We start from the raw sequence: 227,966 nt of genomic DNA, 5'->3' as shown, positions 1-227,966 counted from the left end.
TCGCTCACGCCCCGACATTCCTGCAGATTTCGATACTCCTCGATATATCTCGATGCCAGGAGGTGCTTGTCATGACGGTCCAAGAGCTGCCCGGCGCAGCCGCCTACAGGCCCACGCCGCCCCCGGCCTGGAAGCCGCTCACCGACCCCGCGCCGCTGCTCCCGGACCCTGAGCCGTTCCGCGTGCTCGGAACGGACGCGGCGGCCGACGCCGAACCGGAGCTGCTGCTGCGGCTGTACGCCGAGCTGGTGCGCGGTCGTCGGTACAACGCGCAGGCCACGGCACTGACGAAGCAGGGCAGGCTCGCGGTGTATCCGTCGAGCACCGGCCAGGAGGCCTGCGAGATCGCCGCCGCGTTGGTGCTGGAGGAGCGTGACTGGCTCTTTCCCAGCTACCGCGACACCCTCGCCGCCGTGGCTCGGGGTCTGGACCCGGTCGACGCCCTGACCCTGCTGCGGGGCGACCGCCACACCGGGTACGACCCGCGTGAACACCGCATCGCCCCGTTGTGCACACCGTTGGCCACCCAGCTGCCGCACGCCGTGGGCCTGGCGCACGCGGCGCGTCTCAAGGGCGACGACGTAGTGGCGCTCGCCATGGTCGGTGACGGTGGGACGAGCGAGGGGGATTTCCACGAGGCGCTGAATTTCGCGGCCGTCTGGCAGGCCCCGGTCGTCTTCCTCGTGCAGAACAACGGCTTCGCGATCTCCGTGCCGCTGGCCAAGCAGACCGCGGCGCCGTCCCTCGCCCACAAGGCCGTGGGATACGGGATGCCGGGCCGCCTCGTCGACGGAAACGACGCCGCAGCGATGCACCAGGTGCTCGGCGAGGCGGTGGCGCGGGCCAGGCGAGGTGGGGGACCGACGCTGGTCGAGGCGGTCACGTACCGCATGGACGCCCATACGAACGCCGACGACGCGACCCGGTACCGCGGTGACGGCGAGGTGGAGGCATGGCGTGCCCACGACCCGATCCGGCTTCTGGAGCGGGAGCTGACAGAGCGCGGGCTGCTGGACGAGGAAGGCATCGCGACGGTGCGGGAGGCGGCGGACCTCATGGCCGAGGGGCTTCGTGAGCAGATGAACGCCGATCCGGTGCTGGACCCGATGGATCTGTTCACCCATGTCTACGAGGAGCAGACCGGGCAACTGCGTGAGCAGGCCGGGACGCTGCGCGGAGAACTGGACGCCGAGCACGGTCCGCAGGAGGAGAACGGCGTGGAGGAACGGCGATGAGCACCGCTGCGGCGACGGTCGGCACACGGGCCGGCAGGGCCAAGCCGGCCACGATGGCGCAGGCGCTCGGGCGGGCGTTGCGTGATTCGATGGCGCAGGACCCGACGGTTCACGTCCTCGGTGAGGACGTCGGCACACTGGGCGGGGTCTTCCGCGTCACCGACGGCCTCGCGAAGGAGTTCGGCGACGACCGCTGTACGGACACTCCTCTGGCAGAGGCGGGAATCCTCGGCGCGGCCGTCGGCATGGCGATGTACGGGCTGCGGCCCGTGGTGGAGATGCAGTTCGACGCCTTCGCGTATCCGGCGTTCGAGCAGCTCGTCAGCCATGTCGCCAAGATGCGGAACCGCACCCGGGGCGCCATGCCGATGCCGATCACGGTGCGGGTGCCTTACGGCGGCGGGATCGGCGGGGTCGAGCACCACAGCGATTCCTCCGAGGCGTACTACATGGCGACGCCTGGACTGCACGTCGTCATGCCGGCCACGGTCGACGACGCCTACGGGCTCCTGAGGGAGTCGATCGCATCCGACGACCCGGTGGTCTTCCTGGAACCCAAGCGGCTGTACTGGTCGAAGGCCGACTGGTCGCCGGACGCGCCGACCCCGGTCGAGCCCATAGGGCGGGCAGTGGTCCGGCGCCCCGGGCGGAGCGCGACGCTGATCACCTACGGTCCGTCCCTCCCGGTGTGCCTGGAGGCCGCGGAGGCGGCCACGGCCGAGGGCTGGGACCTCGAGGTGGTCGATCTGCGCTCCCTGGTGCCGTTCGACGACGAGACCGTCGCTGCCTCGGTCCGCCGGACGGGGCGCGCGGTGGTCGTGCATGAGTCCTCCGGCTTCGGCGGTCCGGGAGGCGAGATCGCCGCACGGGTGACCGAGCGGTGCTTCCACCATCTGGAGGCGCCGGTCCTGCGTGTCGCGGGGTTCGACATCCCTTATCCGCCGCCGATGCAGGAGCGGCACCATCTTCCGGGCGTGGACCGGGTCCTCGACGCGGTCGCCCGTCTTCAGTGGGAGGCCGAGGGCTGATGGCGCAGGTGCTCGAATTCAAGCTGCCTGATCTGGGCGAAGGGCTGACCGAGGCCGAGATCGTGCGCTGGCTGGTGGAGGTCGGCGATGTCGTTGTCGTCGACCAGCCGGTCGTCGAGGTCGAGACGGCCAAGGCCATGGTGGAGGTGCCCTGTCCGTACGGGGGCGTGGTGACGGCGCGGTTCGGCGCCGAGGGCGCTGAACTACCGGTCGGCGCACCGCTGCTGACGGTGGCGGTCGGCTCGAAGAAGTCGTCCGCGGGCCGCGCGGCCTCGGACGCGTCCGCCGCCTCGGACACACCCGCGGCGTCGGGCGCGGCCGCGGACAGCGGGACGTCCGGCAATGTGCTCGTCGGCTACGGCACGGGCGCACCTGCGGCGCGACGCCGTCGTATCAGGCCTGCCCCTGTGTCGTCCGCGAGCCGGTCGTCGGCGGCTGCCTCGGCTCCGGCCCTGTCCGAGGCTCCAATCTCGGCACCGGCGGCCGTGTCTGCTGTCCCTGCCTCCGTGCCGGCCTCGGTTCCGCCGCCGGTACCTGTTCCGGTCGAGGCTTCCGTCCTTGCCGCGGAACCGACGAAGCCGACGGGGCCTGTCGCGGTGATCTCTCCGCTGGTGCGGAAACTGGCGCGACAGCACGATCTCGACCTCCGGGAGATCGCCGGGACGGGGCGGGACGGGCTGATTCTGCGCAGTGACGTGGAATCCGCCATCCGGGCCTTGGACGCGATGCCCGCCGCCGGTCAGCCGCTGGCCCGACCGGCGCCGCCGAAGACTGCGGCCGAGCGGATCCCCCTGCGCGGGATACGGGGCGCGGTCGCCGAGAAGCTGGCGCGCAGTCGGCGCGAAATTCCGGACGCCACCTGCTGGGTCGACGCGGATGCCACCGAGCTGATGTCCGCGAGAGCAGCCATGAACGCCGCAGGAGGGTCTGCGGGCGGCCCGAAGGTGTCTGTGCTGGCGCTGCTGGCCCGCATCTGTACGGCCGCTCTGGCCCGGTTCCCCGAGCTGAACGCCACGGTGGATGCCGAGGCCCGGGAGATCGTGCGGCTGTCGGGCGCCCATCTGGGCTTCGCCGCCCAGACCGAGCGTGGTCTGGTGGTCCCGGTCATCAGGGATGCCCACACACGGAACGCCGAGTCGATCGGAGCGGAGATCGCCCGGCTGACCGAGGCTGCCCGTACGGGGAAGCTGACACCGGCACAGCTCACCGGCGGGACGTTCACTCTGAACAACTACGGGGTGTTCGGCGTGGACGGCTCGACACCGATCATCAACCATCCCGAGGCGGCCATGCTCGGTGTCGGCCGGATCGTGCCCAAGCCCTGGGTGCACGGCGGTGAGTTGGCCGTACGCCAGGTCGTTCAGCTCTCGCTCACCTTCGATCACCGGGTCTGCGACGGTGGTACGGCGGGAGGCTTCCTGCGGTACGTGGCCGACTGCGTGGAGCAGCCGTCACTGCTGCTGCGCACGCTGTAGCGACGGCCGTCCGTGGGCGGTGCCGCGTGCGGTGGTGCTGTGAGTTCGGTCCCTCCGGAGGCGAGTTCGGTCTCAGGAGGGACCGCCACCAGCGCATGGCCCGCATACTCGGGGCATGACCGCGTATGACGCCATCGTTCTTGCCGGAGGTGCCGCCAAGCGGCTCGGGGGTGCCGACAAGCCGGGGGTCCGCGTAGGCGGGCGTGCGCTGCTCGACCGGGTGCTCGCCGTTTGTGCCGACGCCGGATCCACCGTGGTGGTGGGCGGGCGCAGGCCGACCGTGCGTCCGGTCACCTGGACGCGTGAAGTGCCCGAGGGCGGAGGGCCATTGGCCGCGCTGGGTGCCGGGGTCCGACACACGACGGCGGAGTGCGTTCTGGTGCTCTCGGCGGATCTGCCGTTTCTGGAGGAGTCGACCGTCCGCTCACTGCTGGCCGCGGTGGAGCCAGGAGCCTGTGACGGAGCCGTGTGCATCGATCCCGACGGCCGTGACCAGCCGTTGGTCGCTGTCTATCGTGCGGAGCCGCTGCGCCGCGAGCTCGCCCTGGTCGCCACGGAGCACGGTGGTCTCGCCGGCCTCCCGCTGCGGTTGCTGACGGCTGAACTGGATGTGGCCAGGGTCGAGGCGGGCCCTCTCGCGTCTTTCGACTGCGACACCTGGGAAGACATTGCTGCCGCCAGAGCGCGGATCAGGGAGCATGGGGCCGTGCTGGACGAATGGATCACCGCAGTCAAGAACGAACTGGGCATCGAACTCGACGTCGACACCGGCGTCCTGCTCGATCTCGCCCGTGACGCCGCCCACGGCGTGGCCCGGCCCGCCGCACCGCTGACCACCTTCCTGGTGGGGTACGCGGCGGCTACGGCGAGCAGCGGGAAGGGCCCGGAGGCCGCTGCGGAAGCAGTGGCGGAGGCATCGCGCAAGGCCGTCGCCCTCGCGCTCCGGTGGGAGGAGGAAACGGCATCGGGCAACCGGCCCGAAACGCCATGACGGCACACGAGGACGAGGCTCGGCCGGTTCGAACCTCTCCACCGTGGTCCGCGGAGAGCCCTCGGCGTACGGAACACCCTCAGACCGAGCGAAGCCAGCAGGCGGACCGACCGCCACAGACGGGCCTGCCTCCTTACGCGGACCGCCCCCCGCTGACGGACCGACCCCGGCTGACGGACCCGCCCCCGCTGACGGACCCGCCCCCGGAAACGTGCCGGCCGTCGCAGATGGACCGATCCCCGCTGACCGACCCGCTGACCGACCGATCTCGGGAAACGTGCCGGCTGTCGCGGACTGACCGAGTGACCGGGGCCGAGTGGGCAGCCCGAGCGCCGCGGGCAGCTACGGACGAGGCGCGGTCGGCCACGGACGAGGCGCGGTCGGCCGAGGCCGAGCGGGCTGCCCGTGAACAGCTGGCAGCGGAGGAAGAGGAGCGGGCAGTCGAACAGGCCCTCGCTCTCGTCGCGCGGCAGCCGCAGGCCGATCACGCCCCGCACGCCTGGTCCGGCGCAACGGCTCCGCTGTCCGCGCCGGCTGGCCGGGCCCGGCCCACCAGCCCTCCCTCGGGTGCTTCGGCTCCGGGCGCTTCGCCCTCGGTCGCCTCGACCGCAGGCGCTTCGACCTCAGGTGTTCCCACCTCCGGGGCTCCTACTGCGGGTACTGCGGACCTGGATACCGAGCAGCCCGGCGCGCAGCAGTCGGGGCCTCCGCAGTCAGGTGTGCAGCAACCATGCCCCGAGCAGTCGGGCGTGGGGAAACCCGGCGCAGCGAACCCCGGCGCAGTCGACCCGGACCCGGAGAAAGCCGGCACAGCCGGTGCAGGCGCGGTGCACCCGAGGCGTTCTCCCTCGGGCGCACACGCCCCGGGCGCACACGCCCCGGACGCTTCGCCGTCGGGTGCACCGAGGCGCCGCGCGAGACCTGCGGGTGGTTCCGCGACCCCGTCGCACGTTCAGGGAGCCCGCACCACTCCATGGGCCGAGGCACGCGCTCTGGCCGAGCGTCTCGGCCGGGCCGCTCCCCTGGCTGCACATCGGCTCCCCCTGGACCGAGCTCTCGGGCATGTGCTGGCGGAGGCGGTCGTAGCGCTCACCGACCTGCCGTCGTTCGACACCTCGGCCATGGACGGCTGGGTCGTCGCCGGACCAGGACCGTGGGCCGTGCGGGAGGGTGCGGGACTGCTCGCGGGGCGTGGGGCCACGGCGTGCCTCACCGACGGTGAGGCGCTGAGAATCGCCACGGGTGCCCGCATCCCCGCCGAGGCCACCGCCGTGATCCGCAGCGAGCACGCACACGCCGACGAGGCCAAGGGGGTGCTGCACGCGACCCGTGAGGTCGTCCCGGGGCAGGACATCCGGCCACGGGGCCAGGAGTGCCGTTCCGGTGACGAGCTCCTGCCCGTCGGAACGGTGGTGACCCCACCCGTTCTGGGGTTGGCAGCCGCTGCGGGGTACGACGCCCTCGTCGCCGTACCCCGGCCCCGTGTGGACGTCTTCGTCCTCGGCGATGAGCTGCTCACCGCGGGGCTTCCGCGCGACGGCCTCATCCGGGACGCGCTCGGTCCCATGCTCGCCCCGTGGCTCCGTGCCCTGGGCGCGGAGGTCGCCGAGCCGTTGAGGCTCGGCGACGACGCCGAGGCGCTCCGCGAGGCAGTCAGCGCCTCCAACGCCGATCTGATCCTCACCACGGGCGGTACCGCGTCCGGCCCCGTGGATCATGTCCATCCGGTGCTCGCTCGGATCGGGGCCGAGCTGCTGGTCGACGGGGTGGACGTACGGCCCGGCCACCCGATGCTCCTCGCCCGGCTGCCCGAGGGTGGACCCTGCCTGGTCGGCCTACCGGGCAACCCCCTCGCCGCGGTGTCCGGACTGCTGACGCTCGCCGAACCCCTGCTACGCGGCATCGCGGGCCGGACCGCCCAGGAGCCGTACCGCGCGCCGGTGCACGAAGAGGTGCACGGGCACCCGCACGACACCCGGCTGGTCCCGGTGGTGCACTGCGACGACAGTGTTCTGCCCCTGCACTACAACGGCCCCGCCATGCTGAGGGGGGTCGCCGCCGCGGACGGGCTGGCAGTGGTGCCGCCCGGCGGGGTACGGTCCGGCACCGAGGTGGAGATCCTCGATCTACCTTGGGCCTCGGCGTCGCCGTGGACGGAAGGGTGTTTCACGTGAAACTTCCCGGCCACGATGCGATGGCCAGGCGCGCAGACGAACATGTCGTACCCACCCGGGTGCTCCTGCCTCGGCGTGTCGTCGACAGGCCGCTGCGTCAGGTGGCCAAGCGGCTGGCGATGGCTCTCACTGTGCTGGCCGCGACGGTCTTCATCGTCTGGGCCGACAGGGGCGGTTACCACGACAACGCGGACGGCAAGGTCGACTTCCTCGACGCCGTGTACTACGCGACGGTGACGCTGTCGACGACCGGTTACGGCGACATCGTGCCCTACAGCGATCCGGCCCGGCTGGTCAACGTCATCCTGGTGACGCCGCTGCGCGTGCTCTTCCTGATCATCCTGGTCGGCACCACTCTGGAGGTCCTTACGGAGCGGACCCGGGAGGATTTCCGGCTGAACCGTTGGAGAAGCAACTTGCGTGAACACACCGTTGTCGTCGGCTTCGGCACGAAGGGCCGCTCGGCAATCCAGACGCTCTGTGCGACCGGGCTGAAGAAGGACCAGATCGTCATCGTCGATCCGGCCGGCAAGGTGATCGAAGCGGCCAACGCGGAAGGTTTCGTGGGCGTACTGGGCGATGCGACGCGTAGCGACGTGCTGCTGAGGGCCGAGCTCCAGAAAGCCCGGCAGATCATCATCGCGACCCAGCGCGACGACACCGCCGTGCTGGTCGCGTTGACCGCGCGTCAGCTCAATCGGGGTGCGAAGATCGTCGCCGCTGTGCGCGAGGAGGAGAACGCGCCGCTGCTGAAGCAGTCCGGCGCCGACGCCGTGATCACCAGCGCGAGCGCGGCCGGCCGCCTGTTGGGCCTTTCCGTCCTCAGCCCGAGCGCGGGCACGGTGATGGAGGACCTCATCCAGCAGGGCAGCGGGCTCGACCTCGTCGAGCGGCCGGTGATAAAGGCCGAGGTGGGCAGGAACGTCCGGGAGACCGAGGACCTGGTGGTCAGTGTCCTGCGCGGCCACCGGTTGATCGGATACGACGATCCGGCGGCCAGCCCACTCCAGCTGACGGACAGGGTGATCACGATCGTGCGGGCCTCACCCCTGCACATTTCGCCGACGAATCACCCTCCGCAGTCCAACCAGCGGCCGTAGAGCGTATTCGTACGCCCCGCCTCCGCCGTTCCGTCGCCCCGCCGTGAGAGGGCTGGACGGATACGAGCCGGACACAGGACCCGCACCCGACGCCGACGGCTCGCGCTCTCGTCCCGGCCTCCTCACGGAGTAGCCTCGCGGCCATGTATGCGATCACGATCCCCGAACCAGGCGGTCCCGAAGCGCTCGTATGGGCCGAGGTCCCCGAACCTGTACCAGGCGAGGGTGAAGTCCTCGTCGAGGTCGTGTCCAGCGCGGTGAACCGGGCCGACGTCCTGCAGCGGCAGGGCTTCTACAACCCGCCGCCCGGCGCCTCCCCCTACCCGGGACTCGAGTGTGCGGGCCGAGTCCTCGCGCTCGGCCCCGGGGTGTCCGGGTGGTCCGTGGGCGACGAGGTGTGCGGTCTGCTGGCGGGCGGCGGCTATGCCGAGAAGGTTGCCGTGCCCGCCGGTCAGCTGCTGCCCGTTCCCGAAGGCGTGGATCTGGCGGAAGCCGCCGCGCTGCCCGAGGTGGCGGCGACGGTCTGGTCCAACGTCTTCATGGTGGCCCATCTGCGCCCCGGCGAGACCCTGCTTGTTCACGGCGGGTCCAGCGGGATCGGCACGATGGCCATCCAGCTCGCCAAGGCCATCGGTGCGCGCGTCGCGGTGACCGCCGGAGGGCCCGAGAAGCTGGTGCGCTGCCAGGAGCTCGGCGCCGAGATCCTCATCGACTACCGGGAGCAGGACTTCGTCGAGGAACTGCGCAAGGCTACGGACGGCGCCGGGGCGGATGTCATCCTCGACATCGTCGGAGCGAAGTACCTGGACCGGAACGTGCGTGCCCTGGCCGTGAACGGCCGCCTCGCGATCATCGGCCTCCAGGGCGGTGCCAAGGGCGAGCTCAATCTGGGCGCTCTGCTGAGCAAACGGGCCGCCGTCACAGCGACGTCCCTGCGCGCCCGCCCTCTCGCGGAGAAGGCCGCGATCATTGCCGCCGTACGCGAGCACGTGTGGCCGCTGATCGCCGCTGAGGTCGTCCGGCCGGTCGTGGACCGTACGCTGCCGATGCCTGACGCAGCCGAGGCCCACCGGCTCATGGAGTCCAGCAGCCACATCGGCAAGATCCTTCTGGCCGCGCCGAACGCCTGAGGTCGAGCACCGCAGACCGATGCCCGGGAACGGAAGGGCGAGCCGGCCCGGCAGCCCGAGGCCGAACACCCGCGCACGTGGCGCTCCAGCTGAAGACGGCCGACGTGGACGTGGAGGTGCAGGCGAAGACGGACACGTACCGGGGCCCGGCACACATCGTGTACGTCACGTGTGCCGGGCCCCCGGGGGCTTGAACGGTCGCAGCAGGGACCGGGACCTACAGGTACGGGGCCAACCGGTACGGGACCTACAGGTACGGGCCGGAGCGCGCCGGACCGTGCGGGTCCGGGACCGCTTCCTCGCCCTCGTGCCCGACGCCCGGAGGAAGGGCACGGCGCATCTGCTCCAGCTGCGCACGGGCAGCCATCTGCTGCGCGAACAGCGCCGTCTGAATACCGTGGAAGAGCCCCTCGAGCCAGCCGACCAGCTGGGCCTGCGCGATCCTCAGCTCGGCCTCGGAGGGTACGGACTCCTCGTTGAACGGCAACGAGAGGCGCTCCAGCTCTTCCACGAGCTCCGGCGCCAAGCCGTCCTCGAGCTCCTTCACCGAGCTCGAGTGGATCTCCTTCAGCCTGACCCGGCTCGCCTCGTCGAGAGGAGCAGCCCTGACCTCTTCCAGGAGCTGCTTGATCATGCTGCCGATGCGCATGACCTTCGCGGGCTGTTCGACCATCTCCGTCACCGGGACCTCGCGCGAATCGTCGTCACCGCCACCACCGCCGATGGCCATTCCGTCCTGCCCCACTACGAGGACCTGGGGGTGCTCCTGTGACCGTTCATTGCTCGGCATCTCCATGAGGCCATTGTCTCGCACACCCGCCTCACCACATGGTGGTGCCCCCGTGAAGGGATGATCACCCTCTCCCGGGCCACCGGGATGCCCCGGAGCGAGCCCTGCCGGTGGTCAGGTCGTACGGCGCATGCGGAACGAAAGGAACGCCAGACCCATCCCCACCAGCGCGATCCCACTGCCGAGCGACACGTCCCGCACCTGCCGCACGGTGGGCTCGTCAAGCGCCTGCCGCTGCGTGGCGCTCTCACCGGGATCGGGGAACGCGTCCGGCGGGGGCGTGAACGCGGGCACCTCGGCGGGGTCCGCGTCCGGCGGCATCTCGTCCGCCGCGGCCTCGGAGTCCGCGAGCTCCACGGGGGACAGCGACCGCCCCGGCCGCGCCCTGCCCTCACCGGCCTGCCTGCCGGCGAGCGGCTCCTCGGCGGAAGGGCTTTCGCCGGGGGAAACCTTGGGTGGAGAGAACGCCACGGACATCGTGGACGCAGTGGACGCAGTGGACGCAGTGGACGCAGTGGACGCAGTGGATGCGGTGGACGCGACAGGTGCCGCGAATGCCCGCTGGAGCGGTGCGGCGGGCTTCCCGCTCCCATCCGCCCAGGAAGTGGGCCCGAGCGCTGCCCCGGCCGCCATCACCAGACAGGCCACGCACCGTGACGACCGTGAGGCCAGGAGTCCTGGAGACATGAGATCAGCGTCACATGTGCCGATATGTCCGGCACTCGGAGCGCGACCAAAAGCCGGACTGAGCTGGCTGCCCCCGCCCAGTACTGTCTGCCCTGCTCAATACTGACTGCACCGGCCCAGTACTGCCTGCCGCCCGCTCGGTTCTGGCTGAGCGCGGACGGCTACCCGAGACCGGAACGTGCTGACTGAGGCCGGGCGCTGATCCGTTCCGCCCGGCTCCGGAGCACCGGTCGACCAGCCGAGTCCGACCAGGCGACTCCTGACAGGCGGCTCAGGCAGCCGAGGACGCCCAGGCCACTAGGCAGCCCGGGGCCGCTCACGCCGGGTCGCCGGTGGCGATCCGCAGCTCGAAGTGGGCGCCGCGCTCCGCCACCGCCGTGCCCGATGTCGGGAACTGGTCGACGACCTGGTCCTCGGCGTAGGTGTTGCCCTCCACCTTGACGACCTTGACCGTCCAGCCGGCCGCCGCCGCGCACGACTTCGCGGAGATGATGTCCTTGTACATGAAGTTCGGGGCCTGGACCTTCGCCGGGTCGTCGGTGTCCTCGTAGGCGTCGGTGCAGTCCTCCTCGTCCATCGTCCGGTTGCGCTCCGGCGGCTTGTGCTCGCCGGCCGCGGTGGACTCGCTGGAGCTGGGGTCGCCGCCCTTGCCGTTCCCCGAGTCGCCGTTCATGTTGATGAACGCGACCAGACCGCCGATCGCGACCAAGGCGACCACGATCGCGGCCACGACGACCGGCATGTTCCGCTTGGAGCCGCCACCGCCCGAGCCCGTCGAGGTCTGCGGAGACATCGCGTACGAAGGCTGCGTCTGGTGCCCCAGGTGTGCCGGAGTTCCGTACGGCTGGGCAGCCTGCGGATAGCCGTAGCCCGGCGTGGGAGCGGGGGTCGGCGGTCCGTAGGGGCCCGGCTGGTGCTGCTGCGGCTGGTACGGCGTCTGCAGGCCGTGCGGTGCCTGTGCGGTCTGGTCGACGGGCGGGAAGACCGCCGAACCGACGCCCGAGCCGCTGTTCGCCGGACCGCTGCCGCCGATGATCGCCGGAGCCCCCGCGGGGCCGCTCGCGCTGAGCACGCGGGTGATCTCGTCCTGCATGGCCGCGGCGCTGGGGAAGCGCTCGTTCGGGTTCTTTTTCAGCGCGCGGGCGACCAGCGCGTCCATCGCGGGGGTGATCGACCGGTTGATGCTCGACGGGGCGACCGGCTCCTCCTGTACGTGCGCGTACGCGATGGCGAGCGGCGAGTCCGCGTCGAACGGGATGCGCCCCGTGAGCAGCTGGAAGAGCATGATGCCGACCGAGTACAGGTCGGATCGCGCGTCGACGCCCCGGCCGAGCGCCTGCTCGGGGGAGAGGTACTGCGGGGTGCCGACGACCATGCCGGTCTGCGTCATCGAGGTGACGCCCGACTGCATGGCGCGCGCGATGCCGAAGTCCATGACCTTGACGACGCCGCGTTTGGTCATCATCACGTTGCCGGGCTTGATGTCGCGGTGGACCAGGCCCATCTCGTGGCTGGTCTCCAGGGCGGCCAGGACATCGGCCGTCACCTTGAGGGCCTTGCCGGCCGGCATCGCACCGTGCTCCCGGATGTCCGCCTGGAGCACGGAGCCCAGCGGCTGTCCCTCGACGTACTCCATGACGATGTACGGCATCAGCGCGCCGCCGAGCTCGTCCTCACCGGTGTCGAACACCGAGACGATGTTGGTGTGCTGCAGTTTGGCGACGGCCTGCGCCTCGCGCCGGAACCGCTCGCGGAAGGACTGCTCGCGGCCCAGCTCCGTGTGCAGCGTCTTGATGGCGACCTGGCGGTCGAGCGCGGAGTCGTACGCCAGGTAGACGGAGGCCATCCCGCCCTCGCCGAGCAGGTCGCGGAGCTGGTAGCGGCCGCCGGCCACGGAACCGCCCGCGTAGCGCCCCTGTGCGCCGTGTGCGCCGTCGTGGCTCATGACTTGCATCCCCCTCGGCGCCCGACGGACGCGTGATCCTTGTTACGGGCCAAGTCTGCCCGAGGGGTACGACACGTCAAGCCAGGTGCCCGTTCCGTGACCCTACGCACAAGAAGCGTCTCGGAAGCGTTACAGGAAGCGCATGCAATTTGCGTGAGCGGCTCGCGAGCCGATTGGATGGCCCGTCACTCTCGAACCGGTGCGTCGGACAGAGGCTGTAGCGTGACGTCGCAATGCACCAAGGCACTGTGAGAACCCGCGGACGTGCGGACAGATACGACGGCGAGGACTGATGGCACCCGAATCCGAAGCAAACGGCGGCGGAGTTTCGGATGGCACCGACTCCTGGGGTGTCGGGGGTGTGGTCGGAGACGGCCGTTACCGCATGACGCACCGGCTCGGCCGCGGCGGCATGGCCGAGGTCTACGCAGCGGAGGACGTCCGTCTGGGACGGACGGTCGCGGTGAAACTGCTCCGCTCCGATCTCGCCGAGGACCCGGTCTCCAAGGCCCGTTTCACGCGTGAGGCACAGTCGGTCGCGGGGCTCAACCACCACGCGATCGTCGCGGTGTACGACTCCGGCGAGGACGTCGTGGGCGGGTCGACCGTCCCGTACATCGTGATGGAGCTCGTCGAGGGCAACACGATCCGCGATCTGCTTCTGGAGGCCGAGGCGCCGCCGCCCGAACAGGCGCTGATCATCGTGTCCGGCGTGCTGGAGGCCCTGGCGTACTCGCATCAGCACGGCATCGTGCACCGTGACATCAAGCCGGCGAACGTGATCATCACCCACTCCGGCGCGGTCAAGGTGATGGACTTCGGCATCGCCCGTGCGCTGCACGGAGTCCAGTCGACGATGACCCAGACCGGCATGGTCATGGGCACGCCGCAGTACCTCTCCCCCGAGCAGGCGCTCGGCAAGGCGGTCGACCACCGCTCCGACCTGTACGCCACCGGTTGCCTGCTCTACGAACTGCTCGCCCTGCGGCCTCCGTTCACCGGTGAGACGCCGCTCTCCGTCGTGTACCAGCATGTCCAGGACATGCCGCTCCCACCCTCCGAGGCCCCCGGGGCGGCGGTCCCGCCGGAGCTGGACGGCCTCGTCATGCGGTCCCTGGCCAAGGACCCGGACGACAGGTTCCAGAGCGCCGAGGAGATGCGCGGCCTCGTCCAGTACAGCCTGCAGATGCTTCAGGTCCAGGGCGGGCACACCGGCACGTGGAACACCGGCCCGGTCAACACGCACGACGCCGGTCACACGGCGCCGATGAACATCGGCGGCGGTACGGCGGCGATGGGGCACCCCGTGCACGGGGACACCTCGAAGGGCCCGATCCTTCCGCCCATGAACCCCGACGACGGGGCCTACGCCGGCGGTCGTCACAACGGCGGCGGAGGCCGCGGCAAGATGTGGCTGTTCGTCCTGCTGGCGCTCATCGCCATCGGGGCGGGCGTCGCGTTCGCCGTGCAGGCGGCCAACGAGAACAGCGACACCAAGAAGCCCCCGGCGTCGCCCTCCCCCTCGGTCTCGCCTTCGGAGACGCCCTCGTCGGCGGACCCGACGGACGAGGAGACGGATGAGAGCGAGCAGCCGGACAACTCCACGGGTGGCCAGGGCTGGCCCACCAAGAAGCCGACATGGACCCCGTCCGACGATCCGACCGAGCCGACCAAGAAGCCGTCGGACACGCCCACCCCGACCGACCCGGGCACGACTGACGGCGGTACCACGACGGACGGCGGCACCGGCGACGACGGCGGCACCACCGACGCCGGCACCACCGACGGCAGCACCGGTGACGAGACGGGCGGCACGACGGACGGCGGGACCTCCGCCGGTACTCCCGCGGGGACCTCGGCGGGCGCCGCCGCGGGCACCACCACGGGCGCCACGGGCTGACCCGCGCGGAGAAGGAGGAGGCCCTCACCCAGTGAAGGCCTCGGAGAGGCGGGGCCTCACCCCGTGAAGGCCTCGCCCACCGCCTCGTACTCCCGCGTCCACCACACCGCCAGGGCCGACACCGCAGGGAACTGCGGGTCGGCCCTGCGGTCGTTGAGGCGGTAGCGCCAGCGCAGTATCCAGAAGTCGTTGAGCCGCTCCCACCACACGCGGTGTACCGCGGCGGCGAGTTCGGCTGCTCCCGCGCCCGCCGCGCACCGGTACGCGCGGGCGTACGCCCGCACCTTCTCCAGTGCCAGTTCCCCGTCCGGCCGGACGAAGAAGATCGCCGCGGCCCGCACGGCCTCCTCCGCGCGCGGCTGTACCCCGAGCCGGTCCCAGTCCACGATCGCGACGGGGTCGGCGCCCCGGTAGAGCAGGTTCAGTGGGTGGAAGTCCCCGTGCACCCACCCTCTGGCGGAACACCCGGGGGTGGGAGGGCGGCGGTGCGCGTGCTGTTCCAGCAGGGCCCGGCGCTCGACGAGGCGGTGCACGGCGAGTTCGTCGAACGCGTCCCTGGGGCCCATGCCCCGGGCGGCCGTCAGCAGTTCGTCGATCAGCGTGAACGTGTCGGCGGGCTCGGGGCTCTGCCCTCGTACCGGAGGCGGTGTGTCGTCCCCCATGACCTGCTCCAGCCCGGTGTGTACGGCGCCGAGCAGTGCCCCGAGCCGTCGTGACTGGGCGGACGTCAGCTGGGCGCCGTCCCGGTGGAGACCGTCCACCCAGTGGTGCAGGGCATAGCGCTGCCCGTCGATCACCGTGACCGTGTCACCGTGCGTGTCCGCGAGGGGAGGGGCGACCGGCACCCCGAGCGAGTGCAGCTGCTGGGTCGCCCGGTGCTGTCTGACGATCGTGGCGTGATCGCCGCTGGCGTCGTCGAGGTGGTGCTTGTCGAGGTGGTGCTTGAGAAAGTACGGCCCCCGGGTCGTGGACACGCGGTAACCGTGGTTGAGCAGCCCTTTGGTCAGGGGTTCGCAGCCGAGGGGTTCACCGGCACCCGGGTAGCGGCGCAGAACCTCGCCGACCGGAGGAACTGGCGGGAAGGTCACAGATGAGCGCAGCACTCGTCACATGTTAGGTGACACTGTGTGGCTGAATTTACGGACTTGCGGCGTAGCTCAGAGTGTGTATGTGCGCGAGCTGCGGATCGATCCGGATGTACACCGGATCGAAGCGTTCGCCGTTGACCTCGTACGGACCGGTGCCGAAGAGTTCGTGCCGGTCGAAGGGGGGATGCACGATCTCGGCGGGTCCGGTGAACTGCACCGACCAGAACTCCTTCGGGCCGGATTCCGTCCCACCGGCGTCCGCGGCGTTGACGTTGTCGGCCCCGTAGGCGACGACGCTCCCGTCGCAGGACTCGTGGAATCCGAGTCCCCTGTGCATCCGGAGGACGACGCGCCCCTCGATCACCAGATGCCTGGCCACCGCCAGGAACGGCAGGGCCCGCATGCTCAAGGCGAGCCTGCCGTGCCGGACGCCGGCGAGCAGCTCGACGGCGCGGAGCCTGCCGTGGACCGAACCGGGACCGGACGTGACGACGGAGCCGGGACCGGAAGAAGAACCGGGACTCGACGTGTAAGGCGTGTAACCGGAACCGGAACCGGAACCGGAACCGGAACCGGAACCGGAACCGGAACCGGAACCGGATCTGCTGGGTCGGCCGGCGTCGGCAGCCGCGTCGGCGACTGACCCGGTGTCGTAGGGGCGGGAGAAAGGCATGCGCTCCACTCTCCGCCACCCTGTAGGGGCGGGGTAAGGGTCCGCCGCCCCGACGGCCCGGGACCAAAGTCCCTGCCGCCCCCGAGCTCAGCGCTTCTCGGCCTGGAGCCTCGCCACGTAGGCCGCCGCCTGCGACCGCCGCTCCATCCCCAGCTTGGCGAGCAGGCTGGAGACGTAGTTCTTGATGGTCTTCTCGGCGAGGTGCAGCCGTTCGCCGATCACCCGGTTCGTCAGCCCCTCGCCGATCAGGTCGAGGATCTTGCGCTCCTGGTCGGTCAGGCCCGCGAGCCGGTCGTCGCCCTTGCCGTTCTTGCCCTCGCGCAGCCTTTCCAGCACTCGGGCGGTGGCGACCGGGTCCAGCAGGGACTTGCCGGCCGCCACGTCGCGTACGGCGCCGAGCAGCTCGTTGCCGCGGATGGCCTTCAGTACGTAGCCCGAGGCGCCCGCCATGATCGCGTCGAAGAGCGCCTCGTCGTCGGCGTAGGAGGTGAGCATCAGGCATTTGATGTTCTCGTCCGCCGAGCGGACCTCGCGGCAGACCTCGACCCCGCTGCCGTCGGGCAGCCGTACGTCCAGGACGGCGACGTCGGGGCTTGTCGCCGGGATCCGGGTGAGGGCGTCCGCCGCCGTGCCGGCCTCGCCGACGACCTCGATGTCCCCCTCGGCGGAAAGCAACTCGTGGACACCGCGCCGGACGACTTCGTGGTCGTCGAGCAGGAATACCGTGATTTTTCCTTCTTCGCGCACATTCGAAGTCTCACACACTCCTTTGTTGTCCGCCCTTCCCTGGCACTAGCGGGGCGGGATAACGTGCCGTTGTTCCGGCCGCCTGCCAGGCTGTTGCCAGTGCTGTGACCAGCAGGACTTCGCGATTTTTGCGATTTACTTGGAAATCCAAGCAAAATTGCAGGTCACAAGGTGTTTCGCAGTTGTGCGATGCACTGGGTAACGTGCTTATGACAGGACGCTCGCCGGGGCACCTGTCACGCCTGTTCCCGGCCAGCGGCACCCACCCCGTGCACGGGTCCGGACACAGGCGAGCCGCACTGGTTCCCGGCCATCCCGGGGGCCGGACCGACGGAGGAGCACGCACGTGACCGTGGAGAGCACTGCCGCGCGCAAACCGCGACGCAGCAGCAAGCGGACCAGCGCCGCGAAGACGCCACAGAGTTCCGAGCCCCAGCTCGTACAGCTGCTGACGCCCGAGGGCGAGCGCGTCGAGCACCCGGACTTCGAGATCGACCTGAGCCCGGACGAGCTCCGTGGCCTCTACCGGGACATGGTCCTGACCCGGCGCTTCGACGCCGAGGCCACCGCGCTGCAGCGTCAGGGCGAGCTGGGCCTGTGGGCCTCGCTGCTGGGCCAGGAGGCCGCGCAGATCGGCTCCGGCCGTGCCCTGCGCGACGACGACTACGTCTTCCCGACCTACCGGGAGCACGGTGTCGCCTGGTGCCGGGGCGTCGACCCGACCAATCTGCTCGGGATGTTCCGCGGCGTGAACCACGGCGGCTGGGACCCGAACACCAACAACTTCCACCTGTACACGATCGTCATCGGCTCGCAGACGCTGCACGCCACCGGCTATGCCATGGGCATCGCCAAGGACGGCGCGGACTCGGCCGTGGTCGCGTACTTCGGTGACGGCGCCTCCAGTCAGGGCGACGTCGCGGAGGCCTTCACCTTCTCCGCCGTCTACAACGCCCCCGTCGTGTTCTTCTGCCAGAACAACCAGTGGGCGATCTCCGAGCCGACCGAGAAGCAGACCCGGGTGCCGCTCTACCAGCGCGCGCAGGGCTTCGGCTTCCCCGGCGTCCGGGTCGACGGCAACGACGTCCTCGCGTGCCTGGCCGTCACCAGGTCGGCGCTGGAGCGTGCCCGCCGGGGCGAGGGGCCCACCCTCGTCGAGGCGTTCACGTACCGGATGGGTGCCCACACCACCTCCGACGACCCGACGAAGTACCGGGCGGACGAGGAGCGGGCGGCGTGGGAGGTCAAGGACCCGATCCTGCGGCTGCGTACGTACCTGGAGAAGCAGGACCTCGCCGACGCGGCGTTCTTCACCGCGCTGGAGGAGGAGAGCGAGTCCCTCGGCAAGCGGGTGCGCGAAGCGGTGCGGGGCATGCCCGACCCCGACCGCCTGGCGATCTTCGACCACGCCTACGCCGACGGCAACCCGCTCGTCGACGAGGAGCGCGCCCAGTTCGCCGCCTACCAGGCATCGTTCGCCGAGGAGGGCAACTAGCCATGGCCGCCCAGAAGATGTCCATCGCGAAGGCGCTCAACGAGTCGCTGCGCAAGGCTCTCGAGACCGACCCCAAGGTCCTGATCATGGGTGAGGACGTCGGCAAGCTCGGCGGGGTCTTCCGCATCACGGACGGCCTCCAGAAGGACTTCGGCGAGGACCGTGTCATCGACACCCCGCTCGCCGAGTCCGGCATCGTCGGTACGGCGATCGGCCTGGCCCTGCGCGGCTACCGCCCGGTCGTCGAGATCCAGTTCGACGGCTTCGTCTTTCCCGCGTACGACCAGATCGTCACGCAGCTCGCCAAGATGCACGCCCGTGCGCTCGGCAAGATCAAGATGCCGGTCGTCATCCGCATCCCGTACGGCGGCGGCATCGGTGCCGTCGAGCACCACAGCGAGTCGCCCGAGGCGCTGTTCGCGCACGTGGCGGGCCTGAAGGTCGTATCGCCGTCCAACGCGAGCGACGCCTACTGGATGATGCAGCAGGCCGTCCAGAGCGACGATCCGATCATCTTCTTCGAGCCGAAGCGGCGGTACTGGGACAAGGGCGAGCTCGACACCGAGTCCATCCCCCGCCCCCTCCACAAGGCCGTCGTGGCGCGTGAGGGTGCCGACCTCACGCTGGTCGCGTACGGCCCGATGGTGAAGGTCTGCCTGGAGGCGGCCGCCGCGGCGCAGGAGGAGGGCAAGTCCGTCGAGGTCCTGGACCTGCGGTCGATGTCCCCGATCGACTTCGACGCCGTGCAGGCCTCGGTCGAGAAGACCGGCAGGCTCGTCGTGGTCCACGAGGCGCCGGTGTTCTACGGCTCCGGAGCCGAGATCGCGGCCCGGATCTCCGAACGCTGCTTCTACCACCTCGAGGCACCGATTCTGAGGGTCGGCGGCTATCACGCCCCCTACCCCCCGGCCAGGCTCGAGGACGAGTACCTTCCGGGTCTCGACCGGGTGCTCGACGCCGTCGACCGCTCACTGGCGTTCTGAGGAGAGGGGTCGTGACGACGATGACTGAAACGTCTGCTCGTTTCCGCGAGTTCAAGATGCCTGACGTGGGTGAGGGACTGACCGAGGCGGAGATCCTCAAGTGGTTCGTCCAGCCCGGCGACACCGTCTCCGACGGTCAGGTCGTGTGCGAGGTCGAGACCGCGAAGGCCGCGGTCGAACTTCCGATCCCGTTCGACGGGGTGGTGCACGAGCTGCGCTTCCCCGAGGGCACGACCGTCGACGTCGGCCAGGTGATCATCGCGGTGGACGTGGAGCCCGGCAGCGGTGACGCCGCCCCGGCTGCCGCGGAGACCGTCCAGCAGCCCGTGGCGGAAGCCGAACCGGAAGCGCCCAAGGGCCGTCAGCCGGTGCTCGTCGGATACGGCGTGGCCGAGACCTCCACCAAGCGCCGCGCCCGCAAGGGCGTCGAGGTCCCGGGTCCGGCAGCCGCCGCGATCCAGGCCGAGATCAACGGCCACGGCCCGGTCGCCCCGGTCACCCGCCCGCTCGCCAAGCCGCCGGTGCGCAAGCTCGCGAAGGACCTGGGCATCGACCTCGCGACGGTCGTCCCGACCGGCGAGGGCGGCATCATCACCCGCGAGGACGTCCACGCGGCGGTCGCCCCGGCACCCGCCGAGGTCGCCTCCCCGGCCGTGGCGCCGGCTCCTGCCGCCCCGGTCGCCGTGGCCGCGGACGCGGCCGGCCGGGAGACCCGTGTCCCGGTCAAGGGCGTGCGCAAGGCCATCGCGCAGGCCATGGTCGGCAGCGCGTTCACCGCTCCGCACGTCACCGAGTTCGTCACCCTGGACGTGACGCGCACGATGAAGCTGGTCGCGGAGCTCAAGGAGGACAAGGAGATGGCGGGAGTGCGGGTCAACCCACTCCTGATCATCGCCAAGGCGCTCCTGGTCGCGATCAGGCGCAACCCGGAGGTCAACGCCGCCTGGGACGAGGCCAACCAGGAGATCGTGCGGAAGCACTACGTCAACCTGGGCATCGCGGCCGCCACCCCGCGCGGCCTGATCGTGCCGAACATCAAGGACGCGCACGACAAGACCCTGCCCGAGCTCGCCGGGGCACTGGGCGAACTGGTCACCACGGCACGTGAGGGCAAGACGCCCCCCGCGGCCATGGCGGGCGGGACCGTGACGATCACCAACGTCGGCGTCTTCGGTGTCGACACGGGTACGCCGATCCTGAATCCGGGCGAGTCCGCGATCCTCGCGGTCGGTGCGATCAAGCTCCAGCCGTGGGTCCACAAGGGCAAGGTGAAGCCCCGCCAGGTGACCACGCTGGCGTTGTCGTTCGACCACCGACTGGTCGACGGCGAGCTCGGTTCCAAGGTCCTCGCGGACGTCGCGGCGGTCCTGGAGCAGCCGAAGCGTCTGATCACCTGGGCCTGACCGGCCACGCGAAGGGGCCCGCCGCATCATGCGGCGGGCCCCTTCGCGCGTACGCGGCCCCGGCTACTTCTTGAAGCCGTAGTCCAGGAGCTTCTTCGCGTCGGCCGTCCGGGTGGTCGCGGACGTCGACGTGAGGACGGTCCCGATGACCGTCTTGCCGTTACGGGTCGCGGCGAACACCAGGCAGTACTTGGCGGTCGGGCCCGAACCGGTCTTGACACCGATCATGCCGGTGTAGCTGCCCAGCATGGCGTTGGTGTTGGACCACGACATGTAGCGGTAGCCACCGGACTTGGTCGTGACCTTCTGCTTCGTCGACTTCGTCTTCACGATCGCGCGGAACGTGGAGTTCTTCATCGCGGTGCTGGCGATCTTCGTGAGGTCGCGCGGCGTGGAGTAGTTCGAGCCGCCGCCGATGCCGTCGAACGAGTCGAAGTGGGTGTTCTTCAGACCCAGGCTCTTCGCCGAGGCGTTCATCTTGCCGATGAAGGACTTCACCCGGGCGGCGCGCGTGGTGCCGGAGCCGAACTTGTCGGCGAGCGCGTACGCGGCGTCGCAGCCCGACGGCAGCATCAGGCCGTACAGCAGCTGGCGGACCGTGACCTTGTCGCCGACGATCAGCCGGGCCGACGAGGCGGTGTTCGAGACGATGTAGTCGCTGTACGCCTTCTGGACCGTCACCTTGGAATCCAGGTTCAGGTTCTTCTGGGCCAGCACCACCTGGGCGGTCATGATCTTCGTCGTGGAACCGGTGGAGCGGCGGGTGTCCGCCGTCTTGCCGTAGAGCGTCTTGGCGGTGCTGTTGTTCATCACGAAGCCGCCCTTGGCGGTGATCGTGGGCGTCGGCGGCGTCGCCGCCTGGGCTGTTGAGGCGAACGCGCTCCCCGCGAGGACGGCCCCCGCGGTGAGAGCCACGGTGGCGGCAACGGTTGCGCGGTTTATGCCCTTAAGACCGATTTTCAAGTCAAACGCTCCAAATACACCTGAAATGCGGCTACATGAGGGTGCCGCTTGGTGGTGAGACTCGCGAGATGGCCGGATGGATGTGCTCCCGTACGGGTGACTTCGCCTCCGGCTGCACGAATTATACGAACCGCGGCCGGGGTTGGACCCTTGGCGGGGGTGTGGGGTGTGCGGCGACCGGGCCGCGGGGCGGTTCGCGGGGGTGTGCGGTGGCCGGTTCGCGGTGGGCGCCGGTCCGGATCGCGGACTCGCCCGCGGACGCACCCATCTTGTATCTATGCTGTGTCTATGCCTGCCGCCCCTCCTGTCCTCCCCGCCGCCCGCAGGGTGGATCCCAAGCCGCCGCCCGCCGCCGAACGCGTCTACACGCACATCAAGGAGGCGGTACTCGACCGCCGCTACGAGGGCGGCACCCTCCTCACCGAGGGCGACCTCGCCGACGTCGTGGGAGTCTCCCGGACCCCGGTCCGGTAGGCGCTGCTGCGGCTGGAGGTCGAAGGGCTGATCAAGCTCTACCCGAAGAAGGGCGCTCTCGTGCTCGCCGTCTCCGCGCAGGAGATCGCGGACGTGGTCGAGACCCGGCTCCTCGTGGAGGAGTTCGCGGCCCGCAAGGCCGTGCCCGCCTCGCCGCAGCTGATCGCCCGGCTCGAACAGCTCCTGGAGGAGCAACGGGAACTCGCGGAGGCGGGAGATCTGGCCGCCGTGTCGGTCAAGGACCGCTGCTTCCACGCCGAGATCGTGAAGAACGCGGGCAACGAGATCCTCTCGCGCCTCTACGACCAGCTCCGGGACCGGCAGCTGCGGATGGGTGTCGCCGTGATGGAGGCACACCCCGGCAGGATCGCCGCCAACATCACCGAGCACGGTCAGCTGCTGGACGCCATCAGGTCCGGAGACGCCGAAGGCGCCGCGCAGGTCGTACGCCGGCATGTCGGCCGGGTCAAGGTGCTGGTGCGGGGTGAGGACCGATGAGCTCGGCCGCCCCCACCCTGTCGCTGCCCGGAGATCCGCCGGGCGGCCGGCGCGCCGCCTGGATCTGGGGCATCGGCGTCGCCGTCTACTTCGTCGCCATCATCTTCCGCACCAGCCTGGGCGTCGCCGGGCTGGACGCCGCAGACCGCTTCGACGTCAACGCCTCGGCCCTCTCGACGTTCTCCATCCTCCAACTGCTGGTCTACGCGGGCATGCAGATACCTGTGGGCCTGATGGTCGACCGGTACGGCACCAAGAGGGTCCTCACCCTCGGGGTGGTGCTCTTCACCCTCGGACAGCTGGGCTTCGCCCTCTCCCCCTCGTACGGCATGGCGCTCGCCTCCCGCGCGCTGCTCGGCTGCGGCGACGCGATGACCTTCATCAGCGTGCTGAGGCTGGGGGCCCGGTGGTTCCCGGCCCGGCGCGGACCGCTGATCGGCCAGGTCGCCGCGCTCTTCGGCATGGCGGGCAACCTCGTGTCGACGCTCTTCATCGCCCGCGCGCTCCACGGCTACGGCTGGACGGCCACCTTCGTCGGCAGCTCCGCCGCGGGCGTGCTGGTGCTGGTGCTGCTGCTCGTCTTCCTGAAGGACCATCCCGAGGGCCACGAACCGCCGCCCGCCGAACACGCCGGCGCCGCGTACGTGCGGAAGCAGATCGCCGCCGCTTGGCGGGAGCCCGGCACCCGGCTCGGCATGTGGGTGCACTTCACCACGCAGTTCCCCGCCATGGTCTTCCTGCTGCTGTGGGGAATGCCGTTCCTCGTGGAGGCGCAGGGGCTGAGCAGGGGCACGGCAGGTGAACTGCTCACCCTGGTGGTGCTGTCCAACATGGTGGTGGGGATGGTCTACGGCCAGATCATCGCCCGGCACCACGCGGCGCGCGCCCCCCTGGCCCTCGGCACGGTCGCGATGACGGCGTCGCTCTGGGCGTCCACGATCTTCTACCCCGGTGACCACGCGCCGATGTGGCTGCTGGTCACCCTGTGCGTGGTGCTCGGCTTCTGCGGCCCGGCGTCGATGATCGGCTTCGACTTCGGCAGGCCCGCCAACCCGCCGGAGCGCCAGGGCACCGCGTCCGGGATCGTCAACATGGGCGGCTTCGTCGCCTCGATGACGACGCTCTTCGCGGTCGGTGTCCTGCTCGACGCGACGGGGGACGACTACCGCGTCGCCTTCGCCTCGGTCTTCGTCCTGGAGGCGCTGGGTGTGGCGCAGATCCTCCGGCTGTACGCCGGCGCCACGCACCGTGAGCGCGACCACCACGTCGTCAGCCGGGTGGAGGCCGTGCACGTCCCCGTGTGAACCGAAGCGGTGCGGCGGGTGCCCGCCGGCGGTGCGGGTGCCCGCGCGTGACCGCCCGTCGGCGCGCCCGTCCCGTCCATCGGCGGACGAGCGTGCCCGGGTCGCGGGACAGTCCTCAGGGGGTGACGGCGAAGTTCCGCAGGATCTCGGCGGCAAGGTCCTGATCCCCGTCGATCTTGATCCGGTCCTCGACGGTGTGCGCCCGCACCCGGCCGCAGGCCAGGCGGTAGTACGTCTCCCAGTCCATGGCCAGCGCCGCCGCGGGGCCGAGGGACGGTGCGCCGTCGACCGAGCCCCGGCCCTCGCCGTCGACCCGGACCGTGCGCAGGAACTCCAGCGGGCCGTGCACGTCGAAGACCACCGCCGAGTTGGGTGGCGCGCCCGCGTCCTTGGCGACCACCTTGGCCAGCCCGACCAGCAGGACGTCCCTGACGAGCAGGGCGCCGGGGGAGTCCAGGTTGCCGGGTCGGCCCAGCGTCGTACGCAGATCCTGCTCGTGCACCCAGACGTCGAAGGCCCGCATGCGCAGCGCCAGTTCCAGGGTCTGCTCGGTGCCGAGGGGAGCCCGCACCATCGTCTCGGGCGCGCGTGACTCGTTGCGGAGCTGGCGCATGCGCCGGATGAGCGTGTACTCCAGCTCCGAGGTCATCTCCGGCGCCGTGTGGTGGCGCCGTACGTCGACCTGCATCTCCATGTAGCGCTGGTTGTCGTTCTTCACGTGGTAGAGATCGCGTGGCAGCGTGTGGATCGGCCGGGGGTCGCCGAGCTGCTCGCACTCCATCCCGATGACGTGCGAGACGATGTCGCGCACCGACCAGCCCGGGCAGGGCGTACGACGGTTCCACTCCCCCTCGGCGAGCGGCTTGACCAGCTCGGATATCGACTCGACGGAGTGGGTCCAGGCGTCGGCATAGGTCTGGAGGATGGGATGGACGGTCACGGGACCCCTCGTGCGGTTCTGCGGTGCATGGGCTGGAGAGCAGGGAGTGTCGACGGGATGGCCGGCACCTACGGTGCTGTCTGCGGGCTGCGTGGGAGGTTCGCTCGCTAAGTTACGCTGCGAGCAGGCACCCCGGCAGTGCTTTCGTGTGACGATCGTAGGCCCGCGTTGACGGCTCCCATGCCAGGACGGTGGTAGTGTGCACGCCTCCCTCATCCAGATCGCAGTAAACCCGGATGAATCGTCCAATTCCCGTAGAGAGCGCGCGGCTTCACTGGTCGTGGCCCAGCGGGGCGCGGACCTGGTCGTCCTCCCCGAGCTCTGGCCCGTCGGCGCCTTCGCCTACACCGCGTTCGCCGACGAGGCCGAACCACTGCGGGGTCCCACGCACGACGTCATGGGTAAGGCGGCGGCAGAGGCCGGGGTCTGGCTGCACGCCGGTTCCATCGTGGAGCGCGCCGAGGACGGCACCCTGTACAACACCTCACTCGTGTTCTCGCCCGAGGGGGAATGGGTCGCCGCGTACCGCAAGATCCACCGCTTCGGCTTCGACAAGGGCGAGGCGGTGATGATGGGAGCAGGCGAGGAGCTCGTCACGGTCTCCCTGCCGGAGACCACTCTCGGCCTCGCCACCTGCTACGACCTGCGCTTCCCCGAGCAGTTCCGGGGGCTGGTCGACGCGGGCGCCGAGACCCTGGTCGTGGCGGCCGGCTGGCCGGAGCGCCGCCGCTCGCACTGGACACTGCTCGCTCAGGCCCGCGCGGTCGAGAACCAGGCGTACGTCCTGGCGGTCGGGTCCTCCGGTACCCACGCCGGGGTCGAGCAGGCCGGGCACAGCATCGTCGTCGACCCCTGGGGCGAGGTGCTCGCCGAGGCCGGGGCGGCCGAGGAGGTGCTCACCGTCGAGTTCGACCCGACGAGGACCGCTGCCACCCGCGAGCAGTTCCCGGCCCTCAAGGACCGGCGCCTGGGTCTCGCGCCTCCGCGCTGAGCGCCGTACGTCCCGCGCCTCCGCGCCGAATGTCACGCATCACGCGTGCCGCTCACGCGCTGCCGCGTGGAGGCCGTGTGCACGGGTGGCTCTGTTTCACGTGAAACAGAGCCTGCCCAGGCGTACCCGCTCAGTCCTCGTGGTCCTTGTCGGCGAGGACGATCACGCACACGGCGACCGCGATCAGCAACGGCACGTCCGCGTCTTCCCGCACGATGTCGACGCCATAGGTGTCACGGACGGTGAGCCAGCGCCGGGAGATCTGGGCGAGCAGCTCCCCGTCGTAGTCGATGGCGAACTCGCGGTCCAGGATCTTGCCGCTGACGTCCAGCTCCGTGCCGTCCACCAGGGTCACCCGGTAGTGGTTGCGCAGCAGCGACAGCCGCTTCCGCTTGACCTTGGCGAGCTCGTCGCCGTCCCGCTCGATGAGCATCGTGTCGCGCAGGCTGATCAGCTTCTGGCGGATCTCCACCAGCACCCGGCCGTTCGTGTCCTTCAGCTCGAAGGTGTCCCGGAGCCGCATGGCCTTGCCGTCGACGAGGAAGAGCTTCCGCCCGTCCGCGTCCTCGATCCAGTAGTCGTCGCCGACGCCGAACAGTCGCTCACGTACGAGAAGTCTCATGGATCACAGGTTCCCCGACGCTCCGCCGGAATGCGCGCAGGCCACGGTGCTGTTGACTGTTGTCATGACAGCACGTGCACGTGTCCGCGCCCCTGAACTGATCGGCAAGGGCGGCTGGCTGAACACAGGTGACCGGCAGTACACCCTTGCTGACCTGCGGGGACGCATCGTCATCCTGGATTTCTGGACCTTCTGCTGCGTGAACTGTCTGCACGTGCTCGATGAGCTGCGCGAGCTGGAGGAGAAGCACCGCGACACCGTGGTGATCATCGGAGTCCACTCGCCGAAGTTCGTCCACGAGGCCGAGCACCAGGCGGTCGCCGACGCCGTCGAGCGGTACGGGGTGCACCACCCGGTCCTCGACGACCCCGAGCTCGCCACCTGGAAGCAGTACGCCGTGCGGGCCTGGCCGACGCTCGTGGTGGTGGACCCCGAGGGCTACGTCGTGGCCCAGCACGCCGGCGAGGGGCACGCGCACGCCATCGGGAAGCTGGTCGAGGAGCTGGAGGCCGAGCACACCGGGAAGGGCACCCTGCGCCGCGGCGACGGGCCGTACGTGGCGCCCGAGCCGGTCGCCACGCACCTGCGCTTCCCCGGCAAGGCGCTCGCGCTGCCCGGCGGCGGCTTCCTGGTCTCCGACACCACCCGCCACCGCCTGGTCGAGCTCGAAGCGGACGGGGAGACCGTGCGCGGGCACTTCGGCAGCGGCGAGCGCGGGTTCGCGGACGGAGGCCGCGCCGATGCGCGGTTCAGCGAGCCGCAGGGCCTCGCCGTGCTGCCCGACGGCCGGATCGCCGTGGCGGACACGGTCAACCACGCGATCAGGGCTCTCGATCCCACGACGGGTGTGACCAGCACGCTCGCCGGGACCGGCCGCCAGTGGTGGCAGGGCTCCGCCACCAGCGGCCCGGCCACCGAGGTGGACCTGTCCTCGCCGTGGGACATCGCCTGGTTCGGCGACCGGCTGTGGATCGCCATGGCCGGAGTGCACCAGCTGTGGGTCTACGACCCCGCGCAGGGCACGGTCAGCGTCGCCGCGGGCACGACCAACGAGGGCCTCGTCGACGGGCCGGGCGCCGAGGCGTGGTTCGCGCAGCCGTCGGGTCTGGCCGCGGCCGGGGACCGGCTCTGGGTCGCCGACCCGGAGACCTCCGCCCTGCGCTACGTGGACCTGGACGGCGTCGTGCACACGGCCGTCGGCACCGGCCTCTTCGACTTCGGCCACCGTGACGGACCCGCCGGGCAGGCGCTCTTCCAGCACCCCCTGGGCGTCACCGCTCTCCCGGACGGCTCCGTCGCCGTCAGCGACACCTACAACCACGCGCTGCGCCGGTTCGATCCGGAGAGCGGCGAGGTCACCACACTCGCCACGGATCTGCGCGAGCCCAGTGACGCCGTGCTCGTCGACGGTGACCTGGTCGTCGTCGAGTCCGCACGGCACCGGCTGACCCGGCTGCGGCTGCCCGAGGAGGCCGTGCGGGTCGCGGACCGCGCCCACCGGACACGGCGGGCTGCCACCGAGGTGGCCGGCGGCCCGCTGCGGCTGGACGTGGTCTTCCAGGCCCCCGCCGGGCAGAAGCTGGACACCCGCTACGGGCCCTCGACCCGGCTGCTGGTCTCCTCGACCCCGCCGGAGCTGCTGGCCGAGGGTTCGGGGCCGGGGACGGATCTGAGCCGTGACCTGGTCCTGGCGCCCGGCTTCACCGAGGGCGTCCTGCACGTGTCCGCGATGGCGGCGTCCTGCGACGACGATCCGGCGAACGAGTACCCGGCCTGCCATGTGCACCAGCAGGACTGGGGTGTCCCGGTCAGCGTCACCGCCGAGGGGACCTCCAGGCTCCCGCTGGTGCTGGCGGGTATGGACGAGCCGGCCTGATGCGCCCGTGCCGGGATCCGGGACCCCGGACACACGTGTTCCCGGCCGCCCGGCGGGGTTGTTCCGGGCAGACGGGAACCGTTGCGAACGCCGTTACTGGTAGCGGCGCTCGTCCTCCGACACGACCGTGGCCGTGGGCGGCACCACCATGCGGCGGCGACGCGCGATGCTCACGTAGACGAAGACCCCGACGAGGCCGACGAGCATCATGATCCAGCCGACCAGGTCGACGTTCACGGTGTCCATCTCCCAGTCCGTGGCGAACGCCAGAATGGCCCCGGCACCGATCAGGAGTATGCATCCTCCGAGTCCCATGAATTCCGCCTCCTCGACGGCCCGGTGAATCCGGGCCGGTGTACGGGTCGCGTACCCGGCCAGACAACAACCATGTCCGCGAGGTTGGTTGAGCGGGAGTCAGCCCGCGAGGAATCCCGCGATCGCGGTGGCCAGGAGGTGGGGGTCGTCGGCGCCGCAGAGCTCGCGCGCGCTGTGCATCGACAGGATGGCCACCCCGATGTCGACGGTCTGGATGCCGTGCCGGGCCGCGGTGATCGGGCCGATCGTGGTGCCGCAGGGCATCGCGTTGTTGGAGACGAACGCCTGCCACGGCACGCCCGCCTTCTCGCAGGCCGCCGCGAACACGGCACGGCCGCTGCCGTCGGTCGCGTACCGCATGTTGACGTTGACCTTGAGGATCGGGCCGCCGTTGACCACCGGGTGGTGCGTCGGGTCGTGGCGCTCGGCGTAGTTGGGGTGCACGGCGTGGCCGGTGTCCGAGGAGAGGCAGACGGTGCCGGCGAAGGCCCTGGCGCGGTCCTCCAGCGAACCGCCCCGGGCGAACACGGAACGCTCCAGGACCGTGCCGAGCAGTGGCCCGTCGGCGCCGGTGTCGGACTGGGAACCGTTCTCCTCGTGGTCGAAGGCGGCCAGGACCGGGATGTACGGGATCTCCGCGTCGGGCTGCCCGGCGACGGCGGCCAGTGCGGCTGTCGCGGCGTGCACCGAGAGCAGGTTGTCCATCCGCGGCCCCGCGAGCAGCTCGCGGTCCCTGCCCAGGTAGGCCGGCGGCTCGACGGGGTGCGGCATGAGGTCCCAGCCGGTCACGTCCTCGGGGTCGACGCCCGCCTCCTCGGCGACGAAGCGGATGAGGTCGCCCTCCTCGACGTCACCGAGCCCCCAGATCGGCTGCATGTGCTTCTGGCGGTCCAGCTTGAGCCCGTCGGGGTTGGCGGAGCGGTCCAGGTGGACGGCCAGCTGGGGCACCCGCAGCAGCGGCCGGTCGATGTCGACCAGCCGGTGCGTGCCGTCGCGCAGCGAGAGCCGGCCGGCCAGACCGAGGTCCCGGTCGAGCCAGGTGTTCAGGAGCGTCCCGCCGTAGATCTCGACGGCGACCTGGCGCCAGCCGTACGCCCCGGTGTCCGGCAGTGGCTTCACGCGCAGGTTGGGGGAGTCGGTGTGAGCCCCCGCGATCCGGAACGGGGTGTGGGCACCGGCGCCCTCCGGGACGTACCAGGCGACGATCGCGCCGCCCCGCAGGACGTACTTGCCGCCCGTGGAACCGTCCCACGCGTCCGTCTCCTCGACCTGCCGGAAACCGGCCTTCTCCAGCCGCGCGGCAGCGGTCGCCACCGCGTGGTACGGGGAGGGGCTGGCCATGAGGAAGGCCATCAGGTCGTCGGTGTGCCCGCGGTCGAAGCGGAGGGGAGAGCTCATGTTCTTCACTTTAACGACGCCCGGCCGGGAGGGTTCACGGCGTCCGTCCGCCGCCTGCGGCCATCGTCCGGAAAGCGCCCCGGCCGCGGGCCCGGGCGCGGAGAACGGGTACGGCCCGCCCCCTGCGGGACGGGCCGTACCTGGTTCGGTGCGATGGGGCATGAGGCTAGAAAGCGGCCTCGTCCAGCTCCATCAGTGAGTTGTCGACGCCCTCGGCGAGCGCGCGCTCGGCGGAGACGCCCGGCAGGATGTTCGCCGCGAAGAACTTCGCCGCCGCGATCTTGCCCTGGTAGAAGGCGGCGTCCTTGGCGGAGGCGTTGCGCAGCTTCTCGGACGCCACGGCCGCGCCCTTGAGGAGCAGGTAGCCGACGACGACGTCGCCCGAGGCCATCAGGAGGCGGGTGGTGTTGAGGCCCACCTTGTAGATGTTCTTGACGTCCTCGCCGGTCGCGGTGAGGTCGGTGATCATCGTGCCGACGATCGCCTCCAGGTCCACGGCGGCCTTGGCGAGGTTGTCCAGCGAGCCGGACAGCTCCTCGTCGCCCTGGGCACCCGCGAGGAACTTCTTGATCTCCTCGGAGAGGGCGTTCAGCGAGGCGCCCTGGTCCCGGACGATCTTCCGGAAGAAGTAGTCCTGGCCCTGGATCGCCGTCGTGCCCTCGTACAGGGTGTCGATCTTGGCGTCACGGATGTACTGCTCGACCGGGTACTCCTGGAGGTAACCGGAGCCGCCGAAGGTCTGGAGCGACTGCGCGAGCTGCTCGTAGGACTTCTCGGAGCCGTAGCCCTTCACGATCGGGAGCAGCAGGTCGTTGAGGCCGTTGAGCGCCTTGGCGTCCTCGCCCGCGGCCTCCTTCACCTGGATCGCGTCCTGGACCGACGCGGTGTAGAGCACGAGGGAGCGCATGCCCTCCGCGTACGCCTTCTGCGTCATGAGGGAGCGGCGCACGTCGGGGTGGTGCGTGATGGTGACCTTGGGGGCCGCCTTGTCCATGAACTGCGACAGGTCGGTGCCCTGGACGCGCTCCTTGGCGTACTCCAGCGCGTTGAGGTAGCCCGTCGACAGCGCGGCGATGGCCTTCGTGCCGACCATCATGCGGGCGAACTCGATGATGCGGAACATCTGGCGGATGCCGTCGTGCTTGTCGCCGATCAGCCAGCCCTTGGCGGGGTGCTGGTCGCCGAAGGTCATCTCGCAGGTGTTGGACGCCTTGAGGCCCATCTTGTGCTCGACGTTCGTCGCGTACACGCCGTTGCGCTCACCGAGCTCGCCGGTGGTCCAGTCGAAGTGGAACTTCGGGACCAGGAAGAGCGAGAGGCCCTTGGTGCCGGGGCCGGCGCCCTCGGGGCGGGCCAGGACGTAGTGGAGGATGTTCTCGGACATGTCGTGCTCGCCCGAGGTGATGAAGCGCTTCACACCCTCGATGTGCCAGGAGCCGTCCTCCTGCTCGACGGCCTTGGTGCGGCCCGCGCCGACGTCCGAACCGGCGTCCGGCTCGGTCAGGACCATGGTCGAGCCCCACTGCTTCTCGACGGCGATCTCGGCGACCTTCTTCTGCGCCTCGTTGCCCTCGTCGAAGAGGATCCCGGCGAACGCGGGGCCGGAGGAGTACATCCAGACCGCCGGGTTGGCGCCGAGCAGGAGCTCCGCGTAACCCCAGATCAGGGAGCGCGGGGAGGTCGTGCCGCCGATCTCCTCGGGCAGGCCCAGGCGCCAGTACTCGGAGTCCATGAACGCCTGGTAGGACTTCTTGAAGGAGTCCGGGACGGGCGCGGTGTTCGTCGCGGGGTCGAAGACCGGCGGGTTGCGGTCGGCGTCGGCGTACGAGTCGGCCAGCTCGTTCTCCGCGAGGCGGGTGACCTCGTCCAGGATGCTCTTCGCGGTGTCGACGTCCATCTCCGCGAACGGGCCGGTGCCGTAGAGCTTGTCGCGCCCGAGGACCTCGAAGAGGTTGAACTCGATGTCGCGGAGATTCGACTTGTAGTGCCCCATGGGAAGGCTCCGTAATCAATAGCAGTGGCGCACAGCGCCCCGGGGAGGAGTGAGGATCGGGCGACGGACGGCCTGGCGTGTGGGTATATCACCTGACCCCTACGATGATGCTACCCGCCAGTAATAAGACGCAACCCCTCAAGGCACTTATGTGTCCGATTACTCTTTGCCGCATGTATGGCTACGACCCGAACCAGGGTGCACAGCAGCGGATGGGCGGCGGCTACGGCGAGCAGCCGTTGTACCCCGAGCCCTCGCCGCCCTCCCTGGCCGACGCGGTACGGGCCTTCACGACCGGTTCCCTGTCCGCGGAGGACTTCCAGCAGATCTTCGCGACGGCGAAGGTCTACTGCCCGCGCGGCGACAATCCCGGCTTCCTGGCCCTGCACAACACCCAGCAGCCGGTGATCCCCATGTTCACCACGCTGAAGGAGCTCCGGAGCTACGCGGGCAAGGAGTCCAAGTACTTCGTGATCACCGGGGCCGAGGTGATCGACCTGCTGCCGACGGGCTACGGCTTCGTCCTGGACATGGAGGGCGAGCACCGCATGGTCTTCGACGCCAAGGCGGTCGAGCAGATGGTGGACTTCGCGATGCGCCGAATGTACGGCTGAGGAGCGTCCGCCGCCCGAGGTGGCACGAGAGGGCCCGCACCGTGTTCCGGTGCGGGCCCTCGGTGCTGTCCGGGGGTGGCGGGCGGCCCGTTTCGGGGCGGCGGGAATGAATGCCGCCTTGCAGGATGTTCACCGTTCAACTAAATTGGGATCAGAAGACTCCCGGAGGTGGCTCCCATGCCCGCAGTGACCGTCGAAAACCCGCTGAGCCTGCCCAAGGTCGCGGTCCAGGCCGATGCCGTGGCCCGCCCCGTGCTCACCGTCACGACCGCCCCGAGCGGTTTCGAGGGAGAGGGGTTCCCGGTGCGGCGCGCCTTCGCCGGGATCAACTACCGGCACCTCGACCCGTTCATCATGATGGACCAGATGGGTGAGGTGGAGTACGCGGCCGGCGAGCCGAAGGGGACTCCCTGGCACCCGCACCGCGGCTTCGAGACCGTCACGTACATCATCGACGGGAGCTTCATCCACCAGGACAGCCACGGCGGCGGCGGTTCCATCGAGAACGGCGACACCCAGTGGATGACGGCCGGTTCCGGCCTCCTCCACATCGAGACGCCCCCGGAGGCGCTCGTCATGTCCGGCGGCCTCTTCCACGGCCTCCAGCTCTGGGTGAACCTGCCCAAGGCCGACAAGATGATGGCCCCGCGCTACCAGGACATCCGCGGTGGGCAGGTCCAGCTCCTCGCCTCCCCCGACGGCGGCGCGCTGCTGCGGGTCATCGCCGGTGAGCTCGACGGCCACGAGGGGCCGGGCATCACGCACACCCCGATCACCATGGTCCACGCGACGGTCCGGCCGGGTGCCGAGGTGACCCTGCCCTGGCGCGAGGACTTCAACGGCCTCGCCTACGTCCTCGCCGGACGCGGCAGCGTCGGCGCCGAGCGGCGCCCCGTCCACACCGGGCAGACCGCGGTGTTCGGCAGGGGGTCCTCCCTGACCGTCCGGGCCGACGAGGCGCAGGACGGCAACACGCCCGAACTCGAGGTCGTGCTGCTCGGCGGGCGCCCCATCCGTGAGCCGATGGCGCACTACGGGCCGTTCGTGATGAACACCCAGGACGAACTCAAGCAGGCCTTCGAGGACTTCCAGGCCGGCCGCCTCGGCACCGTGCCCTCCGTCCACGGCATGTGAACGACCCCGCACGAGGTACGGGTGACGGTCCGTCACCCGTACGCCCGTGCGGGAGGGACACCGCTCCCGCCCCGTGATCGGGTGGGAGGGTGTCTACCCGGAAGCCCCTCCTGCCCGACGCCGCGCGGCGGACGGCCGCCTGGTGCGGCGTCCTGCTCCTGGCCGCCGGTGTCGCGGCCGTGGCCATCTGGTTGTGCGTCGCCCTCAAGACCGCCGTCACCCCGGTGCTGCTGGCGCTGCTCGGCACGGCGCTGCTCGGGCCGGTCCACCGCTGGCTGAGCGCCCACAGGGTGAACAGGTCCGTGGCCGCCGGACTCACCTGCGCCGCGCTCGTCGCGGTGGTCGGCGGCGCCGGCTACATCGTCGTCACCGCACTCGTCGACAGCGGCGCCCAGATCGTGGACTCGCTCAAGGACGCCGCGCAGTGGGTCGTCGACCACTTCGACATCAAGGGCGTCACCAACGTCGACGACCTCGCCGACAACGCCAGGAACCTCGTCGAGAAGTTCGGCGCGAGCGCGGCGGGCGGACTGCTCAGCGGGATCAGCCTGATCGGCTCGCTGCTCGCCACCAGCGTCCTGGCGCTGCTGCTGACCTTCTTCTTCCTCCGCGACTCCGACCGTGCCGCGAGCCTCGCCCACAGTCTCGCCCCGCGCGGCACCGGCCACCTCGTCGAGGCCATGGGGCGCAGGGCCTTCGAGGCCGTCGAGGGGTTCATGCGCGGGACGACCTTCATCGCCCTGATCGACGCGCTGTGCATCACGGTGGGCTTGCTGATCCTGCGGGTGCCGGGTGCGGCCGGGCTCGGCGCGCTGGTGTTCGTCGGCGCCTACATCCCCTACCTGGGGGCGTTCATCTCGGGCGCCGTCGCGGTGCTCGTCGCGCTCGCCGACCGCGGGTTCGTCATCGCGCTCTGGACACTGGGGGTGGTGCTCGCCGTGCAGGTGCTGGAGGGCCATGTGCTCCAGCCCGTCATCCAGAGCCGGACGGTCCAGATGCACCCCGCCATGATCATGATCGCGCTGACCGCGGGCGCGAGCGTCGCGGGACTGCTCGGCATGCTGTTGGCGGTGCCGGTGTGCGCCGCGCTCTTCGGGGTGATCGGCGAGCTGCGCAAGGACTACGCGGTCGGCGACGGCAACCCGGCGCGTGGGGCCGCCGAGGGTTCATGAACCGGCGCCGCCGAGTTCCGCGGGCTCCGCCGACTCGTACAGCTCGAACCAGATCGACTTGCCCTCGCCCCGCGGGTCCACGCCCCAGGCGTCGGCGAGCATCTCCATCAGCATCAGCCCCCGGCCGCTGGACGCCATCTCGCCCGGCCGCCTGGTGTGCGGCAGCTCGTCGCTGGCGTCGGCGACCTCCACGCGCAGCCGCCGCCCGCCCGGCTCGCCCGTCACCTCCGCCACGAGCAGTGCGTCGCCGTCCGTGTGCATCAGCACGTTGGTGGACATCTCCGAGACCATGAGCTCGGCCGAGTCGACCTGCTCCGTGTCCGGCCAGTCGTGCAGGAGCTCGCGCAACTGCTGCCGCGCCGCGGCGACCCGCTCGGGCTCCGCCTGGGCGATCGTCATCGCCGAGCGCCGGCTGGGCGCCCTGCGCGTCCGGACGGCCTCCCTGCGCAGCACGAGGACCGCGATGTCGTCCTCGCGCCGGTCCACGAGCGGACCGGTCGTGTAGTGCGAGCCGGGTCCGTGCACGGCCTGGACCAGCGCGTCCGCCAGCTCCTCCAGGTCCTCGGTCTGCTTCTCCAGGACCGGGCGCAGCCTGCCCCATCCGGTGGCCATGTCGTGCCCGCCGGTCTCGATCAGCCCGTCCGTGCACAGCATGATCGTCTCGCCCGGCCCCAGGACCACCCGGGTCGTCGGGTAGTCGGCGTCCTTCTCGACGCCCAGGGGGAGCCCGCCCGCGGTCTGCCGGATCACCGCGGTGCCGTCGACGCCGACCACCACCGGGTCCGGGTGGCCGGCCCGTGCGATGTCCAGGGTGCCGGTCTCCGGGTCGGCCTCCGCGTACAGGCAGGTGGCGAAGCGTATGGCGTCGGGCTCGGCCTCGCCTTCGTCGGGGTCGTACGCGTCGGTCAGTCCGGACAGGAAGCGCGAGGCCCGGGAGAGCACGGCGTCGGGGCGGTGCCCCTCGGCGGCGTAGGCGCGCAGGGCGATCCGCAGCTGGCCCATCAACCCCGCCGCCCGCACGTCGTGCCCCTGGACGTCACCGATGACGAGCGCGATACGGCCGTTGGGGAGCGGGATCACGTCGTACCAGTCGCCGCCGACCTGGAGCCCCCCGCCCGTGGGGACGTAGCGCGCCGCCACGGTCAGGCCGGCCACGCCCGGCCCCAGGGACGGCATCATCGCTTTCTGGAGGCCCAGCGACAGCTCGCGCTCGGTCTCGGCGGCACCGGCGCGGGTCAGGGCCTGTGCGAGCATTTTGGCCACCGTCGTCAGCACGGAGCGCTCGTCCGGCGAGAAGGCGACACTGTGCCTGAACCCGGCCATCCAGGCCCCGGTGGTGCGCCCCGCCGCGATCAGTGGCAGGAAGGCCCAGGAGCGGCGGCCGAACTCACGCGCGAGGGGCCAGGTTGCGGGGAAGCGCTGCCGGTACTCCTCGGGGGACGCCAGGTAGATCGCCTGCCCGGTCCGCACGACCTCCGCGGCCGGGTAGTCGGTCCGCAGGGGCATGTCGGTGAACGGCTCCTCGTCGCCGACGTTGTGGCCGTGGTGCCCGATGACCGTCAGCCGGTCGCCGGACACCCCGAACACGGCGAGGCCGTCCGGCGAGAAGCCGGGCATGGAGAGCGAACCGGCGACCCGCAGCACCTCCTCGGTCGATCCCGCCTCGGCAAGCGCGCGGCCTGCGTCCAGCAGGAACGCCTCGCGCGAGCGCCGCCAGTCTCCGGTGAGCGGGGTGTGGGCCGCGCTGGTCCCGGGAGGCTCGGCGACCTCCTGAAGGATGCCCATCAGTACGTACGTGTGGCGGCCGGGGGAGTCGACCGTGATCGGCTTCGACCGGGTGCGCACCGTCCGCAGGACCGTCCCGTTCTCGTCCACGATCCGCATCCGGGCCTCGGCGACGGTGTCCTCGGCGATCGCGAAGCTCACCACGCCTTCGATCTCGCTCCAGTCGGCGGCGTGGAAGCGGGGGCGTACCTCCTCGTCCGGGCGCACCGCCGGCTCGGCGGGCATTCCGAGCAGCCGGGCCGCCTCGGCGTCGAGCGAGACCGTGCCCGAGGAGCTGTCCCAGCTCCACAGACCCGTTCCGATCGCGGCAAGGATCTCCTCGGTGCGCATTGCCCCACTTTATGAAGATGTTCCCCCCGGTCGCCACCGAGGGGCGTCCGCCCGGCAGCGGCCCGCGGATGTTCGTACGCGGGTCCGGGAGGAACGTGCGACGACGATGCCAATGAAGTGGTGCGCCTACGGGCGGTAGCCTGGGGTGTCAATCCACCCCCGACCGCGAAGACTGGATGAACGACGATGCATCGGTACAGGTCCCACACCTGCGGCGAGCTCCGCGCCTCTGACGTCGGCACCGACGTCCGGCTGAGCGGCTGGCTGCACAATCGCCGAGACCTGGGCGGCATCCTCTTCATCGATCTGCGCGACCACTACGGTCTGGTGCAGCTCGTCGCGCGTCCCGGCACCCCCGGCAACGACGCCCTGGCGAAGCTGACCAAGGAGACCGTCGTCCGGATCGACGGCAAGGTCTCCGCGCGCGGCGCCGACAACGTCAACCCGGAGCTCCCGACCGGCGAGATCGAGATCGAGGTCACCGAGGTCGAGGTGCTGGGCGAGGCCGGCCCGCTGCCCTTCACGATCAACACCGAGGACGGGGTCAACGAGGAGCGGCGCCTGGAGTACCGCTTCCTCGACCTGCGCCGTGAGCGCATGCACCGCAACATCCTGCTCCGTTCGGCCGTGATCGCGTCCATCCGCTCCAAGATGGTCGCCCTCGGCTTCAACGAGATGGCGACGCCGATCCTCACCGCGACCTCCCCCGAGGGCGCCCGTGACTTCGTGGTCCCGTCCCGGCTGAACCCGGGCAAGTTCTACGCCCTCCCCCAGGCGCCGCAGCAGTTCAAGCAGCTGCTGATGATCTCCGGCTTCGACCGGTACTTCCAGATCGCGCCGTGCTTCCGCGACGAGGACGCCCGCGCCGACCGTTCGCCGGGCGAGTTCTACCAGCTCGACGTCGAGATGTCGTTCGTCGAGCAGGAGGACGTCTTCCAGCCGATCGAGAAGCTGATGACCGAGCTCTTCGAGGAGTTCGGCAACGGCCGCCACGTCACCTCGCCCTTCCCGCGCATCCCGTTCCGCGAGTCGATGCTGAAGTACGGCAACGACAAGCCGGACCTCCGGGCCAAGCTGGAGCTCGTCGACATCTCCGACGTGTTCGCCGACTCCGGCTTCAAGGCCTTCGCCGGCAAGCACGTGCGCGCCCTGCCGGTGCCGGACACCGCGGGCCAGTCCCGGAAGTTCTTCGACGGCCTCGGTGAGTACGCCGTCGAGCACGGCGCCAAGGGCCTTGCCTGGGTGCGCGTCGGCGAGGACGGCACCCTGGCCGGTCCGATCGCCAAGTTCCTCACCGAGACGGACGTCAAGACCCTCACCGAGCGCCTCTCCCTCGCACCCGGGCACGCCGTGTTCTTCGGTGCGGGTGAGTTCGACGAGGTCTCCAAGATCATGTCGGCGGTCCGCGTCGAGGCCGCCAAGCGCGCCGGCCACTTCGAGGAGGGCGTCTTCCGGTTCTGCTGGGTCGTCGACTTCCCGATGTACGAGAAGGACGAGGAGACGGGCCGGATCGACTTCTCGCACAACCCCTTCTCGATGCCCCAGGGCGGCCTGGAGGACCTGGAGACGAAGGACCCGCTGGACATCCTCGCCTGGCAGTACGACATCGTCTGCAACGGCATCGAGCTGTCCTCCGGGGCCATCCGCAACCACGAGCCCGAGCTGATGATCAAGGCCTTCGAGATCGCCGGTTACGACCGCGAGACCGTCGAGCACGAGTTCGCGGGCATGCTCCGCGCCTTCCGCCTCGGCGCCCCGCCGCACGGTGGCATCGCCCCGGGTGTCGACCGCATCGTGATGCTGCTCGCCGACGAGCCGAACATCCGCGAGACGATCGCCTTCCCGCTCAACGGCAACGCCCAGGACCTGATGATGGGCGCCCCGACCGTGCTCGACGAGGCGCGGCTGCGCGAGCTGAACATCCAGCTCCGCAAGCCGGCCGCGTCGTCGAAGGAGAAGGCCGAGAAGGCCCCGGTCACGGACGCGGTGGCGCGGGACACCGGCGCGAAGTAGGCGTCAGCGGTTCCGCTTCGGTTCCACGTGAAACAGCCCCCCGGCCGCCGGCCGGGGGGCTGCTCTTCTCTTCCCGCGTACGGGTGAGGGTGGGGGGCTTCCCGGGGCCCGGGCACCCGGACCGGGTACACCCGCAGGGTCCCGGTTCGGGTTCGGCGCCTCGCGGCCCGGCGAGGACTGGCACCGAAGTGCCCGTCCGACCCGCCACCGAGCCGCCCCGCCTCCGAGGAGTCCCGCACCGTGTCCGTCACGCGTCGTCCGTACGTCCTGCTCGTCATCCTGTTCCTGCTCGTCATCGGCTGTTCGGCCGGTGCGGTGCGGACCACCCCGGAGCCCCGGGGCGCGGCCGGTCCCGAGGCCGTGCCCCTCGCCGTGGAGCCCGTCGTCCCGCCTGCGGAGATTCCGGGCCTCGGGCCGGAGACCCGGGCACGGTTCCCCGGCACGGCCCGGCAGGCGCTGGTCGTGACCGGGCTCGGGCCGGACTCCAACCGCTCCTCCGTCGTGCTCTACAGCCGCGACGACCCCGCACGCGGCTGGAGACCGCAGGCGGGCCCCTGGCCCGCACACAACGGCATGGAGGGGTGGACGGACCACCACCTCGCGAACGACCTCCGCTCGCCCGTCGGGGTCTTCGGTCTCACCGACGCCGGCGGCCGACTTCCCGACCCCGGCACCCTGCTCCCGTACGACGAGGAGCCCCGCTTCGCGGTGAGCGGCGAGGGCTTCCTGGGCGAGCCGCTGGAGGGGTCCTTCGACCACGTCGTCGCGATCAACTACAACCGCACCCCGGGCACGTCCCCCCTCGACCGTGACCGGCCCCTCGGTGAGGAGCGGGGCGGCGGCATCTGGGTCCACGTGGATCACGGCGGCCCCACCCAGGCCTGTGTCTCCCTCACCGAGGACCGGATGCGGGAGCTGCTGCTCACCCTGGACCCCGTGAAGGATCCGGTGATCGTCATGGGGGACGCGGCCTCGCTGGCCCGCTGAAGCGGAACGCGCGTCGCCGCCCGTGACGGCCGGCGTCGCCCGGGTCCGGCGGGGGCCGCGCTGGACAGGGAGCCGCGCCGAGACGCGTCACGCGCAGGAGCCCGGGACCCGATGTGAACGGGTCCCGGGCTCCTGCGCTGCGCACGGACCGCTCAGGCTGGCTTCTCCTCCAGGCGCGGGAACAGCACCGCGCCCTTGGTCACCGTCGCGCCCGCCGGCAGCTGTCCCCAGCGGCCCGCGTCCTGCACCCGCCGGCCGGCCAGGGCGCCCAGGGACGCCTCGGCGCCCAGGGAATCCCACAGCCGCTGCGAGGTGTCCGGCATGACGGAGTTCAGCAGGACCGCCACACCGCGCAGCGACTCGGCGGCCGTGTACAGGATGGTCGCGAGGCGTGCCTGGCCCTCGGGCGAGGTGTCCTTGGCGACCTTCCAGGGCTCCTGCTCGGTGATGTAGCCGTTGACCTGCTTCACGAAGTCGAAGATCGCCAGGATGCCGCCCTGGAAGTCCAGTTCGTCACCGATCCTGGCATCGGCCGTGGCGACGGCCTGGGCCAGCCCCTTCTGGACCGCCAGTTCCGCGTCACCTGCCGCCGCGGCCTCCGGAAGTGCGCCGCCGAAGTACTTGCCGACCATGGCCGCGACCCGCGAGGCGAGGTTGCCGTAGTCGTTGGCGAGCTCGGAGGTGTAGCGGGCGCTGAAGTCCTCCCAGGAGAACGAGCCGTCGCTGCCGTACGCGATGGCCCGCAGGAAGTACCAGCGGTACGCGTCCACACCGAAGTGCGAGGTCAGGTCCTGCGGCTTGATGCCGGTCAGGTTCGACTTGGACATCTTCTCGCCGCCGACCATCAGCCAGCCGTTGGCGACGACCTTGCCGGGCAGCGGCAGACCCTGGGCCATCAGCATGGCCGGCCAGATCACCGAGTGGAACCGGAGGATGTCCTTGCCGATCAGGTGCACGTCCGCCGGGAAGGTGGCGTCGAACTTCTCCTGGTTGGCGCCGTAGCCGACTGCCGTCGCGTAGTTGAGCAGCGCGTCGATCCACACGTAGATGACGTGCTTCGGGTCCCACGGCACCGGGACGCCCCAGTCGAAGGTGGACCGCGAGATCGACAGGTCCTGAAGGCCCTGCTTCACGAAGTTCACGATCTCGTTGCGGGCCGACTCGGGCTGGATGAAGTCCGGGTTGGCCGCGTAGAACTCCATGAGCTTCGGGCCGTACTCGCTCAGCTTGAAGAAGTAGTTCTCCTCCTTGAGGAGCTCCACCGGCTTCTTGTGGATCGGGCACAGCTTCGTGCCGTCCTCGGCCTCGATCAGGTCGCCGGGGAGCTTGTACTCCTCGCAGCCCACGCAGTACGGGCCTTCGTACCCGCCCTTGTAGATCTGATCCTTGTCGTACAGGTCCTGCACGAACTCCTGCACACGGTCCGTGTGCCGCTTCTCCGTCGTCCGGATGAAGTCGTCGTTCGCGATGTTCAGGTGCTCCCAGAGGGGCTTCCAGGCCTCCTCGACGAGCTTGTCGCACCAGGCCTGGGGGGTGACGTCGTTCGCCTCGGCCGTGCGCATGATCTTCTGACCGTGCTCGTCCGTGCCGGTGAGGTACCACACCTTCTCGCCGCGCTGGCGGTGCCAGCGGGTGAGCACGTCGCCTGCGACGGTCGTGTAGGCGTGGCCCAGGTGAGGAGCGTCGTTGACGTAGTAGATGGGGGTCGATACGTAGAAGTCCTTCACGCCGTCGCCCCCCTGCTTCTCGGATCCAGTGGCCGCCATGGCCGAAATCCTAACGGTCCGTGGGAGATCCACTCGCATCGATTACCCCGTCCCGGCGGAGGAGAGCTTTGCGAAACATGCTTTCCCGTACCAAAGACGCATCCTGGGAGGAGTGGGCACGCGTGCACGAGGCAGGGGACAACACGATGCGGGTACTGGTCGCCGAGGACGAGGAGATTCTCGCGGAGCTCGTCGCCACCGGACTGCGGCGGGCCGGGTTCGCCGTCGACACCGTGTACAGCGGGGACGCGGCGCTCGCCTACCTCGGACTCCACGACTACGACGTCGTCGTGCTGGACCGCGACCTGCCCCGGGTGCACGGCGACGACGTGGCGCGCAGGCTGGTGTCCACCGGCTCCCGCACCAGGATCCTGATGCTCACCGCGTCCGGGACGATGGAGGACCGGGTGGAGGGGCTCGACCTCGGCGCCGACGACTACGTCAGCAAGCCCTTCGAGTTCCCCGAGCTGGTGTCCCGGGTGCGCGCCCTGCGGCGGCGCAGCGCCAGGCCCGTACCGCCGCAGTTGGAGAGACACGGCATCCGGCTCGACAGCGCACGGCGGGCAGCGGTCCGGGACGGGCGGGACCTGGACCTGTCGCCCAAGGAGTTCACCGTGCTTCAGCTGCTGCTGGAGGCCGACGGGGGCACGGTCAGTGCCGAGGAACTGCTGGAGCGGGCCTGGGACGCCAACGCCGATCCCTTCACAGGAGCCGTCCGCGTCTGCATGAGCAAGCTGCGTGCCAAGCTGGGGGAGCCGGCGCTGATACGCACCGTGCAGGGCGTCGGGTACGCCCTGTGAGCCGGCTGCTGAGGCTGGTGCGGGCGACCGGCGCCTCCCCGGTGCGGCACTCGACGATCCGGATGCGGATCGCCCTCGTGTACGGCGGGGTCTTCCTGGTACTCGGTACGGCGCTGCTCGCCACCGTCAACCTGGCGTCGAGCGCCGGAACGGACTCGCAGGCGCGTGCCATCGCCACGTCGGCGGCGGTCGCCCAGCCCGGGTTCGCGGTCAACGGTCCGCTCCACACGCGCGGCCGCGTCGGGCCGCCCACGGTCTACGACGTCACGGACGACGTCAGCGACGCCGCGAGCCGGGAGCTCCTGTACTGGTCGGCCGCCGCGCTGCTGGTCATGACGGGGTGCGCGGTCGGGGTGGGGTGGTGGACGGCCGGCCGGGTGCTTCGGCCCGTCCACGCGATGACGGCGAAGGCACGCCGACTGTCCGAGCACACCCTGCACGAGCGCATCGCGTCCAGCGGTCCCGACGACGAGCTGAGGGAACTGGGCGAGACGCTGGACGCCCTGCTGGCCCGTCTGGAGAGGGCCTTCGACAGCCAGCGGCGGTTCATCGCCAACGCCTCGCACGAGCTGCGTACCCCGCTGGCGACCCAGCGGGCCGCGATCCAGGTGGGCCTCGACGATCCGTCCCCGGAGGACCTCGTACGCACCCGGCAGACGCTGCTGGACAACAACCGGCGCAGCGAGCGGCTCATCGAGGGCCTGCTGGTGCTGGCGCGCAGTGAGCGGGGTCTCGAGAGGAGCGAGCGGGCCGAGGTCGACTTCGGGGCGGTGGTGGAGGAGGAGGCCGCGCGGCCGACCGCGCCGGTGGAACGCGCGCGGTACCGCCCGGAGGTCACGGTCGCGGCGGAGTCCTGCGCCGTGCGGGGGAACAGGCAGCTGCTCGCGCAGCTGGTGGCGAATCTGCTGTCCAACGCCGTGCGCTACAACGTGCCCGGCGGCCGGGTGGACGTGTCGCTTTCGGCGGACGGGGTCCTGGTGGTCCGCAACACCGGCCCGGTGGTGGCCGAGGGCGACATCGCCGGGTTCTTCCAGCCCTTCCGGCGCGGTGAGGGGCGCGACCGGATGGGGCGGGGTTCGGGACTCGGGCTCTCGATCGTACGGTCGATCGCCCTGGCTCACGGCGGTACGGCCACGGCGGCACCCTGCCCGGGGGGCGGGCTCGCCGTGACCGTACGGCTGCCGGTGGATCAGTCCCCCGCGACGGCTCCGCGGGTGGCGGCCCAGGCGGGCAGCCCGGCGAGCAGCTCACGGTAGAGCGTCGCGTCGGGTACCGCGCGCGGTGCGGCGCCCGCGTTGAAGAATCCGGTGTGCGGGGCGTCCAGCCTGCGCAGGAAGTCGAAGGCCTTCGAGTCACCGCCGAATCCGACGAACTGGAAGAACAGCGGCAGCCGGGCGGCCTCCGCCAGTGCCTGCTTGGCAGCCTGCCTGGCGTCCGGTGCGCCGTCCGTCTGGAAGATCACCAGCGCCGGGCCGGTGGCCCCGGACTTCTCGTAGTGCGTGACGACCTCCTCGACGGCCCGGTGGTAGTTGGTGCGGCCGAGGCGGCCGAGGCCCGCGTTCAGCTCGTCGATCCGGCCCTCGTGGTCGGTGAGGCCGATGGCCGCGGTGCCGTCGATGTCGGTCGAGAAGAAGACGACGGGCACGGTGGCGCCCGGGTCCAGGTGCGCCGCGAGTGCCAGGGCGCGGTCACCGAGGTGCTGGGCGCTGCCGTCCTTGTAGAACGGCCGCATCGAACCGGACCGGTCGAGCACCAGGTACACGGTGGCCCGCAGACCGGTCAGCCCGTGCGCCTTGAGCGCGGCCTGAGCCGCCTTGTACGGGGTGACGAGCGCGGGAGCGGCGGTCTTGACCCGGGCGAGGGAGACGGCGGGCCTGCCGGTGGCGGCTGCCTTGGGGGCGAGTGCCGGGGCCGCGGCGACGACCGGTGAGACCGGGGCGACCGGGGTGTCGAGCGCGGGTGCGGCTTCCGCCACGGGTGCGGGGGCCACGACCGGTGCGGGCTCCGCCACGGGTGCGGGCGCCGCGACCGGTGCGGGCGTTGCGACGGCTGTGGCTTCCGCCACCGGAGCGGGCCCGGCCACCGGCGCCGCGGTCACCGGCTCGGGCGCGGGCTCGCCGACGGGCGCGGGCATGGATACGGCGACCGGCTCGGCCTTCCGCTCCTCGGGCGCGACCTCGGACGGCGCGACCTCGGACGGCGCGACCTCGGACGGCGCGGCGGGCGCCGCGGCCTCCGGTGCGATCACCGATGCGCTCTCGGACTGGGGCTCGGGCTCGGCGTCCAGGGCGGCCTCGGCGACCGGTCCGGCGTCGGCCTTCGTTCCCGCCGCGGCTTCCGGCTCTGCCTTCGAGGCGTCCTCGGCGGGCGCGGCCACCTCCGCGTCCGGTTCGGGTGCGGGGAGGGGAGCGACGGCAGGCGCCTCCTCCAGCTCCGGCTCGGGGTCCATGTCGATCGTGATCGGTGCCACGACCACCTGCACCGGCAGAGCCTCCTGCTCCGGGGCGGGGGCCTCCGAGGCCGGGGTCCCGGGGGCAGGAGTCTCTGTGACCGGGGCTTCCGGGGCGGTGGCCCCCGGGCTCGCGGAATCCGCGGCCGGGGTCTCCGACACCGCTGTCTCCGCGCCCGTGACCTGCTCGGCAGCCGTCCGCCCGGCGTCGTCCGGGTCCGTGGTCCGGTCGGCTTCCGGCGCTGACCCCTGTGCCGGGACCCGGGGGGCGGGCGCGGAGGCCGGCGTGGCGGACGCGTTGTCGAAGGCCGCCGCCACCAGGTCCGACGCCTGACCGTCGTCGTGCTCGGCCGCGGGAGCGGACGCGGGGGCCGGTACCGAGGCCTTCGCGGGCCCGGCAGCCGGAGTGGTGGACTCCGGCTCCGTCTCCGTGGGCCGGGTGCGCTCGGCCTGGGGCGGGACGGTGGCCGTGGTCGGCTCGTCCTGCTCCGGCCGGCCGAACACCTTGCGCAGCAAGCTCCGAATGCCCATGGGCGAGGCCTTTCGCATGAGGTGGGTGCGATGAATGTCCGTACTGCGGGAATTGATCCCTGGCCAGGGCGGATACGTAAGGTTAGCGGCCGGATCCGGCCGTTCGTCGACGCGGCCCGCCCCTGTGTCAACAGAGCGCCGGGCAAGTCGCGAGCCTGCTCCGAAAGGCTCTGGTGAGCAGGCCGGAAGCCCCCCGAAAGAGGCCTGGGCCGTGCGACGAGTTGACCCGTGAGCGAGGCCGAGAGCCCAGCGGTGTCCAGGACTTCACTCCCCGTTCACCGGCAGTCCGGCGTACGGCGCGGACGCGGACCTACCGTCACGGACGACACACAGACGGAGGGACGAAAACGTGCGCAACCTGCTGCCGCTCATCAGCTCGCACCCGGGCGGGCGCTCTGCGCTGACCTGCCGCTACCGCTGCGGTGACGCCTGCTTCCACGAGGTGCCGAACACCAGCGACAACGAGTACGCCGGCGATGTCATCGCCGGTGCCCTGTCACGCCGGTCGATGATGCGCGCCGCCGCCGTGGTGACCGTGGCCGCGGCGGCCGGGACAGCCGCAGTCGCCGGGCCCGCCGCCTCGCGGGCCGAGGCCGCCCCGCTCGCCGGCCGCCCCGGAGGCGGGCCGAAGCCCGCCGCCCAGGGCGCCCGGGGCCTGCGCTTCGCGGCCGTGGCGCCCAACAGGGACGACAAGGTCACCGTCCCCGAGGGGTACGGCCAGAACGTGGTGATCCGCTGGGGAGAACCGATCCTGCGCGGTGCCCCCGCCTTCGACCCGGACAGGCAGTCGGCGAAGGCGCAGGCGGGCCAGTTCGGTTACAACAACGACTTCCTCTCCCTGCTCCCGCTCCGGGGCGAGCGCGGCCGTCAAGTGCTGGTCGCCAACCACGAGTACACGGACGAGATCCTGATGTTCCGTGGATACGATCCGGCCAACCCGACCCGCGAGCAGGCCGAGATCGCGTGGGCCGCGCACGGACTCTCCGTGGTCGTCGTCCAGGAGGAGAACCGCACCGGCAGGCTCGCCCCGGTGAACAGGCACCCGCTGAACCGCCGCCTCACCGCGACCAGCGTGTTCCGGGTGACCGGGCCGGCCGCGGGCAGCCCGCTGCTGCGTACGTCGGCCGACCGCACCGGTCGCGAGGTGCTGGGCACGCTGAACAACTGCGCGGGCGGCACCACGCCGTGGGGCACCACGCTGCACGGCGAGGAGAACTTCAACCAGTACTTCGCCAACGGTTCCAGCGACACCGACAAGCGCTACGGAATCGGCACGGCCGCCACGGAGCGCAAGTGGGAGCGGTTCGACAAGCGCTTCGACCTCGCGCAGGAGCCCAACGAGGCGCACCGCTTCGGCTGGGTCGTCGAACTCGACCCCTACGACCCCGACTCCACGCCCCGCAAGCGGACCGCGCTCGGCCGGTTCAAGCACGAGGCGGCGCAGCCCCGGCTGACCGCCGACGGTCGTCCCGTGGTCTACATGGGCGACGACGAGCGGTTCGACTACTTCTACAAGTTCGTCTCCAGCAAGCGGATGAAGAAGGGGAACTCGCGGGCCGCCCGTGAGCACAACCTGACGCTGCTGGACGAGGGCACGCTGTACGTCGCCAGGCTGACGGGCGACTCGCCGGCCGCCGAGTTCGACGGCACGGGCAAGCTCCCGTCCGACGGCGAGTTCGACGGCAGCGGTGTCTGGATCCCGCTGGCCACGGGCAGCACCTCCCACGTCCCCGGCATGACGGCGGACGAGGTGTACGTCTTCACGCGTCTGGCCGGTGACAAGGTCGGTGCCACGAAGATGGACCGGCCGGAGGACGTCGAGCCCTCGCCGCGCACCGGCCGGGTCTACATCGCCCTCACCAACAACACCGACCGGGGCAAGGCGGGCAAGGCGGGTGCGGACGAGGCCAACCCGCGCAACGCGAACAAGCACGGTCAGATCCTGGAGCTCGCGGAGAACTGGGACGACCCCGCGGGCGACGGTTTCGCCTGGCGGCTCTTCCTCGTCGCGGGCGACCCCGAGGACCCGGCGACGTACTTCTCCGGATTCCCCAAGGAGAAGGTCAGCCCGATCTCCTGCCCGGACAACGTGGCCTTCGACGACCACGGCAACCTCTGGATCTCCACGGACGGCAACCAACTCGGTTCGCACGACGGGCTGTTCGGGGTCGCCACGCAGGGAGAGAGGCGGGGCGAGCTGAAGCAGTTCCTCACCGTGCCGACCGGGGCCGAGACCTGCGGCCCGCTGATCCAGGACCGCCGGGTCCTGGTCGCCGTCCAGCACCCGGGCGAGGTCGACGGGGCGTCCGTGGAGAAGCCGGCGAGCACCTGGCCGGACGGGCCGGGCCGCATCGTCCGGCCCTCGGTCGTCGCCGTCTGGCGCAGGGACGGGAGCGATATCGGCCTCTGAGGCGGGAGCCGCCGTCCGGCCTGTGTCCACGCGGTACGGGCCCGTGCGGGCCCGGCCCTTCGGGTGCGGCGCGGGCCTGGTGAGGCGCCTTCAGATCTCTTGATGGCAGCGGGAGTTGTGTTGCCGGTGCGGTCGGCCGGTGTCGCCCGATGACTGATCGGGTGTACCGGTCGGCCACCAGCGCACCCACGAAGGGGCCTCACCCCCGCCGCCCCACGGCGACCGCCGACCCCACCGGCCGGGGTGGCGCCCGACGATCCCGTACCCGGCCACGGGGGCATGCCGGACGACGGATTCGAGGGCGCGCCCGAGGACGGGCGGGACGACCCCGCGGTGCCGGCGGGCTCGTCCTCCCCCGGGCCGCGGCCCGGAGGCCGGGCTCGGAGGCCGGGCTCGGGCACACCGGGGCGCCTCACCGGATTAGAGTCGTGCCCATGGTTTCCGGTGAGGCGCCGCAGGCGGAGGGAAGCGTCCGGGTCGATGCCTGGATCTGGGCGGTCCGGCTGACGAAGACCCGGTCGCAGGCGGCTGCCGCCTGCCGGGCGGGGCACGTACGGGTGAACGGCGAGCGGGCGAAGCCCGCCCAGGCGCTGCGGGCGGGCGACGAGGTACGGCTGCGGCACGCGGGGCGGGACCGGATCGTCGTCGTGTCCAAGATCGTGAAGAAGCGGGTGGGGCCGCCGGTCGCGGCCGAGTGCTTCGTCGACAACAGCCCGCCCCCGCCGCCCCGCGAGGCCGTGATCCAGGTCCCGGTCCGCGACCGCGGCACGGGCCGCCCGACCAAGCGCGACCGCCGCGAGATGGACCGCCTCCAGGGGCGCGGCCCCGACCCGGCGGAGGACACCCGCCCCGGCAGGGCCTGACCGGAGGACGGGGGCGCGGGCGCAGGGCCGACGTCGGCCCGCCGACGGCCGCGTACGCGAGTCCCGTCGGCGGTGTCAGATCGCGAAGACGGTCTTCCCGCGCGCCCCGCCCGCGCGGTTCTGGACGAGCGCCTGCGGTGCCTTCTCCAGGGGGAGCTCCATGTCGACGGGTACCCGCAGCTCTCCGCGTGCCACCAGTGAGGCCAGTTCGTCGAGGAGCCCGGCCGTGGCGGCGAGCCGGAAGTCGGCCCAGGCGACGCCGGCCGGGGCGGCGACCCCACGGGTGGTGACGGCGACTCCCCCGTCCCGGAGCAGGGCGGTGTGACAGGCGAACGAGGCCGGGTCGGTGGAGACGAGGTCGACGACCGCGTCGACGCCGCCCGGGTACATCTCGCGCACGGCCGTCTCCAGCGCCTCGGGCCCGGTGGTCGTGTCGACGGCGGTGGCGGCGCCGAGCGCGCTCATCCGCCTCCGCTCGTCGCCGCGTACGGCGGCGACGACCCCGATGCCGCGAGCCGCCGCCAGCTGCGTCAGGAAGCTTCCGACACCACCCGCCGCCCCCACGACGAGCAGGCTGAGACCGCTGCGTACGGCCGTGCTCGACAGGATCTGCGCGGCGGTCGCCCCGGCCGACGGCAGCGCGGCCGCGGTGCTGAGCGGCATGTCACGCGGGACGAGGGCGATCGGGGAGTCCTGGTGGACGCACACGTACTCGCCGTACGCCCCGCAGCGTCCCACCGGCGGTGCCGTCACCCTTCCGAGGACCGGGTCGCCGACCCTGAAGCGGTTGTGGCCGCTGCCGATCATGTCCACCCGGCCCGCGAAGTCCGTTCCCAGGACCAGCGGGAACACGTGCGGGGCGACACCTTCCAGGGCGCCGTCGGCGGTCTGCCAGTCGCGCGGGTTGAGCGCCGCGTACTCGACCTTCACCCGTACCTCGCCGGCCTCGGGACCGGGCTTCGGCAGTTCGACGAGACAGGGCTCCGCACGGAACGCGCTGACAGCGATGGCTCGCATACGGCAGACCTCTCAGTCGTCCCCCTGCTCACGGACCCCACTCTGGCCCGGCCCACGCACCCGCGCACGTCGGTTGCGGCACCGGGCCGTGGCGCCGGGTCCCGGTTCCTGAGAGGGGCGCCGACGGCCGTCGCTGTCGTCGTGCGCCCGCCAGGCACCACGGGGCGGCCCTCAGACCCGGCGTGCCGCCACGATCCGTCCCACCGAGCCGCCGACCACCATGACCGCCCCCACCAGGAGCACGATCCACACCGTCGTGTCCAGGGAGGCGGTCAGCGCGTCGTAGACCGCCGCTGCCCCGGCCCGGTCGCTGCCCGGCACCTGGTCCAGCACGCGGGCGCGTCCCACGGCCACGGCGATGCGCAGCAGGATCGCGCCGAGCAGCAGTCCGCCCCCGGCCACGGCCGTGGTCGCCAGGGCCGCCCGCGCACCGCCCCGGACGAGCGTGAGGCCCAGCACCAGGACGAGCAGCACCACCGTCCCGACGGCGGGCCAGACGCTGCAGTACCGGAGCCACCGGAACGAGGACCGCAGCTCGTCGGCCCGGTCGCCGGACAGGACGGTGATCGAGGCCTCCTGGACGGGGATCCGGTCGGCGAAGGGCACCCCGTCATCGACCAGTTCCCTCTTGACCTCCTCGATCACCGGCGCGAGGTCGATGGTCACCGCCTGCCCGTCGTCCCCGTGCAGCGAGGCGGTCACGGCCTGGTGCGCCGTACGGTTCGCGCTGTCCCAGGCCCGTTGGAAGGCCTCGGTCGTGGTGAACGAGAGGGCGGTCTCGTGCAGGAAGTCCTCGACGGTGTCCTGGAGCGGTCCCACGTCGATGTTCTTCACCGCCTCCTCGGTGACGAGCGCCGCCACGGTGTTCCGCACGTCCGTGTCCGAGGCCAGGGGGGAGACGGCGGCGAGATACCGGTCGGTGTCGTCGAGCTCCAGGTCCACCCACGCGGAGAGCGCGCTCACCGGCACCAGCAGGGTGAGCAGGACGAGGAGTACGGCCGACAGCGCCGCCGAGAGGTAGGTCCGCACAGCCACCAGCCAATCCCCTGCGACGGCCGCGCGCCCCGGGCCGTGGACCATTCGAGTTGCCGGGCGGCCCCACCGGGTGTGCGCTGGAGGAACACAGCACGGGGGCGAGGGAAGGAGCCGTGCGCCATGGCCACACACGCGACGACGCCGACGCGCCGCCGACAGCACACCAGCACTCCGGCGCACGGGGGCCACACCCCGCTCGCCTGGGCGGTGCCGGTGGCGCTCGGCCTGATCGTCGGCTTCTGGGCCTTCTTCATCAAGCGGGACGGCGGGGCGACCACGGGCGGGCAGATTTGGCTGGGCGTCGTCTCCGGAGTCGCCTTCGCCGTGCTCTGCTACGCACTGGCGCTGGTCCGTCGGGCGCTGCCGCGCGAGCTGCGGGCCGCGTCGTACGGAGTGCTCGCCGGGGGTGCGGTGGGCTTCCTCGCCAGCCTGAACGGTAAGAGTGTCCTGTCGTCGAGCGTGCTCGGACTGGTGGTCGGCGCGGGCATGGCCCTCACCATGTTCTACGTCCACTACACGCACGAATGACCCGTGGCCCCCGTCCGCACGGCGGATTGCCGTGCGGACGGGGGCCACGAGGTCAGGGCACGGGCCGGTTCAGTCGCGGACGACGGTCACCGGGCAGGTGGCGTGCTGGGTGACGTGCAGGCTGACCGAGCCGAGCAGCGTCGCCTTGAAACCGCTGTACCCGCGTGCACCGACGACCAGCAGGTTCGCGCCCCTGGCACGCTCCAGCAGGGACTGGGCCGGGTTGCCGATCACGACGACCTTGTCGACGGCCGCCGCGCCCTCGGCGCCGAGGGCCTCCTCCAGCGCCTCGGTGAGCGCCACGGTCGCCACCGCCTGCGGGTCGAAGTCCTCCGGCAGGCCCGGCGTCATGGACGCCCAGCTGGTCGCGGGGTACTCCCAGCTGTTCACCGCCTCGACGGTGTCACCGGTCAGTTCGGCCTGGCGCACCGCCCAGCGCAGCGCCTTGATCGACGCGTCCGATCCGTCCACGCCCACGACGATCCTGCCCATCTCTGCCTCCAGCTGCTCGAACATCTCCGGCATTCGACTACGACTCCAGTCAAACCGACTTCCGGCGGTCGTGCAGGTCCCGGCGCCGCTGTCAGCCGGTCCGCAGCTCCGCGAGCTGCTGCTCGAACGGCACGAGCCCGTCCTCGCCGTCGTCGAGCGTGGGCGCGCGTGAGGCGCCCGCGACGGTGCGCCCGGTGACGGCGGAGGCCAGCTCGCCGCCGGCGCGCCGGATCCGGGCGGGCAGCCCCTCGGTGTACTCGTCGCCCTGAGAGCCCCAGTCCTCCGAGGCCGCGTAGACGGACGTCGGCAGGACCACGGCCCGCAGGTAGGCGAAGAGCGGGCGCATCGCGTGCTCCAGGACCAGCGAGTGCCGGGGCGTGCCCCCGGTCGCCGCGACGACGACGGGCTTTCCGGTCAGGGCGGTGTTGTCGATCAGGTCGAAGAAGGACTTGAACAGCCCGCTGTACGAGGCGGTGAAGACGGGCGTCACGGCGATCAGGCCGTCCGCCCCGGTCACCGCGTCGATCGCCTCCTTCAGGCGGGACGGCGGGAATCCGGTGACCAGGTGGTTGGCGATGTCGACGGCCAGATCGCGCAGTTCGACGACCTGGACCTCGACCCGGCGGTCCTGGCCGGCGGCCAGCCGCTCGCGAGTGGCCTCGGCGAGCCGGTCGGCGAGCAGCCGGGTGGACGACGGGCTGCTGAGCCCCGCCGCGACGGCGACGATCCTCAGGGGCGTGGTGGCGAACACGGTGTTCAGACCTCCTTCGACGCGGCTGCGGCACGGGCGGCGGCGACCGCCGGGTGGATCGGGGCGTCCGGCACTCCGGCCGGGCGCAGGCGGGCGAACTCCTTGCGCAGCACGGGCACGACCTCCTCGCCCAGGAGGTCGAGCTGCTCCAGGACCGTCTTCAGCGGCAGTCCCGCGTGGTCCATGAGGAAGAGCTGGCGCTGGTAGTCGCCGACGTCCTCGCGGAAGGACAGGGTCCGGTCGATGACCTCCTGCGGGGAGCCGACGGTCAGCGGGGTCTGCCGGGTGAAGTCCTCCAGCGAGGGCCCGTGGCCGTAGACCGGGGCGTTGTCGAAGTACGGCCGGAACTCCCGCACGGCGTCCTGCGAGTTCTTCCGCATGAACACCTGGCCGCCCAGGCCCACGACGGCCTGTTCGGCGGTGCCGTGCCCGTAGTGGGCGTACCGGCGCCGGTAGAGGTCGACCATCTTCCTGGTGTGCTCCATGGGCCAGAAGATGTTGTTGTGGAAGAAGCCGTCGCCGTAGTACGCGGCCTGCTCGGCGATCTCCGGGGAGCGGATGGAGCCGTGCCAGACGAACGGCGGGACGCCGTCCAGCGGGCGGGGGGTCGCGGTGAAGGACTGCAGCGGGGTGCGGAACTTCCCCTCCCAGTCGACGACGTCCTCGCGCCACAGCTTGTGCAGCAGCGCGTAGTTCTCGACGGCGAGCGGGATGCCCTGCCGGATGTCCTTGCCGAACCAGGGGTAGACCGGCCCGGTGTTGCCGCGGCCCATCATCAGGTCGACGCGGCCGTCGGCGAGGTGCTGGAGCGTGGCGTAGTCCTCGGCGATCTTCACCGGGTCGTTGGTGGTGATCAGGGTGGTCGAGGTGGAGAGGATCAGCTTCTCGGTGCGGGCGGCGATGTAGCCGAGCGTGGTCGTCGGCGAGGACGGGACGAACGGCGGGTTGTGGTGCTCGCCGGTCGCGAAGACGTCCAGGCCCACTTCCTCGGCCTTGAGCGCGATCGCGAGGGTCGCCTTGATCCGCTCGTTCTCGCTCGGTGTCCTGCCGGTCGTGGGGTCGGTGGTGACGTCCCCGACGGTGAAGATCCCGAACTGCATGGCGCCCGCCTCCAATGGGTGTTGAGCGAGAGTGGTTGAACGTTGAACTATGTGAACACACCCTACAACGGCACACCCCCCTTCTCTATTCCTCCCGCCCCGAGGTCCTGCGGGAACGTGCCGGGAGGCGGGGCACCGGTGTCCGGCGCCGGTACCCGCCAGGGCGTCGTACGCCGCCAGGGATCGCAGGACACCCCTTACACTCGCCCCATGACCTCCGTACCGTGCCGTGGCTGGTGGCGCTCCTCCTAGGAGCGGCCGCCTCCACCAGCACGGAACCAGGGCCGTTCGACACACGGACGGCCCTTCTCCATGCCCCACCGCTCCGCGACGGGCCGTCCTCCACGCGTACACCACCGCCGAGGAGAGCCCCGTGACCACCACCACCGACCTGCCTGTCGGCCCCGCCGCGCGCCGCAGCGCCGAGATCGAGCAGCGGCTCGCCCAGGACCCCGGAGCCTTCCGGGTCCTCACCGGGGACCGGCCCACCGGGGCCCTGCACCTCGGGCACTACTTCGGCACCCTCCACAACCGGGTGCGGCTCCAGGACCTCGGCGTGGAGGTCTTCGTCCTCATCGCCGACTACCAGGTCCTCACCGACCGGGATGTCGCCGAGCGGCTCACCGAGCACGTGGAGGGGCTGCTCCTCGACCACCTCGCGATCGGGATCGACCCCGCCCGCTCGACGGTCTTCAACCACAGCGCGGTCCCCGCACTCAACCAACTGCTGCTGCCCTTCCTCTCCCTCGTCTCCGTCGCCGAACTCGGCCGCAACCCCACCGTCAAGGAGGAGATCGCGCACTCCCGGCAGGCCGCCGTCACCGGGCTCATGTACACCTACCCGGTGCACCAGGCCGCCGACATCCTGTTCTGCAAGGGCAACCTCGTGCCGGTCGGCCAGGACCAGCTGCCGCACCTGGAGACCGCCCGTACGGTCGCCCGGCGTTTCAACGAGCGGTACGGCCGCGTCTTTCCGGAACCCGAGGCGCTGCTCTCCGCCGCGCCCCTGCTGCTCGGCACCGACGCCACCAAGATGAGCAAGAGCCGGGGCAACTCCATCACCCTGGGGGCGGACGCCGACGAGACCGCCCGCCTCGTCAGGGGCGCGACCACCGACGCCGAACGGCACATCACCTACGAGCCCGGGAGACGGCCCGGCGTCTCCAGCCTGGTGCTGCTGGCCGCGCTCTGTCTCGACCGCGACCCGCACGACGTCGCCGAAGAGATCGGGAACGGCGGCTCGGCCGCGCTCAAGCGGACCGTGACGGAGGCCGTCAACGCCCGCATGGCCCCGATCCGGGCCCGACGGGCCGAGTACGCCCGGGACATGGGTTACGTACGTGAGGTGCTCCGTGCCGGGAACGAGCGGGCGAACGCCGTGGCCGACGCGACCCTCCGGGAGGTGCGGGAGGCGATGGGTACGCCGATGCAGCCCCTGGGCGCCGGCCCGGTCGACGGCCGGGTGTGATCGGGGGCCGGGCACGCCCGACGGCGCTGCGGCCCCGGCTCAGCGGCGGATCGTCGAGCGCTGCCTGCGGAGCAGTTCGGCCAGGCCCCGCCGGGTCGCCGCGATCACCACCCGGTCCTCCGCCCGCAGGACGTAGCCCGGGTGCAGGTCCCAGACCAGGCCGGCCGGCCGGTCGGCGGCGGCCCCCGCGCCCGAGGGGGCGAGCGGGTCGTAGGGCGGCGTGGCGGCCAGGTCCGGGAGGCGGTCGGCCGGCGGGGTGGCGTCCAGGGCGAGGACCCGCCACGAGCCGGCCCGGAACGCCTGGTCGACGGTCCGGCCCTCCAGCTGGGGGTGCCCCGCCACCTCCAGGGCGGCGAACAGCATCACCTTGCGCTCGACGGGTACCGCCCCCAGGATCTGCCGCCCCATCATGGCCACCGCGAACGACGGCGCCGCCAGGTGGGACACCGAGCGGGAACGGGTCAGGGCGTGCGGGTGCGCGGTGCGCAGGGTGCGGTAGACGGCGGTCGCGAACTCGTCGTCGAACAGGCGCAGCGCGACCCGGAGGTTCGGCTTCACCGAGCGGGCGTACAGCGCGGCTTCGAGGTTCGTCGTGTCGACGCTGGTGAGGGCGAGAAGCGCGCGGGCCCGGCGGATCTTCGCGGCCTCCAGTACGCCCTCCTGGGTGACGTCGCCCAGGACGGTCGGTACGTGCAGGCTGCGGGCCAGCGGGATACCGCGCGCCTCCGGATCCTCCTCGACCACGACGACGGGGATGTCCAGCTCGCGCAGCCGCACCAGCACCCTGGTGCCGATCTTGCCGAGGCCCAGCAGGACCACATGGCCCGAAAGGCCGCGCGGCGGGCGGCGCAGCGAGGACGCGGTGCGCAACGAGCCGAACGCCTCCAGGACGGCGGCGACCAGCAGCGGCAGCAGCAGGAGTCCGGCCGTCCCGGACAGCAGCTGGATGACCTGGCGGGACGGCGGGTCGGTGTCCTCCACGGCGGGGTCACCCATCGCCAGCAGGTCGAGCATCGTCAGGTAGGCGGCGTGCAGCGGGCTGTCACCCGTGGTGATCACCGACGCGACGGCGAGGGCGACGACGGCCGCCGCGACGCCCAGCGCGGACCAGCGCAGCCGGCGCGAGAAGACCTGTCCGAGCGGGGCTCCCCTGCCTCCCATCCGGCTGGGCCCCCGGTCGGGTCCGGCCTGGCTGATGGCCTCCAGGACGATCGAGCCCCGGCCGGTCGCGGCGTTCACCGTCGCCCGGTCGGGCAGGAGCTGCGGCCCCTCGTCGCCGCTGCTGTCGGAGCCCTCGGCGCCCGCCGGGTCCTGGCTGGTGGAGGAGAGCAGCGCCAGCGTGCACAGCCCGGGGTCGGCGAGTTCGCCCTGCCGGGGCGGGGTGCGCTCGACCGCGCGCAGGAGCAGTCCCTCGGCCTGGATGACCTTGCTGCTGCCGGTCAGCGCGGTGGCGGCCAGGGCGGGGGCGGCCGTGTCGGCGTCGGACAGGACGGTGGTGGAGGCGTCCAGCGCGGCCGGGTCCAGGCCGGGCATGGAGACGGCCGCCGCCTGGTCGAGCAGGGTCTCCAGGTGCTGGCCGAGCTTGCGGTTGTACAGCCGGATGACGAGTCGCAGGCGGGGGTTGAGCCGACGGGCCGTCAGGGCGGCGCGGATGTTCCGCTCGTCGTCGTCGTAGACGAGCGCGAGCGCGGCCGCCCGGTCGGCGCCCGCCTCCTCCAGCGCCTCGTCCGATGGTTCGTACGCCTCGATGATGCGGACGGACTCGACCCCGGCGTTCGTGTCGCCGTCGGTGTTTCCGGCGCCCGCTCCGTTGCGGTTCATCGCCGCCGACATCCGGCCGAACAGCGCGCTCGCACGCGCGCGTTGGGTCAGCGGCAGCTCCGGGCGGCTGGTGTCCCGCCCTGGCGGTAGCAGGAGGGTGACCCGCTCCCCGTACACGTAGCGCAGCTCCACGGCGAGCCGACGGGCGAGGGCGTCGTCGCCGCAGACGACCATGTGGCCGTTGCTCGGGGGTCGTTGGGGCTGCTGAGGAAGTGGTGGCACGAAGCCCAGCATGCCTTGTTCCCTCCTGTTCAGTCGGGCGTGTCGGTGATCATCGCGTGACGGGGCGGTGGATCCGCGTCGGGATGTCGGGAACCGGCCGCCCGTCCGATGGCGGCCTCGACCGCCGCGAGCCGGTCCGCGAGCAGTCCCAGGGCGCCGACGGCCCGGGCCGCGGGATCACCGTCCGGGCCTCCGAGCGCCTGCGCGCGCACGTAGGCGGAGGCGATCGCCGCCCGGCGTTCCGCCTGCGCCGGGGTGAGCGTGCCCCGCAGGGCGGCCAGCTTCAGCAGGTTCGACTCGGCGTCATGGGTGAGCGTCCCGGCCTCGCCCGCGTAGTGGTCGTCGACGACGGCGGCGAGCTCGGCGTCGTTCATGACCGGCACGATCCGTTCCGCGATCCTGTTCATGTCGCGGTAGGAGCCCTGCAGCCGGAACGGCGGCTCGGTGCGCGTCGCGTCCGTCTGCGCCGCCGAGGCGATGTACGCCGCGTTCACCGCGAGGACGGTGTCCCTGGCGGTGAGCAGATGGCGCAGGACCGCGAGGATCCGGTCCAGTTCGGCGGAGCTGTACGGGTGCTCCAGTCGGTCCGCGCGGGCCGCCTGGTCCCCGCCGCCGCGCGGTTCGGACGCGAGGCGCACCAGTAGGTCGAGGTCGCCGCGGGAGCGGGACGCGAGCGGGGCAAGCACGGGATTGGCGGTCAGGGCGTTCTCGACGAAGCTCAGCGCGAAGACGTCGTCCCGGCCGCCCAGGACCTCGCCGAGGTTCCACACGTCGGCCCGGTTGGCGAGCATGTCCGGGATCCGGAAGCGCGCGCCGGACTCGGTGTACGGATTGCCTGCCATGACCACCGCGAACCGCTTGCCGCGCAGGTCGTAGCTGCGCGGCTGCCCGTCCACCACGCCTTCGACCCGCCGGGTGGCGTCGCAGAGCGGGATGAACTTCTGGAGGAACTCCGGCGAGGTGTGCTGGATGTCGTCCAGGTGGAGCAGGGTGTTGGCGCCCGATTCGAAGGCGAAGTTGATCTTCTCGACCTCCTGGCGCGCGGTCGCCCCGGGGGCCAGGTCGGGGTCGAGGGAGGTCACCTCGTGCCCGAGGTTCGGGCCGCTGACCTTGACCAGGACCATCCCGAGCCGTTCCGCGACGTACTCCATGAGGGTCGTCTTGCCGTAGCCCGGCGGTGACAACAGCAGCAGCAGCCCCTGTGAGTCGGTGCGCCGGTCCGCGTCGGCCGTGCCGATCTGCTTGGCCAGGCTGTCGCCGATGAGCGGGAGGTACACCTCGTCCAGCAGTCTGTTGCGGACGAAGGAAGGCACGGCGCGCGGCCTGTGGTCCTCCAGCCGCAGCCGGGAGCGTTCCGCCGAGACCAGGCTGGTGCGCAGCCGCTGGTACGCGCGGAATCCCGGCACCGTGTGCGTCCTGAAGCCGGCCGTGCGGGCGAGCAGTTCGTCCAGCCGGACCGTCAGCCGCCCCCTCTCCAGACGTGGATGGTCGCCCAGCAGACCCTCCACGGTCGCGGTGAGCGGCGCGTCGCACTCGTAGCGCTCCAGATCCGGGCACAGCTCCACGGCGACCGCCTCCACCAGGTCCCCGGCGTCCACGTCCGAGCCGCTCGAGGCGGCGTACGAGGCGAGCCAGCCCTCGACCAGCCGGTGCCGCGCGGTGAGGTCGCCGCAGAGGGCGGCGAGGTCGTCGTCGTACGCCGAACCGCCCACGGTCCGGCGGAACTTGTCCAGCAGTGTGCGGGCTCCGGCGCTCGTGGCGAAGCCCGGGGGACCGCCGGCCAACTCCTCGAAGAGGTACTCGGCGACGCCGTCCCCGGCCCCCATCGCCTCCGCCCACTCCGCCCGGAGCGTCGCGATGGCGGGGGCCGGTCCGAAGGTGTCGCGGGCGCGCGCGAGCGAACGGGCCTGCCGCGTCCAGGAGGCACGCAGGGCGTCGTCCGCGGTGTGCGCCCAGAACAGCTGGGCCGCCGCGCGGTCCGGGGAGGGGAAGCGCAGCAGGCCCGCCGCGGCGCGCAGCCGCAGCAGGGCGGTCAGGATCGTGAGGGCGTCCTCGTCGTGGACCCCGCGCTGGTGCCCCTCGTCGTACGCCGCCGCTGCCGCCTCCCGCACGAGCACGGCGAGGTCCCCCGCGGCCAGGGTGTCCGCGCCGTGCTCGTCCAGGAGCCGGGCGGCCAGGTGCTCGGCGCGGTAGACGTCCCGCGACTCCGAGGGCAGCCGCTGGTCCCAGTACGGGCGGGTCGCCGCGAACTCCGGGTCGGTGACCGGCGCCCGGTAGTCCGTGCCGGTGAGCGCGAAGGCGAGCCCGTCGCCGGAGGGCACCAGGGTCAGGTCGAAGGGCCGGCTGTTCACCGCGAAGCGGTGGCGGCCCAGCCGGATCACCGAGCCGCCGTCCGCGTACAGCTCGCCCCGGTCGCGCAGGGCGCGCGCCGCCTCCTGCCGTGCGGCCTTCAGCCGGCCCTCGAGCTCGTCGGCGCGCACCGGGTCGCCGAGTCCGCGCAGCTCGGCGGCGGTGCTGCGGACCCTGGCAACCATGGGGTCGGAGGCGAAGTACGTGTGGACGGCGTCCGGGTCCGACATCCCGGTCAGCCGCCGGGAGACGGTCTCCAGGACCCGGCCCGCCGACTCGGCGAGCCGCTCGGCGTGCCGGGCCCGGGCGTCCTGCAACGTCTGCTTCCGGCCCGAGAAGGCCTCGTGGACCTCGGTGCGGCGTTCGGCGAGAACGGCCAGGAAGTCGTCGTACTCCGCGAACCGGGACTCCAGGTTCTCCAGCCGGAGCAGCACCCCGGCCAGCTCCTCCTCGCAGGCCTCGGGAGTGCCGGCCGACGCGAGCGCCCCGGTGACGGTCTGCCCCAGCAGCGCGAACTCGGCGGCGAACTCGGCCCGCCCCTCCCGGGACATCAGCTCCTCGCGCCTCGTGCCGAGGACCGCGCGGGCGCGGTTGGTGCCGCCCAGTACCTCGGCGATCCGCTCCAGGACCGACGTGCGGACGGTGGCGTCGCCCATGTCCAGCCCGGCGACGACCTCCGTGACCGTGCCGAGCTCCTCCGTGATCGCGGTCAGCCGGTCCCCGGCCGCCGACGCGTCGGCGACGGTGTCCAGCGTGCCGGCCTCCGCGAGGATGTGGTCCAGGTCCGCGTGGTAGCCGGCGAACGCGTCGGGACGGGCGAGGAAGGCGACCGCCCGCTGGGCGGCCGACCCCAGATCCCGTTCGGTCTCCTCGCGGAGTGCGCCGATGCGCTCCGTGTCGGCGTACCGCATCGTGGCGAGCGTCGCCAGGCGGCCGTGTGCCCGCCTCAGTTCGGTGAGCCGGCCGACCCAGGCGGCGGCCGATCCCGGGGCCTCGCCCCGGATGCGGCGTACCAGGGCGGTGAGACCGGCGGCCGCCTCGTCGAGGGCCCCGGCGGCCTGCCTGGTCAGCTCCTGGACCGTGTCGAACTCGGCCACGATCCGCTGGGCGGTGTCCCGGAGCTCCTCCAACGGATCCGCCGGCGAGCCCAGTTCGGGGTCGGCGAGCCAGTGGTAGCGGTCCGCCGTCCGGGCGCAGTCGGTGACCAGCCGGCCGTACACGGCGGCGCTGGGGGCCGTGTCCCGGACAGCGTGCGCCAGGGCCAGGCAGTCGGAGATGCCGCGCACCAGGTCGGCATTGCCGGTCCGGGCCAGCGGGCCCGTTCCGGCGGGGCGGGACGCGGCATGGGTGTCGGAGAGGTACGGGGTCCGCCAGCGTTGCAGCGGGTGGACACGGCCGGGCCCGTCCGCACCGTCCCTGAGCAGGAACAGGGTGCCGTCGTCGAGGAGTGCGTGACCCCGGCCGAGCAGCGGGGCGGCGACCTCCTGGCGGATGAGGTTGTACGGGAGGAGCAGGGTGCGGCTCTCGTCCCGGGACCGGAAGACGTAGAGCACGTCCTCGCCGTCGGGGGAGCGGACCGTGCCCTCGAACACGGGGTCCGCGAGCTCCTCGGAGGTGTCGAAGGTCCTGGCGGTGCCGGTGGCGAGGAGGTACCCGCCCGGGAAGACGATCCCCTGGTCCTCGGGGAGCCGGTGGCAGGACGGGCCGATCGCGTCGAGGCGCCGCACGGTGGACAGCAGCCTGTTGAAGACCAGGTGGCGCCACGCCGTCTCCTTGTACGGGCGCACCCGCAGCAGGATCAGCGGCCCGGCCTCGGCGTACTCGACGGTGGCGTCGGCCAGGGACTGCAGCGGCTCGTCGACGGGCTCCTGGTGGATCACCTGGGGGGATCCGGTGGCGTCGGCCGCCTTCACGGTGAGGGCGCCGCCCAGGGTGTCGACGAGGACCGTGCCCAGCACCGCGATATGCGGATGGCGGCCGGGCACGTGGGAATCCCGTCCCGCGGGCGTCCAGTCGAAGTCGTGCGACGGAGGGAAGACGTGGTCGCGGTCGCCCCGGGCGTCCAGGAAGGCCCCGGGCGAGCCGTCCGGGCCCAGCGCCCACCGCAGGACCCGGATGTCCTCGGCGGTCTCGCCGGTGCGGAAGACGGCGAGCAGCCGCCCGTCGACGCGCCGCAGCCGGAGCAGCCTCGCGTCGCGGTAGTAGCGGTGCAGACCGGCGAACTCCCTCACGAACGCCGCGTCGTCGAGGAGCCCCGCGCCGGCCCCCCCGGTGCCGGGACCCGGCTCGCGGAGCTCTCCGGTGCCGTGACCCGGCTCGCGGAGGACGAGCACGTCACCCACCCCGGCGTCCCCGCGTGCCCCCGGCCCGCGTTCGAACCCGAACAGCAGCCGCCCGCCCACGGCCACGACATCGCGCGCCACCGCGGCGTGCTCCGTCCGCACCTGTTCGGTCGCCAGCAGTTCGAGCCCGGCCGACCCGAACTCCTCGGTCCGCCGCGCGTTGAGCGCCTCGGCCCGCCGCGCCAGCTCGTCCGCGTGCTCCCCGAGCCGCCGCCTGAGCACCTCGTAGGCGTCGGCGTCGGCATCGGTGAGGGTGATGTCGCGGTCCATGAGTGAGGCTCCCTACGAGATGACGTCCGACTGCCCGGGCCGCCGATCTGCGCCGGCGACCCCCTTCCGGCCGGGCGGCCCCGGCCGGTTGCGCGCGGCCCGGTGACCCGCCCGTCCGTGCGGTGGCCGGACGCGCCCCGGCCACCGCACGGACCGGCGGCTACCCCACGGCCGCCCCGTTGCTCGCGGCCGTGCCGGGCGAGGCGCCGGCCGACAGCGAGGACACCGTCATCCCCGCGAGACCCAGCTCCTCGGCCGCCGCGAGGAGCTGCCCGACCTGCCCGGAAGCCGCCCCGGACGACCCCATGAGCCGCATCAGCAGGGCCGACACCGTCAGGTCCCGCACATCGCCCGTGGACACCGGACCCAGCACCCGGGTCAGGTCGTCCGTGAAGGACCCCCTGCCGTCGAGCCACGGGCCCGCCAGCGCCTGTGCCGTCTTCGAGTTCTCCACGAACCCGTCCACGCTCCGTCCCATCGAGACCGACGAGACGAGCCGGTCGAGGAAGACCGAGTCGCCGCCGACGATGTCGATGTCCGCGTTCTCCAGCCCCGTCGCCAGCACGGTCGCCTGGGACTCCGCGATCTGCCGCCGCACGTCGAACTCCGCCAGCCGGATCTCCTTCTCCGCGGCCAGCCGCAGCCGGTACTCCTCGTGCCCGCGCGACGCCTCGTCCAGCGCGGCCATCGCCGCCGCCTTCTGTGTGAGCCCCTCCGCCTCGGCCTTCAGCTTCTCGCCGATCACCGCCGCGTCCGCCGTCGCCTGGGCCCGCGTGCCCTCGGCGACCGCCAGAGCCTTGACGCGCGCACCCTCCGCCTCGGCCCTGAGGCGTGCCTGGGTCGCCTGCGCCTCCGCGAGGCCCGCCTTCTCGGTGACCTCGGCCTCGGCGTCCCGGACCTGGACGTCGGCGAGTCCCGCCGCGGCGCTCTCCGCCTGGACGCCCTCCGCGAGCCGCAGCTTCGCCTGCGCGTCGAGGTCGGCCGTCTTCAGCCGGGCGTCCGCGAGCGTCAGCTGCTCCGCCGCCCGGTGGACGGCGGCGGCCTCCGCCGCCTCGGCCGCCTTGATGTCCTTGACCAGTTTCTCCTGCGCCTCGGCCTCGGCCGCGATGATCACGGACCTGCGCGTGCGCTCCGACTCCTCGACGGCCCGCAGGGTCAGGATCGACTCCTCCTGCTCGGCGACCGTACGGTCCACGGCGATCCGCTCCCGGATGACGTCGGCGACCTCCCGGCGCTCGGCCTCGACCTCCTTCGTCGCGGCGATGCGGTTCAGCTCGGTCTCGCGCTCACGCCCGATGACCTCCAGCAGCCGGTCCTTCTCGATGCGCTCGTTCTCCACCGCGATGACCCGCTCGCGGTTCTTCTGCGCGACCGCGACCTCGCGTGCCTGGTTCTCCCGCTGGATGCCCAGCTGCTCCTCGGTACGGATGAACGCGCCCTGCGAACCGAGCCGCTCCTCCTCCTGCACCCGGGCGGTGGCCGACTCCTCGCGGGCCCGCAGGGTCTCCACCTCGCGGCGCTGCTTGATCTCGGCCTCCGCCTGCCGGCGCTCCAGCTCCAGGATGGTCTCGCGGGCGTCGACGTCCTGCCGGGTGATCTCCTTCTGCTCGGTGCGCTGGAACTCGTTGGTCCGCACGTGCTCGATCGCCGTCAGTTCGGTGATCTTCCGGATGCCCTGCGCGTCCAGGATGTTGGCGCCGTCGAGCTGCGCCATCGGCGTCTGCTCCAGGAAGTCGATCGCGGCGTCGTCGAGGTGATAGCCGTTCAGGTCGGTCCCGATGACCCGGATGATCCGGTCCCGGAACTCCTCGCGCTTGGTGTACAGGTCGACGAAGTCGAGCTGCTTGCCCACGGTCTTGAGCGCCTCGGAGAACTTCGCGGCGAAGAACTCCTGGATGGCGACCTTGTCGCTGGCCCGCTCCGTCCCGATGGCCTGCGCGACCTTGATGACGTCCTCGACGGTCTTGTTGACCCGCACGAAGAACGTGATGTGGATGTCGGCCCGGATGTTGTCCTGGCAGATCAGGCCCTCGCGGCCGGTCCGCCGGATCTCGATGGTCTTCACCGAGATGTCCATGGTCTCGGCCTTGTGCAGCACCGGCATGACGACCGCGCCGGTGAAGGTGACGTCGACCTTCTTGGTCTTGGAGATGATCAGCGCCTTGCCCTGCTCGACCTTGCGGAAGAGGCGGGTGATGACGAGGACCAGGGCGATGGTGATGAGCAGGACAACGGCGATGAGCACGCCGATGCCCAGGGAGATGGCATCCATGTCAGTCCTTGGCGTCCGTGAGGCGTACGGAGATGAGGGCGCGTCCCGAGCGAGGGCACGCGGAACCACGGGCGCGGGGCCCGGTGGCGGGGGAAGGGGGTCAGCCGGCCTTGTGCGGCGCGTGCCGCGGGGCGAGTGCCGCGTCGTACGACGAGACCCAGAAGAACTCGCCGTCGGCGTCGTAGGCGTAGAGGAGCCCGGTGCTGCCGGAGGTGAGCACCTCGGCGGCTGCGGACGGCCGTACCGGCTGTCGCACCTGCACGACCGCGGTCGAACCGTCGGCCGCCGCGACCTCCGCCTGCCCGAAGTCGGAGCTGACGGAACCCGTGCGGACCGTGCAGACCTGACCCACGAAGTCCTCGCGTGACGGGGGAGGTTCCGCCGGGAAGTACCGGCGGAAGTGGCGTACGAGCAGGCGCACCACGCCCCAGGCGATCAGCAGCGCGCCCGCGAGTACGGCGGCGTGGAGCAGCGCCCGGGAGGTTCCGACAGCCCCTCCGCGCAGCACCAGGACCGAGCCGGCCAGGCCGGTGAACCAGGAGACGGCGACGAACAGCGACACCGACACGGAGACCGGCACCCCGCCGAAGCCGACCGCTTCCGCGTCGAGGTCGGTGTCGAAGGAGTCGTGTCCGGCCGCTCCGGCCAGCACCAGCAGCCAGAAGCAGACGACGACCACCAGAGCGGCGCCGAACAGGACGGCCGGGAAGGCGAGTGCTGCGGAAAGGAATTCGGTCATCGGGCCCACCCCCTGCGACGCTGTGCGTGCGTTACGGAACGGGTGGCGGGCGGACGGGGGCACCGACGCCGCGAGGCCGTTGAACGGCCTCGCGGCAACCGGATTCTCCCCCGTGATCCCCCGTTTTCTCCCCCGTGTGTTGCTGAACGGATCGTGTCATCCGGGGGCGCCGTGAGCACTGCCGGAATCCGGCAGCGTTCACGGAGTCGTCCTGCCGGGCACCGGAACCGGGCCGTGCGCGTTGGTGAGGTGAAGGTGCCGGTGACGTATGGAGGAGAGCGCAGTGGCGGAGCCCGACATCCCCGAGGAGTTCCTGGACGGCTACGCCCGGATCCTGTCCGAGGTCGCGGCCACCGGACGCCGCCTGACCCGCGACGAGTTGGAGGCCCGCCGCTCCCTGGGCAGGGAGGCGGCCGAGGCGGGGCACCAGCTCCGGGCCCTGGTGAACCTGTACCTCGCCGAGACCCGTACCGCCTGGCCGGTCGGCCGTTCCGGGGCCGGTGCGGCGGTGGTTACCGACGCGGTGCTGGCCGCGGTGGAGCAGGCGGTCGACGCCTTCGCCGAGGGCTTCGAGCGCGCGCAGCGGCTCACCGTGCGGCGTGAGGAGGCGGCGCGGCGGGAGTTCATCGACGACCTGCTGTACGGGCGCAGCGACCTGGGCCGGCTCGCCGAGCGGGCGACCCGGTTCGGGCTGCGGCTCTCGCGGGCCCACGCCGTGGCGGTGGCCGCGGGGCCCGAGGCGTACACCGAGTCCGACGCCGTGCCACGCAGTGTGGAGTCGGCCCTGCTCGCGCGCTTCAGCGGCCGGAAGATCCTGCTGACGACCAAGGACGGGCGCCTCGTCTGCATAGCCCCGGGCAGTCAGCCGGACGTCCTGAGGTACTTCGCGAAGCAGGCCCACGCGGCGACGGACGGCGGCCAGGTCGCGGTCGGCCGCCCGCACCGTGGTCCCGGCGGGGTCGTCCACTCGTACGACGAGGCGCTCGACGCCCTCGATCTGGCGAAGAGGATGGCCCTGGACGACCCGGTGCTCTACGCGAGCGACCTGCTGGTCTATCCGGTGCTGACGCGGGACAGGCAGGCGATGGCCGATCTGGTGCGCAGCGAGCTCGGTCCGCTGAAGAGGGCGCGGGGCGGCGCGGAGCCGCTGCTGCGGACGCTGTCCACGTACTTCGACTCGGGCTGCGTCGCCGCCGAGACGGCCCGCAGACTGTCGCTGAGCGTGCGCGCCCTGACCTACCGGCTGGAGCGGATACACCAGCTGACCGGTTCCGACCCCTCCGACCCCATGCACCGCTACACACTGCAGACGGCGGTCATCGGGGCCCGGCTGCTGGACTGGCCGGCCAAGGAGCTCTGAGGCGTGGTCCGTCGCGGGTGCGGGACGCTCGCGCGACGGCCGGGGCGCGGGCCCGGTGCGTACGACCCGCGGCCTCCGGGCCGTACGCGGTGGTGCGACCTACAGGTCGAACTCGTGCGGCGGCAGGTCGAGCGCGAAGCACGCCTCCCGCACAACGGCCTGCTCGGACTTGTCGAAGTCGCCGTCGGCGCCGCCGATGACGATGCCGATCTGGATGACGGCGCGGGCCTCGGCGGGCTTCTTCTTCGCCTTGCCGATCTCCTGGAGCACGCTGACCTTGCCGAAGGCGAAGTCCGCGGTCAGCTTGTCCACGTAGGCGTTGAAGCGGCGTTGCAGGTCGTCCGCGGGGAAGTTCTGCAGCACGTCGTTGGTGGCGATCAGCGAGGCGACACGCTGCCGCTCGGACGGGTCGATGGAACCGTCGGCCGCTGCCACGAGGGCGCACATGGCCATGCTCGCGTCCCGGAACGCCCCGCTCTTCAGGTCGTTCTTCTTCGCCTCCAGCTGCGTCTGCATCGTCGACGCGGATTCCTTGATCCGATCCCAAAGGGCCATGACGTCTCCATACGTTGCGTTGACTTGTGATGCGCGAACCAGTCGAACTCTACAACTGTGTAGAAGGAGCGCGGGTGGTGCGTCCGTCTCACGCCGGTGCCCCGGACGGGAACCGGCCACCCGGGAGGACGCGACGCGGGGCGCGACGGATGTGGAGCCGGCGGACGCGGCGGGTGGCGCGAGGCCCCGGGAACGCGGCCGGCCCCGGGGCACGCCCCGGGGCCGTACACGCGCGGACGGGTCGGGCCCGCCCTCCCGTCGCGGTCAGTCGGAGTCGCGTCCCGCGTGCTCCGGTGTCAGGTCGTCGTGCGACGGCATCGGCTCGTCCCGCGCCGCGGCCGGCTTCTTCCCCCGGCCGGCCAGGGCCTTCTGGAGCTTCGACGCGACGGGCTCGGTCCACCGGGCGGTGAGCGGCCCGACGATCACCAGGATCAGGACGTACGCGGTCGCGATGGGCCCGATCCGCGGTTCCGTCGCCACGGCCAGACCGGCGATGACGATCGAGAACTCCCCGCGGGCGACCAGCGTGCCCCCCGCGCGCCAGCGGCCCCGGGGGCCGATACCGGCCCGCCGCGACGCGTACCAGCCCGTGCCGATCTTCGTGAAGACCGTGACGACCGCCAACAGCGCGGCCGGAAGCAGCACCGGCGGGATCTCCGCCGGATCGGTGGACAGCCCGAAGAACACGAAGAACACGGCGGCGAACAGATCCCGTAGCGGGGTCAGCAGCTTGCGGGCACCCTCGGCGACCTCACCGGACAGGGCGATGCCGACCAGGAACGCGCCGACGGCCGCTGACACCTGGAGCTGCTGCGCCACACCGGCCACCAGGACGGTGAGCCCGAGCACGACGAGCAGCAGCATCTCCGGGTTGTCGGAGGACACGGCCCGGCTGATGAGCCTGCCGTGGCGCAGGGCCAGGTACAGCACGAACCCGACCGTCCCGAGCGCGATCAGCAGCGCGATGCTGCCACCGGCCAGGCCGACACCGGCCAGCATCGCGGTGAGCAGCGGCAGATAGACGGCCATGGCGAGGTCCTCGATGACGAGGACGCCGAGGATGACGGGTGTCTCGCGGTTGCCGAGCCGCCCCATGTCGGTCATCACCTTGGCGATCACGCCCGAGGACGAGATCCAGGTGACCCCGGCCAGCGCGACGGCCCCGACCGGACCCCAGCCGAGCATCAGGCCGGCGATCGCACCGGGCGTCGCGTTGAGCACGAAGTCGACGGCTCCGGACGGGTACTGCGTCTTCAGGCTGGTGACGAGCTCGGAGGCGCTGTACTCGAGCCCGAGCAGCAGGAGGAGCAGGATGACGCCGATCTCCGCCCCGATGGCGGTGAACTCCTCGCTCGCACCGAGCGGCAGCAGACCGCCGTCCCCGAACGCGAGTCCGGCCAGCAGGTAGAGCGGGATCGGCGAGAGCCCTATGCGCCCGGCGAATCTTCCGATGATGCCGAGCCCCAGGATGACGGAGCCCAGCTCCACCAGCAGTGCGGTCGTGTCGTGCACGGTCAGCCCTCCGCAATGATCTCGGAGAGCGTGTCCACGCCCTCACGCGTTCCGACAACTACGAGCGTGTCCCCGATGGCCAGCCGGAAGTCCGGCCCCGGCGACGGATGCGCGCTGTGTGTGCGCAGGACGGCCACGATCGACGCCCCCGTCCGCGTCCGCGCCCGGGTGTCCCCGAGCAGCCGCCCGCCGTACGGCGAACGGGTCCCGAGCGGGATGTGCTCGGTGACCAGGTCGATCCCGTCGGTCCGTACGGCGTCGATCGGCGCGGCGTCGATGAGGTGGGCGAGACCGGTGGCCTCGGCCGTGGTCAGGGGGACGGAGAGCACGCACGAATCAGGGTCGTCCTGCTCGTAGAACCCCAGGAACCGCCGCCCGTCGTGATGCACGACGACCGAGATGTGCTGACCCGACTCCGTCGTGTAGTCGTACTGGACGCCGACTCCTGGCAGCGATGTGCGGTGGGTTCCCATGGCTTCCTCCCGGGGGGCGCGCGGCGGCAGGGCGACGCTTTTGATCATCTCTTTAGCTGCCCATTACCCTAACCGGGGTCTGCCTCCGCCTGTCGGGCGCCGGGACGGGCGGGCACGTGGTGGTGCCCCGCCGGCACGCTCCGGCGGCGTCGGGGATCCGCGAGGACGGCCGTTCGGCATCCGCCCGCCCGTCGGCCCCGCCGCCGAACCGCACACGCCTCTGAGGCACCGAGGCGGCCGCGGCCCTGACATGCGTGTGGCCCTGGCGGCCCGCGGCATCACCGCGTCGGCCGCCGAGGGCCGAGTCCGGGTGCCGTCCGCCCGGTGCTGCGAAGGGCGGCCCCGGGTACGGGCCGGCCGCGGCACCGGATCGGTACCGCGGCCGGATCCGACGCGTCAGTCCTTGATCTCGATCTTCTCGCCGCCGGACGCGGGGGACGGGACCGCGGGGACCGGAGCGGTGGCGCCGGCCTTGCCCTGCAGGTTCTTCAGCAGCGCACCCAGGTCGACCCCCGTGGTGGAGCTGAGGAGCTCGATGCCCTGCGCCACGTTGTCGGTGACCGTGCGGGACAGCTGACTGGCGCCGTCCGTCGAGATGACCGTCATCTTGTCGATCGCGCTGAGCGGCTCGGACGCCTTGGCGACGACCTGGGGGAGCACCTCGACCAGCATCTGCAGGACGGCCGCGTCGCCGTACTGCTTGAAGGCGTCGGCCTTCTTCTGCATGGCCTCGGCCTCGGCGGAGCCCCTCGCCGCGATGGCGGCGGCCTCGGACTCACCCTCGATGCGCAGGGCGTCGGCGAGTGCCGAGCGGTGGAGCTTCTCGCCCTGACCGGTCAGCCGGGACCGCTCCGCGTCGGCTTCGGCCTCCTTGACCTGGGCGATGCGGCGCGCCTCCGCCTCCTGCTCCGCGCGGTAGCGGGCCGCGTCGGCGGGCTTGCGGACCTTGGTGTCCAGTTCGCGGTCGGTCAGGGCCGCCTGGCGCTCGGCGACCTTCTCCTGCTCGGCGAGCACCTCCTGCTGGCGGGCGGCCTCGGCGAGGGGGCCGGCGGCGTTGGCCTTGGCCGCGGCGGCCTCGGTCTCCGCCTTGATCTCGGCCTGCTTGAGGTAGAACGTCCGCTCGGCGACGGCGATCTCCTCGGCCGCCTTCAGCCGGGCCTGCTCGGAGGCCCGCCGGGCGATGGCCTCGGCGATGTCGGCCTCCTGCTTGGCGCGGGCGGCCTCCGGACGGCCGAGGTCCTCCAGGTAGGAGCCCTCGGTGGTGATGTCCTGGATCTGGAAGGCGTCCAGGATGAGGCCCTGGCCGGAGAGGCTGGCCTCCGCCTCCTCGGCGACCTGCCCGGCGAACGCGGCGCGGTCGCGGATGATGTCCTCGACGGACATGCGGCCGACGATGGCCCGCAGCGCGCCGGAGAGCACTTCCTGGGTGAAGCCGACGATGCCGTTCTGCTGCTGGAGGAAGCGCTGGGCCGCGGCGCGGATCGAGTCCTCGCTGCCGCCGACCTTGACGATCGCGACGCCTTCGAGGTTGGACTTGACGCCCCGCAGCGTGACGGCGCCGCGCACGGCGACGGGGATGTGCCGGCTGGAGAGGTCGAGGGTGAACTTCTGCTGGACGAACGGTACGACGAAGACGCCGCCGCCCACGACGACCTTCTGACCGCTGTTGTCGATGCTGGTGCGGCCGGTCACCGGGTCGGTGGACTTCTTCCCGCGGCGCCCCGTGATGATGAAGGCCTGGCTGGGCCCCGCGACCTTGTACCGGGTGATCACGGCGAGGGCCAGGAGCACGAGAAGTACGACGATGCCGATGACGGCGATCACTACTGGACTCATAGAGGTGTCCCCCCTGCCCTCCGAAGGGACGGCAGTGTGTTCGGTTGTACGCGTTTCGGACAGGCTTGGTGGCTCGGTGGTGGTCAGCGTTCGACGGGGCGGACCGTGACCGAGGTGGTCGAGAGCGTTGCCTCCACCCAGATCTCGGCGCCGCGTTCGACCGGTACCGCGCTCTTCGCGGAGAACTTCACGGTCTGGCCCGCGAGTCGGAGCAGGACCTCGCCGTAACCGTCGGCGGGGATCGGTGTGACGACGGACCCCGAGGTACCGACGAGATCGTCACCCCGTGGTGTGGCGGTGGTCTGATCCCGCATCAGGGCCTGGCTGAACTTCCAGGTCAGCCAGGCCGCGACGAGGCCCGACGCGGCCCCTGCCGCGAGGGCCACCGGCACACCGGCGCCGGTGGTGCCGAGCACGATCGCACCGCCGAAGCCGAGCATCGAGAGGAACCCCGCGACGACGGGCAGGGAGAGCAGGCCGTCGAAGAATCCGTTCAACAGCCCGCCCAGCGCGTCACCGAGGAGTCCTTCGAGGATTCCGTCGAAGACCAGGGAGAGCGCGAGAAGCACGATTCCCGCAATGCCGAGACCGAGAAGTACGGTCACGTGATCACTCCCCCGGTGTCCGATGCTCCCCCGACGTGCTTCCCTCGAACTGCCTGAATGGTCCCATGCCGGACTCCGCCGGGGTACTGCCGGAGTCCGGCAGTTTTCAGGGAGTTTTGATGCCGGAAAGCTGCTCGGCGAGCGTGTCCAGCGACTGGAACGTGGCGCCCAGCAGAGCGACGTGCTTCCACCGCACCACACCGTCGGGACCGATCAGGAAGACGGAGCGGCGTACGCCGATGCCCGGTGCGGCGACTCCGTACGCACGCGCGGTCTCCCGCGCCGTGTCGGCCAGCAGCGGCATGCGCAGCCCGTGGCCGTGCGCGAAGGACTCGTGGCTGTCCACACCCTGCGGGCTGATCCCCCAGACCTCGGCGTCGAGGCCCTCGAAGGTCTCCAGGCCCGAGGAGTAGGAGCAGAGCTGCTTGGTGCAGACCGAGGTGTTGTCCCCCGGGTAGAAGGCGAGCACGACGCTCCGGCCGCGGGCGGCCGAGAGCGTGTAGTCGGCACGGTCGAAGGTGTCGTCGGTGAGCACGCCACCCGGAAGGGTGAAGTCCGGTGCGCTCGTGCCGATTCGAGGTCCTGACGCCATGTCGGTGGCTCCTTGGTCCATGGAAGGTGAGAGGGGTCTGTGCCTCATACAGTGAACGGCACTTTCCACGCGCCGACACGTTCCACCCATCCGTACGCCGTCGGGCGTCGAATATGAGGGGAACGCGGGGCACGGACCCGCACCCCGGATCTGGAGGTACGTGTGGCCGAACGACCGCCGTCGGCAGCGGTGCTCATCCTCCACGGCGGCTATGAGACAGGTCTGGCTGCCCCGCCGCCCGGCGCCCTGAACCTGCCCGGCCTGCGCATGCTGCCTATATCGCGGGCGGTGTCCAGGGCGGTGCGCGGGGACTCCGGGGTGCGCGTGCAGCGCGTCCGCTACACGCACCGGGGGTGGAACGGCGCCCGCAAGGACCCGCTGCACGACGTCCTGCGGGCGCTCGACGACCTGCGCCGCGAGGCCGGCGACATCCCCGTGGTCCTCCTCGGCCACTCGATGGGCGCCCGCGCCGCCCTGCACGCGGCCGGCCACCCCCTGGTCCGCTCGGTGATCGGCCTCGCCCCGTGGTGTCCGCCCGGTGACCCGGTGACGCAGCTGGCGGGCCGCGACGTGGTCCTGCTGCACAGCACCCGTGACCGGGTGACCAGCCCGCTGGCCTCCCAGTCGCTCACCGCCAGGGCACGCCGGGCCGGTGCCCGCACGTGCCTGGTGACGATCCCGGGCAGCGACCACGCGATGATTCGCCGGGCCCACGCCTGGCACCACCTGGCGGGGCTGCTCGTGACCGGTCTGCTGGGGACGACCCCGGTGCCCGGCCAGGTCGAGGCGGCGCTGGAGCTGCCGCCCGGGGCCACCGCGTCGGAGGGCACGCTGTCGCTGGACACGCTCGGCGCGGGTGGGGCCACTGCCACGGAGATGCGGGGCGGCGCGCGGCGGCGGACGATGAGGAGAGGGGTTTCCGGCCGTCCCTGAGGGCCCGCCCGCTCCACCCGCCGGACACCGTTCCGTCTGGAGGCTCCGTTGCAGGCCGATGAGCATGCCGACCCGACGACATTCGACGTGGAAGCGCTGGACGAATTCATCGGCAGCAGCCCGGCCGCGGTCGCGGTGTTCGACACGGATCTGCGCTACGTCTACGTCAACCGGGCACTCGAGCGGCTCAACGGCATACCGGCCGCGGCCCACCTCGGCAGGACCCCCGCCGAGGTCCTTCCTCAGGTCGAAGGCCGTACCGACGTCATGGGCGAGGTGCTGGCCGACGGGCGGCCGCGTGAGTTCACCACCAGTGGGCAGACCTGGGCGGACGCCGTCGCGAGGCGCAGGTACTGGCGGGTCGCCTGCCACCGCCTCGAACGGAACGGCCGCGTACGGGGGCTCGTGGGGATAGCGCAGGAGATCACGGCCACCCGGAACCTGCGTGAGGAGCTGGAGCGCGCTCAGAGCTATCTGAAGCTGCTGGACACGGCGGCCGTCAGTGTCGGTACGTCGCTCGACATGGGGGCCACCTGCCAGGAGCTCGCCGAGTTCGTGGTGCCGGTGATGGCCGATGTCGCCGTCGTCGAGATGTTCTCCGAGGACGACGTGCACCCACGGCGCGAGCCGCCGTCCGGAGTGCTGCGGCTGCGACGGTCAGGGGTTGCCAGCATCCCGGAACTCGCAGACTCCATAGAGCAGTTCGGCGGGCCGGGCACGGACATCGACTACCAGGAGGGTGCGGCGGTGCCGCGCTGCCTGGCGACCGACCGGCCGGTGATCGAGAACTTCGCGGACGACGCGCGGCTCGGCCGGGCACTGCCCGTCCCCGAGCGGGTCGCCGCCTACCGAGCCATCGGGCTCCACTCCGCCGTCGTCGTACCGCTCACGGCGCGCGGTCATCCGCTGGGGGCGCTCACCCTGCTGCGGTCAGGGGATTCGCCGCCCTTCACCGAGGGGCTGGACGTCGTCGTGGCCCGCACGCTCGCCGGCCGCGCGGCGGTGGACGTGGACCACGCGTACCGCTACTCGCACGAGCACCACGTCGCCCGGGAGCTGCAGCGTTCCCTGCTCTCCGAGCCGCGGGGGCCGAACAAGGGCATCGAGGTCGCCTCCCTCTACCTGCCCGCGGGTGCCGGAGCGGTGGTGGGCGGCGACTGGTTCGACGCCATTCCGCTGCGCGGCGGGCGGCACCTCAAGGTGATGGGCGACGTGATGGGCCATGGCGTGGAAGCCGCCGTGGCCATGAGCAACTACCGCTCGATGCTGCGCATCATGGCCGACGACGACCAGCCGCCGCACCGCATCCTCGAACGCCTCGACAAGGCGGTGGAGCAGTCCGGCCTCGACCGGGCGGCCACCTGCCTGGTCGCGGTCGTCGACCGGCGGGAAGGCGTCTGCGAGGTGGCCAGCGCGGGCCATCCGCCGCCGGTCTTCATCGACCCCGGAGCCACCCGCGCCCGGGTGGCGCGCCTGCCGGTGGGGCCGCCGCTGGGCACGGGCATGGGCGGGTACCGCACGGCGGTCCTGCCGTGCGCTCCGGGGACGGTGCTCTTCATGTACACCGACGGCCTGGTGGAACGCAGGGGCGAGGACATCGAGGTCTCGATCCAGCGGCTCAGCCGGCTCACCATGCCGCCGAGCGGACGGCTGGAGGATCTGCTGCAGGAGATCGTGGACCGCTTCGCGGACGGCGCGGAGGACGACATCGCGGTGCTCGTCTCACGGAGCCGGGGGTACTGAACGGGACCTGGGACACGCGGCACCGGACGTGACATGGGACACCGGTTCGGCACCGGCGCATGGGATACCGGGCGGCACGGCACCGGCCCGGACGGGCCCGGAACAGCCGGTGTCAGGCGTGCTGCCGGGAGCGTCCGCGCAGCCGCCGCAGGACCAGCAGTGCCGACGTGACCAGGGGCAGCAGCCCCGCGACGGCGTCGACGGTGTTCAGCCCGTCCCGCTCGCCCCGGGTCCTGCGGATCTGCTTGACGGAGCGGATGACGGCGAGCGCGCTGCCGCCGAGGCTGAGGAGCAGACCGGCCTTGGAGTTCGTGGCTTTCCTGGGCATCCGCGTGCCTCCCGGTTGCGTCACTGCGCGGCCCCCTGTCCACGTAACCGGCTCGGGCCCGGGTCCGCAATCGGGGCCGCCGGGCCGTCCGTGAGATGTGGCTCCCCGCCCTTGCGCGCGGTGCCGGGCGGGAGTACGACCGGGGTCCTGCGCGATGGGGCCGCACGTGAAGTAGCCCTTCACGACGGGGGATGCGTGAAGGGCTACCCGTGCAGTATGACCGTTCGAAGGTCTGCCGACAACTGACCGGTCGGTCAGCGCTGTTGGCCCGCCGGAGGGTATCGGGCGGTGCTGGCGTGGGCGCCGCGCCGTGCCCGGCGGTCCGCGGGCGACGCCCGGACCGCCGGAAACCTGCTCCGGTGGCAATAGACATGACCTACCCCTACGCCTAGGCTTTCTTGTGCAGCCAGGCCATATCGGTGGCCGGTGCCGAGCAGTAGAGGTGCAGATGCCCCCGGAATCCCCGGAATCCCCGTCAGCCACGGATCGTCTCGACGACGACGACTACCCCGCTTACACGATGGGGCGAGCCGCGGAGATGATCGGTGCGACACCGGGTTTCCTCCGGGCCATCGGTGAGGCCCGCCTCATCACCCCGCTCCGTTCCGAGGGCGGCCACCGCCGCTACTCGCGCTACCAACTGCGCATCGCGGCACGCGCTCGCGAGCTGGTGGACAGCGGCACGCCGATCGACGCCGCGTGCCGCATCGTCATCCTCGAGGACCAGCTCGAAGAGGCCCTGCGCCTCAACGACGCGCTGCGGCAGCCCGCGGCCGGCCGCGGCGAAGCCGATTCCTGACCGGCGGCGGGCGCATATCTGTTTCCGTGGGCACAGAAATACGCGTAATGACCTGTGAGAGTTTATGTCGTGCACGGCTGAGTGACGTGGCAGTGATATGGCCTACAGCTCGCCCGTGCCCGAATCGTGCTACTGTTGATCTCAGTTGCAGTTGTGGTTCCCAAAACTTCAAGTGCTCTCGCCGTTATCACTCCGGTGGGCGCACTTTTGTATTTCCGGTTTCTTCCGGACGGGGCAATCATTTGCGGCGACGTAGGACTCGCACAGTGTGGGTCCACGGGCAACGCCCCGAAGGAGATATGACATGGCTACTGGCACCGTGAAGTGGTTCAACGCTGAAAAGGGTTTCGGCTTCATCGAGCAGGAGGGTGGCGGCGCTGACGTCTTCGCCCACTACTCGAACATCGCCGCCACCGGCTTCCGTGAGCTGCAGGAAGGCCAGAAGGTGAACTTCGACGTCACGCAGGGCCAGAAGGGCCCGCAGGCGGAGAACATCACCCCCGCCTGATCGCTCAGGCGAACGGCGCAGCTGGGGCCCGCACCTTGGGGTGCGGGCCCCAGCTCGTTGTGTTTTTCCCGGCACGTGGCACCTCAGCTGCCGCAGCCGTCACACCGATGGGGTAATTCCGGGTGTGCGCAGGTCATGGCACAGCAGTTATCTGCAGTCATATGGAGTGCCGAATCCAGCTGGTTCACCCGGCGGACGTACTCCGTTCATCGATATTTCACCGGCTCGTTCTTGCGATTCTTGGCGCCGTACATGGCTGCAGCCGCCCGGAAAGAATCCCTCGATACGTGCCATTCGAGGGAAAGGTTCTCCATTGAACCGCGATCGCACAGCTCGCACGAACGACCGATTCTCCCGGACCCGCTCAGGCGGATCCTCCGGTGGCAGCCGTACGGCCAACGGATTCCGCTCTGCGGGATCCGGCAGGCCCGGCGCCCCGGGTTCGCAGGGCCGCTCCGGTGGTCCGAAGCGCTCCGGCGGCTACGGCCGCCGCTCCTCCGCCGTCACGGGTGAGTTCGCCCTGCCGGTGACGGTCACCCCGGCACTTCCGGCCGCCGAGGCCTTCGCCGACCTGGACATGCCCGAGCCCCTCCTGGCGTCGCTGGCCGCCGAGGGCGTGTCCGTGCCGTTCCCCATCCAGGCGGCCACCCTGCCGAACTCGCTCGCCGGACGTGACGTCCTGGGCCGCGGCCGTACGGGGTCGGGCAAGACGCTCGCCTTCGGTCTGGCCCTGCTCGCCCGGACCGCCGGCAACCGCGCCGACGCCCGCCGTCCGCTGGCCCTGGTGCTCGTACCCACCCGCGAGCTGGCCCAGCAGGTCACCGACGCGCTGACGCCGTACGCCCGGTCCCTCAGGCTCCGGCTCGCCACGGTCGTGGGCGGCATGTCGATCGGCCGCCAGGCCAGCGCCCTGCGCGGCGGCGCCGAAGTCGTGGTCGCCACCCCGGGCCGGCTCAAGGACCTCATCGAGCGCGGCGACTGCAAGCTCGACCGGGTCGCCATCACGGTCCTCGACGAGGCCGACCAGATGGCCGACATGGGCTTCATGCCGCAGGTCACCGAGCTGCTCGACCAGGTCGGCCCGGACGGCCAGCGGATGCTGTTCTCGGCCACCCTGGACCGCAACGTCGACCTGCTGGTCCGCCGCTACCTGAACGACCCGGTCGTCCACTCGGTCGACCCAGCGGCCGGTGCGGTGACGACGATGGAGCACCACGTGCTCTACGTCCAGGGCTCCGACAAGTACGCCACGACCACCGAGATCGCGGCCCGCGAGGGCCGGGTGATCATGTTCCTCGACACCAAGCACGCCGTGGACAAGCTCACCGACCACCTGCTGAGCAGCGGTGTGCGGGCGGCAGCGCTGCACGGCGGCAAGTCCCAGCCGCAGCGCACCCGCACCCTGGACCGGTTCAAGACCGGTCACGTCACGGTGCTGGTCGCCACGAACGTCGCCGCCCGCGGGATCCACGTCGACAACCTCGACCTCGTCGTGAACGTCGACCCGCCGAGCGACCACAAGGACTACCTGCACCGCGGCGGCCGTACCGCACGCGCCGGGGAGTCGGGCAGTGTCGTCACGCTGGTGCTGCCCAACCAGCGCCGCGAGATGACCCGGCTGATGGCCGACGCCGGGATCACCCCGCAGGTCGCCCAGGTCCGCTCGGGCGAGGCGGAGCTCAGCCGTATCACCGGAGCCCAGGCGCCCTCGGGCGTCCCCGTCACGATCACCGCGCCGATCACCGAGCGCGGCAAGGGCGGCGGTTCCGGTCCCCGGAGCCGACGTGGCGCGCGCCCCGGCCAGGGACGCCGTTCCAACGCCAACACGCCGACGCCGCAGGCGCGCGCCGCAGCGGCCCAGCGCCGGGCCGGCAAGGCCGCGTAACCTCTGGCCGGTCGCCCCGGCCGACCCATTCCGGCTTTCTCTTCGACCCTGTTGAGGCACCATGCGCTGTGTCATCGCCCGCTTCCCCTTCGATCTGTTCAAGAACGAGGTCGAGGACTCGATGAAGGGCGTCAAGCCCGAGCCCGTCACCGGTGACGCGGTGGTCATCAGCCGCCGCGTCTACCCCGTCAAGCAGGTCGGCGAGATCATCACCCGGCAGGACCGGCGCGACTTCAGCGCGGCCGAGGTGACCAGGGCGCTGACGCGCCTCGGCTTCACCTGCCGTCCGGCGGAGGTGCCCGCACCCGCGGCGCCCCTCACCCCGCTGGAGAACGCGTCCGCCCTGCTCGGAACGCCCGGCGAGGCCTGACCTCCGCCGGACACCGGTCCATCCGCACCCCCGCGCCCGCTCCGGGCCGGGGGTGCGGTGCGTCCGGGCCGCCGGCCGGAGCGGTCAGGACGCGGGCTCCGGCTTCCTGGCCCAGTCCAGCCGGGGCTCCACGACGTACCGCAGGACGCGCCGGACGGGCGGGGTGCACAGGAGCGTGACCACGGCGGCGGCGACGACGGACACCAGGACGCGGCCGGCCGGGGTGGAGACCACGGCCGCGTCGAATACGTGCAGCTTGATCGCGCCCTTGACCACGAAGCCGTGCAGCAGGTAGCCGTACAGCGTGCCCGCGCCGAGGGCCGTCATCCACAGCCGCCGGTTCGGTACCCAGGCGAGGAAGCAGGCGCTGAGCACCACCGCGCAGCCGAACAGGAGCAGGGTCACCACGGCGCCCGTCCAGGCGGGCTCGCCGAGCTGCTCTGCGCCGTACCTGCGGAAGAACCACGAGGTCGTCGTGCGCGGCACCGCCCAGTACGCGGCGGCCAGCGCGACGAGGCAGACGGGAACGGACGCGAAGCGCACGGCGCGACGGCGTACGAAGTCGAAGTGGGCGGGGCGCAGCCGGAGGCCCAGGACGTAGAACGGCAGGAACTGCAGGATTCGCTGGAGCTGCAGGTCACCGCCGATGTTGCTGGTCACCGCGCCCATGGCCGCGACGACCAGGGAGACCGCCACGGGCCACCGGACCGTCTGCCAGAACGGCGTGGTGAGCCGCCACAGGAACAGCGCGGGCAGGAACCACAGCAGCCAGTACGGGGTCATCGGGCTCAGCGGGAAGTCGGGCGTCCCGGTGAGGCGCTCGAAGAGGGTGTACGCGATCTCGAACACGGCGTAGGGCACCACGAGACCGGTGACCAGCTTCCACACCCGGTCGGGGCGCAGATCGAAGCCGCGCGAGAAGTACCCGGCGATCAGGATGAAGACCGGCATGTGAAAGGTGTAGACGAAGGTGTAGAGCGTCTCGACCAGGCGTCCGCTGCCGGGCAGGGGTTCCCAGGAGTGCCCCATCGCGACGAGGACGATGGCCAGGTACTTCGCGTTGTCGAAGTACGGGTCGCGCCCCGGCCGGGGCGGGGCGGTGAGCGGTGCCCCGGCGTCGGCCGGTTCCGGGGCGCGCGAGGTCAGGGAGGGCATTGGGCCACCCTAGAGGGCGTGCGGGGCGGTGCGGACGGCCCTCAGGGCGACGGGACCAGCTCGCCCGTCGTCCCGCGGGCCGGCAGATCCTCACGGGCCGCCGGGCGCCGGCCGGTCGCATCCAGAACCGAGTGATGGGCAAAGCGGCCCAAAACAGCACAAACGGTTTGTTTTTGAGTGCTCCGGGTGGGGCCGTCCCGGGGGTCGGCGCGACCATGGCCGAGGCCCTTCGGGCCTGCCAGACTGCGCGCATGAGCGATCTACTCAACGGCAGAGTCGTCCTGATCACCGGGGCGAGCAGCGGAATCGGTGCGGCGGCGGCCCGCGTGTTCTCACAGGAGGGTGCGACCGTCGTCCTGGCCGCCCGCCGGGAGGACCGACTGGCCTCACTCGTGGCGGAGTTGAAGGACAAGGGTGCCCAAGCGTCCTACGTCGTCTGTGATGTCACGGTGGCCGACGACGCCGCCCGTGCCGTCGACTTCGCCGTCGGCACGTACGGGCGGCTGGACTCGGCGTTCAACAACGCGGGTCTCGGCGGAGACCGGACTCCCCTGCACCTCATGGGCGACGACGTGTACGACGCGGTCATGGACACCAACGTCCGCGGCGTCTGGAACTGCCTGCGCGCCGAGATAGCGGCCATGCTGCCGAGCGCCGGCGGGTGTTCCATCGTGAACAACAGCAGCGTCGGCGGACTCGTGGCCATCCCGGCCGCCGCACCCTACATAGCCGCCAAGCACGCGGTCGTCGGCCTCACCCGGGCGGCGGCGGACGAGTACGCCCAACAGGGCATCAGGGTCAACGCCGTTGCTCCGGGCACCGTCCGCAGCGAGATCACCGCCGACTGGTTCGGACGCAACCCGGGCCTGGAGGAGATGGTCAACAGCCGTACGCCGCAGGGTCGTACGGCGGATCCCGAGGAGATAGCCAACGCGGTGGCGTGGATGCTCAGCGACCGCTGCCCCTTCCTCACGGGCACGGTCATGCCGGTGGACGGCGGCTTCGTCAACCAGTGAGGCGCGCCCTGCGGCCGTCAGTCGCAGGGACCGCTCAGCCGGCCCCGGAAGACCGACTGCCCGGACTGGGTCGCGGTGACCAGCACCGAGATCTCCCCGGGGGCGGCCGACGGTACGACCTCGACGTCGATCCAGCAGGGGCGGTCGAACTCGGCGTAAAGGTCGAACGCGTTCGTCACCGTGGTCGGTTCGAACGCCCGGGGGTGCAGCGCGGCGTGCGCGGCCTGGCCGGCCGCCTCCATGAGTACGAGCCCCGGGACGTGGTCGACCGGGTGGTCGTACAGCAGGTCGTTCTCGACGTCGTTGCGCAACCGCCAGCGATGGCGGTCGTCGCCGGGCGCCAGGACCACCTCCCGGCCGGTGGCCCGTCCGACGGTGTGCGGGTCGACCGGCAGGGGCAGCGGCCACGTGTTCCAGTCGTCGGTGAGGTGCTCCCCGCGCAGCCGGCGGTAGGCGGCCGGGGATATCCAGCCGAACTCGGAGTCCGCGCGGGCCACCAGGGTGCCACCCAGGAGTACGCGGAAATCCATGCCGAGTGAACTGACGCTCCGTCCCCTCTTCTTGGGTTCGAAGACGGTTATCTCGACCCCGAGTGGAGAGGAGCCCTGCGGGGTGACGCGGAAATCCGGGACCACGGTGAAGTCGAAGTGGTGCAGCAGGGTCTGGTGGGTGAGCGGTACACCGTACGCCGCGTGCGCGACGGCCAGACCGCTCTGCCGGATGGTCTGGGTCAGCACCCGGGGGTCGTAAGGAAGCCCGACCGGGGGCGTCGGCCATCTCGCGGTGAGCGAGAACTCGCCATCCTTGAGGCGCCGCCAGCCGGTGAGGAGGACCTTGTCCTCGCGGACGAGGTGGACGGACTCCTTCGTGACCCGGCGCCGACCTTCGGTTTTGGTGCGTGGCGTGTGCGGCGGGACAACAGATATCTCGGGCACCGAAACCCCCGGTACATGGCGCAAAATTGGCGTTCCAGCGCTGATATGATACCGGTCCACCGGTATTTTTTGTACAGTCGTCAGGCCACGGTCAAGGGGAGCGCGAGTTGGCACGACAGCAACGGGCGATCCGCACCCGCAGAATCTTCCTCGAAGCGGCCGCCGAGGTCTTCGACGAGCACGGCTACGACGCTGCCACGATCGCCTCGATCCTCGACCGGGCCGGCCTGACCCGTGGCGCGCTCTACTTCCACTTCACGTCGAAGGAAGAGCTGGCCCGCGGCGTCCTGGAGGAGGCCGTCACCTCGGACGGGGTCACCCCGCAGACGTTCAAGCTCCAGGAGTGGGTGGACACCGCCCTGCTGCTCGCCTACCGGCTGCCGAGGGAGCCCATGCTCAGCGCGTCGATCCGGTTGTCCGTCGACCCTCGCGCCCGCAGCCTCTTCGGCACCCGCTGGCCCGACTGGATCGCCCTAGGCGTGGAGATGCTCACCGAGGCGAAGGAGCGCGGCGAACTCCTTCCGCACGTGGACCCCGTCGCCACGTCCCGGCTCCTCGTCGGCGCGTGGACCGGCGTCCAGCTGGTGACCGAGTCGATGGCCGAGCCGCCCGACCTGGTGAACGAGATCTCCGCGCTGCTCGAACTGATCCTTCCGAACAACACGGTCCCGGGCGTCCTGGCCAGGCTCGACATCTCCCCGCACCGGGCCGAGCGCATCATCGAGGAGAGCCGCGCGGTCGCGGTCTCCTGACCGTCCCGCGCCGCCCTGGCGGGCCCGGCCACCGCGTCACCCGATTGGCTGCGCATTCCTGCGAAGTGGCTGGTCAGCGCGCATGGTGGGCCTATGTGGCTTCGCCGAGCAGCCGTGGGCGCCATGGTCGTCCCGCTGGCCTTCCTGGTGCTCAGGGACGCGCCGGTGCGGTTCGCCGCGCCGGTACCGGCCACCGCGAGGCCGGCCGCACCGGCAGGGGCGCCGCGCCCCGCGATCATCAGCCGTGCGCAATGGCACGCGGACGAGAGCCTGGTGAAGGAGCACGCGGTGTACACCGGCTCGGTGAAGGCGGTCTTCGTCCATCACACCGGCCACCCCAACGGATACGACTGCGCCGACGCCCCCGAGATGCTCCGGGCGATGGAGCGGGCGCACGTCAGAGGCGAGGGCTGGGACGACATCGGCTACAACTTCGTCGTCGACCGCTGCGGGAACATATACGAGGGCAGGGCGGGCGGCGTCGGCCGTTCCGTACGCGGTGCCCACGCCACCGGGTTCAACGCGCACAGTGTCGGCATCGCGGCCCTGGGCACCTTCGGCCCGGGGGTGCCGGTGCCGAAGGCGCTCATCGAGGGGATCGCCAGGGTGGGCGCGTGGAAGCTGAGCCGGAGCGTCGATCCCCAGGGCCACGTGCGGATGGTCTCGACGAACGACGACAGCCTGTACGACCGTGGTGAGGAGGTCTACCTCCACGCCGTGTCCGGGCACCGTGACACCTACCGGACGGACTGCCCCGGCGAGGCGCTGTACGCCCGACTGCCCGCTATCCGGGCGGAGATGGCCAGGCTCCGCAAGCCGTAGCCGTGCGCGCGGCCGCGAGTACGGTCCTCAGCGGGCGACGAACTGGGTGAGTATCGCCTGCACCTCGTAGATGTCGACGCCCTTGGTGAAGGTCTTCTGGATCGGGGTGGCGCCGCCGGAGAGCCAGATCTTCAGTTCGGCGTCGAGGTCGAACGTCCCGGCGGTCTCCACCGAGAAGTGCGTGATGCTCCGGTACGGGACGGAGTGGTACTCCACCTTCTTGCCGGTGATCCCCTGCTTGTCGATGAGGACGAGCCGGCGGTCGGTGAAGAGGATCGTGTCGCGGATCAGCAGAAAGGCGGCGTGCACCTGCTCGCCCTGCCCGAGGAGCCGCGCGTAGTCGCGCTGCGCGGATTCCGGATCGACGGTGTGAGCGTTGCCGAACAGTGCCATGGGAGGCCCTCCACCCGAGTGAATGTGCCGACGTCCGACGCGTCGGACCAAGATAAAAAGCATATCGGCGGCTTATCTGTTCGTGCCCTTGCACACCTTCCGGAGCACAGCGGAGGACTACCGTCATGCCGGCATCACCCCTCGTCAAGCGACCCGTCGAATCGGTGCTCGCCCTTCTGCTGGTCCTCCTGAGCGTGCTGGGCCTCTCCGGCCGTAGTGCGTCAGCCGCCCCCGCTCAGGCCCCCGCCCAGGCGAAGGCCCAGGCACTCCCGGCGCAGGCCGCCGCCCGGGCGGTGCTCGCACCGACCGTGACGGCGATCGCGGCCGGTACGGACTGGGACCGCGTCGCCCAGTGCGAGAGCAGCGGCCGCTGGCACACCAACACCGGCAACGGCTACCACGGCGGGCTCCAGTTCGCCCCTTCCACCTGGCGGGCCTACGGCGGCGGGCAGTACGCACCGCGTGCCGACCTCGCGACCCGGTCCGAGCAGATCGCCGTCGGCGAACGCGTCGCGCGCTCGCAGGGAATGTCCGCCTGGCCCACCTGCGGACGGCTCGGTGCGAACAAGGCGTCGAGCTCGTCGTCGGGTGGATCGGACCGGAGTGACAACGCGCAGGCCGCCCCGCAGCGGCAGTCGAGCGGCAGTTCGAGCAGCGGTTCGTCCAACTCCTCGTCCAACTCCTCGGGCAGCACCGACGGCCGCGGTGGCGACAGCGCGTCCGGAACCACGGACGACAGCGCGAACCACGGCTCCGCCGGATCGTCGTCCGCGTCTCCGTCCTCGCCTTCTTCTCCGTCCGGCGGCGACACCGGTGCGAAGGCCCACGCCGAGGACCTGACCGACGCGGAGACGTACGTCGTCGAGTCGGGGGACTCCCTCTCGGTGATCGCCGAGCGTGCGGACGTCTCCGGTGGCTGGCCCGCGCTCTACGAGATGAACCGCGAACTCCTGGACCAGGGACCGCACCTGATCTTCCCGGGTCAGCGTCTCCGCCTGAACGCCTGAACGCCTGAACGCCTGAACGCCTGAACGCCTGAACGCCTGAACGCCTGAACGCCTGAACGCTCCTGGAATCAGGTGAGTTGGCCCCGGCGCCGACGAGCCGTCTCAGCGACCGACGGCGTGCGAGCCGCGCGAGCCCCGGACTTCTCCGGCGGCGTTCTCCGACTCCGGTACGTGTCTGTGGCACTCAGGGTTGTGGCACGGGCCCGGACCCCAGTGCGGGACGAAGATCCCGAGGGTCTTGTGCCGTTCCAGCACGGTCTCGACGGACTGCTTGCAGGCCGGACACACGTACTCCGCCTGTCGGCCGGTCTGACGCTCGGTTCTGGCCATGTATGTACCGTAATCCCGCAAAGGGTAAATCGAAACTTTTCTGGCCTTTTACCCGGTGTGCGAGTAGGCGTGCCCGGTCGGAACCTGGTGCTATGGAACAGGGGACGGCCCCGACGAAGGGACACCCGGTCATGGCACGCGCACCCTCACCGGCCGCGGTCCTGCTCTCCGTGCACGCGGTGGTCTTCGACACGGACGGCGTGATCACCGACTCCGCTCCGGCACACGCCGCGGCCTGGAAGAAGGCGTTCGACGAATGCCTGGCGTCCCACGAGGGGCAGGCGCCCTTCGACGAGGAGGAGGAGTACCGGCGTCACGTCGACGGACGGGCGCGCAAGGACGGTGCCGCCGCCTTCCTCACGTCCAGGGGGCTGGGCCTTCCCGAGGGCAGCCCCGACGACCCCCCGGGTACGGGGACGGTGTGGTCCGTCGCCGCTCGCAAGGACGAGGTGTTCACGGAGAACCTGCGTGACCACCCGGTCGAGGTCTGGCCGGGGACGGTCAGGCTCCTGCACGTGCTGAACGACGCCGGGGTGCCGTGCGCGGCCGCGTCCGCCTCCCGCCACGCGACCGAACTGCTGGCCGGGGCCGGTCTGCTGGACCTGTTCAGGACGGTGGTCGACGGCAACGAGGCGCACCGTCTGGCACTGCCCGGGAAGCCGGATCCCGCCCTGTTCACGGAGGCCGCCCGCCGGCTCGGCGTCCCGGCGGGGGACACCGCCGTCCTGGAGGACGCGCTGGCCGGTGTGGAGGCGGCCCGACGGGGCGGCTTCGGGCTGGTCGTCGGCGTGGACCGGACGGACACCCCGCAGGGTGCCTCCGATCTGCGGCGGCACGGCGCGGACCTCGTCGTCTCCGATCCGGGGGACCTGCTGATCACCGGGGAGGACTGATGGCGCGTGGCTGGACCTGGGCGTACGAGGGGTACGACCCGGAGGAGGAGCGCCTGCGCGAAGCCCTGTGCACCCTCGGCAACGGTTACTTCGCCACCCGTGGCGCCGCGCCGGAGACCCCGGCCGGCCCGTCCCACTACCCGGGTACCTACGCGGCCGGCTGCTACAACCGGCTCACCTCGTCCGTCCAGGGCCGCCAGGTCGAGAACGAGGACCTGGTCAACCTCCCCAACTGGCTGCCGCTGCGCTACCGCATCCACCCCGAGGGCGACCGCCACGGGCCCTGGCTGACCCCGGACCACGCGTATCTCGTCGAGCACGGGCAGTCGCTCGACCTGCGCGGCGGGACGCTGATCCGCCGGTCGGTCTACGAGGACGGGGACGGCCGTCGGCTGACGGTGGAACAGGAACGCCTCGTGCACATGGGCGACCCCCATCTCGCCGCGCTGCACACCCGCTTCGGCGCCGAGGGCTGGTCGGGCGAGCTCGAGGTGGAGGCGGGGATCGACGGCGACATCCGCAACAGCGGTGTCGCGCGCTACCGGGACCTGGCCGACCGCCACCTCGCGGGTTGGGAGACGGGCACGGAGGCGGACGCCATGGTGTGGCTGCGCTGCCGGACGGTGGAGTCGGACATCGGTATCGCGCTGGCCGCCCGCACCCTGGCCTCCTGCGGTCCTGAGCGGAACGGCGAACACCGGGCGGAACCGGTGCGGCAGCCGCGGGCCGTCCACCAGGTGCTGCGGCTCCCGCTGGCACCGGGCTCCGACGCGGTGGTCGACAAGACGGTCGCCCTCTACACCTCCCGCGACCCGGCGATCGGCAGCCCGTTGCGCGCCGCGGTGGCGGCGGTGGGCGACGCGCCGGCGTACGCCGGGCTGCGGGCCTCCCACCGCCGCGCCTGGGCCGATCTGTGGCAGCAGGCCAAGCTGGAGGTACCGGGGGAGCCCGGGCGCATCCTCCGGCTGCACCTCTTCCACGTGCTGCAGACCCTCTCGCCGCACACCGCCGAGCTGGACGTCGGGGTGCCGGCCAGGGGGCTGCACGGAGAGGCCTACCGGGGGCACGTCTTCTGGGACGAGCTGTTCGTCCTGCCGTTCCTCAACCTGCACCTGCCGGAGGTCTCGCGGGGGCTCCTGGACTACCGGCACCGCAGGCTGCCCGCGGCCTGCGCCGCGGCGGCCGCCGTGGGCAGGAGCGGGGCGATGTACCCGTGGCAGAGTGCCGACGAAGGGCGCGAGGAGACCCAGGAGGTCCACCTCAACCCGCGCTCGGGGCGGTGGCTGGACGACCGTTCGCGGCTTCAGCACCACGTCGGGTCGGCCGTGGCCTACAACGTGTGGCAGTACTGCCAGGCGACCGGCGACACGGAGTACCTCTACTCCAAGGGCGCCGAGATGATGATGCAGATCGCCCGCTTCTGGGCGGACAGTGCCCAGTGGGACGACTCGTTCGGGCGGTACCGGATCCGGGGGGTCGTCGGACCCGACGAGTACCACGACGCCTACCCGGGGGCGGAGTCGGCGGGGCTGGACGACAACACGTACACGAACGTGACGGCGTCCTGGGTGCTGGCACGGGCCGGTGAACTCTGCCGCGACCTGCCCGACACCCGGCGCGGGCAGCTCCTGGACCTGATCCAGCTCGACCCCGCCGAACTGGACCGCTGGGAGGACGTCTCCCGCCGGCTGTACGTGCCCCACCACCGCGGCGTCATCAGCCAGTTCCACGGGTACGGAGACCTGGCCGAGCTGGACTGGGAGGGGTACCGGGCCCGTTACGGCGACATCCGGCGCCTGGACCGGATCCTGGAGGCGGAGGGCGACAGCGTCAACGGCTACCAGGCGTCGAAGCAGGCGGACGTGCTGATGCTCGGCTACCTCTTCTCGCCCAGGGAACTCACCGCGCTGTTCCGGCGGCTCGGCCACCGGCTCGACGACGAGACATGGCGGGCGAACGTCCACTACTACGCGAGCCGCACCAGCCACGGCTCCACCCTCAGCTCCCTCGTCCACGCCTGGGTGCTGGCCAGAGTCGACCGCGACGACGCGTGGGCGTACTGCGAGGAGGCGCTGATCGGCGACGTCGCCGACATCCAGGGCGGTACGACCGAGGAGGGCATCCACCTGGGGGCGATGGCCGGCACGCTCGACTTCGTACAGCGCGGGATGACGGGTCTGGAGACCCGTGACGACGCCCTGTGGCTCGCGCCCGCCACACTGCCGCAGCTGTCGAAGTTCCGGATGCGGCTGCGCTTCCGCCGGCACTGGGACGTCGACCTGCGGCTGCGCGCCGAGCGTCTGCGGATCGCCGTGCCGGACTCGGAGCGGCCGGGAGTCCGCGTGCGCCTGGACGGCGGTTCGTACGTCATCGACCCGGGCACGTCGCGTTGGCTGGAGCTGCCGACCGACATGCCCGGCGGATCATGAGGGCCGTGCGGACACCAGGACGCCGATCCTGTCGATGCGGTGCTCCGGATTGTGCTGCGCGTCGCGCCAGAAGTTGCCGGCCGCGTCGTCCTCCGGAGTCGCGCAGGTGGAGAGGGTGATCATCGCCCGGGCCGGCTTCTCGCCCGGTTCGCCGGGAACCGGTGCACGCTGCTCCGCGAGCGAGCGCTCGGAGCGGAAGGACGTCAGCCTGCTCCCGGTGATCCGGTACTCGTACACCGTGCCGCCCTCCGTGACGAGGACCTTGGCGCCCTTCCCCAGCGACGGCAGGTCGTGGAGCGGGCCGCCGGCGGAGAGCCGGTGGGCCGTCACGAGGTAGTTCCCGACCTCGCCCGGCCCGACGCCGCCGTCCTCGCCGTACGGACTGGCGGCCACGCCCCGGTCCTGGATCCGGGTCCCCGGCGCGTCGTCCGTCGTGCCCTCGTACGGGACGACGCGCAGGTCCGTCACGCCGATCTCGGGGACGGTGAGCTCGGCGGTCTCCGTGCGCGGGTCCGTCCGGTCGGCCGGTGGCCCCGCGGCCGTGCTCGCGGGCGATGCCGCGACCGGCGGGGCGGGCCCGGCCGCGACGGCCGCGCCGCCCGCCGCCAGCACGACGACGGCCGCGCCCGCGACGGCCCGGGAAGCTCTGCGGAGTCCGTGGGTTCGGTGCATGGCGTGGTCCGGATCGGTAGCCGGGTGTACCTGGAGGCGCGGGCCGGGAGCGCGCCCGCACCTTCCAGTACACCACCGCTCACCCGATCGCGTCGGGTGGCTCGAACAGCTCGCGCACCTCGCCCGGGTCCAGCTCCGTCAGCCGCTCACCCACGTGCAGCCACCGGGTGATGCCGGCCGACTCCAGGAACGCCAGGTCGTGTCCGGCGATCAGGAGCGCCCCCTCGTAGGCGTCGAGCGCGCTCGTCAGCTGCCGCACGCTCGCCAGATCGAGGTTGTTGGTCGGCTCGTCCAGCATCAGCAGCTGCGGCGCGGGTGCGGCGAGCAGCACCGCGGCGAGCGCGGCGCGGAAGCGCTCGCCGCCCGACAGGGTGCCCGCCGGCTGCTCGGCACGTGCCCCCCTGAACAGGAAGCGCGCCAGCTGTGCCCGGATGTCGTTGTCGGCGATCCCGGGCGCCATGCGGGCCACGTTGGCCGCGACGCCCAGCCCGTCGTCCAGCACGTCGAGCCGCTGCGGCAGGAAACGCAGCGGGACGAAGGCCCTGGCCTCACCGGACAACGGCGCGAGCTCCCCGGTGAGGGTGCGCAGCAAGGTCGTCTTGCCGGAGCCGTTGCGCCCGACGAGCGCGATGCGTTCCGGTCCCTGGACGTGGAGTTCGCCGTCGCGCAGGCTGCCGAAACGGGGACGCAGCCCTCGCAGGGTCAGGACCGTACGGCCGGCGGGCACGGCCGTACGGGGGAGCCGCACCCGGATCTCGGCGTCGTCGCGGACCGCCTCCGAAGCCGTGTCGAGCCGCTCCCGTGCCTCCTGGAGCCGGCCCTCGTGCAGGCCGCGGAGCTTGCCCGCCGACTCCTGGGACGACCTCTTGTGCGCACCGGCGACGATCTTCGGCGCGCGCCGCTGCTCGTCCATCTTCCTGTTGTGCCGCCCACGCCTGGCGATCTTGGTCCGTGCCTCCTCCAGCTCGCGTTTCTGACGGCGTACGTCGGACTCGGCGGCCCGCACCATCCGGCCGGCCGCCTCCTGCCGCGTGGCCAGTGCCTCCTGGTAGGCGGACCAGCCGCCTCCGTACAGGTCCACCGAACCGGCGTGCAGGTCCGCGATGCGGTCGACCCGTTCCAGCAGGTCACGGTCGTGGCTGACGACGACGAGCACGCCGGAGCGCCAGGAGTCGACGGCCTCGTACAGCCGGCGGCGCGCGAACACGTCGAGGTTGTTCGTCGGCTCGTCGAGCAGCAGGACGTCGGGGCGTTCCATCAGCAGCGCGGCCAGTCGGAGCAGCACCGTCTCGCCGCCGGACAGCTGTCCGACGGTGCGGTCGAGGCCGATCCCGCCGAGGCCGAGCGACCCGAGGGTCGCCAGGGCGCGCTCCTCGACGTCCCAGTCGTCGCCGACCGTCTCGAAGTGCCGCTCCGCGACGTCACCTGCCTCGATCGCGCGCAGAGCCGTGCGCCGCTCGGTGATCCCGAGGGCGGATTCGACGCTCAGCCCGGTGTCGAGGGTGAGGTTCTGCGGCAGGTAGGCCAGGTGCCCGCCGACCGTCACGGAGCCGGCGGTGGGCCGAAGCCGCCCTGCCAGCAACCGCAGCAGGGTGGACTTGCCGGAGCCGTTGACGCCGACGAGGCCGGTGCGGCCCCTGCCGACGGAGAGGGAGAGCCCGTCGAACACCTCGGTGCCGTCCGGCAGCCGGAAGGACAGGGCGGAGCAGCTGAGGGACGCGGCGGGCGCGGTGGGCTGGGACATGTGGTCCTCGCAGTCGCAGGCATGTGAACAGGGGATTCGTATGCGAGCAACACGCGGCGACCGGCCGGGATCAGGAAGGGTGCGGTCCTCCGGACGTACCGGGGACGACTCACGCACCTCATGCACCGAGGTCGCATCCACGCGGGGTCACGGGCGGCAGGAAAGCTGACGCGGGCGTGACGGGTTACGGCAGGGGCCGTACCGCGCGATGTTCGCGGACCTCAGATGCGCAACGTCCACCTCTATCGGAGACGACAGGACCCGACAACCGTACGCCCTGCCCGACGGGGGCGCAGCGTATTTACGGGTGTGGGCACGGGCTCCGGGACCGGGCGGGACCGGTGCCGGCCGTCGAGTCCTTCGTCCCGACGGTTCCCCGCGGTCGTCGGGGGCCGAGGTGCCGGTATCCGTCGGTGCGTCGGCCCGTCCGGAGACGCGGGGCGGGCACGGCGGATGTACCCCTCGCCGTGCCCGCCCCCGTCCGCCTTCGCTCAGGCCCGTCAGCGCAGGGTCTTCAGCATCTCCGCGCCGAACGGCGTGATGTCCTCGGTGCGCCCACGCAGGGTCTTCGCCGCCCACTCGGGGTCGGCGATCAGCGCGCGGCCGATGGCGACCATGTCGAACTCGTCCCGCTCCATCCGGTCCAGCAGCTGATCGATGCCGGTGACCGAGGAGCCGTTGCCCTGGAAGGCGTTGAAGAAGTCGCCGTCCAGGCCGACCGAGCCGACCGTGACCGTCGGCCTGCCGCTGATCTTCTTCACCCAGCCGGCGAGGTTCAGGTCGGAGTCGTCGAACTCCGGCAGCCAGTAGCGGCGGGTGGACGCGTGGAAGACGTCCACCCCGGCCTCGGCCAGCGGTGTCAGGAGGGTGTCCAGCTCCTCGGGCGTCTGCGCGAGCTTCGCCTCGTAGGCGTCCATCTTCCACTGGGACATGCGGAAGAAGATCGGGAAGGCGTCCGACACGGCCGCACGGCAGGCCGCCACGATCTCGGCGGCGAAGCGGGTACGCGCGACGATGTCGCCGCCGTAGGCGTCCGTGCGCCGGTTGCTGCCCGCCCACAGGAACTGGTCGAGCAGGTATCCGTGTGCTCCGTGCAGTTCGATTCCGTCGAAGCCCAGTCGCTCGGCCGCGGCGGCGGCGTCGGCGAACGCGGCGATGACGTCGTCGAGGTCCTGCTGCGTCATGGCGCGGCCCTTGGGCTCGCCGGTCAGGGTCACGCCGGAGGGGCCGACCGGCTCGGCGTCGGCCACCGGCGGGGCGCCCTCGGTGCGGGTGACTCCCACGTGCCACAGCTGCGGGATGATCGCACCGCCGGCCCGGTGCACGGAGTCCGCGACACCGGCCCAGCCCGCGAAGGCGTCGTCGCCGTGGAAACGCGGAACCCGGTCGCTGGTGCCGGCCGAGGCGTGGTCGACGTACGTGCCCTCGGTGATGATCAGCCCCACGCCTCCGGCGGCCCGCCGCGCGTAGTAGTCCGCCACGTCCTGGCCGGGGACACCGTTCGGCGAGAACTGTCGGGTCATGGGGGCCATGGCGATCCGGTTCCGCGAGGTCAGTCCGCGTACGGCGAACGGGCGCGAGAGGGCATCTGCTGCACGGGCGGCGTTCTCGTCAGTCACGGCAAGTCCTGTTCTGGGGTGGGGGCAGGTCCACCCGTCGCCAACATGCGACCGGCGCTCCGGCATCCCCGTCCCCGGCCCGATGTGGTCAAGGTCTCCTCCCGGACCCGGCCGTCTCCGCGCGACCGGAGGCACCGGTCGCCGCTGCCGCGGCTCCCCGCGCCGGGTGCACGCGGAGAGCGGCCGGCCGGAGTGTCGGCGGGACCGGGGCCGGTGCGGGCTGGCAGCATCGGCCGGGCGGTGAGGTCGGGCGAGGGCGTCAACGGCCGGCGAACCGGCCACCTCACCGGCAGCCTTCGCCCACACATTCGCCCACACCTACTCCCGCACCTTCGCCCCCGCCCGAGCCACGGTCCCGCGTCATGTCGGCGTCGTGACCGCGCGACGGGAATCCCGGCCGTGAGAGGCGGACCCCATGGCGCCACGCCCCCACTGGATCTTCGGGGACCAGCTCGGCCCGCACTTCCTCGACCCCCGCCACGGTGGCCCCGACGCGAAGGCGCCGGTGGTCATGATCGAGGCGCGCTCGGTGCTCCGCCGGCGCCGATTCCACCGCGCCAAGGCGCACCTCGTGCTGTCGGCGATGCGGCACCGGGCCGCCGAACTCGGCGACCGGGTCACCTATGTCCGGGCGGAGACGTACGCCGAAGGGCTGGAACGGGCCGTCGGGCTCCGGGCGTCCCGCCGCCCCGGCGGCGCAGGTGCCGAGGACGCCGGCCGCGCGGAGCGGTCCGGTGCGGACGCCCGGCTGACCGTCTGCCACCCCACGTCCCGTCCGGCTCTCGCGTTCGTGAACGGGCTCGACGGAGTGGAGGTCCTGCCCGCGAAGGGCTTCCTCGTCCCGCGTGACGACTTCGAGGCGTGGGCCGGCCACAGCGGCGGACGGAGCCTCCGTATGGAGGGCTTCTACCGCTGGGTACGCGGACGCCACGACCTGCTGATGGACGGTGACGAGCCGGCGGGCGGCACGTGGAACCTCGACCACGACAACCGCGAACCGCCGCCCCGTGGCCACGACACGCTCGACGTCCGAGGGCCCTGGCAGCCGCGCGAGGACTCCATCGACGAGGAGGTCCGCCGCGACCTCGACCGCTGGGAGCGCGACGGCGACGTCTCCTTCGTCGGGAGGGACGGCCCACGGAGGTTCCCGGTCACCCGGCGCGAGGCTCTGTCGGCGCTCCGCCACTTCACCACCCACCGGCTGCCGGACTTCGGCCGCTACGAGGACGCCATGCTCGCGGCCGACCCGGTGATGAGCCACAGCCTGCTCTCCGTACCGCTCAACCTCGGGCTCCTCGACCCGGCCGAATGCGTCGAGCGCGCCGAGCAGGCGTGGCGCGCCGGTGACGCGCCGCTCAACAGCGTCGAGGGATTCGTACGGCAGATCGCCGGCTGGCGCGAGTACGTCCGGCAGCTGTACTGGCACTTCGGCGAGGACTACCGCACCAGCAACGCCCTGCGTCACACCACCCCGCTGCCCGACTGGTTCCTCGACCTGGACGCCGACGCGGTCACGGCCAACTGCCTGTCCACGGTGCTCGCCCAGGTACGGGACACCGGCTGGACCCACCACATCCCCCGGCTCATGGTGCTCGGCAGCCGCGCCCTCCAGGACGGCTGGGACCCGGCCGCGGTCACCGACTGGTTCCACCGCTGCTTCGTCGACGGCTACGACTGGGTGATGCTCCCCAACGTCGTCGGGATGTCGCAGTACGCCGACGGCGGCCTGATGACCACCAAGCCGTACACCTCCGGCGGTGCGTACATCCACAGGATGAGCGACCTGTGCGGCCCGTGCGCCTACCGCCCCACCGACCGCACCGGCGGCCACGCCTGCCCCTACACCACCGGCTACTGGGCCTTCATGGACCGCCACCGCACCCTGCTGTCCGCCAACCACCGAACGGCCCGCGCGGTCAAGGGCCTCGACCGACTGAAGGATCTGCCGGAACTCCTCGAGACGGCGCGACGGCGCGGGGCCTCACCGCCGTGACGCGGTCCGCCGAAGTGCCACGGGCCGATGGGCGGGTGCACCGGGGCGTTGCGGGTGTGTCGGTACGACTTATGTGGGCCGTCCCGGGAGGTTCCGCCGGTGGGACCCGTCCGCCGCGGGGGCGGTGTCGAAGCACCTGCGGACCCGCCTCCTCCGGGGAGGCGTGCCATTGACCGATCGGAGTTCCCTCGTGCGTACTCGTGTCGCGGCCATCGCTGTCGCGGTGGTCGCCGCGTCCCTGATCGCTCCTGCCTTCGCGACGGCCGACGCCGGCGATCCCGGCCCGTTCTCGCCGCGCGACCGTGCGGCAGGCAGCGGACTGACCGGTGTCGGGCTGACCTCGGCCCAGCGTCTGGTCGGCTTCTACGTCGGGCGTCCCGGCGACAGCTGGTCGTTCGGCCGGATCACCGGCCTGAAGGGCGACAGCAAGCTCGTCGGGATCGACTTCCGCGTCCAGAACGGCAAGTTGTACGGCGTCGGTGACAGGGGCGGTGTCTACACCCTGAACAGCGACGCCGAGGCCGCCAAGGTGTCGCAGCTCTCCGTCGCGCTCACCGGCGCGCACTTCGGCGTCGACTTCAACCCCGCCGCCAACCGGCTGCGCGTCATCAGCGACACCGGGCAGAACCTCCGCCACAACATCGACGATCCGGCCGCTCCGCGCACCACGACCGTCGACGGCACGCTCACCAACCCGACCATGCCGCCGTCGACCGCGCTCGGCGTCACCGGCGCCGCCTACACCAACAACGACCTCGACGCGACGACGGCCACCACGCTGTTCGACATCGACACGGTCAACGACCGCGTGTCGCTCCAGTCCCCGGCGAACTCCGGCACCCTCGCGCCGACGGGCAACCTGGGCCTGGACGCGGGCCGGTCCGCCGGCTTCGACATCTACTACCGGGCGTCCGACGGCTCCAACCGCGGGTACGCGGCCCTGTCCAACGGCGGCAGGCAGCGGCTCTACCAGGTGAACGTCCTCGACGGCGGGGCCGAACTCCTGGGCTCGTTCCCGGTGGGACGCCAGGTCGTCGACATCGCACTCCCGCTGAACCAGGGCTGACGTACAGCCGCCACCACCGGGCCGACGGCGTGCGGTTCACCCCGCCCGCCGTCGGCCACGCCCCGCGCCCCAGCCGCCGGCCCTCGGCCGCCGCGCTTGAATCCGCACGTCCGACGACGGCCGAGGACGGACGGCCGGGGACGCACGTCCGACGACGGACGGCCGAGGACGGACGCTGGATACGACGCGATTCGGCCGCAGTGCCCCGTAGGCGCGCTGCCCGAATTCGATCGCGGCACCGCCTCCTGGACATTCTTCCGTTGCTCGTCTAGTCCGTACGTGACGAATTCCTCGCCCTTCATGCCCTGCGGGACCTGTGCCGATCGACAGTCCGCCGGAGAGGTATCTCCGCCCATTCGGTGACGAGTGGATCCGGAGGCGGCGAGGACGCGGGCGGGTGAGTTCCATAAGTTTCGCGCGACCGGTCAGAACTGAAATCGGCGCTTCCCGGGCGCCGGTCGTGCCTCGGGCGAACGGAAATGCCTCCCGTCTCGTTTCAGCGGCGTATCCAATTCGGCGTGCGTGCGTAGCCCACTGTTCCGTATCGATGTGGAAGCAGGCTGCGCGAATGTGTACTTCACTCCAGCACCTCCCGCCTTTTCGGATTCCTCGCTTCGAAATTCCTGGCGACCGACGCGAGAAGGCTTCCCCTTTCTGGGGCTCCGTCTTCTCCTCAAGTGCTGCAAGCAAGCGCTGCGTTACGCCGGTAGGCGGGGTGAGACGGCCGCCGCTCTCCCCGATGAATTGCTCGGCTCCTCGGCCGGTCCCATCACGGGTGCGAAAGTATGTGGAACGGGAAGTGGGCCCCCCTTTTCGTGGTAGAGTCTTGATGAATTCACAGGACGCCACGATTAAAGGGGAATGGCGTGAATACCGAGAAGGTAACGGCTCGACGTCTTACGGCCGAAGAGGTTTCAGGCTTGGGTCTCCAGGACGGCATCTTCGTCTCGGCAGGGATGGATGGTCTTCCTCTCGACTGCTACGCCCCGGCTTTCCTCGCGGAGCCGGGTAAGAATTTCGAGGGAGGGTCCTTCGTCGCCAGGACGGTCTTCGGTGAGGAAATTCACGTCCTGCCGGACAACGCCGAAGAGAGCGGGATCTGGATCGCCGACAAGGCGGGGGAGGAGATCGAGGTGCTTCAGAGTGCCGGCGTCCTCCTGAACCTCGCCCTTTTCGTGCCCAGCGGGAACAAGGAATCCCTGGAGTCGCTCTACTCCGCCGCGCGGGACGCGTTCGGCGCAGGGGTCGTTCAGCGCTGGAGCGAGGAAGTCGCCGCGGTGCCGGACGTCAAGGTCGACCTTTACGAGGAGCCGGCCCGGGGTCGGAAGAACACGAACAACCAGAACCGCGACCGCCGTGCCCTGGACATCTATCCGACCCGAGTGCGGTTCCTGGAGCCGAGCGACGGCTGGAAGTTCGTCGTCGAGCCGCACAAGGAGATCGTCGACGAGACACCGACGATCTGACCTGACCTGATGTCGGATTGAGTCCCGAGCTTTCGTGAGAGCCCGTCAGCCTGCTGACGGGCTCTTTCCCGTACGCAGGGGTGAGCGTGCGCGCGCCGTCGGCCGAGCCGGGACGGGTGGCGCCGTGCCCCACGGACAGCCCCTGGGCCTGTCGCGGAACTCCTGCGTTTGTCGCCGACCCCCTGCGGGTTCGTCCGCGGTCCGTAACAGGACTGCCTTGCGCGGGCGTTCGTATGGGTTCATGGGCGCACGGCACGGCATCGGCGCAGGCGGCAAAGGGGCGGGCGACATGGCAAGGCACAAGGGAAGGGGAGGGTACGGCCGGCTTCTCGCGGCGGGGCTCGGAGTGACGGCGTTGGCCGCTGCCACCTCGGTGTGGACCGCACAGGCGGACCCCGCCGGAGCGCCGGCCTCGGCGCCGGCAGCCCGCCAGGGCGGGACCGTGGCCAAGGTGGCGACGGACATCGCGCACGCCTCGGACCGCGGCGACCGGGGCGTCAACATCACCATCGACGACGGGCCTGACCCGGTCTGGACGCCGCAGGTGCTGCGAGTGCTGAAGGACAATGGAGTGAAGGCCACGTTCTGCATGGTGGGCACCCAGGCCCAGGCCCACCCGGACCTGGTCAAGGACGTCGTGGCGGCCGGGCACCGGCTGTGCGACCACACGGTCTCGCACGACACCGCCATGGACACGCAGTCGGAGGCGTACCAGTCGCAACAGATCCTGGACGCCGAGCGCATGATCACCAAGGCGTCCGGAGGCGTCCGGCCGCAGTACTACCGCGCCCCGGGCGGCGCGTTCACCCCGTACAGCCGGCAGCTCGCCGCGTCCCGGGGGATGCGGCCGCTGGGCTGGAACGTCGATACCAAGGACTTCGAACTCCCCGGCGCGGACACCATGGTCGCCACGGTCAAGAACGAGATCTCCAACGGGCCGACCGTCCTCTTCCACGACGCCGGCGGGGACCGCTCCCAGACCCTGGCCGCACTGCGCGAGGTGCTGCCCTGGCTGAAGCAGCAGGGTTACTCCTTCGGCTTCCCCGTGCGGTGAGTGAGGCCCAGCCGAACCAGGCCGCCTGCCACCGTGTGCGAGTTCCACGGCTCGGGGGCTCGGGCCGCGACCTTGCTGTGCTGGTCCAGGCCGCACCCCCCGCCGGCTCTGCTGGATGCGGTTGGAGCGGGGGGTCCGGTGGGGGCTGATGCGCCGACCCCGGGACCGGGTGCGCCGACCCCGGAACGGTTTGGGTCGACGGATCAGCGGAGTCCGGCGAAGAGGTCGTTCTCGGGTACGGCCGCCCCGGTGGTGTCCTTGACGCGCACGAACGTCTCCGTGCCCATCAACTCGCCGAACCTCTCCTTGCCCATCTTGAGGAAGAAGATGTTCTCGCCCTGACTGGCGTGCGCGGCCAGCGCATCGAACTTCTGATCGCTGAACGCGGCGGTGTCCACCCATGTGGTGATCTCGTCGTCGGGAAGGCCGATCTCGGCCATCGCGGCGGTCTCGGCGGGATCCGGCTCCGGCATGTCCCCCTGGAGCTCGCGCATGGTCTCCCCGAACCGCTGCATCATCGAGCGGGGCATCGTCGTCCAGTACACCTTCGGTGCCACATCGGTCAGCTCCAGCGCCGCCATCGTGATGCGGTTTGCCTGGATGTGGTCGGGGTGGCCGTAGAAGCCGTTCTCGTCGTAGGTGACGACCACATCGGGTCGGTAGTGCCCGATGAGTTGCGCGAGTCGGGCCGCGCCTTCCTCGACGGGGGTCTGCCAGAAGGATCCGGGGGCGTCGTTGCTCGGCCAGCCCATCATTCCGGAGTCGGCGTAGTCCAGCATCTCCAGATCGCTGATCTTGAGGACGTCACAGCTCGCCTCGAGTTCTTGACGTCGCATCGAGGCGACTGCGGCCGGGTCGTGCCCGGGATCGCCCGGCTTGACGCCGTCCTTCCCGTCACCGCAACCGCCGTCGGTACAGGTCACGAGAACCGTGCGGACGCCTTCCGCGGCGTACCGTGCGAGGACTCCTCCGGTTCCGGTGGCCTCGTCGTCGGGGTGGGCGTGCACTGCCATGAGGGTCAAGGGCCGGTCAGTCATGAGAAACAGTCCTCCTGCGGAACTACGTCCTGGTCCGAACACGCGGCGGGCGCACGCGATCCTGGGGCCCGGATCCTGGTGGGGCGGACGACCTTGCGGTCTCCGTGTTCCCCGCCCGTACGGCGCCGGTCTTCCGGTCGGTGTAACCGTGCCGGCCGGACCGGCTGTTCCCGGCCCGCGGGCTCGGCTTTCCGGACGTCGGAGTTTCGGAGGTGTCCGCGCGGGAGCGTGCCGAGGCAGCCCCATGAACCCCGTGAAGACGCTCCGAGGACGGCGTTCACCCCGATGACGGGGGCCGGCCCCACGCCAGGAGTACCTGCGGCACCGCGGCGACGCAGGGCGCTCAGTCCTCTCGCCGCGCCGCCGCCTCCTGCAGGTAGGCGGAGACCATGGCGAGGTCGTCGGCGATGTCCAGCACACCGTTGACGTCGGTCGTCGGGGTGGAGGCGCCGTTCACGCCGGCGAAGAAGACGTCGAAGCGGCCGTTGCCCCTGTCCAGGTAGCCGGCGATCGTGATGGCGCCGACGGCCAGACGGTTGTTGAGTGCGTCCAGCCCGACGGCCGCCCCGGTCTTGGCGAACACCTTTCCGCGCGCGGGGCAGTCGGTGCAGTTGTCGGCCAGCAGACCGTCGACGCCGAGGACGGGCAGCGCATTCCGGAATGCCTCCGCCTCGGGGGTGTGATGCCAGTACGTCAGCAACTGCACCACCGCCTCGGGTGTGGTCCGGTCGACGGGGTTACCGCCACGGCCGTCCAGGAGCTGGACCTGCTCGCGGTCGACGCCCGCGCGGCCCAGGAAGTCGGCCAGCACCGGGAAGCCGTCCATGCAGTCCTTGCTGCCGGCCGTGACCGCCATCAGGCAGACGGCGAGGTTGCCGCCCAGGTTGTGGCTGACCTTGAAGATGAGCTTGGCGTACTGGGCGTACGGCGGGGAGGTGTACAGCGCCACGCGCGGTCGGCCCTCGTACGAGCCGGGGAGCCGGCCGACCGGGTTGGCACCGGTCGGACTCGCGGTCACCTCCACCCCGGCCCGCTCCAGCGCCTCGATCAGCGCGGTGCGTCCGAAGGCCGCCGGATCGGCGATGGGCGACACCTTCAGGGCCGGTTCGGAGCCGGCCGCGATGGTGCCGGACAGACGGATCCGGGTGCCGTTGTCGGAGGTCGTCACCTCGATGTCGGTCGGCTCACCCGCCGCCACCGTCCGCACGGTCGACGTGACGCGGTACGGGGCGACCCTCGGCCGCCAGTCCAGTCGCGCGGGCGCACCGGTGCGGGCACCGGGGGTGGTCAGCAGGTCGACGAGATTGTCGTTGATGATCAGCGGGGTCGGCACGGGGACGAAGACCGGCTCGGGCTGGAACAGCCGGTTGTCGACGATCACGTTCCCTTCGACGCGGGTGATGCCGGAACGCCGCACCTGCCGTGCGATCCGGTCGATCCCGGCGAGCGGGTCCTGCGGGGTGAGCGTGGCGCCGGGGAAGTCGTTGGCATACGTGTGGTCGAGGTCGGTGTAGTCGACCGTGCCGTCGGGGCGGGTCCGGCCGCCCATGGTGAGGTCGCCCTGGGCGACAAGGCCGAGGTCGCCGTCCAGCGTGCTTCCGCGGCGCTCGCCCACCGCGTAGACCGGCGTCCTGAAACGGTGGTCGCCGCCGAGGGCGTTCCACGCCCCGGAGGTGCCGAACAGCTTCGCCACCGATCCCGGGACGAAGAGCTGCTCGGCGAGCCGGCTGTGTACGACCCGCCCGCTGTCCGGGTCCTGCTGGAGCAGGCCCCACCGGGCGTTGGGGTAGTCGGGCTTGCGCATGATCTCCGTGATCCGCGGATCGAGCCCGCCGGAACCGCCGTCGTCGGGCGACGCTGCCGCCTGGGCTGCCGCGGCCGAAGCCGGTGCCAGGAGCAGCAGGGCACAGCATCCTGCGACAACGCGATGCCGAAGGGATCCGAAAGTCGCTCCTCGCACTGCGATACGCACCGTTCGTCTCGGCAGAGTCCTGTCCATGGGGTCAGGTATGGACCCCGGCGGGCGGCGGATACGGGCGGCGCGAACGGTTGTCACCCGAACGGCACGGCGCATTCGGCGAAAGGCGCAGCGGACGCCCGGCAGAGACAGCCGGTCAGCGATCGCGGCTGCTGCCGCCTGCTGTCGGTCGGGCTGAGGGAACGTGGTTGTCTGCGGGGTGCGGGGTGCGGGGTGCGGGGTGCGGGGTGCGGGGTGCGGGGCCGCCCGGGACCGGCAGCACCCCGGGGGCGTGGAACGGGTGCCTCGCGAGCCGCTCCGCGCGGGTCGCTGGTCCAGCCGCAACCGGGCGCGGCGCGGCAGGCCCTCCTTGAGCTGATGTACACCCCGGCCTGGCTGGCGACCCACCCTGGCCCCTACCGGACACTCGGCGACCCGGACATGCCGGCGCACGCCCGGCGCCGCCACCTGGCGGCCGGCAACCAGCACGACGCCTGGCGCCTCCTGCCTGGCGTCAGCGCCCCCACTCTGGTCGTGCACGGCAGCGACGACCTGCTCAACCCCGCCGCCAACGCCCCTCTGCTCGCCAACCGCATCCCCGGAGCCCGACTGCACATGATCCCCGGGGCGCGGCACGCCTACTTCGAAGAGTTCCGCACCCTCGCAAGCCCGCTCGTCCTCGACTTCCTCACCACAGAGCCGCAACGGTGAGGCGGGGCCGGAGAGTCCGCGCCGGGCAGCCGGCCGCGAAACCCTGGCCGCGAGGTCTGCGGCCTAGGACAGGCCGTCGAGAGGCCTGAGAAACCGGCGCTCGTAGCGCTTGATGCAGCGGGTCTCTCGAGCCAGTTCGAACGCTTGCTGACACTCCGAGTCGGACATGCTGTCCGAGCGGTACTGCTCGTACGCGGCCAGACTGGGGAAGGAGAACAAGGCGAAGGCGATGTCGCTGTCGCCCTCACTCGGCAGGAAGTAGCCGTGGTGCGTCCCGCCGAACCGGTTGACGAGCCGGACCCAGCGGCGACCGTACTCCTCGAAATCCTCAAGCTTATCGGCGTCGATCTCGTACTTCAGGTGAACGGTGATCATGCTTGCATGATGCCGCGTAACGGACGGGCACCCGTACGGTCGGGGTCGGGGTCGGGGCCGGTGGCCAGGGCGTCCGGCGCGGACATGGCCCGGCGGACACAAAGAAGCCCCCGGCCGCTGGAATCCGCCGACCCGGGGCTTTTCAGTGGAGCGGGTGACGAGAATCGAACTCGCGAGCTGGGCTCGGGCATGACCGGTGCTTGTGCTTACGGTGGCCGAATAGCGTCTGACCTGCGAATACGCCACTCTGGAGGCACTCCCGGTGCGGTCCCACGGTGCCCTTGTCCATCGCTGTCGTCCGTTCGGCTGGGCACGGATGGGGCACGACCGGTGGCGGTGCTGAGGCTGCCACGGATCCAGGTCGAGGCGTCGTCGGGGGGTGTGTCGATGCCGGGAAGCCGGGGCGGTGGGTATCGATGTGGGGCGCCGCGTTCGATGTCGGGACCAGGCCAGGGAGACGCCCGGCTCGGTGCGAGAGCGTGCGGCGGCGGCGTTTGTGGTGGAGGTGTCGACCGGACACGGGTGAGTTCCGGACAGGCCCTGCTGCGGTGTGTACAGAGGCAGTTGAGGTGGGAGGGACAAGGAGGAAGAGCAGTCGGCATGACAGCGGCCGTAACCAGTGGTTTGCGCTGCGCACCAAGCGAACAGAGTGAGCCCCCGTGCCCCAGCGGCAGGTGAGGCGAGCACCGAATCGGCTGACCGGCAGCCTTCTGGCGGGCCGTACTTCTGGGACAGTGAGAATCGAATTTCGAACCCACGGCACGCCGTAGGGGCGCACGCCCTGCCGTTCGGAAGTGCCGCAGGAGGGCTGCGCCCAGGCCCGCGGAACGTGTCGGGCAATCGCACTCAAGCACCGGATCGCGCAGGCAGTACCGACCTCGTCAACAGGAGGCACGCCCATGCACGTCCGCACCTCACATCTGCCGAGCAGACCCGTCCGGGCGGTGACGCTCGTTCTGGGCATGGTTGCCGCTCTTCTGGCCGCAGTACTTCCCGCAGCCGGCCCGGCCCACGCCGCAGTGCCCGACCGCTGGGGCTTCGCGTACCTGGACAACGCGACCCCACCCGCGGGCTACGCGCCCGACCCCTCCCGCCAGTGGGGCAGTTGGGTCTCACCGTCCGCCAATCCCGTAAAGGTCGACCAGATCGGCCTCGGTTCGTACGTGGTGCACTTCCCGCTGATCGGCGGACCGGGTGGCATTGCCCACGCCACCGCGGTGAACAGCGTTGCCCACTGGTGTCAGATCGCCGACTGGAAGACCGTGGGGTCCGGTCAGGACGTGTACGTGAACTGCTACCTCCCCAGCGGGGCACCGGACAACTCCACCTTCACGGTTCTCTACACGAGCAGCAGTGGCCTGCCCACCACGCCCTCCGGCTCTTACGGCTACCTGAACTCGGACAGCAGCGGCACCGTACTCACCCAGTACAACTCCGCAGGCTCCGCCAACGCGGTGAGCAAGGGCTCGACGGGCATCTGGAAGGCGTGGCTGCCCTCTCTCGGGCTGCCCAGCTACGCAGGCGATCTCCAGGTCACCGCGGTCGACCCGCGGCAGGGAGCGCGGTGCAAGGTGTCCGACTGGACACCGGGGACGGCGGGGCAGACCGTGATCGTTGCCTGCTACGACGCGTCCAACAAGCCGTACGACACCGAGTGGACTCTGAGCTACTCCTATCTGCGAGCGGTACACGGGCCGGCCTTTCCGCCGAAGTCCTTCGGGTATCTCTGGTACAACGGGTCGCTGCCCGCGCTGACCAACTACAACTCCAGCGGAGCCACCAACAGTCTGGGTGGCTCGGGAGCACCCTTCACGGTCACCATGCCGTCGGTGGCCGTACCGTCGGACACCGCCCACGTCACCGCTTACGGACACAGCGCCGACTACTGCGGCCTGTACAGGCCCTGGGACAGGACCAGTGGCTCCGTCCGGCTCTACGTGGCGTGCTTCGACCCCGGCGGAGCGCCGGTGAAGACACCTTTCTTCGCCGCCTACACCTCGGCGCTCTGACCTGGGGCACAGCTACGACCGGAGCGGGTCCCTGGAAGCGCGCTTCGGGGCACTCCGGAGTCGCCGAGCGAGCGGCACATGGCGGTGGGCCGATGCCGACGTGTCGGAAGCGCGGGCCCGACCGGATGTAACCCGGGAGTAGTCGAACGAGAGAGCCGCGCCGATCTACCAGCCTTCGGACCACGAGTGGTAGCGGGAGGCTGCCGGCGGGTTGGACCGGATGCCACGGGCTACCCGCGAAAGCAGCGCGACCAGTAGAAGGACGGGACAGGGGGGCAGAGGCGGTGCGCGGTTCCTGAACGCGTCTAGACAACGACAAAGGCCCAGGTCGCCGACCTGGGCCTTTGTCGAAGAGCGGGTGACGAGAATCGAACTCGCGCTCTGAGCTTGGGAATCAACGGTTCTTGGATAGCCGAAGTGAACCTGACCTGCACGTTCGGCCGGGGGGTGCGAGGTCGGCGTGGTCTCTGGGTGCCGCACGTGACCCCTGTTGTCCGCTCCGAAGGGCACGGATGGGGCACGGTCGCTGGGGCCGAGTAGCCTGACGTGCATCTTGCTGAGCGTGTCCGGCATCCATGCGGCCATCAGTCTTCGTGCGGAGTCTCCAACTCGTGGAGTCGTTCGCCGATGTCGGTGGCCCATGCCTGTGCCCACCGGCGCAGACCGGCGATTGTTTGCTCGTCGAGTCCGTAGGCGGCGAATTCCGTGTCGTCGATCCAGTCGGCTCCGCCCAGTCGGGCTTGAAGCTCGTTCAGGTCGAAGGAGTCGCGGGCGTGGCGCCGTCCGAGCTCTTCGAGTTCGACGTGGCTCCAGCGGTTCGTGGCGGCCTGCACGTCGATCAGGTCCCTGGCGAGTCCGCGGTCGGCCAGGGCGCGGACCTTCGTGCCCACGACATCTTCGAGGGACAACACCAAGCCGTGCTCGGTGTGAACGGGTGGCCGCCAGAGTGCTTCCTTGAGGATGTCGACCTCGCACTCTTCATGGCTGGCAGGGTCGGTGACGATCAGGCGCGCGGACAGCGGGTCTGTTTCCAAAGCACCGACCTGCCACCCGCGCTGCTCCAAGCCGATGCGTACGGCAGTCGCAATATCCTCCATGCGTTCGGGATTCTCGGTCGCGACGTCGAGGTCCTGGCTGAGCCGGTCGACCAGGCCGTGTGCCTGGACCGCGTAGCCACCGGTCAGCGCCAGAGGATAAGCACCGCCTACGGCGAGTACGTCTGCAAGCAGGCGACGGTGCAGGCCGGTGAGGTTCACGCAGCGGCCTGGGTGCTGTGAGCCAGCTCGTCGAAGGAACGTTCCCAGACCTCACGGACATCACGGCTGATCAGCGTGCGCAGGGTGGGCCACAGACTGACGAGGAGGCTGCGATTGAGGTACCGGACCAGGTCGTCGTGCTGACCCTCGGCCAGGACGATGCGGTAGTAGCTCATCCGTAGACGGGGCTGGTCGAGGTCGAACGTGGTCAGTCCCGACCACGCCAGGTGGAGTGGCAGGCTCACTGTGCCGTGCTCGGGGCCGGCGAGCTCGGAGAGCGCTGCGGGCGCGCGCCGGGCGAACTTGGCACGGCGGAGATCGGAAAGGCTGGGCTGTGATGCCATACGTCGATTATCCAGGGAGAGGCCACAGAAGCCGACCGGACGGCGACAAGGTGCCGCATACAAAGAAGCCCCCGGCCGCTGGCCTGGGGCTTTCATGGAGCGGGTGACGAGAATCGAACTCGCGCTCTGAGCTTGGGAATCAACGGTTCTTACGCTGTTGGAGGGGCTCTGACCTGCGAATTCGGATCGGGCAGGTGGATGGCTCCCGGTCTCTGGGAGCCGTGTCTGACTGCTGTTGTCCGCTCTGCTGGGCACGGATGGGGCACGAGAGCTGGCAGTGCGACGCGTACTCCGGGCGGGCCGACTGGTCAGAGGGGGATGATGCGGACTTGGTTGCCGCAGAGCTTGGTCATGTCATCGCTGTCAGACGTCAGCAAGGCGACGGGTTTCGGCTGGCGGAGCGCGACCTCGGCGACCGTGGCGTCGATGGCGTACTTGTGCCCGTGCAGTCCGGCACCTTTGAGCAGCTCCGTTGCCGCTTTCGCCGCCTGCTCGGTGACCGGCTCCACCTTGATGCGGGACAGCGTCCAGTTAAGGCGAGGCATATTGGTGCGGGAGTGGGTTACTTCCACGATGGTGTTCGCCCCGATCACCAGGTCGGCCCCCATGTCGTGGAAGACCTGCAGCATCGCGAGGACCTTGCGGTCCTGCGCGATCCAGGCGGAGAGTCCTTCCGAGTCCAGGACCACGGTTTCGATGCGCTCGCTCACGCGGCGTCCGCATCCTTGGAAGAGCCGGCGGAGCCGAAGATCCTCGCGCGGGCCTCGGCGAGTTCCTCGTCGCTGAAGCCTCCATGCTCTTCCTCGTGGCGGCGGAGGTCGTCGCCCAGAAGCTGGTGCCGGATCTGGCGGGCAACGGCTTCCGCTACATAGCCGGAGACGTTGTCCGTGAGCTTGCGTAGCTCCGCCACCTGATCGCTGGGGAGCGTGACGGTGATGCGAGTCGTGGAGGACATATGTCGAGCATACTGAAGTATGCGCGAGAGCGCTTGAGTTTGCGGCACTGACCGTGCCGGTCAAGGTCCCGCGACTGGAGGGACGGCTTCCCGGCGCTGGGGGTACCCGCCCGTGGGCCATGTGCGTATCGGTCAGAAGAGCGGTTCGAGATCGCCACGGCCATCGCTATGGGGCTGCCAGTTCCACAGCTCCTCTAGAAGGGCTCATGGGCGGGGATGTCGTGGCCCCATGCTTCGAGTGCCTTTTGGTTCGATGCAGCTGCATGCCGCTACCGCATCTGGCACGGCATGGTCAAATTCGGCCTCTGGATGTCAGTGCGGTCTGCCATGCTCCCTGTCGGAACGGTGAGGTATAGGGGGCAGCATGGCGAGGAAGACGCGGCAGCAGACGCGAAAGAAGAAGGCACAAAAAGGGGTCGCGATTTACCATGATATGAAGGTGTATGAGAATTTTGAGCGAAGTGCTCTTCGTATCTTCGAGTGCGTTAAGCAAGCGGAGAAAGTCTCGCCGGGTGCCCCCCGATTTCTCTATATTGATGTCCAAGGCCATAGGAATGAGGCTGGCGGATACGATCATGATGCCTTTGAATTGATTAAAGATTTCGCACTCGGATACTTGGGGGACTATCTCACAGAGATTAGCACTCCCCTCATGTGCGTGCGGAACCCGCGTAAGCAACGCAATGATCTCCCTCATATTCTGCAGATTACGCATCCGGATGATGGTAGTAACTATGGTTATGATGCCAGATCGCTGGCGATTCAACCTCGCGAGAAGGAACCGACTGTTCGGAAGACGGCTCCATCTGTCCGGGCAATCGCTGAATATCTTGGCCTGGACGAGGCTGCCTGCCTCGTCTGTTGGCGGAAGCCCGTAGAGCGTGCACACGTCGTCCCCAGTGCGCTGGGAGGCTCCATGGATGTCAGGAACTTTGCGCTGCTTTGCCCGGGTCATCACGCCGAGGCTCCGGACGTGGCTGATGCGGAGAGCTTCTGGGCTTGGGTCGACTATGCAGAACTGAGGGACAGTCCTGACAAATGGGTAGACGCACCGGAGGAAGTGAAGAAGTTCCTGCGGAGCCATAACGTCCGGATCGGAAAGGAAACCCGCGAACCTTTGTCATTTTTCTCGGACGTAAAGGAGGAGTTGAAATCCCTCTATGGTTGGACAGGGGGCGATTTTGAATCGGTGGCTTGGTCGGATCTGATGGATGAGTTCCATCGCGTCCTGGACGGGGCAACGGGGCGGCACTTCTCCATCGATAAAAAGGTTTCCACTTACGCCTGGGCCTATGATATCGCCCTAAGAAGGGTCAAGGGCGAAGCCGGCCGAGTCATACGGGCCACCCCATAAAGCAGCGGAGTGCGAGCAGCCCTGTAGTTGACCGACATCGCCTCTCGCCTTGAAGGTGGTCTTGACGTTCGCGGAAGGCTCACAGTTGGACTGCTGCCTCCTCCCAGGCGGTCCAGAATGTCGCTCTCAGCGTCTCCACGCGCATCCGCATCACCATGGAGCGCCTGAACCATCTGAGGGCTGCCGGTTGTTTGGAGTCGCGTTTCAGTAGGCACGAGGGTGCGGCGAAGCACGTATCCCTGTCAGTGTTCCGATTCGATCAGCGGCTGATGGTGACGCCGCACCTGGCGAGCTCGTCGGACACGACTCACCATTACTCCACCTTCGACGCCAAGGTGAGAGCGGGATGTTTGACCGGTTCGTCGAGCATGCTGAAGAGCTCTGGACGAGGGGCCTGACGGTCACCGCCTGAGCCATCGGTTAGGCCAGTGGCTGTTGGAGTGGTGCGGATCTGGTGCGAGAGCCTTGAGTTGGTCCAGACGACAGAAAAGCCCCCGGCCGTTGGCCTGGGGCTTTTTCATGGAGCGGGTGACGAGAATCGAACTCGCGCTCTGAGCTTGGGAATCAACGGTTCTTACGCTGTTGGAGGGGCTCTGACCTGCGAATTCGGATCGGGCAGGTGGATGGCTCCCGGTCTCTGGGAGCCGTATCTGACTGCTGTTGTCCGCTCTGCTGGGCACGGATGGGGCACGTCGACTGTGGGGCATCAGTCTGAGGTTCTGTGCTGGAGTGGGTGACGGAAAACGGAACGGGAGCCACCTGTGCTGCAGACGCTCCAGTGGCGCAGACGTCAGGCCCAGAAGGCTTCGGTGACGACGATCTGGGGATCGGCGTGGCGCCGCATGAAGGTGTAGATGAGCCAGCCGCGTCCGCCGGCCAGGTCCACGATGTGGGGGCCGCCGGGGCTTGTAGAGGCCAGAGGCCGGACGGTCATCCAGTGCGGGAGCGAGGCATCGGCGTCGATCCCCCGGAAGTACGGGTCCTCGGCCGTGATCAGTTCCGCACGGGCACTCATGATCAGGTCACTGCCTTCGGCGGGCATGTTCTGGAAGTCGTGCTGCGCCTGCTTCGTCCAGTCCATTTGCCAAGGCGGCCGGAGTGGTTCGTCGATCACTCTCCGGGCTTCCTCTCAGCGGCTTCGTGCCGGAGGCGGCTGTACTCCTCCAGAAGCCGGAGGGACTCCTCGGGGTCCTCGGACTTGGCGGCGCGCGTTTCGAGGTCGCGAAGGTGCGAGTCGAGGACGGGATTCCGGGCGATGGCGTACTGCGTCCACCACAGGCGCATGAAGGCGGGCACGGGCGTGATGTTGAAGGCGTCGCCGATGACGCGCTTCCAGTGCGCCTCAAAGTCCGGGAGGAGGTGCGGAGTGTGTTCCTGAATCGCCAACCGAAGTGCTTGGGGCGTGTGTTCGGGCATGGGTGGCAACCGCAGGGGTTCCCCCTCGTACCCATCGAAGTGGAGTGCGTGGGCGGGCATGGTTCGTGCTCCTTGGTGTGGAGGGTGGGTCAGGCCGCCTCGCGTCGGTCCTCGTGTGACTGGTGCCCGTGGGCCATCTGCTCGAACCACTCGGCCGGCACCAGGTAGGCGACCGTCTTTCCCTTGCGGGTGATGGCGGCGGCCTCGCCGGCGATCCGGGTCCGGTCCAGGATCTCGCCCATCCCCTTGCGCAGGTCGATGGTTGTGTACGTCTTCGTCTCCATGTGCTGAAGCATATAGCAACTATCATAGTTGACATATGTGCCCGTGGGGTGCGGCGGCTGGAGGAAGCCAGCAGGCGCATTGGGTGCAGAGCTGGGCGCGGGGTGCCTGATCGGGCTTGTGGCAACAAAAAAGCCCCCGGCCGCTGGCCTGAGGCTTTCGTGGAGCGGGTGACGAGAATCGAACTCGCGCTCTGAGCTTGGGAAGCTCATGTTCTACCATTAAACTACACCCGCGAGGCGCACCGATGATCGGCAGCGCATCGCCCACACTGTACCCCATTCCAGGCCCCCGGCGTCTTCGCCGCGGGGTCTGTGTGTTCTTCCGGAGTGTGGATGCGGCTGTGGGTGGCGGGAGTTGGGGGCGTAGCGTGGGTGGTCGGAGTGCCGCCTGGAGTGGCGTCCTGTTCATCCCCTAATGTGGCGTTCTCGTCCAAGGTTTGTTGGGGAAGGGACTTGATGGATCCGATGGAGCGCACCGTCGTCCGCTGTGCCGCAGGGCACGTTTTCGCCACCTCGTCGTTCCCGATGCAGCAGCTCGGGTCCGACCGGATCGGGCCGGGGCGGCTCATTCGCTGCCCACGCTGCGCGCGGTTGAGGCAGGCCGTTCCTGTGGTGTTCGAGCGGCGGTAGCGAGGCGGACAGAGGTGGGACAGGCGCGCGGGGCGGTCCGGTTGGGGTCGGCTCGCGCGTTCTGCGTATCCTCGGTGGGTGCTTCTCTCAGATAAGGACCTCCGGGCCGAGATCGATGCCGGGCGGGTTCGCATTGATCCGTTCGACGCTTCGATGGTGCAGCCCTCGAGCATCGACGTACGGCTTGACCGTTACTTCCGGGTGTTCGAGAACCACCGCTATCCGCATATCGATCCAGCGGTCGAGCAGGTGGACCTGACCCGTCAGGTCGAGCCCGACGGCGACGACGCGTTCATCCTCCACCCCGGGGAGTTCGTCCTGGCCTCGACGTACGAGGTCATCTCGCTGCCCGACGATCTGGCTTCGCGGCTGGAGGGCAAGAGCTCGCTCGGGCGTCTCGGGCTGGTGACTCATTCGACAGCCGGCTTCATCGATCCCGGTTTCTCGGGGCACGTGACGCTGGAGCTCTCGAATCTGGCGACGCTTCCGATAAAGCTCTGGCCGGGAATGAAGATCGGGCAGCTGTGCATGTTCCGACTGACCTCGTCCTCCGAATTCCCGTACGGGTCCGAGCGTTACGGATCGCGTTACCAGGGGCAGCGGGGGCCGACCGCCTCGCGTTCCTTCATGAACTTCCATCGGACTCAGGTGTGATGCGGCATGGCTGGTGAGATGCGGGAGAACCTGACGTACGAGGCCTTCGGGCGGGCCGTGCGCGAGCTGGCCCAGGCGGTTGCCGACGACGGTTTCGAGCCGGATGTGGTGCTGAGCATCGCGCGGGGCGGAGTGTTCGTCGCGGGTGGCCTGGCATACGCGCTGGACTGCAAGAACATTCATCTCGTGAACGTCGAGTTCTACACCGGCGTGGGCACCACCCTGGAAATGCCCGTCATGCTGGCGCCCGTTCCGAACGCCATCGACTTCACGCGGAAGAAGGTTCTGATCGCCGACGACGTCGCGGACACGGGCAAGACGCTGAAGCTGGTCCGTGATTTCTGTGTCGACCATGTCGCGGAGGTGCGCAGCGCGGTCGTCTACGAGAAGCCGCACTCTCTCGTGAAGTGCGAATACGTGTGGAAGAAGACCGATCAGTGGATCAACTTCCCGTGGAGTGTGGAGAAGCCCGTCGTGCGTCGTGACGGGCAGGTTCTCGATTCCTAGGCAGCCCTGAGGACAGAGAACGGAAGGGGCTCCCGGTGCCAGGCACCGGGAGCCCCTCTTCCGTGCTTTCGTGCGGTCGTCAGATCGTGCCCAGCTTGATGATCGAGAGCAGCGCGATCAGCTGGATCGCGGAGGCGCCCAGCGCCTTCGGCCAGGGCAGGTCGTGCGACTTGCTGACCATGGAGGTGAGGAGCGCTCCGGCGGCCAGCCAGGTGATCCAGCCGAGGATCTGCACCAGGGAGTTCTCGCCGCCGAGGAACAGGGCGAAGACCAGGCGTGGTGCGTCCGTGATCGACATGATCAGCATCGACAGGCCGACGGTCGGCTGCCAGGAGCCCGTGCCACCGAGCTGTCGGGCCAGCGTGTGCGTGACCGCGCCGAGGACCAGACCACCGACGACGAAGCCGATGCCGGTGAAGATGACGTACGGGGCGGCCGTGGAGACCTCCGCGTGGATCGCCTCGTCGCGGGCCTGGTCGAAGCCGAAGAGCGCGAGCAGGCCGTAGACGAACGTGACGACGATCGCGGTGCCCCAGACGGCGTGGTCGCGCATCTGCCAGAACGTCGGCCCGGGGCGCAGCACGATGCCGCTCAGCAGCTGCTTCCAGTGCAGCCGCGGGCCCGAGGGCTGCGCGGGGGCATGGTCGTCGGCCTGGTAGGTGTTCCCGTCGCCGTACGGGTCGTCGATGCTGAACGCCTGGGTGTGTCCGGGCGCGTTGGCGTACGGGTCGTGCTGCGGGGGCTGCTGGTACGGGTCGCCGAAGTACTCGGGTTCGCCGTTGCCGCCTCCCTGCCCGTGCCCGCCGCCCTGCCGGTTGCCGCCTCCGTGCCCCTGACCACCCCCGTGTCCGTTGCCGCCGTGCCCGCCGCCGTACGGGGCGCCCTGGGGGCCGCCGCGCGGTGCTCCGCCGTCGCCTCCTGCCGGGGGCCACGACTGCCGGCCGTAGGGCGGCGGTGGTGTCTGCGCGCCGTACGGCTGTTGCTGCTGCGGGTGTTGTTGCGGTGTGCGGTTGTCCCGGCCGCGTCCGATCCTGAATCCAGCCACACATCGAACGTACCTGGTCCGTGCGGGTGCGGGGCGGGAGCCGGGGGAACAGGGGTGCCTTTGCGGCCTAGCTGTGACATCCCCTGAGGGAACTCCGGGGGGTCCGCACCACCTGCGCACACCCGGCACCACCCCCGCACACACGGAAGCGGCCGGTCCTGCCCCCGAGGCAGGTCCGGCCGCTTCCGTGCGGCGGGAGAGCGCTACTGCACCGGTTCCGGCTCCGGCTGGTCGGCGGTCTCCGCGTCGTCCACCGGGTCGGCGGGTGTCTTCACCGACTCCAGGAGCAGCTGCGAGACGTCGACCACCTGGATCGACTCCTTCGCCTGGCCGTCGTTCTTCTTGCCGTTGACCGAGTCGGTCAGCATGACGAGGCAGAACGGGCAGGCCGTCGAGACGATGTCCGGGTTGAGCGAGAGGGCCTCGTCGACGCGCTCGTTGTTGACGCGCTTGCCGATCCGCTCCTCCATCCACATCCGGGCACCACCGGCGCCGCAGCAGAAGCCGCGCTCCTTGTGGCGGTGCATCTCCTCGTTCCGCAGGCCCGGCACCTTCGCGATGATCTCGCGCGGGGGCGTGTAGATCTTGTTGTGACGGCCCAGGTAGCAGGGGTCGTGGTACGTGATCAGACCCTCGACGGGGGTCACCGGGATGAGCTTGCCCTCGTCCACCAGGTGCTGGAGCAGCTGGGTGTGGTGGATGACCTCGTACTCGCCGCCGAGCTGCGGGTACTCGTTCGCGATGGTGTTGAAGCAGTGCGGGCAGGTCGCGACGATCTTCTTCGTCGCCTTGGCCTTCTTGGTCGAGTCGTCGTCGTCATCCTCGCCGAACGCCATGTTCAGCATCGCGACGTTCTCCTGGCCGAGCTGCTGGAACAGCGGCTCGTTGCCGAGGCGGCGGGCGGAGTCACCGGTGCACTTCTCGTCGCCGCCCATGATCGCGAACTTGACGCCCGCGATGTGCAGCAGTTCGGCGAAGGCCTTGGTGGTCTTCTTGGCCCGGTCCTCCAGGGCGCCCGCGCAGCCGACCCAGTACAGGTAGTCGATCTCGCTGAGGTCCTCGACGTCCTTGCCGACGATCGGGACCTCGAAGTCGACCTCCTTGGTCCACTCGACGCGCTGCTTCTTGGCGAGCCCCCAGGGGTTGCCCTTCTTCTCCAGGTTCTTGAGCATCGTGCCCGCCTCGGACGGGAACGCGGACTCGATCATCACCTGGTAGCGGCGCATGTCGACGATGTGGTCGATGTGCTCGATGTCGACCGGGCACTGCTCGACGCACGCACCGCACGTGGTGCACGACCAGAGGACGTCCGGGTCGATGACGCCGTTCTCCTCGAGGGTACCGATCAGGGGGCGCTCGGCCTCCGCGAGGGCGGCCGCGGGGACGTCCTTGAGCTGCTCCTCGGTGGCCTTCTCGTTGCCCTCCATGTCCTTGCCGCCGCCTGCCAGCAGGTACGGCGCCTTGGCGTGCGCGTGGTCGCGCAGGGACATGATCAGGAGCTTCGGCGAGAGCGGCTTGCCCGTGTTCCAGGCGGGGCACTGCGACTGGCAGCGACCGCACTCGGTGCACGTGGAGAAGTCGAGGATGCCCTTCCAGGAGAACTGCTCGACCTGGGAGACGCCGAAGGTGTCGTCCTCGCCCGGGTCCTCCCAGTCGATCTCCTTGCCGCCGCTGGTCATCGGCTGGAGCGCGCCGAGCGCGACCGCGCCGTCGGCGTTCCGCTTGAACCAGATGTTCGGGAAGCCGAGGAAACGGTGCCAGGCGACACCCATGTTGGTGTTGAGCGAGACCGTGATCATCCAGATCAGCGAGACGCCGATCTTCACCATCGCGGTGAAGTAGATGAGGTTCTGGAGCGTGCCGAGCGCGAGGCCCTTGAACGCGAGCACGAGCGGGTACGAGACGAAGTACGCGGCCTCGTAGCCCCCGACGTGGTGGATCGCGCCCTCGAGACCGCGCAGGGTCAGGATCGCCAGGCCGATGACGAGGATGACGTACTCGACGAAGTACGCCTGCCAGGCCTTCGATCCGGCGAAGCGGGACTTTCGGCCGGCGCGGGAGGGCAGGTTCAGCAGCCGGATCGCCATCAGCGTGACGATGCCGAGCACGGTCATGATGCCGATGAACTCGATGTACAGCTCGAACGGCAGCCAGCTGCCGACGATCGGCAGCACCCAGTCGGCCTGGAAGAGCTGTCCGTACGCCTGGAGCAGCGTCGGCGGCAGGGTCAGGAAGCCGATGGCGACGAACCAGTGCGCGAAGCCGACGATCCCCCACCGGTTCATCCGGGTGTGGCCGAGGAACTCCTTGACCAGGGTGATCGTGCGCTGCTTGGGGTTGTCGGTGCGGCTGCCTGCCGGTACCGGCTGTCCGAGGCGGACGAACCGGTAGATCTGCGCGACGGCTCGGGCGATGAGCGCAACGCCGACTACGGTCAGCACCAGCGACACGATGATCGCGGCGAGTTGCATGTGGGGCTCCTCGGGCCTGCGAGGGTGGGATCCAGCGCGTACAAGCGATTACTAAGCAGTAACTTAATCAGTCTGTGCTGACACTACTCACTTATTCCGCCACGCTGTAGCCGGGCAGGCGGTGATCTGTGTCGCTCAGGTGAGCCTTCCCCGGCAGGCGGAGTCCGCTCAGTGCCGCCCGCAGGGTGATGTGTGCGGATTGCGTCAGGATCGCCAGGTCGAGCCCCGTCCCATGATGCTCTGTGTAGTGCGCGTCCAGGAGGGCGGGTTCGTCCCAGGGCATTCCGGAGCGGGAGCGCACCTGGGCCAGCCCGGTCAGGCCGGGCCGCAGGCTCTCTCGCCAGCGCCCGGCCGCGGGCCCGAGGAGCGCCGCCTCCTCCGGGGTCAGGGGTGCGGGGCCCACCAGGGAGAGCTGTCCCCGTACGACGTGCGGCAGCCGGGACAGCAGGTCGAGGCGGAGCCGGCGGGTGCGCAGCGAGCGCAGCTCGAAGGGGCGGCCGCCCAGGCCGATCCGGGTCTCCCGCCTGAGTGCGCCGCCGAGGCCGCCAGGCGGCCCCACGGCCAGGGCCGCGGCGGCGACGGCGAGTGCCGGTGCCACCAGGATCAGCAGGGCCGATCCGAGCAGCAGGTCCAGCGTCCGCTTGGCGGTCATGGCCGCCAGGGCGGCAGTGCCGCGGTCGGCGGCGTGCCGCGCCGCGCGGGCCGGTGCCGTGGTGGAGAGGTGCCGCGTCCGGCGTGCCGGGCTCCACCTCGCGGTTCTTCGTGCCGCAGTCTGCTTCGCGTTCCGCATTGCACCTGCCCGGGATCGATGGCGTGCCGTTATGACCGTCTCGCCGCATTTTGTGACAGAACGATCCCACGGTGCGATGGTGGCAGGGGTGTGTGTCGTGCGACGCGTCCCGAGTGTCGCGGCTCCACCGGGGAACGCTCGCGGGTGCGGGTCGTGCCGGACGGTTCCTGGCGTAGCGGATCTCCAGAAAATGCCAGCTCACGGTCGGTGTGAGCACATAAGTTGAGCGTAAGTGGCTCAGGTCCTTTGACTCCGGGGTGGGAGTCGTGCATCCTTGAGTCAGATCCACTCAAGTAGTCAGTTGGAGGAATTGAAATGGCACGTGCGGTCGGCATCGACCTGGGCACGACTAACTCCGTCGTCAGCGTTCTCGAAGGCGGCGAGCCCACCGTCATCACCAACGCCGAAGGCGCCAGGACCACGCCGTCCGTCGTCGCCTTCGCGAAGAACGGCGAGGTGCTTGTCGGCGAGGTCGCCAAGCGCCAGGCGGTCACCAACGTCGACAGGACGATCCGTTCGGTCAAGCGCCACATGGGCACTGACTGGAAGATCGAGCTCGACGGCAAGAACTTCAACCCGCAGCAGATGAGCGCCTTCATCCTGCAGAAGCTGAAGCGTGACGCCGAGGCGTACCTGGGCGAGAAGGTGGCCGACGCGGTCATCACCGTCCCGGCGTACTTCAACGACTCCGAGCGCCAGGCCACGAAGGAGGCCGGCGAGATCGCGGGCCTGAACGTCCTGCGCATCGTCAACGAGCCGACCGCAGCCGCGCTGGCGTACGGCCTCGACAAGGACGACCAGACGATCCTCGTCTTCGACCTCGGTGGCGGCACCTTCGACGTGTCCCTCCTGGAGATCGGCGACGGCGTCGTCGAGGTGAAGGCCACCAACGGTGACAACCACCTCGGTGGTGACGACTGGGACCAGCGGGTCGTCGATCACCTGGTGAAGCAGTTCGCCAACGGGCACGGCGTGGACCTGTCCAAGGACAAGATGGCTCTCCAGCGTCTCCGTGAGGCCGCGGAGAAGGCGAAGATCGAGCTCTCGTCCTCGACCGAGACCACGATCAACCTGCCCTACATCACGGCGTCCGCCGAGGGCCCGCTGCACCTGGACGAGAAGCTCACGCGCTCGCAGTTCCAGCAGCTGACCGCGGACCTCCTGGACCGCTGCAAGAACCCGTTCCACAACGTCATCAAGGACGCGGGCATCCAGCTCTCCGAGATCGACCACGTCGTTCTCGTCGGTGGCTCGACCCGTATGCCGGCCGTCGCCGAGCTCGTCAAGGAGCTCACGGGCGGCCAGGACGCCAACAAGGGCGTGAACCCGGACGAGGTCGTCGCCATCGGCGCCTCGCTCCAGGCCGGTGTCCTCAAGGGCGAGGTCAAGGACGTCCTGCTCCTCGACGTGACCCCGCTGTCCCTCGGTATCGAGACCAAGGGAGGGATCATGACCAAGCTCATCGAGCGCAACACCACGATCCCGACCAAGCGTTCCGAGATCTTCACGACGGCCGAGGACAACCAGCCGTCCGTGCAGATCCAGGTCTACCAGGGCGAGCGCGAGATCGCGGCGTACAACAAGAAGCTCGGGATGTTCGAGCTCACCGGTCTGCCGCCGGCCCCGCGCGGCGTGCCGCAGATCGAGGTCGCCTTCGACATCGACGCCAACGGCATCATGCACGTCGCGGCCAAGGACCTCGGCACCGGCAAGGAGCAGAAGATGACCGTCACCGGTGGCTCCTCGCTGCCGAAGGACGAGGTCAACCGGATGCGCGAGGAGGCCGAGCAGTACGCCGACGAGGACCACCGTCGTCGTGAGGCCGCCGAGTCCCGCAACCAGGGCGAGCAGCTCGTCTACCAGACGGAGAAGTTCCTCAAGGACAACGAGGACAAGGTCCCCGGCGACGTGAAGACGGAGGTGGAGGCCGCGCTCACCGAGCTGAAGGAGAAGCTCAAGGGCGAGGACACCGCCGAGATCCGTACCGCCACCGAGAAGGTCGCGGCCGTCTCCCAGAAGCTGGGCCAGGCGATGTACGCCAACGCCCAGTCCGAGGGCGCGGCGCCGGGCGCCGACGCACCGGGCGACGGCCAGGCCAAGGCCGACGACGACGTCGTCGACGCCGAGATCGTGGACGACGAGAAGGACACCAAGGGCGGTGCGGCGTGACCGAGGAGACTCCGGGCTTCGACGAGAAGCCCGACGTCCCCTCCGACGCCGACTCCGAAGACGTCGAGCCCAAGGCCGCCGCCCCCTCCGAGGAGGAGGAGGCGGCCCCGGCCGGGGACGTACAGCAGACAGCGGCACTGACGGCTCAGCTGGACCAGGTCCGTACCGCGCTCAGCGAGCGCACGGGCGACCTCCAGCGGCTCCAGGCCGAGTACCAGAACTACCGCCGCCGCGTCGAGCGGGACCGGGTGCAGGTCAAGGAGGTCGCGGTCGCGGGCCTTCTGTCCGACCTCCTGCCCGTCCTCGACGACGTAGGCCGGGCCCGTGAGCACGGCGAGCTCGTCGGTGGCTTCAAGTCGGTGGCCGAATCCCTGGAGACGGTCGTCGCGAAGCTGGGACTCCAGCAGTTCGGCAAGGAGGGCGAGCCCTTCGACCCGACGATCCACGAGGCCCTGATGCACAGCTACGCACCGGACGTCACCGAGACGACCTGCGTGGCGATCCTGCAGCCCGGGTACCGCATCGGGGAGCGCACCATCCGCCCCGCGCGGGTGGCCGTGGCCGAACCGCAGCCGGGCGCCACGCCCGCCGCGGCGAAGGAAGAGAAGGCAGACGACGAGGAGAGCGGTGGCACCGAAGAGGTCTGACATTCCGTCCGACCACTGCGGTGAACACCGACGGGGCGTGCGGCCGGCCGTTGGGCCGGCCGCACGGCCGATCGTCCGGAAGGAGGGACGTCGATGAGCACGAAGGACTTCGTCGAGAAGGACTACTACAAGGTCCTCGGCGTCCCCAAGGACGCCACCGACGCCGAGGTGAAGAAGGCGTACCGGAAGCTCGCCCGCGAGTACCACCCGGACGCCAACAAAGGTGACGCCAAGGCGGAGGAGCGCTTCAAGCAGATCTCCGAGGCGAACGACGTCCTCGGTGACCCCAAGAAGCGCAAGGAGTACGACGAGGCGCGCGCCCTCTTCGGCAACGGAGGCTTCAGGGCCGGCCCGGGCGGTGCGGGCGGCAACTTCAACTTCGACCTGGGCGACCTCTTCGGAGGCGCCCCCGGCGGCGGGCAGGCCGGTGGCGGCGCGGGCGGGTTCGGCGGTGGCGCCGGCGGCGGTCTGGGCGACGTCTTCGGCGGACTGTTCAACCGGGGCGGCGGCGGCACGCGTGTCCAGCCGCGCCGGGGCCAGGACATCGAGTCCGAGGTGACGCTGAGCTTCACCGAGGCGGTCGACGGGGCCACGGTCCCGTTGCGGATGTCCAGCCAGGCTCCCTGCAAGGCCTGTTCGGGCACCGGTGACAAGAACGGCACCCCGAGGGTCTGCCCGACCTGTGTCGGCACCGGCCAGGTGTCACGCGGCACCGGTGGCGGGTTCTCGCTCACCGACCCCTGTGTGGACTGCAAGGGCCGGGGCCTCATCGCCCAGGACCCCTGCGAGGTCTGCAAGGGCAGCGGCCGGGCCAAGTCCGCTCACACGATGCAGGTCCGCATCCCCGCGGGCGTGCTGGACGGCCAGCGGATCCGGTTGCGCGGCAAGGGCAGCCCGGGCGAGCGCGGCGGCCCGGCCGGCGACCTGTACGTCGTCGTCCACGTCGACGCCCACCCGGTGTTCGGCCGCAAGGGCGACAACCTCACGGTCACCGTGCCCGTCACCTTCCCGGAGGCGGCGCTCGGCGGCGAGGTGAAGGTGCCCACGCTCGGCGGGCCGCCGGTCACGCTGAAACTCCCGGCCGGCACGCCGAACGGGCGTACCATGCGGGCCCGTGGCAAGGGTGCGGTGCGCAAGGACGGCACCCGCGGGGACCTCCTGGTCACCGTCGAGGTGTCCGTGCCCGCAGACCTCGGCACGGAGGCGCAGGACGCCCTGGAGGCGTACCGGAAGGCGACCGCGGGGGAGGACCCGCGGGCGGAGCTGTTCCAGGCTGCGAAGGGAGCTTGAGGTGGACGGCCGTCGACGTAATCCGTACCAGCTGACCGACGAATCACCGGTGTACGTGATCTCGATCGCGGCCCAGCTCTCGGGCCTGCACCCGCAGACGCTGCGCCAGTACGACCGCCTCGGCCTGGTCTCGCCCGACCGCACGGCCGGACGCGGGCGGCGTTACTCGGCCCGTGACATCGAGCTGCTGCGTACCGTGCAGCAGTTGTCGCAGGACGAGGGCATCAACCTGGCGGGCATCAAGCGCATCATCGAGCTGGAGAACCAGGTCGCCGCGCTCCAGCAGCGCGTCGCCGAGCTCTCGGCCGCGGTGGACGGCGCGGCCGTGGCCATGCAGCAGCGCGAGGCCCAGGTGCACGCCTCCTACCGGCGTGACCTGGTGCCGTACCAGGATGTGCAGCAGACCAGCGCGCTGGTCGTCTGGCGGCCCAAGCGGCCGAAGGACTGAGCCGGCCCGGGAGGGGCCCGCCCGTGGGTCTCACGACTCCGGGGCGGGCCCCTCCCGCGTGGTCGCGGTGTCCACGATGCCCGACCGGGTGATGAGGACCCCGAGGTGTGTACGGCTGGTGGCGCCCAGGGCCTGCATGAGCTTGGCGATGTGCGAGCGGCAGGTGCGGACGCTGATCCCGAGCTTCCGGGCCACCACGTCGTCGACGTGGCCCTCGCCGAGCAGCCGGGCGATGCTCTGCTGCACGGCCGTCACCTGGGCACCGGGGGCGGCCGTGGGCAGTTGCTGCGCGAAGGGGGTCGCCTGGGCCCAGAGCACCTCGTAGACCTGGATGAGGTAGGCGACGAGGGCGGGGTGCCGTATGCGCAGGGCAGTTCGGCGGTCGGGCGCCGCGGGGATGAACGCGACGGTCCGGTCGAAGATGATCAGGCGCTCCACGGTCTGCTCGGTGGTGCGGACCTGGAGGTGTTCGGGGGAGATCTGGTCGACGTAGTCCCGGACGGTCGTGGTGTAGCGCGCCGGGTGCTGGTAGATGTGCCGGAGCCTGGCCCCGCGTCCTATCGCCGTCCTGGCGTTGGCGATTCCCCGCTCCATCCCGTTCCGGGGGCGGTCGCTGCCCGGCTGGGCCGTGAGGACCTGTTCGTTGACGACTGCCGTCTCCTCCGTGAGGGCCGCCTCGATCGCCGGTCTCCCTTCCAGCACGGTGATCGCCAGGTCGGGGTCGGCGCTGGCGACCGAGGCCAGGGGAGTGAGCGAACGGCTGAGCGCTGCCGCCAGCTGTATGCGCTCGTCCAGTTCGCGGGTGAGCGGCTGAAGCAGGTGCGCCAGTGCGGCGGACGGGGGGACCGGGCGCATCCACCCGGCGTCACCCGGCTCGGGCCGGACGAGGCCCATGTCGATCAGGCAGGGGGCTGCCGCGAGGCCGGCGCGGGGAATGCGTCCGGCGACCACCGCCTCCTCGTAGAGCCGCAGGCCGGTGGCGCACAGTTCCCTCGGACCGTGCGAATGCGCCGGTTCGGCACCTTCGATGATGATTTGACGACCCCTCACTTCATGCAGTGCAACAAGATGACCGTGGCGCACTCCTGGCCGCGGGGGGAGTGTGGTGGTGCCGGGGGATCGGGGAACTCTCCGGGCGCCTCAGGGGCGTTACCGCGCCATTCCCCTGCCCGCGCCGCCGTGCCCGTCCGCCCGGGGACGGTCCGGGCGGCGCACGGTCAGGAGTCCTGGTCGAGGATCCCCGACCGCGCTATGAGATAGCCGAGTTGGGCGCGGCTCGTGCTGCCGAGGGTGGCGGACAGCTTCGCGACATGGGCCCGGCAGGTGCGGACGTTCATGCCGAGGCGGCGGGCGATCGAGTCGTCCACGTGTCCTTCGACGAGGAGTTGCGCTATGGAACGCTGAACTCCGCTGATGCCGCTGGTCGGTGGGTCGTACTGGACCTCTCCGAGCAGGGGTGAGGCGCGGCTCCACAGCTGCTCGAAGACCTTCACCAGGTAGTTGACGAGCCCGGGGTGGCGGAGTTCGAGGGCGACCTGGTCGTCGTTCTGGGCGGGTATGAAGGCCACGGTCCGGTCGAAGACGAGGAGCCGCTCGATGAGTTCCTCCAGGGTGCGGATCTCCACCCTGTTGTTGGCCAGCCTCGCCGCGTAGGCGAGTGTCCCCTGGCTGTGCCGGACGGTGTGCTGGTACAGCGTGCGCATGCTGACACCGCGGTCCACCACCGACAGGGCGCGTTCCAGCCCCTCGCTGAGGCGGTCCTCGCCCCTGTCTCCGCCCGGCTGGACGGTGAGCACCTCCGTGCGGCACTCGGCGGTGGCGAGATCGAGTGCCGCGTTGATCCTGTTGCCGCCCTCGAGCACCGTGATGGCGTGGGTGGTCGGCGGGTCCTGGGCGCTGATGTCCATGAACGGCTCGAAGGACTCCGCCAGCTCGACGGAGCGCCGCCTGCGTTCCTTGATCTCCCGCTCTATGGGGTGCAGGCGCTGGGCGAGCGCCGCGGACGGGGGGACCGGCCGGAGCCAGGTCGTGTCGTCCGGATCGGGGTGCAGGAGTGCGAAGTCCATCAGGCAGGGGGCGGGGCCGACCTCCGCGCGGGCGATCCGGCCGGAGCGCAGGGCACTGGCGTAAAGACGCTTTCCCTCCTCGCACAGATCGGTGACTCCGTGAGGATGTGTCCCTCTTGTGTTGATTGTGGCCATATCTCCACCCCCCATGTTCCTGAACATGCAGGAACATGATGCATCGTCCCGGTGGCGTTGTGGGGCCCAGGTGAGACATCGTCGTGGATGCGGGGGAGAGGAATCCACAAGTGAGGACGAAGCCGACTATGGATATGCGAAAGCTTCGCTTGGTGCTTGCTACGGCTTTTGTCGCGGCCCTGGCGTTCGGCGTGGCCGGCAGCGCATCCGGGCCCGGCGAGATCAGCTGGTCGGAGCAGGCGGCGGGGGCGGGCGAGATCAGCTGGTCGGTACAGGCTGCCGCGCCCGGTGAGATCAGCTGGGGTATGCCCACGACAGCCTCTGGCGAGATCAGCTGGTCGGTACAGGCGGCCGCCTCGGACGAGATCAGCTGGGTCACGCCCACGGCTGCCTCGGGCGAGATCAGCTGGAGTGCGCCGACAGGCGCAGCAGGCGCATGACCACCCCTCCGGACGACCGCACCTTCCGGCGGGAGATGGCCACGGCGTATCGCTCAGGGTGGCACTTCATCGATCTGCTCACGGCGCTCACCCGCCCGGGCGATTCGTTGATGGTCACCCTGTTCGGAGAGCCGGTCGTCGTCGTGATGGAGACGGATGAGGAAATCCGCGCCTACCGCTGTCTCCGCCGGCCCCGCGGAGCGCCGCAGCCTGTTCGCTGTGCCGTGAGGTACGGCATGATTTTCGTGAACCTCGACCAGCGGGACCATGAGCTGTTCGAACCAGAAACCATTTCCGCCACCCCCCGCAGTGCCTGAACGATTCCCCCGTCGTTACAAATCGTTCTGGCACTTCCCCCACACAACGGCGTCATCGTGACCTGAACACGATGGCGCCGTTGTGCTGTCCGGAATCGAATTGCTGAATCAACCGCTCGGTTCGTTCAGCCTTTTCCGAGGGCGCGGTCGACGGCGATCTCGATGACGACGCGCTCCGGGTTCTCCCTCGGGGTGCGCCCGTAGCGCTCCGCGTAGCGCCGTTCCGCGTCCTCGACGTGCTCGCGGTCCGTGCGCACCACCGCGACGCCCTCCAGGGTCGCCCAGCGGCGCCCCTGCATCTGGCAGACCGCGACCCGTGCCCCCTCCGGGCCCGCGGCCAGGACGTGGGCGGCCTTCCTGGTGTTCCCGCCGGTGATGACGCGGGCGAGCCGCGTCTCCGGGTCGTACGTCACGCCGACCGGCACCACGTGCGGCGTGCCGTCCGGGCGAAGGGTGGTCAGGGTGCACACGTGGCGCTCCCGCCAGAAGGCGAGGTACTCGGGGCCGGGGTTGCGTACGTCAGGCATGGGGCCAGCCTAGATACAGGGGGATCCGTGGCGCGCGGAGGCACCGCGTCAGCCTTGAGTGGAATAGACTCAACTTTGTACCCGTTGTTCGGGTCATGGTTTCGCGAAGTACCAGTACGAGGAGGAGACGGTGCCCGTGGACGCCGAGCTGACCAACAAGAGCCGCGACGCCCTCAACGCGGCCACGAGCAGGGCCGTCAAGGACGGTCACGCCGATCTGACCCCCGGGCACCTGCTGCTCGCGCTGCTCGCGGGTGAGGACAACGCCAACATCACCGACCTGCTGGCCGCGGTCGACGCCGACCAGGTGGCCGTACGCGCCGAGACGGAAAGGCTCCTGGGCGCGCTGCCCAGCGTCACCGGATCGACCGTCGCCCCGCCGCAGCCCAGCCGCGAGCTGCTCGCCGTCATCGCCGACGCCGACCGGCAGGCGAAGGAGCTGGGCGACGACTACCTGTCCACCGAGCACCTGCTGATCGCCGTCGCCGCGAAAGGCGGCCGTGCCGGTGAGATCCTCGACGGGCAGGGAGCCGGCGCGAAGGAGCTGCTGGACGCATTCGAGAAGAGCAGGGGAGGGCGCCGGGTGACCACTCCCGACCCCGAAGGCCAGTACAAGGCGCTGGAGAAGTTCGGCACGGACTTCACGGCCGCCGCGCGCGAGGGCAGGCTCGACCCGGTCATCGGCCGTGACCAGGAGATCCGCCGCGTCGTGCAGGTGCTGTCGCGCCGCACGAAGAACAACCCGGTGCTGATCGGTGAGCCCGGCGTCGGCAAGACGGCCGTCGTCGAGGGGCTCGCCCAGCGCATCGTCAAGGGCGACGTCCCCGAGTCCCTGCGGAACAAGAAGCTCGTCTCGCTGGACCTCGGCGCGATGGTCGCCGGCGCCAAGTACCGCGGTGAGTTCGAGGAACGCCTCAAGACCGTCCTCTCGGAGATCAAGGAGAGCGACGGCCAGATCATCACCTTCATCGACGAGCTGCACACGGTCGTCGGCGCGGGCGCCGGGGGCGACTCCGCGATGGACGCGGGCAACATGCTCAAGCCGATGCTCGCCCGGGGTGAGCTCCGGATGGTCGGTGCCACCACGCTGGACGAGTACCGCGAGCGCATCGAGAAGGACCCCGCCCTGGAGCGCCGCTTCCAGCAGGTCCTGGTCGCCGAGCCCTCCGTCGAGGACACCATCGCGATCCTGCGAGGCCTCAAGGGCCGCTACGAGGCCCACCACAAGGTCCAGATCGCCGACTCCGCGCTGGTGGCCGCCGCGACCCTCTCCGACCGCTACATCACGTCCAGGTTCCTTCCCGACAAGGCGATCGACCTGGTCGACGAGGCCGCCTCGCGGCTCCGCATGGAGATCGACTCCTCGCCCCTGGAGATCGACGAGCTCCAGCGCTCGGTCGACCGGCTGCACATGGAGGAACTGGCCCTCAAGAACGAGAACGACCAGGGCTCCAAGCAGCGCCTGGAGAAGATCCGCCGCGACCTCGCCGACAAGGAGGAGGAGCTGCGCGGTCTCACCGCCCGCTGGGAGAAGGAGAAGCAGGGCCTGAACCGCGTCGGTGAGCTCAAGGAGCGCCTCGACGAGCTGCGCGGCCAGGCCGAGCGCGCCCAGCGCGACGGCGACTTCGACACCGCCTCCCAACTGCTGTACGGCGAGATCCCGGGCCTGGAGCGCGAGCTGGCGGAAGCGGACGAGGCCGAGCAGGAGGCCGCCGTCGACACCATGGTCAAGGAGGAGGTCGGCCCGGACGACATCGCCGACGTCGTCGGTGCCTGGACCGGCATCCCGGCCGGACGCCTCCTGGAGGGCGAGACGCAGAAGCTGCTGCGCATGGAGTCCGAGCTGGGCAGGCGGCTGATCGGGCAGACCGAGGCGGTGCGGGCCGTGTCGGACGCCGTACGCCGCACCCGTGCCGGGATCGCGGATCCGGACCGTCCCACCGGTTCGTTCCTCTTCCTCGGCCCGACCGGCGTCGGCAAGACCGAGCTGGCCAAGGCGCTCGCGGACTTCCTGTTCGACGACGAGCGGGCCATGATCCGCATCGACATGAGCGAGTACGGCGAGAAGCACAGCGTCGCCAGGCTCGTCGGGGCGCCGCCCGGCTACGTCGGATACGAGGAGGGCGGCCAGCTCACGGAGGCGGTGCGCCGCCGCCCGTACAGCGTGGTGCTGCTGGACGAGGTCGAGAAGGCCCACCCCGAGGTCTTCGACGTCCTGCTCCAAGTGCTCGACGACGGCCGGCTCACGGACGGCCAGGGCCGGACGGTCGACTTCCGCAACACCATCCTGGTCCTGACCTCGAACCTGGGCAGCCAGTTCCTGGTCGACCCCGCGATCGGCCCCGAGGAGAAGGAGGAGCGGGTCCTGCAGACCGTGCGGGCCTCGTTCAAGCCGGAGTTCCTCAACCGGCTCGACGACCTGGTCGTCTTCTCCGCACTGACGGGCGACGAACTGGCGCACATCGCGGGGCTCCAGGTCGCCCGGCTGGCCGACCGGCTCGCCGACCGCCGAATCCACCTCGACGTCACTCCTCAGGCCCTGGCCTGGCTGGCCGAGGAGGGCAACGACCCGGCGTACGGCGCCCGGCCGCTGCGCAGGCTCATCCAGACCGCCATCGGCGACCGGCTCGCGAAGGAGATCCTCGCGGGCGAGGTCAGGGACGGCGACACCGTCAGGGTGGACCGCGCCGGCGACGGGCTCTCCGTGGGGACCGCGGCGGCTGCGAAGACCCTGTAAGGACGTAGGGACCGTTCCGTGTCCCCGGCCGGCGGACCTCGTGCCCCGGCCGGGGACACGCCTGTGTGCGACTCCGTTCGCATTTGTGCGTGCATCAGACACGTATCGCCCTGTGCATGCCCTGTGAAATCGCGCCGAAAATTCCCTTTTCATGGCCGAATGGGAGGCGCATCCGTTCGGGAGTGCCGCTTTTTGTATCCCGGCGATACATATCCGCACCCTCGATCGCGGCCGGATCTGTTCATGTGCGGGCCGACCGTGTTCCGCTCGGTGACGGGGTAATCCGGACCCTTTTCCGGTGTTCTGCGAGGTGCCGGTTTCGAATTCGGGAAACGGTAAGGTACGCGCATGACGGAGCGAATACCTGGCGATATCGGCGCGGAGTCGAAGGGCTGCGGAAGTGGCAGTCTCATTCGCCTCAGCGAATTTCGTTTGCTGTGGGCGGCATATGCGCAATCGGTTCTGGGCGACCAGTTGGCGCGGGTCGCACTGTCGCTGCTGGTCTTCGAACGCACCGAGTCGGCCGGCTGGACCGCGGCGACCTACGCCCTGACGACCCTGCCCGCCCTGCTGTCCGGCGTGCTCCTGACCGGGCTGGCGGACCGCTTCCCGCGGCGTACGGTCATGATCGGCTGCGACCTGGTGCGGGCCTTCCTCGTCGGGCTGATGGCCCTGCCCGGAACGCCGTTGCCCCTGCTGGCAGGGCTGTTGGTGCTGGCGCAGCTCTGTGAGGCCCCGTTCGGCGCCTCGCAGGGGGCCCTGATGCCGGCCGTGCTCGGTGACCGCCTCTACGAGCGCGGGCAGCGGGTCGTCGTGATCACACACCAGGCGGGACAGCTGGTCGGCTTCGCCGCCGGCGGCCTGCTGGTCGTGTGGCTGGGCAGCCACCTCTCGCTGGGGCTGAACGCGGCGACGTTCCTGATCTCCGCGGTGCTGATCCGGCTGGGCGTCAAGGCGCGTCCGGTGGACGCGGACGCCGGGGCGCGGCCGAAGCGGATGCACCTGCAGGTGCGGAGCGCGGCGGCACTGATCTGGTCGGACCCCCGGCTGCGGTCGCTGGTCGCGCTCGGCTGGCTGGCCGGGTTCGTCATCCTCCCCGAGGGGCTTGCCGCACCCTTCGCCGAGGAGGTGGGCGGGAGCGCCGCGTCGGTGGGACTCCTGCTCGCCGCACACCCCGCCGGCATGGTCCTGGGCGCGGCGATCCTGGGACGGCCGGGCGTCGGCGTGGAACGGCGCCGCAGGCTGCTCGGCCCGCTCGCGGTGGGCGCCAACCTCCCGCTGCTCGTCTACCTCGCGGGCCCCGGTGTGTCGGTCGCCCTGCTGGTGCTGCTCGTGTCGGGCGTCTGCTCGGCGTACCAGATCACCGCGGGCGCGACCTTCGTGATGCTCACCCCCGCCGACCAGCGCGGCCAGGCGCTCGGGCTGGCCCGGTCGGGGCTGACCGCCATGCAGGGGATCGGTGTCGCCGCGGGAGGCCTGGTGACGGAGCTGTCGGGGTCCTCGGCCCGGACCATCGGCGCGGCGGGGCTGGTGGGAACGCTCTGCGCGATCCTGGTCGCCGTCTCCTGGGCGCGTGCCAGGCAGACGGGCCCCGGGACGATTCCCCTCAGCGCGTAGGACTACCGGCCGCGATCGCGGCTAGGGTCGAAGCCAGGCAACCACGTGCGATCCACAGGAGTACCCAGCGATGTCTATCGACCCGTCCTCGATCCCCAACTTCGGGGGTCAGCCCGAACCGCAGGCGACAGGACCCGAGGGCCCCGTTGTCCCGGACCAGGATCTCGTCAAGCAGCTTCTCGAGCAGATGGAGCTCAAGTACGTCGTCGACGACGAGGGCGACCTCGCCGCGCCGTGGGAAGAGTTCCGCACGTACTTCATGTTCCGCGGCGAGGAGGAGCAGCAGGTCTTCTCGGTCCGGACGTTCTACGACCGGCCCCACGCCCTGGACCAGCGTCCCGTCCTCCTCGACGCGATCGACGACTGGAACCGCCGCACCCTGTGGCCCAAGGTCTACACCCACGCCCACGAGGGCGAGGAGGGCGCGGCGGCCTCGGTGCGGCTCATCGGTGAGGCGCAGATGCTCATCGGCACCGGCGTCAGCCTGGAGCACTTCGTCTCCTCGACGGTCAGCTGGGTGCGGGCCTCGATCGAGTTCGACAAGTGGCTCGTCGAGCGCCTGGGCCTGGAGCCCGCGGAGAAGAAGGACGAGGCCGAGGGCGGGGAGCCCACGGAGGCCTGATCCGGCAGTCGGGCGGAGGCCCGGACCGAGGTGCGGCCGTGTGCGGCCGGCCACCCGGGTCCGGGCCTCCGTCGTGCGGGCTCAGGACGCCCTGAGGCCTTTCAGCCGGCCGACCGCCTCCTCCAGTACGTCCACGCGCTTGCAGAACGCGAAACGCACGAAGTGCGCGCCCTGCTCGCGGTGGTCGTAGAAGACGGCGTTCGGGACGGCCACGACGCCGCAGCGCTCGGGCAGCGACCGGCAGAACGCGAAGCCGTCGCTCTCGCCGAGCGGGCGGATGTCGGTGGTGACGAAGTACGTCCCGGCGGGCTTGTAGACCTCGAAGCCGGCCTCGGCGAGCCCTGTGCCCAGCAGGTCGCGTTTGGCGCGCAGGTCCGTCCTCAGCTCGTCGAAGTAGCTGTCCGGCAGGCGCAGTGCCTCCGCGACGGCGTACTGGAACGGGCCGCCCGACACGTAGGTGAGGAACTGCTTCGCGGAGCGGACCGCGGTGACGAGTTCGGGGCTCGCGGTGATCCAGCCGATCTTCCACCCGGTCAGCGAGAACGTCTTGCCCGCGCTGCTGATGGTGACCGTGCGCTCCCGCATGCCGGGGAAGGACGCGATGGGGATGTGCTCGCCCTCGAACACGAGGTGCTCGTACACCTCGTCGGTGACGACCAGGAGGTCCCGTTCGCAGGCGAGTTCTGCGACGGCGGCCAGCTCGTCGCGGGTGAGGACGGTGCCGGTGGGGTTGTGCGGGGTGTTGAGCAGGAGCAGCCGGGTGCGGGGGGTGACGGCCGCGCGGAGCTCGTCGAGGTCGAGCCGGTAGGCGCCCTCGTGGGGGCGGAGGGTGACGGGGACCCGGGTCCCGCCCGCCATGGCGATGCAGGCGGCGTAGGAGTCGTAGTAGGGCTCCAGGGCGATGACCTCGTCGCCGGGCTCCAGGAGGGCCAGCAGGGAGGCGGCGACCGCCTCGGTGGCGCCCGTGGTGACGAGGACCTCGCTGTCGGGGTCGTACGCCAGTCCGTAGTGCCGCTGCTGGTGCTCCGAGACCGCGGTACGCAGCTCGGGGACGCCGGGGCCGGGTGGGTACTGGTTGCCGTGTCCGGCGCGCACGGCCCGGACCGCGGCCTCGCGGACGGCTTCGGGCCCGTCGGTGTCGGGGAACCCCTGTCCGAGGTTGATCGATCCGGTTCTCGCGGCCAGCGCCGACATCTCGGCGAAGATCGTCGTGCCGAACTCGGCGAGGCGGCGGTTGAGCAGCGGTCGTCCCTGTGTCATGTCCGCCATCCTGTGCCGAAGCTCTGGAGTTGCTCAAGTCTGCTTTGGCCCTCAGGACGCGCGGGAATCCACCGGTCAGTCGAGAAGCGGGGATCTCGCTTCGGGGGAACAGAGGGATGTGAGGTCGATGGGGTTGTTCTTCTTCATCGTGTTCGCGGTGGTCGTGGTGCTGGGCATGGCGGCCCTCGCCTCGGGTTCGGGTGGCCGGAGGAAGCCGCTGGCGGGCCGGGCCGGCCGTAGGGGCCGAAGCGGCTTCGACGGCGGTGGCGGCGGCTCCGACGGGGGCTCCTGGTGGGCCGGTGACAGCGGCGGCGGCCACTCCTGCGGTGGGCACTCCGGTGGTCACTCCTGCGGCGGGGGCAGCAGCTGCGGCGGTGGCGGAGGCTGCGGTGGCGGCGGGGGCAACTGAGACGGCGCCGCCGGCCCCCGACCGGGGCCGGAGTGGACGAGCTGTAGGTGCTCGGTGGGTGAACTCCCGCCGGGCACCTTTTCGTTGGGGGCGGGGAACAGGTGAACCGTGCTGCCCCCTGAGGGATGGAAACCACGGCAAGTTGGGTAAAAACGCTGTGAGCGCGACGTACTTCGTGATTGCATCGATGTAGAGAACATTCAGCCCTCGGACCCCCGTCGGGCCGGGCTCCCTCCCCCACGTGCACCGCACGGGGGTACCCCTGTCACCCCTGTCCACGTGTCACTGTGTGTTTTGCGGAGCCGATCCATGCTCACGACCCTCCAGACCGCCTACTCCGACACCCGCGCCGCCGATCTGGCATGGACGCTCGGCCGGGAGCCGCTGCCCGCCCTCGCCGTGCTCGACCTCGAACTGTCGGGCGCCAAGGTGCAGATGAGGCTGCTCGGCGCCTCTCACCAGGTGCTGATGGAGGAGGAGAGCCGCACCTGCTCCGAGACCGTGGCCTGTCTGCCGGGCAGCAGCACCCCCCTGCCCCTGGGGGTCGCCGAGCGCATGGGCGACTGGGAGTACGAGTTCGCGGCCCGCGTCGAGACGCTCTCCGAGGGCTCGTTCGCGGGGCGCGCGCAGGAGCTGCTCGCGCTGGTGGCCGACCATCCGCACGGGCTGGCCGGGACGTTCCCCGGCAGCCCCCACGCCTTCACGGCGATGCTCGCGCAGCGGACGGAGGGGCAGGTGCACTGGCGCACCTGGCACGCCTACCCGCAGGAGGGCCAGCTGGTGGTGACGCGGACGCGGGTGGGGGCGCGGATGCAGGCGCCCGTTTCGTGAGGGGGGTGCGCGGGTCTGTGCGGAGCGTGCCGAGCGCGCGTCACTTGCACCCTTGTGGGTGACAAGCGGCGACCTTTTCGTCACGTAGCGTTCGTTTCATGATCGACCAGCAGACGCCCCTGCGCAGCGGTGCGGCGGGGATTCCGGTGCGGCCGAGGACCGGACGGTTCCTCGTGCTGTCAGTGGTCTTCGTCTGCGCCGCCTGCGGCCTGGTGTACGAGCTGGAGCTGGTCGCGCTCGCCTCGTACCTGATCGGCGACTCGGTCACGCAGGCCTCGGTCGTGCTCTCCGTGATGGTGTTCGCCATGGGCATCGGATCGCTCCTCGCGAAACGTTTACGCGGCCGAGCCGCTGTCGGATTCGGGCTGATCGAGGCCGCTCTCGCACTGGCCGGCGGCAGTTCGGCGCTCGTCCTCTACGCCTCCTTCGCCTGGCTCGGGGAGTCGCGCTACGCCCTGGTGGGCTTCTCGCTGGCGATCGGGATCCTGATCGGTGCGGAGATCCCACTGCTGATGACGCTGATCCAGCGGGTCGACCGGCAGGACGCGGGCGGGGCCGTCGCGGACCTCTTCGCCGCCGACTACGTGGGCGCACTGGTCGGCGGGCTCGCCTTCCCCTTCCTGCTGCTGCCGATGATGGGCCAGCTCACCGGGGCGCTGTTCACCGGAGCGGTCAACGCGGCGGCCGGCGGAGCGCTGGTGCTGTGGGTGTTCCGGCGGGATCTCGGCACCCGGTCGCGCTGGCTGCTCATCGTCGTCAACGTCGTCGTGATCGCCCTGCTCGCCACGGCGACGGTCCTGGTCGACGACTTCGAGCGGGCGGCGCGGCGCGCGGTCTACGGGGACCAGGTGCGGGTCGCCGTGCAGACCGGGGTGCAGGAGGTCGTCCTCACGGGTGCGGGGCGCGGCTCGCTCGACCTCTATCTCGACGGACGGCTGCGGGTCAGCTCCCGCGACGAACACCGCTACCACGAGGCCCTCGTGCATCCGGCGATGAACGGACCCCACCGGCGGGTGCTGATCCTGGGAGGGGGAGACGGCCTCGCCGCCCGCGAGGTGCTGCGCTATCCGGACGCGGCGTCGGTCGTGGTGGTCGAGCTCGATCCGGCCGTCACCCGGCTGGCCCGTACGGACCGGGTGCTCGCCGGACTGAACGGGCACGCGTTCGAGGACCCGAGGCTCACCGTCGTCACCGGGGACGCGTTCACCTGGCTCCGCACCACGCACCAGCGCTACGACGTGGTGATCTCGGACCTCCCCGACCCGGGGATCACCGCCAGTACGAAGCTCTACGCGGCCGAGTTCTACGGACTGGTCGCGGAAGCCCTGGAGCCGGACGGGCGTCTGGTGGTGCACGCCGGGGCGCCGGGCAGCAGGCCGTCGACGTTCTGGACGGTCGAGGCGTCGGTGCGGGCGGGCGGCCTGATGACCAGGCCCTATCGCGTCGACGGCCGTTCCACCGGCTTCGCGGCGGGCCCGGACCGGGCCACGGGCGGGTCGGAGGCCCCCCGGGACCGGGGCTTCGTACTGGCGTCCCCACGCCCGGTGGGGCCGCTCGGCCTCGATCCGCGGGCACCGGTCCTGCGGACGCTGGGGGAGCGGGAGCTGGCGGCGGCGGGACGCTCGGCGGAGCGGTCGCGGCAGGGCGGGGCGCTGCCGTCGACGCTGGTGCACCCGAGGTACTGGGAGGAACCATGAGCGTCCGGGCGCTTCCGGTGCGGCGCGTTCCGCAGGGCGTACGGGGTGTGGATGCGCTGACGGGACGGCCGGGGCTGAGTAGGCTCGGTCGTTATGGAGCATGAGGTGTTCGTTCCGGTTCCGGTCGCGTCCCTACGGCGGACGCTGGGTGATGCCGCGCGCGTCGCGCGCTGTGTGCCGGGACTCCAGCAGGACGCGGACGCGTCGGCGGGCCCGTTGGCGGGCCGGCTGAAGTTCCGTGCCGACGGCCACACGATCACGTACCGCGGTGCCCTGACACTGCGGCCCTCCGGCGACGGGGACGTCTTCTCCGTGACCGGGGAGGGTGTGGAGGCCCGCGGGGCGGGCTCGGCCGAACTGGCGCTGACGATCGGGCTCACGGGGACGGACGGCGGTACGACGGTCGTGTTCTCCGGGACGGCGAGCGGTGACGGCCGCATCGTGGAACTGGACGGGGCGGTCGCGGTCGCGGCGGCCCAGCGGTTGCTGGACCGCTTCACGCAGCAGTTGGTGACGGAGACCCTGGCGGTCCGGGACGACTCGACTGCGGTACGGGACGACTCGACACCGTCCGGTGGACAGGACACGGAGCAGTCGTCGGCTCAGAAGCCGTCCGGCCCGGGACCCGGGAAGTCGCCGTCCGGGCCGGAGTCCGGGGCCCAGGGGCCCGAGGAGCCGGAGTCCGGGGCGCCGTCGCCCCCCGAGCCGCCGTCCGGCGACAACGAGTCCGTGTTCGACACCCCCGTCCCGCCGCCGTCCCTCGACCCGTCCGCGGAGCTGGAGTTCACCGTGCCCGACGAGCCGCCCGCCGAGGCAGCGCACGCCCGCCGCACCATGATCGGCCGCAGTACCGAGGAGGTCGACCACGCCCCGCCGCGCGGCCGGTACGCCCCGGTTCCGTCGCCCGAGGCGGGTGCCATGGGGATCACGCTGCGCTGGGCCGCTCCGGCGGCGGCCCTGGCGATCGCCTCGGCCGTCGTGGTGGGAAGGGCTCTGCGACGGCGGAGGCCGTAGGCTCACCGCGCCTTGTGACCGCGCGGGGCTCGACCGCCCCGCCGCCGCAGCCGTGGCGGATCCGGGCCGAAGACGCTGGGCGCGGCACCGCGCAAGTAGTGTCGGGGTGTGAGCGATGTTGGGAAGAACGTCCGGCTGACCGCCGGCGACGCCGAGTTGACCGTCGACCCCGTCCATGGCTGCCGGATCAGCAGCCTGCGGATCGGAGGCACCGAGCTGCTGCGCCAAGGCGAGCGGTACGGCTGCTTCCCCATGGTGCCGTGGTGCGGCCGAACCGGCGACGGACTGTTCCGCAACGGCGGCGAGCCGCACCGACTGCCCCTGAACTCGCCGCCGCACGCCATCCACGGCACCGGTCGGGACACCGCCTGGAAGCCCGCCCGGCAGGACACGTCGGTAGCGGCCTTCTTCTACGACCTGGCCGACCCGTGGCCGTACCAGGGCCGGGTGACGCAGTCCTTCGAGCTCGCCGAGGACTCGCTGACACTGAGCCTCGGTGTCGAGACGTACGGCGACTCGTTCCCCGCCCAGGCCGGTTGGCACCCCTGGTTCCTCCGGAACACCGGGGGACAGGACGTGCGGATGACCTTCGAAGCCGCCTGGCAGGAGGAGCGCGGGGACGACCACCTGCCGACCGGACGCCGGATCGACCCGCTGCCGGGCCCCTGGGACGACTGCTTCGGGATGCCCGACGGCGTCGACGTGACGCTCACCTGGCCCGAACAGCTGGAACTGACGGTCAGGAGCCGGGACGAGTGGGTCGTGATCTACGACGAGCAGGCCGAGGCGGTCTGCGTGGAGCCGCAGTCCGGGCCGCCGAACGGGCTGAACTCGGCGCCCCGGCTGGTCACCCCGATCGAGCCCCTGGAGATCACTGCGACCTGGAGTTGGACGCGGCTCTGAGCCCGCGCGGCAGCCCTTACCCTCGTTGACATGACTGACGTACGCGCTGAGCTGCTCCAGCAGATCAAGGACAAGGCCGTGGTGCACGGCAAGGTGACCCTCTCCTCGGGGCTGGAAGCCGACTGGTACATCGACCTGCGCCGGATCACGCTGGACGGCGAGGCCGCGCCGCTGGTCGGCCGGATGATGCTCGATGCCACCGCCGAGTTGGACTACGACTGCGTCGGCGGGCTGACACTGGGCGCCGACCCGGTGGCCACGTCGATGCTGCACGCCTCGGCGGCGCGCGGGAACAGCCTGGACGCGTTCGTCGTCCGCAAGGCGCAGAAGGCCCATGGGATGCAGCGCCGCATCGAGGGCACGGACGTCAAGGGCCGTCGCTGCCTCGTGGTCGAGGACACCTCCACGACCGGTGGTTCGCCGCTCACCGCGGTCGAGGCGGTCCGTGAGGCCGGCGGCGAGGTCGTGGCCGTGGCCACGATCGTGGAGCGCGGTGCGGCCTCGGCGATCGCCGAGGCCGGTCTGCCGTACGTGAGCGTCTACTCGGTTGCGGACCTCGACCTGTCCTGACCTGCGACTTCTTCGGAGGACGGCCTGTTTCACGTGAAACGGGCCGCCCTACCCGACGGGCAGCGTGGAGCCGGGGCGAGAGTCTGGGAAGATGGGGGCGACGATGACGTCGCCCCCAGGTCAGGGACCAAGCACTGCACACCCGCACATCCCAAGGAGCGGACAGATGCCCATCGCAACCCCCGAGGTCTACGCCGAGATGCTCGACCGGGCGAAGGCAGGCAAGTTCGCCTACCCGGCCATCAATGTGACGTCGACCCAGACCCTGCACGCTGCACTGCGCGGCTTCGCGGAGGCGGAGAGCGACGGCATCGTCCAGATCTCCACCGGTGGTGCCGAGTTCCTGGGCGGCCAGTACAACAAGGACATGGTGACGGGCGCGGTGGCCCTTGCCGAGTTCGCGCACATCGTCGCCGCCAAGTACGACATCACCGTCGCGCTGCACACCGACCACTGCCCCAAGGACAAGCTGGACGCGTACGTACGGCCGCTACTGGACGTGTCCGCCGAGCGTGTCGCCAAGGGTCTGAACCCGCTGTTCCAGTCCCACATGTGGGACGGTTCGGCCGAGACCCTCGCCGACAACCTGTCCATCGGCCAGGAACTGCTGGCCAAGGCCGCCGCCGCCAAGATCATCCTTGAGGTCGAGATCACCCCGACCGGTGGCGAGGAGGACGGCGTCACGCACGAGATCAACGACGAGCTGTACACGACCGTCGACGACGCGCTGCGTACGGCCGAGGCTCTCGGTCTGGGCGAGAAGGGCCGCTACCTGCTGGCCGCGTCCTTCGGCAACGTCCACGGTGTCTACAAGCCGGGCAACGTCGTCCTGCGTCCCGAGCTCCTCAAGGACCTGCAGGAGGGCGTCTCCTCCAAGTACGGCAAGCCCGCCGGCAGCCAGCCGTTCGACTTCGTCTTCCACGGCGGGTCCGGCTCCACGGCCGAGGAGATCGCCACCGCGCTGGAGAACGGCGTCGTGAAGATGAACCTCGACACCGACACCCAGTACGCCTTCACCCGCCCGGTCGCGGACCACATGTTCCGCAACTACGACGGTGTCCTGAAGGTCGACGGCGAGGTCGGCAACAAGAAGACCTACGACCCGCGCACCTGGGGCAAGGCCGCCGAAGCCGGCATGGCCGTGCGTGTCACGGAGGCGTGCTCCAACCTGCGTTCCGCCGGCACCAAGCTGAAGTAAGTACGTCACGGACGTAGCGGGTGGGCCCGGTCTCCCTTCGGAGGCCGGGCCCGCTCTGTGTCCGAGGGATGGAGATCCGCTGTGAGCACGGCTGCGCGCTACGACTTCGACACCGCCATCGACCGCCGGGGCACCTGGTGCGTCCAGTGGGACGGAGTCGCCGACCGCTTCGGTGTGGACGGGCTGCTGCCGTTCACCATTTCCGACATGGACTTCGAGACCGCGCCCGAGGTGCTGACGGCACTGCGCGCCCGCCTCGACCACGGGGTCCTCGGCTACACGACCTGGCAGCAGGACGACTTCCGGTCAGCCGTCGCGCACTGGTACGCGACCCGGTACGGCGCCGAGATCGACACCGACCGGCTCGTCTACGGCCCGTCCGTGCTCAGCCAGTTCTCGCAGCTGCTGCAGATGTGGACGGCCGAGGGCGAGGGCGTGGTCGTCCACACGCCGACGTACGACGGTTTCCGCAAGGCGATCACCGGGCTCGGGCGGGAGCTCCGGGGTGTGCCGTTGGGCGACGTGCCCGCTCTGGAGCGGGAGTTGGCGCGGGCCGACGCGCGGGTCCTGGTCCTGTGCTCGCCGCACAACCCGACGGGGCGGGTGTGGACGGAGGCCGAACTGCGCGAGATGGCGGAGTTGGCACGGCTGCACGGGGTGGCTGTGATCAGCGACGAGATCCATGCGGACTTCGTGCATGACGGGCGGGTGCACGTGCCGTACTCGCGGATCGCGGACGAGTTGGCGGGTGCGGGAACAGACGCTGGTGCCAGTACTGGTGGAGGCGCGGGCGGGGGCCGTTGGGCGGTCGTCACGTCCGCGTCGAAGTCCTTCAACTTCCCCGCGCTGACCGGTGCGTACGGGCTGATCGGGGATCCCGCCGACCGGACGGAGTACCTCCGCCGGATGGAGACGGCGGAGGGGCTCGCCTCGCCGGCGGTGCTCGGGCTGACGGCGCACATCGCGGCGTACCGGGATGGGGCGGACTGGCTCGACGCGGTCCGGGCGTACGTAGCGGGCAACCTGGCGCTGGTCGCTGAGCGGCTGAACGCGGCCTTCCCCGAGTCGGTGTGGGAACCGCCGCACGCTGGCTATCTCGCGTGGATCGATCTGCGCCCGCTGGGTGTGGACGACGAGGCGCTGCAGCGGGTGCTGATCGAGCGGGAGAAGGTCGCGATCATGCCGGGGGCGGCGTACGGGGCGCCGGGGTTCCTGCGGCTGAACGTGGGGTGCCCGCGGAGCAAGGTGGAGGCAGGGCTCTCCGCGCTGGTGCGGGCGGTGGGCGCGGTGCGGGCCGGGTAGGACGGCGGGTGGCCCGGACTCCGCTCCTCTGGCCGCAGAGTCGCGGAGCCGCGATGCTGCTCCTATGACTGATGCGGACGGCGACGGGATCCGGGTTGCCTCGCCCGTGGGCAGGTGGGTGGTGCTGACCACGGTGCTCGGGTCGAGCATGGCCCTGCTCGACTCCACGGTCATCAACGTTGCCCTTCCCCGCATCGGCGAGGACCTCGGCACCGATCTGGCCGCCCTGCAGTGGACCGTGAACGCCTACATGCTCACGCTCGCCGGGCTGATCCTGCTCGGGGGCGCGCTCGGGGACAGGTTCGGGCGCCGGCGGGTGTTCGTCGTGGGGGTGGTCTGGTTCGCCGTCGCCTCGCTGCTGTGCGGGATCGCGCCGAACGCGGAGGTGCTGATCGCCTCGCGGGCGCTCCAGGGCGTCGGGGGCGCGCTGCTCACCCCCGGATCGCTGGCGATCATCCAGGCGAGTTTCCACCCGGACGACCGGGCCCGTGCCGTCGGGCTCTGGTCGGGGCTCGGAGGGGTCGGGGCGGCGGTCGGGCCGTTCCTCGGCGGGTGGCTGGTGGACGGGCCGGGCTGGCGCTGGGTGTTCCTGCTCAACCTGCCGATCGCCGCCGTATGCGTGCCCGTCGCGCTGCGCCACGTCCCGGAGTCCCGGGACCCGGACGCGCACGGCCGGTTCGACGTGCTCGGGGCAGGGCTCGCCGCGCTCGCACTCGCACTGGTCACCTACGCCCTGATCGAGGTGCCCGAGCAGGGCGCTTCGGTCCTGGTCATCGGCTCGGCGCTCGGCGGCGCGGTGCTCGCGGCGGCCTTCGTGCGGGTGGAGCGGCACCGGGCCGACCCCATGGTGCCGCCTTCGATCTTCGCGTCCCGGCAGTTCACGTCGGTCAACATCGTCACGTTCTGCGTGTACGCGGCCCTCGGAGGGTTCTTCTTCCTGTCCGCGATCCAGCTCCAGGTGGTCGCCGGTTACTCGGCGCTCGGCGCCGGTACCGCGCTGCTGCCCACCACGGTGCTGATGCTCCTGTTCTCCGCGTCCGCGGGCGACCTCGGCCGGCGTATCGGGCCCCGGATCCCGCTCACCGTCGGCCCGCTGCTCGCCGCCACCGGGATGCTCCTGATGCTGCGCGTCGGACCCGGCGCCTCCTACGTACAGGACGTCCTGCCCGCGGTGCTCGTGCTGGGGCTCGGCATGGTCACCCTCGTGGCCCCCCTCACCGCTTCGGTGCTGGCCGCCGTGGACACCGGCAGGGCGGGGCTCGCCAGCGGGATCAACAACGCCGCCGCACGTGCCGCCGGGCTGCTCGCCGTGGCGGCCCTGCCGCTGCTGGCCGGAATGGGCCCGGAGGCGTACCGGGACGCCGGGGAGTTCGCCTCGACGTTCCGGCGGGCCATGCCGATGTGCGCCGGGCTGCTGGTGGCGGGTTCGGTGATCGCCTTCTGTGCGGTGCGGAAGCCCGCGGAACCCGGTCGTGGGCCGCGACCCGCGTGCGCGACGCACTGCGGTGTCACGGCCCCGCCCTTGGAGCCGGAGGCGGGATCCAGGCACACTTGAACCATGTCCATCCACGAGAACCTGCTCGGGGGCCCCGCCCCGACCCACCTGCCCGACGACCCGGAGCCGCGCGAGCTGCTCGCGGGCGGCGCGGCACCCGCCGACGTCGCCGCCAAGTACCCCAAGTCGTCGCTCGCCTGGGCGCAGCTCGCCGACGAGGCGTTCGAGGGCGGCCGGGTCATCGAGTCGTACGCGTACGCACGTACCGGCTACCACCGCGGCCTCGACGCGCTGCGCCGGGCGGGATGGAAGGGCCACGGCCCCGTCCCGTTCGAGCACGAGCCGAACCGCGGCTTCCTGCGGGCCCTGCACGCCCTCGCGCGCGCCGCGCAGGCGATCGGTGAGCAGGACGAGTACGAGCGCTGCTCGACGTTCCTGCGGGACTCCTCGCAGACGGCCGCCGACACCCTGGGCTGAGCCGGCCCACTCCCTCCCGGGCCCCGCGGGCTGCCGTCCGCGGGGCCCGGCGCGTCCTCGGGAAGGCCGTTAGGATGCCGAGCAGGGGACCGGAGCTCCACCACCTCAGAGGAAGGGGCGGACCGCTACCCGGAAGCTCGTGTCGAGGAGACAGAAATGTCGACGATCCACCCCGACCCCGAAGCCACCGGTGCGGACACCCCGCACCTGGACTTCGCGGGAACGACTCCGTACGAGGACTATGTCCAGGCGGATGTCCTGACCCACCTCCAGCACCTCCGCTCGGACGATCCCGGCGAGATGGTCTTCCTGGTCACGACCCAGGTCATGGAGCTGTGGTTCACGGTCATCGTCCATGAGTGGGAGACGGCGGCGCACGCCCTGCGCGAGGACCGCATACCGGTCGCCCGCGACGCGCTGAAGCGCTCACTGCGGGAGCTGGAGGCGCTGAACGCCTCCTGGAAGCCGCTGGCGGGTCTGACCCCGGCCCAGTTCAACTCCTACCGCGGTTCGCTCGGCGAGGGATCCGGTTTCCAGTCCGCGATGTACCGGCGGATGGAGTTCCTGCTCGGCGACAAGTCCGCGTCCATGCTCGTGCCGCACCGTGGCGCCCCCCGTGTCCACGCGGAGCTCGAGAAGGCACTCCACCAGCCCGGCCTGTACGACGAGGCACTCGCCCTGCTCGCCAGGCGCGGCTACCCGGTGCCCCGGTCGGTGCTCGAACGCGACCTGTCGCAGAAGTACGAGCCGTCCCCCGCGGTCGAGGCCGCCTGGGCGGAGATCTACGCGAACCCGGACCAGAACGACGAGCTCCTGCGGCTCGGCGAGGTCCTGACGGACGTCGGCGAGCTGGTGTGGCGCTGGCGCAACGACCACCTCACCGCCACCCGGCGGGCGATGGGCTCGAAGACCGGTACCGGCGGGTCCGCCGGGGTCGCCTGGCTGGAGAAGCGGGCCACGAAGAACGTGTTCCCCGAGCTGTGGACGGCGCGCAGTCATGTCTGATCTCGAGGAGCGCGCCGAGGCGCTCGACGCCGCCGACGAACTGGCCGCACTGCGGGAGCTCTTCGTCCTCGACGACACCGTCTACCTCGACGGCAACTCACTGGGCGCGCTGCCCCGCCACGTCCCCGCGCGCATGCAGGACGTCATCACCCGCGAGTGGGGCTCCCTGCGCATCCGGTCCTGGGACGAGAGCGGCTGGTGGACCGCGCCCGAGCGGGTCGGCGACCGTATCGCCCCGCTGGTCGGTGCCGCGGCCGGGCAGATCGTGGTGGGCGACTCCACCAGCGTGAACGTGTTCAAGGCCGTGGTCGCGGCCGGTCGGCTGGCGGTCGCCGGGCGTGACGAGATCCTGGTCGACGCCACGACGTTCCCCACGGACGGGTACATCGCCGAGTCGGCGGCCCGGATGACGGGCCACCGACTCGTCCCGGTCGCCCCGGACGACGTGCGGGCCGCCCTCGGGCCGCGTACCGCGGTCGTCCTGCTGAACCACGTCGACTACCGCACGGGCAGGCTCCACGACCTGCCCGGTCTCACCGCCGCGGTCCACCAGGCGGGCGCTCTCGCCGTCTGGGACCTGTGCCACAGCGCGGGCGCCCTGCCGGTGGGCCTCGACGCGCACGGCGTGGACCTGGCCGTCGGCTGTACGTACAAGTACCTGAACGGCGGGCCCGGTTCGCCGGCCTACCTGTACGTCGCCGAGCGCCACCAGGGCGCCTTCGACTCCCCGCTGCCCGGCTGGACCTCGCACGCCGACCCGTTCGCGATGACCCCGGGCTACGAGCCCGCCGAGGGCTCGGTGCGGGGCCGCGTCGGCACCCCGGACATCCTGTCCATGCTGGCGCTGGAGGCGTCGCTGGAGGTGTGGGAAGGCGTCACGGTGGAGGCGGTCAGGGCGAAGTCCCTCGCCCTCACGGACTTCTTCCTGGAGTGCGTCGCCGCGTACGTCCCCGGAGGCCGGGTCACCGCGATCACGCCCGCTCCCCACGCGGAGCGCGGCAGTCAGGTCTCGCTGCGCTGCGACGGCGCGGAGGCGGTGATGCGCGTGCTCATCGAACGCGGAGTGGTCGGCGACCTGCGCCGTCCGGACATCCTGCGCTTCGGCTTCACCCCCCTGTACGTCGGCTTCGCGGACGCGGAGCGGGCGGCGCGGATCCTCGCCGAGGTGACAGGGGCCTGACCGTCCGCCGCCGTATCCGTCCGTGCTCCGGACCGGTACGGCGGCGGGCCACCGTACTGGTACCGTCCCCGCAGGTCAGTCGAGTTGGGCACAGGCGTAGGACGGTTGGAGCATGATGTCGGATTCTGCCGCGCGTGAACGGGACGCCGCCGAGGCCGAGTCGGCCTTCGGGCATCCGGCTGTCGCCCCCGACCGGTCCGCGGCCTACGGCAGTCACCCCGACCAGGTGATCGACTTCTATGCCCCGCGCGACGGCCGGGACGGCGCGCCCCTCGTCGTCGTACTGCACGGCGGGGCCTATCGCGCACCGTACGACCGCGAGCACGTGTCGCCGTTCGCCGACTTCCTGGCGCGGCGCGGCTTCGCCGTCGCCAGTGTCGAGTACCGGCGCGGCGGGGAGATCCCGCAGCAGGGCGGGGCCGGTCCCGTGGCGGGGCGCTGGCCCGAGACCTTCGACGACGTGGCCGCGGCGATGGACGCCCTGCCGGCGCTGGCCGCCCGGGAGCTGCCCCAGGCCGATGTGCGCAGGACCGTGGTCACCGGGCACTCGGCGGGCGGGCACCTGGCGCTGTGGGCCGCCGCCCGGCACGTGCTCCCGGAGGGCTCGCCGTGGCGGCTGTCCACGTGGCCCCCGCTGCGCGGGGTGGTCGCGCTGGCGCCGATCGCCGACCTCGCGAGCGCGGCGGGGCTGGACGTCTGCTCCGGCGCGCTGCACCAACTGCTCGGCGAAGGGGACGACTTCGAGGCGCGGAGCGCCCACGTCGATCCGGCCCTGCTGCTGCCGACCGGCATCGCGACGACCGTCGTCCAGGGGGTGGAGGACACCACGGTGCCGGCGGCGGTCGGCGACGCGTTCGTGGACGCCGCGGCGAAGGCGGGCGAGGTGGTGGGGCTGACCCTGCTCGACGGTGTGGGGCACTTCCCGCTGATCGACCCGTCGGCGGACGCCTGCGCGGTGGTGGCCGAGGAGATCGCCCAGCTGGCCTGGTAGTCCTTGCGACGGACGGCCGGGGATCCGCTTCACTGCTGACGACCGCGGGCCGGACGCACGCCTACCTTGGACGTGTGACCGACACCAAGACCAGAAGCCCGGAGTTCCGGCTGGCCGCGGGCGCGATAGGCGGCCTGCGGCAGGACCTCTTCCACGACGCGTTCGAGTACCGTCCGCTGGACCCGCTGGGGACCGGCGGGCCGGTGATCCGCCGACTTCCCGGAGCGATCCGGAGGCGGGCGGTCTGGTTCCCGCACGTGGTGGTCGGCGCGGTCGCCCTGATCGCTCTGCTGGTAGGCGTCTTCTCGTCGAACACCTACTCCCCGTTCGGGATCGCGACCATCATCACCGCGTTCCTGCCGGCCGCCACGCTGCTGATGACGCTGCTCCGTCCCGTGCTCGCCTTCTGGGTGTCGATCGCATCGGTCCCGGTGATCTGCATGGTGGGCAGCGGGGACTGGCCGTGGGCGCCGAACGCCTTCATATGCCACTTGGGCGTCCTGATCGTCGTCGCGGCACGGACCAGGCCGCGAACCGCAGCCTGGATGTGGCTGATCACCCTGCTCACCGGCTCCTTCATGGAGACCATCGGCCCCTGGAACCCCTCCTCCAGCAACGGCGGCATGATCTTCACATCCGCGTTCGCCCTGCTCGTCGTGACGGTGGTGCAGACCCGCCGCGACGCCCAGCGCGAGGTGACCGTGCAGCGCACCGTCACCGCCGTCGAACGCGACCGGCGCACGCTCCTGGAGGAGCGCACCACCATCGCCCGCGAGCTGCACGACGTCGTCGCGCACCACATGTCCGTCGTCGCCATCCAGGCGGAGGCGGCCCCGTACCGTGTGGAGAACCCGCCGCCCGAGCTGGAGCAGGCCTTCGTCACCATCCGCGAGAACGCCGTCGCCGCGCTCACCGAGCTGCGCCGCGTCCTCGGCGTCGTGCGGGCGGAGGACTACGAGGCGCCGGACGCCCCGCAGCCCACCCTCGCCGAGATCGACCGGCTGCTGGACAACGTCCGGGAGGCCGGTCTGGAGACGGAGAAGACGGTCACCGGCGCGGTGCGGGAGCTCCCGCAGGGTGTCGAGCTGTCCGCCTACCGGATCGTCCAGGAGGCGCTGAGCAACACGCTCCGGCACGCGCCGGGCGCCACCGCCAAGGTGGAGATCGGCCATGTGCTCGGCGGGCTGGGGCTGCGCGTCGTCAACGGCCCCGCCAGGGGGCTGGTCAAGCCCTCGCCGGGCGCCGGACACGGGATCACGGGCATGCGGGAGCGGGTCGCGATGCTGAACGGGGAGATGACGGCCGAGACCACGGAGGACGGCGGCTTCGAGGTCGCCGTGTTCCTCCCCGTACCGGCGGCCGAGACCGTCGCCACGAAGGGCGGGGCGGCATGAACGACACCATCCGGGTACTGATCGTCGACGACCAGATGATGGTCCGCGAGGGTTTCTCCGTGCTGCTCAACGCGATGCCCGGCATCGAGGTCGTCGGCGAGGCCGTCGACGGGCGGCAGGCCGTCTCCCAGGCCGCGGCGCTGCGGCCAGACGTCGTGCTGATGGACATCCGGATGCCGGAGCTCAACGGCATCGAGGCGACCCGCGAGATCGTCGCCGCCGACGCGGACGCCAAGGTGCTGGTCCTGACCACGTTCGATCTCGACGAGTACGTCTACCAGGCGCTGCGCGCCGGTGCCTCGGGCTTCCTGCTGAAGGACGCCTCGGCCAGGCAGCTCGCCGACGGCGTACGGGTGGTGGCGTCCGGCGAGGCACTGCTCGCGCCGACCGTGACCAAGCGCCTGATCACCGAGTTCTCGAAGATCGCCGAAGCGCCCCGGCCCCCCGCCATGGCCCGGATCGGCGACCTCACCGAACGGGAGACGGAGGTGCTCGTGCTGATCGCCCAGGGGCTGTCGAACCTGGAGATCGCCTCGCACCTGGTGGTCGCCGAGTCGACGATCAAGACCCATGTCAGCCGCATCCTGGTGAAGCTGGGGCTGCGGGACCGGACCCAGGCGGCCGTGTTCGCGTACGAGGCGCGGCTGGTCACCCCCGGATAGCGCGAGCCACGGATAGCGTCTGCCCATGCACGTGTCCTTCGACCCCTGGTCCCCGGCGTTCGTCGCCGATCCGTACCCCGCCTACGCCGCGCTGCGTGCCACCGGCCGGGCGCACTACTTCGAGCCGACCCGGCAGTGGCTCGTCCCGCACTACTCCGACGTGTCCGGGCTGCTGCGCGACCGGCGTCTGGGGCGGACCTACCTGCACCGCTTCGGCCACGACGAGTTCGGCGTCACCGCCCCGCCCGCCGCGCACGAACCGTTCCACACGCTCAACGGCAACGGGATCCTCGACCTGGAGGCCCCGGACCACACCCGGATCCGGCGGCTGGTCGCCAAGGCCTTCACACCCCGCACGGTCGAGGCGCTGGCCCCGACCGTGGAGCGGCTGGCCGCCGGGCTCGTCGGTGGCCTCGTCGCGGCGGGCGGCGGCGACCTCCTCTCGGAGGTCGCCGAACCGCTGCCGGTGGCCGTCATCGCCGAGATGCTCGGCGTCCCGGAGTCCGACCGGGGGCTGCTGAGGCCTTGGTCCGCCGCGATCTGCGGGATGTTCGAGCTGAATCCGCCGGAGGAGACCGCGCGGGCCGCGGTGCGGGCCTCGGTCGAGTTCTCCGCGTACCTGCGGGAGCTGATCACCGCGCGGCGCGCCGACCCGGGCACGGACCTGGTCACCGCGCTCATCGCCGCCCATGACGAAGAGGACCGGCTCACCGAGCAGGAGATCGTCTCCACGTGCGTGCTGCTGCTCAACGCCGGCCACGAGGCCACGGTCAACGCCACCGTCAACGGCTGGTGGATGCTCTTCCGGCACCCGGAGCAGCTGGCCTCGCTCCGAGGCGACCACAGCCTGCTGCCCACCGCGGTGGAGGAACTGCTGCGCTACGACACCCCGGTGCCCATGTTCGCGCGGTGGGTGCTGGACGACATCGAGCTCGACGGCGAGGTCATCCCGCGGGGGTCGCAGGTCGCGCTGCTCTTCGCGTCGGCCAACCGGGATCCGGAGCGTTTCGCCGACGCGGAGACGCTGGACCTGTCCCGCGCGGACAATCCGCACATCTCGTTCGGCGCGGGCATCCACTACTGCCTGGGCGCCCCGCTGGCCCGGCTCGAAATGGCCGCGTCCTTCGGAGAGTTGCTGCGCCGGGCCCCCGGTATGCGGCTGGTGGCGGAGCCGGAGTGGAAGCCGGGGTACGTGATCCGGGGGCTGCGGGAGCTACTGGTCGAGCTCTGAGAAGGGGGTGCCGGAGAGTCTCGGACGGTCCGGCCCGCCCGGGTTCGCCCATGTGTGCAGACCCCAGGCGGACAAGGCGAGGACGCTCCCGGCACACACGGCCGCGACGAGGATCCGGGAACGGGTTGGCCCGGGCCCGCGCAGCGGGCGCAGGATCAGCAGCCAGGCGAGCGGGGGGAGCAGGGCCCCGGCGAGCAGGACGAGGGGCAGCTCGGTCCACAGGACGGAGAGGTCCGAGCCCTGCCCCTCGAATCCGCCGCCCATGTGCAGGCGGGTGCGCCGTGACGAGCTCCAGACGAACAGGGCGGTGACCGCCCCGACCGCCGCGGTCGCGCACCCGCCGTACCCTGCCGCGTCCCGTTGCTTCACGACTGTGAGGACACCCGGCTGCTGCGGCCGGTTCCCTACTTCGCCCGCAGGTCCCGTCGGCGGAAGCCCTCCAGGCCGACGAGGAGCAGGGCGGCGGCGACCAGGGTGAGGACGGCCAGGGGCGTCCAGTCCATGGGGGCCGCGGGCAACGGCGGGACATGGCCGAAGGGGGACAGGCCGGTCACCCAGCCCGGGAACCGGAGCAGTTGCCCCAGGTAGCCGGTCACGAACGCGTACACCGGCACCAACCACGTGGCCTGGGCCGCACCGGGCAGCCGGCCGAACAGGACGGCGGCGACCCCGGCCGTGACCCACAGCGCCGGTGCGTAGGCGAGCGCCGCACCGGTCAGCGAGAGCACCAGCCCGGAGTCGCCGGTCGAGGCCGCCCCCGCGGCGCCCGTACCGAGGCCGGCCACCAGCAGCAGGACCGTGCCGCCGACGAGGGCGACCGCCAGATGGCTGCCCGCCCACCGGGCACGGGAGAGACCGGTCGCCAGGAGGAGTTCGGCGCGGCCCGCGTTCTCCTCGGCCAGGGGCCGTAGCGCCGCCGTCACGACGTGCACGGAGGCGACGACCGCGAGGATCACGATGATCATCGAGGCGAAGGACTCGGCCGTACTCGCGCCGCCGATCCTCCGGAGCGCCTCCTGGACCGGGTCGATGTTCTTCAGCATGTCGTCGGCCTCGCCGAGGATCGACCCGTACATCACGCCCATCAGGAACAGTCCGGTGCCGAAGCCGGCCAGCATGGAGCGGTGCAGCCGGAAGGCGAATCCCAGCGGTCTGAGCAGCGCGCCGGAGGCCGTCGGGCGGCCGGGCCGGGCGGCGCGGAGCCCCGCGCCCACGTCCCGCCGTGTCGACAGGGCGAATCCGGCACCGGCGCAGAGGCCGGCGAGCACCACGCAGAGCAGCAGCGGCCACCAGCGGTTGTCCACGTAGGGGTAGGTGCGCTGGATCCAGCCGATCGGGGAGAGCCAGGAGAGCCCGTCCTCACCGCCCGCGTCACCTGCGGCCCGCAGGGCGTAGGCGAGGCCGATGACGGCCAGGGCCATGCCGGATGCGCCCCGGGTGTGGGCGGTGACCTGTGTGGTGATCGCGGCGACCCCGGCGAAGACGAGGCCGACGGCCGCGTGTGCGAGGCCGTAGAGCAGCGAGCCCGTGGCGCCGCCGGGGGCCAGGTCCATGGCCTCGAGACCGACGGCGAGCAGCAGGGCCAGTACGAGGTCGGCGATCACCGCGACCCAGAGCGCGGCGGCGAGATGCGCGTGACGTCCGACGGCGGTGGAGCGGACCAGTTCGGCGCGGCCGGTCTCCTCCTCGTCGCGGGTGTGACGGGTGACGATCAGGGCGCTCATGAGACCGACCAGAACGGCCAGGAAGCCGAGCATCTGATGGCCCATCATCGAGCCTGTGCTGTAGTCGTCGAGATAGTGCCGGGGCCCGGTCATGGCGAGTCCGGCAGGGCTGTCCACGGTGTCGAGGACGGAGGCGCGGGCCTCGGGGGCGGCGTACAGCGTCCCGAACTTGCCGGCCGTGGACAGCGTGCCGAGGAACAGCGCGAGGATCCACACGGGCAGCCGGACGCGGTCCCTGCGCAGGTTGAAGCCGACCAGGGCGCGGGTCCCCGTCAGCGACCCGGAGCCGCCGGAGGCGTCGGCCGTCGCAGGGGTGCTGACGGCGGGCACGGCGCTCATCGCGCGTCCTCGTGGGCGGTCGCCGGGCCGTGGCCGTGGGCGGCGAGCTCGTCGCCGTAGTGGCGGAGCATGAGCTCCTCCAGGGTCGGCGGGTGGCTGATCAGGCTGCGTACGCCGAATTCGGCGAGCCTGCGCACGGCGCCGTCGAGGTGGCCGCTGTCCACGGTGAACCGCACCCGGCCTCCGCTCCCGGTTCCGTCGTCGGTGGCCTCCAGGGAGTGCACGCCGGGCAGGAGGTCGAGCCCGGCGGCGGGCCGCTCCGTCTCCGCCTCGATCGTCGTACGCGTCAGATGCCGCAGCTCGCTCAGCGACCCGGACCGCACGGTCCGCCCGAGCCGGATGATGCTGACCCGGTTGGCCAGCCTTTCGACCTGGGCCAGGACGTGGCTCGAGAGCAGCACGGTCCTGCCCGCGGCCTGCGCCTGCAGGATCACGTCCTGGAAGACCACCTCCATGAGGGGGTCGAGCCCCGCGGTCGGCTCGTCCAGGAGCAGCAGCTCCGCGTCGGAGGAGAGCGCGGCGACGATGGCCACCTTCTGGCGGTTGCCCTTCGAGTAGGCCCGGCCCTTCTTCGTGGGGTCGAGGTCGAAGCGCTCGATGAGTTCGTCGCGGCGCCGGGTGTCGGCCCCGCCGCGCAGACGTGAGAGCAGGTCGATGGCCTCGCCGCCGGTGAGGCCCGGCCACAGTTCCACGTCGCCGGGCACGTAGGCCAGGCGCCGGTGCAGCTCGACGGCGTCGTGCCAGGGATCCCTGCCGAGCAGCCGGACCGCGCCCGCGTCGGCGCGCAGCAGCCCCAGCAGGACCCGGATGGTCGTGGACTTCCCGGCGCCGTTGGGCCCGAGGAAGCCATGGACCTCGCCCGTTTCGACGGTGAGGTCGAGGCCGTCCAGTGCGTGTGTCCGCCCGAACGCCTTGTGCAGTCCGGCGACGCTGATTGCCTTCGTCATGTTTCTGAAAGTACGGCAGGTTCACAAAGTTATGAAGTTAAGGAAGCGTATAAAGTCGAGCCGTGAGCAGATCAGAGGAGACGGCGGAAACCATGAGCGGCGCGGCCGGGGAACCCGGGAGGGCAGAAGGGAGCGGGCGCGACGAGGACGCGGTGTCACGCTTCGTCGAGCGCTTCGCGGCCGAGATGACGGAGGCCGGGATGCAGCGGATGGCCGCGCGCGTCTTCGCCTCGCTCCTCGCTGACGACGACGGCTCCATGACCTCGGCGGACCTCGGCAGCCAGCTCCGGATCAGCCCGGCCGCGGTGTCGGGGGCGATCAACTACCTCACCCAGGTCAGCATGGTCGGCCGCGAGCGGGACCCCGGTTCGCGCCGTGACCGCTACCGCCTGCACGACGAGATCTGGTACGCCACCTTCGCCAACCGGGACCAGGTGCTGACCCGCTGGGAGCGCACCCTCAGGGACGGCGCGCGCTCCCTCGGCGAGGACACCCCCGCCGGGGCACGGCTCGTGGAGACGGCGGAGTTCTTCGAGTTCATGCAGGCCGAACTGGTCGGCGTCCTGGACCGGTGGCGCGAGAGCCGCAGGACGTCGGGTTAGGGCCGGGAACTCGCGGCGTGAGCCGCAGGGCTCGGAGTGAGGGCCGTCGGGCCCGTGCTCAGCCGACCGCCTCCGGGAGCACCAGCCCCCAGGCGCCCGCGCGAACCGTCCAGGTCCGCGTTCTGACCGGGCCGGCGGCCTGTATGTCCGCGCGGTAGCGGAAGTCCGGACCGGCGACCGTGACCGCCTTGGCCTCCGCCGTGAACGTCTCGCCCGAGGTCGTGTGGATCACCACGTCCGCCAGGCCCCCGTCCCGCTGGGTGGTCACCGACACGCCCTCGACCGGACGGTCCAGGTCGTTCAGCAGGACGCCGTCCGCCTCGACCCGCAGTCGGTGCGCGCCGGGCGGCGAGGAGGGGGAGGGCGGAGCGGGACGGACCAGGGCTGCCATCAGCGTGCGGCAGGTGTCCCAGACCGTGTGGGGCGCGTCCGGCCCTGAGCTCACCGCCGGGATGCGCAGGTCGCCCAGGACCACACCGTCGCTGTCGTCGACCAGCAGGTCCAGTCTGCGTACGGTGCCGTCGAGGACCGCGCGCGCCGCCGCGACCGCGCCGTGGGGCACACCGAGCGCGTGGGCGAGTTCAAGGGTGTGCGCGGCGCCTACCGGGACCAGGGAGAGCGCCCCGTCCGAGAGCTCCCGCTCCCGGTGCAGCTGGGACACGGCGCGCAGCAGCGCGTGGTCGTCGCCGATGACCACCGGCCGTCTGGCGCCACGCCTGGAGAGGGCCCTGGCGAACTCGTCGGGGCCGTCCGGAAGGCAGATCTTGGTGTGCGCGCCCGCGCCCAGCACGTCCTTCGCGATGCGCACGGACTCGCCGTCGTAGCGGCGGGCAAGGGGGTCGATGAGCACGAGTAGCTGGTGGTCGCCGTCGCCGGGGGGCTCTGCAGCCGACACCTCGGTCCTTCCTCGGGTAGCATCTTGGTGCAAGAGCCCCTTGCGCTATTGCGCCAGGGGCTTCGTCTATTCCGGGGCACCCGGTTCGACGGCTCAGGCTTTGCCGTACATCGTCGTACGGCAGGTACGACCTTTACGTACGCCCCCTGGCCTTGGACATGCCCCGCCCGGAAGGGGTGTACGCCTGTGCCCGCACTTGTGCTGCTCGGTGCTCAGTGGGGTGACGAGGGCAAGGGGAAGGCCACCGACCTCCTCGGTGGATCCGTTGACTATGTGGTGCGATACCAGGGCGGCAACAACGCCGGCCACACGGTCGTCGTAGGCGACCAGAAGTACGCACTGCATCTCCTCCCCTCCGGAATCCTGTCGCCGGGGTGTACCCCGGTCATCGGTAACGGTGTCGTCGTCGACCCGGCGGTCCTGCTCTCCGAGCTGAGCGGCCTGAACGAGCGTGGCGTCGACACGTCCAAGCTCCTGATCAGCGGTAACGCTCATCTGATCACTCCGTACAACGTCACCGTCGACAAGGTGACGGAACGCTTCCTCGGGAAGCGCAAGATCGGCACGACCGGGCGCGGTATCGGCCCGACGTATGCCGACAAGATCAACCGTGTGGGCATCCGCGTCCAGGACCTCTACGACGAGTCGATCCTGGAGCAGAAGGTCGAGGCGGCACTGGAGCAGAAGAACCAGCTGCTCGCCAAGGTCTTCAACCGGCGCGCGATCGAGTCCGGCAGGATCGTGGAGGAGATGCTCCAGTACGCGGAGCAGCTCAGGCCGTACGTCGCCGACACCACGCTGATCCTGAACGACGCCATCGACGAGGGCAAGGTCGTCCTCTTCGAGGGCGGCCAGGGAACCCTGCTGGACGTCGACCACGGCACCTATCCCTTCGTCACCTCGTCGAACCCGACCGCGGGCGGCGCCTGCACCGGATCCGGTGTGGGCCCGACGAAGATCAGCCGGGTCATCGGCATCCTCAAGGCCTACACCACGCGGGTCGGTGCCGGACCCTTCCCGACCGAACTTCTCGACGAGGACGGCGAGGCGCTGCGCCGGATCGGCGGCGAGCGCGGTGTCACCACCGGCCGTGACCGTCGCTGCGGCTGGTTCGACGCCCCGATCGCGCGGTACGCGACCCGGGTCAACGGCCTCACCGACTTCTTCCTCACGAAGCTGGACGTGCTGACCGGCTGGGAGCAGATCCCGGTGTGCGTGGCGTACGAGATCGACGGCAAGCGCGTCGAGGAGCTCCCTTACAGCCAGACCGACTTCCACCACGCGAAGCCGGTCTACGAGATGCTGCCGGGCTGGTCCGAGGACATCACGAAGGCCAAGACGTTCTCCGACCTGCCGAAGAACGCGCAGGCGTACGTGAAGGCGCTGGAGGAGATGTCCGGCGCCCCGATCTCCGCGATCGGTGTCGGCCCCGGCCGTACCGAGACGATCGAGATCAACTCCTTCATCTAGGAGCATCAGTGGGGACCGCGCCCGGCGCGGTCCCCACGGGCACCGGGGTCGAGGTGACGACGGCCGTTCCTTCCGCGCGGAAGGAACGGCCGTCGTCGTTCCGGTGGGCAGCGTGGTGTCGTGCCGTCCCGCGGGTCGGGCGGTGGCGAACGGGCGGCTCGGTCCTGGCCGCATTCGTCCGCATGCCCTGCTGCGTCGCGCACGGCAGGTGGCCGTTGGCGCGCACGACCTCTTCGCCGCGACCCTTCCGGTGAAGTTCGCTCTGCGTCCAACAAGGCGATGGAGGAGCGGAGTTGGGGAGTCCTGGCAAGAGGGCGATTTCTGGTCTAGACCTTGACAGGTCCAGACCATCAGGGCTTGAGTGGCGGTACCCCCCATGGCGGTGCACGCTCGGCGCGAGCGCCGCGACGAAGGAGTGATCACGTGGTCAAACGTGTCATGAGCCTGATTGTCGCGCTGGGCGCGGTCATCGCGACGCTCGTCGTTCTTCCCGCCACCACGGCATCGGCCGCGGCCTGCGCCCCGGCCTGGAGCGCCTCCGCCGTCTACTGGGGCGGCGGCTCCGCCTCGTACAACGGTCACAACTGGTCCGCGAAGTGGTGGACCCAGAACGAGAAGCCCGGCACCGTCGACGTCTGGGCCGACCAGGGCAGTTGCGGGGGCGGTGGCACGGACCCGGGTCAGCCGGACCCCTCCGGCTTCGTCGTCAGCGAGGCCCAGTTCAACCAGATGTTCCCGGGCCGGAACTCCTTCTACACCTACAGCGGTCTCACCGCGGCCCTGAGCGCCTACCCCGGCTTCTCCAAGACCGGCAGCGACACGGTCAAGAAGCAGGAGGCGGCCGCGTTCCTCGCCAACGTGAGCCACGAGACCGGCGGCCTCGTGTACATCGTGGAGCAGAACACGGCCAACTACCCGCACTACTGCGACACCAGCCAGTCGTACGGCTGCCCGGCCGGCCAGGCCGCCTACTACGGCCGTGGCCCGATCCAGCTCAGCTGGAACTTCAACTACAAGGCCGCCGGTGACGCGCTGGGCATCGACCTGCTCGGCAACCCCTGGCAGGTGGAGCAGAACGCCGCCGTGGCCTGGAAGACCGGCCTCTGGTACTGGAACACCCAGTCCGGCCCCGGCACCATGACGCCCCACAACGCCATCGTCAACGGCGCCGGTTTCGGCGAGACCATCCGGTCCATCAACGGCAGCCTGGAGTGCAACGGCGGCAACCCCGCCCAGGTCCAGAGCCGGATCGACAAGTACCAGGCGTTCGTCCAGATCCTCGGCACCACCCCCGGCTCGAACCTGAGCTGCTGAGTCCGACCCCGCCCCTCGGGGGCGCTTCCGGCATCTGCCGGAGGCGCCCCCGATTCGCTTTCCGGGAAGGGCGGTTGGCAGGATCACGCACCATGAACCCGGACAGCGACGGCACCCCGCCCACGAGCACCGAGTCCCGCCTCGCCCTGATCGACGAAGTCCTCACCCTGCCGTACCCCGTGACGGAGGAGAGCGAGGACAACGGCGTACGCGACAGCGGCCCCGCGCACCATCTGCTGATCCTGCTGGCGAGCCGTGACTTCTGGGACGACAGGTCCCCCGAGATCGTCGAACCCGCGGAGCAGGAGATCGAGGCCGAGTTCAGTGTCCTGGCGACCGCGCTGAGCGAGCGGTGGGGCGAGCCCGAGACGGTCGAACTCTGGCCCTACCTGGCGGAGGACCTCGTGGCGGAGGACCTTCCGGACAGGGATGGGGATGGGGATGGCGACGGGCGGGGCCCGGGTCCCGTTCCGGAGCCGATGGGGCGGCTCTGCAGCCTGGCGGGCAGCATGCAGGTCTGGCGCGTCCCCGGAGGCACCCGGTGGCTCGGCCTCGCCGTGGGCCAGGCCGATCCCGAGTTCCCCATCTGGCTGCTCGCCGCCGTCGGGGAGGTGGCGACGCTTCCGGGGTGAGGCGCTGCCGAGTCGCGCAGCCGCAGGCGTCGTCGTAGCCGTCGGAGGCCAGGAGCCCGGTTCCGGGACCGGCGTCAGAGCATCTGGGGCTTGACGGACATCAGCAGGTGCTGGTGCGTGGGATGCGCGGTGTCCTCCTCCCCGCCGGTGATCATGGCGCGCTGCCCCGGACCCATCAGCCGCATCCGGACCGTCGTGTCCTCGAAGGAGGACAGCGCGTCCATCAGGTACGCGGGGTTGAAGGCGACGGTCATCTCCCCGGCCCCCTCCAGGGTGGCGGGCAGCCGCTGCGACGCCACGTCGTCCTCGAACCCCGCCTGCAAAAGCACCGAGCCGTCCGGTCCGCCGGTGAAGGTCATCTGCAGGGGGCTGCCGCCGTCCGCGACCACGGACACCCGTCTGACGGCCTCCACCAGCCGGCCCCGGTCCAGCACGGCGACGGCGGGATCGGCGAGCGCGAACAGCTTGTCGTGGCGCGGCAGTCTGCCGTCCAGGAGCCGCACCGTCGTCCGCGTACCGGCGTGTTCGAAGCCGACCGACCCCCCGTCGACGGCGACACTGACCTGGCCCGAGCCGCCGAGTGACCTGGCGATCTCGGCCAGCCGACGGGCCGACACCACGACGTCGGCCCCGGCCTCGGGCGCCGTCGCCTTGAACGGCAGGGTGCGCACCGCGAAGCGGTACCGGTCGGTCGCGGCCAGCGTCATCGTGGATCCGTCGAGCCCGAGCCTGATGCCGGTGAGCGTCGGCAGGGTGTCGTCCCGCCCGGCGGCCACCGCCACGTGCCCGACAGCCGCGGCGAACTCCCCGGCGTCCACCGCGCCCCGCACCTCGGGCAGCGGCGGCAGCGCGGGGTAGTCGTCGAGCGGCAGGACCGAGAGGCCGAAGCGCGAGTCGTCACCTGCGACCGTGAGGCGCGAGCCCTCGACCGCGCACTCCACGGGCCCGTCCGGCAGCACCTTGCAGATGTCGAGGAGCCGTCGCCCCATGACCAGCACCTTCCCGGCCCGGACGGTGTGGGCCTCCGTCTCGACGAGGGCGGAAGCCTCGAAGTCCAGCCCGGAGACCCGGAGTCGGCCGGCGTCCGCATCGAGGAGCAGACCTCCGAGTACGGGCACGGGGGACCGGGCGGGCAGGACCCGGGCAGCCCGGGAGACGGCTTCGGTCAGCGCGCCACGTTCGATGCGGAACTCCACGGCAGGGGCCTCTCGTCCGGTGTGCGGCACGGTCGAGATCCACGCTAGGCGGCACCACTGACAACCGGTGCGGGCCGACGACAGCGACCACCCCCGTGAGCCGCTGCCGTCGTGTCGCCCGGACGTCCCCCGACATCCGGCGCCATACCCGGACCAGGACGTTCCGACGTCCCCCGACGTCTCCCGAACGCCCCGGAACACCTTGGGAACTCTAGGCGGGCGGGGCTGTGGGCCGGGAGATTCAATTCGCCCCGTGTGGCCCGCGACGGGTATCAAACCGCACAGCCGTCCCGGTACTCTGCACTCCGGTTTCGGAGTACGAACGTTTCGGGCGGCAGGCGGGCGGCGAACGGGGGACATGTGGGCGCGCGGGAACGGGCCGACGACGTACTGCTGATGTACCGGCTGGCGCGGACCGGCGGGTCACCGGAGCTGCTGCGCAGAATCGCCCAGCGGGCCGAGGGCTGGGCCGGGATCCTCGACAAGGACGGTACGGTCCTCCAGGCCGTGGCCGGGAACGCCCGCTGGTCCGGGCACGAGGCGACCGGCATCGCCTCTCGTGCCGCGCGCGTGCTGACGGCCCGTGGCACCGGCTCCTACTCCCTGGACACCGGCGAGTGCGCCGCGTTGCTGCTCCCCCTGGACAGGGCGCCCGACGGCCGGGAGACGGTCCTCGCCGTGGTCACGCCGAAACCGCTGCCGCCGGGGCTGTCCACGTTGCTGGCCGACGCGGTGATGCCGCTGGCCCTGTCCTGGGCGTCCGAAACCCTGGAGCGCAGACGGCGGCGCGTGGACCTGGCGGACTCCCGGGGGCGTGAGGCCGTGCTGCACCTCCTCATGACCGGCCAGCTGTCCATCGCGCGTCAAGTGGCGGGCGCACTGCGGCCGAAGCTCCCCGATCCCGTGCGCGTCTGCGTCGTCGAGTGCTCCGGCGGGCAGCGGGACGAGGTGGCCCGGATCTGCGCGGACATCTCCGCCGGCCGGGCCTGGATCGTGCGCTGCCCGGTGTACGCCCGTCACCTGATCCTGATCATGCCGGACGAGGACGGAACGGGCCCGGCGGGACCGGACGGCGGCCGCACCCTCGACCTGGCGGTCGCCGGACTCGTGGACGACTGCGTCGTCGGCGTCAGCGAGGCGGTGCGGCTGTCCGACACGGCGACCGCCTACCGACAGGCCTTCCACGCCCTCGCCGTCGCCCGTGGAACCCCTGGACGCCATGCCAGGTTCGGCACCGCGCAGGAACCCGCCCTGCTCGTCGGCGCCGCGGGGGCGCGTTGGGCAGACGCCCTGCTCGCACCGCTGCTCACCCATCTGCCACGCCGCTCGCAGGACCCGGGCAGCCAGGAACTCGCGGCGACCGTCGCGTCCTGGCTGGCGTTCTCCTCCCACGCCACCCGGCACCTGAAGATCCACCGCAACACTCTGGCCGCCCGGTTGAAGCTGATCGGTGAACTCCTCGGCCTCGATCTGGACCGGGTCGCGGACCAGGCCGCCGTCGACCTGGCCCTGCGTATCAGGGCCGCCCCCACGCCGCAGGTTCCGGGTACCCGGACGGGGACCGGGACCTGCGGCGCGGTCCCGGGGGAGCTCGACACCGTCCTGTGTACGCCCGGGATGCGGGACTGGGCCGCCCATCAGGTGCGCCTCATCGAACCGGCCGGACCCACGGGCGAGGAGACCCTGCGGACCTGGCTGCGCTGCGAGGCCCGACTGAGCCCCACCGCGGTCGAACTGGGGATCTCGGTGCCCGGTGCGCGCAAGCGTCTCGGTCGGCTGGAAACCCTGCTGTGCCGGTCGCTGCTCCGCACCCCGAGCGCGCGGTACGACCTGTGGCTCGCCTTCCGGGCGTTGGACCTCGCGGAGTGAGTCCGCCGTGCCCGGCCCGTGCCGCACGCCGCTCCGGCCGGCCCGTCGTCGCCGGGCTCAGTCCGTTCTGGTGTACGTCAGGCTCTCGCCGGTGTCGGTGATCTCGCGGCGCAGGGTGCCGTCCGGCAGCAAGGTCAGGACCGTCGGCCTGCCGGGTGTGCAGGACGAGACCGGTTCCCCGGCGGTGACCTTCGAGGGGCCGATGTGGACCGGGGAGCCCGAGGAGGGCTCGCCCTCCAGCTCCGCCTGGAACACGCAGCGGTAGGAACCGCCGGTGTCGAGCGGGCCCTCGGCTGTCAGTGACAGAACGGTGTCGCCCACGGCGCCCTGCTGGAGGACGAGTTGGCGGGTGGGCGCGCCGGCACCACTGCCGACGGTCCCCGACCAGGTACCGAGATAGCCGGACGGAATGGTCCCGTCCGTGCTTCCGCCGTCCGACGAGGAGCCCTGGCCGGAGTCGGAACCCCCGCCGTGCGAGGCCGTGGGATAGCCGTCGCCCCGCATGAAGGCGTAGACCCCCCAGGCCACACCGGCGGCGACGACTACCGCGACCACGCCGAGCAGCAGGGCGGAACCGGTCACCCGCCGGCGATCACGCCCGGGGGCGGCCGGGTTGCCAGGGGGCGCGGCGTACGGGGGAGTGGGGCCGTATCCGTAGGCAGGGGCGGGGTGTTGCGGATAGCCGTACGAGGGCTGTGGCGCAGGGGCCCGCCCCGGTCCCGTCCGGCCGCCCGACGCGGGAGGGCCGGACGGGCGGGTCGCGGCGGAGGAGTGTCCGGCGGGCGCCGGAAAAAGCTCCTGCGGACGCCGCCCCGGTGCGGAGGACGGCCCGCCGCCTCCCGGTCCCGGTGCGGAGGACGGCCCGCCGCCTCCCGGTCCCGGTGCGTACCGGACGCCCGTCGGGAGGCCACCGGACGCCGGGCCTCCCGATGCCGGACCGCCGCCCTCCGCCTCCGCCTCCTCCTCCGGGTCCTCGGAGTCCAGCAGTTCCACCGCGTGCCGCCCCAGTTGGGCGATCAGCGCCCCGGGCAGCCAGGGCTCCGCCGTGTCCGTGCCGCCGAGCCGTTCCCGCACGGCGTCAGGGGAGGGGCGAGCGGCGGGGTCCTTGGCCAGGCACTCCCCGATCAGCTCGACCAGCTCCGCAGGTACGCCGGTGAGGTCCGGGTCCTCCTGCGCGATCCGGAACAGCAGCGCGTGCACCCCGCTGTCCGCCGAACCGAACGGAGGCCGGCCGGTCGCCGCGTACGCGAGCACCGAGCCGAGGCAGAAGACGTCGCACGCGGTCGTCAGCCGCTCGCCCCGCACCTGCTCGGGCGCCATGAATCCGGGTGAGCCGATCATCGAGCCCGTACGGGTGAGACCGCCCTCGGCCGCGGTCTCCAGGGCCCGGGCGATACCGAAGTCGATGACCCGCGGACCGTCGATCGTCATCAGGACGTTGGACGGCTTCAGGTCACGGTGGATCAGACCGGCGCCGTGGATGTCCTGGAGGGCTCCCGCGAGTCCGGCGCCCAGGACGCGGACGGAGCGTTCGGGCAGCGGACCGTACGCCCCCGAGTCGGAGACCGCCGTGCCGGAGCGGCCCGAGACGATGCGGTGGAGCGAGGGGCCGGCGACGTAACCGGTGGCCAGCCACGGCACCACCGCGTCGACCCCCGCGTCGAGCACCGGCGCTGTCCAGGCGCCCCCGACGCGTCGGGCCGCCTGCACCTCGGCGCGGAAGCGGTCGCGGAACCGCTGCTGTGCCGCGAGCTCGGTACGGACCAGTTTGATGGCGACCGTGCGCCCGCGGTCCGAGCGGGCCAGGAAGACCTGGCCCATCCCGCCCGAGCCGAGGCGGCCCAACAGGCGGTAGGTGCCGATGCGTTGCGGATCGCCGGGTCCCAGCTTCTCCATGGTGCGCTTCCTCCCCCGTACGGTGATGGCGGACCGAGGTCGAGAATAGCGGCGCGCACCCCGGGTGCCGTCGTCAGTTCCCGGGGGAGTCCGGTGGCTGCGCGGACGCGGTCGTCAGGGTGTCCATCGCCTCCGACAGGCGCTCCAGCACCGCGACGGTCCTCGCGAACTCCTCCTCACCCAGTTCCCCGGCCAGCCGCGCCGCGAACTCCGCGTGGCCGGGGTCGATCCGGCTCACCGCGGCCCGCCCCGCCGGCGTGGGCCGGAGCAGCTTGGCCCGCCGGTGGGCCGGGTTGGCGACGTACTCCGCGAGACCCCGGTCCACCAGCAGGTCGGCGATCCGCTGCACGCTCTGCCGGGTGATCCCCATCGCGCGGGCGATGCCGGAGACGGGGAGCGGCTCGCTCAGGACCGCGCCTAGCACCTGCCAGCGGGCCGCCGTGAGTCCGGCCGGCCCGGCCAGCTCCTCGGCGACGGACAGGAACCTGCCGTTGAGCCGGAACACCGCGATCGCCGTGCGGCTGAACCGGTCGGGGTTCTCGCCGCTCTTCCCGCTCATCCTTCGAGCACCTCGTACGCGCTCGCGTCCGAGTCGTGGAAGAGCCGGAACCAGGCGTCCAGCTTCTTCGCCTCGTAGACCCCGAGCAGCCCGAGGATCTCCCTCGCGAAGGCGACCGGTTCGGTGGGGCCGGCGGTGACGAGAGCGCCGCGGGAGGGCCCTGGGGCGTCCGTCACCGCGTCGGCGTCGACGTAGTGGCCGCCGCCCGCGTACCCCGTGGCCGCGAGGTAGTGGGACACGGCACTCGTGTGGGCGCGGTCGTCGAGCAGTCCCTCGCGGGCCAGCCCCGCGGTGGCACCGCAGATGGCGGCCACCGGCACGCCCGCGTCCAGGAAGGCGCGTGCCGCCCGAGCGAAGGGGGCGAGTGTCCCGCCGGTGTCCCAGAGCGACGCGCCGCTGAGGAGCAGCAGCCCGCTGTCCTCGGGCCGCAGCACGCCCAGTGCGAGATCGGGCCGGACGCGGAGTCCGCCCATCGTGGTGACGGGCGCGGTGGTGAGGCCGACGGTCCGCACGGTGTGACCGTGCCGGGTGAGCTGTGCCGTGGCGAAGCCCGGCTCCCAGTCGGCGAAGGTGTCGTAGACGGCCAGGTGGACGGTCGTGCCGGTCATGGTGGCCTCCGGTGGCGGAACGCGGGAACCGTATGACAGAAGGCTGCCATGATGACAGCATGCTGTCAATTTGCGGTGCCACCCGGTACGGGAACCCGACACCCTGCCGAGCGGGGCGGCCCACGCCATACAAAGTGGCCATGGAGGACGGCCGGGACCACCGCCTACGCTCGCCGCATGACCCCCGATGCCCCTCGCGCCCCGTACGTCGACCCCGTAGCGGGCGCGGCCGTGAAGGCCGCCGACCGCGCCCACGTGTTCCACTCCTGGTCCGCCCAGGGCCTGATCGACCCGCTCGCCGTCGCCGGCGCCGAGGGGGCGTACTTCTGGGACTACGAAGGCAACCGCTATCTCGACTTCACCAGCGGCCTCGTCTTCACCAACATCGGCTACCAGCACCCCGCGGTCGTCGCCGCGATCCAGGAGCAGGCCGGGAAACTCGCCACGTTCGCCCCGGCGTTCGCTGTCGAGGCGCGCTCCGAGGCGGCCCGCCTGATCGCCGAGCGCACCCCGGGCGATCTGGACAAGATCTTCTTCACCAACGGCGGCGCCGAGGCCGTCGAGAACGCCGTCCGCATGGCCCGTCTGCACACCGGACGCCCGAAGGTGCTCTCCGCCTACCGCTCGTACCACGGCGCCACCGCCACGGCGATCAACCTCACCGGCGACCCGCGCCGCTGGGCGTCCGACAACGGCTCGGCGGGCGTCGTCCGCTTCTGGGCGCCCTTCCTCTACCGCTCCCCGTTCCACGCGCGCACCGAGGCCGAGGAGTGCGCCCGCGCGCTCCAGCACCTCGAGGACACGCTGGCCTTCGAGGGCCCGGCGACCGTCGCGGCCGTGGTCCTGGAGACCATCCCCGGCACGGCGGGCATCATGACGCCGCCGCCCGGCTACCTCGCGGGCGTCCGCGAGATCTGCGACCGGTACGGAATCGTCTTCGTGCTGGACGAGGTGATGGCCGGATTCGGGCGCACCGGGCAGTGGTTCGCCGCCGACCACTACGAGGTCGTGCCGGACCTGATCACCTTCGCCAAGGGCGTCAACTCCGGTTACGTGCCGCTCGGCGGTGTCGCCATCAGCGCCGAGATCGCCGCCACCTTCGAGACCCGCCCCTACCCCGGCGGACTCACCTACTCCGGACACCCGCTGGCCTGCGCCGCCGCGGTCGCCACCATCAAGGTCATGGAGGAGGAGAGGACCGTCGAGGGCGCCGCGCACCTCGGCGAGCACGTGCTCGGTCCCGGACTGCGGAAGATCGCCGAGCGCCACCCGTCGGTCGGCGAGGTGCGGGGGCTCGGCGCGTTCTGGGCGCTGGAGCTGGTCCGCGACAGGGAGACCCGCGAGCCGCTGGTCCCGTACAACGCGACCGGTGAGGCCAACGCGCCGATGGCGGCCTTCGGCGCCGCCTGCAAGAAGAACGGCCTCTGGCCCTTCATCAACATGAACCGCACCCACGTGGTCCCCGCCTGCAACATCACCGAGGCCGAGGCCGAGGAGGGGCTCTCCGCCCTGGACGCGGCGCTCTCGGTCGCCGACGAGCACACCGTGTAGAACGCACCGGAACGACGCCCTCCCCCGTGACCGGTACCGGACGGACGCCTGGCTTAAGGTGACCCAAGCCGAGAACGGGAGGGGGCGTCATGGGCGCGGGCGTGACCCGCAGCACGCTGCGGCAGCAGATCGCCGACGCACTGCGTGACGAGGTCCTCGCTGGGCGTATGCGGCCGCGGGTGGAGTTCACCGTCAAGCAGATCGCCGAGCAGTACGGGGTGTCCGCGACCCCCGTACGCGAGGCGCTCTTCGACCTCTCCGCGCAGGGGCTGCTCGAATCCGACCAGCACAGGGGTTTCCGGGTCCGTGAGTTCACCGTCGCCGACTACCGGTCGATGGTGGAGGCGCGCGCGCTGGTCATAGACGGCGTGTTCCGTGGGATCTTCGACGGAACCGGCTCGGCGCCGGCCGTGGTCGCCGCCCACCGGCCCGCCCTCGTCTCGGTACGCCGCCGGGCCGAGGAGGCCGCACGGGCGGCACGCAGCGGCGACCTGGACATACTCATCGGGTACGACCTGCGGTTCTGGCGGGAGCTCGGCGCGGTCATCGGCAACACGTACATCAACGACTTCCTGCAACGGCTCCGGATGCAGGCCTGGGTCTTCGCCGTCCCGTACCTCCGGGGTGACGGCGACGTGTGCGACTGGCTGTGGAACGGCCACCAGGAATTGGTCGAGGCGATCACGGCCGCCGACGGACCCGCCGTACGCACGGTGCTCGACGACTACTACGCGCACGGACTGAGCTGGGCGGACCGGCTCGCCGCCGGGAACCCCCCGCACCCGGGTCACTGCGCCGGCTGACCCCGGGCGCGCACCGCCGCCCCACACCCTGTGCGCGAGGTCCCGGTCGCATTACGCTGTCCCGACCATCGCACGAACCCGTTGGAGAGCGAGACTTCGTGGCCTGTGACCTGTGGCTGGTCCCCCTCGTCGATGTGCTGTGCCACAGCCCCGACAACCCGTTCGCCGAAGAGATCGCCGTCTACGACAACGCGCTGACCGAGGCGGGGCTGCCGCCCGTGCCCGTCTACGCCTACATGCCCGGCCTGACCGGGGACGTCGCCCCGGTCGCGGGCTTCGACTACGACGCCCTGCACTTCCTGCGCCGCGCCTACCTGCTCCAGCTGAGCGGGCTCGCCGTCACACCCGTCGACGAACTGGGCGGGGACTACGAGCAGTTGCTGGAGATGTTCGAACAGAGCGCACAGGCGTCGCACATGGTCTGGCACTACGACCACGCCGGGGCGTACGTCCCGCTGGACTTCCCCGCCCCGCTCTCCAACGACCAGCTCCTGGAAGGCGGCGGCCCACTGGGCTCGGCCCACGGGCTCCTGCGCGAGCTGGAGTTCGTCGCCCCGTCCATCGGCATAGACCCGGCCAACCCCCCGGCCGCCCCGCTTCCGCCGACCGGGCCGACGACGCTGGAGGAGCGGGCCGCCTCGGTCCCGTACGACGAAAGTCCGTTCGCCCGGGAGCGGCACGTCTGGCTCGGCCTGCACGCGGCGGCCACCCGCAGCCTCGCGCAGGGCTCGATGATCATCTTCAGCTGACCGGATTCCGGTACCGGGCTCGTATGTCTCCGGTACCGGGTCTCCGGAACCGGGCGTGGACGTCTCCGGAACCGGGCATGGACGGTGAGGGCCGGGCGTGGACGTCTCCGGAACCGGGCGTGGACGTGAGGACCGGGCGGGACGGCGAGGGCCGGCCCCGCCCGTGCCGTGCCCCTCAGCGGGGAGGCTCCGGGGGCCTCTGGCGCGGCATGTTCGGACGGGCGACCGACGGCATGGTGAGCCGGCCGTGGGACACCCCGGGCTCGGGGCGGCCGCCGGCCCCGCCGGACACCAGCGACTGCATGCCCATCGGCGCGGGCCCGGCCCGGAACTCCACCATCCAGTCCGCCGTCTCCGTACGGACGAGTTCGGTGATGTCCTCCGAGAACCGGCGCAGCACGCCCAGGCACCGCTCCGCGGCCTCGCTGGCCGTGCCCTCGGTCGGCCCGAGCATCTCCCGCACGCACTCCGACGCCCAGTCGAACTGCAGCACCTGGAGGCGCCGCTGCACGGCCTGCGCCGTCGCCAGGTTCCTTATCCAGCCGGAGGTCAGTCCGAAGTACCGGTCGCAGCCCATGCACGCGGCGCCCAGCAGCAGCGACAGATAGCCCCAGCCCGCCGACCCGTGCAGCTCGCCCGTCAGATCGAGCAGGGGGAGGGCCGCGCCCGCGATCACCCCCACCGCCGTGCCGACACGGAGGAGCCGGGCCGTGCGCCGCTTGCGGATCCGGTCGCGCAGATACCAGTCGGCGGTGTCCAGGGCGCCGGCCTCGACCCAGCGGTAGAGCTCGTCGAGCCGTTCGGCGGGCTCGCCCCAGTCGCCGAGCGGGAAGGCGCGGCCGGTCAGGTCCCGGGGGCCCGAACCGTAGCGCGTGGTGGACCGTTCGGTTCCGGTACCCGCGCCGGATCCAGCGCCGGACTCCTTGCGGGGCTGCCCGTCGGGCTGCATCTCCGGCTGACTCACCGGGGCACTCCTCTGCACTCTGCGCTCGGCGCGTGACGACGCGGATCGGCACGGTTGTCGGTCACGGATGGGACGGATCTCCGGCATATGACCGGGTCCCACTCGTGTAACTCTGCGTTACCTTCGATGTGCGTGTGCGTAGGGATACGCGTCCTCTTCCTACCGCCGAATGGTGGGGCATGGGGTCGAAATCGCGGGATTCCCGGGTGCGCACGGCCTCTGGTCAGGTATAGGAGCGCGGCAGGCCGGTTTCGGAACTCACTCGAAAGAGTTGCTCCCCTGCGGGTGGGGCGCGGCGTCCGGTGAGCACGTAGGCTCGGCGTACCGAAACAATCCGTCGTCGAAGTGCCAGGAGTGACCGTGATTCCCGGTGGTGGCCAGCCCAACATGCAGCAGCTGCTCCAGCAGGCCCAGAAGATGCAGCAGGAACTCGCCGTGGCCCAGGAGGAGCTCGCCAGGACCGAGGTCGAGGGCCAGGCCGGCGGCGGCCTCGTGAAGGCCACGGTGACCGGGTCCGGTGACCTCCGCGGCCTCGTCATCGACCCCGGCGCCGTGGACCCGGAGGACACCGAGACGCTCGCCGATCTGGTGGTCGCCGCGGTCCAGGCGGCGAACGAGAACGCCCAGCAGCTCCAGCAGGAGAAGCTCGGCCCGCTGGCCGAGGGCCTGGGCGGCGGCGGGATGCCCGGCCTCCCGTTCTGACCCCTGCAGCCACCCGCACGCACCGGTCGCGGCGCGAGCGGGAACAAGGAAAGGCGATCCGTTGTACGAAGGCGTGGTTCAGGAGCTCATCGACGAGCTGGGCAGGCTGCCCGGCGTCGGTCCCAAGAGCGCGCAGCGGATCGCCTTCCACGTCCTGCAGGCCGAGCCCACCGACGTACGCCGTCTGGCCCACGCCCTCCTCGAGGTGAAGGACAAGGTCCGCTTCTGCGAGGTCTGCGGCAACGTCGCCCAGCAGGAGCAGTGCGGTATCTGCCGCGACGCGCGCCGCGACCGCACGGTCATCTGCGTGGTCGAGGAGCCCAAGGACGTCGTGGCGGTCGAGCGGACCCGTGAGTTCCGTGGCCGTTACCACGTGCTCGGCGGCGCGATCAGCCCCATCGAGGGCGTCGGCCCCGACGATCTGCGCATCAGGGAGCTCCTGGCCAGGCTCGCGGACGGTTCGATCACCGAGCTGATCCTGGCGACGGACCCCAACCTCGAGGGCGAGGCCACCGCGACGTACCTCGCCCGGATGGTGAAGCCGATGGGCCTGCGGGTGACACGGCTGGCGAGCGGACTGCCGGTGGGCGGCGACCTGGAGTACGCCGACGAGGTCACGCTCGGCCGTGCCTTCGAGGGGAGGCGGCTCCTCGATGTGTGACCTGACATCTGATGGCGGCTTTACGTCCGGCGGCGCTATCTTCTACCCACCGTTCGCGACCGTGCCCACGGGAGGTCCCCTCGATGTCTGACGCCACGCTGAATTCCGTCACGCAGGACCCGGACGACTTCGCCGTCCAGATCGCGGACCAGATCAAGACGTTCATCGTCGCGGTCACCGAGGTGTCCAGGGAGGACGAGCCCGAGAAGGCCGTCCCCGTCCTCCTCCTCCAGGTCTCCCAGCTGCTCCTGGCCGGCGGCAGGCTCGGCGCCTACCAGGACATCCTCCCGGACGAGCGGTACGAGCCCGATCTGGGACCCGAACCGGACGCCGACGGCCTGCGTGAGCGCTTCGCGGAGCTGCTGGAGCCCATCGACGTCTACTCCGAGGTCTTCGACCCGTACGAGCCCCGTAAGCCCCCCGTGCCGCACCGCATCTCCGACGACCTGGCCGACCTGGTCACGGACCTCGGCCACGGGCTGGCCCACTACGAGGCGGACCGCACGGCGGAGGCCATGTGGTGGTGGCAGTTCTCGTACTTCTCCAACTGGGGCTCCACCGCGTCGGCGGCCCTTCGCGCCCTGCAGTCGCTGATCGCCCACATCCGGCTGAACCAGCCGCTCCAGGAGCTCGACGGGCTGGACACGGACCAGGACCCCGGTGACGGTGACCTGGCGGAGGAAGCGGGCCGCGTGATGGCCGCGGAGATCGGCGGGCCGCTCGGCCTGCGGCCCGTTCTGTAGCGGTCCGCGGCTTTACTCGCCCTGCGCCCCGCTGTGTCCTGGGACACAAAGAGGCGTGCGGTTCGAAGATGCCGGGCAGCAGCCCCGTACGAGCGGTTCGGAGCGACCTGCCGTCCGTGTGGTGGGCGGGACATCTCACCATCCGGTATCGACAGGTCGATTCCGGGCTGCTCGTTAAACTGAGCCGACCGCACCATTATTGAGCGAGGAGCGCACGTGGGCCTTGTCGTGCAGAAGTACGGAGGCTCCTCCGTAGCCGATGCCGAAGGCATCAAGCGCGTCGCCAAGCGAGTCGTGGACGCCAAGAAGAACGGCAACCAGGTGGTTGTCGTGGTGTCCGCGATGGGCGACACGACGGACGAGTTGATCGATCTCGCCGAGCAGGTATCCCCGATGCCTGCCGGGCGTGAGTTCGACATGCTGCTGACCGCCGGAGAGCGGATCTCCATGGCCCTGCTGGCCATGGCGATCAAGAACCTGGGCCATGAGGCCCAGTCGTTCACCGGAAGCCAGGCCGGTGTCATCACCGACTCGGTCCACAACAAAGCGCGCATCATCGATGTCACGCCGGGCCGCATCCGGACCTCGATCGACGAGGGCAACATCGCCATCGTCGCGGGGTTCCAGGGCGTGAGCCAGGAGGGCAAGAACATCACGACCCTCGGGCGCGGCGGCTCGGACACGACCGCCGTCGCGCTGGCCGCCGCGCTCGACGCGGAGGTCTGTGAGATCTACACCGATGTGGACGGTGTCTTCACCGCCGACCCCCGGGTCGTGAAGAAGGCCCGGAAGATCGACTGGATCTCCTTCGAGGACATGCTGGAACTGGCGGCGTCCGGTTCCAAGGTGCTGCTGCACCGCTGTGTCGAGTACGCACGCCGCTACAACATCCCGATCCATGTCCGCTCGTCCTTCTCCGGACTCCGCGGCACCTGGGTCAGCAACGAGCCGCAAGGGGACCAGCAGGTGGAGCACGCCATCATCTCCGGAGTCGCCCACGACGTCTCCGAGGCCAAGGTCACGGTCGTCGGCGTGCCCGACAAGCCGGGCGAGGCCGCCGCCATCTTCCGCGCCATCGCGGACGCCGAGATCAACATGGACATGGTGGTGCAGAACGTCTCCGCCGCCACGACCGGGCTGACGGACATCACGTTCACGCTGCCCAAGGCGGAGGGCCGCAAGGCGATCGACGCCCTGGAGCGCAACCGCACCGGCATAGGGTTCGAGTCGCTGCGCTACGACGACCAGATCGCGAAGATCTCCCTCGTCGGCGCCGGCATGAAGACCAACCCCGGTGTCACCGCCGGCTTCTTCGAGGCGCTGTCCGACGTCGGCGTGAACATCGAGCTGATCTCGACGTCCGAGATCCGCATCTCGGTGGTCACCCGGGTCGACGACGTCAACGAGGCCGTGCGCGCCGTGCACACCGCCTTCGGTCTCGACAGCGACTCCGACGAGGCCGTCGTCTACGGAGGCACCGGCCGATGACCGTGCGCCGCCCTTCGCTCGCGGTCGTGGGTGCGACCGGGGTGATCGGCGGCGTCATGCTCCAGATCCTTTCGGAGCACGCGGACGTCTGGGGCGAGGTCAGACTCGTCGCCTCCCCGCGTGCGGCCGGCACCGAGCTGGTCGTCCGAGGCCGGGCGACCGAGGTCCTCGCGATCTCCGAGGACGTGTTCGACGGTGTGGACGTCGCCCTCTTCCTGGTGCCGGACGAGGTGTCCGCGCAGTGGGGCCCGGTCGCCGCTGCCCGGGGCGCCGTGGTCGTGGACGACTCGGCGGCGTTCCGGCTGGACGACGACGTGCCCCTCGTCGTGCCCGAGATCAACTCCCATGCCGTGCGGCGCAGGCCGCGCGGCATCGTCGCGTCCCCGAACTGCGCGACCCTCTCGCTCATCGTCGCGGTCGGTGCGCTGCACGCCGAATTCGGTCTGCGGGAACTGATCGTCTCCTCGTACCAGGCGGTGAGCAGCGTGGGCCGGGACGGCGTCACCGCGCTCCGCGAGCAGCTCGCCTTGGTGGCGGGCACGGAGCTGGGCACACGGCCCGGGGATGTGCGGCGGGCTCTGGGCGACGGGGAGAAGAGCCCTTTCGCCGCCCCGGTGGCCCTGAACGTGGTCCCGTGGGCGGGGACCGACGCGGGCGACGGCTGGTCGTCGGAGGAACTGGCGATCCGCGAGGAGTGCCGGAAGGTCCTGGGTCTGCCCGGCCTCAAGGTCACCGCCACCTGTGTCTACGTCCCCGTCGTCGCGGCGCACTCCATGTCGGTGCACGCCCGCTTCGAGAACGAGGTCGCCGTGGACCGCGCCCACGAGGTCCTGGCGACCGCGCCCGGCGTCGTGCTCTTCGACAGCCCGGCTGCCGGCGACTTCCCCACGCCCTCGGACGTGGTGGGCACCGACCCGACCTGGGTCGGGCGGGTGCGGCAGTCGATGGACGATCCGCACGCCGTCGAGATGTTCATCTGCGGAGATAACCTCCGAAAGGGTGCGGCCCTCAACGTGGCCCAGATCGCCGAGTCCCTGGCCGGAGAATTTTCCCGGACCTGATCGAACCTCTTTTGTAGGATCTGTGTGAGCCCTGTGGGCAATTCGCTGATCTGAACCTCTTGAGCTGGGGTGTTGTCGTATCCGACGATGATCTCCTGAGCTTCTGCAACCGTTGGTCGGATGCGGCGCGTCTACGTCGTCACTTCTTGCGTGACTGGATGTGTTTTCGGGGCATTTGGGGAAGAGCGGGTACGGATGAGGGCATGTCGCACCGCATCGAACGTGGTGCCGTTGGCGTACAACCCTGACGGGGGGATGAGTGTCCAACTGGCGTGGCAGAGGTTCTCGACATCACAGTGGTGGGCCCGTTGCGAGGCGCTTCGGTGCGCCCGCTCCGGCGGCCCCGCGCACCCGGCGGTATGCCGGTGATCGCGCCCATGCCCGCCGCGCGTCCCACCCGGCTGCCTTCGCAGCGCGAGGGCGCTGAGGAGACGGTGGCTGCGGGAACGACGGTCGATCATCTGACCGAGACCTATCGCGCCCACTACCGTTCGCTGCTGGGCCTGGCCGCCCTGCTGCTGGACGACACCGCGTCCTGCGAGGACGTGGTGCAGGAGGCGTTCATCCGGGTGCACTCCGCGCGGAACCGGGTGCGTGAACCCGAGAAGACGCTCGCGTATCTCCGGCAGACCGTGGTCAACCTCTCCCGCTCCGCGCTGCGTCGGCGCATCCTCGGCCTGAAGCTCCTCTCCAAGCCGATGCCCGACATGGCGAGCGCGGAGGAGGGGGCGTACGACCAGCTGGAGCGGGACGCCCTGATCAAGGCGATGAAGGGGCTGCAGCGCCGCCAGCGCGAGGTGCTGGTGCTGCGCTACTTCTCGGACATGACGGAGGCTCAGGTCGCCGAGGCGCTGGGCATATCGCTCGGTTCGGTGAAGGCGTACGGCTCCCGGGGTATCGCGGCACTGCGCCTTGTGATGGAGGCGCAGTCATGAACGGGCCCGAGAACAGGCACGACGATGACCGGACTGGAAACGGAATTGTGAACGACGGGCTGGACGGCAACCCGAACACCGATCCCGAGCAGGACGGTGAACGTAAGCAGGACAAGGACGACAGCGGCGCGGTCGACGGCGCGGAAGCGGCCCCAACGGCCGCCGGTGGTGGTGCACCAGCCAGTGGTGGTGGCGCACCCGCCGGTGGTCCGGTGCCCGGTGGCGGTTCCGGGTCCGTGGACGGTTCCGGGTCCGGCTCCGCGGATGGTTCCGGGTCCGTGGACGGTTCCGCGCCCCGCGACGTCGAGGACGGCGATGGCCCCGCGTCCGTCGGCCGTCGCCCCGCTTCCGCCGCCGGTGGTCCCGTGCCCGGCGCCGGTGAGGCGTCCGGCGACGGTGGTCCCGGTGGCACGCTGACCGCGCTCTTCGGAGCCGGGACCGCCAGCACCCGTGGCGGAGACTTCGGTCGTGTCCCGAGGGGTGTCTCCGACGCAGGGGAGGACGCCGGGAAGTTGGACGAGGCCGAGCTGCGCCGGATGCTGCGCGGGGCGGTCCACGGCCTTGAGCCCTCGGACGGCACCCTCGACCACCTGTGTCGCGCGGTGCCGGCGCGGCGCGCCCGGCGGCGTCAGGCCGTGGTGGGCGCGGCCGCTGCGGCACTGCTGATCGGTACGGCGGTCCCCGCCTTCGTGCATGTGGCGAACTCGGACGGCTCGGTCACTGCCGACCCGGCCATCGCCGGGCACGGCCAGCAGGCGCAGGGGGGCAGCGGCGAGGACGCGGGCTCCGGGTCCGGCGTCCAGGAGTCGGCCGGGCCCGAGGACCACCGGAGCGCGGGGGCGGAAGGCGAGGGCGGCGACTCCTCGGCCCCGGCCGAAGGCTCCGACCCCGATGCCGAGGGCAGCGGGAGCGAGTCCCTCGACAACACCCCGGGCGGGAAGACCGCCGCCGCCACGGCCTGCGACCCCGGTCAACTGGGTATCGCCTCCGCGGAGGCAGGCGCCGCAGGCGCCAACGGCACCGTGTACGGAACGTTCAGGATCGCCAACGTGTCCGGCAGTTCCTGCTCGGTGACCACCAACGGCACGGTCGGCTTCCAGGCGGCGGGTGCGGCCGACCCGCTGAAGATCAGCGTCGTCCAGCACACTGCGGGCGACCCTGCCGGCGGCCTGCCCGATCCTTCCCTGGAGCCGGGCACGGTGTTCCTCAAGCCGGCGATGGCCTACGAGGTCCGCTTCGCCTGGGTGCCGTCGGACACCTGCCCGACCACCGGCGGCTCGCCCAGCCCCACGCCCACCGACGGAGTCGGAGGCGGCGGCGACAGCACCGGGACCACCGCGGGGACGGCGGACACCGCCGCGCAGTTCGGCAGCGCCGACGAGGGCCCGGCGGACGGCAGTATCGCGGTCACACACACACCGGAGACGGGAGCGCCGACAGCGGAGACCACGATCTCCAACGCCTGCGCCGGAACGATCTACCGCACGGGCGTCCTGGAAGCCTCGTAGCCGGAGATGGGCGGGGGCCGCCCGAACCTGCCGGGTTCGGGCGGGCCCCCGCCCATCTCCGTACCTCGCTGTCGTACCTCGGTGTAGTTCAGTCGGCGTCGGCCGCGAGTCCCAGCTCGACGTCGCGAGCGGCCTCCGCCTCACGGCGGACCAACCGGAACCACATGAAGAGGACGAAGCCTCCGAAGACGAACCACTCGCCGGTGTAACCGAGGTTCTGGAACGCCTTCAGGTCGAGTCCGCTGCCCTGAGCCGCCGCGGCCGGCACCGGCTCCATACCGCCGCCCGAACCGCCCGGACCACCCGAGCTTCCCTGACCGCCCGGACTTCCCGGACCGGCTTCGGGCAGGGTCACCCAGGCGTCGTACACGTCGTACGGGACGAGGTTCACCAGGGACGCGGCGCTGATCATGCCGAGCTGCCCCTCGGGGAGTCCGCCCGTGACGTCCACGCCCTTGCTGCCACTGTTCTCGGAAGCCTGCAGATCGCCGGTCACGGTCACCACACCGGCCGGTGCCGCCGGGACCTCGGCGCTGCCGGGTGTCCCCGGCAGCCAGCCCCGTACGACGGGCAGGGCCTTGCCGCCGTCGGTGCGCAGCATGTCGAGCACGTAGAAACCGCTGCGGTCGTCCAGCTTGCGCCCGGGGACGAGGAACTGGTCGGCGTAGGTCCCGGTCGCCATGGCGGGGCGTCCGGAGGTCTCCGTGCTCACCGGAAGCAGCTCGTCGAGCGGTTTCGCGGCGCGGGTACCCGGATCCGGGCGCTCCTCGGCCTCCTCATGGGTCTGGACGCGGTCCTCGAAGCGGCCGAGCTGCCAGGTGCCCATGAACACGCAGAACGGTATGGCCAGCACGACGAAGAGGTTGATCCCCCACCATCGCGGGGTCAGCAGGAACCGGTACACCCCTCCACGGTACGGTTCCGCCGTCCGGGCCTCCGGAGCGGGGTGCACCATTTATCCGGACCTTATGCCGTCGGCCCCCGCCCCTCCCCGGCCCGGTCGACGCCCTGCGCCGGACCCAGGTGCCGCAGTGTGAAGTCCAGTTCCAGCCGGACCTGTTTGACGCGCTCCTCCACGACGAGCGAGCCGTGACCCGCGTCGTACCGGTACACCTCGTGGACGGCGCCCCGGGCCGCGAGGCGGTCCACGTAGTTCTCCACCTGGCGGATCGGGCAGCGCGGATCGTTGACGCCGGCCGAGATGTAGACGGGTGCGCGCACGGCGTCGACGTACGTCAGGGGGGACGACGCCTCGAAGCGCTCGGGCACCTCCTCCGGGGTGCCGCCCAGAAGAGTGCGGTCCATCGCCTTCAGAGCCTCCATCTCGTCGTGGTAGGCGGTGACGTAGTCCGCGACCGGGACCGCTGCCAGCCCGAGGGCCCAGGCGTCAGGCTGCGTGCCGAGACCGAGCAGGGTCAGATAGCCGCCCCACGAGCCGCCGGCCAGCACCAGCCGTTCCGGGTCCGCGAGCCCCGATTCGACCGCCCACTCCCGGACCGCCGCGATGTCCTCGAGTTCGATCAGGCCGACCCGGTGCTTCAGCGCGTCCGTCCAGGCACGGCCGTAACCGGTCGAGCCGCGGTAGTTGACCCGCACGACGGCGAAGCCGTGGTCCACCCAGGCGGCGGGACCCGATGCGAAGGCGTCGCTGTCGTGCCAGGTCGGTCCGCCGTGTATCTCGAAGACCGTGGGGAACGGCCCGTCACCGGTGGCCGGCGTCTGGACCAAGGCGTGGACCCGGCCTCCCGGACCGTCGACCCAGACGTCGCGCACCGGCACCGAGGCCGGCGCCTTCGCTCCGGGCGGGTCGAGGACGACCGTGCCGTTCGTGGACCGCACGACGGGTGGCTGCGCTGCCGACGACCAGAGGTACTCGACCGTGCCGTCGGGGCGTGCCGTGGCGCCCGAAACCGTGCCGGCAGGCGTCTCGACCCGCACCGCGTCCGCTGAACCCGGCTCGTGGCGCCACAACTCGCTGCGTGCCTCGAAGCTGTGCTCGACCAGCAGCGCCGAACCGTCCGGGTACCACTCGGCGCCCACGTCACCGGGCAGATCGATCGGCAGGTCCGTCTGCGTCCCGGCGACCGGGTCCCAGATCATCGGCTCCCATCGGCCGCGCCGCTGGTGCCCGACCAGCAGCCGGGTGTCACCTGCCACCGGGGCGAAGCCCAGCACCGAAAGGCCCAGCTCCTTCGTGCCGCCCTCGGTGTCGTCCAGCTCGGCGACCGTCGAGCCGTCGGGGCGCACCACCCGCAGAGCGGAGTGCATCGCGTCGCCGTGCTCCGTGTGTTCGAGGGCGATCAGGGTCCCGTCGTGGGAGAGGTCCCCGACTCCGGCGGACTCCCGGTGCCGGTAGATCACGACCGCTCCCTTCCCGGGGCGCACCAGGTGAACGGTCGTGCCGTCCTCGTCGGTCGAGCGGCCGATGACCGCCGTGCCGTCCCGCCCGATCGCCAGCCCGGCCGGGTAGGAGGGCTCGAGGCCGGGCGCGGCCGTCTCGTCCGCACCGCCGTCGAAGGGCTGCCGCATCCACACGCCGAACTCGTCGCCGTCGGTGTCGGCGAACCACCAGACCGTCTCGCCGTCCGGCGTCAGCACTCCGTCGGTCGTCCCGTTGGGCCGGTCGGTGACCTGACGCTGCTTCCCGGTCACCCGGTCCCAGGCGTACAGCTCGTAGGTGCCGGTGGCGTTCGAGACGAAGAGGGCGCGGTCCGGGGCGTCCTCGGCCCAGTCGGGCAGGGACACCCGGGCAGCGCGGAAACGCTGCTCCCACTGTGGCGGCTCCTGCTCCCGCTCGGGCACTGACGCTTCGTTCTGTGTGTCGCTCATGGCCCCATCCAACCCGATGTGGCCGTGACGCCGGGCAGCCTGTGGACAACTGTCCACACGTAACCCCAGCCTGTGGGTAACTTTCCGGCGCGCGCGCCAGCGGTTCCCGGCAGCACGCGCGAGACCCGCGCCCGTGGCGGACGCCCCGGCCGACCGACCGCCGGCTGTCAGTGGTGTGCGCCACACTCGGGGGCATGACGGAGATGGCCCGGGGAGCCGGGCAGAAGTGGGGAGCCGCGGAGGTTCGTGCGGCGGTGGAGGCGCATCTGGCCGCGGCGGACGCCCGTGACTGGGACGCGTTCGCCGCCACCCTCGCCGACGACGTGGTGTACGACCTTCCGCAGAGCCGGGAGCGGATCCTCGGCAGGGAGCGGTACGTCCGGTTCAACCAGGAGTACCCGGGGGACTGGCACGTCCGGGTCGAGCGAATAGTGGCCGACCCGGGGAGGGGCGGCAGGCCGCCGTCCGGACGGTGTGCACCGTCGGGTCGGAGGAGATGCCCGCCGTCCACTTCTTCAGCTTCGACGCCGGCGGCCGGATCACGGAGGTGACGGACTTCTGGCCCGAGCCGTACGAGCCTCCGGCCGGCCGCGAGCACCTCGTCGAGCGGTATTGAGGCCGGCGGACGGGCCGGCGTCCGGAACGACGCGAGGCCGTGGGCGACGGGGCAGGACAGGGCGCGTCCAGTGACCTGGGGTGCCGCACGGGGCGGGGCCCGGAGCGCTGCGGGTGCGGTGCCCCCGCCCGGTCCCCTCGCCCGCTGACACCGGCGCGGCGGCACCTCCGGGGACGACCCGGTGATGCCGCCGAGTGGACCGGGCGGGCAGAAGCGTCAGCGGGCGCTGTTGTCCGCAGCGCCCCGAAGGGCTATGCCGCGGAGCGGAAGGCCGGCAGGTAGCCGTTCGACTGCCCGACGGCCTTGGGGTGGTAGGAGTTGGTGATGGGGATGGACACGCTGTGGATCCAGGCGTCACCGGAGCAGAGCTCGTGCCCGGTGAACTCGTCCACCACGCTGGAGAAGGTGAACCCCGCGTCCGCCGCCCGCTTGGCGAGGACTCCGTTGAGCACGTCGGAGGCGTTGTTGATCGCTCCGCGCTCGGTCTCCGTGAGCCCGGCGATGCAGCTACCCGACAGCTGGTAGAAGCGCGGGTAGCCCAGGACGACCACGCGGGCCTGCGGCGAACGCGAGCGGATGCCCGCGTACAGCGAGTCGAGCGCCCCCGGCAGTGTGTTCTGCGCCTGCGAGATCGCCGTGTTCACCCGGCTCACACAGGTTGCCTCGCTCTGCAGGACGCAGGTCTGCATGACGTCGGCGAAGCCGACATCGTTGCCACCGGCCGTGATGCTGACGAGCGTGGTCGACGAAGTCAGCGCGCTCAGCTGACTGCTCGCCACGGAGGACGTCGTCGCACCCGAGCAGGCGACGAACTTGAACGACGAGGGGGCGTTCGCGTTCTTCCAGAGGTACGGGTAGGCGTTGGTGCTGCGCAGGCAGTCGCCGCTGTCCGACGTGTAGCTCCCGGCTCCCACTCCGGAGGAGTAGGAGTCACCGAGAGCGACGTAGTCGGCCCCTGCGGCGGAGGCTGGTTGCGCGAAGCCGAGTGCGGCCACGGCGGCGATCGCGAGAGTGAAGACGGAAGCCCGGAAGGTGCGTACTGACATGGCTGCCAGCCCTTCGAAATGTGGGGGGTGAGTGGGGAGTTCGTGGGGCGAGCACGTTTGTAGCAGCTCCCGGTACCCGTCGGTAAGTGCTCTCGGAAGAAGTCGTCTGATATGCCCGAATGATCGTTCGGTGGTCGATGCTCCGCGCGTAGATAAACCTTCAACAGGCCCTCGAATGAGTGAAGTTGCGGGTCGAGTCGAAACTCTGCGTGACTCCTGTGAGCCGCTCCCAGCGGGCGTCCGTCCTCCCGGACCGGGCGCCGCGGGACACCTCCGCGCCGTCGTCACGCCCGCTCCGGGCCGTCGCATGACTGCGGCCGCCAGGAGTCCTGGCGGCCGCAGTCATGGGTGTGGGTTCAGCTCTACAGCGTGCGCTCCAGCCGGTCCGCCATCAGCCTGCTGAAGCGGGAGGGGTCGGTCAGCTCGCCGCCGTCCGAGAGGAGGGCCAGCCCGTGGACGAGCTCGGCCGTCTCGGTCAGCTCGGTGGCGGAGTCGGAGTCGTCGCCCTTCGACGCGTGTGCCTTCTTCAGCCCGCTGATCAGGGCGTGCGAGGGGTTGAGCTCCAGGATGCGCTTGGTGTGCGGCACTTCCTGGCCCATGGCGCGGTACATGTTCTCCAGGGCGGGGGTGGCGTCGTGCGTGTCGGACACGATGCAGGCCGGAGAGACGGTCAGCCGGGAGGAGAGCCGCACCTCCTTCACGGTGTCGGCCAGCTGTTCCGTCATCCAGGTCAGAAGACCGGCGTAGTCCTGCTGCTGCTTCTCGCGCTCGGCCTCGACCTCCTTCTTCTCCTCGTCGCTGTCCAGGTCGACCTCGCCCTTGGCGATGGACTGCAACGGCTTGCCGTCGAACTCCGGCACGGACTGGACCCAGACCTCGTCGACGGGGTCGGTCAGCAGGAGGACCTCGAAGCCCTTGGCCCGGAACGCCTCCATGTGGGGCGAGCTCTCCATGGCGGCGCGCGATTCGCCGGTCATGTAGAAGATCTGCTCCTGGCCCTCCTTCATCCGCTCCACGTACGAGCGCAGGGTGGTCGGTTCCTCCTCGTCCCTGGTCGAGGAGAACGAGGAGATCTCCAGGATGGCGTCGCGGTTCTCGAAGTCCTGGAACAGCCCCTCCTTGAGGACCCGGCCGAATTCCTTCCACAGGGCCGTGTACTTCTCGGGGGCGTTGGACCTCATGTCCTTCACCGTCGAGAGCACCTTCTTGACCAGGCGGCGCCGCATCATCTCGATCTGGCGGTCCTGCTGCAGGATTTCCCGCGACACGTTGAGCGAGAGGTCCTGGGCGTCGACCACACCCTTCACGAAACGGAGGTAGGTCGGCATGAGGGCTTCGCAGTCGTCCATGATGAACACGCGCTTCACATAGAGCTGCACTCCGCGCTTGTGGTCCTGCATGAACAGGTCCTGCGGTGCGTGTGACGGCAGGAAGAGAAGTGCCTGATATTCAAAGGTCCCCTCCGCCTGCATGCGGATGGTTTCGAGCGGGTCGGTCCAGTCGTGGCTGATGTGCTTGTACAGCTCGCTGTACTCCTCATCGGTCACGGAGTCCTTCGACCGTGCCCACAGGGCCTTCATCGAGTTGACCGTCTCGGTCCCGGGCTCGGCGCCCTCCTCGCCCGACACCGCCGCCATGCGGATCGGCCAGGTGATGAAGTCCGAGTAGCGCTTGACGATCTCCCTGATCTTCCAGGGCGAGGTGTAGTCGAAGAGCTTGTCCTCGGTGTCCTCCGGCTTGAGCCGCAACGTGACCGAGGTGCCCTGCGGGGCGTCGTCGACGGGCTCGACGGTGTAGGTGCCCTCGCCGCCGGACTGCCAGCGGGTGCCCTTCTCCTCGCCCGCGCGCCGGGTCAGCAGGGTGACCTCGTCGGCGACCATGAAGCTCGAATAGAAACCCACACCGAACTGGCCGATGAGCTCCTCGGACGCTGCGGCGTCCTTGGCCTCCTTCAACTCCTGGAGGAATTTGGCCGTACCGGAATTCGCGATGGTTCCGATCAGCTGCACGACCTCGTCGTGCGACATTCCGATGCCGTTGTCGCGCACGGTCAGTGTGCGCTTCTCCTGATCCGCCTCGATGGCGATATGCAGGTCGGACGAGTCCGCCCCGAGGTTTTCGTCACGGAGGGTTTCCAGTCGCAGCTTGTCCAGCGCGTCCGAAGAGTTGGAAATGAGCTCGCGCAGGAACACGTCCTTGTTCGAGTAAATCGAATGGATCATCATCTGTAGGAGCTGACGCGCTTCTACCTGGAACTCGAATGTCTCGGCCGGCATGGGTGCGGTTTCCCTTTCTGGGTAATTGATCTGAGTCGACACATATCGTAACCAGACCCCGGAGCACTCATGTGCCGCGTGAGGCAAGGCTGTTGACCTCAGAGAGCCCCGGCGTCGTGGATGTGGGCGGCGGACTCGGGTGATCCAGGACGGGGACGGACGCCCCGACCAGGCAGACTGTGCGCATGGGCGATGCGCGAACGGCTCTCGGGGCAACCCCCGGCCTGCCACCGGTGATCACGTGTCAGGTACCCGGCACCTTCGCCCGGGGGGTCATGGCCGAGCGCCATCCGGCGCTCGTCGAACAGGTGCGGGAAGCCTTCCCGTACGGGCCTGAACAGCACCGCGCCCTCGACGACCTGCTGCACGAGATCGTCCACGGTGTCGTCGAACCGCCCGGACCGGAGGACCCCGGCCGTGAACTCTGGCTCGGGTGGGGGCGTGGGCACTTCGGGCGCCCCTGGTTCGAGGCCCCGTTCCTCTGGGCGGAGAGCTACTTCTACCGCAGACTCCTTCAGGCCGTCGGCTATTTCGCTGAAGGCCCGTGGCAGGGTATCGACCCCTTCGCGCCCTTCAAGCGGGCCGAGCTGTCCGGCGGCACGGTGGACGAGGAGCTCCGCGCCCTGGACGCACTCGCCGGCCTCCCCGAGGACGAACGGGCGGCCGCTCTGCTCCAGGCCTCACTCTGGGGCAACCGGGCGGACCTGGGGTTTCGCGGCCCGGCCGGTGATTCCTCCCTCGGTGAGCCCGATCGCAGCCTGGTGTCCGACGGCACCGGGGAGCTGTGGTCGCTCCTGCCGGCCGGGCAGAGTTCTGCCGTCGCGGTCATCGCGGACAACACCGGACGCGAGCTCATCCCCGACCTGGTGCTCATCGACCATCTGCTCCGACACGGCCGTGCGGAAAGGGTGGTGCTCCACGTCAAGCCCCACCCGTACTACGTCTCCGACGCGATGACGGCCGATGTCGTCGACTGCCTGCGCCGCCTGGGAGAGGCTCCCGGCGAAGCGGGGAGGGCCGGTGCGCGGCTCCGGGACGCGATGACGTCGGGCCGGCTCGAAGTGCGTACCCACGCGTTCTTCTGCGCGCCCTTCCCGTACGAGCTGATGCCCGATGAGCTCCGGGCGGAGCTGGCAGGCGCCACCCTGACGATCCTGAAGGGCGACCTCAACTACCGGCGGCTCGTGGGTGACCGGCTCTGGCCGCCGACCACGCCGTTCGCCGATGTCACGGCGTACTTCCCGGGGGCTGTGGCGACGCTGCGCACGCTGAAGTCCGACGTCGTCGTGGGCCTGGACCCGCGGACCCTGGAGCGGCTGGAGGAGTCCGGACATGCCTGGCGCACGAGTGGGACGCACGCCTTGGTCCAGGTGGGCGCCGGTCGAGGCTGAGCAGCCCTCAGCGCCTTACTCCGTGCCGGGTGACGAGGTCGTGCCAGCCTTGTTCCAACTCCTCCGGCGGAATGCCCCGTTCGCAGGTCAGGTGATGGACGAGGGTCGCGTCGATCGACCCGAGGAGGGTGTGGGCGAGCAGCTCCGGATTCCCGTCCACGCCCGTCCGGCGCAGCAGCATGGCGACATGGCTCAGCCGCAATCGGTAGGCGGGTACGGCGAAAGTGCGCAACGGGTCGGCGCGAGAGGCCAGAATGAGTCCGTGGTGGTCACGTTCGTGGCGCATCACGGCGGGCCCGAAGGCGTGCAGTCGCTCGGCGGCGGGGGCGTCCGGGCCCATCGGCGGCGGTCCGGACAGGAACGCGGCCTGGAGGAGGGACTCGCGGTGGTCGAGGAGCGCGATGAGCAGGCCGGTGCGGTCCTTGAAGCGCCGGAAGACGGTGCCCTTGCCTACCCCGGCTGCGGCGGCCACCGATTCCATCGTGAGGTCCGCCGCCCCGCACTGGGCCATGAGCTTCGATGCGGCGTCGAGCAGGAGTGCCCGGTTGCGTGCCGCGTCCGCCCGGAGCTGCTCGGGTTCGCCTGCCGGGGCGAGCGCGAGGCTTGTCCGCGCAGCGCCGGGGCCGGGGGGCCCGGGCAGCTGGGGAGGGTTGGCACTCATGGCTCCAGGGTAGCCCGGAAGACTGCAAGTGGACCGCGGTCCGCTTAGGTGGTACAACTTTAAACGGACCGTGGTCCGCTTGACTCGACTGTCTCCGTCTCCCGGGAGCTTCCCCATGTCTGTACGCATCCTCGCCCTCGTCGGCAGCCTCCGCGCCGGCTCGCACAACCGCCAGCTCGCCGAGGCCGCGGCCAAGCACGCGCCCGAAGGCGTCGAGGTCGAGCTGTACGAGGGCCTCGCCGACGTCCCCTTCTACAACGAGGACATCGACGTCGAAGGCGCTGTACCGGCCGCCGCCGCACGGCTGCGTGAGGTGGCGGGCCGTGCCGACGGGTTCCTGCTGTTCTCGCCCGAGTACAACGGCACCATGCCGGCCGTCCTGAAGAACACGATCGACTGGCTGTCGCGTCCGTACGGCGCGGGCGCCATCACCGCCAAGCCGGTCGCGGTGGTCGGCACCGCCTTCGGTCAGTTCGGTGGCGTGTGGGCCCAGGACGAGGCCCGCAAGGCCGCCGGTATCGCGGGCGGAGCGGTCCTGGTGGACGCGAAGCTGTCGATCCCCGGCTCGGTGACCCGCTTCGCCGAGATCCACCCGGCCGACGACGCCGAGGTCGTCACCTCGCTCACCGAGGTTCTCCGTCAGGTCGCCGAGGGTGCCGCCGCGACCGTCTGATCCGTTGTCCGGCCGCGGTCCGGCCGTGAGGCCGTACTGCCGCCGCGGTTCCGTGTGGGCCCGGCCCGCTTTCTCGTGTTCGCGAGGGAGTGGGCCGGGCCCACACGTCGTTGCGCAAGCCCTTCGCGCGCCGGGTCTCCGCTCCGTGTGCCGCGCCCCTGTCTGGGCGGCAGTACATTCGGCGATATGGCCAACATAATTGTTGACAATCCTGTTGGCCTGGATTTAGGTTCGACATGCACTCACTCAGGGTGGCAGCCACGCCGGAGCGAGCCGGTCCGGTGGTGGGGAGCGGGTCGGGTGACCGGCTCCCGCTCAGCCGCGGCAGGTGCTCTCGCGCGGCGGGACGGCACCGGCCCGGCGGCTGGTGCGGCGCCTGACCGGCGTGCTGCGGGCGGCCGTGTCGCGCGGGTGGGTGACACCCCGTCCAGCAAGGAGAGCTCAGCGATGACAGAAGAGACGGCACAGAGCGCCGGGGGAGCAGGCATGAGCGGCGTCGTCGTCACCGGACCGCCCAGGGCGGACGCGCGGGACATCGAGGCCCTGGCCGGATACGGCGTGGCCACCGTGAGCGAGGCGATGGGCCGCAAGGGCCTGATCGAGCCCGGGCTGCGGCCCGTCCAGCAGGGCGTACGGATCGCGGGCAGCGCGGTCACGGTGCTCAGCTGGCCCGGCGACAACCTCATGATCCACGCGGCGGTCGAGCAGTGCGGCGAGGGCGATGTCCTGGTCGTCACCACCACGTCCCCTTCCACCGACGGCATGTTCGGGGAACTGTTCGCCACCGCGCTCCAGAGGCGCGGGGTGCGCGGTCTGGTGATCAACGCGGGGATCCGCGACACCCAGGAGCTGCGGGACATGGGCTTCGCCGCCTGGGCGAAGGCGGTCTCGGCGCAGGGCACGGTGAAGGCCACCGGCGGGTCGGTCAACGTACCGGTCGTCATCGGTGGCCAGTCGGTCCGGCCGGGGGACATCGTCCTCGCCGATGACGACGGTGTGGTGATCGTGCCCCGGGAGCGGGCACGCGAGACAGCCGAGGCATCACGGGCGCGGGAGGCCAAGGAGGCAAAGGCGCGTGCCGCCTTCCTGGAGGGCGAGCTCGGGCTGGACCGCTACGGGCTGCGCGAGAAGCTCGAGGCCCTGGGTGTGCGCTACACCGCGTACGCCGACCAAGAGGGCGACGGCGGCGGTCGGAACAGTCGCGCCGTCCGGGACCGTCAAGCCGGTCACGGTGGCGAGGCCGGTGAGACCGGTCGTGCGGGCGGGTCCGGATCATGACCGGGCCGCAGGAGCCGGAAGGGGTCCGCTGCCTCCTGATGCGTGGCGGCACCTCGAAGGGCGCCTACTTCCTGGCCGGGGACCTGCCCGCCGACCCGGCCGCCCGCGACGCCCTGCTGCTGCGGATCATGGGCAGTCCCGACCCGCGGCAGATCGACGGAGTGGGCGGGGCGCACCCTCTCACCAGCAAGGTCGCCGTCGTATCGGAGTCGGAGCACCCCGACGCCGACGTCGACTACCTCTTCCTCCAAGTCTCGGTCGAGAAGCCAGAGGTGTCCGACCGCCAGAACTGCGGGAACCTGCTCGCCGGGGTCGGACCCTTCGCGGTGGAGCGCGGCCTGGTGGCCGCAGGGGACGGGCGCACTTCGGTGCGCATCCGGATGGTCAACAGCGACGACCTGGCGACCGCGACCTTCCCCACCCCCGGTCGGCGCGTCGACTACACCGGCGAGGCGCGGATCTCCGGGGTCCCCGGCGAGGCCGCGCCCGTGCTGATCGAATTCGGGCAGGGCGCGGGGCCCCTCCTGCCCACGGGCCGGGCGCGCGACGTCGTCGCGGGTACCCCGGTGACGTGTGTCGACAACGGGATGCCGACCGTGCTGATCGCCGCGGCGTCCCTGGGCGTCACGGGCTACGAGAGCCCGCGGGAACTGGAGGAGGACACCGCTCTGCGGAACCGGGTCGAGACGATCCGCCTCGAAGCCGGCCCGCTCATGGGACTCGGTGACGTACGTGCCACCACCGTGCCCAAGCTCAGCCTGCTGTCCCCGCCCGCCCACGACGGCGCGGTGACGACGCGTACCTTCATCCCGCACCGCTGTCACACCGCCCTGGGCGTCCTGGGTGCCGCGGGGGTCGCCGCCGCTCTGCGCATAGACGGCAGCGTCGCGGAGGGCATCGCCCGGCTGCCCGAACACGGCGACCGGCTGCGTATCGAACACCCCACCGGATTCATCGACATCGAGGCCGCCGTCGGAGCCGGCGCCGACGGCGCCCCCGCCGCCCGACGTACCGCTGTCGTGCGTACCGCGCGCAAGATCTTCGACGGAACCGTCTTCCCTCGGCCCGCGTAGACGGCTCCGCCATCCGCAGCCTTCTCGCGGAAGGCGCGGCCGATTCCCCATTACCGTTTTGGTTGCCCCGCAACGGGCGCCCCGTTGCGGGGCGCCCACGCCGGCCGTGCCGAACCGTCCGCCCCGGCCCCGGACGCGAGTGTCCGGTTCTTCACCGCCCCCTTCGAGACCGTCGACGGTGAGCCGGGTGCCGCGGTCCACCTGTGCACCGCCGACGACCACGAGCACCACGGCCTGCTGCGGGACAGCCGCCGGGAAAGCCTCCCGGGCGCGGCGCTCTGCCGCTCGCCACCGACGCGACCACCACGGCCCACACCGTTGTGACGGAGACAGTGAAGCCTGAAAGTACGTCGACCCCGCCGCACCCGAATGCCATGATCTCGACGTACGGAGCCCGGCCCGAACCGACTGGAAGGACGCCATGCCCGCCTATGTCATAGCCCACCTGAAGGACGCGGCCCTCCACCCGGACATCGCCGATTACGTCGAGCGGATCGCCGGAACCTTCGAACCCCATGGCGGCCGCTTCCTCGTGCACGTCACACCGCACGAGGTCAAGGAGGGCAGCTGGCCCGGGAACGTCGTGATGATCGGCTTCCCGGGGATCGCCGAGGCACGGGCCTGGTGGGACTCACCGGCGTACCAGGAGATCGCACCACTGCGCTCGCGGCACATCGAGGGCGACATCATCATCGTGGACGGCGTCCCCGAGGGATACGACCCGACGGCCACCGCGAAGGCGATGCGCGAGACGCTGACCGCCGAGTAGCTCTCGGACGGACGGACAGAAACAGGTCAGGCGCCCTCTGCTTACAGAAGGCGCCTGACCTGCGATTTCAGCTGTCGGGGTGGCGGGATTTGAACCCACGACCTCTTCGTCCCGAACGAAGCGCGCTGCCAAGCTGCGCTACACCCCGATGTCCACCGATTGTCCCGGCGACATCGATTACTTTAGCCCACCGGCGCCCGGAGGCGAAATCCGGTATTACGCTCGGCCGTGGGTCTCAGTCCCGGGGCGTCAGCGTCAGCAGGGTCGCCTCAGGGGGGCAGGCGAAGCGGACCGGGGTGTAGCGGTTCGTGCCGCAGCCGGCCGAGACGTGCAGGTAGGCACGCCGGTTGCCGACCGTGTGGGCGGAGAGGCCCTTCACCCGGTCCGTGTCCAGGTCGCAGTTGGTGACGAGGGCGCCGTAGAAGGGGATGCAGAGCTGGCCCCCGTGGGTGTGGCCCGCCAGGATCAGGGGGTAGCCGTCCGCCGTGAAGGCGTCCAGGGAGCGCAGGTACGGGGCGTGGACGACGCCGATCGAAAGGTCGGCGTCCGTCTCGGGACCGCCGGCGACCTCGGTGTAGCGGTCCCGCTTGATGTGCGGGTCGTCCAGGCCGGTGAAGCCGATCTCGAGACCGTCGGCCTTGATCCGGCCCCGGGTGTTGGTCAGGTTCAGCCAGCCCGCCTCGTCGAAGGCGTTCCGCATCGGCTCCCACGGGTTGTGCACGACGCCGACCGCCGGGGCGTTCCCGTTGAGGCCGTGCTTGCCCCGGGTCTTCTCCAGGAGGTAGAGCGCGGGGTTGCGGAGCTTCGGGCCGTAGTAGTCGTTGGAGCCGAAGACGTAGACCCCGGGGAACTCCATCAGCGGGCCGAGCGCGTCGAGCAGCTCGGGCACACCTTCCGGGTCGGAGAGGTTGTCGCCGGTGTTCACCACGAAGTCCGGGCGCAGGCCCGCCAGGGACTGGAGCCAGGCACGCTTCTTGCGCTGACCGCTCACCATGTGGATGTCGGAGACCTGCAGTACGCGCAACGGGCGCGCCCCGTGCGGAAGCACGGGAATCGTGATGCGGCGTAGCCGGAACGAACGTGCCTCGAATCCGGCCGCGTACACGAGGCCGGCGGCACCGACCGCAGCGCCGACTGCCGTTACTTTCAGGGGTACTCCGTAGCGTGCGCGCATGGGGCCATCGTCGCAGACGCAGTGCTGCGGGACGAAAACAGGCGGGCGGCAGGTGCCTGGTACCTGTCACAATCGGCGCATGACCACGCTCAAGTCCAAGCTCAAGGAAGACCTCACCACGGCCATGAAGGCGCGTGACGAGCTCACCTCGTCCACCCTCCGGCTCACCCTCACCGCGATCACGAAGGAAGAGGTCAGCGGCAAGACGTCGCGCGAACTCTCCGACGACGAGGTGCAGAAGGTGATCGCGAAGGAGGCGAAGAAGCGTCGTGAGGCTGCCGAGGCCTTCGCCCAGGGCGGCCGGGCCGAGCAGGCCGAGCGGGAGAAGGCGGAGGGCGAGCTGCTCGACGCGTACCTGCCCAAGCAGCTCTCCGACGACGAGCTCGACGTGATCGTCGCGCAGGCCGTCCAGGAGGCGAGGAGCGCCGGTGCCGAGGGGCCGCGGGCCATGGGTGCCGTCATGAAGATCGTCAACCCGAAGGTGGCCGGGCTCGCCGACGGCGGCCGGGTGGCTGCGACGGTGAAGCGGCTTCTCGCGGGCTGAGCGGCGGGGATGGAACACGTGAAGGAGGGGCGCTCCCGGACCGGGAGCGCCCCTCCTTCACGTGTTCGTCCTGCGAGTCGGGCGGTCAGGGACCGTTGCCGCCCCGCCCGCCTCCGTCGTTCCCACCGATGATGCCGGGCGGGAGGGTGATGCCGCCGATGGGGTCGGCACCGGGACCTCCGTCGTTCCCGCCGTTGCCGTTCCCACCGCCGTTGTCACCGCCGCGGCCCTTGTCCCGCTCCTTCTCCTTGCCGCGGGGCAGGGAGACCGGATTGAAGGACGGGGTCTCCGAGGCGTTCAGCGCGCCGGTCATCGCGGTGCGCCAGATCGGTCCGGGCAGGCAGCCGCCGCAGACCTTGTCGTAGTACTGACCACCGATCGTGATGTTGTACATCGGCACCTTCTTGGCGCCGTCGGATCCGACCCACACGGCAGTCGAGAGGTTCGGGGTGTAGCCGACGAACCACGCGTCCTTGCGCTCCTCGGTCGTCCCCGTCTTCCCCGCGTTGTCGCGGTCCGAGAGGCCCGCCAGCGTCCCGGTGCCGTCCTCGACCACGCCCTTGAGCATGGCGTTGATCGTGTCCGCCGTCCGCTCGCTCATCGCGCGCGTGCACGTGGACTTCGGCACCGGCACCTTCTTGCCGTTGGCGTCCTTGATCGACTCGATGGCGATGGGCGTGCAGTAGGTACCACGGTTGGCGAACGTCGCGTAGGTCGCGGCCATGGAGAGCGGGGTGCTCACCTCACTGCCGAGCGTGATCGCCGGCTCCTCGACGAGTTCCTTGCTGTCGCCGCGCTCGTAGCCGACCTTCTTGGCCATCGAGACCGTCTCGCACAGTCCGGCCTTCTGCTCCAGGAGGGCGAAGTAGGTGTTGATGGACTTGCCGAGCGCGCTCGTCATGTCCCAGGTCCCCTTCTCCTCCTCCAGCTCGTTCTGTACGGACCACTCGCCGCCGCCAGGGGCACCTGAGCAGTTGACGTACTTGTTCTTCGGGACGGACATCTTCCAGTCCGTCGAGAAGGTCTGCGCCGGGCTGACGCCCTTCTCCAGAGCCGCGGCGGCGGTGATCGGCTTGAAGGTCGAGCCGACCTGGAAGCCGTAGGTGCTGCCGCCCATCTTGTTGTTGGCGGCCAGGTTGAGCACCGTCTCGTGCTGCTTCTGGTCCAGGCCGTACGGGCGGGACTGGCTCATCGAGAGGATCTTGCCGCTGCCCGGCTGGACCTGCACGACGGAGGCCGCGATCTTGTCGTCCTTGTCGACCTTCAGGGTGGAGGCCTCGCTGGACGCCGCCTGGGCACGCGGGGACAGGGTGGTCCTGACCGTCAGACCACCGAGGTTCCACAGCTTGGTGCGTTCCTCGTCCGTCTTCCCGAAGGCCGGGTCGGTGAGGATCGTCTTGCGGACGTAGTCGCAGAAGAACCCGGAGCCCTTGACGGCGGTGATGCAGCCGTTCTTGGGCTGCTTGACCTTCAGCTCGACCGGGGTCGCGATGGCCTTGTCGGCCTCGGCCTGGGAGATGCTGCCCACGGCGGCCATGCGCTGCAGCACGGTGTTGCGCCGCTTGGTCGCTTCCTCGGAGTCGTTGACCGGGTCGTAGCGGGTCGGCGACTGGACGAGGCCGGCCAGCATCGCCGCCTCCTCGACCTTCAGGTCCTTGGCGTGCTTGGAGAAGTAGCGCTGCGACGCGGCCTCGACCCCGTAGGCCTGCTGCCCGAAGAACGTGATGTTGAGGTAGTTCTCCAGGATCTTCTTCTTGCCGAGTTCCTCCTCGACCTGGATCGCGTACTTCAGTTCACGCACCTTGCGGCCCAACGTCTGCTGGGTGGCCTGGGCGACCTTGTCGGGGTCGTCGCCCGCCTCCTCCACGAAGACGTTCTTCACGTACTGCTGGGTGAGCGTCGACGCGCCCTGCGCGGCGCCGCCCTCCTGCACGTTGCGGTTCATCGCGCGCAGGATGCCCTTGAGGTCCACCGCGCCGTGCTCGTAGAAGCGCGAGTCCTCGATCGCGACGATCGCGTCCTGCATGTACGGCGAGATGTCCTTCAGCGGGACGACCGTGCGGTCACGCGAGTAGACGGTGGCGATGGTTCCGCCCTCGTTGTCCAGGATGGTGGTCCGCTGGCTCAGCGGTGGGGTCTTGAGGTTCGAGGGGATCTCGTCGAATCCCTCGACCGTCCCCTTGGCCGCGAGCCCCAGCGCGCCGGCGGCCGGCAGCGCGATGCCTGCCAGTACAGCTCCGGAGAGTGCGGCGACACCGAGGAACTTGGCGGCCTGCTGGGTCGTCGTCAGACCCCCGCCTGAGCGCTTCTTTGGCATGGGGGCAGCCTACGTTCTCATTCGCCGGACACAGGTACAGGCCTTGGCCTAAGCTGCTCTCAACTGTCACAGCAGTCCGATTTTGTATCAACCCCCAAGCGCAGCCCTTTGCAGCTTTCAGCCACACCCGAAGGCGCTCCCGAATTCGCCGCTTGTGTCGCTGAATGTCCGCTGCGACTTGGGTATCCTGTCCCGATTCCATCGGGATAGTCACGCATGTCCTCGCATCACTCCTCTGGGTGATCTGCCGCGTACGCATAGTCCGTTCGGGCCATTCAAGATTGGGCCCGAAGGGGGTGTTGTGCTGTCGCCACCTTCCGTAACGTCCTCAACTGGCAGCGGTGAATATGCCGCTGCCGCCGTGGGGGAGCCTCGATTCGGGAGAGGACGGCGCCGGCATGGGCTGGGTAACCGACTGGAGTGCGCAGGCAGCCTGCCGCACTACCGATCCGGATGAATTGTTCGTACAAGGGGCAGCGCAGAACAGGGCCAAGGCGGTGTGCACCGGTTGTCCGGTGCGGACCGAGTGCCTGGCCGATGCGCTGGACAATCGCGTCGAGTTCGGCGTGTGGGGTGGAATGACGGAGCGGGAACGCCGCGCACTGCTGCGGCGACGGCCCACCGTCACGTCCTGGCGACGCCTGCTGGAGACCGCGCGCAGTGAGTACGAGCGGTCCACGGGCATGCTGCCCGCAGCGCCGGGTCTCGACGACGACGGACTGCACGGAGGCGTACTGCACGACGACGAACTGCACGAGACGTTCGCCGCCGTGGGGTAGTTCCGCGTGGGCTTCCGCCGGACGGGGGAGCCGACGGAGGTCTACACAGCTCCGGCCGGAGCGGAACCGGCCGCGAGTCGTTCCCCGACGGCCCTGAGGCCCGAGAGGTCGTGCACGTCACCGGGCAGCGCGGCCACCTCGGTCACCGGGACCTCGGGGTGGAGCGCCGTGAAGCGCTCGCGTGTGTGCTGCTCGCGTGCGACGACCTGCATCCGCTCGGCGTGCAGCCGCAGCAGACCCGCGGTCAGCTGCTCGACGGATACGGCGTCCGTGGCGGGTGTGTCCTGCCTGCCTGCTTCCGTGTGCGTGGTCGGCTCGGACGCGCCGCGCGGCTCGGTCCCGGGGGCGCGGGATGTCCCGTCGTGCTGTGTCGGCTCGTGTCGGGGCGGCTCTGTGTTCGGCTCGGGGGGGAGTGGTGACTCGGGGGCTTCGGGAGAGGTGGCGGCCACCGGGCCGGCCGGGTCACCAAGGGCAGCCTTCCCTGCCGTCTGATCCACAATGCCGACGTCTTCAAGATTTTCCGCGGCCGCCACCGCACGCTCCGCGGAGAGCCGTGAGGCCTCGCTGCCGTGCACCCGGTTGAGGACCAGGCCGGCCAGCGGCATCTCCTCCGCGGCCAGCCGTTCCACGAAGTACGCCGCCTCGCGCAGCGCGTCCCGCTCGGGGGTGGCCACCACGAGGAACGCCGTGCCGGGCGCCTGGAGCAGCTTGTACGTCGCGTCGGCCCTGGTTCGGAACCCGCCGAACATCGAGTCCATCGCGGCGACGAAGGTCTGTACGTCACGCAGGAACTGACCGCCGAGCAGCTTGCCGAGCGTCCCCGTCATCATCGACATCCCGACGTTGAGGAACTTCATCCCGGCCCGCCCGCCGATCTTCGCCGGGGCGATCAGCAGCCGGATGAACTTCCCGTCCAGGAAGGAGCCGAGACGTTTCGGCGCGTCCAGGAAATCCAGCGCGGAACGGGACGGCGGGGTGTCGACGACGATCAGGTCCCACTCGTCGCGCGACCTCAGCTGCCCGAGCTTCTCCATCGCCATGTACTCCTGCGTGCCCGCGAACCCGGCCGACAGGGACTGGTAGAAGGGGTTCTCCAGGATCGCGCGGGCCCGCTCGGCATCCGTGTGCGCCTCGACCGTCTCGTCGAAGGTGCGCTTCATGTCGAGCATCATGGCGTGCAGCTCGCCCTCGCCGTCGATGTCCTCCACCCGGCGGGGGACGTTGTCCAGCCGGTCGATGCCCATCGACTGCGCGAGCCTGCGTGCCGGGTCGATGGTGAGGACGACGACCTTGCGGCCGCGTTCCGCCGCCCGTACCCCGAGCGCCGCCGCGGTCGTGGTCTTGCCCACGCCGCCGGATCCGCAGCACACGACGATACGGATCCCCGGATCGTCCAGGAGCGCGTCGGTGTCGAGCCACGGTGCGATGTCCGTGCCCAGTGTCATGACCCCACCCCTTCTCCGGATCCGCTTCGCTTCCGGCTGCGGGGTGTCTGCCCCGCCGCGTCCGCGGTGTCGTCGCCCACGCCCTGCTTGCGGAACTCCGAGGCCAGCTCGTACAGCGCGGCCAGGCCCACTCCCTCGCCCATCAGTGGGAGCTCGGCCATCGGCAGCCCCAGCCCGGCCAGCACCGCGCGCTGCTCGCGCTCCAGGCCGACGCGCTGGGCGTGCTCGGCGGCCTGCGCGACCAAGGGGCGTACGAGTCCCGCGGAACCCGTCACGCCCGCCCGGGTGAGCGTCTTCGCGATCTCCTTGCGGCGGCCGCCCGACGCGGTGCGCAGCGCGTCCTCGTCGAGCAGGTGCGGCCGGACCATGTTCACGACGACCCGGCCCACGGGCAGTTCCGCGGCCCGCAGCTCCGCGATGCCGTCCGCGGTCTCCTGGACCGGCATCTCCTCCAGGAGCGTCACCAGATGGACGGCCGTCTCCGGGGACTTCAGGACGCGCATCACGGCCTGCGCCTGATTGTGTATCGGGCCGATCCTCGCCAGCCCCGCCACCTCGTCGTTCACATTGAGGAAGCGGGTGATGCGGCCGGTGGGCGGGGCGTCCATGATCACGTGGTCGTAGACGAACCGGCCCTGCTTGTCCTTGCGGCGTACCGCCTCGCACGCCTTGCCGGTCAGCAGGACGTCCCGGACCCCGGGGGCGATGGTGGTCGCGAAGTCGATCGCGCCGAGCTTCTTGAGCGCCCGGCCCGCGCTGCCGAGTTTGTAGAACATCTGGAGGTAGTCGAGGAGCGCGCGCTCGGCGTCGATCGCGAGGGCGTGGACCTCGCCGCCGTCCGGCGCCACCGCGATCCTGCGTTCCTCGTAGGGGAGGGCCTCGGACTCGAAGAGCTGGGCGATGCCCTGCCTGCCCTCGACCTCGACCAGTAGGGTGCGCCTGCCCTCGGTCGCGAGGGCGAGCGCGAGTGCGGCGGCGACCGTGGTCTTACCGGTCCCGCCCTTGCCGCTGACGACCTGGAACCTGCTCACGCCTTCGAGCCTAACCAGTCGGCAGGCAGGCTACGCACGAGGCCGCGTGTGCCAGGCATTACAGTCGGCGTATGACCAAGTGGGAATACGCGACCGTGCCCCTTCTCGTGCACGCGACCAAGCAGATTCTGGACACCTGGGGCGAGGACGGCTGGGAGCTGGTCCAGGTCGTTCCCGGCCCGAACAACCCCGAGCAGCTCGTGGCCTACCTGAAGCGGGAGAAGCCGTAGTGGCGGGCGCCGTCGAGGCGAAGCTCGCCGAGCTCGGACTGGCGCTCCCGGACGTCGTGCCGCCGCTGGCCTCCTACCAGCCGGCCGTGCGGTCCGGGGTGTACGTGTACACCTCCGGCCAGCTCCCGATGGTGGACGGCAAGCTGGCGGTGACGGGCAAGGTCGGCGCCGAGGTGACGGCGGACGAGGCCAAGGAGCTCGCCAGGACCTGCGCGCTGAACGCCCTGGCGGCCGTGAAGTCGGTCGCCGGTGACCTGGACCGGATCGCACGCGTGGTGAAGGTCGTGGGCTTCGTCGCCTCCGCCGCCGACTTCACCGGGCAGCCGGGGGTCGTCAACGGCGCGAGCGAACTGCTGGGCGCCGTCCTGGGCGACAAGGGCGTGCACGCCCGCAGCGCCGTCGGCGTGGCCGTGCTGCCGCTGGACGCGCCCGTCGAGGTCGAGGTCCAGGTCGAGCTCGTAGAGGCCTGATCCCGTACGTCCATGATCCCGTCCGGTCACGAGACCGGGCGGGATCACGCGTGTACGGGACAGCCAGCGGCGCCCGGACGCCCTCGAACATCGGCGCGGTTCCGGATAGCCTCCGGCCATGTCCAACGGTCAGTGGTACCCACCGGAATGGCCCGCTCGTATCCGGGCCCTCGCCAGCGGCGAGCTGACGGCCGTGACCCCCAGGCGGGCGGCCACGGTGATGCTGCTCCGGGACGACCGGTCCGGGACGGGCGCGGGGGGTCCGTCTGTCCACATGCTCCGCCGGCGTACCTCGATGGCCTTTGCCGGGGGCGCGTACGCCTATCCGGGTGGCGGGGTCGACCCGCGCGACGACGACCGGCTCGTGCGCTGGGCGGGACCTTCCCTGGAGACCTGGGCCGGACGGCTCGGCGTGGACACGCCCGCGGAGGCCCAGGCGGTCGTCTGCGCGGCGGTCCGTGAGACGTACGAGGAGGCGGGCGTCCTGCTGGCCGGGCCCGCCGCCGACACCGTCGTCAGCGACACCACGGGCGCGGACTGGGAGGCCGACCGTGCTGCCCTCGTGGCCCGCGAGCTGTCCTTCGCCGGCTTCCTGGAACGCCGCGGCCTGGTGCTGCGCTCCGACCTGCTGGCCGCGTGGGCGCGCTGGATCACGCCGGCCTTCGAGCCGCGCCGGTACGACACCTGGTTCTTCGTGGCCGCGCTGCCGGAGGGCCAGCGCACCCGTAACGCCTCCACGGAGGCGGACCGCACGGTCTGGATCCGGCCCGACGAGGCCGCAGACGGCTATGACCGGGGCGAACTGCTGATGATGCCGCCCACCGTGGCCACCCTGCGGGCGCTGAGGCCGTACCGAACGGCCGGGGAGGCGCTGAAGGGGGCGGAATCCCAGGACCTCGCTCCCGTGCTGGCAGAGGCCCGCATGGAGGGTGACGAGCTGGTGCTGAGCTGGCCGGGGCACGAGGAGTTCACCAAGCACGTCCCGGCGGAGGGCGGGCACACTCCGTCCGCGCCGGGCGGCGGCGCGGAGGGGGAGTCGGCGTGAGCGACGCCGCCGCACTGCCCGGGCAGCCCCGCGGCGGGGTGCTCTCCGGACCCGCGACCACCCGCACCGTCAACGTCCTGGCCCCGAACGCCTCGGCGATGACCCTGGAGGGGACGAACACCTGGATCGTCGCGGAACCCGACTCGGACCTCGCCGTCGTGATCGACCCGGGGCCGCTCGACGACGTACACCTGCGGGCCGTCATCGACACGGCGGAGCGGGCGGGCAGGCGTGTGGGGCTCACCCTGCTCACGCACGGCCATCCCGACCACGCGGAGGGCGCCGCCCGTTTCGCCGAGCTCACGGGCACGAAGGTGCGGGCCCTGGACGCGGCCCTGCGGCTGGGCGACGAGGGGCTCGCGGCGGGCGACGTGATCACCACGGGCGGGCTCGAACTCCGGGTGGTACCCACCCCGGGGCACACCGCGGACTCGCTCTCCTTCCACCTGCCGGCCGACGGCGCCGTGCTGACCGGCGACACGATCCTCGGGCGCGGCACCACCGTCGTCGCGCACCCGGACGGGAGGCTCGGCGACTACCTGGACACCCTGCGGCGGCTGCGCTCGCTGACCGTCGACGACGGGGTGCACACGGTCCTCCCGGGCCACGGCCCCGTGCTGGAGGACGCGCAGGGCGCGGTCGAGTTCTACCTCGCCCATCGGGCGCACCGGCTGGCTCAGGTCGAGACGGCCGTGGAGGCGGGGCACCGGACGCCCGCCGAGGTCGTGGCGGCGGTGTACGTGGATGTGGACCGTTCGCTCTGGCCGGCCGCGGAGCTGTCGGTGCGGGCGCAGATGGAGTACCTGAACGGGTACGGCCTGATCTGACCGGGCTCTCGTCCGTCCGTCGGGTCCGTCCGCCCGGTGTCCGGTCCCTCTGCTCGGCCCGTCGCATGCGAAAGGCCCCACCGGGAGGTGGGGCCTTTTCGAAGGATGCTGCGACTCCTCGGGGGCGTTCCCGCCCGCAGGGTGTGCCGCCTGCGCGCCGGGAGCGTCAGCGGGACCGCTTCGCCAGCCGCTCCACGTCGAGCAGGATCACGGCACGGGCCTCGAGCCGCAGCCAGCCGCGGCCCGCGAAGTCCGCGAGCGCCTTGTTGACCGTCTCGCGGGAGGCGCCGACCAGCTGGGCCAGCTCTTCCTGCGTCAGGTCGTGCACGACGTGGATGCCCTCCTCCGACTGCACGCCGAAGCGGCGCGACAGGTCGAGGAGCGCACGGGCGACACGGCCCGGTACGTCGGAGAAGACCAGGTCGGACATCTGGTCGTTCGTCTTCCGCAGCCGGCGGGCGACCGCGCGCAGCAGCGCGGTGGCCACCTCGGGGCGGGCGTTCAGCCAGGGCTGCAGGTCTCCGTGACCGAGGCCGAGGAGCTTGACCTCGGTGAGCGCGGTCGCGGTCGCGGTGCGCGGGCCCGGGTCGAAGAGCGACAGCTCGCCGATCAGCTCGCCGGGGCCGAGGACGGCCAGCATGTTCTCCCGCCCGTCGGGGGAGGTCCGGTGGAGCTTCACCTTGCCCTCGGTGACCACGTACAGGCGGTCGCCCGGGTCGCCCTCGTGGAACAGCGCGTCACCGCGCGCGAGGGTCACCTCACTCATCGAGGCGCGGAGCTCCGCGGCCTGCTCGTCATCGAGCGCCGCGAAAAGCGGGGCGCGCCGCAGAACGTCGTCCACGAGTTCTCTCCTTGTCGGCCTGTTCAGGGAAGCGTCGTTTCCATGATGCCGGACGGTAAAACAGTGCGATCGATCACAAACCAGTTTGACGCACGGGCGTGCCGGACCCTACGGCAGGGGGCCGATCGGGCGTGGATACGTGGTGACCGGCGCGGATGTCGGTGCCGGGCTCTAGGCTGACCGAGTGTCCGGAACGCCCGTGACAGCGCAGGCCAAGGGGGCTGATGGGGTGCCGGAAAGCAGGAATTCCGCCGTGGGCGAACACGCCGTACGAAAGAGCAAGAACGACGCAAAGCGGGCTTCCGGGGCGGCGTCCGGCCGGGCCGCCAAGCCGGAATCGCATCTGGCCATGGTCCGCCGCGCCCGCCGGATCAACCGGGAGCTGGCCGAGGTCTATCCGTACGCCCATCCCGAGCTGGACTTCCGTAACCCCTTCGAGCTCCTGGTCGCCACGGTCCTGTCCGCCCAGACCACTGACCTGAGGGTCAACCAGACCACCCCCGCGCTGTTCGCCGCCTATCCGACGCCCGAGGACATGGCGGCCGCGGTCCCCGAGGAGGTGGAGGCGATCATCCGCCCGACCGGCTTCTTCCGGGCCAAGGCGCGGTCGCTCATGGGGCTGTCGGCCGCGTTGAGGGACGACTTCGGCGGTGAGGTCCCGGGGCGCCTCGTGGACTTGGTGAAGCTGCCTGGCGTCGGTCGCAAGACGGCCAACGTCGTCCTCGGCAACGCGTTCGGCGTGCCCGGCATCACGGTGGACACACACTTCGGCCGACTGGTCCGGCGCTGGAAGTGGACCGAGCAGGAGGACCCGGAGAAGGTCGAGGCCGAGATCGCCGCGATCTTCCCGAAGAGCGAGTGGACGATGCTCTCGCACCGCGTGGTCTTCCACGGCCGCCGCATCTGCCACTCCCGCAAGCCTGCCTGCGGTGCCTGCCCCATCGCGTCTCTGTGTCCTGCCTACGGCGAGGGTGAGACGGACCCGGAGAAGGCGAAGAAGCTCCTGAAGTACGAGATGGGCGGTCAACCCGGGCAGCGCCTCAGCCCGCCCCCGGACTATCCGGGCAGCCCCGCTCCGCCTCTGGGAGCCGGGTGAGAGCCGCACCTCCCCGGCCCGTCGGACCGGGCCGGGCGGAACGAAATGGCAGACGACAGGCGTTGGCACGACCGGGGCGCCCGTGACGCACGCGGAAAGACGGGGGTGCCCATGAGACACGCACAAAGGACACGGGCCGTGGACGAGACGCCCGCCCCGGAGCGGAATCCTGCCCACACCGGCACGGCTCGCCAGGAGCCTGCCCTCGACGAGCTCGCCCACGACGACGCTGTCACCGTGACCACGGAAGGACTCCCCGGGTGGCTGGAGCCCGTCGCCCGCGCGGCACGGACCGTCCGGGCCCAGCAGCTCAGCCGCTTCCTGCCGCCCGAGAACGGTGCCGGACGCCAGTCCGCCGTGCTGATCCTCTTCGGTGAGGGCCGGCGTGGTCCCGAGCTGCTCCTTATGGAGCGGTCCGGCTCCCTGCGGTCCCACGCGGGCCAGCCGTCCTTCCCCGGGGGCTCCCTGGACCCGGAGGACGGCGACCACGCGACCACCGGGCCGCTCAGGGCCGCGCTGAGGGAGGCCGAGGAGGAGACCGGGCTCGATCCGAGCGGCGTCCAGCTCTTCGGCGTCCTGCCCCGGCTCTACATCCCGGTGAGCGGCTTCGTCGTCACACCCGTCCTCGGCTGGTGGCGGTCACCCAGCCCCGTCGGCGTGGTCGATCCGGGTGAGACCGCCCGCGTCTTCACCGTCGCCGTGGCGGATCTCACGGATCCGGCCAACCGGACGACCGCGGTCCAGCCGAGCGGCCACAGCGGTCCGGCATTTACGGTCGAATCCGCACTGGTCTGGGGCTTCACAGCCGGTGTGATCGACAGGATTCTGCACTACGCGGGATGGGAACGCCCCTGGGACAGGACCAGGCAGGTGCCGCTCGACCGGCGCGCATGACAGGCTGACTCCCGTGCTGCGCTGTTCCGGGCCTGGCCCGGACCCCGTCGAACCGGACGGGCCAGGTGACGAATCTGCGAGGCTATAGACGGTGAACGTGCTGGACATCCTGCTGCTCGTCGGCGCCGTGTGGTTCGCGGTCATCGGGTACCGCCAGGGTTTCGTCGTCGGCATCCTGTCCGTGATCGGTTTCCTGGGCGGCGGTCTCGTGGCCGTCTACCTGCTGCCGGTCATCTGGGACCAGGCGACCGACGGGTCGGAGGTCTCCTCCACCGCTGCCATCGTCGCGGTCGTGATCGTGATCGTCTGCGCCTCCGTGGGCCAGGCGTTCACCACCCACCTCGGGAGCAGACTCCGCCGACACATCACGTGGTCGCCGGCGCGTGCCCTGGACGCGACAGGGGGCTCCCTTGTCAACGTGGTGGCGATGCTGCTGGTCGCCTGGCTGATCGGCTCCGCCCTGGCAGGTACGTCGCTGCCGACCCTGGGCAAGGAGGTCCGCAGCTCGTCCGTGCTGCTCGGCGTCTCCCGGGTGATGCCCGCTCAGGCGTCCAACTGGTTCACGGACTTCTCCTCCGTACTCGCCCAGAACGGCTTCCCGCAGGTCTTCAGCCCCTTCGCCAACGAGCCCATCACCGAGGTCGAGCCGCCGGACCCGGCGTTGGCCGGCAGTCCCGTGGCCGCACGCGCCAAGAAGTCGATCGTCAAGGTCGTCGGTATGGCGCCGGGTTGCGGCAAGGTCCTCGAAGGGACCGGCTTCGTCTTCTCCGACCACCGGGTCATGACCAACGCGCACGTCGTCGGCGGTGTCGACGAGCCGACCGTGCAGATCGGCGGCGAAGGCAGGCTGTACGACGCCAAGGTGGTCCTCTACGACTGGCAGCGCGACATCGCCGTGCTCGACGTCCCGGATCTCGATGCCGAGCCGCTGCGCTTCACCGGTACGGACAACGACGCGGAGAGCGGCGACAGCGCAATCGTCGCCGGCTTCCCGGAGAACGGCGCCTACGACGTGCGCTCAGCGCGTATCCGGGGCCGGATCGACGCCAACGGCCCGGACATCTACCACCGGGGCACGGTCCGGCGCGACGTGTACTCACTGTTCGCGACCGTGCGCCAGGGCAACTCCGGCGGACCGCTGCTCACGCCCGAGGGCAAGGTCTACGGTGTCGTGTTCGCCAAGTCGCTCGACGACCCGGACACCGGATACGCGCTGACGGCCGACGAGATCCGTCAGGACATCGAGCTCGGCAGGTCCTCGGCCCAGGAGGTCGACAGCCAGGGCTGCGCCCTCTGACAGTCGTGTGCCCTTCCCGGTCAGGGAAGGGCACTGGTGCGGTCCACGGAGGCGGCGGTCACGCCGTCAGGCGCGGGACCCGGAACCCTCATGGTCCGGGGGCCTGCGCCTGGTGTGCTGTCCGGTCGGCTCTCCCGTCATCCGCGGGGATGGCGGAGCCGCGCCGACACCCAGCGCGCCCGGCGCGTGAGGATGCGCGGAATTCCCAACCGGAGATCATGAAAATCACTCACATCGTGCACCCGGCTCGGAGAGCCGCCCCCCTCATGAGTGCTCGGACCAGCAGGAGCGGTCGAGCGGCGGTTGCGTGCTACGTCACTGAAGTCGCGCGTCCAGCCCATACCCCGACGTCTGCCCGTGACCCAAGGTCGGTAATCGTGTGCGAGTCGGCCAATTGGCTTATGCGGCAGGCAAGTGGCTGTTCGTCAGACACCAGTACCCATCGGTCAGCGGTCGGGCTCCGGGTCCTTGAGCCAGTTGACGAGTTCGGTCGAGAACCCGACCGGGTCCTCCTCGTGGGGGAAGTGCCCCAGACCGTCGAAAAGTCGCCACCGGTACGGTGCCTCGACGTACTCGCCGGACCCGGCGGAACTACGGGTGCGGATCGCCGGATCCAGTGAACCGTGCAGGTGCAGTGTCGGTACGCGCACCGGACGCTTCATCCGGCGGTTGAACTGGACCCCGTCGGGACGCGCCAGGGAACGGACCATCCAGCGGTACGGCTCGATCGAGCAGTGAGCCGTCGACGGGATGCACATCGCGCGCCGGTAGACGTCCACCGTCTCGTCGTCGGGGAACTCCGGGGTGCGCGGTCCCGACCAGTCGCGGATCATCCGGGCCACCAACGCCGCTTCGTCCGCGACGAGCTGACGCTCCGGAACCCACGGTCGCTGGAAACCCCAGACGTGCGAGCCCGCCCTTGACTGTGCGGGGTCGGAGAGCATCGAGGAACGCCAGCGCCGTGGATGCGGCATCGACGACACCACGAGCCGTCGCACCAGCTTCGGGCGCATCACGGCAGCCGTCCAGGCGAGGTAGCCGCCCATGTCATGGCCCACCAGAGCGGCGTCCGGCTCGCCGAGCGACCGGATGACCCCGGTGACGTCGAGCGCCAGGTTGGCCGGGTCGTAGCCCCGGGGCGTACGGTCGCTACCGCCGACCCCGCGGAGGTCCATCGCCACCGCGCGATATCCGGCGTCGGCCAGGGCGGTCAGCTGGTGGCGCCAGGTCCACCAGAACTGCGGGAAACCGTGCAGCAGCAGGACCAACGGGCCGTCGCCCAGCTCGGCGATGTGGAAGCGCGCGCCGTTGGCCGCCACATCGCGATGGGTCCAGGGCCCGGCGATGCGGACGGGGCCGCCGGAACCGGCAGGCGCTCCCAACGGGCCGACCGGGCCGGACGCGCTGAAAGCGGATGCGCTGAAATCGGGATCGGTCATGTGGACGAGCGTGTCACGGCGGCCGGCTTGTCCAGGACCGGACGGCTCTCGATCGCCTTGTCCGCCGGCGAGCTGCCCCGGCTCCGTTCGATCACACCCGCGGTCACGACGGGCCGGGGGTGCGGCTTGACGCCCTGCAGGACCGCCGCGGTCTGCTTGGCCGAAGCGATGGACTTCTCCGGCGGCTTGACCTTCTTGAACTTGGCCAGTCCGAAGAGGGCGAGAAGAATGCCCAGCAGGATGAACGCGCCGCCCACGATCAGGAACGACCAGGCGAGTCCGAGCCCGAGATTGTGGATTCCGTACGCCGCGGCGAAGCTGAGGACGGGGATGGCGAAGAGGATCAGCACACCTGTGACGATGAACGCCACACTGCCGATCGCGCCTCGCTTGACGTCCTGACGCACCTCGGCCTTGGCCAGCGCGATCTCGTCGTGCACCAGCGCGGACATTTCGGCGGTCGCCGAAGCGAACAGCTGGCCGATACTGCGGTCGGTGCTGCCCGCGTAGTTGCCGGGGTCGCTCATCCCTGACTCCCTCTTCTCTTCCGTACATCCGATGTCAGATCATGCCGGACTGTCCGGCTCACTGCTCGCTGCCCCCGCCCGTTCGGCAAGGCGGCGGTGCTCGGCCGCCTTCCGTTCGAAGATCGCGGCCATCCGCAGGTGGTACTCGGGGTCGTCCTGCTCATACACGTCGGGAACCCCCGATTCGTCCTCGTCGAGTTCCTCCGCGTCGTACAGGGCCCTGTATCTGCGTACCCGGAGTTTGAGCAGTACACCGGAGAGTACGGCGGCAATCAGGGAACCGATGAGGACCGCTGCCTTGATCTCGTTGATCATGTCCTCGTCGCCGGCGAAGGCCAGCTCGCCGATGAGCAGCGAGACGGTGAATCCGATACCGGCCAGTGTGGCCACGGCGAAGACGTCGGCCCAGGCCAGCTCCTTGTTCAGCTGGGCCCTGGTGAAGCGGGTGACGAGCCACGTGCCGCCGAAGATGCCGAGGGTCTTGCCGACGACCAGGCCGAGCACCACGCCGAGTGTTTCGGGCCGGGTGAAAACGCCGGCGAGGGCATCGCCCTTGAGAGTGACACCGGCGGAGAAGAGGGCGAAGAGCGGAACCGCGACTCCGGCCGACAGGGGCCGGACCAGGTGCTCGATGTGCTCCCCGGGGGACCGGGCCTCGCCCTCACGCCTGGTGCAGCGGAGCATGAGCCCCATGGCGACACCGGCGATCGTGGCGTGGACCCCGCTGTTGTACATCAGCCCCCAGATGACCAGGGCGAGCGGGACGTAGACGTACCAGCCCTTCACCCCGGCACGAAGGAGCAGGTGGAACACGACGAGGCCGACGAACGCGCCGCCGAGCGCCAGGAAGTCGATGCTCTCGGTGAAGAAGACCGCGATGATCAGGATGGCGAAGAGATCGTCGACCACGGCGAGCGTCAGCAGGAAGGCGCGCAGCGCAGCCGGCAGCGAGGTGCCGATGACCGCGAGGACGGCGAGGGCGAACGCGATGTCCGTAGCGGTGGGTACGGCCCAGCCGGCCGCGGAACCTCCTCCGAGCGCGGCGGTCAGCGCGTAGAGGACTGCGGGGACGGCCATGCCGCACAAGGCCGCTGCGACAGGGAGGGCCGCCGCGCGGGGGTCGCGGAGCTCGCCGGCCACCAGTTCGCGTTTGAGCTCGACGCCCGCGACGAAGAAGAAGACCGCGAGCAGTCCGTCGGCTGCCCAGTGGGCGACCGAGAGATCGAGTCCGAGAGCCGCCGGGCCGAAGTGGAAATCGCTGACCGACGCGTAGCTCGAGCCGGAGGTATTCGCCCAGAGCAACGCGGCGACCGCCGCGGCGAGCAGGATGACGCCGCCGACCGTTTCGGTGCGCAGGGCCTCGGCGACGTAGTTCCGCTCGGGAAGCGGGAGCCTGCCGAACAGGGTGCTGCGGCGGTCGGACGAAGGAGCGGGCGGGGCCACGTGAGGAACCTCCGGGTCGGATGACGGCTGTGGTGGCATGGCGGACACACATGCCGACCAGACTTCCCGGCGCCCCTGTGGAGATTTCGTCTGAAGTTGTTGTCGCCTCGCACGGTCGCGGCTCGCACCTGTGCATGGCTCGCACCTGTGCACAGCGAACGCTCGTGTGCTTCCACCGACGTCCTTTGCCGGTGGTCGCATCCGACGTGCTCCGTCGAGGAAGACAGCGGAGGAAGAAGTCGAGGTGAGCACAGTCTACCTGGGGCATCAGGAACGGTATCGGGATCCGGCGGCCGCTGCCCGGCGGCGTGCACCTGCTCCTGTTGGCCGCCGCTCCAGGTGCGGTTCGTATCCGGCTGTCCGCCGCCTTACCGTGCGGTAATGGTCCATTGGGCCGGCCAGGGCTCGCCGCGTGCCCGGCCCCGCTCGTACCGAGGGGCACCCGGCGGTGCCGGGTGCCCCTCGCAGCGATATGAACGGAACACGCCCTGGTGACGGGCGGGTTCAGACTCTCCGGCCGGGCCGACCGAACCGGTCCTGGCCGAGGAACTGCCTGGTTCAGGTCGGCCTTCCGACCGACCTGTTCCGGTCCGCCTAGTCCTCGGAGGACGCCCCCGGCAGCTGCGTCTGAATGAGGGACATGACAGAGGAATCGGTCAGGGTCGTGACGTCACCCAGCTCACGGTTCTCGGCGACGTCGCGCAGCAGCCGACGCATGATCTTGCCGGACCGGGTCTTCGGGAGCTCCGCCACGGGCAGGACCCGCTTGGGCTTCGCGATCGGCCCGAGGGTGGTGCCGACGTGGTTGCGCAGTTCGGCGACCAGTTCGTCGGAAGCGGTGGCCGTGCCGCGCAGGATGACGAAGGCGACGATGGCCTGACCGGTCGTCTCGTCGTTGGCACCCACCACGGCGGCCTCGGCGACCGAGGGGTGTGAGACGAGAGCGGACTCGACTTCGGTGGTGGAGATGTTGTGTCCGGACACGAGCATGACGTCGTCGACCCGGCCCAGGAGCCAGATGTCTCCGTCGTCGTCCTTCTTGGCACCGTCGCCGGCGAAGTACTTGCCTTCGAAGCGGGACCAGTAGGTGTCGATGAACCGCTGGTCGTCGCCCCAGATGGTGCGGAGCATCGACGGCCACGGCTCGGTGAGGACGAGGTAACCGCCTCCGCCGTCGGGTACCTCGTTGGCCTCGTCGTCGACGACGGTGGCGTTGATGCCGGGCAGGGCGCGCTGGGCGGAGCCGGGCTTGGTCTGTGTGACTCCGGGAAGCGGGGAGATCATCATGGCGCCGGTCTCGGTCTGCCACCAGGTGTCCACGACGGGGCACGTGTCGGCGCCGATGTGCTTGCGGTACCAGATCCATGCCTCGGGGTTGATCGGCTCACCGACGGAACCGAGGACGCGCAGCGACGAGAGGTCGAACTTGGCGGGGATGTCGTCGCCCCACTTCATGAACGTGCGGATCGCGGTCGGCGCGGTGTAGAGGATCGTGACGCCGTACTTCTGGACGATCTCCCAGAAGCGTCCCTGGTGCGGGGTGTCGGGTGTGCCCTCGTACATGACCTGGGTCGCGCCGTTGGCCAGCGGGCCGTAGACGATGTAGGAGTGTCCGGTCACCCAGCCGATGTCGGCGGTGCACCAGTACACGTCCGACTCGGGCTTGAGGTCGAAGACGGCGTGGTGGGTGTAGGCCGCCTGGGTCAGGTAGCCGCCGGAGGTGTGCAGGATGCCCTTGGGCTTACCCGTGGTCCCGGAGGTGTAGAGGATGAACAGCGGGTGCTCGGCGTCGAAGGCCTCCGGGGTGTGCTCGGCCGACTGCCGTGCGGTGATCTCGTGCCACCAGACGTCCCGGCCCTCGTTCCAGGCGGTGTCCTGGCCGGTGCGGCGGACCACGAGGACGTGCTCGACGCTGTCGATGCGGGCGACGGCGTCGTCGACGGCGGGTTTGAGGGCGGAGGGCTTGCCGCGGCGGTAGCCGCCGTCGGCTGTGATGACGACCTTGGCATCGGCGTCCTGGATACGCGCGGCGATGGCATCGGCGGAGAATCCGCCGAAGACCACCGAGTGCGCGGCGCCGATGCGGGCGCAGGCCAGCATGGCGACCGCTGCCTCGGGGATCATCGGCAGATAGACGGCGACCCTGTCTCCCTTGGCCACACCCAGCTCGGTGAGGGCGTTGGCGGCGCGGGAGACTTCGTCCTTCAGCTGTGCGTAGGTGATCGCGCGGCTGTCGCCGGGCTCGCCCTCGAAGTGGATGGCGACCCGGTCGCCGTTGCCCGCCTCGACGTGCCGGTCCACGCAGTTGTACGCGACGTTGAGCTTGCCGTCCGCGAACCACTTCGCGAAGGGCGGATTGCTCCAGTCGAGCGTCTCGGTCGGCTCCGTGGCCCAGGTCAGGCGGCGGGCCTGCTCGGCCCAGAAGCCCAGCCGGTCCGCCTCGGCCTGCTCGTACGCCTCCACTGTCACGTTGGCGTTCGCGGCCAGATCGGCAGGCGGTGTGAACCGCCGCTCCTCCTTGAGCAGATTGGCCAGGCTTTCGTTGCTCACGACATCTCCCATTCCCAGGGTGTCCGTTGTGTCCCGGAGGACAGCTCATCAGGCCGCGGGCCAGGTGACAAGTGTCTGCCAGGAATTGGTTTAGACCTGTGCTTCGTGTATGGAGCGAGCCATACGTCCCGCTTCCGCGGGCAGCGGTGTGCTGCGGAAGCGGGACCACAAGGTCTCACGGACCGGATGGGCCGGAGGTTCAGGCACCGACCACGGTGTCGGGTGCCAGACGCGGGATTTCCGCACCAGGCTCCGCATCGCACTCCACGCCGGGAACGACCTTCACGAAGACCTCGTCGGGTCCGGTGCCCGAACTGACGCCCTCGGTCAGCAGATAGGCCTGAGCCTCACCGACATGGAAGTACATCCCGTGCAGCTGGAGGGAACCCGCGGCGAGCCGACGGGACACCGACTCGTGCGCCCGCAGGTGCTCCAACTGCTGGACCACGTTGGTCAGGCAGAGCTGCTCGACTGCGTCGGTGGGCATCCGGCCCGCGATGCGCGCCCAGGAGTGGTTGCGGGAGCGCATCCTCTCCAGGCTCGGCAACCCGTGCCGCAACCAGCGCCACAGCGGCGTGCGGGGTGTCTCGGGGGCGGCCCCCAGGAGGGCCTGCATGGCACCGCACCCGGAGTGGCCACAGACGGTGATGGACTCCACCCCCAACACGTCCACCGCGTACTCGATGGCGGCAGCCACGGAGTCGTCGTTGCCTGCGGTGCTCCCCGTGCCAGGTGAGGGCACCAGGTTTCCGACGTTCCGTACGGTGAAGAGGTCGCCCGGCCCGCTTGCAGTGATCATGCTCGTGACCAGTCGGGAGTCGGCGCAGGTGATGAACAGTTGGGAGGGCCGTTGTCCCTCGGCCGCGAGGCGGGCCAGCTCCTCACGTACCAGCGGCGCCGTGGTGCGCTGAAACGAGCTGAGGCCGCTGAGCAGCCGATGCGCGCCGTGCCGCTCGGGTGGGGCGGCCACCGTGGTCGGCGGAGGGGTTTCCGCGACGAGGGGGGAGGCCTGGGCGGTGGCCGTGGGAACGGCCTCCTGCACCTGGTCATGGCAGTGGTGGTTGCGCCACGGTGTCCATGGGCGGCAGCACGAATGGGCTGCCGACGCGGGCTCGGCGATCCGGCCCCCGGAACGCCCGGTGAACTCGATCCGGCCACCCATCGATGTCTGTGCCGCGTACCAGTCCTGGATCGTCTCGTAAGCCGCGTGGTCCATGAAGAAACCGTCCAACTCGACCACGGCGTCGACGCCGTGGGGGAGCCGTCCGAGAGTCCGGCTCAGCCGTGGGACGGCCAGAAAGGTCAGCTGCCCGCGAGCAGTCACCAGGTATCGGCCGTCCTGCTCCGTCACGGTGATCCGCGTGCGGGCGAGACGGTGAAGGGCCACGGCCACAGCCACGACGATGCCGATGGCCACGCCCTTGAGCACGCCGGCGAGGATCACTCCGGAGATCGTGGCTCCGTAGACCAGGAACTCGCGGTGTTTGTGGACCTTGCGGATATGCGCGAAGTTGACCATCTGGATGCCGACCACCATCACGAGAGCGGCGAGCGCGGCAAGAGGAATCCATTCCAGTGCCGTGACCAGCAGTGCGGCTGCCAAAAGCACCCAGACCCCGTGCAGCACCGTGGCGGCACGGCTCTCCGCACCCGCCCGCACATTCGCGGAACTGCGCACAGCGCCACCGGACACGGGCAGCCCCCCGGCCATCCCCGACAGCGCGTTGGCCACCCCCTGGGCCCGCAGCTCGCGGTCGAGATCGGAGCGCTTCACGGGCGCAGACGGCGCGGTCCCGTCCTTCGGCGCGGCCGCGGCCCGGTCGGCAGACATCTTGTCCACGGAGACCGCGGCGAGCAGGGACTCCAGGCTGGCGACGAGCATGACGGTGAAGACCGCCGTGGCCAGCGCGGCGAACGGGCCGTTCGGAAGCTCGGGCAGTGCGTGCGAGCGCCAGGACGGAAGGTCGACCCGGGCGATCCCGGGCGTTGCCGCGGCGGCCACGGCGGTAGCGATGGCCACCGCAGCGAGTGCGGCTGGGATCCTTCCCATCGTCGCTCCGACCCGGCCTGGCATACGTGGCCACACGACGAGAAGGACGATCGTCAGTGCCCCGATGAGTGGGGCGGCCGGTTCGAACTGCGCGAGCCGAGAGGGAAGCGAGAGCGCGTTGTCGAGAGCTGAACTCCGGGGTGCCCCGCCGAGCACGATGTGCAGCTGGGCCAGTGCGATGGCGACTCCGATCCCCGCGAGCGTGCCGTGCACGATGGCGGGGCTGACGGCCAAGGCTGCGCGTGCTGCCTTCAACGAGCCCAGAAGAATCTGCAGGAGTCCCGCGCCGATGGTGATCGCGCAGGTGGTGCGCCACCCGTAGAGCTGGATCAACTCTGCCGTGACGACGGTCAGTCCGGCGGACGGCCCGCTGACCTGGAGGGGTGTTCCTCCGAGCAGTCCTGCGACGATGCCGCCGATGGCCGCGGAGACAAGCCCCGCGGCCAAGGGTGCGTCCATGGCTACGGCCAGGCCGAGCGACATGGGTACGGCGATCAGGAAGACGGTGATCGATGCGGACAGGTCGGCGCCGGAGACGCGAAAGCGTCCGCGGCGGGGTGGCGGCGGGCTGTGAGGCCGTTTGAGGCCCGATGCGAGAGAAAAGCGTGAACTTCGGGATGAGTGGTCGTTGCGGGTAGGGGCGCAGGCAGACATGTTCCCGTCTCCTCCGGGGCAGCGCGGTCGCGGTATGTGAGTGACGGCGGCCGTGAATCACGGCGTGCGGCGGTGGGGTGAAGCGGCGGGATTTCTCAACTCTCAGTAAATGAATCGTAATGGAGGGTAAAGAGTGGTGTCCATGTTTTCGAGCAAATAGAGCATTCAGTCACTCGTACTAGTGAATAAGCAGCTTTTCATTCGGCTTGTCGTACTGATTCCCGCAGCCCTGCGTGTGAGGTTGGCGGCGCCGTGTCGCCGCCAAGACGCACGACTCCTGCGAGGAAGAGGGTGGACGGATGATGGCCGCCACGAAGCGGATCGCCCTGGGTGCCGTGCTCACGGCGCTGATCGCCGGCCTGGCCGGCTGCTCCGGACCCGGGACGGGGGCCGCCGGTTCCGGAGCCGGAAAGAAGCCTGCTGAAGGGAACTCCCCGGCTGCGGCGCCGAAGGGGGCGGTCACCCTCATCGGCGACGGTTCCACCGCCTTTACCGGGGTTCAGCCGAAGCTCCCTGCGGCCGAGCCGCTGAAGCCCGGTCAGAAACCACCACAGTTCGTGGTGTTCTCCTGGGACGGTGCTGGGGAGGACAGTCAGAAACTCTTCTCGCATTTCCGGGCTGTCGCCAGGAAGTACGACGCCAGGATGACGTACTTCCTCAGTGGCGTGTACCTGCTGCCGGAGGAGAAGAAGGCTCTTTACGATCCGCCGCAGCACTCGGCGGGCCGTTCCGACATCGGGTTCAACGACACGGAGGGAATCCGGAACACTCTGACGGAGCTTCGTGCCGCATGGCTGGACGGCAACGAGATCGGTACCCACTTCAACGGGCACTTCTGCGGGCCGGACGGTGGTGTCGGTACCTGGTCCGTCGAGGAGTGGAGGAGCGAGATCAACCAGGCGAAGTCGTTCGTGAAGAGCTGGAAGACCAATGCTCCGGACCTCAAGGCCGAAGCACCGCTGCCTTTCGACTACGACAGGGAGCTCGTCGGCGCACGCACTCCGTGTCTCGAGGGACAGAAGAACATGGTCGCGGCGGCGCGGACAATGGGGTTCCGCTATGACTCCAGCGGCATCGGCAACCAGGTCTGGCCCGCGAAGAAGGACGGCCTCTGGGATCTCCCGCTGCAGCTTGTCCCCGTGCCGGGCAGGGCGTTCGAGACGCTCTCGATGGACTACAACTTCATGTTCAACCAGTCGGGCAAGACCCAGGGCGACCCGGATCAGCACGCGTACTGGGGCAACCAGATGCGGGACGGTCTGCTTCAGGCGTTCGACCGGGCGTACAACGGGAATCGTGCTCCGCTGATCATCGGTAACCACTTCGAATCCTGGAACGGTGGCACGTACATGCGTGCGATCGAGGAGACGGTCAAGACCGTGTGCACGCAACGGGACGTGCAATGTGTGTCCTTCCGTCAACTCGCCGACTGGCTCGACGCGCAGGACCCGGCGACGCTCGCCAAGCTCGGGACGCTGAAGGTGGGCCAGAAGCCCAAGCCCGGCTGGGCGGGCTTCCTCGCCGACGCGGTGCCTGGCAAGTCCGCGGGCAGTCCCGTGCCTGCCGGGCCGATGAACCAGCCGGCAGGCACGGGCGCCGACGGGAGCGCTGAAAGGGAGTAGCCCTCCGGCGCGTGTCCGTCTCCGGTCAGGCAGGTTGGGCGGCGCCCGCCTCCACGGGGTGTTCATGCAGGACGAACGCGGGGTCGACCTGGGCAGCCAGGTCGGCCCCCGTCTTCTCGTTGCCCCAGCTCTCCGCGTTCTTCAGGTGGAAGTGCACCATCTGCCGCGTGTAGCGCTCCCAGTCGCGCAGTTCGTACGAGTCCTCCGCAGCGTCCTGCAGGGCCTGCAGAGCCATCCGGTTGTCCGCCTCCAGCAGGTCGAACGGGGCGGGCCTGCCCTTCTCCATCGTCCGTACCCAGTCGGAATGGCCGATGCCGACCAGCAGGTCCTCGCCCACCTCGGCGCGTAGGAAGTCGAGATCGTCCTGGCTCTGGACCTTGTTGCCGACCACCTTCAGGGCGACGCCGAAGTCGCGCGCGTACTCCCTGTACTGCCGGTAGACGGAGACGCCCTTCCTGGTCGGCTCGGCGACGAGGAAGGTCATGTCGAAGCGTGTGAACAGTCCGGACGCGAAGGAATCCGATCCCGCCGTCATGTCCACCACCACGTACTCGTCCGGTCCGTCGACCAGGTGGTTGAGGCAGAGCTCGACCGCCCCCACCTTCGAGTGGTAGCAGGCGACCCCTAGATCGGACTCGCTGAACGGGCCGGTCGCCATCAGTCGGATGTCCCCGTCGTCGAGCGTGACGGTGCGGGCGCAGGCGTCGTAGACGGGGTTGTCCTCGCGGACCCTCAGCAACCGCGATCCCTGTCCGGGCGGTGTTGTCTTGATCATGGTCGCGGAGGAGGTGATGCGGGGGTTGTCCCCGCGCAGGTATTCCTTGATGAGGGGCAGCTGAGCGCCCATGGCAGGCAGCGCGGAGGCCTCGTCCTCGTCGAGGCCCAAGGCGGCTCCGAGGTGCTGGTTGATGTCGGCGTCCACCGCGACGACATGGGCTTCATTGGCGGCGAGGTGGCGGATGAAGAGCGAGGACAGCGTTGTCTTGCCGCTGCCGCCCTTCCCCACGAAAGCGATCTTCATGTTCACCTAGGGTAGCGGCCCAATCGCTCAACGTCGTCACGCTTCGTGAAGAAGGACACTCCAGGGCGGTATCCGCACATGAGGCGCGTAGCCTTCCTACTTATGAGTACGACTTCCTCGGACCCGCTTGCCGCCTTGGGTGCCCTGCCGGGGGTCACCGACGCCGTGGACTCCGTGCGTAAGGCCGTGGACCGTGTCTACGGCCACCGGGTCATGCGTCGCCGCAGTAACGAGGTCACCGCCGAAGCGGCCCTGCGTGGCGCCCGCGGCTCGGCGGCGCTCTCGGGTGCCGACTGGAATCTCGAGGAGGTCCGCAGGCGCACGGACTTCAGCGGCGAGGACGAGGCCCGCATCATCGGTGCCGCCCTTCGGCTCACGGCGGAGGCGGGTCAACTGCTCTCCATCTGGAGGCAGTCGCCGCTGCGTGTCCTGGCCCGACTGCACTTGGTCGCGGCGGGCGGGGCGACTCCCGATGACGGCGTCGGCCGGCCGCGGTTTCCGGGAGAGCCCGTCCGGGAGCCGCTGATCGAGGCACTTCTGCCGGACGCCGAAGAGGTGTCGGGGCGGCTCGACGGACTGTCGCGTCTGATCATTTCCGGGGGTGCGGCATCAGCCCTGGTGACTGCCTCTGTCGTGCATGGTGAGCTGCTGGCTCTGCGCCCCTTCCGCTCGCACAACGGCATGGTGGCCAGGACCGCCGAGCGGATCGTGTTGATCGGTAGTGGTCTCGATCCCAAGTCGGTCTGCCCCGCCGAGGTGGGGCACGCCGAGCAGGGGCGCGCGGCTTACGTGGCGGCCTTCGAGGGGTATCTCTCGGGTCGGCCGGAGGGAATGGCAGCCTGGATCGCCCACTGCGGTCGCTCGGTGGAGCTGGGCGTCAGGGAATCCACCGCCGTTTGCGAGGCCCTGCAGCGAGGCGCGGCCTAGGTCGAGGTTCCCCGGGGTGCGTGGACGTGTCGGGAAAAGGGTGCGGCGGTACCGATTCCGGTACCGCCGCTGGCACGTCCGCCGGGTTACCAAGCGTCCTCGATGCGTGCCCATCAGGTCGGGTTCTTTGCCCGTCACCTGGTGCGGCTGGCCCGTAATCGACGGGTCGACGTCGCGTGGGTACTCGGCTTTCGTGGGCGGTCCGTGGGGCCGATCGTGCGTGAAAAGGTGATCCTCTCGGATGTCCCTGGTCTCGCGGGCCGTTGACTCCTTTGTACTCCAGGACGGGGTGTGGCGGTACCCCTGAGTCCGCTTCTTTTCTTTTATGTTCAAACTTGGGCGAAACGGTCATCGAGTTCTGAGTCGCTATCGGCGATCCTGCCCGATGTGTACAGCCTCCGGCCGTCGGTCAGGCGGTGAGCGCGGCTGCGCGACGGCGATTGGTGTACCAGACCAGGCCGGCGGTCAGGGCTGCCGCGCCCACTGCTGCGGCGGCCACGAGTGCCGGGCGAGGCGGCATCGAGAACATGGGGAGGCGCTGCTTGAGCCGGACGGGGCGGTTGAAGACGAGAATCGGCCATTTCCGGAGGATGGCCTCGCGTCGCAGGGCGCGGTCCGGGTTGACGGCGTGCGGGTGCCCCACCGATTCGAGCATCGGCACGTCTGTGGCCGAGTCACTGTAGGCGTAGCAGCGCGAGAGGTCGTAGCCCTCCGATTCGGCGAGGGATCTGATCGCTTCCGCCTTGGTCGGCCCGTAGGCGTAGTACTCGATCTCGCCGGTGAAGCAGCCGTCGTCCCCGACGACCATCCGAGTCGCGACGACTCGGTCTGCGCCCAGCAACTCTCCGATGGGCTCGACGACTTCGGCTCCGGAGGTCGAAACGATGACCACGTCACGCCCTGCGGTGTGATGTTCCTCGATAAGAGTTGCGGCCTCGTCGTAGATGATCGGGTCGATCAGGTCGTGGAGGGTTTCGGCGACGAGCTCCCTGACCTGCTGTACGTTCCATCCTTTGCAGAGTGCCGAGAGGTACTCGCGCATCCGTTCCATCTGGTCGTGATCAGCGCCTCCGGCGAGGAACACGAACTGTGTGTACGCGGTGCGCAGTACGGCGCGGCGGTTGATCAGCCCGCCTTGGTAGAAGGACTTGCTGAAGGTCAGCGTTGATGACTTCGCAATGACCGTCTTGTCCAGGTCGAAGAAGGCTGCGGTACGCGGCGAGAAGCAGTTTTCCACAAAGGTGAGCATAGGGGCCCACCATTCGGCGTAAACCCCGGCGGGTGGGTTTGCTTGAGAAGGTGCTCGGGTACACCATGGAAGTCACGGATCGTTCGCGACCGTGCTAACCCGGTCCGGCTCCTCCCCCCCCTGAGTCGGCCGTGGGGACGACCCCCGCTCTCCCCCCCGGCGGGGGTCGTCGCATGTCCAGACGCTCTTTCCTCCTGGAATCAAGGCATGCTCCTCTCCCCCTGCGTCGGCGTGCCAACTCCGCTGCGAGCTCCCTCGATCATCACCCGTGACTCAGTGTAGTGGAAGTGCTGCGCTGTGAAATTCCCCTGTACGAGCTACGGAGATATTCACAACGCTGGGATTATCCACAGTTCTTGAGCAAGATCCACATGATTTTTCGAGGCGTTGCATGTTGATTCCACCCGTGAAGTCCGCGGGTTCCGGAATCGCGCGTCTCGGAAGGGTTCGAGATCGCCGCGAAACCGCACTGGAGGGACTGGAAGAAGGGGGCGGAGATCGTGGCTGGATCTATCGCGGACGTGGAGCTGTCCAAGGCCGAGAAGACGGACTGCGGACCCATGATCGTAACCTCGGATGCTGATCTGCTGGACGACCTGCTCAGGCTGTGCGCGGCCGCGGGGGCCGTGCCCGAGGTGCATCACGGGCCACCGGGCGAGAGGGGTGGATGGGAGCGCGCTCCCATGGTTCTGGTGGGGGACGACGCGGCACCGCAGTTCCGGGGGATGCCGCGTAGGCGTGGCGTCATGCTTGTCGGACGGGACCAGGATGATCCGGACGTGTGGCGGCGCGCGGTCGAGATCGGGGCCGAGTACGTATTGCGGCTGCCGGACTCGGAAGTCTGGCTCGTCGACCAGATCGCCAATGCGGCAGAGGGCGTGGGCGGGGCGGCCCTGACCGTAGGAGTGATGGGAGGGCGCGGTGGTTCCGGCGCATCGACGCTGGCCTGCGCTCTGGCCGTGACGGCGGCCAGGTCGGGCCGACGGGCCATGTTGATCGACGGCGATCCGCTGGGCGGGGGCATCGACGTGCTGCTGGGCGGTGAGGAATCCCAAGGGCTGCGCTGGCCGGATTTCGCCCGTTCCAAAGGGCGAGTTGGCGGTAGGGCGCTGGAGGAGGCCTTGCCCGCACTGCACGGTCTGCGAGTGCTCAGCTGGGGGCGGGACGACGAGGTGATCGTTCCTCCGCAGGCCATGCGGTCGGTGCTCGCCGCTGCCCGTCGGCTCGGTGGAGTGGTGATCGTGGACCTGCCGCGCAGAGTCGATGAAAGCGTTGCGGAGGCGCTGGCGCAGCTGGATGTCGGACTGCTGGTCGTCCCTGGCGAGCTGAGGGCGGTGGCGGCGGCCCAGCGAGTGGCCTCCGCTGCCGGGATGGTTCTGGAGGATCTCCGGGTCGTCGCCCGTGGTCCCTACACGGCCGGCCTGGACGAGCAGTGGGTTGCGCAGGCCCTGGGACTGCCTCTCGTGGGTGATCTGCCCATGGAGGTTGGGTTGTCCGTGGCTCAGGAAGGAGGTTCCCCTCCTGGTGGCAACCCGCGCGGGGCCCTGGCTCGGTTCTGTACCGCGTTCTGGGACGCGGCGGATGCAGCAGGACGCTCGGCCTCCGGCCCGGCCAGGCACTCCGCGGGAGGCCCGCGATGACTGAGGCACTTCTCGAGGCGGTACGGCAACGACTGGCGCGCAGCGGGGCGGAGCCCACTCCTGCGGGGGTGGCCGCCGCACTTCGGGAACAGGGACAGGGACGGCTTCTCGGGGACGCTGAAGTTCTCGGTGCGGCGGAGGAACTGCGTGGCGAGCTGGTCGGCACCGGAGTTCTGGAGCGGCTGCTGGCCGATCCGGCGGTGACCGATGTACTGGTGTCCGCTCCGGACCGGGTCTGGGTGGACCGTGGGGGAGGCCTCGAACTGACCCGAGTCACTTTTCGTGATGCGGCGGCGGTCCGGAGGCTCGCTCAGCGGCTCGCGGCGGTGGCCGGACGCCGGCTCGACGACGCCCGGCCGTGGGTGGACGCCCGTCTGCCGGACGGGACGCGGATGCACGCGGTCCTGCCCCCGGTGTCCGTCGGGTCGACCTGTCTGTCGCTGCGGGTGGTGCGGCCCAAGGCCTTCACTTTGGCGGAGCTCGTAGGGGCGGGGACGGTTCCGCCAGGTGGTGACCGACTGCTGAGAGCCTTGGTCGAGGCCCGGGTCTCCTACCTGATCAGCGGTGGAACGGGGGCGGGGAAGACGACGTTGTTGTCGAGTCTGCTGGGTGTGGTCGGCGAGCGGGAGCGCATCGTGCTCGCCGAGGATTCGGCGGAGCTGCGTCCGGACCACCCGCATGTGGTGCGCCTGGAGTCGCGTCCTGCCAATCAGGAGGGGGCAGGGCGGGTGACACTTCGGGACCTTGTGCGGCAGGCGCTGCGCATGCGTCCTGACCGACTGGTCGTGGGTGAGGTGCGGGGCGCCGAGGTGACGGAGTTGTTGGCAGCTCTGAATACTGGACACGAAGGCGGATGCGGCACGGTGCATGCGAACGCCGCCGAGCATGTCCCCGCGCGTCTGGAGGCGCTGGGGACGGCGGCCGGCCTCGACCGGGCCGCACTCCACAGTCAGTTGGCCGCAGCACTGTCCGTAGTGCTCCACCTCGTACGGGACGACAGGGGGCGGCGTCGCCTGGCCGAAGTGCACGTACTCGAACGGAACTCCGCCGGCCTGGTGATCACCGTGCCCGCTCTCATTTGGGGACCCGGGGGGTTCGTACCGGAGCGTGGCTTGCGGAGGCTCGGGGCGCTGATCGGGGAACAGCCGTGACCGCGGCCGGTCCGGACCCGCTCATGCGGGTGCTGGCGTGGGTGATGGCCGCGTGCGCGGGGTTGGCGGGCTGTCTGGCCGTGACCCGGGATCCGGGGGCACGACGTGCACGGGCCCTGTTCACACGAGAGGGTGACGAACTGCCAGGCTTTGCAGCGGTATGGGGCGTGATCCTTGCGTTCTTCGACCGGCGGCGGGAATGGCTGTGCGCTCCTGTGGCCGTACTCCTGGCTGTGCTGGGCGAGTCGGTACTGCCTCTGCTCGCAGGAGCTGTGGCGGTACCGCTGGCGGGGCGCTGGATGCGTCGCAGAGCGCTGCGGCGCGAGTACGAGAGAGCTGCCGACGCGGTGGCGGCGCTCTGCGGAGCGGTGGTTGGCGAGCTGAGGGCAGGGCGCGAGCCCGGTCAGGCCTTGCTTGTCGCCGGGCTGAACTCGGGCGCGCTGGGCACAGCCGAGTCCGCGGTCCTCGCGGCGGCGCGCTTCGGCGGTGATGTGCCGGGCGCGCTGCAACAGGCCTCGGCGGGCTCCGGCCTCCAGGGGCTCGCCGGAGTTGCGGCCTGTTGGCGGGTGGCGGTGGATGGCGGGGCCGGCCTCGCGGTCGGTCTGGCGCGTCTGGAGAGCGCGCTACGGGCGGAGCGACGGCGACGCGAGGAACTCCGGGCCCAGTTGGCGGGTGCCTGGTCGACGGTGGTGGTCCTGGCCTTGCTGCCGGCGGTCGGTCTAGGGCTGGGCGCGGCACTCGGAGCGGATCCACTGAGGGTTCTGCTGCATACGCCAGGCGGGCTGGTCTGCCTGGTCACGGGCGGTCTGCTCGAGGCTGCCGGGCTGTTCTGGGCATCGCGGATCGTGCGAGCGGGGGAGGAGGCGTGAACAGGCTGTCCGAACTCTGGGAGGGGTCTGGGGCGCGGACGGCTGGAGTGGTGCTCGGCGCGGTCTCGTACCTGGCCCTTGTGCTGGCAGCGGGGCGGCGCACGCGGGCGGCACGCAGACGGGGGGCACTGCTGACAGGGTCTATGCCGGCCGGGCGGCGGCTGAGTCTGAGGATGTCGGGCGCTCGGGTGATGGCCCGGCACTGGACCGCGCCCCTTGCTTCCTGGGCGACGGGTTGGATCCTGGTCGGCGGAGCGGTCGGCTGCGGTGTCGGCCTGGCGGCGGGGTACGGAGCCTGGCGATTGCAGCGTTCCCGTTGGGGACGCAGAGACGAGGCTGGGGATGCGGAAGCCGCTCTGATCGCCCGGCAAATGCCTCTCGCCGCAGATCTGCTGGCTTCGTGCATTTCGGCGGGTGCCGGTCCGCGAGACGCCGCGGAGGCGGTGGGGGAGTCCATGGGCGGGCCGATCGGTGACCGGCTCGCGCGCACTGCGGCCGAGATCAGGCTCGGTGGTGAACCGGCTGACGCGTGGGGCCGGTTCGGAGAGATACCGGGAGCGGAGGCACTGGCGCTCTGCCTGGAGCGCGCCGGTACGACAGGCGCTCCGGCGGCGGAGCCGGTCTCCAGGCTCGCGGATGAGATGCGAGCCGAGCGGGCGAGCGCGGCAGTGGCACGTGCCCAGCGAGCCGGCGTGCTGATCACGGCGCCGGTCGGCCTCTGCTTCCTGCCTGCCTTCCTCGCGGTGGGTGTGGCACCGGTGGTGATCGGTCTTGCTACCGGCTTGTTGGACCGCAACTGAAGCAGGCCGGGGTGCTTTACGAGGGGCCTGGGCCACCTGTCCACAGGAAACCGGATCGGTTGCGCGGCTAGGGGCGCGAGCGGTGGACGGAGATCGTGCCCGGTGTCGGGGCGGGTCGAAAGCTGTATTCAGTTCGGCCCGAGGCCGTAACGGTCGCCCGATTCTGCCTTTGCGTCGCGCCTGAATCCGAGACATCGCCGGGGCACTCCGGTCCTCGTGTGGGTCAGAGGCCAGTCCGGGCCGAGCACAGTCCGGTCCGGATCCACGTCCAAGTCGAAACCCCAGCCGGGGCGGAAGCCGAAGTCACGGCGAGGCCGAACCCGAGGCGAACCCAACCGAGGAGGAATTCCTGCCGAAGGCGAAGTGCCGAAACGCGTCCGAGTCCGAGTCGAAGTCCGAGTCCGAGTCGAAGTTCCGAACGAGGTAAAAAAGTGGGGGTCGAGATGAGTGTGAGTGCGAAGGTCAGTGCGAAGGCCGTGGGGCGGGCGCTGAGCGCGGTCAGCCGTACCTGGGAGGCCGTGGTCGGCAGCCGTGTCCGACGTGGCGGTCCTGACAGGGGGATGACGACCTCCGAGTACGCGGTGGGGACCATCGCCGCCTGCGCGTTCGCGGCCGTGCTCTACAAGGTCGTGACCAGCGGAGCCGTGCTTTCGGCCTTGCAGTCGCTGATCAAGGACGCGCTCGATGCGAAGTTCTGAGGCAGGGACAGAGCGGAGCGCGTCGGACACACCGGCGCCGGGCCGCGACCGCCGCCCCCGTGACCTGGGAGCGGTGACTGCGGAAGCCGCGATGGCTCTCCCCGTCCTTGTGGCATTCGTCATGGCCCTTGTCTGGGCACTGGTTGTCGCGTCCGACCAGATTCGCTGTGTGGACGCTGCGCGGGCCGGAGCACGGGCTGCTGCCCGGTCCGAGCCGGAGGCAGCCGTACGGTCCGTAGCGAGAGAAGCGGCACCTGACAGGTCCAGCGTGGCCGTGGAGCGGGCAGGAGAGCTGTGGCGCGTCCGAGTGGAGGCAGCGACGCCGGGCCCCGGGCCACTGGGCCTGACGCTGAGCGCGGAGGCGGTCGCGTTGGCCGAGGACACGCTGGCGGTGGAGCCGTGAGGGCGAGGAACGGTGTCCTGCCGGCCACGGGGGAGACGAAACGCGTTTCCAGGGCCGGGGATCAGGGGCTGGCTACGGTCTGGGCGGCCATGACGGCGACGACCCTCTGTGTGGTGTTCGCGGTGGTGCTTGCTCTCGGCCAGGTCGTGTCCGCCCGTCACAAGGCCGGTGGTGCGGCGGATCTGGCGGCACTGGCGGCAGCCGACACCGCGCTACGCGGTACGGCGGCGGCGTGCGGGGCGGCGCGTGAGGTCGCGGTGGCCCAAGGAGCGGAACTCGTACGGTGCGTCGTTCAGGGCGAGATCGCCGATGTGACCGCCCGCTCGCGCTTCGGCCCCTACGCGCCGGAGGTGAGGTCCAGGGCCGGCCCCCCGGAGGGGCCGTGAGCCGCAGGAGCCGCAGGACGGGCCCTCCGGAGGTCGACGAGCCCATGAGGAGGTCTACCAGCCTCACGACCGCCGGCGGCCGTGTTCACGCGCGTGGGCTCCTTACTCGTTCACGCGTGCGGTTCATGACTCGTTCATGCCCCTCGAGCTCTTCGGCAGAGGGTCCGTCCCGGAGTCCGGTGGTGCGGTCCTGAGTAGCTCGCTCAGGAGGCGTACGGCGCCTCGCTTGTGCAGTGGCTCGTTGCCGTTGCCGCACTTGGGAGACTGGATGCAGGACGGGCAGCCCGCCTCGCACTCGCAGGACGCGATGGCCTGACGCGTCGCCGTCAGCCAGGTCTTGGCCGTGTGGAAGGCGCGCTCGGCGAAGCCGGCCCCACCCGGATGGCCGTCGTAGACGAACACCGTGGGAAGGAGTGTGTCCGGGTGCAGCGGAACGGAGACGCCGCCGATGTCCCAGCGGTCGCAGGTGGCGAAGAGCGGCAGTATCCCGATGGAGGCGTGTTCCGCGGCGTGCAGGGCGCCACCGAGGATCTCGGGGTTGACCCGGGCAGCATCGAGTTGGTCCTCGGTGACCGTCCACCACACGGCGCGCGTGCGCAAGGTCCGGGGCGGCAGGTCGAGTTTCGTCTCACCCATGACCTCTCCGGTGAGCAGCCGCCTGCGCAGGAAGGAGACGACCTGGTTGGTGACCTCCACGGAACCGAAGCAGAGCCGGCCGTCACCCCAGGGGATCTCCGTGTCGGTCTCCAGCACGGCGATGGCCGTCGTATCGCGGGCGTTGGTCGAGTACGGCGGGGTGGCTTCCTCCACCAGGGCGACCGAATCCTCCAGGTCCAGTTTCCGGACCAGGTACGTCCGGCCCTGATGAAGGTGGACCGCTCCCTCGTGAACAGCCGTGTGCGCGGCTGATTCGTCGACCGTCCCCAGCAGTCGGCCGGTTCCTTCCTCGACGATCTGGACCGGACGCCCGCCCTCGCCGCGGATGTCCGTGAGGTCCGCGGCGCGTTCGCGGCGGGTCCAGTGCCAGCCGGTCGTCCGCCGGCGCAACAGTTTCGCGGCCTCCAGCTGGGGCAGCAGGTCGGGAACCGCGGGGCCGAAGAGCGCGATGTCGGCTTCCGTGAGAGGCAGCTCGGCGGCCGCGGCACAGAGGTGCGGGGCCAGGACGTACGGGTTGTCCGGGTCCAGGACGGTCGACTCCACGGGCTGCTGGAACAGCGCCTCGGGATGGTGGACGAGGAACGTGTCCAGCGGGTCGTCCCTGGCGACCAGCACGGCCAGGGCTCCCTGTCCCGACCTTCCGGCGCGGCCGGCCTGCTGCCACAGGGAGGCCCGGGTGCCGGGGTAGCCGGCGATGACGACGGCGTCCAGGCCCGAGACGTCGATGCCCAGCTCCAGGGCGGTCGTCGCGGCGAGACCGAGCAGCTCCCCCGAGTGCAGGGCGCGCTCCAGGGCGCGGCGCTCCTCGGGCAGGTAGCCGCCCCGGTAGGCGGCGACGCGCCCGGGCAGGGAGCGGTCCACCTCGGCCAGCCGCTCCTTCGCGATGACGGAGATGAGCTCGGCGCCACGCCGGGAGCGTACGAAGGCGACGGACCGGATGCCCTGGAGCGTCAGGTCGGTCAGGAGGTCTGCGGTCTCGGCCGTGGCGCTACGGCGTACAGGGGCGCCCTTCTCGCCGTGCAGGTCGGTCAGCGGGGGCTCCCAGAGAGCGAAGACCAGCTCGCCCCTCGGCGAGGCGTCGTCCGCGACCTCCTTGACCGGCAGGCCCGTGAGACGGCCTGCGGCGACCGACGGCTGTGCCGCGGTGGCGGAGGCGAGTAGGAACACGGGATCGGAGCCGTAGCGGGCGCACAGGCGGCGTAGGCGGCGCAGCACCTGGGCGACGTGGGAGCCGAAGACGCCGCGGTAGGTGTGGCACTCGTCGATGACGACGAAGCGGAGAGAGCGCAGGAAGGAGGCCCAGCGGGGATGGGACGGAAGTATGCCTCGGTGCAGCATGTCAGGGTTCGTCAGGACGTAGTTGGCGTACTGGCGCACCCATTCGCGTTCCTCGACCGGCGTGTCCCCGTCGTAGACGGCGGGGCGGACCGCCGAGCCGAGGGGTGCCGCGAGCGCTTTCACCGCGCGGCGCTGGTCGGCGGCGAGGGCCTTGGTGGGGGCGAGGTACAGGGCGGTGGTGCCGCGGCCGTTCGGGGCCTGCGAGCCGTCGAGGAGGGTACTCAGTACCGGCGCGAGGTAGGCGAGCGACTTGCCGGACGCGGTGCCGGTGGCGATCACCACGGATTCACCGTCCAGGGCGTACTCGGCCGCGGTGGCCTGGTGCGTCCACGGATGGTCGATTCCGGACAGACCGATTGCCGAAATCACTTCCGGCCGGATGCGATCAGGCCAGATGGCATGGGTTCCCGCACGTGGGGGCAGGTGCTCCGTATGAGTGATGCGCGCTGCCCGGCTCGCCCCTGCGGCGAGCCGGTCGAGTACCACCGCCGGAGAGGGGCGCGAGCCCGCGTTCTCGGGTGGTCGACTGGGGCGGTGATTCTTGGCCATCGGCACCGAGTGTGTCACTGGCATGACGGACAATGGTCCCAAGGCGTCGTGCATGGCTGTTGGTAAGTGATTGAATGCCATCGCGGCTGGCGATCCGTCCCCTGACCTCCGTCGGGGAGACCGAGGGGCGACCGCTCGATAGCAAGGTGCTGGAGGATCCGTGGACCTGTCCCTGTCGACTCGCAATGTGTCCGGCCCTGGTGGCGACCGTACGGTCGTCGAGGTCGGTGGCGAGATTGATGTGTATACCGCGCCCAAGCTGCGCGAGCAGTTGGTCGAGTTGGTGAATGACGGCAGCTACCACCTGGTTGTCGACATGGAAGGCGTCGACTTCCTCGACTCCACCGGCCTCGGCGTGCTCGTGGGTGGCTTGAAGCGTGTCCGAGCCCATGAGGGCTCACTGCGCCTGGTGTGCAACCAGGAGCGCATTCTCAAGATCTTCCGGATCACAGGTCTGACCAAGGTGTTTCCCATTCACACCACGGTCGACGAGGCTGTCGCGGCCACCGACTAGAAGCGTCGGCGCAGGTCGGCCGCACAGGTCGGCAGGCAGGCAGTGACGGACCGGCAGGCGGCAGCAGACTGGCCGCCATGAGCAGGTGGCCGACCATGTGGTCGGCTGCCGGCTTCGTCGGTTTCCGGAAGTGAATGAGAACAGGGGTACCGGGTGTCACGCCCGGGCCTCTGAGAAGCACGCCCGTACGTTCGAGGGGGATGGCATGCCAACCGTTGAACTCCGCTTCAGCGCTCAGCCTGAACACGTCAGGACGGCTCGCCTCGTGGCGGCCGCCGTGGCACGCAGGGCAGGCGTCGATGAGGCGGTGCTCGACGAGGTCAGGCTCGCCGTCGGTGAGGCGTGCAGCCGTGCCGTCGGTCTTCACCGGAGCCATGACATCACCGCGCCTGTCACCGTTGTCCTGACCGAGGAGGAGAAGGCGTTCTCCATCGAGGTGGGTGACGGGCTGACCGCGGGTAACACCTCGGCGTCAGGGGCGCCGGGCGCAGGACCGGACGCCCCGGAGAGTGACCCCGGCAGCGAGGACGAGATGGGCCTTGCCGTCATCAGCGGTCTCGTCGACGACGTGGAAGTCCTCTCTGGCGCGGACGGCGGAGTGATTCGCATGACCTGGCCGACGGCTCCTGCCGTGGCGCTGCCCTGAGCCCCCGCCTTCGGGCTGCTCCGAGCCACCGTCTTCGCGCAGCCGTCGAGCAGACCTGTCTTCGCGCAGCGGTCTGGCCACGCTGCTCCGCACAGGCGTAGAGCCGACCGCCCTGTAGTACCGCTCAGCTCATACCGCTCAGCCGCTCCGCCTCGTGAGGGCGCCCGGAACTCGATGCTTTCCGGGTGGACGGTCGGTTTTGCGTGCCGAGCCACCTACGCGACGCTGTCTGCGCTGCCCTCCCCTTGCAACCTCCGCTCAAGTCAAGGCCAACGGCTGTCGCTCCCGGGGCCGCCATCGCTCCACCGCCCCTTTCGCCACCTCCTCTGGCGTCGTCGTGCCCGAACCGCCCCGCCGTTGTGAGAGTCCGCTCCGTGCGAGCAGCGGCCGCGGCCGTCCCGTGGCCATCCCGCTGTCGTGCGATCCGAGGGAGCGTGTGACCTCGGACGTTGAACTGGCCGGTACGGGCGCCCCGGCCCCGCATGCCCCGCCCTTTCCGCCTCATGCGGTCGATGACGGACACGCATGCCCGCCGGCTCTCCCGGGTGCGGTCCGCCGTCTTCGACGCATCGGCGAAGCTTTCCGGCCACGCCGCAGGCCCCCGCGCAGTCGCCTCCGTCCGGACCCGTCCTGCGCGCAGCCGCCTGGCCCCGCCCTCGGGTGGTCGCACTGCGCCTGTCGTCGCCACGGCTTCGCCCCGACCATCCAGGGGCCGAGCGCGCCGCCCTGCGGCCGTCGCCGGTGAGCCGTGACGTCACTTCTGGCGCTCGCCGTGATCGCGCATTCGGCCCGGCTGATCAGGGAATTCATCATTGCGCTTGATCGATGATCTCCGAGAATTCCATGAGTGCCATGCCTCTGCCCCATTACTGCATTCGGGCCCTCTCCCGGGCGAGATCATTATTCATTGGGTGGAGGAAACTCGATTTCATTGACCACCCACTGTTTTGATCAGGCTCGGCTCCCTACAATCCGTCCACGTCTTGAGCGCTGAGCGTCAAGGAGGACGTATGGCGGAGTTCTTCAACACCCCAATGGCAGAACTGGCGCACGTTTCCGTACCTTCAGGCCGGCCCACCTCACTCGCAACAGCAGTACTCACCCATGACAACCGGCTGATCGTCGTGGCCGTCGCGGTCGTCGCCCTCGCCGCGCTGGTCGTCGCCCGACTGCTCGCCCGCCAGGTCCTGGCGGCGGGTGAAGGCACCGAACGCATGAAGGAGATCGCGGCTGCCGTACAGGAGGGTGCGAACGCCTATCTGGCCCGGCAACTCCGTACCGTCGGTGTTTTCGCCGTAGTCGTGTTCTTCCTGCTCCTGCTGCTTCCGGCCGACAACTGGTCCCAGCGCGCGGGGCGCTCGCTGTTCTTCCTCGTGGGTGCGCTCTTCTCTGCGGCCACCGGATACATCGGTATGCGGCTTGCCGTCCGCAGTAATGTCCGCGTGGCCGCAGCCGCGCGTGAGGCGACACCCGCCGAGGGGGAACCGGAGAAAGATCTCACCACCGTTTCGCACAGAGCGATGAAGATCGCTTTTCGCACGGGCGGTGTGGTCGGAATGATCACGGTGGGCCTCGGTCTGCTGGGTGCTTCCTGCGTGGTGCTGGTGTACGCCGCCGACGCGCCCAAGGTGCTGGAGGGTTTCGGCCTCGGTGCCGCACTGATCGCCATGTTCATGAGAGTCGGAGGCGGGATCTTCACCAAGGCCGCCGACGTGGGTGCCGACCTCGTCGGCAAGGTGGAGCAGGGCATCCCCGAGGACGACCCGCGCAATGCCGCCACCATCGCCGACAACGTGGGCGACAACGTCGGCGACTGCGCGGGCATGGCGGCCGACCTCTTCGAGTCGTACGCCGTCACGCTCGTCGCCGCGCTCATCCTGGGCAAGGCCGCCTTCGGGGACTCGGGGCTCGCCTTTCCTCTGATCGTTCCGGCGATCGGCGTGGTCACGGCGATGATCGGGATCTTCGCCGTCGCCCCCAGGCGCGCCGACCGCAGCGGGATGAGCGCCATCAACCGCGGGTTCTTCGTCTCCGCCGTGATCTCCCTGGTCCTGGTGGCTGTGGCGGTCTTCGCCTACCTGCCGTCGTCGTACGCGGACCTGGACGGGGTCACCGACGGTGCCATCACCTCGCACGGCGGCGACCCGCGTGTCTTCGCGCTCGTCGCCGTGGCCATCGGGATCGTGCTCGCCGCCCTGATCCAGCAGCTCACCGGCTACTTCACCGAGACCAGCCGGCGCCCGGTCCGGGACATCGGGAAGTCCTCGTTGACCGGCCCGGCGACCGTCGTCCTCGCGGGGATCTCCATCGGTCTGGAGTCGGCCGTCTACACCGCGCTCCTGATCGGTCTCGGGGTCTACGGGGCGTTCCTGCTGGGCGGTACGTCGATCATGCTGGCACTCTTCGCGGTGGCCCTGGCCGGTACCGGTCTTCTCACCACCGTGGGTGTCATCGTCGCGATGGACACCTTCGGTCCGGTCTCCGACAACGCCCAGGGCATCGCCGAGATGTCGGGGGACGTCACAGGTGCGGGGGCTCAGGTCCTGACGGATCTGGACGCCGTGGGCAACACCACCAAGGCGATCACCAAGGGCATCGCCATCGCCACGGCGGTGCTGGCGGCGGCCGCGCTCTTCGGGTCCTACCGGGACGCCATCGCGGCAGCGGTCGACGACGTGGACGCAAGGGCCGGGGAGCTCGGGCTGAGCCTGGACATCTCGCAGCCGAACAACCTGGTCGGGCTGATCCTGGGTGCGGCGGTCGTCTTCCTCTTCTCCGGGCTGGCCATCAGCGCGGTCTCCCGTTCGGCCGGAGCCGTGGTCTACGAGGTGCGACGGCAGTTCCGTGAGCACCCCGGGATCATGGACTACACGGAGAAGCCGGAGTACGGCCGCGTCGTCGACATCTGCACCAAGGACGCGCTGCGTGAGCTTGCCACTCCCGGGCTGCTCGCCGTCCTGGCGCCGATCGCGGTCGGGTTCACCCTGGGCGTCGGGGCGCTCGGCTCGTATCTCGCCGGGGCGATCGCCACGGGCACGCTGATGGCGGTCTTCCTCGCCAACTCCGGTGGTGCGTGGGACAACGCCAAGAAGCTGGTCGAGGACGGTCACTACGGTGGCAAGGGAAGTGACGCCCACGCGGCGACGGTCATCGGAGACACGGTCGGCGATCCGTTCAAGGACACGGCGGGCCCGGCCATCAACCCGCTCCTCAAGGTGATGAACCTCGTGGCACTGCTCATCGCCCCGGCCGTGGTGCAGTTCAGCTACGGCGATGACGCGAACGCGTGGGTGCGTGCCCTGGTGGCGGTGATCGCGATCGCCGTCATCGTCGTAGCGGTCTACGTCTCCAAGCAGCGGGGTGTCGCCGTGGGGGACGACGACGCTCCCGGAGGCGGCGACGGAGGGGGAGGGCCCGCCAAACCCGCCGATCCCGCCGCTGTTTCGTGAACGGCGTCTGCCGCTGAACGCCTCACCCCTGGGTGACGTCCGCTCAGCGAGGCTGTGGACGTTGCGACCTGACGCTCCGTCCACCGCCTCGTGCCCCGGCGGGTACCGCGGATCAGTAGCGGAGCCGCACGAGTGTCCAGGCAGTCAGGTGAGTTGTATCTCCCTCATTCCCCTTGGTGCAAATGGCTGCAAAGGAATGCATATCGGATGCCTGGCGCCTGAATGTCGCCCACTTGGCGTGTAAATTCCGGGGCCGAGAGCCTTGGAAGGGACGCAATCCGGTGAACAAGAAGCTTGCAGCCGCACTGTCCGGCAGTGCGGTACTCGTACTGGCACTGTCGGGTTGCAGTGACGACAGCGACAACAAGGTGAACGACTGGGCGAAGAAGGTCTGCGACCAGGTCCAGCCCCAGCTGCAGAAGATCGCCGACGCCAATGCCGCGATCCAGCAGCAGACGGCCGACAACAGCAAGCCCGCCGACGTCCAGAAGACGGACTCGGCAGCCTTCCAGCAGATCTCGCAGGCCTACAAGGCACTGGGCTCAGCCGTGCAGTCGGCGGGCGCACCGCCCGTGGACGGCGGCGAGACCACGCAGAAGGAGGCCGTGAAGGAGCTCAACGCCTCTTCCGTGGCCTACGCGAACCTGAAGACGAAGGTCGACGCGCTCGACACGAAGGACCAGGCGAAGTTCGCCGACGGCCTCAAGGGCATCGCCGACCAGCTGAACAAGATCAGCACCAACGGTGACCAGGCGTTGAAGAAGCTCCAGTCCGGCGAGGTCGGATCCGCGATGGCGAAGCAGAAGGGCTGCCAGAAGCCGACGGCCTCAGCCCCGCCCGCCTCGGCGCCGTCCGCCCCTGCCCCCGCGTCGAAGTCCGCGGCGCCTTCGGCCTCGGCGACCGAGAAGGCGTAACCGCGGGAGGTCGTACAGGCGCGGGGGAAGGCGTAGCGGCGCGAGGGAAGGCGTACCGGGGCGGCGCGTGCGAGCGGCGCGCCGCACGGGCGGGCACTCGCACGAGCGGGACCGCTCCCGACCCGCTCCGCGGCGGCAGTGCCCGTCCGCACGGTCGTATGCGGTGAACAGCCGGAAGCCTGGCGCAGCAGGCTCTTCACAGTGGCCCGGTGGCCCTTCGCGGGCACCGGGCCACTGCCGTTGTCGGTGGGAGCGGCCACAATGGACGAGTGAGTACGCCCAGCCTTCCCGCATCCGACCGCGCCCTACGACTCCGTGAAGCACTGATCGCCGCCGCGTTCACCGCCGACGGCCTCCTCGAACGGCTCGGTGCGCCCGCGTACGCCGCGCTCGCACGCAGTGAGACCGTCCCCGCACTCCGGGCCACCCGCGGGGACTCGCCGCTCGACACGCTGGTGCGGCTTTTCCTTCTGCAGCGCCCCGTCCAGGCCTCCGCGGCAGCCGTCGCGCTTCCGCTGGAGGAGTGCGTGCAGGACGGCTGGGCTGTCCGCGAGGGCGATCTGGTCCGGGCGGCCGTCGATGTACGCCCCTACGGCGGGCCCGAGGGCCAGGACTGGTTCATCGTCTCCGACCTGGGATGCGCGGTCGGCGGGGCCGGCGGCATCGGCTCGCACGAGGAGGGGGTCGTCCTGGGCGTCGGCGGGGCGTCCACCACGCTGGCCGGCATCACCGTGCGCAGGCCCGTGGCGTCGGCCCTCGACCTCGGTACGGGTTCCGGTATCCAGGCGCTGCACGCCGCCCAGCACGCCATCCGGGTCACGGCCACGGACGTCAACCCGCGCGCCCTGGAGTTCACCCGCCTCACCCTCGCGCTTTCCGGCGCGGCGCCGGCCGAGCTGCTGGAGGGTTCCCTCTTCGAGCCGGTGGGCACGCGGACGTACGACCTGATCGTGTCCAACCCGCCGTTCGTGATCTCGCCCGGTGCCCGGCTGACCTACCGCGACGGCGGCATGGGCGGCGACGACCTGTGCCGGACCCTGGTGCAGCAGGCCGGCGACCGGCTCAACGAGGACGGGTACGCCCAGTTCCTCGCCAACTGGCAGCACGTGGAGGGCGAGGAGTGGCAGGACCGGGTGCGCTCCTGGGTACCCGCCGGCTGCGATGCCTGGATCGTGCAGCGCGAGGTGCAGGACATCACGCAGTACGCCGAGCTGTGGCTGCGTGACAGTGGCGACCACCGCACCGACCCGGCCGTCTACACCCAGCGGTACGAGGCCTGGCTGGACGAATTCGAGGCCCGCCGCACCAAAGCAGTCGGCTTCGGCTGGATCACGCTCCGGCGGTCCGCCGCCGCAGCCGCCGGTCATCCCTCGGTCGTGGCCGAGGAGTGGCCGCACGCAGTGGAGCAGCCTCTCGGACCCGCCGTCGAAGCCCATTTCGCGCGGCAGGACTATCTCCGCGAGCACGACGACGCGGCGCTGCTCGCCGCGCACTTCACCCTCTCCGAGGAGGTCGTCCAGGAGCAGGTAGGGGTGCCGGGCGCCGAGGACCCGGAGCACGTGGTGCTGCGTCAGCACCGCGGGATGCGACGGGCGACCAAGGTCGACGCGGTCGGGGCCGGATTCGCCGGTGTCTGCGACGGCTCGCTGCCCGCCGGCCGGATCCTGGACGCCATCGCCCAGTTGATGGCCGAGGACCCGGTCCTGCTGCGCGACCGCACCCCGCAGTCGATCCGGCTGCTGGTCGAGGAGGGCTTCATCGAGCCGGTACGGGACGGCGCGTCGGCCGGCTGAGACCGAAGGCCCGCTTGCGGGGACTGTTCCCCGTGCCGGTTCCTTTCCTCTTGCCCCGAACCCGGAGCCCGCCTCCGTGTCCGGCGGGCCCGCTGCCACGTTCGGGT

Annotated in this window: 197 protein-coding genes, 2 tRNA genes and 3 pseudogenes; 117 read left to right on the top strand and 85 right to left on the bottom strand. The window is 70.6% G+C overall.

From position 1 onward, the window contains the following. Positions 1-71: 71 nt before the first annotated feature. The 7 genes from pdhA (AB0I83_RS12705) to AB0I83_RS12675 all read left to right on the top strand — a co-directional run bounded on the left by pdhA (AB0I83_RS12705) (position 72) and on the right by AB0I83_RS12675 (position 9,133). Positions 72-1,235 carry a pyruvate dehydrogenase (acetyl-transferring) E1 component subunit alpha gene (gene pdhA / locus AB0I83_RS12705; protein ID WP_363304563.1) on the top strand — a complete coding sequence of 388 codons (1,164 nt, stop codon included), beginning with the start codon at positions 72-74 and terminating at the stop codon, positions 1,233-1,235. After that, positions 1,232-2,263, top strand: coding sequence for an alpha-ketoacid dehydrogenase subunit beta (locus AB0I83_RS12700; RefSeq protein WP_356841174.1), 1,032 nt, complete (start codon positions 1,232-1,234; stop codon positions 2,261-2,263). Before pdhA (AB0I83_RS12705) ends, AB0I83_RS12700 begins: the two co-directional genes overlap by 4 nt. Continuing rightward, positions 2,263-3,738 (top strand): dihydrolipoamide acetyltransferase family protein, encoded by a 1,476-nt coding sequence (locus tag AB0I83_RS12695; protein WP_363304562.1) that lies wholly within the window; start codon positions 2,263-2,265, stop codon positions 3,736-3,738. Before AB0I83_RS12700 ends, AB0I83_RS12695 begins: the two co-directional genes overlap by 1 nt. 115 nt (positions 3,739-3,853) lie before the next feature. Further along, positions 3,854-4,729 carry an NTP transferase domain-containing protein gene (locus tag AB0I83_RS12690; protein WP_356841177.1) on the top strand — a complete coding sequence of 292 codons (876 nt, stop codon included), beginning with the start codon at positions 3,854-3,856 and terminating at the stop codon, positions 4,727-4,729. Positions 4,730-5,142: 413 nt separating this feature from the next. After that, positions 5,143-6,903 (top strand): molybdopterin-binding protein, encoded by a 1,761-nt coding sequence (locus tag AB0I83_RS12685; protein ID WP_363304644.1) that lies wholly within the window; start codon positions 5,143-5,145, stop codon positions 6,901-6,903. Continuing rightward, positions 6,861-8,003 carry a potassium channel family protein gene (locus AB0I83_RS12680; RefSeq protein ID WP_356534588.1) on the top strand — a complete coding sequence of 381 codons (1,143 nt, stop codon included), beginning with the start codon at positions 6,861-6,863 and terminating at the stop codon, positions 8,001-8,003. The genes AB0I83_RS12685 and AB0I83_RS12680 overlap by 43 nt, the downstream gene beginning before the upstream one ends. Before the next feature lie 143 nt (positions 8,004-8,146). Next, positions 8,147-9,133: an NAD(P)H-quinone oxidoreductase gene (locus AB0I83_RS12675; RefSeq protein WP_363304561.1), complete on the top strand. Its 987-nt coding sequence runs from the start codon at positions 8,147-8,149 to the stop codon at positions 9,131-9,133. Positions 9,134-9,380: 247 nt separating this feature from the next. Here AB0I83_RS12675 and AB0I83_RS12670 read toward each other — a convergent pair whose 3' ends face one another. The 3 genes from AB0I83_RS12670 to AB0I83_RS12660 all read right to left on the bottom strand — a co-directional run bounded on the left by AB0I83_RS12670 (position 9,381) and on the right by AB0I83_RS12660 (position 12,555). Then, the gene (locus AB0I83_RS12670; protein ID WP_356534592.1) at positions 9,381-9,929 is read right to left on the bottom strand and encodes a bacterial proteasome activator family protein; all 549 of its coding nucleotides are present in this window, start codon (positions 9,927-9,929) and stop codon (positions 9,381-9,383) included. Positions 9,930-10,037: 108 nt separating this feature from the next. Further along, the gene (locus AB0I83_RS12665) at positions 10,038-10,394 is read right to left on the bottom strand and encodes a hypothetical protein (RefSeq protein ID WP_363304560.1); all 357 of its coding nucleotides are present in this window, start codon (positions 10,392-10,394) and stop codon (positions 10,038-10,040) included. A gap of 532 nt (positions 10,395-10,926) precedes the next feature. Continuing rightward, positions 10,927-12,555: a protein kinase gene (locus AB0I83_RS12660; RefSeq protein ID WP_356534595.1), complete on the bottom strand. Its 1,629-nt coding sequence runs from the start codon at positions 12,553-12,555 to the stop codon at positions 10,927-10,929. A 292-nt stretch (positions 12,556-12,847) separates the two neighbouring features. Here AB0I83_RS12660 and AB0I83_RS12655 point away from each other — a divergent pair, with 292 nt between their 5' ends. Then, positions 12,848-14,455 (top strand): protein kinase, encoded by a 1,608-nt coding sequence (locus AB0I83_RS12655; protein ID WP_363304559.1) that lies wholly within the window; start codon positions 12,848-12,850, stop codon positions 14,453-14,455. Between the two features lie 56 nt (positions 14,456-14,511). Here AB0I83_RS12655 and AB0I83_RS12650 read toward each other — a convergent pair whose 3' ends face one another. The 3 genes from AB0I83_RS12650 to AB0I83_RS12640 form a co-directional block, all read right to left on the bottom strand. Beyond that, positions 14,512-15,558: a phosphotransferase gene (locus AB0I83_RS12650; protein ID WP_363304558.1), complete on the bottom strand. Its 1,047-nt coding sequence runs from the start codon at positions 15,556-15,558 to the stop codon at positions 14,512-14,514. A 34-nt stretch (positions 15,559-15,592) separates the two neighbouring features. Next, the gene (locus AB0I83_RS12645) at positions 15,593-15,985 is read right to left on the bottom strand and encodes a pyridoxamine 5'-phosphate oxidase family protein (RefSeq protein ID WP_363304643.1); all 393 of its coding nucleotides are present in this window, start codon (positions 15,983-15,985) and stop codon (positions 15,593-15,595) included. Positions 15,986-16,303: 318 nt separating this feature from the next. Continuing rightward, the gene (locus AB0I83_RS12640) at positions 16,304-16,963 is read right to left on the bottom strand and encodes a response regulator transcription factor (protein WP_356534602.1); all 660 of its coding nucleotides are present in this window, start codon (positions 16,961-16,963) and stop codon (positions 16,304-16,306) included. Positions 16,964-17,309: 346 nt separating this feature from the next. Here AB0I83_RS12640 and pdhA (AB0I83_RS12635) point away from each other — a divergent pair, with 346 nt between their 5' ends. From pdhA (AB0I83_RS12635) to AB0I83_RS12625, 3 genes are read left to right on the top strand one after another with little or no spacing between them, the layout of a single operon-like run. Beyond that, a complete protein-coding gene (pdhA, locus tag AB0I83_RS12635) occupies positions 17,310-18,458 on the top strand; it encodes a pyruvate dehydrogenase (acetyl-transferring) E1 component subunit alpha (RefSeq protein WP_356534604.1) in 1,149 nt (382 codons plus the stop codon). Positions 18,459-18,460: 2 nt separating this feature from the next. Next, a complete protein-coding gene (locus tag AB0I83_RS12630; protein ID WP_363304557.1) occupies positions 18,461-19,441 on the top strand; it encodes an alpha-ketoacid dehydrogenase subunit beta in 981 nt (326 codons plus the stop codon). 11 nt (positions 19,442-19,452) lie between these two features. Next, positions 19,453-20,844: a dihydrolipoamide acetyltransferase family protein gene (locus AB0I83_RS12625; protein WP_363304556.1), complete on the top strand. Its 1,392-nt coding sequence runs from the start codon at positions 19,453-19,455 to the stop codon at positions 20,842-20,844. A 63-nt stretch (positions 20,845-20,907) separates the two neighbouring features. Here AB0I83_RS12625 and AB0I83_RS12620 read toward each other — a convergent pair whose 3' ends face one another. Further along, complete coding sequence (locus tag AB0I83_RS12620) at positions 20,908-21,807, bottom strand: D-alanyl-D-alanine carboxypeptidase (RefSeq protein ID WP_356534609.1); 900 nt, start codon at positions 21,805-21,807, stop codon at positions 20,908-20,910. A 288-nt stretch (positions 21,808-22,095) separates the two neighbouring features. Between AB0I83_RS12620 and AB0I83_RS12615 the strand changes: the two are divergent. Both AB0I83_RS12615 and AB0I83_RS12610 read left to right on the top strand, forming a co-directional pair. Beyond that, positions 22,096-22,779: pseudogene (locus AB0I83_RS12615) on the top strand (GntR family transcriptional regulator). Beyond that, positions 22,776-24,083, top strand: coding sequence for an MFS transporter (locus AB0I83_RS12610; RefSeq protein WP_356534612.1), 1,308 nt, complete (start codon positions 22,776-22,778; stop codon positions 24,081-24,083). The pseudogene AB0I83_RS12615 and the gene AB0I83_RS12610 overlap by 4 nt, the downstream one beginning before the upstream one ends. Positions 24,084-24,198: 115 nt before the next feature. Here the strand turns inward: AB0I83_RS12610 and AB0I83_RS12605 are convergent, their stop codons facing one another. Beyond that, positions 24,199-25,023, bottom strand: coding sequence for a maleylpyruvate isomerase family mycothiol-dependent enzyme (locus AB0I83_RS12605; protein WP_356534614.1), 825 nt, complete (start codon positions 25,021-25,023; stop codon positions 24,199-24,201). A gap of 199 nt (positions 25,024-25,222) precedes the next feature. Here AB0I83_RS12605 and AB0I83_RS12600 point away from each other — a divergent pair, with 199 nt between their 5' ends. Beyond that, a complete protein-coding gene (locus AB0I83_RS12600) occupies positions 25,223-26,014 on the top strand; it encodes a carbon-nitrogen family hydrolase (RefSeq protein ID WP_363304555.1) in 792 nt (263 codons plus the stop codon). Between the two features lie 130 nt (positions 26,015-26,144). On the opposite strand, the gene AB0I83_RS12595 is transcribed toward AB0I83_RS12600, so the two are convergent. Then, the gene (locus AB0I83_RS12595; protein ID WP_356534617.1) at positions 26,145-26,636 is read right to left on the bottom strand and encodes an LURP-one-related family protein; all 492 of its coding nucleotides are present in this window, start codon (positions 26,634-26,636) and stop codon (positions 26,145-26,147) included. A gap of 64 nt (positions 26,637-26,700) precedes the next feature. Here AB0I83_RS12595 and AB0I83_RS12590 point away from each other — a divergent pair, with 64 nt between their 5' ends. Further along, on the top strand, positions 26,701-28,512 hold the full coding sequence (locus AB0I83_RS12590; RefSeq protein WP_363304554.1) for an NHL domain-containing thioredoxin family protein: 1,812 nt from the start codon (positions 26,701-26,703) through the stop codon (positions 28,510-28,512). Positions 28,513-28,605: 93 nt separating this feature from the next. Here the strand turns inward: AB0I83_RS12590 and AB0I83_RS12585 are convergent, their stop codons facing one another. The 3 genes from AB0I83_RS12585 to AB0I83_RS12575 all read right to left on the bottom strand — a co-directional run bounded on the left by AB0I83_RS12585 (position 28,606) and on the right by AB0I83_RS12575 (position 32,218). After that, positions 28,606-28,827: a DUF6458 family protein gene (locus AB0I83_RS12585; RefSeq protein ID WP_356534620.1), complete on the bottom strand. Its 222-nt coding sequence runs from the start codon at positions 28,825-28,827 to the stop codon at positions 28,606-28,608. A 99-nt stretch (positions 28,828-28,926) separates the two neighbouring features. Further along, entirely contained in the window at positions 28,927-30,225 is a 1,299-nt protein-coding gene (locus tag AB0I83_RS12580) for a M18 family aminopeptidase (protein ID WP_363304553.1), read from the bottom strand. A 166-nt stretch (positions 30,226-30,391) separates the two neighbouring features. Next, positions 30,392-32,218, bottom strand: coding sequence for an acyl-CoA dehydrogenase (locus AB0I83_RS12575; RefSeq protein WP_356534624.1), 1,827 nt, complete (start codon positions 32,216-32,218; stop codon positions 30,392-30,394). 173 nt (positions 32,219-32,391) lie between these two features. Between AB0I83_RS12575 and AB0I83_RS12570 the strand changes: the two genes are divergently transcribed. The 3 genes from AB0I83_RS12570 (at position 32,392) to AB0I83_RS12560 (ending at position 35,138) form a co-directional block, all read left to right on the top strand. Continuing rightward, positions 32,392-32,832, top strand: a complete 441-nt coding sequence (locus AB0I83_RS12570; protein ID WP_356534625.1) for an SseB family protein — start codon at positions 32,392-32,394, stop codon at positions 32,830-32,832. Between the two features lie 177 nt (positions 32,833-33,009). After that, entirely contained in the window at positions 33,010-33,966 is a 957-nt protein-coding gene (locus tag AB0I83_RS12565; protein WP_363304552.1) for a pirin family protein, read from the top strand. An 89-nt stretch (positions 33,967-34,055) separates the two neighbouring features. Next, on the top strand, positions 34,056-35,138 hold the full coding sequence (locus AB0I83_RS12560; RefSeq protein WP_363304551.1) for an AI-2E family transporter: 1,083 nt from the start codon (positions 34,056-34,058) through the stop codon (positions 35,136-35,138). Here the strand turns inward: AB0I83_RS12560 and AB0I83_RS12555 are convergent. After that, positions 35,133-37,253 (bottom strand): SpoIIE family protein phosphatase, encoded by a 2,121-nt coding sequence (locus tag AB0I83_RS12555; RefSeq protein ID WP_363304550.1) that lies wholly within the window; start codon positions 37,251-37,253, stop codon positions 35,133-35,135. The genes AB0I83_RS12560 and AB0I83_RS12555 overlap by 6 nt on opposite strands. Positions 37,254-37,439: 186 nt before the next feature. Between AB0I83_RS12555 and aspS the strand changes: the two genes are divergently transcribed. After that, complete coding sequence (gene aspS, locus AB0I83_RS12550; protein WP_356841198.1) at positions 37,440-39,266, top strand: aspartate--tRNA ligase; 1,827 nt, start codon at positions 37,440-37,442, stop codon at positions 39,264-39,266. Positions 39,267-39,506: 240 nt separating this feature from the next. After that, positions 39,507-40,253, top strand: coding sequence for a hypothetical protein (locus AB0I83_RS12545; protein WP_363304549.1), 747 nt, complete (start codon positions 39,507-39,509; stop codon positions 40,251-40,253). A 152-nt stretch (positions 40,254-40,405) separates the two neighbouring features. Here AB0I83_RS12545 and metG read toward each other — a convergent pair whose 3' ends face one another. After that, a complete protein-coding gene (gene metG, locus AB0I83_RS12540) occupies positions 40,406-42,019 on the bottom strand; it encodes a methionine--tRNA ligase (RefSeq protein WP_356534635.1) in 1,614 nt (537 codons plus the stop codon). Positions 42,020-42,165: 146 nt separating this feature from the next. On the opposite strand from metG, the gene AB0I83_RS12535 reads away from it, so the two are divergent. Together AB0I83_RS12535 and AB0I83_RS12530 are read left to right on the top strand one after the other, a co-directional pair. Further along, positions 42,166-42,819 (top strand): response regulator transcription factor, encoded by a 654-nt coding sequence (locus tag AB0I83_RS12535; RefSeq protein WP_356534648.1) that lies wholly within the window; start codon positions 42,166-42,168, stop codon positions 42,817-42,819. A gap of 62 nt (positions 42,820-42,881) precedes the next feature. Then, entirely contained in the window at positions 42,882-44,075 is a 1,194-nt protein-coding gene (locus AB0I83_RS12530) for a HAMP domain-containing sensor histidine kinase (RefSeq protein ID WP_363304642.1), read from the top strand. Here the strand turns inward: AB0I83_RS12530 and AB0I83_RS12525 are convergent. Then, positions 44,009-45,799 (bottom strand): VWA domain-containing protein, encoded by a 1,791-nt coding sequence (locus AB0I83_RS12525; RefSeq protein WP_363304548.1) that lies wholly within the window; start codon positions 45,797-45,799, stop codon positions 44,009-44,011. The genes AB0I83_RS12530 and AB0I83_RS12525 overlap by 67 nt on opposite strands. Before the next feature lie 349 nt (positions 45,800-46,148). On the opposite strand from AB0I83_RS12525, the gene AB0I83_RS12520 reads away from it, so the two are divergent. Continuing rightward, the gene (locus AB0I83_RS12520; protein ID WP_363304547.1) at positions 46,149-48,209 is read left to right on the top strand and encodes a PhoX family protein; all 2,061 of its coding nucleotides are present in this window, start codon (positions 46,149-46,151) and stop codon (positions 48,207-48,209) included. A gap of 434 nt (positions 48,210-48,643) precedes the next feature. Beyond that, on the top strand, positions 48,644-49,072 hold the full coding sequence (locus AB0I83_RS12515; RefSeq protein WP_363304546.1) for an RNA-binding S4 domain-containing protein: 429 nt from the start codon (positions 48,644-48,646) through the stop codon (positions 49,070-49,072). Positions 49,073-49,147: 75 nt separating this feature from the next. Here the strand turns inward: AB0I83_RS12515 and AB0I83_RS12510 are convergent, their stop codons facing one another. Continuing rightward, positions 49,148-50,089, bottom strand: a complete 942-nt coding sequence (locus AB0I83_RS12510; RefSeq protein ID WP_363304545.1) for an NADP-dependent oxidoreductase — start codon at positions 50,087-50,089, stop codon at positions 49,148-49,150. A gap of 171 nt (positions 50,090-50,260) precedes the next feature. Further along, positions 50,261-51,118 carry a hypothetical protein gene (locus tag AB0I83_RS12505; protein WP_356535829.1) on the bottom strand — a complete coding sequence of 286 codons (858 nt, stop codon included), beginning with the start codon at positions 51,116-51,118 and terminating at the stop codon, positions 50,261-50,263. A gap of 126 nt (positions 51,119-51,244) precedes the next feature. On the opposite strand from AB0I83_RS12505, the gene AB0I83_RS12500 reads away from it, so the two are divergent. After that, positions 51,245-51,652 carry a hypothetical protein gene (locus AB0I83_RS12500; protein ID WP_363304543.1) on the top strand — a complete coding sequence of 136 codons (408 nt, stop codon included), beginning with the start codon at positions 51,245-51,247 and terminating at the stop codon, positions 51,650-51,652. Positions 51,653-51,721: 69 nt separating this feature from the next. On the opposite strand, the gene AB0I83_RS12495 is transcribed toward AB0I83_RS12500, so the two are convergent. The 3 genes from AB0I83_RS12495 to AB0I83_RS12485 form a co-directional block, all read right to left on the bottom strand. After that, positions 51,722-52,144, bottom strand: coding sequence for a universal stress protein (locus AB0I83_RS12495; RefSeq protein WP_356535830.1), 423 nt, complete (start codon positions 52,142-52,144; stop codon positions 51,722-51,724). 91 nt (positions 52,145-52,235) lie between these two features. Then, on the bottom strand, positions 52,236-52,895 hold the full coding sequence (locus AB0I83_RS12490; RefSeq protein WP_363304542.1) for an FMN reductase: 660 nt from the start codon (positions 52,893-52,895) through the stop codon (positions 52,236-52,238). A 5-nt stretch (positions 52,896-52,900) separates the two neighbouring features. Next, positions 52,901-53,995 (bottom strand): LLM class flavin-dependent oxidoreductase, encoded by a 1,095-nt coding sequence (locus AB0I83_RS12485; RefSeq protein WP_356535769.1) that lies wholly within the window; start codon positions 53,993-53,995, stop codon positions 52,901-52,903. A 373-nt stretch (positions 53,996-54,368) separates the two neighbouring features. Between AB0I83_RS12485 and trpS the strand changes: the two genes are divergently transcribed. Beyond that, positions 54,369-55,463, top strand: coding sequence for a tryptophan--tRNA ligase (gene trpS / locus AB0I83_RS12480; protein ID WP_363304541.1), 1,095 nt, complete (start codon positions 54,369-54,371; stop codon positions 55,461-55,463). 39 nt (positions 55,464-55,502) lie between these two features. On the opposite strand, the gene AB0I83_RS12475 is transcribed toward trpS, so the two are convergent. The 4 genes from AB0I83_RS12475 to AB0I83_RS12460 form a co-directional block, all read right to left on the bottom strand. Then, positions 55,503-57,518 (bottom strand): NAD(P)-binding protein, encoded by a 2,016-nt coding sequence (locus AB0I83_RS12475; RefSeq protein WP_356535771.1) that lies wholly within the window; start codon positions 57,516-57,518, stop codon positions 55,503-55,505. 17 nt (positions 57,519-57,535) lie between these two features. Next, positions 57,536-62,467 carry a DNA repair ATPase gene (locus AB0I83_RS12470; protein ID WP_363304540.1) on the bottom strand — a complete coding sequence of 1,644 codons (4,932 nt, stop codon included), beginning with the start codon at positions 62,465-62,467 and terminating at the stop codon, positions 57,536-57,538. Positions 62,468-62,627: 160 nt separating this feature from the next. Continuing rightward, positions 62,628-64,739: a flotillin family protein gene (locus AB0I83_RS12465; protein ID WP_356535773.1), complete on the bottom strand. Its 2,112-nt coding sequence runs from the start codon at positions 64,737-64,739 to the stop codon at positions 62,628-62,630. Positions 64,740-64,839: 100 nt separating this feature from the next. Further along, the gene (locus tag AB0I83_RS12460) at positions 64,840-65,478 is read right to left on the bottom strand and encodes a hypothetical protein (protein ID WP_363304539.1); all 639 of its coding nucleotides are present in this window, start codon (positions 65,476-65,478) and stop codon (positions 64,840-64,842) included. A gap of 283 nt (positions 65,479-65,761) precedes the next feature. Between AB0I83_RS12460 and AB0I83_RS12455 the strand changes: the two genes are divergently transcribed. Further along, on the top strand, positions 65,762-66,838 hold the full coding sequence (locus tag AB0I83_RS12455) for a helix-turn-helix domain-containing protein (RefSeq protein WP_363304641.1): 1,077 nt from the start codon (positions 65,762-65,764) through the stop codon (positions 66,836-66,838). Between the two features lie 99 nt (positions 66,839-66,937). Here AB0I83_RS12455 and AB0I83_RS12450 read toward each other — a convergent pair whose 3' ends face one another. The 6 genes from AB0I83_RS12450 to AB0I83_RS12425 form a co-directional block, all read right to left on the bottom strand. Then, on the bottom strand, positions 66,938-67,393 hold the full coding sequence (locus AB0I83_RS12450) for a TerB family tellurite resistance protein (protein WP_356535776.1): 456 nt from the start codon (positions 67,391-67,393) through the stop codon (positions 66,938-66,940). A gap of 264 nt (positions 67,394-67,657) precedes the next feature. Further along, complete coding sequence (locus AB0I83_RS12445) at positions 67,658-68,905, bottom strand: cation:proton antiporter (RefSeq protein ID WP_356535777.1); 1,248 nt, start codon at positions 68,903-68,905, stop codon at positions 67,658-67,660. Positions 68,906-68,907: 2 nt separating this feature from the next. Then, positions 68,908-69,378 (bottom strand): TrkA C-terminal domain-containing protein, encoded by a 471-nt coding sequence (locus AB0I83_RS12440; RefSeq protein ID WP_356535778.1) that lies wholly within the window; start codon positions 69,376-69,378, stop codon positions 68,908-68,910. Between the two features lie 396 nt (positions 69,379-69,774). Continuing rightward, entirely contained in the window at positions 69,775-71,214 is a 1,440-nt protein-coding gene (locus AB0I83_RS12435; RefSeq protein WP_356535779.1) for an SPFH domain-containing protein, read from the bottom strand. An 83-nt stretch (positions 71,215-71,297) separates the two neighbouring features. Next, on the bottom strand, positions 71,298-71,819 hold the full coding sequence (locus AB0I83_RS12430; protein ID WP_363304538.1) for a hypothetical protein: 522 nt from the start codon (positions 71,817-71,819) through the stop codon (positions 71,298-71,300). A 106-nt stretch (positions 71,820-71,925) separates the two neighbouring features. Further along, positions 71,926-72,411, bottom strand: a complete 486-nt coding sequence (locus tag AB0I83_RS12425; RefSeq protein ID WP_356535781.1) for a peroxiredoxin — start codon at positions 72,409-72,411, stop codon at positions 71,926-71,928. A gap of 162 nt (positions 72,412-72,573) precedes the next feature. On the opposite strand from AB0I83_RS12425, the gene AB0I83_RS12420 reads away from it, so the two are divergent. Further along, entirely contained in the window at positions 72,574-73,344 is a 771-nt protein-coding gene (locus AB0I83_RS12420; RefSeq protein WP_363304537.1) for an alpha/beta hydrolase, read from the top strand. A gap of 48 nt (positions 73,345-73,392) precedes the next feature. Continuing rightward, positions 73,393-75,087 (top strand): SpoIIE family protein phosphatase, encoded by a 1,695-nt coding sequence (locus tag AB0I83_RS12415; protein WP_363304536.1) that lies wholly within the window; start codon positions 73,393-73,395, stop codon positions 75,085-75,087. 112 nt (positions 75,088-75,199) lie between these two features. Here AB0I83_RS12415 and AB0I83_RS12410 read toward each other — a convergent pair whose 3' ends face one another. Continuing rightward, positions 75,200-75,415, bottom strand: a complete 216-nt coding sequence (locus AB0I83_RS12410) for a hypothetical protein (RefSeq protein ID WP_356535784.1) — start codon at positions 75,413-75,415, stop codon at positions 75,200-75,202. Between the two features lie 448 nt (positions 75,416-75,863). On the opposite strand from AB0I83_RS12410, the gene AB0I83_RS12405 reads away from it, so the two are divergent. From AB0I83_RS12405 to AB0I83_RS12390, 4 genes are all read left to right on the top strand, one after another. Beyond that, on the top strand, positions 75,864-76,214 hold the full coding sequence (locus AB0I83_RS12405; protein ID WP_356535785.1) for a MerR family transcriptional regulator: 351 nt from the start codon (positions 75,864-75,866) through the stop codon (positions 76,212-76,214). A gap of 304 nt (positions 76,215-76,518) precedes the next feature. Continuing rightward, positions 76,519-76,722 (top strand): cold-shock protein, encoded by a 204-nt coding sequence (locus AB0I83_RS12400; protein ID WP_356535786.1) that lies wholly within the window; start codon positions 76,519-76,521, stop codon positions 76,720-76,722. A 313-nt stretch (positions 76,723-77,035) separates the two neighbouring features. Next, positions 77,036-78,607, top strand: coding sequence for a DEAD/DEAH box helicase (locus AB0I83_RS12395; protein ID WP_363304535.1), 1,572 nt, complete (start codon positions 77,036-77,038; stop codon positions 78,605-78,607). 61 nt (positions 78,608-78,668) lie between these two features. Continuing rightward, the gene (locus AB0I83_RS12390; protein WP_356535788.1) at positions 78,669-78,977 is read left to right on the top strand and encodes an SCO5918 family protein; all 309 of its coding nucleotides are present in this window, start codon (positions 78,669-78,671) and stop codon (positions 78,975-78,977) included. 84 nt (positions 78,978-79,061) lie between these two features. Here AB0I83_RS12390 and AB0I83_RS12385 read toward each other — a convergent pair whose 3' ends face one another. Next, positions 79,062-80,132 (bottom strand): acyltransferase family protein, encoded by a 1,071-nt coding sequence (locus AB0I83_RS12385; RefSeq protein ID WP_363304534.1) that lies wholly within the window; start codon positions 80,130-80,132, stop codon positions 79,062-79,064. A gap of 251 nt (positions 80,133-80,383) precedes the next feature. Here AB0I83_RS12385 and AB0I83_RS12380 point away from each other — a divergent pair, with 251 nt between their 5' ends. Beyond that, a complete protein-coding gene (locus AB0I83_RS12380; protein ID WP_363304533.1) occupies positions 80,384-81,148 on the top strand; it encodes an SDR family oxidoreductase in 765 nt (254 codons plus the stop codon). A gap of 17 nt (positions 81,149-81,165) precedes the next feature. Here AB0I83_RS12380 and AB0I83_RS12375 read toward each other — a convergent pair whose 3' ends face one another. Further along, positions 81,166-82,083, bottom strand: a complete 918-nt coding sequence (locus tag AB0I83_RS12375; protein ID WP_363304532.1) for a ScbA/BarX family gamma-butyrolactone biosynthesis protein — start codon at positions 82,081-82,083, stop codon at positions 81,166-81,168. Positions 82,084-82,190: 107 nt separating this feature from the next. Here AB0I83_RS12375 and AB0I83_RS12370 point away from each other — a divergent pair, with 107 nt between their 5' ends. Both AB0I83_RS12370 and AB0I83_RS12365 read left to right on the top strand, forming a co-directional pair. After that, positions 82,191-82,835, top strand: a complete 645-nt coding sequence (locus tag AB0I83_RS12370) for a ScbR family autoregulator-binding transcription factor (RefSeq protein WP_363304531.1) — start codon at positions 82,191-82,193, stop codon at positions 82,833-82,835. A gap of 93 nt (positions 82,836-82,928) precedes the next feature. Further along, entirely contained in the window at positions 82,929-83,657 is a 729-nt protein-coding gene (locus AB0I83_RS12365; protein ID WP_363304530.1) for a peptidoglycan recognition protein, read from the top strand. A gap of 27 nt (positions 83,658-83,684) precedes the next feature. On the opposite strand, the gene AB0I83_RS12360 is transcribed toward AB0I83_RS12365, so the two are convergent. Next, entirely contained in the window at positions 83,685-84,050 is a 366-nt protein-coding gene (locus AB0I83_RS12360) for a PH domain-containing protein (RefSeq protein ID WP_356535794.1), read from the bottom strand. Positions 84,051-84,175: 125 nt separating this feature from the next. Here AB0I83_RS12360 and AB0I83_RS12355 point away from each other — a divergent pair, with 125 nt between their 5' ends. Then, the gene (locus AB0I83_RS12355) at positions 84,176-85,057 is read left to right on the top strand and encodes a transglycosylase family protein (protein ID WP_363304529.1); all 882 of its coding nucleotides are present in this window, start codon (positions 84,176-84,178) and stop codon (positions 85,055-85,057) included. Positions 85,058-85,159: 102 nt separating this feature from the next. On the opposite strand, the gene AB0I83_RS12350 is transcribed toward AB0I83_RS12355, so the two are convergent. Next, on the bottom strand, positions 85,160-85,387 hold the full coding sequence (locus AB0I83_RS12350; protein WP_356535796.1) for a hypothetical protein: 228 nt from the start codon (positions 85,385-85,387) through the stop codon (positions 85,160-85,162). 131 nt (positions 85,388-85,518) lie between these two features. On the opposite strand from AB0I83_RS12350, the gene AB0I83_RS12345 reads away from it, so the two are divergent. Next, positions 85,519-86,280, top strand: coding sequence for an HAD-IA family hydrolase (locus AB0I83_RS12345; RefSeq protein ID WP_363304528.1), 762 nt, complete (start codon positions 85,519-85,521; stop codon positions 86,278-86,280). Further along, the gene (locus tag AB0I83_RS12340; RefSeq protein ID WP_363304527.1) at positions 86,280-88,709 is read left to right on the top strand and encodes a glycosyl hydrolase family 65 protein; all 2,430 of its coding nucleotides are present in this window, start codon (positions 86,280-86,282) and stop codon (positions 88,707-88,709) included. Before AB0I83_RS12345 ends, AB0I83_RS12340 begins: the two co-directional genes overlap by 1 nt. Here the strand turns inward: AB0I83_RS12340 and AB0I83_RS12335 are convergent. The 3 genes from AB0I83_RS12335 to AB0I83_RS12325 form a co-directional block, all read right to left on the bottom strand. Next, a complete protein-coding gene (locus tag AB0I83_RS12335; RefSeq protein WP_363304526.1) occupies positions 88,704-89,381 on the bottom strand; it encodes a class E sortase in 678 nt (225 codons plus the stop codon). The genes AB0I83_RS12340 and AB0I83_RS12335 overlap by 6 nt on opposite strands. 79 nt (positions 89,382-89,460) lie before the next feature. Then, positions 89,461-91,125, bottom strand: coding sequence for an ATP-binding cassette domain-containing protein (locus tag AB0I83_RS12330; protein ID WP_363304525.1), 1,665 nt, complete (start codon positions 91,123-91,125; stop codon positions 89,461-89,463). Positions 91,126-91,625: 500 nt separating this feature from the next. Then, complete coding sequence (locus tag AB0I83_RS12325; protein WP_356535801.1) at positions 91,626-92,744, bottom strand: NADH:flavin oxidoreductase; 1,119 nt, start codon at positions 92,742-92,744, stop codon at positions 91,626-91,628. A 415-nt stretch (positions 92,745-93,159) separates the two neighbouring features. On the opposite strand from AB0I83_RS12325, the gene AB0I83_RS12320 reads away from it, so the two are divergent. The 4 genes from AB0I83_RS12320 to AB0I83_RS12305 all read left to right on the top strand — a co-directional run bounded on the left by AB0I83_RS12320 (position 93,160) and on the right by AB0I83_RS12305 (position 98,323). Continuing rightward, complete coding sequence (locus AB0I83_RS12320; protein WP_363304524.1) at positions 93,160-94,737, top strand: cryptochrome/photolyase family protein; 1,578 nt, start codon at positions 93,160-93,162, stop codon at positions 94,735-94,737. A gap of 190 nt (positions 94,738-94,927) precedes the next feature. Next, the gene (locus AB0I83_RS12315) at positions 94,928-95,803 is read left to right on the top strand and encodes a DUF4394 domain-containing protein (RefSeq protein ID WP_356535804.1); all 876 of its coding nucleotides are present in this window, start codon (positions 94,928-94,930) and stop codon (positions 95,801-95,803) included. Between the two features lie 866 nt (positions 95,804-96,669). Next, entirely contained in the window at positions 96,670-97,269 is a 600-nt protein-coding gene (locus tag AB0I83_RS12310; protein ID WP_363304523.1) for a hypothetical protein, read from the top strand. A gap of 289 nt (positions 97,270-97,558) precedes the next feature. Next, entirely contained in the window at positions 97,559-98,323 is a 765-nt protein-coding gene (locus AB0I83_RS12305) for a polysaccharide deacetylase family protein (protein ID WP_363304522.1), read from the top strand. A gap of 203 nt (positions 98,324-98,526) precedes the next feature. Here the strand turns inward: AB0I83_RS12305 and AB0I83_RS12300 are convergent, their stop codons facing one another. Both AB0I83_RS12300 and dacB read right to left on the bottom strand, forming a co-directional pair. Continuing rightward, positions 98,527-99,360 carry a PIG-L family deacetylase gene (locus tag AB0I83_RS12300; RefSeq protein WP_363304520.1) on the bottom strand — a complete coding sequence of 278 codons (834 nt, stop codon included), beginning with the start codon at positions 99,358-99,360 and terminating at the stop codon, positions 98,527-98,529. A gap of 343 nt (positions 99,361-99,703) precedes the next feature. Beyond that, a complete protein-coding gene (dacB, locus tag AB0I83_RS12295) occupies positions 99,704-101,359 on the bottom strand; it encodes a D-alanyl-D-alanine carboxypeptidase/D-alanyl-D-alanine-endopeptidase (RefSeq protein WP_363304519.1) in 1,656 nt (551 codons plus the stop codon). A gap of 285 nt (positions 101,360-101,644) precedes the next feature. Between dacB and AB0I83_RS12290 the strand changes: the two are divergent. Then, positions 101,645-102,028, top strand: a pseudogene (locus AB0I83_RS12290) (alpha/beta hydrolase); the annotation flags it as partial. 63 nt (positions 102,029-102,091) lie between these two features. On the opposite strand, the gene AB0I83_RS12285 reads toward AB0I83_RS12290, so the two are convergent. Continuing rightward, positions 102,092-102,403, bottom strand: coding sequence for an NIPSNAP family protein (locus AB0I83_RS12285; RefSeq protein WP_356535809.1), 312 nt, complete (start codon positions 102,401-102,403; stop codon positions 102,092-102,094). Between the two features lie 899 nt (positions 102,404-103,302). On the opposite strand from AB0I83_RS12285, the gene AB0I83_RS12280 reads away from it, so the two are divergent. Next, positions 103,303-104,412, top strand: coding sequence for a hypothetical protein (locus AB0I83_RS12280; protein WP_363304518.1), 1,110 nt, complete (start codon positions 103,303-103,305; stop codon positions 104,410-104,412). A gap of 584 nt (positions 104,413-104,996) precedes the next feature. Here the strand turns inward: AB0I83_RS12280 and AB0I83_RS12275 are convergent. The 4 genes from AB0I83_RS12275 to AB0I83_RS12260 all read right to left on the bottom strand — a co-directional run bounded on the left by AB0I83_RS12275 (position 104,997) and on the right by AB0I83_RS12260 (position 106,967). Next, on the bottom strand, positions 104,997-105,668 hold the full coding sequence (locus AB0I83_RS12275; RefSeq protein ID WP_363304517.1) for a nucleotidyl transferase AbiEii/AbiGii toxin family protein: 672 nt from the start codon (positions 105,666-105,668) through the stop codon (positions 104,997-104,999). Beyond that, the gene (locus tag AB0I83_RS12270; RefSeq protein ID WP_356535814.1) at positions 105,665-106,012 is read right to left on the bottom strand and encodes a transcriptional regulator; all 348 of its coding nucleotides are present in this window, start codon (positions 106,010-106,012) and stop codon (positions 105,665-105,667) included. The genes AB0I83_RS12275 and AB0I83_RS12270 overlap by 4 nt, the downstream gene beginning before the upstream one ends. A 308-nt stretch (positions 106,013-106,320) precedes the next feature. Further along, positions 106,321-106,722: a DNA-binding protein gene (locus tag AB0I83_RS12265; protein ID WP_363304516.1), complete on the bottom strand. Its 402-nt coding sequence runs from the start codon at positions 106,720-106,722 to the stop codon at positions 106,321-106,323. After that, positions 106,719-106,967, bottom strand: a complete 249-nt coding sequence (locus tag AB0I83_RS12260; RefSeq protein ID WP_073787485.1) for a type II toxin-antitoxin system CcdA family antitoxin — start codon at positions 106,965-106,967, stop codon at positions 106,719-106,721. Before AB0I83_RS12260 ends, AB0I83_RS12265 begins: the two co-directional genes overlap by 4 nt. Before the next feature lie 364 nt (positions 106,968-107,331). On the opposite strand from AB0I83_RS12260, the gene AB0I83_RS12255 reads away from it, so the two are divergent. Continuing rightward, the gene (locus AB0I83_RS12255; protein ID WP_363304515.1) at positions 107,332-108,321 is read left to right on the top strand and encodes an HNH endonuclease; all 990 of its coding nucleotides are present in this window, start codon (positions 107,332-107,334) and stop codon (positions 108,319-108,321) included. 790 nt (positions 108,322-109,111) lie between these two features. Here AB0I83_RS12255 and AB0I83_RS12250 read toward each other — a convergent pair. The 4 genes from AB0I83_RS12250 to AB0I83_RS12235 form a co-directional block, all read right to left on the bottom strand. Next, positions 109,112-109,402 (bottom strand): hypothetical protein, encoded by a 291-nt coding sequence (locus AB0I83_RS12250; protein ID WP_018960870.1) that lies wholly within the window; start codon positions 109,400-109,402, stop codon positions 109,112-109,114. Positions 109,403-109,431: 29 nt separating this feature from the next. Then, positions 109,432-109,797 carry a hypothetical protein gene (locus tag AB0I83_RS12245; protein WP_363304514.1) on the bottom strand — a complete coding sequence of 122 codons (366 nt, stop codon included), beginning with the start codon at positions 109,795-109,797 and terminating at the stop codon, positions 109,432-109,434. Positions 109,798-109,826: 29 nt separating this feature from the next. Then, a complete protein-coding gene (locus AB0I83_RS12240; RefSeq protein WP_031090675.1) occupies positions 109,827-110,021 on the bottom strand; it encodes a type II toxin-antitoxin system Phd/YefM family antitoxin in 195 nt (64 codons plus the stop codon). Between the two features lie 160 nt (positions 110,022-110,181). Then, positions 110,182-110,255: transfer RNA gene (locus tag AB0I83_RS12235), tRNA-Gly, on the bottom strand. Between the two features lie 474 nt (positions 110,256-110,729). Here AB0I83_RS12235 and dcd point away from each other — a divergent pair. Then, positions 110,730-111,305, top strand: coding sequence for a dCTP deaminase (gene dcd, locus AB0I83_RS12230; protein ID WP_356535822.1), 576 nt, complete (start codon positions 110,730-110,732; stop codon positions 111,303-111,305). 6 nt (positions 111,306-111,311) lie between these two features. Continuing rightward, the gene (locus tag AB0I83_RS12225) at positions 111,312-111,812 is read left to right on the top strand and encodes a phosphoribosyltransferase (protein ID WP_363304513.1); all 501 of its coding nucleotides are present in this window, start codon (positions 111,312-111,314) and stop codon (positions 111,810-111,812) included. Between the two features lie 79 nt (positions 111,813-111,891). Here AB0I83_RS12225 and AB0I83_RS12220 read toward each other — a convergent pair whose 3' ends face one another. The 3 genes from AB0I83_RS12220 to AB0I83_RS12210 all read right to left on the bottom strand — a co-directional run bounded on the left by AB0I83_RS12220 (position 111,892) and on the right by AB0I83_RS12210 (position 115,980). Next, on the bottom strand, positions 111,892-112,857 hold the full coding sequence (locus tag AB0I83_RS12220) for a Yip1 family protein (protein WP_356535824.1): 966 nt from the start codon (positions 112,855-112,857) through the stop codon (positions 111,892-111,894). Between the two features lie 203 nt (positions 112,858-113,060). Beyond that, positions 113,061-115,328, bottom strand: a complete 2,268-nt coding sequence (locus AB0I83_RS12215; protein ID WP_363304512.1) for a (Fe-S)-binding protein — start codon at positions 115,326-115,328, stop codon at positions 113,061-113,063. A gap of 91 nt (positions 115,329-115,419) precedes the next feature. Further along, positions 115,420-115,980 (bottom strand): sugar transferase, encoded by a 561-nt coding sequence (locus AB0I83_RS12210; protein ID WP_363304511.1) that lies wholly within the window; start codon positions 115,978-115,980, stop codon positions 115,420-115,422. A 453-nt stretch (positions 115,981-116,433) separates the two neighbouring features. Between AB0I83_RS12210 and dnaK the strand changes: the two genes are divergently transcribed. From dnaK to AB0I83_RS12190, 4 genes are all read left to right on the top strand, one after another. Next, on the top strand, positions 116,434-118,287 hold the full coding sequence (gene dnaK, locus AB0I83_RS12205) for a molecular chaperone DnaK (protein WP_356535827.1): 1,854 nt from the start codon (positions 116,434-116,436) through the stop codon (positions 118,285-118,287). Beyond that, positions 118,284-118,934 (top strand): nucleotide exchange factor GrpE, encoded by a 651-nt coding sequence (gene grpE, locus AB0I83_RS12200; RefSeq protein ID WP_356535828.1) that lies wholly within the window; start codon positions 118,284-118,286, stop codon positions 118,932-118,934. Before dnaK ends, grpE begins: the two co-directional genes overlap by 4 nt. A gap of 93 nt (positions 118,935-119,027) precedes the next feature. Then, complete coding sequence (gene dnaJ / locus AB0I83_RS12195) at positions 119,028-120,224, top strand: molecular chaperone DnaJ (protein WP_356537452.1); 1,197 nt, start codon at positions 119,028-119,030, stop codon at positions 120,222-120,224. 1 nt (position 120,225) lies between these two features. Beyond that, complete coding sequence (locus AB0I83_RS12190) at positions 120,226-120,672, top strand: helix-turn-helix domain-containing protein (protein ID WP_014155378.1); 447 nt, start codon at positions 120,226-120,228, stop codon at positions 120,670-120,672. 30 nt (positions 120,673-120,702) lie between these two features. On the opposite strand, the gene AB0I83_RS12185 is transcribed toward AB0I83_RS12190, so the two are convergent. Together AB0I83_RS12185 and AB0I83_RS12180 are read right to left on the bottom strand one after the other, a co-directional pair. Then, positions 120,703-121,707 (bottom strand): LuxR C-terminal-related transcriptional regulator, encoded by a 1,005-nt coding sequence (locus tag AB0I83_RS12185; protein ID WP_363304640.1) that lies wholly within the window; start codon positions 121,705-121,707, stop codon positions 120,703-120,705. 182 nt (positions 121,708-121,889) lie between these two features. Further along, a complete protein-coding gene (locus AB0I83_RS12180) occupies positions 121,890-122,873 on the bottom strand; it encodes a helix-turn-helix transcriptional regulator (RefSeq protein ID WP_356537456.1) in 984 nt (327 codons plus the stop codon). Positions 122,874-123,007: 134 nt separating this feature from the next. On the opposite strand from AB0I83_RS12180, the gene AB0I83_RS12175 reads away from it, so the two are divergent. Both AB0I83_RS12175 and AB0I83_RS12170 read left to right on the top strand, forming a co-directional pair. Further along, positions 123,008-123,313, top strand: a complete 306-nt coding sequence (locus tag AB0I83_RS12175; protein ID WP_356537458.1) for a 5'-nucleotidase — start codon at positions 123,008-123,010, stop codon at positions 123,311-123,313. Then, the gene (locus AB0I83_RS12170) at positions 123,310-123,630 is read left to right on the top strand and encodes a (2Fe-2S)-binding protein (RefSeq protein ID WP_356537460.1); all 321 of its coding nucleotides are present in this window, start codon (positions 123,310-123,312) and stop codon (positions 123,628-123,630) included. The genes AB0I83_RS12175 and AB0I83_RS12170 overlap by 4 nt, the downstream gene beginning before the upstream one ends. A gap of 125 nt (positions 123,631-123,755) precedes the next feature. Here the strand turns inward: AB0I83_RS12170 and AB0I83_RS12165 are convergent, their stop codons facing one another. Further along, a complete protein-coding gene (locus AB0I83_RS12165; protein WP_356842756.1) occupies positions 123,756-124,157 on the bottom strand; it encodes a TIGR03618 family F420-dependent PPOX class oxidoreductase in 402 nt (133 codons plus the stop codon). A gap of 136 nt (positions 124,158-124,293) precedes the next feature. Here AB0I83_RS12165 and clpB point away from each other — a divergent pair, with 136 nt between their 5' ends. From clpB to AB0I83_RS12150, 3 genes are all read left to right on the top strand, one after another. Continuing rightward, the gene (gene clpB, locus AB0I83_RS12160; RefSeq protein ID WP_363304510.1) at positions 124,294-126,894 is read left to right on the top strand and encodes an ATP-dependent chaperone ClpB; all 2,601 of its coding nucleotides are present in this window, start codon (positions 124,294-124,296) and stop codon (positions 126,892-126,894) included. 348 nt (positions 126,895-127,242) lie between these two features. Next, on the top strand, positions 127,243-128,511 hold the full coding sequence (locus tag AB0I83_RS12155) for an MFS transporter (protein WP_363304509.1): 1,269 nt from the start codon (positions 127,243-127,245) through the stop codon (positions 128,509-128,511). Between the two features lie 70 nt (positions 128,512-128,581). After that, positions 128,582-129,133 carry a YbjN domain-containing protein gene (locus tag AB0I83_RS12150; RefSeq protein ID WP_356537467.1) on the top strand — a complete coding sequence of 184 codons (552 nt, stop codon included), beginning with the start codon at positions 128,582-128,584 and terminating at the stop codon, positions 129,131-129,133. A gap of 81 nt (positions 129,134-129,214) precedes the next feature. Here AB0I83_RS12150 and AB0I83_RS12145 read toward each other — a convergent pair whose 3' ends face one another. Then, complete coding sequence (locus tag AB0I83_RS12145; RefSeq protein WP_363304508.1) at positions 129,215-130,393, bottom strand: pyridoxal phosphate-dependent aminotransferase; 1,179 nt, start codon at positions 130,391-130,393, stop codon at positions 129,215-129,217. A 127-nt stretch (positions 130,394-130,520) separates the two neighbouring features. On the opposite strand from AB0I83_RS12145, the gene AB0I83_RS12140 reads away from it, so the two are divergent. The 16 genes from AB0I83_RS12140 (at position 130,521) to AB0I83_RS12065 (ending at position 146,752) form a co-directional block, all read left to right on the top strand. Further along, positions 130,521-130,802 (top strand): hypothetical protein, encoded by a 282-nt coding sequence (locus AB0I83_RS12140; protein WP_363304507.1) that lies wholly within the window; start codon positions 130,521-130,523, stop codon positions 130,800-130,802. Positions 130,803-131,111: 309 nt separating this feature from the next. Continuing rightward, entirely contained in the window at positions 131,112-131,633 is a 522-nt protein-coding gene (locus AB0I83_RS12135; RefSeq protein WP_356537473.1) for a DUF2617 family protein, read from the top strand. Between the two features lie 98 nt (positions 131,634-131,731). Beyond that, positions 131,732-133,330, top strand: a complete 1,599-nt coding sequence (locus AB0I83_RS12130; protein ID WP_363304506.1) for a polyamine aminopropyltransferase — start codon at positions 131,732-131,734, stop codon at positions 133,328-133,330. Positions 133,331-133,423: 93 nt separating this feature from the next. Next, a complete protein-coding gene (locus tag AB0I83_RS12125) occupies positions 133,424-134,344 on the top strand; it encodes a carbon monoxide dehydrogenase (RefSeq protein ID WP_363304505.1) in 921 nt (306 codons plus the stop codon). Between the two features lie 108 nt (positions 134,345-134,452). Then, positions 134,453-135,247 (top strand): aldose 1-epimerase, encoded by a 795-nt coding sequence (locus AB0I83_RS12120; protein ID WP_363304504.1) that lies wholly within the window; start codon positions 134,453-134,455, stop codon positions 135,245-135,247. 30 nt (positions 135,248-135,277) lie between these two features. Continuing rightward, the gene (gene pyrE / locus AB0I83_RS12115) at positions 135,278-135,817 is read left to right on the top strand and encodes an orotate phosphoribosyltransferase (protein ID WP_363304503.1); all 540 of its coding nucleotides are present in this window, start codon (positions 135,278-135,280) and stop codon (positions 135,815-135,817) included. A gap of 166 nt (positions 135,818-135,983) precedes the next feature. Beyond that, positions 135,984-137,015 carry a class II fructose-bisphosphate aldolase gene (gene fbaA / locus AB0I83_RS12110; protein ID WP_356537481.1) on the top strand — a complete coding sequence of 344 codons (1,032 nt, stop codon included), beginning with the start codon at positions 135,984-135,986 and terminating at the stop codon, positions 137,013-137,015. An 81-nt stretch (positions 137,016-137,096) separates the two neighbouring features. Further along, positions 137,097-138,317 carry a MalY/PatB family protein gene (locus AB0I83_RS12105; RefSeq protein ID WP_363304502.1) on the top strand — a complete coding sequence of 407 codons (1,221 nt, stop codon included), beginning with the start codon at positions 137,097-137,099 and terminating at the stop codon, positions 138,315-138,317. Positions 138,318-138,381: 64 nt separating this feature from the next. Next, positions 138,382-139,872: an MFS transporter gene (locus AB0I83_RS12100; protein ID WP_363304501.1), complete on the top strand. Its 1,491-nt coding sequence runs from the start codon at positions 138,382-138,384 to the stop codon at positions 139,870-139,872. 3 nt (positions 139,873-139,875) lie between these two features. Continuing rightward, on the top strand, positions 139,876-140,289 hold the full coding sequence (locus tag AB0I83_RS12095) for a DUF3151 domain-containing protein (protein ID WP_363304500.1): 414 nt from the start codon (positions 139,876-139,878) through the stop codon (positions 140,287-140,289). Between the two features lie 156 nt (positions 140,290-140,445). After that, the gene (locus tag AB0I83_RS12090) at positions 140,446-141,294 is read left to right on the top strand and encodes a tryptophan 2,3-dioxygenase family protein (RefSeq protein ID WP_356537488.1); all 849 of its coding nucleotides are present in this window, start codon (positions 140,446-140,448) and stop codon (positions 141,292-141,294) included. Next, positions 141,287-142,474 carry a kynureninase gene (gene kynU, locus AB0I83_RS12085; protein ID WP_363304499.1) on the top strand — a complete coding sequence of 396 codons (1,188 nt, stop codon included), beginning with the start codon at positions 141,287-141,289 and terminating at the stop codon, positions 142,472-142,474. Before AB0I83_RS12090 ends, kynU begins: the two co-directional genes overlap by 8 nt. 115 nt (positions 142,475-142,589) lie before the next feature. Next, the gene (locus tag AB0I83_RS12080) at positions 142,590-143,465 is read left to right on the top strand and encodes an alpha/beta hydrolase (protein ID WP_356537503.1); all 876 of its coding nucleotides are present in this window, start codon (positions 142,590-142,592) and stop codon (positions 143,463-143,465) included. Positions 143,466-143,539: 74 nt separating this feature from the next. Further along, complete coding sequence (locus AB0I83_RS12075) at positions 143,540-144,859, top strand: histidine kinase (RefSeq protein ID WP_363304498.1); 1,320 nt, start codon at positions 143,540-143,542, stop codon at positions 144,857-144,859. After that, positions 144,856-145,521 carry a response regulator transcription factor gene (locus AB0I83_RS12070; protein WP_363304497.1) on the top strand — a complete coding sequence of 222 codons (666 nt, stop codon included), beginning with the start codon at positions 144,856-144,858 and terminating at the stop codon, positions 145,519-145,521. The genes AB0I83_RS12075 and AB0I83_RS12070 overlap by 4 nt, the downstream gene beginning before the upstream one ends. 25 nt (positions 145,522-145,546) lie before the next feature. Continuing rightward, a complete protein-coding gene (locus tag AB0I83_RS12065) occupies positions 145,547-146,752 on the top strand; it encodes a cytochrome P450 (protein ID WP_363304496.1) in 1,206 nt (401 codons plus the stop codon). Here the strand turns inward: AB0I83_RS12065 and AB0I83_RS12060 are convergent. Genes AB0I83_RS12060 through AB0I83_RS12050 form a run of 3 tightly spaced genes read right to left on the bottom strand, consistent with a single transcriptional unit; the run spans position 146,735 to position 149,762 of the window. Beyond that, entirely contained in the window at positions 146,735-147,121 is a 387-nt protein-coding gene (locus AB0I83_RS12060) for a hypothetical protein (RefSeq protein ID WP_363304495.1), read from the bottom strand. The two genes, AB0I83_RS12065 and AB0I83_RS12060, sit on opposite strands and share 18 nt — an antisense overlap. A 35-nt stretch (positions 147,122-147,156) precedes the next feature. Then, the gene (locus AB0I83_RS12055) at positions 147,157-148,815 is read right to left on the bottom strand and encodes an ABC transporter permease (RefSeq protein WP_363304494.1); all 1,659 of its coding nucleotides are present in this window, start codon (positions 148,813-148,815) and stop codon (positions 147,157-147,159) included. After that, positions 148,812-149,762, bottom strand: coding sequence for an ABC transporter ATP-binding protein (locus tag AB0I83_RS12050; protein ID WP_363304493.1), 951 nt, complete (start codon positions 149,760-149,762; stop codon positions 148,812-148,814). The genes AB0I83_RS12055 and AB0I83_RS12050 overlap by 4 nt, the downstream gene beginning before the upstream one ends. A 92-nt stretch (positions 149,763-149,854) precedes the next feature. Here AB0I83_RS12050 and AB0I83_RS12045 point away from each other — a divergent pair, with 92 nt between their 5' ends. Then, a complete protein-coding gene (locus tag AB0I83_RS12045) occupies positions 149,855-150,364 on the top strand; it encodes a MarR family transcriptional regulator (protein ID WP_356537505.1) in 510 nt (169 codons plus the stop codon). Between the two features lie 58 nt (positions 150,365-150,422). Here the strand turns inward: AB0I83_RS12045 and AB0I83_RS12040 are convergent, their stop codons facing one another. Further along, complete coding sequence (locus AB0I83_RS12040) at positions 150,423-151,259, bottom strand: diacylglycerol kinase (protein WP_363304491.1); 837 nt, start codon at positions 151,257-151,259, stop codon at positions 150,423-150,425. Between the two features lie 186 nt (positions 151,260-151,445). On the opposite strand from AB0I83_RS12040, the gene AB0I83_RS12035 reads away from it, so the two are divergent. The 3 genes from AB0I83_RS12035 (at position 151,446) to AB0I83_RS12025 (ending at position 154,675) form a co-directional block, all read left to right on the top strand. Beyond that, positions 151,446-152,729, top strand: coding sequence for an adenylosuccinate synthase (locus AB0I83_RS12035; protein ID WP_363304489.1), 1,284 nt, complete (start codon positions 151,446-151,448; stop codon positions 152,727-152,729). Positions 152,730-153,152: 423 nt separating this feature from the next. Then, positions 153,153-154,043 carry a glycoside hydrolase family 19 protein gene (locus AB0I83_RS12030; RefSeq protein ID WP_363304488.1) on the top strand — a complete coding sequence of 297 codons (891 nt, stop codon included), beginning with the start codon at positions 153,153-153,155 and terminating at the stop codon, positions 154,041-154,043. A gap of 92 nt (positions 154,044-154,135) precedes the next feature. Beyond that, the gene (locus AB0I83_RS12025; protein WP_363304487.1) at positions 154,136-154,675 is read left to right on the top strand and encodes a hypothetical protein; all 540 of its coding nucleotides are present in this window, start codon (positions 154,136-154,138) and stop codon (positions 154,673-154,675) included. Between the two features lie 74 nt (positions 154,676-154,749). Here AB0I83_RS12025 and dnaN read toward each other — a convergent pair whose 3' ends face one another. Next, positions 154,750-155,871: a DNA polymerase III subunit beta gene (gene dnaN, locus AB0I83_RS12020; RefSeq protein ID WP_363304639.1), complete on the bottom strand. Its 1,122-nt coding sequence runs from the start codon at positions 155,869-155,871 to the stop codon at positions 154,750-154,752. A 396-nt stretch (positions 155,872-156,267) separates the two neighbouring features. On the opposite strand from dnaN, the gene AB0I83_RS12015 reads away from it, so the two are divergent. Beyond that, positions 156,268-157,740: a helix-turn-helix domain-containing protein gene (locus AB0I83_RS12015; RefSeq protein WP_363304638.1), complete on the top strand. Its 1,473-nt coding sequence runs from the start codon at positions 156,268-156,270 to the stop codon at positions 157,738-157,740. Positions 157,741-157,797: 57 nt separating this feature from the next. On the opposite strand, the gene AB0I83_RS12010 is transcribed toward AB0I83_RS12015, so the two are convergent. The 3 genes from AB0I83_RS12010 to AB0I83_RS12000 all read right to left on the bottom strand — a co-directional run bounded on the left by AB0I83_RS12010 (position 157,798) and on the right by AB0I83_RS12000 (position 160,803). Then, entirely contained in the window at positions 157,798-159,636 is a 1,839-nt protein-coding gene (locus AB0I83_RS12010; RefSeq protein WP_363304486.1) for a serine/threonine-protein kinase, read from the bottom strand. A 73-nt stretch (positions 159,637-159,709) separates the two neighbouring features. Then, positions 159,710-160,195, bottom strand: coding sequence for a MarR family transcriptional regulator (locus AB0I83_RS12005; RefSeq protein WP_363304485.1), 486 nt, complete (start codon positions 160,193-160,195; stop codon positions 159,710-159,712). After that, positions 160,192-160,803, bottom strand: coding sequence for a DJ-1/PfpI family protein (locus AB0I83_RS12000; RefSeq protein WP_363304483.1), 612 nt, complete (start codon positions 160,801-160,803; stop codon positions 160,192-160,194). Before AB0I83_RS12000 ends, AB0I83_RS12005 begins: the two co-directional genes overlap by 4 nt. Before the next feature lie 177 nt (positions 160,804-160,980). Here AB0I83_RS12000 and AB0I83_RS11995 point away from each other — a divergent pair, with 177 nt between their 5' ends. The 3 genes from AB0I83_RS11995 (at position 160,981) to AB0I83_RS11985 (ending at position 163,906) form a co-directional block, all read left to right on the top strand. Continuing rightward, positions 160,981-162,354 (top strand): aspartate aminotransferase family protein, encoded by a 1,374-nt coding sequence (locus tag AB0I83_RS11995; protein ID WP_363304482.1) that lies wholly within the window; start codon positions 160,981-160,983, stop codon positions 162,352-162,354. An 89-nt stretch (positions 162,355-162,443) separates the two neighbouring features. After that, positions 162,444-163,157, top strand: coding sequence for a GntR family transcriptional regulator (locus tag AB0I83_RS11990; protein WP_363304480.1), 714 nt, complete (start codon positions 162,444-162,446; stop codon positions 163,155-163,157). 98 nt (positions 163,158-163,255) lie between these two features. Then, a complete protein-coding gene (locus AB0I83_RS11985; protein WP_356532299.1) occupies positions 163,256-163,906 on the top strand; it encodes a hypothetical protein in 651 nt (216 codons plus the stop codon). Between the two features lie 175 nt (positions 163,907-164,081). On the opposite strand, the gene AB0I83_RS11980 is transcribed toward AB0I83_RS11985, so the two are convergent. Then, positions 164,082-164,870 carry an SLATT domain-containing protein gene (locus AB0I83_RS11980; RefSeq protein WP_356532301.1) on the bottom strand — a complete coding sequence of 263 codons (789 nt, stop codon included), beginning with the start codon at positions 164,868-164,870 and terminating at the stop codon, positions 164,082-164,084. A 360-nt stretch (positions 164,871-165,230) separates the two neighbouring features. Between AB0I83_RS11980 and AB0I83_RS11975 the strand changes: the two genes are divergently transcribed. The 7 genes from AB0I83_RS11975 (at position 165,231) to AB0I83_RS11945 (ending at position 171,968) form a co-directional block, all read left to right on the top strand. Further along, positions 165,231-165,572, top strand: coding sequence for a YbaB/EbfC family nucleoid-associated protein (locus AB0I83_RS11975; RefSeq protein ID WP_356532517.1), 342 nt, complete (start codon positions 165,231-165,233; stop codon positions 165,570-165,572). A 61-nt stretch (positions 165,573-165,633) separates the two neighbouring features. Further along, entirely contained in the window at positions 165,634-166,233 is a 600-nt protein-coding gene (gene recR, locus AB0I83_RS11970) for a recombination mediator RecR (protein WP_356532303.1), read from the top strand. An 83-nt stretch (positions 166,234-166,316) separates the two neighbouring features. Next, positions 166,317-166,976, top strand: a complete 660-nt coding sequence (locus AB0I83_RS11965; protein WP_356532304.1) for a DUF5063 domain-containing protein — start codon at positions 166,317-166,319, stop codon at positions 166,974-166,976. A 216-nt stretch (positions 166,977-167,192) separates the two neighbouring features. Next, positions 167,193-168,464, top strand: a complete 1,272-nt coding sequence (locus tag AB0I83_RS11960; protein ID WP_356532305.1) for an aspartate kinase — start codon at positions 167,193-167,195, stop codon at positions 168,462-168,464. After that, positions 168,461-169,525, top strand: coding sequence for an aspartate-semialdehyde dehydrogenase (locus tag AB0I83_RS11955; RefSeq protein WP_356532306.1), 1,065 nt, complete (start codon positions 168,461-168,463; stop codon positions 169,523-169,525). Before AB0I83_RS11960 ends, AB0I83_RS11955 begins: the two co-directional genes overlap by 4 nt. Before the next feature lie 359 nt (positions 169,526-169,884). Then, positions 169,885-170,460: a SigE family RNA polymerase sigma factor gene (locus AB0I83_RS11950; RefSeq protein ID WP_356532519.1), complete on the top strand. Its 576-nt coding sequence runs from the start codon at positions 169,885-169,887 to the stop codon at positions 170,458-170,460. Next, the gene (locus tag AB0I83_RS11945) at positions 170,457-171,968 is read left to right on the top strand and encodes a hypothetical protein (RefSeq protein ID WP_363304479.1); all 1,512 of its coding nucleotides are present in this window, start codon (positions 170,457-170,459) and stop codon (positions 171,966-171,968) included. Before AB0I83_RS11950 ends, AB0I83_RS11945 begins: the two co-directional genes overlap by 4 nt. Before the next feature lie 88 nt (positions 171,969-172,056). On the opposite strand, the gene AB0I83_RS11940 is transcribed toward AB0I83_RS11945, so the two are convergent. Together AB0I83_RS11940 and AB0I83_RS11935 are read right to left on the bottom strand one after the other, a co-directional pair. Next, positions 172,057-172,872 carry an SURF1 family protein gene (locus AB0I83_RS11940; protein ID WP_363304478.1) on the bottom strand — a complete coding sequence of 272 codons (816 nt, stop codon included), beginning with the start codon at positions 172,870-172,872 and terminating at the stop codon, positions 172,057-172,059. 62 nt (positions 172,873-172,934) lie between these two features. Next, on the bottom strand, positions 172,935-174,797 hold the full coding sequence (locus AB0I83_RS11935; protein ID WP_363304477.1) for a prolyl oligopeptidase family serine peptidase: 1,863 nt from the start codon (positions 174,795-174,797) through the stop codon (positions 172,935-172,937). A 203-nt stretch (positions 174,798-175,000) separates the two neighbouring features. Here AB0I83_RS11935 and AB0I83_RS11930 point away from each other — a divergent pair. Further along, positions 175,001-175,413: pseudogene (locus AB0I83_RS11930) on the top strand (nuclear transport factor 2 family protein). 251 nt (positions 175,414-175,664) lie between these two features. On the opposite strand, the gene AB0I83_RS11925 reads toward AB0I83_RS11930, so the two are convergent. Further along, positions 175,665-176,459 (bottom strand): SGNH/GDSL hydrolase family protein, encoded by a 795-nt coding sequence (locus AB0I83_RS11925; RefSeq protein ID WP_356532313.1) that lies wholly within the window; start codon positions 176,457-176,459, stop codon positions 175,665-175,667. A 362-nt stretch (positions 176,460-176,821) separates the two neighbouring features. Beyond that, positions 176,822-178,735 (bottom strand): molecular chaperone HtpG, encoded by a 1,914-nt coding sequence (htpG, locus tag AB0I83_RS11920; RefSeq protein WP_363304476.1) that lies wholly within the window; start codon positions 178,733-178,735, stop codon positions 176,822-176,824. 275 nt (positions 178,736-179,010) lie between these two features. On the opposite strand from htpG, the gene AB0I83_RS11915 reads away from it, so the two are divergent. Then, on the top strand, positions 179,011-180,126 hold the full coding sequence (locus AB0I83_RS11915) for a damage-control phosphatase ARMT1 family protein (protein WP_363304637.1): 1,116 nt from the start codon (positions 179,011-179,013) through the stop codon (positions 180,124-180,126). Positions 180,127-180,133: 7 nt separating this feature from the next. On the opposite strand, the gene AB0I83_RS11910 is transcribed toward AB0I83_RS11915, so the two are convergent. Beyond that, entirely contained in the window at positions 180,134-180,787 is a 654-nt protein-coding gene (locus AB0I83_RS11910) for a helix-turn-helix domain-containing protein (protein ID WP_356532317.1), read from the bottom strand. Between the two features lie 115 nt (positions 180,788-180,902). Here AB0I83_RS11910 and AB0I83_RS11905 point away from each other — a divergent pair, with 115 nt between their 5' ends. The 4 genes from AB0I83_RS11905 to AB0I83_RS11890 all read left to right on the top strand — a co-directional run bounded on the left by AB0I83_RS11905 (position 180,903) and on the right by AB0I83_RS11890 (position 184,580). Continuing rightward, on the top strand, positions 180,903-181,460 hold the full coding sequence (locus AB0I83_RS11905; RefSeq protein ID WP_356532318.1) for an NAD(P)H-dependent oxidoreductase: 558 nt from the start codon (positions 180,903-180,905) through the stop codon (positions 181,458-181,460). Positions 181,461-181,946: 486 nt separating this feature from the next. Next, positions 181,947-182,738 (top strand): 4-carboxy-4-hydroxy-2-oxoadipate aldolase/oxaloacetate decarboxylase, encoded by a 792-nt coding sequence (locus AB0I83_RS11900; protein ID WP_363304636.1) that lies wholly within the window; start codon positions 181,947-181,949, stop codon positions 182,736-182,738. Next, complete coding sequence (locus tag AB0I83_RS11895) at positions 182,735-183,811, top strand: 4-oxalomesaconate tautomerase (RefSeq protein WP_363304475.1); 1,077 nt, start codon at positions 182,735-182,737, stop codon at positions 183,809-183,811. The genes AB0I83_RS11900 and AB0I83_RS11895 overlap by 4 nt, the downstream gene beginning before the upstream one ends. A gap of 421 nt (positions 183,812-184,232) precedes the next feature. Beyond that, entirely contained in the window at positions 184,233-184,580 is a 348-nt protein-coding gene (locus AB0I83_RS11890; RefSeq protein WP_363304474.1) for a DUF1330 domain-containing protein, read from the top strand. Positions 184,581-184,654: 74 nt separating this feature from the next. Here AB0I83_RS11890 and AB0I83_RS11885 read toward each other — a convergent pair. Beyond that, a tRNA-Pro gene (locus AB0I83_RS11885) sits at positions 184,655-184,728 on the bottom strand. Positions 184,729-184,815: 87 nt separating this feature from the next. Beyond that, positions 184,816-185,754 carry a metallophosphoesterase gene (locus tag AB0I83_RS11880; protein WP_356532349.1) on the bottom strand — a complete coding sequence of 313 codons (939 nt, stop codon included), beginning with the start codon at positions 185,752-185,754 and terminating at the stop codon, positions 184,816-184,818. 79 nt (positions 185,755-185,833) lie between these two features. Between AB0I83_RS11880 and AB0I83_RS11875 the strand changes: the two genes are divergently transcribed. Next, positions 185,834-186,298 (top strand): GatB/YqeY domain-containing protein, encoded by a 465-nt coding sequence (locus AB0I83_RS11875; RefSeq protein ID WP_356532350.1) that lies wholly within the window; start codon positions 185,834-185,836, stop codon positions 186,296-186,298. 85 nt (positions 186,299-186,383) lie between these two features. Here AB0I83_RS11875 and AB0I83_RS11870 read toward each other — a convergent pair whose 3' ends face one another. Beyond that, entirely contained in the window at positions 186,384-188,615 is a 2,232-nt protein-coding gene (locus AB0I83_RS11870) for a transglycosylase domain-containing protein (protein WP_363304473.1), read from the bottom strand. Between the two features lie 398 nt (positions 188,616-189,013). Here AB0I83_RS11870 and AB0I83_RS11865 point away from each other — a divergent pair, with 398 nt between their 5' ends. Continuing rightward, entirely contained in the window at positions 189,014-189,394 is a 381-nt protein-coding gene (locus AB0I83_RS11865; RefSeq protein ID WP_363304472.1) for a WhiB family transcriptional regulator, read from the top strand. 41 nt (positions 189,395-189,435) lie between these two features. Here the strand turns inward: AB0I83_RS11865 and AB0I83_RS11860 are convergent, their stop codons facing one another. Beyond that, positions 189,436-190,839, bottom strand: coding sequence for an ArsA-related P-loop ATPase (locus tag AB0I83_RS11860; protein WP_356532356.1), 1,404 nt, complete (start codon positions 190,837-190,839; stop codon positions 189,436-189,438). Beyond that, the gene (locus tag AB0I83_RS11855; RefSeq protein WP_363304471.1) at positions 190,836-191,870 is read right to left on the bottom strand and encodes an ArsA-related P-loop ATPase; all 1,035 of its coding nucleotides are present in this window, start codon (positions 191,868-191,870) and stop codon (positions 190,836-190,838) included. Before AB0I83_RS11855 ends, AB0I83_RS11860 begins: the two co-directional genes overlap by 4 nt. A 71-nt stretch (positions 191,871-191,941) precedes the next feature. Here AB0I83_RS11855 and AB0I83_RS11850 point away from each other — a divergent pair, with 71 nt between their 5' ends. The 4 genes from AB0I83_RS11850 to AB0I83_RS11835 all read left to right on the top strand — a co-directional run bounded on the left by AB0I83_RS11850 (position 191,942) and on the right by AB0I83_RS11835 (position 194,442). Next, positions 191,942-192,100: a DUF4177 domain-containing protein gene (locus tag AB0I83_RS11850; RefSeq protein ID WP_019992579.1), complete on the top strand. Its 159-nt coding sequence runs from the start codon at positions 191,942-191,944 to the stop codon at positions 192,098-192,100. Continuing rightward, on the top strand, positions 192,100-192,570 hold the full coding sequence (locus tag AB0I83_RS11845; protein ID WP_356532359.1) for a RidA family protein: 471 nt from the start codon (positions 192,100-192,102) through the stop codon (positions 192,568-192,570). The genes AB0I83_RS11850 and AB0I83_RS11845 overlap by 1 nt, the downstream gene beginning before the upstream one ends. A 118-nt stretch (positions 192,571-192,688) precedes the next feature. After that, a complete protein-coding gene (locus AB0I83_RS11840; RefSeq protein WP_363304470.1) occupies positions 192,689-193,615 on the top strand; it encodes an NUDIX hydrolase in 927 nt (308 codons plus the stop codon). Next, positions 193,612-194,442, top strand: coding sequence for an MBL fold metallo-hydrolase (locus tag AB0I83_RS11835; RefSeq protein ID WP_363304469.1), 831 nt, complete (start codon positions 193,612-193,614; stop codon positions 194,440-194,442). Before AB0I83_RS11840 ends, AB0I83_RS11835 begins: the two co-directional genes overlap by 4 nt. 166 nt (positions 194,443-194,608) lie before the next feature. On the opposite strand, the gene AB0I83_RS11830 is transcribed toward AB0I83_RS11835, so the two are convergent. Next, complete coding sequence (locus AB0I83_RS11830) at positions 194,609-195,283, bottom strand: Crp/Fnr family transcriptional regulator (RefSeq protein ID WP_014046869.1); 675 nt, start codon at positions 195,281-195,283, stop codon at positions 194,609-194,611. A 253-nt stretch (positions 195,284-195,536) separates the two neighbouring features. On the opposite strand from AB0I83_RS11830, the gene nth reads away from it, so the two are divergent. From nth to AB0I83_RS11815, 3 genes are all read left to right on the top strand, one after another. Continuing rightward, positions 195,537-196,379: an endonuclease III gene (gene nth, locus AB0I83_RS11825; protein ID WP_356841927.1), complete on the top strand. Its 843-nt coding sequence runs from the start codon at positions 195,537-195,539 to the stop codon at positions 196,377-196,379. A 237-nt stretch (positions 196,380-196,616) separates the two neighbouring features. Further along, a complete protein-coding gene (locus tag AB0I83_RS11820) occupies positions 196,617-197,273 on the top strand; it encodes a CoA pyrophosphatase (protein ID WP_356532522.1) in 657 nt (218 codons plus the stop codon). 91 nt (positions 197,274-197,364) lie between these two features. Beyond that, on the top strand, positions 197,365-198,570 hold the full coding sequence (locus AB0I83_RS11815) for a MarP family serine protease (RefSeq protein WP_363304468.1): 1,206 nt from the start codon (positions 197,365-197,367) through the stop codon (positions 198,568-198,570). Between the two features lie 137 nt (positions 198,571-198,707). Here AB0I83_RS11815 and AB0I83_RS11810 read toward each other — a convergent pair whose 3' ends face one another. The 6 genes from AB0I83_RS11810 to AB0I83_RS11785 all read right to left on the bottom strand — a co-directional run bounded on the left by AB0I83_RS11810 (position 198,708) and on the right by AB0I83_RS11785 (position 207,233). Next, positions 198,708-198,911, bottom strand: coding sequence for a hypothetical protein (locus AB0I83_RS11810; protein ID WP_356532367.1), 204 nt, complete (start codon positions 198,909-198,911; stop codon positions 198,708-198,710). Positions 198,912-199,016: 105 nt separating this feature from the next. Then, positions 199,017-200,009 carry an alpha/beta hydrolase gene (locus tag AB0I83_RS11805; RefSeq protein WP_363304467.1) on the bottom strand — a complete coding sequence of 331 codons (993 nt, stop codon included), beginning with the start codon at positions 200,007-200,009 and terminating at the stop codon, positions 199,017-199,019. Continuing rightward, positions 200,006-200,536 (bottom strand): phage holin family protein, encoded by a 531-nt coding sequence (locus AB0I83_RS11800; protein ID WP_356532371.1) that lies wholly within the window; start codon positions 200,534-200,536, stop codon positions 200,006-200,008. Before AB0I83_RS11800 ends, AB0I83_RS11805 begins: the two co-directional genes overlap by 4 nt. A 39-nt stretch (positions 200,537-200,575) precedes the next feature. Next, on the bottom strand, positions 200,576-202,018 hold the full coding sequence (gene nhaA, locus AB0I83_RS11795) for a Na+/H+ antiporter NhaA (protein ID WP_363304466.1): 1,443 nt from the start codon (positions 202,016-202,018) through the stop codon (positions 200,576-200,578). 555 nt (positions 202,019-202,573) lie between these two features. Beyond that, a complete protein-coding gene (gene acs / locus AB0I83_RS11790; RefSeq protein ID WP_363304465.1) occupies positions 202,574-204,541 on the bottom strand; it encodes an acetate--CoA ligase in 1,968 nt (655 codons plus the stop codon). A 187-nt stretch (positions 204,542-204,728) separates the two neighbouring features. Beyond that, entirely contained in the window at positions 204,729-207,233 is a 2,505-nt protein-coding gene (locus AB0I83_RS11785) for a SulP family inorganic anion transporter (protein ID WP_363304464.1), read from the bottom strand. A gap of 299 nt (positions 207,234-207,532) precedes the next feature. Between AB0I83_RS11785 and AB0I83_RS11780 the strand changes: the two genes are divergently transcribed. Next, a complete protein-coding gene (locus AB0I83_RS11780) occupies positions 207,533-208,855 on the top strand; it encodes a hypothetical protein (RefSeq protein ID WP_363304462.1) in 1,323 nt (440 codons plus the stop codon). Positions 208,856-208,880: 25 nt separating this feature from the next. Here AB0I83_RS11780 and AB0I83_RS11775 read toward each other — a convergent pair whose 3' ends face one another. After that, the gene (locus AB0I83_RS11775; protein WP_363304461.1) at positions 208,881-209,876 is read right to left on the bottom strand and encodes an ATP-binding protein; all 996 of its coding nucleotides are present in this window, start codon (positions 209,874-209,876) and stop codon (positions 208,881-208,883) included. 102 nt (positions 209,877-209,978) lie between these two features. Between AB0I83_RS11775 and AB0I83_RS11770 the strand changes: the two genes are divergently transcribed. Continuing rightward, complete coding sequence (locus AB0I83_RS11770; RefSeq protein WP_363304460.1) at positions 209,979-210,803, top strand: oxidoreductase; 825 nt, start codon at positions 209,979-209,981, stop codon at positions 210,801-210,803. Between the two features lie 409 nt (positions 210,804-211,212). Here the strand turns inward: AB0I83_RS11770 and AB0I83_RS11765 are convergent, their stop codons facing one another. Continuing rightward, on the bottom strand, positions 211,213-212,052 hold the full coding sequence (locus AB0I83_RS11765; RefSeq protein WP_363304459.1) for an HAD-IB family hydrolase: 840 nt from the start codon (positions 212,050-212,052) through the stop codon (positions 211,213-211,215). A gap of 560 nt (positions 212,053-212,612) precedes the next feature. Here AB0I83_RS11765 and ssd point away from each other — a divergent pair. The 7 genes from ssd to AB0I83_RS11730 all read left to right on the top strand — a co-directional run bounded on the left by ssd (position 212,613) and on the right by AB0I83_RS11730 (position 217,999). Beyond that, on the top strand, positions 212,613-213,692 hold the full coding sequence (gene ssd / locus AB0I83_RS11760; RefSeq protein ID WP_363304635.1) for a septum site-determining protein Ssd: 1,080 nt from the start codon (positions 212,613-212,615) through the stop codon (positions 213,690-213,692). Further along, complete coding sequence (locus tag AB0I83_RS11755; protein ID WP_363304458.1) at positions 213,689-214,843, top strand: TadA family conjugal transfer-associated ATPase; 1,155 nt, start codon at positions 213,689-213,691, stop codon at positions 214,841-214,843. Before ssd ends, AB0I83_RS11755 begins: the two co-directional genes overlap by 4 nt. A 44-nt stretch (positions 214,844-214,887) precedes the next feature. After that, entirely contained in the window at positions 214,888-215,712 is an 825-nt protein-coding gene (locus tag AB0I83_RS11750) for a type II secretion system F family protein (RefSeq protein ID WP_363304634.1), read from the top strand. 5 nt (positions 215,713-215,717) lie between these two features. Continuing rightward, the gene (locus tag AB0I83_RS11745; protein ID WP_363304633.1) at positions 215,718-216,512 is read left to right on the top strand and encodes a type II secretion system F family protein; all 795 of its coding nucleotides are present in this window, start codon (positions 215,718-215,720) and stop codon (positions 216,510-216,512) included. Positions 216,513-216,955: 443 nt separating this feature from the next. Beyond that, the gene (locus AB0I83_RS11740; protein WP_363304457.1) at positions 216,956-217,210 is read left to right on the top strand and encodes a DUF4244 domain-containing protein; all 255 of its coding nucleotides are present in this window, start codon (positions 216,956-216,958) and stop codon (positions 217,208-217,210) included. Positions 217,211-217,274: 64 nt separating this feature from the next. Then, positions 217,275-217,613, top strand: a complete 339-nt coding sequence (locus tag AB0I83_RS11735) for a TadE family type IV pilus minor pilin (RefSeq protein ID WP_363304632.1) — start codon at positions 217,275-217,277, stop codon at positions 217,611-217,613. Further along, complete coding sequence (locus AB0I83_RS11730) at positions 217,610-217,999, top strand: Rv3654c family TadE-like protein (RefSeq protein ID WP_363304456.1); 390 nt, start codon at positions 217,610-217,612, stop codon at positions 217,997-217,999. The genes AB0I83_RS11735 and AB0I83_RS11730 overlap by 4 nt, the downstream gene beginning before the upstream one ends. 123 nt (positions 218,000-218,122) lie before the next feature. Here the strand turns inward: AB0I83_RS11730 and AB0I83_RS11725 are convergent, their stop codons facing one another. Then, positions 218,123-220,624 carry a DEAD/DEAH box helicase gene (locus tag AB0I83_RS11725; protein WP_356841943.1) on the bottom strand — a complete coding sequence of 834 codons (2,502 nt, stop codon included), beginning with the start codon at positions 220,622-220,624 and terminating at the stop codon, positions 218,123-218,125. Between the two features lie 79 nt (positions 220,625-220,703). Between AB0I83_RS11725 and AB0I83_RS11720 the strand changes: the two genes are divergently transcribed. From AB0I83_RS11720 to AB0I83_RS11700, 5 genes are all read left to right on the top strand, one after another. Further along, complete coding sequence (locus tag AB0I83_RS11720) at positions 220,704-221,057, top strand: STAS domain-containing protein (protein WP_003967428.1); 354 nt, start codon at positions 220,704-220,706, stop codon at positions 221,055-221,057. 205 nt (positions 221,058-221,262) lie between these two features. Further along, positions 221,263-221,703 (top strand): ATP-binding protein, encoded by a 441-nt coding sequence (locus tag AB0I83_RS11715; protein ID WP_363304455.1) that lies wholly within the window; start codon positions 221,263-221,265, stop codon positions 221,701-221,703. A gap of 1,010 nt (positions 221,704-222,713) precedes the next feature. Then, complete coding sequence (locus tag AB0I83_RS11710; RefSeq protein ID WP_363304454.1) at positions 222,714-225,152, top strand: sodium-translocating pyrophosphatase; 2,439 nt, start codon at positions 222,714-222,716, stop codon at positions 225,150-225,152. Positions 225,153-225,433: 281 nt separating this feature from the next. Then, positions 225,434-226,066, top strand: a complete 633-nt coding sequence (locus tag AB0I83_RS11705) for a small secreted protein (RefSeq protein WP_356532394.1) — start codon at positions 225,434-225,436, stop codon at positions 226,064-226,066. A gap of 269 nt (positions 226,067-226,335) precedes the next feature. Beyond that, positions 226,336-227,859 (top strand): methyltransferase, encoded by a 1,524-nt coding sequence (locus tag AB0I83_RS11700; RefSeq protein WP_363304453.1) that lies wholly within the window; start codon positions 226,336-226,338, stop codon positions 227,857-227,859. The last annotated feature ends 107 nt before the right edge of the window (positions 227,860-227,966 follow it).

The sequence above is a fragment of the Streptomyces sp. NPDC049970 genome, assembly GCF_040660235.1.
Classification (GTDB): Bacteria; Actinomycetota; Actinomycetes; order Streptomycetales; family Streptomycetaceae; genus Streptomyces.
The sequence above is the reverse complement of the archived record's forward strand: the minus strand, read 5'-3'. Positions and strand labels throughout refer to the sequence as shown.

Coding starts and splice junctions, on each gene's coding strand:
- AB0I83_RS12450 (WP_356535776.1), bottom strand. CDS start 67,393: ATGGCCCTTTGGGATCGGATCAAGGAATCCGCGTCGACGATGCAGACG.
- AB0I83_RS12470 (WP_363304540.1), bottom strand. CDS start 62,467: ATGGACCGCGACATCACCCTCACCGATGCCGACGCCGACGCCTACGAG.
- AB0I83_RS12015 (WP_363304638.1), top strand. CDS start 156,268: ATGTACCGGCTGGCGCGGACCGGCGGGTCACCGGAGCTGCTGCGCAGA.
- AB0I83_RS12460 (WP_363304539.1), bottom strand. CDS start 65,478: ATGACCGAATTCCTTTCCGCAGCACTCGCCTTCCCGGCCGTCCTGTTC.
- ssd (WP_363304635.1), top strand. CDS start 212,613: ATGATCGTAACCTCGGATGCTGATCTGCTGGACGACCTGCTCAGGCTG.
- AB0I83_RS11950 (WP_356532519.1), top strand. CDS start 169,885: ATGCCGGTGATCGCGCCCATGCCCGCCGCGCGTCCCACCCGGCTGCCT.
- AB0I83_RS12140 (WP_363304507.1), top strand. CDS start 130,521: ATGGGGTTGTTCTTCTTCATCGTGTTCGCGGTGGTCGTGGTGCTGGGC.
- htpG (WP_363304476.1), bottom strand. CDS start 178,735: ATGCCGGCCGAGACATTCGAGTTCCAGGTAGAAGCGCGTCAGCTCCTA.
- nhaA (WP_363304466.1), bottom strand. CDS start 202,018: ATGCCACCACAGCCGTCATCCGACCCGGAGGTTCCTCACGTGGCCCCG.
- AB0I83_RS11710 (WP_363304454.1), top strand. CDS start 222,714: ATGGCGGAGTTCTTCAACACCCCAATGGCAGAACTGGCGCACGTTTCC.
- AB0I83_RS11935 (WP_363304477.1), bottom strand. CDS start 174,797: ATGAGCGACACACAGAACGAAGCGTCAGTGCCCGAGCGGGAGCAGGAG.
- AB0I83_RS12570 (WP_356534625.1), top strand. CDS start 32,392: ATGTATGGCTACGACCCGAACCAGGGTGCACAGCAGCGGATGGGCGGC.
- AB0I83_RS12270 (WP_356535814.1), bottom strand. CDS start 106,012: ATGGCATCACAGCCCAGCCTTTCCGATCTCCGCCGTGCCAAGTTCGCC.
- AB0I83_RS12495 (WP_356535830.1), bottom strand. CDS start 52,144: ATGGGCAGGATCGTCGTGGGCGTGGACGGATCGGACGCGTCGATCAAG.
- AB0I83_RS12575 (WP_356534624.1), bottom strand. CDS start 32,218: ATGGGGCACTACAAGTCGAATCTCCGCGACATCGAGTTCAACCTCTTC.
- fbaA (WP_356537481.1), top strand. CDS start 135,984: ATGCCCATCGCAACCCCCGAGGTCTACGCCGAGATGCTCGACCGGGCG.
- AB0I83_RS11765 (WP_363304459.1), bottom strand. CDS start 212,052: ATGCTCACCTTTGTGGAAAACTGCTTCTCGCCGCGTACCGCAGCCTTC.
- AB0I83_RS12095 (WP_363304500.1), top strand. CDS start 139,876: ATGTCCATCCACGAGAACCTGCTCGGGGGCCCCGCCCCGACCCACCTG.
- AB0I83_RS11905 (WP_356532318.1), top strand. CDS start 180,903: ATGTCTGTACGCATCCTCGCCCTCGTCGGCAGCCTCCGCGCCGGCTCG.
- AB0I83_RS12435 (WP_356535779.1), bottom strand. CDS start 71,214: ATGAGTCCAGTAGTGATCGCCGTCATCGGCATCGTCGTACTTCTCGTG.
- AB0I83_RS11725 (WP_356841943.1), bottom strand. CDS start 220,624: ATGGCATTCAATCACTTACCAACAGCCATGCACGACGCCTTGGGACCA.
- AB0I83_RS11755 (WP_363304458.1), top strand. CDS start 213,689: ATGACTGAGGCACTTCTCGAGGCGGTACGGCAACGACTGGCGCGCAGC.
- AB0I83_RS12355 (WP_363304529.1), top strand. CDS start 84,176: ATGCCGGCATCACCCCTCGTCAAGCGACCCGTCGAATCGGTGCTCGCC.
- AB0I83_RS12065 (WP_363304496.1), top strand. CDS start 145,547: ATGCACGTGTCCTTCGACCCCTGGTCCCCGGCGTTCGTCGCCGATCCG.
- AB0I83_RS12210 (WP_363304511.1), bottom strand. CDS start 115,980: ATGACCGCCAAGCGGACGCTGGACCTGCTGCTCGGATCGGCCCTGCTG.
- AB0I83_RS12700 (WP_356841174.1), top strand. CDS start 1,232: ATGAGCACCGCTGCGGCGACGGTCGGCACACGGGCCGGCAGGGCCAAG.
- AB0I83_RS11865 (WP_363304472.1), top strand. CDS start 189,014: ATGGGCTGGGTAACCGACTGGAGTGCGCAGGCAGCCTGCCGCACTACC.
- AB0I83_RS11770 (WP_363304460.1), top strand. CDS start 209,979: ATGAGTACGACTTCCTCGGACCCGCTTGCCGCCTTGGGTGCCCTGCCG.
- AB0I83_RS12660 (WP_356534595.1), bottom strand. CDS start 12,555: ATGAGCCACGACGGCGCACACGGCGCACAGGGGCGCTACGCGGGCGGT.
- AB0I83_RS11945 (WP_363304479.1), top strand. CDS start 170,457: ATGAACGGGCCCGAGAACAGGCACGACGATGACCGGACTGGAAACGGA.
- AB0I83_RS12090 (WP_356537488.1), top strand. CDS start 140,446: ATGTCGACGATCCACCCCGACCCCGAAGCCACCGGTGCGGACACCCCG.
- AB0I83_RS12365 (WP_363304530.1), top strand. CDS start 82,929: ATGTGGCTTCGCCGAGCAGCCGTGGGCGCCATGGTCGTCCCGCTGGCC.
- AB0I83_RS11800 (WP_356532371.1), bottom strand. CDS start 200,536: ATGAGCGACCCCGGCAACTACGCGGGCAGCACCGACCGCAGTATCGGC.
- AB0I83_RS11740 (WP_363304457.1), top strand. CDS start 216,956: ATGAGTGTGAGTGCGAAGGTCAGTGCGAAGGCCGTGGGGCGGGCGCTG.
- AB0I83_RS11875 (WP_356532350.1), top strand. CDS start 185,834: ATGACCACGCTCAAGTCCAAGCTCAAGGAAGACCTCACCACGGCCATG.
- AB0I83_RS12180 (WP_356537456.1), bottom strand. CDS start 122,873: ATGGCCACAATCAACACAAGAGGGACACATCCTCACGGAGTCACCGAT.
- AB0I83_RS12360 (WP_356535794.1), bottom strand. CDS start 84,050: ATGGCACTGTTCGGCAACGCTCACACCGTCGATCCGGAATCCGCGCAG.
- AB0I83_RS12390 (WP_356535788.1), top strand. CDS start 78,669: ATGCGCTGTGTCATCGCCCGCTTCCCCTTCGATCTGTTCAAGAACGAG.
- AB0I83_RS12485 (WP_356535769.1), bottom strand. CDS start 53,995: ATGCAGTTCGGGATCTTCACCGTCGGGGACGTCACCACCGACCCCACG.
- AB0I83_RS12215 (WP_363304512.1), bottom strand. CDS start 115,328: ATGCAACTCGCCGCGATCATCGTGTCGCTGGTGCTGACCGTAGTCGGC.
- AB0I83_RS11915 (WP_363304637.1), top strand. CDS start 179,011: ATGGCCGAGCGCCATCCGGCGCTCGTCGAACAGGTGCGGGAAGCCTTC.
- AB0I83_RS12280 (WP_363304518.1), top strand. CDS start 103,303: ATGCACGTCCGCACCTCACATCTGCCGAGCAGACCCGTCCGGGCGGTG.
- metG (WP_356534635.1), bottom strand. CDS start 42,019: ATGGCGGCCACTGGATCCGAGAAGCAGGGGGGCGACGGCGTGAAGGAC.
- AB0I83_RS12245 (WP_363304514.1), bottom strand. CDS start 109,797: ATGCCCGCCCACGCACTCCACTTCGATGGGTACGAGGGGGAACCCCTG.
- AB0I83_RS12385 (WP_363304534.1), bottom strand. CDS start 80,132: ATGCCCTCCCTGACCTCGCGCGCCCCGGAACCGGCCGACGCCGGGGCA.
- AB0I83_RS12555 (WP_363304550.1), bottom strand. CDS start 37,253: ATGCGCACCGAGGAGATCCTTGCCGCGATCGGAACGGGTCTGTGGAGC.
- aspS (WP_356841198.1), top strand. CDS start 37,440: ATGCATCGGTACAGGTCCCACACCTGCGGCGAGCTCCGCGCCTCTGAC.
- dacB (WP_363304519.1), bottom strand. CDS start 101,359: ATGGACAGGACTCTGCCGAGACGAACGGTGCGTATCGCAGTGCGAGGA.
- AB0I83_RS12335 (WP_363304526.1), bottom strand. CDS start 89,381: ATGCACCGAACCCACGGACTCCGCAGAGCTTCCCGGGCCGTCGCGGGC.
- AB0I83_RS12100 (WP_363304501.1), top strand. CDS start 138,382: ATGACTGATGCGGACGGCGACGGGATCCGGGTTGCCTCGCCCGTGGGC.
- AB0I83_RS12695 (WP_363304562.1), top strand. CDS start 2,263: ATGGCGCAGGTGCTCGAATTCAAGCTGCCTGATCTGGGCGAAGGGCTG.
- AB0I83_RS11880 (WP_356532349.1), bottom strand. CDS start 185,754: ATGCGCGCACGCTACGGAGTACCCCTGAAAGTAACGGCAGTCGGCGCT.
- AB0I83_RS12595 (WP_356534617.1), bottom strand. CDS start 26,636: ATGAGACTTCTCGTACGTGAGCGACTGTTCGGCGTCGGCGACGACTAC.
- AB0I83_RS12380 (WP_363304533.1), top strand. CDS start 80,384: ATGAGCGATCTACTCAACGGCAGAGTCGTCCTGATCACCGGGGCGAGC.
- AB0I83_RS12010 (WP_363304486.1), bottom strand. CDS start 159,636: ATGGAGAAGCTGGGACCCGGCGATCCGCAACGCATCGGCACCTACCGC.
- AB0I83_RS12135 (WP_356537473.1), top strand. CDS start 131,112: ATGCTCACGACCCTCCAGACCGCCTACTCCGACACCCGCGCCGCCGAT.
- AB0I83_RS12050 (WP_363304493.1), bottom strand. CDS start 149,762: ATGACGAAGGCAATCAGCGTCGCCGGACTGCACAAGGCGTTCGGGCGG.
- AB0I83_RS11840 (WP_363304470.1), top strand. CDS start 192,689: ATGTCCAACGGTCAGTGGTACCCACCGGAATGGCCCGCTCGTATCCGG.
- AB0I83_RS11955 (WP_356532306.1), top strand. CDS start 168,461: ATGACCGTGCGCCGCCCTTCGCTCGCGGTCGTGGGTGCGACCGGGGTG.
- AB0I83_RS11810 (WP_356532367.1), bottom strand. CDS start 198,911: ATGGGCTGGACGCGCGACTTCAGTGACGTAGCACGCAACCGCCGCTCG.
- AB0I83_RS12630 (WP_363304557.1), top strand. CDS start 18,461: ATGGCCGCCCAGAAGATGTCCATCGCGAAGGCGCTCAACGAGTCGCTG.
- pyrE (WP_363304503.1), top strand. CDS start 135,278: ATGACTGACGTACGCGCTGAGCTGCTCCAGCAGATCAAGGACAAGGCC.
- AB0I83_RS12285 (WP_356535809.1), bottom strand. CDS start 102,403: ATGATCACCGTTCACCTGAAGTACGAGATCGACGCCGATAAGCTTGAG.
- AB0I83_RS12345 (WP_363304528.1), top strand. CDS start 85,519: ATGGCACGCGCACCCTCACCGGCCGCGGTCCTGCTCTCCGTGCACGCG.
- AB0I83_RS12565 (WP_363304552.1), top strand. CDS start 33,010: ATGCCCGCAGTGACCGTCGAAAACCCGCTGAGCCTGCCCAAGGTCGCG.
- AB0I83_RS12125 (WP_363304505.1), top strand. CDS start 133,424: ATGGAGCATGAGGTGTTCGTTCCGGTTCCGGTCGCGTCCCTACGGCGG.
- AB0I83_RS11750 (WP_363304634.1), top strand. CDS start 214,888: ATGGCCGCGTGCGCGGGGTTGGCGGGCTGTCTGGCCGTGACCCGGGAT.
- AB0I83_RS12320 (WP_363304524.1), top strand. CDS start 93,160: ATGGCGCCACGCCCCCACTGGATCTTCGGGGACCAGCTCGGCCCGCAC.
- AB0I83_RS12405 (WP_356535785.1), top strand. CDS start 75,864: ATGCCCCCGGAATCCCCGGAATCCCCGTCAGCCACGGATCGTCTCGAC.
- AB0I83_RS12510 (WP_363304545.1), bottom strand. CDS start 50,089: ATGCGAGCCATCGCTGTCAGCGCGTTCCGTGCGGAGCCCTGTCTCGTC.
- AB0I83_RS12475 (WP_356535771.1), bottom strand. CDS start 57,518: ATGCTGGGCTTCGTGCCACCACTTCCTCAGCAGCCCCAACGACCCCCG.
- AB0I83_RS12515 (WP_363304546.1), top strand. CDS start 48,644: ATGGTTTCCGGTGAGGCGCCGCAGGCGGAGGGAAGCGTCCGGGTCGAT.
- AB0I83_RS12500 (WP_363304543.1), top strand. CDS start 51,245: ATGGCCACACACGCGACGACGCCGACGCGCCGCCGACAGCACACCAGC.
- AB0I83_RS12175 (WP_356537458.1), top strand. CDS start 123,008: ATGCGAAAGCTTCGCTTGGTGCTTGCTACGGCTTTTGTCGCGGCCCTG.
- AB0I83_RS12000 (WP_363304483.1), bottom strand. CDS start 160,803: ATGACCGGCACGACCGTCCACCTGGCCGTCTACGACACCTTCGCCGAC.
- dnaK (WP_356535827.1), top strand. CDS start 116,434: ATGGCACGTGCGGTCGGCATCGACCTGGGCACGACTAACTCCGTCGTC.
- AB0I83_RS12675 (WP_363304561.1), top strand. CDS start 8,147: ATGTATGCGATCACGATCCCCGAACCAGGCGGTCCCGAAGCGCTCGTA.
- AB0I83_RS12590 (WP_363304554.1), top strand. CDS start 26,701: ATGACAGCACGTGCACGTGTCCGCGCCCCTGAACTGATCGGCAAGGGC.
- AB0I83_RS12165 (WP_356842756.1), bottom strand. CDS start 124,157: ATGCCTGACGTACGCAACCCCGGCCCCGAGTACCTCGCCTTCTGGCGG.
- AB0I83_RS12400 (WP_356535786.1), top strand. CDS start 76,519: ATGGCTACTGGCACCGTGAAGTGGTTCAACGCTGAAAAGGGTTTCGGC.
- AB0I83_RS12025 (WP_363304487.1), top strand. CDS start 154,136: ATGAACCCGGACAGCGACGGCACCCCGCCCACGAGCACCGAGTCCCGC.
- AB0I83_RS11965 (WP_356532304.1), top strand. CDS start 166,317: ATGTCTGACGCCACGCTGAATTCCGTCACGCAGGACCCGGACGACTTC.
- AB0I83_RS12130 (WP_363304506.1), top strand. CDS start 131,732: ATGATCGACCAGCAGACGCCCCTGCGCAGCGGTGCGGCGGGGATTCCG.
- AB0I83_RS11870 (WP_363304473.1), bottom strand. CDS start 188,615: ATGCCAAAGAAGCGCTCAGGCGGGGGTCTGACGACGACCCAGCAGGCC.
- acs (WP_363304465.1), bottom strand. CDS start 204,541: ATGGGAGATGTCGTGAGCAACGAAAGCCTGGCCAATCTGCTCAAGGAG.
- AB0I83_RS12530 (WP_363304642.1), top strand. CDS start 42,882: ATGCGGATCGCCCTCGTGTACGGCGGGGTCTTCCTGGTACTCGGTACG.
- AB0I83_RS12305 (WP_363304522.1), top strand. CDS start 97,559: ATGGCAAGGCACAAGGGAAGGGGAGGGTACGGCCGGCTTCTCGCGGCG.
- AB0I83_RS11780 (WP_363304462.1), top strand. CDS start 207,533: ATGATGGCCGCCACGAAGCGGATCGCCCTGGGTGCCGTGCTCACGGCG.
- AB0I83_RS11775 (WP_363304461.1), bottom strand. CDS start 209,876: ATGAAGATCGCTTTCGTGGGGAAGGGCGGCAGCGGCAAGACAACGCTG.
- AB0I83_RS11850 (WP_019992579.1), top strand. CDS start 191,942: ATGACCAAGTGGGAATACGCGACCGTGCCCCTTCTCGTGCACGCGACC.
- AB0I83_RS12045 (WP_356537505.1), top strand. CDS start 149,855: ATGAGCGGCGCGGCCGGGGAACCCGGGAGGGCAGAAGGGAGCGGGCGC.
- AB0I83_RS12260 (WP_073787485.1), bottom strand. CDS start 106,967: ATGTCCTCCACGACTCGCATCACCGTCACGCTCCCCAGCGATCAGGTG.
- kynU (WP_363304499.1), top strand. CDS start 141,287: ATGTCTGATCTCGAGGAGCGCGCCGAGGCGCTCGACGCCGCCGACGAA.
- AB0I83_RS12465 (WP_356535773.1), bottom strand. CDS start 64,739: ATGGATGCCATCTCCCTGGGCATCGGCGTGCTCATCGCCGTTGTCCTG.
- AB0I83_RS11900 (WP_363304636.1), top strand. CDS start 181,947: ATGAGCGGCGTCGTCGTCACCGGACCGCCCAGGGCGGACGCGCGGGAC.
- AB0I83_RS11910 (WP_356532317.1), bottom strand. CDS start 180,787: ATGAGTGCCAACCCTCCCCAGCTGCCCGGGCCCCCCGGCCCCGGCGCT.
- AB0I83_RS12155 (WP_363304509.1), top strand. CDS start 127,243: ATGACGGAGCGAATACCTGGCGATATCGGCGCGGAGTCGAAGGGCTGC.
- AB0I83_RS12670 (WP_356534592.1), bottom strand. CDS start 9,929: ATGGAGATGCCGAGCAATGAACGGTCACAGGAGCACCCCCAGGTCCTC.
- AB0I83_RS12340 (WP_363304527.1), top strand. CDS start 86,280: ATGGCGCGTGGCTGGACCTGGGCGTACGAGGGGTACGACCCGGAGGAG.
- AB0I83_RS12145 (WP_363304508.1), bottom strand. CDS start 130,393: ATGACACAGGGACGACCGCTGCTCAACCGCCGCCTCGCCGAGTTCGGC.
- AB0I83_RS12585 (WP_356534620.1), bottom strand. CDS start 28,827: ATGGGACTCGGAGGATGCATACTCCTGATCGGTGCCGGGGCCATTCTG.
- dnaJ (WP_356537452.1), top strand. CDS start 119,028: ATGAGCACGAAGGACTTCGTCGAGAAGGACTACTACAAGGTCCTCGGC.
- AB0I83_RS11990 (WP_363304480.1), top strand. CDS start 162,444: ATGGGCGCGGGCGTGACCCGCAGCACGCTGCGGCAGCAGATCGCCGAC.
- AB0I83_RS12440 (WP_356535778.1), bottom strand. CDS start 69,378: ATGGGAACCCACCGCACATCGCTGCCAGGAGTCGGCGTCCAGTACGAC.
- AB0I83_RS11895 (WP_363304475.1), top strand. CDS start 182,735: ATGACCGGGCCGCAGGAGCCGGAAGGGGTCCGCTGCCTCCTGATGCGT.
- AB0I83_RS12225 (WP_363304513.1), top strand. CDS start 111,312: ATGGCTGGTGAGATGCGGGAGAACCTGACGTACGAGGCCTTCGGGCGG.
- AB0I83_RS12350 (WP_356535796.1), bottom strand. CDS start 85,387: ATGGCCAGAACCGAGCGTCAGACCGGCCGACAGGCGGAGTACGTGTGT.
- AB0I83_RS12255 (WP_363304515.1), top strand. CDS start 107,332: ATGGCGAGGAAGACGCGGCAGCAGACGCGAAAGAAGAAGGCACAAAAA.
- AB0I83_RS11995 (WP_363304482.1), top strand. CDS start 160,981: ATGACCCCCGATGCCCCTCGCGCCCCGTACGTCGACCCCGTAGCGGGC.
- AB0I83_RS12525 (WP_363304548.1), bottom strand. CDS start 45,799: ATGGGCATTCGGAGCTTGCTGCGCAAGGTGTTCGGCCGGCCGGAGCAG.
- AB0I83_RS12425 (WP_356535781.1), bottom strand. CDS start 72,411: ATGGCGTCAGGACCTCGAATCGGCACGAGCGCACCGGACTTCACCCTT.
- AB0I83_RS12535 (WP_356534648.1), top strand. CDS start 42,166: ATGCGGGTACTGGTCGCCGAGGACGAGGAGATTCTCGCGGAGCTCGTC.
- AB0I83_RS12580 (WP_363304553.1), bottom strand. CDS start 30,225: ATGAGCTCTCCCCTCCGCTTCGACCGCGGGCACACCGACGACCTGATG.
- AB0I83_RS12330 (WP_363304525.1), bottom strand. CDS start 91,125: ATGTCCCAGCCCACCGCGCCCGCCGCGTCCCTCAGCTGCTCCGCCCTG.
- AB0I83_RS12250 (WP_018960870.1), bottom strand. CDS start 109,402: ATGGACTGGACGAAGCAGGCGCAGCACGACTTCCAGAACATGCCCGCC.
- pdhA (WP_363304563.1), top strand. CDS start 72: ATGACGGTCCAAGAGCTGCCCGGCGCAGCCGCCTACAGGCCCACGCCG.
- AB0I83_RS11715 (WP_363304455.1), top strand. CDS start 221,263: ATGCCAACCGTTGAACTCCGCTTCAGCGCTCAGCCTGAACACGTCAGG.
- AB0I83_RS12080 (WP_356537503.1), top strand. CDS start 142,590: ATGTCGGATTCTGCCGCGCGTGAACGGGACGCCGCCGAGGCCGAGTCG.
- AB0I83_RS11860 (WP_356532356.1), bottom strand. CDS start 190,839: ATGACACTGGGCACGGACATCGCACCGTGGCTCGACACCGACGCGCTC.
- AB0I83_RS12655 (WP_363304559.1), top strand. CDS start 12,848: ATGGCACCCGAATCCGAAGCAAACGGCGGCGGAGTTTCGGATGGCACC.
- AB0I83_RS12240 (WP_031090675.1), bottom strand. CDS start 110,021: ATGGAGACGAAGACGTACACAACCATCGACCTGCGCAAGGGGATGGGC.
- AB0I83_RS12300 (WP_363304520.1), bottom strand. CDS start 99,360: ATGACTGACCGGCCCTTGACCCTCATGGCAGTGCACGCCCACCCCGAC.
- AB0I83_RS11785 (WP_363304464.1), bottom strand. CDS start 207,233: ATGTCTGCCTGCGCCCCTACCCGCAACGACCACTCATCCCGAAGTTCA.
- AB0I83_RS12610 (WP_356534612.1), top strand. CDS start 22,776: ATGAGCTCGGCCGCCCCCACCCTGTCGCTGCCCGGAGATCCGCCGGGC.
- AB0I83_RS12170 (WP_356537460.1), top strand. CDS start 123,310: ATGACCACCCCTCCGGACGACCGCACCTTCCGGCGGGAGATGGCCACG.
- AB0I83_RS11805 (WP_363304467.1), bottom strand. CDS start 200,009: ATGACCGATCCCGATTTCAGCGCATCCGCTTTCAGCGCGTCCGGCCCG.
- AB0I83_RS12005 (WP_363304485.1), bottom strand. CDS start 160,195: ATGAGCGGGAAGAGCGGCGAGAACCCCGACCGGTTCAGCCGCACGGCG.
- AB0I83_RS11890 (WP_363304474.1), top strand. CDS start 184,233: ATGCCCGCCTATGTCATAGCCCACCTGAAGGACGCGGCCCTCCACCCG.
- AB0I83_RS12070 (WP_363304497.1), top strand. CDS start 144,856: ATGAACGACACCATCCGGGTACTGATCGTCGACGACCAGATGATGGTC.
- AB0I83_RS12150 (WP_356537467.1), top strand. CDS start 128,582: ATGTCTATCGACCCGTCCTCGATCCCCAACTTCGGGGGTCAGCCCGAA.
- AB0I83_RS12055 (WP_363304494.1), bottom strand. CDS start 148,815: ATGAGCGCCGTGCCCGCCGTCAGCACCCCTGCGACGGCCGACGCCTCC.
- AB0I83_RS12410 (WP_356535784.1), bottom strand. CDS start 75,415: ATGCCCAGGAAAGCCACGAACTCCAAGGCCGGTCTGCTCCTCAGCCTC.
- AB0I83_RS12690 (WP_356841177.1), top strand. CDS start 3,854: ATGACCGCGTATGACGCCATCGTTCTTGCCGGAGGTGCCGCCAAGCGG.
- AB0I83_RS11925 (WP_356532313.1), bottom strand. CDS start 176,459: ATGTCAGTACGCACCTTCCGGGCTTCCGTCTTCACTCTCGCGATCGCC.